202 protein-coding genes, 2 tRNA genes, 2 pseudogenes and 1 riboswitch (1 of these 207 running past the window's edge) are annotated in these 228,503 nt (G+C 64.0%); of the genes and pseudogenes, 112 read left to right on the top strand and 94 right to left on the bottom strand.

Annotated elements, in window-relative coordinates; genetic code table 11:
* Together ACVINW_RS08320 and ACVINW_RS08315 are read left to right on the top strand one after the other, a co-directional pair.
* Positions 1-709, top strand: the 3' portion of a protein-coding gene (locus tag ACVINW_RS08320) for an LLM class flavin-dependent oxidoreductase (RefSeq protein ID WP_456756341.1). Its footprint begins 392 nt before the window's first position; only the last 709 of its 1,101 coding nucleotides appear in the window; its start codon lies beyond the left edge, outside the window; the stop codon is at positions 707-709.
* A gap of 79 nt (positions 710-788) precedes the next feature.
* Positions 789-1,343, top strand: coding sequence for a flavin reductase family protein (locus ACVINW_RS08315; RefSeq protein ID WP_456750843.1), 555 nt, complete (start codon positions 789-791; stop codon positions 1,341-1,343).
* 20 nt (positions 1,344-1,363) lie between these two features.
* On the opposite strand, the gene ACVINW_RS08310 is transcribed toward ACVINW_RS08315, so the two are convergent.
* The 6 genes from ACVINW_RS08310 to ACVINW_RS08285 all read right to left on the bottom strand — a co-directional run bounded on the left by ACVINW_RS08310 (position 1,364) and on the right by ACVINW_RS08285 (position 12,369).
* The gene (locus tag ACVINW_RS08310) at positions 1,364-1,768 is read right to left on the bottom strand and encodes a hypothetical protein (RefSeq protein WP_456750842.1); all 405 of its coding nucleotides are present in this window, start codon (positions 1,766-1,768) and stop codon (positions 1,364-1,366) included.
* A complete protein-coding gene (locus ACVINW_RS08305; RefSeq protein ID WP_456750841.1) occupies positions 1,768-3,351 on the bottom strand; it encodes a hypothetical protein in 1,584 nt (527 codons plus the stop codon). The genes ACVINW_RS08310 and ACVINW_RS08305 overlap by 1 nt, the downstream gene beginning before the upstream one ends.
* Positions 3,352-3,483: 132 nt before the next feature.
* Positions 3,484-5,349: a sigma-54-dependent Fis family transcriptional regulator gene (locus ACVINW_RS08300; RefSeq protein WP_456750840.1), complete on the bottom strand. Its 1,866-nt coding sequence runs from the start codon at positions 5,347-5,349 to the stop codon at positions 3,484-3,486.
* Positions 5,350-5,594: 245 nt separating this feature from the next.
* Entirely contained in the window at positions 5,595-7,709 is a 2,115-nt protein-coding gene (gene glgX / locus ACVINW_RS08295; protein ID WP_456750839.1) for a glycogen debranching protein GlgX, read from the bottom strand.
* A 126-nt stretch (positions 7,710-7,835) separates the two neighbouring features.
* On the bottom strand, positions 7,836-11,003 hold the full coding sequence (locus ACVINW_RS08290) for an ATP-binding protein (protein ID WP_456750838.1): 3,168 nt from the start codon (positions 11,001-11,003) through the stop codon (positions 7,836-7,838).
* A 367-nt stretch (positions 11,004-11,370) separates the two neighbouring features.
* Complete coding sequence (locus tag ACVINW_RS08285) at positions 11,371-12,369, bottom strand: tetratricopeptide repeat protein (protein WP_456750837.1); 999 nt, start codon at positions 12,367-12,369, stop codon at positions 11,371-11,373.
* Here ACVINW_RS08285 and ACVINW_RS08280 point away from each other — a divergent pair.
* Positions 12,355-12,699 carry a hypothetical protein gene (locus tag ACVINW_RS08280; protein ID WP_456750836.1) on the top strand — a complete coding sequence of 115 codons (345 nt, stop codon included), beginning with the start codon at positions 12,355-12,357 and terminating at the stop codon, positions 12,697-12,699. The two genes, ACVINW_RS08285 and ACVINW_RS08280, sit on opposite strands and share 15 nt — an antisense overlap.
* Before the next feature lie 84 nt (positions 12,700-12,783).
* Here the strand turns inward: ACVINW_RS08280 and radC are convergent, their stop codons facing one another.
* Positions 12,784-13,497, bottom strand: coding sequence for a RadC family protein (gene radC / locus ACVINW_RS08275; RefSeq protein ID WP_456750835.1), 714 nt, complete (start codon positions 13,495-13,497; stop codon positions 12,784-12,786).
* A gap of 181 nt (positions 13,498-13,678) precedes the next feature.
* Between radC and ACVINW_RS08270 the strand changes: the two genes are divergently transcribed.
* The 3 genes from ACVINW_RS08270 to ACVINW_RS08260 all read left to right on the top strand — a co-directional run bounded on the left by ACVINW_RS08270 (position 13,679) and on the right by ACVINW_RS08260 (position 16,341).
* On the top strand, positions 13,679-14,398 hold the full coding sequence (locus tag ACVINW_RS08270) for a DNA-3-methyladenine glycosylase I (protein WP_456750834.1): 720 nt from the start codon (positions 13,679-13,681) through the stop codon (positions 14,396-14,398).
* A gap of 62 nt (positions 14,399-14,460) precedes the next feature.
* Positions 14,461-15,084: a TetR/AcrR family transcriptional regulator gene (locus ACVINW_RS08265; RefSeq protein ID WP_456750833.1), complete on the top strand. Its 624-nt coding sequence runs from the start codon at positions 14,461-14,463 to the stop codon at positions 15,082-15,084.
* A gap of 57 nt (positions 15,085-15,141) precedes the next feature.
* Positions 15,142-16,341 carry an MFS transporter gene (locus ACVINW_RS08260; protein WP_456750832.1) on the top strand — a complete coding sequence of 400 codons (1,200 nt, stop codon included), beginning with the start codon at positions 15,142-15,144 and terminating at the stop codon, positions 16,339-16,341.
* Positions 16,342-16,393: 52 nt separating this feature from the next.
* On the opposite strand, the gene map is transcribed toward ACVINW_RS08260, so the two are convergent.
* Positions 16,394-17,218, bottom strand: a complete 825-nt coding sequence (gene map, locus ACVINW_RS08255; RefSeq protein WP_028340441.1) for a type I methionyl aminopeptidase — start codon at positions 17,216-17,218, stop codon at positions 16,394-16,396.
* Positions 17,219-17,386: 168 nt separating this feature from the next.
* On the bottom strand, positions 17,387-18,703 hold the full coding sequence (locus ACVINW_RS08250) for a mechanosensitive ion channel family protein (protein WP_456750831.1): 1,317 nt from the start codon (positions 18,701-18,703) through the stop codon (positions 17,387-17,389).
* A 402-nt stretch (positions 18,704-19,105) separates the two neighbouring features.
* Here ACVINW_RS08250 and ACVINW_RS08245 point away from each other — a divergent pair, with 402 nt between their 5' ends.
* The gene (locus ACVINW_RS08245; RefSeq protein WP_456750830.1) at positions 19,106-20,899 is read left to right on the top strand and encodes a potassium/proton antiporter; all 1,794 of its coding nucleotides are present in this window, start codon (positions 19,106-19,108) and stop codon (positions 20,897-20,899) included.
* A gap of 7 nt (positions 20,900-20,906) precedes the next feature.
* Here the strand turns inward: ACVINW_RS08245 and ACVINW_RS08240 are convergent, their stop codons facing one another.
* The 6 genes from ACVINW_RS08240 to mepA all read right to left on the bottom strand — a co-directional run bounded on the left by ACVINW_RS08240 (position 20,907) and on the right by mepA (position 26,241).
* Positions 20,907-22,139: a hypothetical protein gene (locus ACVINW_RS08240; RefSeq protein ID WP_456750829.1), complete on the bottom strand. Its 1,233-nt coding sequence runs from the start codon at positions 22,137-22,139 to the stop codon at positions 20,907-20,909.
* Between the two features lie 119 nt (positions 22,140-22,258).
* Positions 22,259-22,930: a molybdenum ABC transporter ATP-binding protein gene (modC, locus tag ACVINW_RS08235; protein WP_456750828.1), complete on the bottom strand. Its 672-nt coding sequence runs from the start codon at positions 22,928-22,930 to the stop codon at positions 22,259-22,261.
* A gap of 2 nt (positions 22,931-22,932) precedes the next feature.
* Positions 22,933-23,628, bottom strand: a complete 696-nt coding sequence (gene modB, locus ACVINW_RS08230; RefSeq protein WP_456750827.1) for a molybdate ABC transporter permease subunit — start codon at positions 23,626-23,628, stop codon at positions 22,933-22,935.
* Positions 23,628-24,413, bottom strand: coding sequence for a molybdate ABC transporter substrate-binding protein (gene modA, locus ACVINW_RS08225; RefSeq protein WP_456756340.1), 786 nt, complete (start codon positions 24,411-24,413; stop codon positions 23,628-23,630). The genes modB and modA overlap by 1 nt, the downstream gene beginning before the upstream one ends.
* Positions 24,414-24,635: 222 nt before the next feature.
* Positions 24,636-25,145 carry a hypothetical protein gene (locus tag ACVINW_RS08220; RefSeq protein ID WP_456750826.1) on the bottom strand — a complete coding sequence of 170 codons (510 nt, stop codon included), beginning with the start codon at positions 25,143-25,145 and terminating at the stop codon, positions 24,636-24,638.
* Positions 25,146-25,293: 148 nt separating this feature from the next.
* Entirely contained in the window at positions 25,294-26,241 is a 948-nt protein-coding gene (gene mepA / locus ACVINW_RS08215; RefSeq protein WP_456750825.1) for a penicillin-insensitive murein endopeptidase, read from the bottom strand.
* A gap of 520 nt (positions 26,242-26,761) precedes the next feature.
* Between mepA and ACVINW_RS08210 the strand changes: the two genes are divergently transcribed.
* The gene (locus ACVINW_RS08210; RefSeq protein WP_456756339.1) at positions 26,762-28,966 is read left to right on the top strand and encodes a putative bifunctional diguanylate cyclase/phosphodiesterase; all 2,205 of its coding nucleotides are present in this window, start codon (positions 26,762-26,764) and stop codon (positions 28,964-28,966) included.
* Positions 28,967-29,075: 109 nt separating this feature from the next.
* On the opposite strand, the gene ACVINW_RS08205 is transcribed toward ACVINW_RS08210, so the two are convergent.
* The 3 genes from ACVINW_RS08205 to ACVINW_RS08195 are packed head-to-tail and all read right to left on the bottom strand — an operon-like array spanning position 29,076 to position 30,958.
* Entirely contained in the window at positions 29,076-29,531 is a 456-nt protein-coding gene (locus ACVINW_RS08205) for a DUF1801 domain-containing protein (protein ID WP_456750824.1), read from the bottom strand.
* Between the two features lie 34 nt (positions 29,532-29,565).
* Entirely contained in the window at positions 29,566-30,339 is a 774-nt protein-coding gene (locus tag ACVINW_RS08200; RefSeq protein WP_456750823.1) for a sulfite exporter TauE/SafE family protein, read from the bottom strand.
* 13 nt (positions 30,340-30,352) lie between these two features.
* Positions 30,353-30,958 (bottom strand): TetR/AcrR family transcriptional regulator, encoded by a 606-nt coding sequence (locus ACVINW_RS08195; RefSeq protein ID WP_456750822.1) that lies wholly within the window; start codon positions 30,956-30,958, stop codon positions 30,353-30,355.
* Between the two features lie 103 nt (positions 30,959-31,061).
* On the opposite strand from ACVINW_RS08195, the gene ACVINW_RS08190 reads away from it, so the two are divergent.
* On the top strand, positions 31,062-31,985 hold the full coding sequence (locus tag ACVINW_RS08190; RefSeq protein ID WP_456750821.1) for a sterol desaturase family protein: 924 nt from the start codon (positions 31,062-31,064) through the stop codon (positions 31,983-31,985).
* 192 nt (positions 31,986-32,177) lie between these two features.
* On the opposite strand, the gene ACVINW_RS08185 is transcribed toward ACVINW_RS08190, so the two are convergent.
* Entirely contained in the window at positions 32,178-34,145 is a 1,968-nt protein-coding gene (locus ACVINW_RS08185) for a methyl-accepting chemotaxis protein (RefSeq protein ID WP_456750820.1), read from the bottom strand.
* 362 nt (positions 34,146-34,507) lie between these two features.
* Here ACVINW_RS08185 and ACVINW_RS08180 point away from each other — a divergent pair, with 362 nt between their 5' ends.
* The 3 genes from ACVINW_RS08180 to ACVINW_RS08170 all read left to right on the top strand — a co-directional run bounded on the left by ACVINW_RS08180 (position 34,508) and on the right by ACVINW_RS08170 (position 37,264).
* On the top strand, positions 34,508-35,515 hold the full coding sequence (locus ACVINW_RS08180; RefSeq protein ID WP_456750819.1) for a c-type cytochrome: 1,008 nt from the start codon (positions 34,508-34,510) through the stop codon (positions 35,513-35,515).
* A gap of 280 nt (positions 35,516-35,795) precedes the next feature.
* Positions 35,796-36,332 (top strand): TetR/AcrR family transcriptional regulator, encoded by a 537-nt coding sequence (locus ACVINW_RS08175; RefSeq protein ID WP_456750818.1) that lies wholly within the window; start codon positions 35,796-35,798, stop codon positions 36,330-36,332.
* A gap of 71 nt (positions 36,333-36,403) precedes the next feature.
* Positions 36,404-37,264, top strand: a complete 861-nt coding sequence (locus ACVINW_RS08170; RefSeq protein ID WP_456750817.1) for a DMT family transporter — start codon at positions 36,404-36,406, stop codon at positions 37,262-37,264.
* Positions 37,265-37,290: 26 nt separating this feature from the next.
* On the opposite strand, the gene ACVINW_RS08165 is transcribed toward ACVINW_RS08170, so the two are convergent.
* Positions 37,291-38,151, bottom strand: coding sequence for a LysR family transcriptional regulator (locus ACVINW_RS08165; RefSeq protein WP_456750816.1), 861 nt, complete (start codon positions 38,149-38,151; stop codon positions 37,291-37,293).
* Between the two features lie 143 nt (positions 38,152-38,294).
* Between ACVINW_RS08165 and ACVINW_RS08160 the strand changes: the two genes are divergently transcribed.
* From ACVINW_RS08160 to ACVINW_RS08150, 3 genes are all read left to right on the top strand, one after another.
* Complete coding sequence (locus ACVINW_RS08160; RefSeq protein ID WP_456750815.1) at positions 38,295-39,194, top strand: NAD(P)-dependent oxidoreductase; 900 nt, start codon at positions 38,295-38,297, stop codon at positions 39,192-39,194.
* 73 nt (positions 39,195-39,267) lie between these two features.
* Entirely contained in the window at positions 39,268-40,116 is an 849-nt protein-coding gene (locus ACVINW_RS08155; RefSeq protein ID WP_456750814.1) for an alpha/beta fold hydrolase, read from the top strand.
* Between the two features lie 104 nt (positions 40,117-40,220).
* Positions 40,221-40,751, top strand: coding sequence for a VOC family protein (locus ACVINW_RS08150; protein WP_456750813.1), 531 nt, complete (start codon positions 40,221-40,223; stop codon positions 40,749-40,751).
* 670 nt (positions 40,752-41,421) lie between these two features.
* Here the strand turns inward: ACVINW_RS08150 and ACVINW_RS08145 are convergent.
* The 3 genes from ACVINW_RS08145 to lepA all read right to left on the bottom strand — a co-directional run bounded on the left by ACVINW_RS08145 (position 41,422) and on the right by lepA (position 45,225).
* Positions 41,422-42,594 (bottom strand): acyl-CoA dehydrogenase family protein, encoded by a 1,173-nt coding sequence (locus ACVINW_RS08145; protein ID WP_456750812.1) that lies wholly within the window; start codon positions 42,592-42,594, stop codon positions 41,422-41,424.
* Between the two features lie 282 nt (positions 42,595-42,876).
* Complete coding sequence (locus ACVINW_RS08140) at positions 42,877-43,209, bottom strand: hypothetical protein (protein WP_456750811.1); 333 nt, start codon at positions 43,207-43,209, stop codon at positions 42,877-42,879.
* Between the two features lie 204 nt (positions 43,210-43,413).
* Positions 43,414-45,225 carry a translation elongation factor 4 gene (gene lepA / locus ACVINW_RS08135; protein ID WP_018269553.1) on the bottom strand — a complete coding sequence of 604 codons (1,812 nt, stop codon included), beginning with the start codon at positions 45,223-45,225 and terminating at the stop codon, positions 43,414-43,416.
* Positions 45,226-45,387: 162 nt separating this feature from the next.
* Here lepA and ACVINW_RS08130 point away from each other — a divergent pair, with 162 nt between their 5' ends.
* The 3 genes from ACVINW_RS08130 to ACVINW_RS08120 all read left to right on the top strand — a co-directional run bounded on the left by ACVINW_RS08130 (position 45,388) and on the right by ACVINW_RS08120 (position 49,431).
* On the top strand, positions 45,388-46,758 hold the full coding sequence (locus tag ACVINW_RS08130; RefSeq protein WP_456750810.1) for a YARHG domain-containing protein: 1,371 nt from the start codon (positions 45,388-45,390) through the stop codon (positions 46,756-46,758).
* Complete coding sequence (locus tag ACVINW_RS08125) at positions 46,759-47,550, top strand: M15 family metallopeptidase (RefSeq protein ID WP_456750809.1); 792 nt, start codon at positions 46,759-46,761, stop codon at positions 47,548-47,550. It begins immediately after the preceding gene.
* A gap of 267 nt (positions 47,551-47,817) precedes the next feature.
* Positions 47,818-49,431 carry a glycosyltransferase family 39 protein gene (locus tag ACVINW_RS08120; RefSeq protein ID WP_456750808.1) on the top strand — a complete coding sequence of 538 codons (1,614 nt, stop codon included), beginning with the start codon at positions 47,818-47,820 and terminating at the stop codon, positions 49,429-49,431.
* Positions 49,432-49,726: 295 nt separating this feature from the next.
* Here the strand turns inward: ACVINW_RS08120 and ACVINW_RS08115 are convergent, their stop codons facing one another.
* The 5 genes from ACVINW_RS08115 to ACVINW_RS08095 all read right to left on the bottom strand — a co-directional run bounded on the left by ACVINW_RS08115 (position 49,727) and on the right by ACVINW_RS08095 (position 53,723).
* The gene (locus ACVINW_RS08115; protein ID WP_456750807.1) at positions 49,727-50,053 is read right to left on the bottom strand and encodes an HPr family phosphocarrier protein; all 327 of its coding nucleotides are present in this window, start codon (positions 50,051-50,053) and stop codon (positions 49,727-49,729) included.
* On the bottom strand, positions 50,050-50,451 hold the full coding sequence (locus tag ACVINW_RS08110; RefSeq protein WP_021076632.1) for a PTS sugar transporter subunit IIA: 402 nt from the start codon (positions 50,449-50,451) through the stop codon (positions 50,050-50,052). The genes ACVINW_RS08115 and ACVINW_RS08110 overlap by 4 nt, the downstream gene beginning before the upstream one ends.
* Before the next feature lie 214 nt (positions 50,452-50,665).
* Positions 50,666-51,106, bottom strand: a complete 441-nt coding sequence (locus tag ACVINW_RS08105; RefSeq protein ID WP_456750806.1) for an HPr kinase/phosphorylase — start codon at positions 51,104-51,106, stop codon at positions 50,666-50,668.
* Positions 51,103-52,911, bottom strand: coding sequence for a stimulus-sensing domain-containing protein (locus ACVINW_RS08100; RefSeq protein ID WP_456750805.1), 1,809 nt, complete (start codon positions 52,909-52,911; stop codon positions 51,103-51,105). The genes ACVINW_RS08105 and ACVINW_RS08100 overlap by 4 nt, the downstream gene beginning before the upstream one ends.
* A 110-nt stretch (positions 52,912-53,021) precedes the next feature.
* A complete protein-coding gene (locus ACVINW_RS08095) occupies positions 53,022-53,723 on the bottom strand; it encodes a response regulator transcription factor (RefSeq protein WP_016843287.1) in 702 nt (233 codons plus the stop codon).
* A 241-nt stretch (positions 53,724-53,964) separates the two neighbouring features.
* On the opposite strand from ACVINW_RS08095, the gene ACVINW_RS08090 reads away from it, so the two are divergent.
* From ACVINW_RS08090 to ACVINW_RS08080, 3 genes are read left to right on the top strand one after another with little or no spacing between them, the layout of a single operon-like run.
* Positions 53,965-54,699 (top strand): HugZ family pyridoxamine 5'-phosphate oxidase, encoded by a 735-nt coding sequence (locus tag ACVINW_RS08090; RefSeq protein WP_456750804.1) that lies wholly within the window; start codon positions 53,965-53,967, stop codon positions 54,697-54,699.
* 58 nt (positions 54,700-54,757) lie between these two features.
* Entirely contained in the window at positions 54,758-55,543 is a 786-nt protein-coding gene (locus tag ACVINW_RS08085) for a hypothetical protein (RefSeq protein ID WP_456750803.1), read from the top strand.
* Complete coding sequence (locus ACVINW_RS08080) at positions 55,521-57,137, top strand: phosphoenolpyruvate carboxykinase (protein WP_456750802.1); 1,617 nt, start codon at positions 55,521-55,523, stop codon at positions 57,135-57,137. Before ACVINW_RS08085 ends, ACVINW_RS08080 begins: the two co-directional genes overlap by 23 nt.
* A gap of 214 nt (positions 57,138-57,351) precedes the next feature.
* Here the strand turns inward: ACVINW_RS08080 and rocF are convergent, their stop codons facing one another.
* From rocF to ACVINW_RS08060, 4 genes are all read right to left on the bottom strand, one after another.
* Entirely contained in the window at positions 57,352-58,329 is a 978-nt protein-coding gene (rocF, locus tag ACVINW_RS08075; RefSeq protein WP_456750801.1) for an arginase, read from the bottom strand.
* Between the two features lie 102 nt (positions 58,330-58,431).
* Positions 58,432-59,250 (bottom strand): acyl-CoA thioesterase, encoded by an 819-nt coding sequence (locus ACVINW_RS08070; protein ID WP_456750800.1) that lies wholly within the window; start codon positions 59,248-59,250, stop codon positions 58,432-58,434.
* A 235-nt stretch (positions 59,251-59,485) separates the two neighbouring features.
* Positions 59,486-62,002: a glycogen/starch/alpha-glucan phosphorylase gene (locus ACVINW_RS08065; protein WP_456750799.1), complete on the bottom strand. Its 2,517-nt coding sequence runs from the start codon at positions 62,000-62,002 to the stop codon at positions 59,486-59,488.
* Between the two features lie 573 nt (positions 62,003-62,575).
* Positions 62,576-62,866 (bottom strand): GIY-YIG nuclease family protein, encoded by a 291-nt coding sequence (locus tag ACVINW_RS08060; protein WP_456750798.1) that lies wholly within the window; start codon positions 62,864-62,866, stop codon positions 62,576-62,578.
* 196 nt (positions 62,867-63,062) lie between these two features.
* Here ACVINW_RS08060 and ACVINW_RS08055 point away from each other — a divergent pair, with 196 nt between their 5' ends.
* Entirely contained in the window at positions 63,063-63,494 is a 432-nt protein-coding gene (locus tag ACVINW_RS08055; protein WP_456750797.1) for a hypothetical protein, read from the top strand.
* A 105-nt stretch (positions 63,495-63,599) separates the two neighbouring features.
* Here ACVINW_RS08055 and ACVINW_RS08050 read toward each other — a convergent pair whose 3' ends face one another.
* Complete coding sequence (locus tag ACVINW_RS08050; RefSeq protein WP_456750796.1) at positions 63,600-64,382, bottom strand: DUF2865 domain-containing protein; 783 nt, start codon at positions 64,380-64,382, stop codon at positions 63,600-63,602.
* Between the two features lie 180 nt (positions 64,383-64,562).
* Positions 64,563-65,126: an orotate phosphoribosyltransferase gene (gene pyrE, locus ACVINW_RS08045; RefSeq protein WP_456750795.1), complete on the bottom strand. Its 564-nt coding sequence runs from the start codon at positions 65,124-65,126 to the stop codon at positions 64,563-64,565.
* A 203-nt stretch (positions 65,127-65,329) separates the two neighbouring features.
* On the opposite strand from pyrE, the gene ACVINW_RS08040 reads away from it, so the two are divergent.
* Entirely contained in the window at positions 65,330-65,956 is a 627-nt protein-coding gene (locus tag ACVINW_RS08040; RefSeq protein WP_456750794.1) for a glutathione S-transferase family protein, read from the top strand.
* A 160-nt stretch (positions 65,957-66,116) separates the two neighbouring features.
* On the opposite strand, the gene ACVINW_RS08035 is transcribed toward ACVINW_RS08040, so the two are convergent.
* The 6 genes from ACVINW_RS08035 to ACVINW_RS08010 form a co-directional block, all read right to left on the bottom strand.
* A complete protein-coding gene (locus ACVINW_RS08035) occupies positions 66,117-66,752 on the bottom strand; it encodes a LysE family translocator (RefSeq protein WP_456750793.1) in 636 nt (211 codons plus the stop codon).
* Between the two features lie 251 nt (positions 66,753-67,003).
* The gene (polA, locus tag ACVINW_RS08030) at positions 67,004-70,054 is read right to left on the bottom strand and encodes a DNA polymerase I (protein ID WP_456750792.1); all 3,051 of its coding nucleotides are present in this window, start codon (positions 70,052-70,054) and stop codon (positions 67,004-67,006) included.
* 211 nt (positions 70,055-70,265) lie between these two features.
* Positions 70,266-71,003 (bottom strand): response regulator, encoded by a 738-nt coding sequence (locus tag ACVINW_RS08025; RefSeq protein ID WP_212021435.1) that lies wholly within the window; start codon positions 71,001-71,003, stop codon positions 70,266-70,268.
* A complete protein-coding gene (locus ACVINW_RS08020; RefSeq protein ID WP_456750791.1) occupies positions 71,000-72,745 on the bottom strand; it encodes an ATP-binding response regulator in 1,746 nt (581 codons plus the stop codon). The genes ACVINW_RS08025 and ACVINW_RS08020 overlap by 4 nt, the downstream gene beginning before the upstream one ends.
* The gene (locus tag ACVINW_RS08015; RefSeq protein WP_456750790.1) at positions 72,715-74,781 is read right to left on the bottom strand and encodes an ATP-binding protein; all 2,067 of its coding nucleotides are present in this window, start codon (positions 74,779-74,781) and stop codon (positions 72,715-72,717) included. The genes ACVINW_RS08020 and ACVINW_RS08015 overlap by 31 nt, the downstream gene beginning before the upstream one ends.
* Positions 74,782-74,815: 34 nt before the next feature.
* Positions 74,816-75,805 (bottom strand): TRAP transporter substrate-binding protein, encoded by a 990-nt coding sequence (locus ACVINW_RS08010; protein ID WP_456750789.1) that lies wholly within the window; start codon positions 75,803-75,805, stop codon positions 74,816-74,818.
* A gap of 196 nt (positions 75,806-76,001) precedes the next feature.
* Here ACVINW_RS08010 and ugpB point away from each other — a divergent pair, with 196 nt between their 5' ends.
* From ugpB to ACVINW_RS07960, 10 genes are all read left to right on the top strand, one after another.
* Complete coding sequence (gene ugpB / locus ACVINW_RS08005; RefSeq protein ID WP_456756338.1) at positions 76,002-77,321, top strand: sn-glycerol-3-phosphate ABC transporter substrate-binding protein UgpB; 1,320 nt, start codon at positions 76,002-76,004, stop codon at positions 77,319-77,321.
* Positions 77,322-77,571: 250 nt separating this feature from the next.
* A complete protein-coding gene (locus tag ACVINW_RS08000) occupies positions 77,572-78,519 on the top strand; it encodes an aminoglycoside phosphotransferase family protein (protein ID WP_456750788.1) in 948 nt (315 codons plus the stop codon).
* A 246-nt stretch (positions 78,520-78,765) separates the two neighbouring features.
* Positions 78,766-80,388: an ABC transporter substrate-binding protein gene (locus ACVINW_RS07995; protein ID WP_456750787.1), complete on the top strand. Its 1,623-nt coding sequence runs from the start codon at positions 78,766-78,768 to the stop codon at positions 80,386-80,388.
* Between the two features lie 118 nt (positions 80,389-80,506).
* Positions 80,507-81,520: an ABC transporter permease gene (locus ACVINW_RS07990; protein WP_456750786.1), complete on the top strand. Its 1,014-nt coding sequence runs from the start codon at positions 80,507-80,509 to the stop codon at positions 81,518-81,520.
* A gap of 3 nt (positions 81,521-81,523) precedes the next feature.
* Entirely contained in the window at positions 81,524-82,423 is a 900-nt protein-coding gene (locus ACVINW_RS07985; RefSeq protein WP_456750785.1) for an ABC transporter permease, read from the top strand.
* Between the two features lie 94 nt (positions 82,424-82,517).
* Positions 82,518-84,239 (top strand): dipeptide ABC transporter ATP-binding protein, encoded by a 1,722-nt coding sequence (locus tag ACVINW_RS07980; protein ID WP_456750784.1) that lies wholly within the window; start codon positions 82,518-82,520, stop codon positions 84,237-84,239.
* Positions 84,240-84,258: 19 nt separating this feature from the next.
* A complete protein-coding gene (locus ACVINW_RS07975; RefSeq protein WP_024578945.1) occupies positions 84,259-84,438 on the top strand; it encodes a DUF4089 domain-containing protein in 180 nt (59 codons plus the stop codon).
* Between the two features lie 7 nt (positions 84,439-84,445).
* Complete coding sequence (locus tag ACVINW_RS07970; RefSeq protein ID WP_456750783.1) at positions 84,446-85,843, top strand: AtzE family amidohydrolase; 1,398 nt, start codon at positions 84,446-84,448, stop codon at positions 85,841-85,843.
* 2 nt (positions 85,844-85,845) lie between these two features.
* The gene (hpxZ, locus tag ACVINW_RS07965; RefSeq protein ID WP_456750782.1) at positions 85,846-86,238 is read left to right on the top strand and encodes an oxalurate catabolism protein HpxZ; all 393 of its coding nucleotides are present in this window, start codon (positions 85,846-85,848) and stop codon (positions 86,236-86,238) included.
* Positions 86,239-86,255: 17 nt separating this feature from the next.
* Positions 86,256-86,984: a GntR family transcriptional regulator gene (locus tag ACVINW_RS07960; RefSeq protein WP_456750781.1), complete on the top strand. Its 729-nt coding sequence runs from the start codon at positions 86,256-86,258 to the stop codon at positions 86,982-86,984.
* 140 nt (positions 86,985-87,124) lie between these two features.
* Here the strand turns inward: ACVINW_RS07960 and atzF are convergent, their stop codons facing one another.
* Together atzF and ACVINW_RS07950 are read right to left on the bottom strand one after the other, a co-directional pair.
* Positions 87,125-88,912, bottom strand: a complete 1,788-nt coding sequence (atzF, locus tag ACVINW_RS07955) for an allophanate hydrolase (RefSeq protein ID WP_456750780.1) — start codon at positions 88,910-88,912, stop codon at positions 87,125-87,127.
* A 213-nt stretch (positions 88,913-89,125) separates the two neighbouring features.
* Positions 89,126-89,641: a MarR family winged helix-turn-helix transcriptional regulator gene (locus tag ACVINW_RS07950; RefSeq protein ID WP_456750779.1), complete on the bottom strand. Its 516-nt coding sequence runs from the start codon at positions 89,639-89,641 to the stop codon at positions 89,126-89,128.
* 154 nt (positions 89,642-89,795) lie between these two features.
* Here ACVINW_RS07950 and ACVINW_RS07945 point away from each other — a divergent pair, with 154 nt between their 5' ends.
* A complete protein-coding gene (locus ACVINW_RS07945; RefSeq protein ID WP_456750778.1) occupies positions 89,796-91,658 on the top strand; it encodes a feruloyl-CoA synthase in 1,863 nt (620 codons plus the stop codon).
* 261 nt (positions 91,659-91,919) lie between these two features.
* Here the strand turns inward: ACVINW_RS07945 and ACVINW_RS07940 are convergent, their stop codons facing one another.
* A complete protein-coding gene (locus ACVINW_RS07940; protein WP_456750777.1) occupies positions 91,920-92,444 on the bottom strand; it encodes a MarR family winged helix-turn-helix transcriptional regulator in 525 nt (174 codons plus the stop codon).
* Positions 92,445-92,526: 82 nt separating this feature from the next.
* On the opposite strand from ACVINW_RS07940, the gene ACVINW_RS07935 reads away from it, so the two are divergent.
* Positions 92,527-93,729 carry a cytochrome P450 gene (locus ACVINW_RS07935; protein WP_456750776.1) on the top strand — a complete coding sequence of 401 codons (1,203 nt, stop codon included), beginning with the start codon at positions 92,527-92,529 and terminating at the stop codon, positions 93,727-93,729.
* Positions 93,730-93,785: 56 nt separating this feature from the next.
* On the top strand, positions 93,786-95,012 hold the full coding sequence (locus ACVINW_RS07930; RefSeq protein ID WP_456756337.1) for an ABC transporter substrate-binding protein: 1,227 nt from the start codon (positions 93,786-93,788) through the stop codon (positions 95,010-95,012).
* 248 nt (positions 95,013-95,260) lie between these two features.
* Here the strand turns inward: ACVINW_RS07930 and ACVINW_RS07925 are convergent, their stop codons facing one another.
* Positions 95,261-96,535: an NAD(P)/FAD-dependent oxidoreductase gene (locus tag ACVINW_RS07925; RefSeq protein ID WP_456750775.1), complete on the bottom strand. Its 1,275-nt coding sequence runs from the start codon at positions 96,533-96,535 to the stop codon at positions 95,261-95,263.
* Positions 96,536-96,650: 115 nt separating this feature from the next.
* On the bottom strand, positions 96,651-98,057 hold the full coding sequence (locus tag ACVINW_RS07920) for an MFS transporter (RefSeq protein ID WP_456750774.1): 1,407 nt from the start codon (positions 98,055-98,057) through the stop codon (positions 96,651-96,653).
* Positions 98,058-98,237: 180 nt separating this feature from the next.
* On the opposite strand from ACVINW_RS07920, the gene ACVINW_RS07915 reads away from it, so the two are divergent.
* Both ACVINW_RS07915 and ACVINW_RS07910 read left to right on the top strand, forming a co-directional pair.
* Positions 98,238-98,546 (top strand): hypothetical protein, encoded by a 309-nt coding sequence (locus tag ACVINW_RS07915; RefSeq protein ID WP_456750773.1) that lies wholly within the window; start codon positions 98,238-98,240, stop codon positions 98,544-98,546.
* Positions 98,547-98,581: 35 nt separating this feature from the next.
* Complete coding sequence (locus tag ACVINW_RS07910) at positions 98,582-99,478, top strand: sigma-70 family RNA polymerase sigma factor (RefSeq protein ID WP_456750772.1); 897 nt, start codon at positions 98,582-98,584, stop codon at positions 99,476-99,478.
* A 105-nt stretch (positions 99,479-99,583) separates the two neighbouring features.
* Here ACVINW_RS07910 and ACVINW_RS07905 read toward each other — a convergent pair whose 3' ends face one another.
* Entirely contained in the window at positions 99,584-100,315 is a 732-nt protein-coding gene (locus tag ACVINW_RS07905) for a DUF805 domain-containing protein (protein ID WP_456750771.1), read from the bottom strand.
* 220 nt (positions 100,316-100,535) lie between these two features.
* On the opposite strand from ACVINW_RS07905, the gene ACVINW_RS07900 reads away from it, so the two are divergent.
* The 5 genes from ACVINW_RS07900 (at position 100,536) to ACVINW_RS07880 (ending at position 105,334) form a co-directional block, all read left to right on the top strand.
* Positions 100,536-101,708, top strand: coding sequence for an ABC transporter substrate-binding protein (locus ACVINW_RS07900; RefSeq protein WP_456750770.1), 1,173 nt, complete (start codon positions 100,536-100,538; stop codon positions 101,706-101,708).
* A 271-nt stretch (positions 101,709-101,979) separates the two neighbouring features.
* Positions 101,980-102,897, top strand: a complete 918-nt coding sequence (locus tag ACVINW_RS07895; RefSeq protein ID WP_456750769.1) for a branched-chain amino acid ABC transporter permease — start codon at positions 101,980-101,982, stop codon at positions 102,895-102,897.
* Complete coding sequence (locus tag ACVINW_RS07890; protein ID WP_456750768.1) at positions 102,894-103,841, top strand: branched-chain amino acid ABC transporter permease; 948 nt, start codon at positions 102,894-102,896, stop codon at positions 103,839-103,841. The genes ACVINW_RS07895 and ACVINW_RS07890 overlap by 4 nt, the downstream gene beginning before the upstream one ends.
* A 4-nt stretch (positions 103,842-103,845) precedes the next feature.
* Entirely contained in the window at positions 103,846-104,613 is a 768-nt protein-coding gene (locus ACVINW_RS07885; protein WP_456756336.1) for an ABC transporter ATP-binding protein, read from the top strand.
* Complete coding sequence (locus ACVINW_RS07880; RefSeq protein WP_456750767.1) at positions 104,606-105,334, top strand: ABC transporter ATP-binding protein; 729 nt, start codon at positions 104,606-104,608, stop codon at positions 105,332-105,334. The genes ACVINW_RS07885 and ACVINW_RS07880 overlap by 8 nt, the downstream gene beginning before the upstream one ends.
* Before the next feature lie 256 nt (positions 105,335-105,590).
* On the opposite strand, the gene ACVINW_RS07875 is transcribed toward ACVINW_RS07880, so the two are convergent.
* Genes ACVINW_RS07875 through ACVINW_RS07855 form a run of 5 tightly spaced genes read right to left on the bottom strand, consistent with a single transcriptional unit; the run spans position 105,591 to position 110,058 of the window.
* Positions 105,591-106,862 carry an MFS transporter gene (locus ACVINW_RS07875; RefSeq protein ID WP_456750766.1) on the bottom strand — a complete coding sequence of 424 codons (1,272 nt, stop codon included), beginning with the start codon at positions 106,860-106,862 and terminating at the stop codon, positions 105,591-105,593.
* A gap of 46 nt (positions 106,863-106,908) precedes the next feature.
* Positions 106,909-107,352 (bottom strand): cupin domain-containing protein, encoded by a 444-nt coding sequence (locus tag ACVINW_RS07870; protein ID WP_456750765.1) that lies wholly within the window; start codon positions 107,350-107,352, stop codon positions 106,909-106,911.
* 39 nt (positions 107,353-107,391) lie between these two features.
* Positions 107,392-108,195, bottom strand: coding sequence for an alpha/beta fold hydrolase (locus ACVINW_RS07865; protein WP_456750764.1), 804 nt, complete (start codon positions 108,193-108,195; stop codon positions 107,392-107,394).
* A gap of 54 nt (positions 108,196-108,249) precedes the next feature.
* Positions 108,250-108,798 carry an NAD(P)H-dependent oxidoreductase gene (locus tag ACVINW_RS07860; protein ID WP_456750763.1) on the bottom strand — a complete coding sequence of 183 codons (549 nt, stop codon included), beginning with the start codon at positions 108,796-108,798 and terminating at the stop codon, positions 108,250-108,252.
* Positions 108,799-108,825: 27 nt separating this feature from the next.
* Positions 108,826-110,058 (bottom strand): acyl-CoA dehydrogenase family protein, encoded by a 1,233-nt coding sequence (locus ACVINW_RS07855; RefSeq protein WP_456750762.1) that lies wholly within the window; start codon positions 110,056-110,058, stop codon positions 108,826-108,828.
* A gap of 425 nt (positions 110,059-110,483) precedes the next feature.
* Here ACVINW_RS07855 and ACVINW_RS07850 point away from each other — a divergent pair, with 425 nt between their 5' ends.
* Positions 110,484-111,284, top strand: a complete 801-nt coding sequence (locus ACVINW_RS07850) for a response regulator transcription factor (protein WP_456750761.1) — start codon at positions 110,484-110,486, stop codon at positions 111,282-111,284.
* 34 nt (positions 111,285-111,318) lie between these two features.
* Here ACVINW_RS07850 and ACVINW_RS07845 read toward each other — a convergent pair whose 3' ends face one another.
* Positions 111,319-112,755, bottom strand: a complete 1,437-nt coding sequence (locus tag ACVINW_RS07845) for a glutamine synthetase family protein (RefSeq protein WP_456750760.1) — start codon at positions 112,753-112,755, stop codon at positions 111,319-111,321.
* A 114-nt stretch (positions 112,756-112,869) separates the two neighbouring features.
* Complete coding sequence (locus ACVINW_RS07840; RefSeq protein WP_456750759.1) at positions 112,870-114,228, bottom strand: aromatic ring-hydroxylating dioxygenase subunit alpha; 1,359 nt, start codon at positions 114,226-114,228, stop codon at positions 112,870-112,872.
* A 118-nt stretch (positions 114,229-114,346) separates the two neighbouring features.
* On the opposite strand from ACVINW_RS07840, the gene ACVINW_RS07835 reads away from it, so the two are divergent.
* The gene (locus ACVINW_RS07835) at positions 114,347-115,132 is read left to right on the top strand and encodes an IclR family transcriptional regulator domain-containing protein (protein ID WP_456750758.1); all 786 of its coding nucleotides are present in this window, start codon (positions 114,347-114,349) and stop codon (positions 115,130-115,132) included.
* 186 nt (positions 115,133-115,318) lie between these two features.
* On the opposite strand, the gene ACVINW_RS07830 is transcribed toward ACVINW_RS07835, so the two are convergent.
* On the bottom strand, positions 115,319-116,311 hold the full coding sequence (locus ACVINW_RS07830) for a helix-turn-helix transcriptional regulator (RefSeq protein WP_456756335.1): 993 nt from the start codon (positions 116,309-116,311) through the stop codon (positions 115,319-115,321).
* A gap of 68 nt (positions 116,312-116,379) precedes the next feature.
* Between ACVINW_RS07830 and ACVINW_RS07825 the strand changes: the two genes are divergently transcribed.
* The 4 genes from ACVINW_RS07825 to boxB all read left to right on the top strand — a co-directional run bounded on the left by ACVINW_RS07825 (position 116,380) and on the right by boxB (position 122,392).
* Positions 116,380-117,903, top strand: a complete 1,524-nt coding sequence (locus tag ACVINW_RS07825; protein WP_456750757.1) for a benzoate-CoA ligase family protein — start codon at positions 116,380-116,382, stop codon at positions 117,901-117,903.
* 113 nt (positions 117,904-118,016) lie between these two features.
* Positions 118,017-118,826: an alpha/beta fold hydrolase gene (locus ACVINW_RS07820; protein ID WP_456750756.1), complete on the top strand. Its 810-nt coding sequence runs from the start codon at positions 118,017-118,019 to the stop codon at positions 118,824-118,826.
* A gap of 325 nt (positions 118,827-119,151) precedes the next feature.
* On the top strand, positions 119,152-120,840 hold the full coding sequence (gene boxC / locus ACVINW_RS07815; RefSeq protein ID WP_456750755.1) for a 2,3-epoxybenzoyl-CoA dihydrolase: 1,689 nt from the start codon (positions 119,152-119,154) through the stop codon (positions 120,838-120,840).
* A 100-nt stretch (positions 120,841-120,940) separates the two neighbouring features.
* Complete coding sequence (gene boxB, locus ACVINW_RS07810) at positions 120,941-122,392, top strand: benzoyl-CoA 2,3-epoxidase subunit BoxB (protein WP_456750754.1); 1,452 nt, start codon at positions 120,941-120,943, stop codon at positions 122,390-122,392.
* 245 nt (positions 122,393-122,637) lie between these two features.
* Here boxB and ACVINW_RS07805 read toward each other — a convergent pair whose 3' ends face one another.
* Both ACVINW_RS07805 and ACVINW_RS07800 read right to left on the bottom strand, forming a co-directional pair.
* Positions 122,638-122,934: a type II toxin-antitoxin system RelE/ParE family toxin gene (locus ACVINW_RS07805; RefSeq protein ID WP_456750753.1), complete on the bottom strand. Its 297-nt coding sequence runs from the start codon at positions 122,932-122,934 to the stop codon at positions 122,638-122,640.
* Positions 122,931-123,239, bottom strand: coding sequence for a type II toxin-antitoxin system RelB/DinJ family antitoxin (locus tag ACVINW_RS07800; RefSeq protein ID WP_456756334.1), 309 nt, complete (start codon positions 123,237-123,239; stop codon positions 122,931-122,933). Before ACVINW_RS07800 ends, ACVINW_RS07805 begins: the two co-directional genes overlap by 4 nt.
* 282 nt (positions 123,240-123,521) lie before the next feature.
* On the opposite strand from ACVINW_RS07800, the gene ACVINW_RS07795 reads away from it, so the two are divergent.
* A complete protein-coding gene (locus ACVINW_RS07795; RefSeq protein ID WP_456750752.1) occupies positions 123,522-124,805 on the top strand; it encodes a hypothetical protein in 1,284 nt (427 codons plus the stop codon).
* 24 nt (positions 124,806-124,829) lie between these two features.
* Here ACVINW_RS07795 and ACVINW_RS07790 read toward each other — a convergent pair whose 3' ends face one another.
* A complete protein-coding gene (locus tag ACVINW_RS07790) occupies positions 124,830-125,630 on the bottom strand; it encodes an SDR family NAD(P)-dependent oxidoreductase (RefSeq protein ID WP_456750751.1) in 801 nt (266 codons plus the stop codon).
* A 268-nt stretch (positions 125,631-125,898) separates the two neighbouring features.
* Between ACVINW_RS07790 and ACVINW_RS07785 the strand changes: the two genes are divergently transcribed.
* From ACVINW_RS07785 to ACVINW_RS07775, 3 genes are read left to right on the top strand one after another with little or no spacing between them, the layout of a single operon-like run.
* Positions 125,899-126,114 (top strand): hypothetical protein, encoded by a 216-nt coding sequence (locus ACVINW_RS07785; protein ID WP_456750750.1) that lies wholly within the window; start codon positions 125,899-125,901, stop codon positions 126,112-126,114.
* 49 nt (positions 126,115-126,163) lie between these two features.
* On the top strand, positions 126,164-126,292 hold the full coding sequence (locus ACVINW_RS07780) for a hypothetical protein (RefSeq protein WP_456750749.1): 129 nt from the start codon (positions 126,164-126,166) through the stop codon (positions 126,290-126,292).
* A gap of 48 nt (positions 126,293-126,340) precedes the next feature.
* On the top strand, positions 126,341-127,066 hold the full coding sequence (locus ACVINW_RS07775) for a sulfite exporter TauE/SafE family protein (RefSeq protein WP_456750748.1): 726 nt from the start codon (positions 126,341-126,343) through the stop codon (positions 127,064-127,066).
* Between the two features lie 47 nt (positions 127,067-127,113).
* Here the strand turns inward: ACVINW_RS07775 and ACVINW_RS07770 are convergent, their stop codons facing one another.
* Entirely contained in the window at positions 127,114-128,169 is a 1,056-nt protein-coding gene (locus tag ACVINW_RS07770) for a polysaccharide deacetylase family protein (RefSeq protein ID WP_456750747.1), read from the bottom strand.
* A gap of 181 nt (positions 128,170-128,350) precedes the next feature.
* On the opposite strand from ACVINW_RS07770, the gene ACVINW_RS07765 reads away from it, so the two are divergent.
* From ACVINW_RS07765 to phoB, 10 genes are all read left to right on the top strand, one after another.
* Entirely contained in the window at positions 128,351-129,745 is a 1,395-nt protein-coding gene (locus tag ACVINW_RS07765; protein WP_456750746.1) for an OmpA family protein, read from the top strand.
* A gap of 2 nt (positions 129,746-129,747) precedes the next feature.
* A complete protein-coding gene (locus ACVINW_RS07760) occupies positions 129,748-130,044 on the top strand; it encodes a hypothetical protein (RefSeq protein WP_212021509.1) in 297 nt (98 codons plus the stop codon).
* A 300-nt stretch (positions 130,045-130,344) separates the two neighbouring features.
* Complete coding sequence (locus ACVINW_RS07755; RefSeq protein WP_456750745.1) at positions 130,345-131,400, top strand: UPF0104 family protein; 1,056 nt, start codon at positions 130,345-130,347, stop codon at positions 131,398-131,400.
* 84 nt (positions 131,401-131,484) lie between these two features.
* Positions 131,485-132,798, top strand: coding sequence for a sensor histidine kinase (locus ACVINW_RS07750; RefSeq protein ID WP_456750744.1), 1,314 nt, complete (start codon positions 131,485-131,487; stop codon positions 132,796-132,798).
* A 136-nt stretch (positions 132,799-132,934) separates the two neighbouring features.
* Positions 132,935-133,945 (top strand): phosphate ABC transporter substrate-binding protein PstS, encoded by a 1,011-nt coding sequence (gene pstS, locus ACVINW_RS07745; protein WP_456750743.1) that lies wholly within the window; start codon positions 132,935-132,937, stop codon positions 133,943-133,945.
* A 246-nt stretch (positions 133,946-134,191) separates the two neighbouring features.
* Positions 134,192-135,181, top strand: coding sequence for a phosphate ABC transporter permease subunit PstC (gene pstC / locus ACVINW_RS07740; protein ID WP_456750742.1), 990 nt, complete (start codon positions 134,192-134,194; stop codon positions 135,179-135,181).
* Positions 135,182-135,185: 4 nt separating this feature from the next.
* Positions 135,186-136,031, top strand: coding sequence for a phosphate ABC transporter permease PstA (pstA, locus tag ACVINW_RS07735; RefSeq protein WP_456750741.1), 846 nt, complete (start codon positions 135,186-135,188; stop codon positions 136,029-136,031).
* Positions 136,028-136,846: a phosphate ABC transporter ATP-binding protein PstB gene (gene pstB / locus ACVINW_RS07730; protein ID WP_456750740.1), complete on the top strand. Its 819-nt coding sequence runs from the start codon at positions 136,028-136,030 to the stop codon at positions 136,844-136,846. The genes pstA and pstB overlap by 4 nt, the downstream gene beginning before the upstream one ends.
* 20 nt (positions 136,847-136,866) lie before the next feature.
* Entirely contained in the window at positions 136,867-137,583 is a 717-nt protein-coding gene (gene phoU, locus ACVINW_RS07725) for a phosphate signaling complex protein PhoU (protein WP_024578984.1), read from the top strand.
* Positions 137,584-137,711: 128 nt separating this feature from the next.
* Positions 137,712-138,422 carry a phosphate regulon transcriptional regulator PhoB gene (gene phoB / locus ACVINW_RS07720; protein ID WP_016844067.1) on the top strand — a complete coding sequence of 237 codons (711 nt, stop codon included), beginning with the start codon at positions 137,712-137,714 and terminating at the stop codon, positions 138,420-138,422.
* A 271-nt stretch (positions 138,423-138,693) separates the two neighbouring features.
* Here phoB and ACVINW_RS07715 read toward each other — a convergent pair whose 3' ends face one another.
* Complete coding sequence (locus ACVINW_RS07715) at positions 138,694-139,206, bottom strand: GcrA family cell cycle regulator (RefSeq protein WP_021076557.1); 513 nt, start codon at positions 139,204-139,206, stop codon at positions 138,694-138,696.
* 260 nt (positions 139,207-139,466) lie between these two features.
* Entirely contained in the window at positions 139,467-139,706 is a 240-nt protein-coding gene (locus ACVINW_RS07710) for a hypothetical protein (RefSeq protein ID WP_456750739.1), read from the bottom strand.
* Here ACVINW_RS07710 and ACVINW_RS07705 point away from each other — a divergent pair.
* The 3 genes from ACVINW_RS07705 (at position 139,705) to ACVINW_RS07695 (ending at position 143,065) form a co-directional block, all read left to right on the top strand.
* Entirely contained in the window at positions 139,705-140,907 is a 1,203-nt protein-coding gene (locus tag ACVINW_RS07705) for an acetylornithine transaminase (protein ID WP_456750738.1), read from the top strand. The genes ACVINW_RS07710 and ACVINW_RS07705 overlap by 2 nt on opposite strands.
* The gene (gene argF, locus ACVINW_RS07700) at positions 140,907-141,833 is read left to right on the top strand and encodes an ornithine carbamoyltransferase (RefSeq protein ID WP_456756333.1); all 927 of its coding nucleotides are present in this window, start codon (positions 140,907-140,909) and stop codon (positions 141,831-141,833) included. The genes ACVINW_RS07705 and argF overlap by 1 nt, the downstream gene beginning before the upstream one ends.
* A 230-nt stretch (positions 141,834-142,063) precedes the next feature.
* Positions 142,064-143,065: an Hsp33 family molecular chaperone gene (locus tag ACVINW_RS07695; protein WP_456750737.1), complete on the top strand. Its 1,002-nt coding sequence runs from the start codon at positions 142,064-142,066 to the stop codon at positions 143,063-143,065.
* Positions 143,066-143,072: 7 nt separating this feature from the next.
* Here the strand turns inward: ACVINW_RS07695 and apaG are convergent, their stop codons facing one another.
* Positions 143,073-143,471: a Co2+/Mg2+ efflux protein ApaG gene (gene apaG, locus ACVINW_RS07690; RefSeq protein WP_456750736.1), complete on the bottom strand. Its 399-nt coding sequence runs from the start codon at positions 143,469-143,471 to the stop codon at positions 143,073-143,075.
* 295 nt (positions 143,472-143,766) lie between these two features.
* Here apaG and ACVINW_RS07685 point away from each other — a divergent pair, with 295 nt between their 5' ends.
* The 5 genes and pseudogenes from ACVINW_RS07685 (at position 143,767) to ACVINW_RS07665 (ending at position 151,055) form a co-directional block, all read left to right on the top strand.
* Positions 143,767-145,014: an OpgC domain-containing protein gene (locus ACVINW_RS07685; protein ID WP_456750735.1), complete on the top strand. Its 1,248-nt coding sequence runs from the start codon at positions 143,767-143,769 to the stop codon at positions 145,012-145,014.
* Entirely contained in the window at positions 145,011-145,784 is a 774-nt protein-coding gene (locus ACVINW_RS07680; RefSeq protein ID WP_456750734.1) for an SGNH/GDSL hydrolase family protein, read from the top strand. Before ACVINW_RS07685 ends, ACVINW_RS07680 begins: the two co-directional genes overlap by 4 nt.
* A gap of 16 nt (positions 145,785-145,800) precedes the next feature.
* Positions 145,801-146,817, top strand: coding sequence for an SGNH/GDSL hydrolase family protein (locus tag ACVINW_RS07675; RefSeq protein WP_456750733.1), 1,017 nt, complete (start codon positions 145,801-145,803; stop codon positions 146,815-146,817).
* A 227-nt stretch (positions 146,818-147,044) separates the two neighbouring features.
* Entirely contained in the window at positions 147,045-148,547 is a 1,503-nt protein-coding gene (glpK, locus tag ACVINW_RS07670; RefSeq protein WP_456750732.1) for a glycerol kinase GlpK, read from the top strand.
* A gap of 64 nt (positions 148,548-148,611) precedes the next feature.
* A pseudogene (locus ACVINW_RS07665) lies at positions 148,612-151,055 on the top strand (penicillin acylase family protein).
* A 188-nt stretch (positions 151,056-151,243) separates the two neighbouring features.
* On the opposite strand, the gene ACVINW_RS07660 reads toward ACVINW_RS07665, so the two are convergent.
* Entirely contained in the window at positions 151,244-151,525 is a 282-nt protein-coding gene (locus tag ACVINW_RS07660; RefSeq protein WP_456750731.1) for a hypothetical protein, read from the bottom strand.
* 148 nt (positions 151,526-151,673) lie between these two features.
* On the opposite strand from ACVINW_RS07660, the gene ACVINW_RS07655 reads away from it, so the two are divergent.
* The 6 genes from ACVINW_RS07655 (at position 151,674) to ACVINW_RS07630 (ending at position 158,452) form a co-directional block, all read left to right on the top strand.
* Positions 151,674-152,267, top strand: a complete 594-nt coding sequence (locus tag ACVINW_RS07655) for a GNAT family N-acetyltransferase (RefSeq protein WP_456750730.1) — start codon at positions 151,674-151,676, stop codon at positions 152,265-152,267.
* A 156-nt stretch (positions 152,268-152,423) separates the two neighbouring features.
* Positions 152,424-153,050, top strand: coding sequence for a glutathione S-transferase family protein (locus ACVINW_RS07650; RefSeq protein WP_456750729.1), 627 nt, complete (start codon positions 152,424-152,426; stop codon positions 153,048-153,050).
* 1,149 nt (positions 153,051-154,199) lie between these two features.
* A complete protein-coding gene (gene thrC / locus ACVINW_RS07645) occupies positions 154,200-155,615 on the top strand; it encodes a threonine synthase (RefSeq protein WP_456750728.1) in 1,416 nt (471 codons plus the stop codon).
* On the top strand, positions 155,616-156,905 hold the full coding sequence (locus ACVINW_RS07640) for a M16 family metallopeptidase (RefSeq protein WP_456750727.1): 1,290 nt from the start codon (positions 155,616-155,618) through the stop codon (positions 156,903-156,905).
* Between the two features lie 188 nt (positions 156,906-157,093).
* Positions 157,094-157,681, top strand: coding sequence for a GNAT family N-acetyltransferase (locus tag ACVINW_RS07635; protein WP_029079870.1), 588 nt, complete (start codon positions 157,094-157,096; stop codon positions 157,679-157,681).
* A 117-nt stretch (positions 157,682-157,798) separates the two neighbouring features.
* Positions 157,799-158,452, top strand: a complete 654-nt coding sequence (locus tag ACVINW_RS07630; protein WP_456750726.1) for a hypothetical protein — start codon at positions 157,799-157,801, stop codon at positions 158,450-158,452.
* 73 nt (positions 158,453-158,525) lie between these two features.
* On the opposite strand, the gene ACVINW_RS07625 is transcribed toward ACVINW_RS07630, so the two are convergent.
* The 5 genes from ACVINW_RS07625 to ACVINW_RS07605 all read right to left on the bottom strand — a co-directional run bounded on the left by ACVINW_RS07625 (position 158,526) and on the right by ACVINW_RS07605 (position 161,152).
* Positions 158,526-159,011: a F0F1 ATP synthase subunit B family protein gene (locus tag ACVINW_RS07625; RefSeq protein ID WP_456750725.1), complete on the bottom strand. Its 486-nt coding sequence runs from the start codon at positions 159,009-159,011 to the stop codon at positions 158,526-158,528.
* A 4-nt stretch (positions 159,012-159,015) separates the two neighbouring features.
* Positions 159,016-159,582, bottom strand: a complete 567-nt coding sequence (locus ACVINW_RS07620; protein ID WP_456750724.1) for a F0F1 ATP synthase subunit B — start codon at positions 159,580-159,582, stop codon at positions 159,016-159,018.
* 91 nt (positions 159,583-159,673) lie between these two features.
* On the bottom strand, positions 159,674-159,904 hold the full coding sequence (locus tag ACVINW_RS07615; protein ID WP_016847054.1) for a F0F1 ATP synthase subunit C: 231 nt from the start codon (positions 159,902-159,904) through the stop codon (positions 159,674-159,676).
* A 55-nt stretch (positions 159,905-159,959) separates the two neighbouring features.
* Positions 159,960-160,709 (bottom strand): F0F1 ATP synthase subunit A, encoded by a 750-nt coding sequence (locus ACVINW_RS07610; RefSeq protein WP_456750723.1) that lies wholly within the window; start codon positions 160,707-160,709, stop codon positions 159,960-159,962.
* Between the two features lie 71 nt (positions 160,710-160,780).
* Entirely contained in the window at positions 160,781-161,152 is a 372-nt protein-coding gene (locus tag ACVINW_RS07605; protein WP_212021558.1) for an AtpZ/AtpI family protein, read from the bottom strand.
* Positions 161,153-161,426: 274 nt separating this feature from the next.
* On the opposite strand from ACVINW_RS07605, the gene ACVINW_RS07600 reads away from it, so the two are divergent.
* The 3 genes from ACVINW_RS07600 to ACVINW_RS07590 all read left to right on the top strand — a co-directional run bounded on the left by ACVINW_RS07600 (position 161,427) and on the right by ACVINW_RS07590 (position 163,216).
* On the top strand, positions 161,427-162,050 hold the full coding sequence (locus ACVINW_RS07600) for a DsbA family protein (protein WP_456750722.1): 624 nt from the start codon (positions 161,427-161,429) through the stop codon (positions 162,048-162,050).
* A 30-nt stretch (positions 162,051-162,080) separates the two neighbouring features.
* Complete coding sequence (locus tag ACVINW_RS07595) at positions 162,081-162,590, top strand: hypothetical protein (RefSeq protein ID WP_456750721.1); 510 nt, start codon at positions 162,081-162,083, stop codon at positions 162,588-162,590.
* Positions 162,591-162,742: 152 nt separating this feature from the next.
* On the top strand, positions 162,743-163,216 hold the full coding sequence (locus ACVINW_RS07590; RefSeq protein WP_456750720.1) for a secondary thiamine-phosphate synthase enzyme YjbQ: 474 nt from the start codon (positions 162,743-162,745) through the stop codon (positions 163,214-163,216).
* Positions 163,217-163,295: 79 nt separating this feature from the next.
* On the opposite strand, the gene ACVINW_RS07585 is transcribed toward ACVINW_RS07590, so the two are convergent.
* A complete protein-coding gene (locus ACVINW_RS07585; RefSeq protein WP_456750719.1) occupies positions 163,296-164,960 on the bottom strand; it encodes an MFS transporter in 1,665 nt (554 codons plus the stop codon).
* A 314-nt stretch (positions 164,961-165,274) separates the two neighbouring features.
* On the opposite strand from ACVINW_RS07585, the gene ACVINW_RS07580 reads away from it, so the two are divergent.
* Positions 165,275-165,949 (top strand): response regulator, encoded by a 675-nt coding sequence (locus ACVINW_RS07580; protein WP_212021572.1) that lies wholly within the window; start codon positions 165,275-165,277, stop codon positions 165,947-165,949.
* A gap of 162 nt (positions 165,950-166,111) precedes the next feature.
* Here ACVINW_RS07580 and ACVINW_RS07575 read toward each other — a convergent pair whose 3' ends face one another.
* From ACVINW_RS07575 to ACVINW_RS07550, 6 genes are all read right to left on the bottom strand, one after another.
* Complete coding sequence (locus tag ACVINW_RS07575) at positions 166,112-169,621, bottom strand: PAS domain-containing hybrid sensor histidine kinase/response regulator (protein WP_456750718.1); 3,510 nt, start codon at positions 169,619-169,621, stop codon at positions 166,112-166,114.
* Positions 169,622-169,791: 170 nt separating this feature from the next.
* Positions 169,792-171,021, bottom strand: coding sequence for a 5-aminolevulinate synthase (hemA, locus tag ACVINW_RS07570; protein WP_456750717.1), 1,230 nt, complete (start codon positions 171,019-171,021; stop codon positions 169,792-169,794).
* Positions 171,022-171,202: 181 nt separating this feature from the next.
* Complete coding sequence (locus ACVINW_RS07565) at positions 171,203-172,267, bottom strand: MBL fold metallo-hydrolase (protein WP_456750716.1); 1,065 nt, start codon at positions 172,265-172,267, stop codon at positions 171,203-171,205.
* Positions 172,268-172,402: 135 nt separating this feature from the next.
* Entirely contained in the window at positions 172,403-175,612 is a 3,210-nt protein-coding gene (locus tag ACVINW_RS07560; RefSeq protein ID WP_456750715.1) for an efflux RND transporter permease subunit, read from the bottom strand.
* Positions 175,613-175,666: 54 nt separating this feature from the next.
* Complete coding sequence (locus ACVINW_RS07555; RefSeq protein WP_456756332.1) at positions 175,667-176,617, bottom strand: efflux RND transporter periplasmic adaptor subunit; 951 nt, start codon at positions 176,615-176,617, stop codon at positions 175,667-175,669.
* 12 nt (positions 176,618-176,629) lie between these two features.
* Positions 176,630-176,917, bottom strand: a complete 288-nt coding sequence (locus ACVINW_RS07550) for a hypothetical protein (RefSeq protein ID WP_456750714.1) — start codon at positions 176,915-176,917, stop codon at positions 176,630-176,632.
* Between the two features lie 324 nt (positions 176,918-177,241).
* Here ACVINW_RS07550 and ACVINW_RS07545 point away from each other — a divergent pair, with 324 nt between their 5' ends.
* Positions 177,242-177,820: a TetR/AcrR family transcriptional regulator gene (locus ACVINW_RS07545; RefSeq protein ID WP_456750713.1), complete on the top strand. Its 579-nt coding sequence runs from the start codon at positions 177,242-177,244 to the stop codon at positions 177,818-177,820.
* A 274-nt stretch (positions 177,821-178,094) separates the two neighbouring features.
* Here the strand turns inward: ACVINW_RS07545 and ACVINW_RS07540 are convergent, their stop codons facing one another.
* The 3 genes from ACVINW_RS07540 to ACVINW_RS07530 all read right to left on the bottom strand — a co-directional run bounded on the left by ACVINW_RS07540 (position 178,095) and on the right by ACVINW_RS07530 (position 181,765).
* Positions 178,095-180,239: a methyl-accepting chemotaxis protein gene (locus tag ACVINW_RS07540; RefSeq protein WP_456750712.1), complete on the bottom strand. Its 2,145-nt coding sequence runs from the start codon at positions 180,237-180,239 to the stop codon at positions 178,095-178,097.
* Between the two features lie 240 nt (positions 180,240-180,479).
* Positions 180,480-181,223, bottom strand: a complete 744-nt coding sequence (locus ACVINW_RS07535; protein WP_456750711.1) for an outer membrane protein — start codon at positions 181,221-181,223, stop codon at positions 180,480-180,482.
* 245 nt (positions 181,224-181,468) lie between these two features.
* A complete protein-coding gene (locus tag ACVINW_RS07530; RefSeq protein ID WP_456750710.1) occupies positions 181,469-181,765 on the bottom strand; it encodes a hypothetical protein in 297 nt (98 codons plus the stop codon).
* 112 nt (positions 181,766-181,877) lie between these two features.
* Here ACVINW_RS07530 and ACVINW_RS07525 point away from each other — a divergent pair, with 112 nt between their 5' ends.
* Entirely contained in the window at positions 181,878-182,003 is a 126-nt protein-coding gene (locus ACVINW_RS07525) for a hypothetical protein (protein WP_456750709.1), read from the top strand.
* Here the strand turns inward: ACVINW_RS07525 and ACVINW_RS07520 are convergent.
* Positions 181,955-183,547, bottom strand: coding sequence for a hypothetical protein (locus tag ACVINW_RS07520; RefSeq protein ID WP_456750708.1), 1,593 nt, complete (start codon positions 183,545-183,547; stop codon positions 181,955-181,957). The genes ACVINW_RS07525 and ACVINW_RS07520 overlap by 49 nt on opposite strands.
* A 237-nt stretch (positions 183,548-183,784) precedes the next feature.
* Positions 183,785-183,859: transfer RNA gene (locus ACVINW_RS07515), tRNA-Thr, on the bottom strand.
* 316 nt (positions 183,860-184,175) lie between these two features.
* Between ACVINW_RS07515 and ACVINW_RS07510 the strand changes: the two genes are divergently transcribed.
* Both ACVINW_RS07510 and ACVINW_RS07505 read left to right on the top strand, forming a co-directional pair.
* Complete coding sequence (locus ACVINW_RS07510; protein ID WP_456750707.1) at positions 184,176-184,385, top strand: hypothetical protein; 210 nt, start codon at positions 184,176-184,178, stop codon at positions 184,383-184,385.
* A 44-nt stretch (positions 184,386-184,429) separates the two neighbouring features.
* Complete coding sequence (locus ACVINW_RS07505) at positions 184,430-186,127, top strand: FAD-dependent oxidoreductase (protein ID WP_456750706.1); 1,698 nt, start codon at positions 184,430-184,432, stop codon at positions 186,125-186,127.
* A gap of 137 nt (positions 186,128-186,264) precedes the next feature.
* On the opposite strand, the gene ACVINW_RS07500 is transcribed toward ACVINW_RS07505, so the two are convergent.
* Complete coding sequence (locus ACVINW_RS07500) at positions 186,265-187,596, bottom strand: IS1182 family transposase (protein ID WP_456756305.1); 1,332 nt, start codon at positions 187,594-187,596, stop codon at positions 186,265-186,267.
* 227 nt (positions 187,597-187,823) lie between these two features.
* Between ACVINW_RS07500 and ACVINW_RS07495 the strand changes: the two genes are divergently transcribed.
* From ACVINW_RS07495 to ACVINW_RS07420, 16 genes and pseudogenes are all read left to right on the top strand, one after another.
* Entirely contained in the window at positions 187,824-188,132 is a 309-nt protein-coding gene (locus ACVINW_RS07495) for a UBP-type zinc finger domain-containing protein (protein ID WP_207833514.1), read from the top strand.
* A 171-nt stretch (positions 188,133-188,303) separates the two neighbouring features.
* The gene (locus ACVINW_RS07490; protein WP_456750705.1) at positions 188,304-188,804 is read left to right on the top strand and encodes a hypothetical protein; all 501 of its coding nucleotides are present in this window, start codon (positions 188,304-188,306) and stop codon (positions 188,802-188,804) included.
* A gap of 70 nt (positions 188,805-188,874) precedes the next feature.
* Positions 188,875-189,699 (top strand): alpha/beta fold hydrolase, encoded by an 825-nt coding sequence (locus ACVINW_RS07485; RefSeq protein ID WP_456750704.1) that lies wholly within the window; start codon positions 188,875-188,877, stop codon positions 189,697-189,699.
* Positions 189,700-190,075: 376 nt separating this feature from the next.
* Positions 190,076-190,504, top strand: a complete 429-nt coding sequence (locus ACVINW_RS07480) for a DUF2948 family protein (protein WP_456750703.1) — start codon at positions 190,076-190,078, stop codon at positions 190,502-190,504.
* A 118-nt stretch (positions 190,505-190,622) separates the two neighbouring features.
* On the top strand, positions 190,623-191,918 hold the full coding sequence (gene hisD / locus ACVINW_RS07475; RefSeq protein ID WP_456750702.1) for a histidinol dehydrogenase: 1,296 nt from the start codon (positions 190,623-190,625) through the stop codon (positions 191,916-191,918).
* Positions 191,915-192,418, top strand: a complete 504-nt coding sequence (locus tag ACVINW_RS07470; RefSeq protein ID WP_456750701.1) for a UPF0262 family protein — start codon at positions 191,915-191,917, stop codon at positions 192,416-192,418. The genes hisD and ACVINW_RS07470 overlap by 4 nt, the downstream gene beginning before the upstream one ends.
* A 54-nt stretch (positions 192,419-192,472) precedes the next feature.
* The gene (locus ACVINW_RS07465; RefSeq protein ID WP_456750700.1) at positions 192,473-192,937 is read left to right on the top strand and encodes an arsenate-mycothiol transferase ArsC; all 465 of its coding nucleotides are present in this window, start codon (positions 192,473-192,475) and stop codon (positions 192,935-192,937) included.
* A gap of 202 nt (positions 192,938-193,139) precedes the next feature.
* The gene (locus ACVINW_RS07460; RefSeq protein WP_456750699.1) at positions 193,140-193,769 is read left to right on the top strand and encodes a Maf-like protein; all 630 of its coding nucleotides are present in this window, start codon (positions 193,140-193,142) and stop codon (positions 193,767-193,769) included.
* Between the two features lie 234 nt (positions 193,770-194,003).
* Positions 194,004-194,186 carry a DNA gyrase inhibitor YacG gene (gene yacG / locus ACVINW_RS07455; RefSeq protein ID WP_456750698.1) on the top strand — a complete coding sequence of 61 codons (183 nt, stop codon included), beginning with the start codon at positions 194,004-194,006 and terminating at the stop codon, positions 194,184-194,186.
* 140 nt (positions 194,187-194,326) lie between these two features.
* Positions 194,327-194,402 (top strand) — tRNA-Phe (locus ACVINW_RS07450).
* 85 nt (positions 194,403-194,487) lie between these two features.
* Positions 194,488-196,074 carry a DUF6538 domain-containing protein gene (locus ACVINW_RS07445; protein ID WP_456750697.1) on the top strand — a complete coding sequence of 529 codons (1,587 nt, stop codon included), beginning with the start codon at positions 194,488-194,490 and terminating at the stop codon, positions 196,072-196,074.
* Positions 196,040-196,210 (top strand): annotated as a pseudogene (locus ACVINW_RS07440) (NAD(P)-binding domain-containing protein); the annotation flags it as partial. The gene ACVINW_RS07445 and the pseudogene ACVINW_RS07440, both read left to right, overlap by 35 nt.
* 375 nt (positions 196,211-196,585) lie before the next feature.
* The gene (locus ACVINW_RS07435; RefSeq protein WP_456756604.1) at positions 196,586-197,356 is read left to right on the top strand and encodes a hypothetical protein; all 771 of its coding nucleotides are present in this window, start codon (positions 196,586-196,588) and stop codon (positions 197,354-197,356) included.
* Positions 197,353-197,835: a DUF7768 domain-containing protein gene (locus ACVINW_RS07430; protein ID WP_456750696.1), complete on the top strand. Its 483-nt coding sequence runs from the start codon at positions 197,353-197,355 to the stop codon at positions 197,833-197,835. Before ACVINW_RS07435 ends, ACVINW_RS07430 begins: the two co-directional genes overlap by 4 nt.
* Position 197,836: 1 nt before the next feature.
* A complete protein-coding gene (locus ACVINW_RS07425; protein ID WP_456750695.1) occupies positions 197,837-199,723 on the top strand; it encodes a 5'-methylthioadenosine/S-adenosylhomocysteine nucleosidase family protein in 1,887 nt (628 codons plus the stop codon).
* A gap of 180 nt (positions 199,724-199,903) precedes the next feature.
* The gene (locus tag ACVINW_RS07420) at positions 199,904-200,971 is read left to right on the top strand and encodes a hypothetical protein (RefSeq protein WP_456750694.1); all 1,068 of its coding nucleotides are present in this window, start codon (positions 199,904-199,906) and stop codon (positions 200,969-200,971) included.
* Between the two features lie 772 nt (positions 200,972-201,743).
* Here ACVINW_RS07420 and ACVINW_RS07415 read toward each other — a convergent pair.
* From ACVINW_RS07415 to ACVINW_RS07405, 3 genes are all read right to left on the bottom strand, one after another.
* The gene (locus ACVINW_RS07415) at positions 201,744-202,877 is read right to left on the bottom strand and encodes a DUF3800 domain-containing protein (protein ID WP_456750693.1); all 1,134 of its coding nucleotides are present in this window, start codon (positions 202,875-202,877) and stop codon (positions 201,744-201,746) included.
* A gap of 244 nt (positions 202,878-203,121) precedes the next feature.
* Complete coding sequence (locus tag ACVINW_RS07410; RefSeq protein ID WP_456750692.1) at positions 203,122-204,186, bottom strand: helix-turn-helix domain-containing protein; 1,065 nt, start codon at positions 204,184-204,186, stop codon at positions 203,122-203,124.
* 8 nt (positions 204,187-204,194) lie between these two features.
* The gene (locus tag ACVINW_RS07405; protein ID WP_456750691.1) at positions 204,195-204,812 is read right to left on the bottom strand and encodes a hypothetical protein; all 618 of its coding nucleotides are present in this window, start codon (positions 204,810-204,812) and stop codon (positions 204,195-204,197) included.
* Positions 204,813-204,959: 147 nt separating this feature from the next.
* Between ACVINW_RS07405 and ACVINW_RS07400 the strand changes: the two genes are divergently transcribed.
* The gene (locus tag ACVINW_RS07400; protein ID WP_456756331.1) at positions 204,960-205,256 is read left to right on the top strand and encodes a type II toxin-antitoxin system HigB family toxin; all 297 of its coding nucleotides are present in this window, start codon (positions 204,960-204,962) and stop codon (positions 205,254-205,256) included.
* A complete protein-coding gene (locus ACVINW_RS07395) occupies positions 205,256-205,639 on the top strand; it encodes a helix-turn-helix domain-containing protein (protein ID WP_456750690.1) in 384 nt (127 codons plus the stop codon). Before ACVINW_RS07400 ends, ACVINW_RS07395 begins: the two co-directional genes overlap by 1 nt.
* 52 nt (positions 205,640-205,691) lie before the next feature.
* Here ACVINW_RS07395 and ACVINW_RS07390 read toward each other — a convergent pair whose 3' ends face one another.
* The 6 genes from ACVINW_RS07390 to ACVINW_RS07365 all read right to left on the bottom strand — a co-directional run bounded on the left by ACVINW_RS07390 (position 205,692) and on the right by ACVINW_RS07365 (position 212,084).
* Entirely contained in the window at positions 205,692-205,904 is a 213-nt protein-coding gene (locus ACVINW_RS07390; RefSeq protein WP_456750689.1) for an RNA-binding protein, read from the bottom strand.
* The gene (locus ACVINW_RS07385; RefSeq protein WP_456750688.1) at positions 205,904-206,128 is read right to left on the bottom strand and encodes a hypothetical protein; all 225 of its coding nucleotides are present in this window, start codon (positions 206,126-206,128) and stop codon (positions 205,904-205,906) included. Before ACVINW_RS07385 ends, ACVINW_RS07390 begins: the two co-directional genes overlap by 1 nt.
* Positions 206,129-206,606: 478 nt before the next feature.
* On the bottom strand, positions 206,607-208,025 hold the full coding sequence (locus ACVINW_RS07380; RefSeq protein WP_456750687.1) for a UvrD-helicase domain-containing protein: 1,419 nt from the start codon (positions 208,023-208,025) through the stop codon (positions 206,607-206,609).
* Positions 208,012-209,724, bottom strand: a complete 1,713-nt coding sequence (locus ACVINW_RS07375) for an ATP-dependent nuclease (protein ID WP_456750686.1) — start codon at positions 209,722-209,724, stop codon at positions 208,012-208,014. The genes ACVINW_RS07380 and ACVINW_RS07375 overlap by 14 nt, the downstream gene beginning before the upstream one ends.
* 528 nt (positions 209,725-210,252) lie before the next feature.
* On the bottom strand, positions 210,253-210,675 hold the full coding sequence (locus ACVINW_RS07370; protein WP_456750685.1) for a hypothetical protein: 423 nt from the start codon (positions 210,673-210,675) through the stop codon (positions 210,253-210,255).
* Positions 210,676-210,824: 149 nt separating this feature from the next.
* Complete coding sequence (locus ACVINW_RS07365) at positions 210,825-212,084, bottom strand: amidase (RefSeq protein ID WP_456750684.1); 1,260 nt, start codon at positions 212,082-212,084, stop codon at positions 210,825-210,827.
* A gap of 160 nt (positions 212,085-212,244) precedes the next feature.
* On the opposite strand from ACVINW_RS07365, the gene ACVINW_RS07360 reads away from it, so the two are divergent.
* Together ACVINW_RS07360 and ACVINW_RS07355 are read left to right on the top strand one after the other, a co-directional pair.
* Positions 212,245-213,153 carry a PhzF family phenazine biosynthesis protein gene (locus ACVINW_RS07360; RefSeq protein ID WP_456750683.1) on the top strand — a complete coding sequence of 303 codons (909 nt, stop codon included), beginning with the start codon at positions 212,245-212,247 and terminating at the stop codon, positions 213,151-213,153.
* Positions 213,154-213,471: 318 nt separating this feature from the next.
* Complete coding sequence (locus ACVINW_RS07355; RefSeq protein ID WP_456750682.1) at positions 213,472-214,230, top strand: glutathione S-transferase N-terminal domain-containing protein; 759 nt, start codon at positions 213,472-213,474, stop codon at positions 214,228-214,230.
* Positions 214,231-214,258: 28 nt separating this feature from the next.
* Here the strand turns inward: ACVINW_RS07355 and ACVINW_RS07350 are convergent, their stop codons facing one another.
* Entirely contained in the window at positions 214,259-215,257 is a 999-nt protein-coding gene (locus tag ACVINW_RS07350) for a threonine ammonia-lyase (protein ID WP_456750681.1), read from the bottom strand.
* A 358-nt stretch (positions 215,258-215,615) separates the two neighbouring features.
* On the opposite strand from ACVINW_RS07350, the gene ACVINW_RS07345 reads away from it, so the two are divergent.
* Both ACVINW_RS07345 and ACVINW_RS07340 read left to right on the top strand, forming a co-directional pair.
* Positions 215,616-216,812: a hypothetical protein gene (locus ACVINW_RS07345; protein WP_456750680.1), complete on the top strand. Its 1,197-nt coding sequence runs from the start codon at positions 215,616-215,618 to the stop codon at positions 216,810-216,812.
* 125 nt (positions 216,813-216,937) lie between these two features.
* Positions 216,938-217,546, top strand: coding sequence for a DNA-3-methyladenine glycosylase (locus ACVINW_RS07340; RefSeq protein ID WP_456750679.1), 609 nt, complete (start codon positions 216,938-216,940; stop codon positions 217,544-217,546).
* A gap of 381 nt (positions 217,547-217,927) precedes the next feature.
* On the opposite strand, the gene ACVINW_RS07335 is transcribed toward ACVINW_RS07340, so the two are convergent.
* Positions 217,928-218,662, bottom strand: a complete 735-nt coding sequence (locus ACVINW_RS07335; RefSeq protein WP_456750678.1) for an ArsR/SmtB family transcription factor — start codon at positions 218,660-218,662, stop codon at positions 217,928-217,930.
* Positions 218,663-218,785: 123 nt separating this feature from the next.
* Between ACVINW_RS07335 and ACVINW_RS07330 the strand changes: the two genes are divergently transcribed.
* Positions 218,786-219,553 (top strand): sulfite exporter TauE/SafE family protein, encoded by a 768-nt coding sequence (locus ACVINW_RS07330; RefSeq protein WP_456750677.1) that lies wholly within the window; start codon positions 218,786-218,788, stop codon positions 219,551-219,553.
* Between the two features lie 295 nt (positions 219,554-219,848).
* Here the strand turns inward: ACVINW_RS07330 and gcvP are convergent, their stop codons facing one another.
* Genes gcvP through gcvT form a run of 3 tightly spaced genes read right to left on the bottom strand, consistent with a single transcriptional unit; the run spans position 219,849 to position 224,263 of the window.
* Positions 219,849-222,713 (bottom strand): aminomethyl-transferring glycine dehydrogenase, encoded by a 2,865-nt coding sequence (gene gcvP / locus ACVINW_RS07325; RefSeq protein WP_456750676.1) that lies wholly within the window; start codon positions 222,711-222,713, stop codon positions 219,849-219,851.
* 22 nt (positions 222,714-222,735) lie between these two features.
* On the bottom strand, positions 222,736-223,101 hold the full coding sequence (gcvH, locus tag ACVINW_RS07320) for a glycine cleavage system protein GcvH (protein ID WP_456750675.1): 366 nt from the start codon (positions 223,099-223,101) through the stop codon (positions 222,736-222,738).
* Positions 223,102-223,117: 16 nt separating this feature from the next.
* Positions 223,118-224,263, bottom strand: a complete 1,146-nt coding sequence (gcvT, locus tag ACVINW_RS07315) for a glycine cleavage system aminomethyltransferase GcvT (protein ID WP_456756330.1) — start codon at positions 224,261-224,263, stop codon at positions 223,118-223,120.
* Positions 224,264-224,404: 141 nt separating this feature from the next.
* Positions 224,405-224,491: riboswitch (glycine riboswitch) on the bottom strand.
* A gap of 329 nt (positions 224,492-224,820) precedes the next feature.
* On the opposite strand from gcvT, the gene ACVINW_RS07310 reads away from it, so the two are divergent.
* From ACVINW_RS07310 to ACVINW_RS07295, 4 genes are all read left to right on the top strand, one after another.
* The gene (locus tag ACVINW_RS07310; RefSeq protein WP_456750674.1) at positions 224,821-226,008 is read left to right on the top strand and encodes an ABC transporter substrate-binding protein; all 1,188 of its coding nucleotides are present in this window, start codon (positions 224,821-224,823) and stop codon (positions 226,006-226,008) included.
* A gap of 84 nt (positions 226,009-226,092) precedes the next feature.
* Positions 226,093-226,599, top strand: coding sequence for a MaoC/PaaZ C-terminal domain-containing protein (locus ACVINW_RS07305; protein WP_456750673.1), 507 nt, complete (start codon positions 226,093-226,095; stop codon positions 226,597-226,599).
* Between the two features lie 289 nt (positions 226,600-226,888).
* Positions 226,889-227,557, top strand: a complete 669-nt coding sequence (locus ACVINW_RS07300; RefSeq protein ID WP_456750672.1) for a glutathione S-transferase family protein — start codon at positions 226,889-226,891, stop codon at positions 227,555-227,557.
* A 419-nt stretch (positions 227,558-227,976) separates the two neighbouring features.
* On the top strand, positions 227,977-228,489 hold the full coding sequence (locus ACVINW_RS07295; RefSeq protein WP_456750671.1) for a pyridoxamine 5'-phosphate oxidase family protein: 513 nt from the start codon (positions 227,977-227,979) through the stop codon (positions 228,487-228,489).
* Positions 228,490-228,503 lie beyond the last annotated feature (14 nt).

The raw sequence follows: 228,503 nt of genomic DNA, 5'->3' as shown, positions 1-228,503 counted from the left end.
CGAGGCGCTCGAGATCATCCTGAAGATGTGGTCGGAGCCGGGGCCGTGGACCCACAAGGGCAAGTTCTGGACGGTGTCGAAGCCGGACACGATGTTCGATTTCCTCAAACCCCACATCAAGCCGTTGCAGGGCCCGCATCCGCCGATCGGCGTTGCGGGGCTATCGAAGAATTCCGACACGCTCAAGCTCGCCGGGGAGCGCGGCTTCATCCCGATGAGCCTCAACCTCAACCCGGCCTATGTCGGCAGCCACTGGGAGTCGGTGGAAGCCGGCGCCGCCAAGACCGGCCGCAAGCCGAGCCGCAAGGACTGGCGGCTGGTGCGCGAGGTGTTCGTGGCCGATACCGATGAGGAGGCCTGGAAGCTCTCGACCGGCGACATGATGGGCCGGATGATGAGCGAGTACTTCCTGCCGCTGCTCGGCCATTTCGGCTTCAAGGATTATCTGAAGCACGCGCCCGATGTGCCCGACAGCGACGTCACCGTCGAATATTGCGCGCGCCGGAATTGGATCGTCGGCTCGCCCGCGACGGTCACCGAGAAGATCGAGACAATCTACCGGGAGGTCGGCGGCTTCGGCGTGCTCTGCGTGTTCGGCTTCGACTACAAGCACAAGCCCGAGGCCTGGCACAACTCGCTGCGGCTGCTGAAGCAGGAAGTGCTGCCGAGGCTGAAGCATCTCGGCGCCGAGTTCGAGAAGGCCGCATGACAGCTGCGCGGGGTGCGGGGCTTGCCTCGCCCCCCGCGTCGCATATGTTAAACCGAATGTTTTTGACGAGGTTTGCGGCATGACGGTCGACGCACAGAGTTTCAAGCAGGCGATGCGCCATTGCGCCGGCGCGGTCGCGCTGGTGACGGTCGGTCGCGAGCCGGGGCAGCGGACCGGCCTCACCGTGACCTCGGCCTGCTCGCTGTCGGATAACCCGCCCTCGGTCCTGGTCTGCGTGAATCGTAATGCCAGCGCACATGAGCGCATCCGCGCCGAGCGGCATTTCGTCATCAACTTCCTGAACGAGGACCACGCGCTGCTGGCGCTGACCTTCTCCGGCCAGAAGGGCGTCAATGGCGATGATCGTTTTGCGTTCGGACGCTGGACCACCGGCGCGACCGGCGCTCCGATGCTGGAGGATGCCGTCGCGGCGTTCGACTGCGTGCTGAGCCAGGAGCTCGAAACCAAGACCCATTCGATCTTCATCGGCGAGGTCCAGCATGTCCGCGCTGTGACCACGGTCGATCCGCTGATCTATCTGCGCTCGGGCTTCCAGAGCGTGCGCAACATCCACGATCCGATCACGCTCGGCGACGTCGATGCGCGCCGCGTCAGCTGGAACGAGTTTTCGTAGAGCCGCGACGGTCTCTACATCTATTTGAGCCACACCAGCAGCGGCACGGGCGCGCGGCCCTCGCAGGACAGCGTGCCCTCGTAATTGCGCGTCTTGCGGGCGCTGTAGGTGCAGGGCGCGCCGTCCAGCACCAGCTCGGCTGTCACCTGCGCATCCGTCCCCGAGATTTGCAGCTTGATCTCGCCGGCGCGTTCCTCCGGCCCGTCCTGCGTGCAGATTCCGACATGCTTCATCTTCAGCGGTCCGGAGAATTGCTTGCGCGCGTCCGGTCCGCTTTCGGTGAGATGCCCGGTCAGTTCCCATTCGCCGAGCACGCCGGCCTGGCCGAGGATCTCCATCGCACCGAGCGGCGGCGCGTGGCAGAGGCACAGCGCAACAGCGCCGAGCAGCGCCGCGCCACCGTTGCGCCATGTCATCAGCAGCATCACAGCTTGCTTCCGGTTGTCTGCCGCAATTCGATCAGCTCCGGCCGCGATACATCGGAATCCGCGGTGAGCCGAGCGATCTGCACTGCGCAATCCTGTGTCTTGGCCTGATCGCCGGCCGCCTTGGCGCTCTTCATCATCCCGATATAGGCTGCCAGCCGGTTGGGCTCCTTCTTGAGCACGGCCTCATAGGCGGCAAGCGCATCGGCGGCCTTGCCGCGTTCGAGCAGCATCGCGGCGTAGAGCTCGCGCGCCGGCGCCAGCGGTCCCGGGGTGACCGGATGCTTCTCGGTCTTGTCTTCAGCGTCCGCGGCGGCGTTCATCGCGCCGAGCGCCTCATCATATTTGGCTTCGGCGTACAGCATCCAGGCACTCGCGATCTGCTGCTGGATGTCGACGATGTTGGACCAATAGGCGTCCTTGCCGTCCTTCAACCTGTCGCGCAGCTCGACGAGCTTGGCGATATCGGGCTTGGCGGACGCCGGATCACCGGAGCGTGCGGCGCCGACCGCGCGGGCGAAGTAGGTGATGGCATCCGCATAGGCATATTTGGTCGGATGCACGTCAAGCGCGGCAGCGCCCTTCCAGTCGCCGCGCTCGAACACGTAGCGGGCCTGGCTTGCCGCCACCGCGAAGGGGCCGGCGAACCGGTCCTGCTTGAACTGGAGCTGGCCGAGCTCATCGACCGCCGCCCGCGCCTCCTTGTCCTGCCCGAGCTGCAGATAGGCATAGACCAGGTAGTCCATCGCGTGCGCCTGGTCCTGCTGTTCGCCGTCTGCCTTGGCGATGCGCGCGGATTCCTTGTTGGAGGCGATCGATTCCTTCCAGTAGCCGACGCGCGTGAAGATGTGTGACGGCATGTGCTGGGCATGCGGCGCGTGTTCGGCGATCTTGGCATAGCGCATCGCCGCGGGGAGGCCCTTCTCCGCCAGCGCCGGATAATCGTAGAGATGGATCAGATAGTGGGCGATGCCCGGGTGCTCCGGCTGGCGCTGGAAGATCGGTTCCAGCAGCGCCGCGCCTTTCAGCTGATTGGCATAGGTCTTATCGGATGGCGACGCCGCGACGTTGAGCGTGATCGCATAGGCGATCTGCGCCTCGTCATCGTCGGCATAATGCGTCGCGACCTGCTCTTCGGCCGCGAGGAAGCGCTGCACCCGGGTGCGGTGATCGACCTTGTCGTAGTCGACATACATCGCGGCGATCGCATCGATGTATTCGCGCTCGCGCGGCGTGCCGGCATTCAACGCCTGGCCTTTCTTGGCGGCTTCGAGGCCGAGCGGAAGGTTCTCGGGTGGCGGCGGCGCGTGCGGATTGTAGAGATAGCTGAGCGCGATCCCCCAATAGGCGATGGCGCATTGCGGGTCGGCCTCGAGCACCTCTTCGAAGGTGCGGCGCGATGCGCTGTACCAGAACGAATGCTGATACAGCATGCCGCGATCGAACAGCTCCTGCGCCTCAAGCTTGCAGGACGTCGTAAAATGGACTTTGCCCAATCGTTGTTCAGTCGAATCAGAGGCGGCAGGCTGCGAAATGGTCGCGGCAACCAGGCCAACGACCACAGCGAGGGGAAACCGTGTCATGGGACCCGCTCCGTGGCGTCGAAAGCGAAAGCCGTACGATATCACTTTTCCTGCACGGCCGAAACACGACAGCCATTCTTACGGAGTACCCATGTCCGCGCTACGAACCGTTTCTCGAACGAAATATTTGATCTAGCCGTCGAGCCCGATCTTCAACGCCTTGATCTTTCGGTACAAGGTCGCGCGGCTGAGCTTGAGGGCCTTCGCCGCGTCGTTTACCCGGCCGCCATTGGCGCGCAACGCGTCGGCGATCGCGGCGCGCTCGGCCGCTGTGTGATCGGCCATCACGCTGTGCGCGGCGAACGGCGGCAGATCGAGATCGGCCGCGCTGATGACGCCGCCTTCGGCAGTCGCACCGGCGAGCCGCAGCACATGGCGAAGCTGGCGCATGTTGCCGGGGAACGGATAGACCATCAGCTGCGCCCAGGCCTCGGTTGAGATGCGGCAATGCGGCGCTTCCTCGTCGGCGATCTGCGCGATGACGTCCTTGCGGTCGCCGCGTTCGCGCAGCGCCGGCAGGCGGATCTCCATGCCGCGCAGCCGGTAATACAGATCCGAGCGGAAGCTGCCGTCCTCGGCCATCCGCGCCAGGTCACGATGGGTGGCGCTGATCAGGCGGATGTCGACCGGTACAGGCTTCAATGCGCCGAGTGGCCAGACCTCGCGATTTTCAAGCACGCGCAGCAGCCTTGTCTGCAACGAAAGCGGCATGTCGCCGATCTCGTCGAGGAACAGCGTGCCGCCGGAGGCCTGCACGATCAGGCCCTTCGATCCCTCGCGCCGGGCGCCGGTGAAGGCGCCGGCCTCGTAGCCGAACAGCTCGGCGTCGATCAGGCTTTCCGGCATCGCCGCGCAGTTCAGCGCGACATAGTTGCGGGCCGCGCGGTTGCTTGCGGCATGGATCGCACGCGCGAACACGTCCTTGCCGGCGCCGGTCTCGCCATGCAGCAGGATCGGCAGATCGAGATTGCCGACCGTCTTCAGCCGCTTCACGCCCTTGATCAGCACGGGATCGCGGCCCGCCAGCCGATGCAGGCCGGAAAACTGTCCAGGCGGTTGTTCGCGCGGCGGTGCCGGCAACGGACGCGCTGATCGCGCGCGCACCGGCGGCGCCAAATGGCCGCGGCCCCATGGCGTGCCGTCGGCCCGGCGCAGCGTGACCAGCTCGTCGGCGGCCCGCGTCGCGCGATCGTCGAGTTGAATGAGATGCGACAGATCGATGCCGTCGTCGATCATCGCATCCGTCAGGCCGAACACGCCGCGCGCGGTGCGGCAGGCGCCGACCACGCGGCGGTCGTCGTCATAGGCGAGCATGCCGTGCCCATCACCGGGCAAGGTCGCGATCCAGGAGGCGCGGTAGTGGCGGCGGAAGAACGACTGCTCAATCCGTCGCGTCGCCTCCGTGGTGACGGCGAGCGCCAGTTCATGCGCGCTGCGGCCCAGATCGCTGCGGCAGGAGGAGATGTTGACGGCACCGGCCAGTCGCCCGGCATGATCGAACAGCGGCGACACCGCGCAGGTGAACATGTGCCACTGCTCGCGGAAATGCTCGTCGCCATGCACGATGATCGGCCGCTGCTCGGCGAGCGCGGTGCCGAGCCCGTTGGTGCCCTCGAAAGTCTCGGCGAAGTTCGAGCCGGTGTAGATCTTCCACTCCAGGAACATCCGTTCGTAATCGCCGCCGGGCAGCCGGCTCACCAGCATGGTGGCGTTGGGATCGGCGAGATTGACGCAATAGCCGCTGTCGTGGAGCACGCGGGCAAGATCCTCGATCTCCGGGATCGCGACCTGGATCAGGTCTTCCATCGGCTCGGCGATGTGCCGGACCTCGGCCTCGGTCAGGGTCTGCGGCGGCCCGCGGCGGGCCGGATCGAGGTTGTGATTGACCACGCAGCGCCGCCACGACGCGGCAATCCGCGCCTCGGTGTCGACGCCGGCCAGCTGATGGGCCGCCGATAAAACACGGGCGACGTGATTTGAGGCCGATAGATTGGCCATCCAGAGGTCTCCACCCTGTATTTTGGGCGAAGTCTGGCAGCCCATGGCCGAATGTCAATTGGCCCGCGGGGTCGCGGGGAGGGGACCTTTGGAGGGAGGCAGCTCCTTCCGTCATTCCGGGGCTCGCGGAGCGAGAGCCCGGAATCCATTCATCCTCAGAATCCGCGGCCCGATGGATTCCGGGCTCGTGCTTCGCACGTCCCGGAATGACGAGGCCAACGGTGTTCGGCCGGCCTACTTCGCCCCTACTTCACCTCACCGGCGGTGAGCAACACAAACGAACGCCCGCCCGCCTTGTAGGTGCTTTCGAACGCGAACTGCGCGCCTGGCCGCTCGTCCGGCGCGTTGGTGTCGAGCAGCAGCGACCAGTGCGGGCCGGCCGATGTCACCGGCAGCTTGAAGTCGACCTCGCCCTCATAGCTGTTGAGGATCACAAGCACGGTGTCGTCCTCGCCCTCGCGCGCGATCGCGGTCTTGCGGGCGCGGCCGTCGAGCACGACGCCGAAACATTTGATCCAGCCGGTGGTCCAATCGGACTGCGTCATCTCGACGCCCGAGGTCGAGATCCAGACCACGTCGCGGATCGATAGCTGCGGATCGCGATCGCCGGACAGGAAGCGGCTGCGGCGCAGGATCGGATAGTCGCGCCTGAGCTTGATCATGCGCTTGGTGAAGGCGAGCAACTTCTCGGCATCGTCGGACAGATTCCAGTCGAACCAGGAGATGTCGTTGTCCTGGCAATAGGCGTTGTTGTTGCCGCGCTGGGTGCGGCCGAACTCGTCGCCGCCGAGCAGCATCGGCGTGCCCTGCGAGGCGAGCAGCGTCGCCAGCATGTTGCGCTTCTGGCGTTCACGCAAAACGCGGATCTCTGGATTGTCGGTCGGGCCCTCGGCGCCGCAATTCCAGGAATGGTTGTCCGACGAGCCGTCGTTGTTGTTCTCGCCGTTGGCCTCGTTGTGCTTGTTGTTGTAGCTCGCCCAGTCGTTCAGGGTGAAGCCGTCATGCGCGGTGATGAAGTTGACGCTGGCCCAGGTGCGGCGGCCCTCGCGGTTGAACACGTCGTGCGAGCCGAGCAGGCGGGGCGCCAGGCTGCCCGGCGCCGCCTCGCCGCGCCAGAAATCGCGCACGGTGTTGCGATACTTGTCGTTCCACTCCGCCCATCCCGGCGGGAAGCCGCCGACCTGGTAGCCGCCGGGGCCGCAGTCCCAGGGCTCGGCGATCAGCTTGACGGTCGCGAGCAGCGGGTCCTGGTTCATCGCTTTCAGGAAGCCGGACTGCTCGTCGAAGCCATAGACCTCGCGCGCCAGGATGGTGCCGAGGTCGAAGCGAAAGCCGTCGACATGCATGTGACCGGCCCAGTAGCGCAGGCTGTCCATCACCAGCTGGATCACCCGCGGATGCGACAGGTTCACCGTGTTGCCGGTGCCGGTGTCGTTGACGTAGTAGCGGCGTTTGTCGGGCAGCAGGCGATAATAGCTCGCATTGTCGATGCCCTTGAACGACAGCGTCGGGCCGCGTTCATTGCCTTCGGCGGTGTGGTTGTAGACCACATCGAGAATCACCTCGAGGCCAGCGCCATGCAGCCGCGCCACCATCTCCTTGAATTCGCGCAGGCTGTTGGCGACGTCGGCGGCGTAGCGCGGGTCCGGCGCGAAGAAGCCGATCGTGTTGTAGCCCCAGTAATTGGTGAGGTGCTTGTCCAGCAGATAGCTGTCGTTGACGAAGGAATGCACCGGCAACAGCTCGACCGAGGTGATGCCGAGCGCCTTCAGGTAGTCGATCGCGGCGTTCGAGCCGAAGCCCGCGTAAGTGCCGCGCAGGTGCTCGTCGATGCCGGGGTGCTGTTTGGTAAAGCCCTTGACGTGGGTCTCGTAGACGATGGTCTCGTCCCAATGGGCTTCCTGCCGCTGCGGCTCCTGCGCCCAGTCGAAATTGGGATCGCACACCACGCATTTCGGCATGAACGGCGCGCTGTCGCGCTCGTCAAACGTCAGGTCGTCGTCGGTCTCCATCTTGTAGCCGAACACCGCCGGATTCCAGGTCAGGTGGCCTGCATGGGCGCGGGCATAGGGATCGAGCAGCAGCTTGTTCGGATTGAAGCGGTGGCCGCCGTCCGGCTGGTAGGGACCGTAGACGCGATAGCCGTAGAACGTGGCGGGCTGCACGCCATTGATGAAGCCGTGGAACACCTGATCGGTATATTCCGGCAGCTCGAAACGGTGCGTCTCGCGCTCGCCGTCGAACAGGCAGACCTCGACCTTGGTGGCGTTAGCGGAAAATACCGCAAAATTGGTGCCGTGGCCGCTCCAATGGGCGCCCAGCGGATAGGGCAGCCCTTCCTCAATCACGAACTCGGACATCGGTCCCCCAAAAGCAATCAATCAACCTGCAACAAACGCCGCCGCACGGAAAACGTTGCATGGTCACTTTAGCGCCGGAGGACTGGCTGCGTGTGACACGTTGTGGCGCGTGGCACGCAGACACCGCTAGGTGCGGAGTTCGGACATCGCGGATTCGATCCGTGCCAACATGGGGGTCGCACCGTACTGTCCCGCTATGCGCTGAGCTTCAACCAAGTGCTGGAGCGCCAGGCCCGGCTTCTTCTTTGCCTGGTACAAAAGCCCGAGAATCATTTCGCAGCGGCCAAAATGGTGCGCATTGGCGTCGAACCGGGAGTTCTGTTTGACCTGGTTCACCAGCATCACGATCTGTCTTCGGGCGCCGAACATGACCGAGACGAGACTGGCCGCGTTTCGCCAGAGGACCCCGATCGGTGGCCGCTCCTTCCCCGCGATGATCTCAAGGTAGATCTCGCACAGGAACATCCGGTACCAATCGGCCGCCGCGTAATAGCCTTCGCTCTCGCGCTTCGAGATGGAGCGCTTCATCCAGCGCAGTGCGGCGGCGATCTCACCGCGCAAGGCCATGGCGATCGCCATGATCCCCTCGGCTCCGGACAACGCCCAATACCAGCCGTTGGTCTCACATTCGTCGATCCACGCGCGGAGCATTGCAAACGCCTCGGGCCGCCTGAGCAGGACGAGCGCCGATATTTTTGCATTGGTCGAACTGATGGTGTCGAACGGCGCGCGGGCCATGCTGATGCCCATTTCAGCATAGTCAAGCGCAGCAGCGTAGTCGTCGCCGATCAGGGCAATCCACGCCTCAACTTGCAATCCCAATCCGATCGATCTGGGATCGTTCATTTTCCGGCCGACGGCCAGCAACTCCTGGGCCGCTTGGCGCGCCTCCGAGATTCGTCCGCGATGGATTTCTTCCCATCCCAAGGCATATCGCGTGAAGGCCTGCGGATATGGGTCGCCCGTGCTCGACGAGAGGCGGATCGCATCCCGGCCGAGCGTCTCGAATGCCTCGCGGGGGCGCGGCGCGACAATCGTGGAAACGTGGATGTCGCTCGAGATCGCATAGGCGCGCGATCTGGCATCCCCCAGCCTGTCGGCCATCGCCGTCAAATCGATTTGCCGTTGCGCAGCCTCCCGATAGCGTCCGCTCAGCAAAAGAGCGACCACGTGATAGTGCTGGATGAGGACGCAGTGCTGATTGTCGCCAAGCCGCGCCAGATCGGCGCTGAAGCGCTCGACGGTTTCGATCAACGACCTCTGCTGGTTGAGCAGGTTCAGGCAATAGAGGTGATCGACCAGCAGCGATGCGATCTGCTCGCTCACCGCGCATGCCGGGTTGCTTTCGAGCAATGCGACAGCCGCCGCAAGATATTTGTTGGCTTCCTCAAGCGAATAGACGCCGAGGCTCTTGGCCCCGGCCAGCGCGAAATAGACGAATGCCTTCTCGGCGCGGTCTGTCTGACTGTAGTGGTGAGCGAGAATTTCAGCGACCTCGGCCAGCCGATTTCCCTGGCGGCGCTCGATCTCCTGGCCGATGCGCAAATGCAGGGCCTTGCGCGGTTCGGTCAGCAGGCTCTGGTATAGCGCATCGCGCCCCAACGCGTGCTTGAAGACATAGATGCTGGAATTCTGTTCGCCGTGGATGAGATCGAGCGATCGCATCGCCAGCAGTCGTGCGCCGATCTCGCCCTGGACGTCCGCGACTGCCGCCAGAAGATCCGCCTCGAAGGCGCGGCCAATGACGGCCGCGGCCTGGAGAAGTGCCCGATCGGCCGTCGCGAGCCGATCGACGCGCGCGGTCAGGAGACCTTGAACGCTGGCCGGTAACGTCGCCGCGACTGCCTCGGCATCGAACTCGACGCGACCGGCGTTCAATCGGATTACCCCGCGCTCGATCAGAAACGTCACGATCTCCTCGGCGAACAGCGGATTGCCTTCCGCCTTTGTCGCCAATTGTCGCGCCAGTGCGTCCGTCAAATCGCTGACGCCAAGCCGTGCTCGCACTAGGCGATGGATTTCGCCGACAGGCAGGGGATCGAGATTGAGCGTCTTCGTCGTCTTCGCGTCGAGCCAGGCTGGAGCGGACTCCAGCCGCCGCGTATGTACGATCAGGAGCGGCAGCGCCGCCCCGTGGTCGATGATTTTGCCGAGCAGTTCTTCCGATCCTCCATCGATCCAATGCAAATCCTCGATCAGCATCACCACCATGGAGACGCGGCAACTGGCTTCGAGCAGTTGCTGCAGCAAGTCGCGGGTACGCAGGCCGATCAGCAGGCCGTCGAGACCGGCCAGGGACGCTTCCGGTGGCGTCAGGCCCAGCAGGTTGAGAAGCAGGCCGATGTTTTCGACCGAATGCAATCCCAGGACACCGAGCCCGGTCTCCAGCTTTCGCGTCAGCTCGCTCTGATCCTCGCCGATGCTGACCTGGAAGGAGCTTCGTACCACCTCCACGAATGGCAGGAACGGGGTCAGTTTGCCGTCCGGAGAACAATGTCCTCGCAGAACCGAAATCCTCTCGGCGCTGATGCGCTGCTGGAATTCGTGCAGCAGTCGCGATTTGCCCATCCCGGGTTCGGCCGCAACATCGACAATGCGAAGCCCGTTTTGCGCCAGGCGAAGCTGCTGATCCAGCGTCTCCATTTCGCGCTCGCGCCCCACGAACTCGGTCAGACCGCGGCTCAGCGCTGCGTCGAACCGCGCGGCTCCCTTTCGAACCGCGTCGAGCTTAAAGGTCTTCTGAGGCGCCGATTTCCCTTTGATGTCGTGCTCGCCGTCGAAATTGGCGTCAACCAGCCCGTGCACGAGCCGGTACGTGCTTTCACTCAACAGGGTCTTGCCCGACCCGGCGAGCGTTTGCAGGCGCGCCGCCGTATTGACCGTATCACCCAACGCGGTCATCGAGGCATCATCACCGCGTATCCGTGTCACGACTGCGGGCCCCGTGTTGATGCCAATGCGCATCTGTGGCCGCACGCCGTGCCGGGCTTCGATTGCAGGAGCTGCGGCTGCAAGCCGCTGATGGATCAGCAACGCGGCCTGGCAAGCCCGCAACGGCGCATCTTCAATGCCATCCGGTGCACCGAACAAGGCCATGATGCCGTCGCCGGTGAAATCCTTGACCGAACCTCCCTGCTCCTTCACCACATTGGCCATCAGCTCATAGATCGGATGGATGAGGGTAAAGGTCCCTTCTTCTCCCAATCGTTCGGAGATGGAGGTAAAGCCAACCATGTCGGCGAAAAGGACAGTGACGTGCCGGCGCTCAGCAATCGGTGGCGCTATCTCGCTCATGGCGGCCTCAGTCCTTCAGCTTGGCTCGCACAATCATGCAGTGGGCAGCCTCGCGACGATCTGCGCCGGTGCAACGATCATTTTATCCAATCGGTCCATTCATGACAACGAACGCGCCGCCGATGCTTTCTGCAATCACGTTTCTGCGCAGACACATTTGATCGGTCACAATCGCATCTGGCACGTTCACCCGTCTTGGCGAAGGCCAGGACTCGTCACCCCGAAAGCTCATCGCTGCGCGACGCTCGGGCCGCGATCCCGTTTGCAATCCGATGCGGTGGTTGTGAGTCCTGGCTTTCGCCAGGACGACGAACGATGGATCGCTGCTCCCGTGCGCAATTGCGCACCGGGCAGGGACGACGGCGCGCTAATTGTTCGTCAGCATCGCAAACCGGCGCCTGTCGATCCGCTCGCGCGCCGATTGTCCCGCGGCCGCGCAAAGATCGGGCGCATAGAGCTGGCAGTTTCCGCGTGCTTCGATTGCCTTGTCGATCAGATCCAGCAGCCGCACAGGCGCGATATTGGGCGGTGCGGCAATGCGGCCGGTGACGACGTGCTTCTCCATCGTCGCGTGATCGGCGTGATCGATGTCGGGCTTGCGCCAGCAATTGGCGCACATGATCTTGAAGCTCTCGGAATGCGAATAGACGACGGCGTCCCCGTCCAATTCCTCGCTGATGCCGGCCAATTGCCGCGCCGTATCCTGGGTGCCCGCGAAATCGAAGAACTGGTAGTTCCGGCGCAGCAGCGTTGCCAGATGGGGGAAGACCGGAATCTGCTGCTCGCCATAGGTGTGATGCGTGATCGGGGCGCCGTCCGTGAGGATGACATCGCCATAATCGACGCCGAGATTGCCGTACAACACGCTGCGGATGATGCCATGGCACGGACTGAGCCGTTCGATCCATACCGTTTCCTCTGCGCCTGGATCGTCGGAGTTTGCGGTCCGCTCGGCAAGCGGCCGTTCGGCGAGCCTCACCTTGCAGGCCGAATATCCGCCTTCCGGCAATCCGAACCGTCCAGGCTCGATTTTGTTGCCCATCCGCTTCCAGACGTCCAAGGCGGTCCCGGCATCCCCGGCACCGGTGGCGCAGATTCCAAGATTCCATTCGGTGCTGTCGACAACCTCTTGCGACAGGCTCGCCGCAGTCCGGTTTGCCGCCGCGCCTTCCGCGAATCTGCCGCGCGTCTTGTAGAAAAGGCCCAGATTGTAGTGGTTCGCGCTCTTCTGCGGATCGAGTTCGACCAGCTTTCGAAGACTGTCCTCGGTAATCGCGTCGTTCTGGCGCGCCGTCATTCGCGCCGCCGTGGCGAGGCCGCGCAGGATCTGCTCCTGCTCAGGCCGCGCCACATGGAGCTGGGCCAAGCGGCCGAGCTTTTCGATCATCGTCTGAAATATCGGGTGTTCCGGCGGCGGCGCGTTCAGATCGTCGATGTCGCGGGCGGCTTCGAGGCATTGCCCAAGCGTCGAGAGGAGACCGATGTTGTCATCATGGGCATCCGCGATCTCCGAAAGCAGGTCCGCCGCTTGTTCCCTTGCGAGGCCTCGTTCGTCGACGATCCATATCAGCGCCCTCGCAGCCTCAGGCTGGTGGCGCTGGGCCTTTCGCAGCGGCTGGATTTTCTGCCATGCGGCCTGCTTGCTGTCCGGTCCCGCTGCGACGGCATCACGCGCAATCGCGGCGATCTCGTCTGAAGACAGAACCGCGCTCGGACCGTTCGACATCATCGTCTCCGTGAGAGGGGCTCGGTGCAGGCAGTGTGTTTCACCGCAGCGAGATCACATCAGCCGCATCCCCTTCAGACTCGTATGCCCGTTCTTGCCGACGATGATGTGATCGTGCACGGAAATCCCGAGCGGTTTTGCGATGTCGACGATCGCTTTGGTCATCTGGATGTCGGCCTGTGACGGCGTCGGGTCGCCGGACGGGTGGTTGTGCACCAGGATCAGTGCGGTCGCGGACAATTCCAGCGCGCGCTTGATCACCTCGCGCGGATAGACCGGGGTGTGATCGACGGTGCCGGTCTGCTGCACCTCATCGGCGATCAGCTGGTTGCGCTTGTCGAGGAACAGCAGGCGGAACTGCTCCTTGTCGGCGAACGCCATGCCGGTGCGGCAATAGGCGATGACGTCGTTCCACGACGACAGCGCGATGTTGCGCCTGATCTCGCCCTTGGCGATGCGCCCCGCGGCCGCGGCCAGCAGCTTGATCTGGTTGATCGAGGCATCCTTGATGCCGTCGACTTCGCGCAGCCGCGCCACCGGCGCATGCACCACCTCGGCGAACGAGCCGAACTTCTTCAACAGCGCTTTCGCTAACGGCTTGGTGTCGCGGCGGGGGATAGCGGCGAACAGCGCCATCTCCAGCAGCTCATAGTCGGTCAGCGCGTCCGGACCCGCCGCATAGAATCGCTCGCGCAGCCGTTCGCGATGGCCGTGGTAATGCGGCGTCTCGTCGGCTTCGTCCTGGCTGGCGTCGGGCTTGGCGGGCATCGGGCACAACCATGCCGTGCCTGCCGCGATTTGCAAGGGGCGACGCAATTTCCCGGTTTGCCACAATGCGATGGGCGAATTACCGTCGGCCGCAATGTTCGGGATCGAAAAGAGCGTTTTCGAGCGAAGTGGATACCGGTTCGCGTAAAGAAAACGCGGCAAAACTAAGGGGGAGGGCGGCGTGACATCGTTCAAGGTGATCCGCGCACGCGCCGAGAAGCGCAAGGGCGGGCCGAAGGCATTGGAGAAGCTGCTGCGGCCGCCGGCCGGTGCCAAGGCGCTGGCCAAGCTCGGCGACGACCGCGTGCTGGCCGAGATGACCAAACGCGTGTTCTGCGCAGGCTTTGCCTGGAGTGTGATCGACGCCAAATGGGAGGGCTTCGAGGAGGCGTTCCTGGGCTTTGCGCCCGGCAAGCTCGCCTTCAAATCGGATGAATTCTGGGAGAAGCTGACCAGCGACGCCAGAATCGTGCGCAACGGTGCCAAGATCATGTCGGTGCGCGACAATGGCCGCTTCGTGCAGGAGATCGCGCGCGAGCACGGCAGTTTCGGCCAATTCCTGAGCGCCTGGCCATCGTCGGATGAGGTCGGATTGCTCGACCTGCTGGCGAAGCGCGGCAGCCGGCTCGGCGGCAACACCGGGCAGATGCTGCTGCGCTTCCTCGGCTGGGACGGTTTCGTCACCTCGCGCGACGTCGTCGCCTGCCTGCGCGATGCCGGCCTCGATATCGCCGAGGAGGTCAAGTCGAAGCGCGATCTCGCCAAGGTGCAGGCGCAGTTCAATGCCTGGGCGGAGGAGACCGGGCTGTCCTATCTGCATCTGTCGCGGATCTGCGCGATGTCGGTCGGCGAGAACCACACGCCGGAGGCGATCGTCGCGCGCACGCGGAGCGACTATTGATTTTTGCGCACCGCACAAAGACGTGAATTGATTTAGGGAACAATCCCTTCCTAAAAGAGGCAATGACGGCCATGGTCCAGCGCTTGCAGCAGATGGCCCGCCCACGCGGGCGGCCGCGTGAATTCGACGTGGACCAGGCGCTCGACAAGGCCATCAGGGTGTTTCGCGAACAGGGCTACAACGCTACCTCGATCGAGGACCTGACCGGCGCGATGGGGCTGGCGTCCGGCAGCATCTACAAGGCGTTCAAGGACAAGCGTGCGGTCTTCTTGGCGGCGCTCGACCGCTACATGCGGCTGCGCAACGATCAGGTTGCCTCGATTGTCCGGACGCAGGCGCCGGCGCGCGAGCGGCTGCGCGCGCTGCTCGGCTTCTATGTCGATTCGGCAAAGGGGATCGAAGGCCGGCGCGGCTGCATGATCGTCGGCAGCGCGGTCGAGCTCGCCATCGCCGACCGCGAGGTCGCCGCGCGGGTCGGCGCCACGCTGGCGCGCAACGAGGCGTTCCTGGCCGATCTGATCCGGCAGGGGCAGGCGGACAGATCGATCTCGAGCCGGGTCGATCCGGAGGATACGGCGCGGCTGATGGTCTGCCTCACGCAGGGCCTGCGCGTAGTCGGCAAATCAGGGCGCGCGCCGGCGGATACCGCTGCCGCCGTCGATATCGCGATGAAGCTGCTGGCATGACGATCCGTCGCGCTTCGTGGCTATTTAGGAAATAAACGTTCCCGAAATGGAGTCCCCATGACGACGATCACCTCCGAGGCCGGCCCGGAGCCGGATTCGGTGTCCACCTGGCTGACATTCCTGCTGGCGCTGTCCTGCGGGTTGGTTGTCGCCAACATCTACTACGCCCAGCCCCTTGCCGGGCCGATCGCAGCGGACCTCGGCCTGTCGCCGGAACATGCCGGCCTGCTCGTGACCATGACTCAGCTCGGCTACGGCGCGGGTCTTTTGTTGATCGTTCCGCTCGGCGACCTGATCGAGAATCGCCGGCTGGTCTCCACCGTGATCGCGCTCGCGGCGGTCGCGCTGGCTGCGGCTGCGCTGTCGAGGCATCCGCTGCCGTTCCTCGCCGCTGCGCTGTCGGTCGGCTTCTCGTCGGTCGCCGTGCAGATCCTGATTCCCTATGCCGGCCATCTGGCGCCCGCGCGCATCCGGGGCCAGGTTGTCGGCAATGTCACCAGCGGTCTGATGATCGGGGTGATGCTGGCGCGTCCGGCGTCAAGCTTCATCGCGTCGATCTCGTCCTGGCACATGGTCTACTGGCTCTCGGCCGCCTTGATGGTGTCGCTTACGATCCTGCTGCGATTGACGCTGCCGACGCGGGTGCCGCAAGCGCGCCTGAGCTACGGTGCACTGCTGCGCTCCATGGTGCACCTCGCCCGCAATACGCCGGTTCTGAAGCGCCGCGCGCTCTACCAGGCCAGCCTGTTTGGGGCGTTCAGCCTGTTCTGGACCACCGTGCCGCTGGTTCTTGCCGGGCCTGCTTTCCGATTCACCCAGTCGGGCATCGCGCTGTTTGCGCTGGTCGGCGCGGCCGGTGTCGTCTCGGCGCCGCTTGCGGGGCGCGTCGCGGATCGCGGCTGGACGCGTCCGGCCACGGCAGCGGCGCTGCTGCTGGCGAGTATCGGCTTCGCGCTCACCATGATCGTTGAACCGGGTTCGACCCTGTCGCTGGCGCTGTTTGTCGCCGCGGCGATCGCGATCGATTTTGGCGTGCAGGCCAATGTCGTGCTCGGCTTCCGCGCGCTGTTCGTGCTCGGCGCGGAGACGCGCAGCCGCCTCAACGGGCTTTATATGGCGACGTTCTTCCTCGCCGGTGCGCTCGGCTCGGGCATCGGAGGCTGGGCTTATGCCTCGGGTGGATGGTGGCTTGCGGCCGCAATCGGCGGCGTGCTGCCGCTCTGTGCGCTCGCTTATCTTGCAACGGAGAGCAAATAGGACTTGCGGGTCGCTGCCGCCTAAGGCGACGACCCGTTACACCTGAACCGGATCAAACCTGCACCCACGGCTTCTCGCCATGGCGCTCGGACAGCGTGAAGATCTCGACGCCGTCGGCGGTGACGCCGACCGAGTGCTCGAACTGCGCCGACAGCGAGCGGTCGCGGGTCACCGCGGTCCAGCCGTCGGACAGGATCTTCACATGCGGCTTGCCGAGATTGATCATCGGCTCGATGGTGAAGAACATGCCGGGCTTGAGCGGCGCGCCTTCGCCGGGGCGGCCGATATGGATGATGTTTGGCTCGTCGTGGAACAGGCGGCCGAGGCCGTGGCCGCAGAAGTCGCGCACCACACTCATGCCCTGCGGCTCGACGAAGCTCTGGATGGCGTGGCCGATATCGCCGGTGGTGGCGCCGGGCTTCACCGCGGCGATGCCGCGCATCATCGCCTCATAGGTCACCTCGATCAGCCGCTCGGCCTTCCGCGCGATGGCGCCGATCGCATACATCCGGCTCGAGTCGCCGTACCAGCCGTCGACGATGAAGGTGACATCGACATTGACGATGTCGCCTTCCTTCAGCGGGCGGTCGCCCGGCATGCCGTGGCAGACCACGTGATTGATCGAGGTGCAGGTCGAGTAGCGATAGCCGCGATACATCAGCGTCGCCGGATAGGCGCCGTGGTCGAAGGCGAACTTGCGGACGAACTCGTCGATGACGGAGGTCGGGATGCCCGGCTTGACGATGTCGGTGAGCGCATCGAGGCACTTCGACACCAGGGCGCCGGCCTTGCGCATGCCGGCAAAGCCGCTCGGCCCGTGCAGCTTGATCTGGCCGGTCTTGCGAAGCGAGGTGTCGGTGGCGTCGATATAGCTCATGGGCGGGATGTTTCTGCGGGCAAGGGGCTGATTTCAGGCTCTAATTTAATGATCGGCGCGCCCGGCGCAAGCCAAGCCTGGGCATGGGGACAATGTCCAAACCGGCCTGATTTCCCGGCGAATTCCGAAAAAAGGCGTCGGCCGGCCGTCCGAAAGATCGTGCAAACGCTAGCTGGTGACCTCGACCACGCTTTCGACCGGCAGCGCCCCGCCGCGGATGCGGAGTTCCCGCACCGGATAGGGGACCTTGATGCCGTCCTGCTTGAAGGCATCCCATAGCGCCAGCATGACGTCGCTCTTCACATTGTCCATGCCGTCGGGGTCGGCGATCCAGAAGGTCAAAGAGAACTTCATTCCGGCCTCGGCGAACTCGGTCAGGATGCAGTTCGGCGTCCGGCCCTTGGTGGCGCGCGGATGGGCTGCGGCGGTCGCGATCCCGAGCTTGCAGACCTGCCGCGGATTGGCATCGTAATTGGTGGCGAAGGCGATCTTCACCAGCGTGTTCTTGTCGGTGTAGGTCCAGTTGGTGACCTTCTGCGTCACCAGATCCTCGTTCGGGATCAGGAACTCGCGGCCGTCGCCGGCAGCCACCGAGATGTAGCGGGTCTTCATCGCGCTGATGCGGCCCGAATTGTCCCCGATCGTGACCAGGTCGCCGGGCTTCACCGATTTGTCGACCAGGAGGATCAGCCCGCTGACGAAGTTGGCGACGATCTTCTGCAAGCCGAGGCCGATGCCGACGCCGGCCGCACCGGTGAACACCGCAAGCGCGGACAGGTTGATGCCGACCGCGCCGAGCGCGATCACGATCGCCAGCACCATCAGCCCGATGCGGATGATCTTGACCAGCAGCACCTGGATCGACGGTGTCAGGTCGGTGGCGCGGTTGATCCGGCTCTCGGCGAAATTGCCGGCGAGGTTGGTCAGCCACAGCGCCACGATCAGGAGCGCGCCGGCCTTGAGCAGCAATAGCGGGGTCAGGCGGAGGCCACCGACCACCACCGCGTAGGAGTCCAGCATGTCGGCCGCCCAATCGAGCTGGCCGATGATGCTGAGCGCCGCCACCACCCAGGCCGAGATCGACACCGTCTTCACGATGAAGGCGTTGTCGATCACCGAGGTGACGAGCCGGATCACCAGCCAGGCCAGCGCCAGCTTGGCGGAGACCGCGATCAGGTAGCTGCGGCTCGGCCAGGTGGCGTGCCACATCACGATGCGCGAGATCACCATCAGTACCGCGAACACAGCGGTGGAGGCGCTCGCCACCACCACGCGGACGAAATGCCGGAGCGGCAGCGGCCAGCGCATCGCCAGCGACGCCATGTTGACCCGTGCATGGATCGCGGTATCGGCGGCGTAGGCGAGGCCCGCGGCGGCGAGGATGATGCCGAATTGCAGATAGAACCAGGGCGAGGCGACCTCGGCGCCGACCGAGCGCGCCGCCAATTGAATCGATTCCAGGACGTCCTTCCAGCTCATGTCCATCGGCAAAGTCTCAACTTGAGGCGCGGGTCAGGCAAATGTGATTCGAGGCTGCGCGCAGAATCCCACATCGGCGCGCACGCGACCATCGATACACCACAGTGTCGGGGCGACCTAGTGTTGTGTCTCTCTCACGGTCCATCCGTCATTCCGGGGCGCGACGGAGTCGCGAACCCGGAATCTAGAGGTCGTGGATCGAGATTCCCCGGTGCGCAATTGCGCACCTGAGGTTCTCGCTTCACGAGCCCCGGAATGACACCGACTGAATCGCAAACACCGGGAGCTCACGGGATCGGGCACATTGCCGCTCATGGCAGAAATCGGTTGGCGTCCCAGTGTGGCGACGATAAGGATGCAATTGCAAGTATTTGAGACCTCCCAAGTCCTTGAGACCTCCAAAGGCGCATGGCATCCCTCGACTCTGTCAGTATAGCGATCCTGCTCGGCGCCGTGCTGGTGATGGCTGGCATCCTCTCGAGCCTGCTGGCGTTGCGGTTCGGCGCCCCCCTGCTACTGGTGTTCTTGCTGGTCGGCATGCTGGCGGGCGACGCCGGGCCCGGCCACCTCCAGTTCGACGACGTCCGCACCACCTATCTGGTCGGCTCGGTGGCGCTGGCGCTGATCCTGTTCGACGGCGGACTGAAGACGCGGTTTGCCAGCATCCGCACCGTGCTGGCGCCCTCGATGATGCTGGCGACCACCGGCGTGCTGTTGACCGCGCTGATCACGGCGCCAGTCGCCCGCTATGTGCTCGACCTCAACTGGACCGAGTCGCTCCTGGTCGGCGCCGTCGTGGCCTCGACCGATGCCGCGGCGGTGTTCCTGCTGGTGCATACCCAGGGCCTGCGCCTGCGCCCGCGCGTCGGCGCCACGCTGGAGGCGGAGTCCGGCACCAACGATCCGTTCGCGATCTTCCTCACCTTGATGCTGGTCGAGTTCATCTCGATCGGCCAGAGCTCGGCCTCGCATATCGCACTGGAGTTCATCCAGGAGGCGGTGCTGGGCGCCATCATCGGGGTGATCGGCGGCCGGCTGGTGGTGATTGCGCTGAATTACGTGGCGCTGCCGCAGGGGCTGCATGCGCCGTTCGTCACCACAGCCGCGCTGGTGATCTTTGGCGGCTCGCAGATCGTGCATGCCTCGGGGTTCCTCGCGGTCTATCTCGCCGGTATCATCATCGGCAACCGGCCGACCCGCGCCCATAATTCGGTGGTGACGTTCCTCGACGCCGCGACCTGGCTGGCGCAGATCGTGATGTTCGTGCTGCTCGGCCTCTTGGTCTCGCCGCATCGGCTGCTCTCCAGCGCCGGCGGCGCGGTGCTGGTCGCGTTCGCGCTGATGCTGGTGGCGCGGCCGCTGGCGGTGCTGATTTGCCTCGCGCCGTTCAAGTTCAACTGGCGGGAGAAGGTCTTCATCGCCTGGACCGGCTTGCGCGGCGCGGTCGCGATCTTCCTCGCCTCGATCCCGATGCTGGTCGGCCTGTCGAAGGCCTATCTCTATTTCGACGTCGCCTTCGTCGTCGTCATCATCTCGCTGCTGTTGCAGGGCTGGACGCTGGCGCCGGCGGCGCGGAAGCTGCATGTCGCGCTGCCGCGCACCGAGCGCGGCCCGCGCCGCGTCGAGCTCGATCTGCCCGGCCAGCTCGAGCAACAGCTGGTCGGCTATCCGGTACGGCCGAAGAGCCTGTATTTCCGCCGCGGCCTGATCCCGTCCTGGTCGAAGCCGACCCTGGTGATCCGCGACGAGCGGATACTGACGCCTGTCGAAGCCGATCCGGTCGCGCCCGGCGACTATATCTACCTGCTGGCGCCGCCGGAGCGCGCCGAGGCGCTCGATCGCTTCTTCGTCGATATGGCGCCGTCGAGCGCGCCCGATCCGCATCTGCTCGGTGACTTCATGGTGTCGGCGGAGCATACGCTGGGCGAGCTCGCCGAGATCTACGGCGTCAAGGTCGACGAGCAGCAGGCCAAGCTGACGCTGGCGGACTATTTCGACATCAATCTCGACCGCGCGCCGAAGGAAGGCGCCGAGCTTGCGCTCGATGAGATCGTGCTGGTGGCGCGCAGCATCAGCGGCGGCCGCGTCAATGTCGTCGGCCTGCGCCTGCCCGAGGAAGAGGAGAAGGTCGCGCCGCAAACGCGGATGCAGATCGTGCGGCGCAAGCTCGCCGATATCTGGGCGTCGGTGGCGGGGGTCTGAGCCGGCCTCACTGCTTGCGCAGGAAGTTCGAATCCGGGGCGAATTTCTTGATCATGTCGGACAGGCCGTCGTCGGGCGGGCCGGGGTCCTTCGCAGCCGGCTCGTCCTTGAACTTCTTCTGGCCGGAGATCTCGGCCAGCGCCGCGAGCAGCGTTTCGTCGAGATTGTCGGATGCTGTCTTGGCAGGTTCCATCTTGGCAGGCGCCGTGTTGGCGGGCGGAGGTGGCGCCGGCGGCGGTGACGCCGTGGTAGCGGGCTTCGGCGGGGAGGGGATCTCGGGCTCGGGCTTCGCCGACGGCATTGGCACCGGTGGAGGCTTGGATGCGTCCGCCCGCCGGGCTGCGGCCTCGCTGACGGCCGCGATCAGCGATGCTTCGAGGTCAGCGGGAGTTTCAGGCGGCATTGGCGGCGGTGCAGCCGGTATCGGCAGTGGCACGGCGGACACCGGCGGCGATGGCGCGTCCGGCTTCACGTCCCGGGCTGCGCGCCCGAACAGCGGTTCGCGCTGGCTCGCCGTCGCCGGACGGCTGTCGGTGGCCTTGCCGGGCTCCTTGTTCGATTCCCTGGCCGACTTGAAGAGACCGGCGCGTTCGGCGGCAACCCTGGCGGAAGCCTCCTCGACCGCACCGAGCAGGGACGCTTCCAGCGCATCGGCGGGATTGCCCGGCGGAGTCGCCGGCCTGGCGGCGGGGGCGGCCGCCGGCTTTGGCTCGGGCCGCTCCGGCCGCGGTGCTTCGACCGGCGCGGGCGGAGGAGCCGTCTGGCCGTCGCGAGCGCGCGCGATGATGCCGTCGACGATCGCTCCGAGGCGGCTCTTGTCGGGGGCGGCGAGATAGCTGGCGGCCAGCTCATCGACATATTGCGGGCCGTAATCGGCGAGCACCCTGGCGAGCTGGGCCAGATCGGGGTCGCTCTCGACCAGCCGGCGCCAGGTCTGCCGGTCGTAGGGCGCGTCCCCCTTATTGTCGGGCCAGGCCACCCGGCGCGGTTGGCGCTGGGGTCCGGTGTCCTGGCCGGTGACGGGGTCGAAGGTCGGCGGCTGCAGCCCGGCGCTGAGGCGGGGCGGGGTAAATCCGCCGGCGCCGGCCGGCACCGGGTCGTCGGCCTCGCGCCGGCGCCGCTCGGCGACCTGGAGCGAGATCAGGCCAACGCCCATCAGCAGGAAGCCGAGCGCAGCCCACGAAATCGTGGCGCACAACAGTCCGCCGATCAGCAGCAATACCCAGCCAGTCAGTCGCACGATGCACCTTTCCCCACGCCCGATCGGGAGGTCCCGACGTGGGCCTAGCAGGCAAGATGGGCTATCTTATGCCGACTTTCGGAAAAACGGCCAGCTGAGCCTTTTCGAGCGGAGTGGGCCTAGGCGCCCGACGTCAACACCTTGACACCGCCGAATGCGGTCACCTGACCCCGGCGCAGCATCACGATCTGGGTGGCGAGCTGGCGCAACTCGGCGGCGTCGTGGCTGACATAGACCATGGGCACGCCGGCCTCGTCGCGCAGCCGGACCAGATAGGGCAGGATCTCGAGCTTGCGGCTTTCGTCGAGCGCGCCCAGCGGCTCGTCCAGCAGCAACAGCCGCGGTTTGGACAGCAGCGCCCGGCCGAGCGCGACGCGCTGCCGCTCGCCGCCGGAGAGCTTGCCGGGACGGCGGTCGAGCAGGGCGCCGATGTCGAGCAGATCGACGACGCGCTTGTGCTGCGCGCGATCCTCGATGAGGCCGTTCATGCGGCGGCCGTATTCGAGGTTCTGGCGGATATCGAGATGCGGAAACAGCCGCGCGTCCTGGAACACGTAGCCGATCCGGCGGCGCCAGGTCGGGACGTGGATGCTGGCGGCGGTATCGTCGACGGTCTCGCCATCGATCACGATGGTGCCGCGATCGGGGCGCACCAGCCCTGCGATGGTGTTGATCAGCGAGGTCTTGCCGGAGCCGGACGCGCCGAACAGGCCGGTGACGCGGCCCTCGCTGGTGAACGATGCCGCGAGCGAGAACTCGCCGAGCTGCTTTTTGATGTCGACGCGCAGCATCGCTATTGCCCATGCAGCCGTGCGGTGGCGCGGCGTGCGAACACTTCCGCGGCGATCAGTGCGCCGACCGCGAGCACGATCGAGATGATCACGAGCCGCGCCGCGGCCGTGTCGCCGTCCGGCGTCTGGATCAGCGAATAGATCGCCGACGAGATGGTCTGGGTCTCGCCGGGGATGTTGGAGACGAAGGTGATGGTGGCACCGAACTCGCCGATCGCCTTGGCAAAGCCGAGCACCATGCCGGCCAGCACGCCCGGCAGCGCCAGCGGCAGCGTCACCGTCGCGAACACCCGCCAGGGGGCGGCGCCGAGCGTCTCGGCCGCCTGCTCGAGGCGGCGGTCGACCGCTTCGATCGAGAGCCGGATCGGCCGTACCAGCAGCGGAAACGACATCACGCCGCAGGCGAGCGCCGCACCGGTCCAGCGGAATGCGAACACGATGCCGAGATGATCGGCGAGCCAGCCGCCGACCAGCCCGCGCTTGCCGAAGGTCAAAAGCAGCAGATAGCCGGTGACGACCGGCGGCAGCACCAGCGGCAGATGCACGGCGGCATCGAGCAGCGACTTGCCCCAGAAATCGCGCCGCGCCAGCAGCCAGGCGAGCGCGATCCCGAACGGGGTCGCCACCAGCGTTGCAATGACCGCGACCCGCAGCGACAGCAGGATCGCCGTCCATTCGGTCGGCGAGATCTCGAACATCAGGTCGTCGGGCTGACCAGGAACTTGAAGCCGTACTTCTCGAGGATCGTCTTCGCCGCGGACGAGCGCAGGAAGGCGAGATACTCTGATGTCTCAGGCTTGGCTGTCGTGGTCGCCGCGACCGGATAGATGATGGCGGGATGGGTGTCGGCCGGGAAGGTGCCGACGATCTTGACTCCGGGCTCGACCTTGGCGTCGGTCGAATAGACGATGCCGAGCACGGCCTCGCCGCGCGCCACCAGTGTCAATGCCGCGCGCACGCTCTCGGCCATCGCGAATTTCGGCTCCGCCGCCTGCCAGGCACCGAGCTTCTCGAGCGCCGCCTTGGCGTATTTGCCGACCGGCACCGCCTTGACGTCGCCGGTTGCGATCTTGCCGTCGCCGGCGAGCTTGGCGAGATCGAACCCCGGGCCGATGTTGACACTGCCGATCATGGAATCCTTCGGCGCGATCAGCACGATCGAGTTGCCGAGCAGGTTGACCCGGGTCGGCTCGTTGATGGTCTTCTGCTTGATCGCATAGTCCATCCAATCGGTGTCGGCGGACACGAAGACGTCAGCCGGCGCGCCCTGCTCGATCTGTTTTGCCAGTGCCGAGCTCGCGGCATAGCTGGCGCTGATCTTGACGCCGGTCTTGGCGGTGTAGGCTGCATCGATGTCGTCGAGCGCGTTCTTCATCGAGGCCGCGGCGAACACGGTGAGCGTCTTGTCCTCGGCCTTCGCGGGCGACTGGATCGCGCCGAGCAGGATGATGAAGGCAGTGAGAAGTCCGGCGAGCCTTGAAATTGCAAGCCTTGAAACTGAAAGTCGTGACATGGAAAGCGCTCCGAGCAAATTCGCGCGCGAACATGCACGCGCAAATCAGGCGTTGAGTGGGGTCTGGCCTGCGACGGACGGAAGCGCTGTTCCGCTGGTCCCCGACGGACTTACGGTCCTCGGGGATATCGCACTGCAAACATAGCAGGCCGGGGCTTACGGTAAAGGCGACTGTTTGTCTAACCGATCCTGCTATTGATCCGCCGGCTGGATCGCGATCGACAGCGAATTCTCCTTTGCACCGCTGACCTGCAGCACGAAGGGGCTGGCGGCGAGGTCGTACTTCATGGTCTTGCGGATGCCGTCGCAATCGGTCGCGCCGCTGAACGCCTTCGGCTTCAGGAAATGGCCGTCCTGCACCAGGTCGACCCAGGCGCCGGCCGAGAGGCTGACGGTATAGAGCCCGGCCTTCGGCGCAGCCTTGAAGCTGGTGAACCCGGCGAAGGTGCCGTCCTTCGGCGCGCGCTCCGGCGGCGACGGCAATTTGGCATCGGCGGGCGCAACCAGCGCCAGCGTGATGGCGGTCGACGGCAATGCGGTCTGCTCGCTGCCCGAGGCAAGCCTGGCACGATCGGGCGCGGTAAGCGCTGTGCGGGCGCGGTCGATCGACCATTTGAACTTGTCGCAGCCGCTCGGCTCCTCCGCGGCGAAAGCGGGAACTGAGACGAGCAGCAGCGATGCGGCGAGGAGCGATGTGCGCATGTCTGGTCCAATGCAATTGTGGCGGATGATAGTGATCAGTGGCCCCGATCGATCGCTCGCGCGCGCTTACGGCGCGCCGACGTCAGATCATAGCGCAGTTCGCGCCGGCCGGCATAGCCGCCTGACGAAGATGTTATTGCCTTGGATGTTATGGTTTGGCGTCTGGTGCATTGAGCACCGTCTTGCAGGCCGCCGGCATCTGCGCCAGCGTCATCGGCGGGCGCGGTTTCGGCGGCTTCGGCGGCGGCTTCGGATGCAGCACCGAATCCTTGAACCAGAACGCGAGATCGGACGGCTTGCAGCCTTCGCCTTCCGCTTGCGGTTTCTGTGCCTCGCAGGCCGGGCTGCCGGGCGGACAGCGCATGCGGATGTGGAAGTGGTAGTCGTGGCCCCACCACGGCCGGATCTTCGACAGCCAGCTGCGGTCGCCCTTGGCCTCGCGGCACAGTGCCTTCTTGATCGCCGGGTTGACGAAGATGCGCTGCACCGCCGGCTCCCGCGCGGCGTCGCGGAGAACCAGCACATGACCCGGTGTGAAGACACGCGGATCGACATCGAGACGGTCATCTCGCACCATCATCACCGCCGACATCTCCTCGCGGTCCTCGCGCGACAGTTTGCGATCCGGCATCGGCGTCAGCCAGATGTCGGCGTCGAGCCCGATCTGGTGACTGGCATGACCGGACAGGGCCGGGCCGCCGCGCGGCTGGCCGATATCGCCGACCAGGATGCCGGGCCAGCCGGCGTCCCTGTGCGCGTTGGCCGCAAGCCGCTTCAACAGCGCGATCATGTCGGGGTGACCCCAGTAGCGGTTGCGCGACAGGCGCATCACCTGCCAGGTATCGCCGTTGAGCGGCATCTGCGCCGCGCCGGCGAGACAGCCCTTGGTGTAACCGCCGATCGATTGCGTCGGCATCGCCGCCGGCAGCACCTTGCGCGCGAACAGCTGCTTCGCCCCGATCTTTGGATCGTTGGGGTTAGCGAGCGGCGGCAATGGCTGCGGATTGAGCGAGCCCTTGTCCTGCGCCCGCGCGGAGACGGTGCAGGCGGCGAGGGCTAGGATCAGGAGCGGGATCAGACGCAGGCGGGGTGTCATTCGGATCACTCTGTCCGGGCAAGGCTAACATGGATTCGCGCGCGACGAACCGCGCGCTCATCCCAATTGCTTGATCGCCCACAGGGCGGATTGCCGCCGCGATTGCTGCGTCGACACTGGCACTCTCTCCGGCGCGCGCCGACGTCGCCGTTCACATCGATAAATCGTCCCAGCATCGAGATCACCAACTAGCTCGTCGCGCCTTTACCTCGCGATAACCCTGTCCCACGCTGGCAAACATTGATGCGCGTCCGCGCATTCGTTGTGCAGTCCCGCGCCGGTTTACGCTTCCTTCACCACGCTCCGGCGCTTCCACGCAGCAAATCGGCGCAGCTTGCCGCCTGCACGGCCGTGGCAAGGCGCGCGATACGCGGATTCGCCTGCAAAGCAGGCATGACCGGCGATTCTCATCCAGCGCGGCTCTTCGCCAAGAGACCGCCAAGGGATGGCCAAGAGATACCAATTTTTCAGAGACTTATCGCAGAAATGCCGCCGAACTGGAATGCGCGTGGGGCGTGCGATGCCGATGATGCGGCCGAAGAAGATCAAGAAACCAAAACAGGCCAGATTGTCAGGCCCGCCGGGCCGCCGGCCCAAGCCGATGCTGAGAGTGTCGGGCAGTTCGCGCCGCGCCGCTGCCGAGATCGGTGAGCTGGTGCGCCAGCGCGCGCAGGCCGAGGCCGCGATCGCCGACGCGCGCAAGTCCAATGCGCGGCTGCGCGAGGCGGTCGACATCCTGCCGCAAGGCATCGTGTTCCTGGACTCCGAAGGCCGCTATCTGCTCTGGAACAAGAAATACGCGGAAATCTACAAGCGCAGCTCCGACCTGTTCGAGCACGGTGCGCGTCTCGAGGATACCATCCGCGTCGGCGTCGCGCGCGGCGACTATCCCGAGGCCATCGGGCGCGAGGAAGAGTGGATCGCCGAACGGCTCAGGAAGATGTACCAGCCGGGCGAGCGGCACGAGCAGGTGCTGGCCGATGGCCGCGTGGTGCTGATCGAGGAGCGCTTGACCTCGGATGGCGGCATCGTCGGGCTGCGCGTCGACATCACCGAGCTGAAGCAGCGCGAGGCCTCGTTCCGCCTGCTGTTCGACGGCAATCCGGTGCCGATGATCCTGTGCGCGCTCGATGGCGAGCGGATCCTTGCGGTCAACGACGCCGCGATCGCGCATTATGGTTATGTGCGTGCCGAATTCGAGAAGATGACGATCAGGAGCCTGCAGGCGTTCGATGCCGAGCTGCCCTGGGCCGCCGGCCGCAGCAGCGACGAGCAGGCCGCGCGGACTTGGAAGCACGTGCGTGCCGACGGCACGCTGATCGATCTGGCGATCTATTCGCGCCAGCTGATGCATGGCGATCAGCCGGCGATGCTGCTGGCGCTGATGGACATCACCGAGCGCAAGCGCGCCGAGGCGCGGCTCGCCTTCATGGCCCAGCACGACAGCCTGACCGGCCTGCCGAACCGCAATCTGCTGCGCCAGCAGATGGAGGACATGCTGCAGCACACCCGCCGCTCGACCGACAAGGTCGCGGTGCTGATGCTCGGCCTCGACAATTTCAAGGCGGTCAACGACACGCTCGGCCACGGCATCGGCGACAAGCTGCTGCGCGCCGTCGCCAAGCGGCTGCGCTCGACGCTGCGCGAGGAAGACGCGCTGGCCCGCCTCAACTCCGATGAGTTCACCATCGTGCAGGGCGGCGTGATGCGTCCCGAGGACGCCGTGCTGCTGGCGCGGCGGATTCTCGATGCGATCGGCGAGCCCTATCTGCTCGATGGGCATTCGGTGGTGGTCGGTGCCAGCATCGGGATTGCGATGTCGCCCGGCGACGGCGAGGATTCCGAAAAGCTGCTGAAGAGTGCCGACATGGCCCTGTCGCGCGCGAAGAGCGAATTCCGCGGCACCTTCTCGTTCTTCGAGGCGGAGATGGATGCGCGGGCGCAGAGCCGCCGCAAGATCGAGATCGATCTGCGCGATGCGATCCAGAACGAAGGCCTGCAACCCTATTACCAGCCGCTGGTCGATCTTGCGAGCGGGCGCATCACCGGCTTCGAGGCGCTGGTGCGCTGGCCGCATCCGGAGCGCGGCATGATCTCGCCGGGCGAATTCATCCCGGTGGCCGAGGAGACCGGCCTGATCAATCCACTGGGTTCGCTGATGCTGCATCGCGCCTGCATGGACGCGGCGCAATGGCCCGATGACGTGCGCGTCGCGGTCAATCTGTCGCCGCTGCAATTCCGCACCGGCAATCTGCTGGCGCTGGTCACCGACGCGCTGCGGCAATCCGGCCTGCCGGCGCGGCGGCTCGAGCTCGAGATCACCGAGACGCTACTGCTCGAGAAGAGCAGCCAGGTGCTGGCGACGCTGCATGCGCTGCGCGCGCTCGGGGTGCGGATGTCGATGGACGATTTCGGCACCGGCTATTCGAGCCTCAGCTATCTGCGCAGCTTCCCGTTCGACAAGATCAAGATCGACCAGTCCTTCGTGCGCGACCTCGGCGCCAACCCGGACGCGCAGGCGATCGTGCGCTCGATCGTCAGCCTCGGCGTCGGGCTCGGCGTCACCATCACCGCCGAGGGCGTCGAGACCGAGGCGGAGCTGAGCTGCCTGCGCGCCGAAGGTTGCCACGAGGGCCAGGGCTTTCTGTTCAGCCGCGCGCGGCCGAATGGCGAGGTCATCAGTCTCTTGAAGGCGCAGCGGGTGGCGACGGCGCTGGTGGCGTAGGAATCACGGCGCAATCACCGTCATTGCGAGGAGCGAAGCGACGAAGCAATCCATCGTCCCGCATACGCGGAAGCATGGATTGCTTCGCTTCGCTCGCAATGACGGTGGACTAGCTGGCCGCGCCGGCCTTGCGCCGCAAATGATAGGTCAGCGCCAACCCGACGCAGTGGCGCAGCTCGGCCTCCGGCAGCTTGCCGGCGACATCGAGCAGGATGGCGCGGTTGCCGCTGTAGCTCAGCTCGGGATAGAGCTCGCGGAAGGTCTCGACCAGATTGGTCTGGCAGTGGAAGTAGACCGCGACCTGGTCGGTCGCAGGTTTCACCTGATCGATCCGGATCGTGCTGCCGCTGCCGGTCTCCGGCGTCAGATAGCTCGGCTGCCCCCATTTCAGCGTCTCTTGCAGCGCGCCGACGCCCTTGGTCGCCTTCGCGGTCTCGAAGATCAGCCGCCGCAGCGCCAGCAGCCTGGTCTTGACGGGGGCAGGGTAGGCGTCGAACAGCGCATCCGCCGATCTTGCCGTCGGTCGTCGTGTCGCCTTGCTGGGCGATCTTGCCGGCTTGCGCATCGCGGGCTCCGCGGGGAGGACGTGTCGCGTCTGTCTACCACAACGCCTTGAAGGTCAGATAGACCGCCATCAACGACACGAAGAAGATCATGGCGCTGCGCAGCCGCGCGCGATCGATGCGGTTGGCGGCGCGGGCGCCGAGATCGGTGCCGGCGAGCAGGCCTGCGGTCACGCCTGCCAGCACCGGCCAGGATGCGAGCGCGCCCTCGTTCCAATAAATCCAGGCCGACGGGATCGTGGTCGGGATCAGCGACATCACGAGGCTCGCCATTTGCGCTTGGTGCTGCGGCACGGCGAGCACGGCGCTCAGTCCGACCACGGTCGCCAGTCCGCCGCCGATGCCGAGAAAGCCCGACGACAGGCCCGCCAGCAGCCCGACGATGAGCAACGCCGGCGAGGATATGTCGCGCCCGGCGCCGTCGGGCTCCTTCTGGTCGTTTCCGCCGCGCAGGATCAGCATCGCGTCGAGCGCGACGAGATAAGCCACGTAAGTCCAGCGCAGCGCGGGCTCGGCGACATGGTTGGCGGCGAGCGCACCGGCCGCGCCGCCGGCGACGAAGCCGACAGTCAGCAGAACGATCCAGAGCAGCGGCGTGCGGTTGCCGCTCTGCCGATAGCGCCTGATGCCGGTGAGGCTGGTCGGCGGCACCTGTGCGACCAGCGAGATGCCCTGCGCGACGTGCTGGCCGGCGCCGAGCAGCAACACCGAGAACACCACCAGTCCGCCGCCGGGGCTGACGCCGAGCAGGCCTGCGGTCAGGCCGCCGGCAAAGCCGGTGACGATGCCGAGCAGGAGGTCGTGGATCATCGCCGCGTCCCCGTCAGCGCTTGGCGGCAAGGCCGGCGAGGAAGATGTCGAAGGCGTGCATGGCCTCCGCGGTCGAGACGGTCTCGCCCCACAACCGTTGCAGCACGATGCCCTGGAACATCGCGACCATCGCCCGTGCCGCGCCGCGCGGCTGCACATTGCGGTCGATCGCGCCGCTCTTCTGGCCGCGCCGCAGCAGGTCCACGATCATGGCGATCGGCTGGCGGATGCCGCTCGTCACCTGGTCGCGCACCACGTCGTCGCGCAGCGCCTCCGCCCAGAGCTGCAAGGCGACGCGGCGGGCGCGCAGGCCTTCCTCCTTCTGCAAATCGCCGAGAAAGCCGCGGGCGATCGCCCGCAGGCTCTGCAACACGTCGTCCGATTGGTCCTTCACCGCGAGCAGCGCGCTGTCGCGGCCATGGCGGCTTTCGCCGATCGCCTGGATCAGTTCCTCCTTGCCGGCAAAATGCCCGTAGATGCAGCCGGCGCTGAGCCCGGACTGCTTGATCACGTCCTGGATCGTGGTCTGGTGAAATCCCTGGCGCGCAAAGCAGATCTCCGCGGCCTGCAATATCTCCTCGCGGCGGATCGCAAGTGTTTCGGGCTTCACCTTCGGCATGGTCGGTCCTTGTGTTCGCCGCCACGCGGTGGCCGAGCTTGACGATCATCGCCCGCGATTATAAAGAACGAATATTCGTTTTGTAAAGAAAGGGTCAATCGGCATGATCGGTTTTGCAAAGCTGCTGTGGCATCCGGGCGCGGGCGAGATCGCCCATGTCGAGCTGCCGTCGATCGGCGCGCGCATCGCGTTCCTGCTCGCGTCGTTCGCGATCGTGCTGCTGTTCGAGGCTGCGTTTCCGCTGTTCGGCTACGCGCGCGGTGACCGGATGCGCAACATCGGCCGCAACGCTGCCATCACCGTGATCTTCCTCAGCGTCAACCTGCTGCTCAGCCCGCTGTCGCCATTGGCCGTGCAATGGACGCTCGATGCGAAATTCGGCCTATCGCACTGGCTCGGCCTGTCACCGCTGAACCAGCTGCTGCTCGGTCTCATCGGGCTCGACCTGTTCGCCTATTTCGCTCACGTCTCGATGCACAAGCTCGGCTGGATGTGGCGCTTCCACCGCATGCACCATGCCGATCGCTTCGTCGACGTCACCACCGCCTTCCGCGAGCATCCCGGCGAGACGCTGTGGCGGATCGGCTGGCACATCTCCGGCGTGATCGTGTTCGGTACGCCGGCCTGGGTGCTGGTCAGCTATCTGACGCTGTCGGGGCTCAACGCCCAGTTCGAGCACGCCAACATCCGCCTGCCGGAGCGGCTCGACCGCTGGCTGCGGCTCGTCTTCGTGACGCCGAACATGCACAAGATGCATCATTCGCGTCACCAGCCGGAGACCGACAGCAATTATTCCAATTTGCTCTCGATCTGGGACCGGATCGGCGGCACCTACAACCGCGGCCCGCGGTTCGCGGAGCTGCGCTACGGCCTCGACGGTTTCGACGATGCCGAGAAGCAGTCGCTGCCCGGGCTGCTGAAGATGCCGTTCATGGCCAAGTGGGGACAGTCCGAAGCAGGGCCGGACAACAAGCAGCGCGGGTCGATCGATCGCTCGGCGCCGCCGCCCGTGCTGCCCTGGCCGTGATCACGCTCCAGTACTGCTGCGCCATAAGCCGAGGCGTACGCTTCCTGACCCGTCATCCTGAGGTGCGAGCTCTTGCGAGCCTCGAAGGGTGCACGGCCCCGCTGGTGGCCGTCGACCCTTCGAGGGCCGCTGAAGAAGCGGCCACCTCAGGGTGACGGATGACGGGTTAAGGTGCCTTACGACGCGCTAGAACTAAGCCGCGTTGCGCAGGCCGGCGAGGAAGGTATCGACGCTGTGCGACAGCGCCGAGGCGTGATCGCCGAGCTCGCCGGAGGTCTCCAGCACATTGCCGGTGAGGGCGCGCGATTGGCCGGCGGCCTGGCTCGCGCCCGCGATATTGCTCGAGACTTCGCGGGTCCCGGAGGAGGCCTGCTGCACGCTGCGGGCGATCTCCCGCGTCGCCGAATCCTGCTGCTCGACGGCGGCCGCGATCGCGGTCGCGATGCCCGAGATCTCGCGGATGGTGCCGCTGATGTCGCCGATCGCGCTGACGCAATTGCCGGTGGCGGACTGGATCGCGCCGACCTGGCCGGCGATCTCGTCGGTCGCCTTCGCGGTCTGGCTCGCCAGTTCCTTCACCTCGGCGGCGACCACGGCGAAGCCACGGCCGGCCTCGCCGGCGCGGGCGGCCTCGATGGTGGCGTTGAGCGCCAGGAGATTGGTCTGGCTGGCGATCGCGCTGATCAGGCGCAGCACGTCGCCGATCTTCTCGGCCGACGCGGCAAGGCTCGTCACCATCTCGGTGGTTTCCATCGCCTTGGCCACGGCATTGTCGGCGACGCGGCTCGAATGGGTGACCTGGCGGCCGATCTCGGTGATCGACGAGGCCAGCTCTTCCGTCGCGGCCGCGACCGCATTGACGCTGGCCGACGCCTCCTCGGACGCGGCGGCGGCCGCCGAGGTCCGTTCCGAGGTGCCGTTGACGCTGGTGGCGATCTCGCCCGCGACGCGCTGCATCGCGCTCGACGACTGCGCGACGGCTGCGACCATGCCCTTGACGTCGGCCTCGAACCGGTCGGCCATCTGGCGCTGCAACGCCTGCTTGTCGGCCGCCGCCTTGACCTTGTCGGCCTCCTGCGCGTCGCGCAACGAGGAGGTCTCGATCATGCTGCGGCGGAACACGTCGACCGCCCGCGCCATGGTGCCGAGTTCGTCGCGGCGCTCGCTGCCGGGGATCGTGACGCTGGTGTCTCCGCTCGACAGCCGGTTCATCACCGCGGTGATCGCGGCCAGCGGCCGCGACAGGCCGCGGCCGAGCAGGAACGCGAGCAGCACGGCAGCCGCCAGGATCGCGACCACGCCGAGGATCAGGTTGCGCTGCGCGCTCGCGGCAGCCGCCGCATAGTCGCTGGTATCCTTGATGATCTCGAGCACCGCGACCGGCTGGCCGGCATAGTTCTTGATCTGGCCGAGATAGAGCTCCACGGCGTGGCCGTCGAGCATGGCGTCGCGCAGCACGACCGCGCCGTTCATCACGCTCTTAAGCTCGTCCGGGGTCGCGACCGCGGCGTCGCCGAAGGTGGACGACAGCCGCTTGAAGCTCTGGCCGTCGAACGAGTGCACAGCGAGGTCGATGCCGAAGCGCTTCTTGGCGCGGTCGACGAATTCCTTGCCGAAGGCGACGCCGATGTCGACATTGCCCAGCGTCTGGCCGTCATGCACGACCGGGGTCATGCCGAAGATCGAAAGCGCCTCGCGGCCGGGCTCGACGCCGACGATCGGCTTGCCGGCCTTGATCGATTCCACCACCGTGGTGCGCCGTGTGGAGGCGTCGTCGCCGAAGGTCTTCGGCACGTGGACCCGGTAGAAGCTGGTCGCCGGAGCCTGCCAGAACGAAATCAGCGGGATGCCCTGCGCCTTGATTGCGGCCCAGGGGGCGCCGAGCAGCTTGCCGAGGCCGTCGCGGTCGCCCTTGGCGATGGCGTCCTCGACCGGCGGCAGCGCGGCGATCACGGCGGAGACCGCGAGCGCGGTGCGACCTTCATAGTCGATCGCCGCGATCACGCTGTCATATTGCAGCTTGAGCTGCTGATCGAGCGCGAGCCGGGTCAGCGCCCGTTGCTGGCTGATGGAGAAGCCGCCGAGGATCGCGCAGGCGACCGCAACGGTCAGTGAAATCGCCAGAATCAGGCGGGCGGCAATCGATCGAAGCGTGAACATGGGACCAGCGGAACTCCAGGCATTAGCGCCGGCCGCACAATCCCAGAAAAAGCTTAACAACCGTATGTTGCGCTGCCAAAAAATCGTGCCGGGAGAATCGTCGCCAGCCTACTTCCGTACCTTGCGTCATGGGTGGGCGAGGTACGACCCGGCTGCCTGCCCAGTGATTGCCGTTTGGCGATGCCGCGGCTAATCTTTCGATTTCCCGGAATGTGCGCAAAGTTTTTCGAACGCATCAAGCCCGGGACGGCTAGGTTGTCGGCGCGCGGAAGATTTGCGCGAAAATCATTGTGATCAAGCGCAGACATTCCTGCCCTCAAAGCATTCAGGTCGGCCGTTTTGGCGTTTGTCAGGAGGCAATCTTGATTTCCTCGAAAAGGTATTTGATGCGCGCATTGATCCTGCTGGCAATCGCGATTCCCGCCAGCGGCGATGCTCTCACGCAGGGTGTTGTTGGCTCACCCGTGGCGCAGGCTCATGATGAGCTTCCGGCCTGGGCCTTCCTGTGGGACCCGACCGTTCAGGTGCCCCCGCCCAGCGACACGCCCATCAAGCTTCCAGGTAGCGACGTCATGTTCAGTTGGAAACAGGCGCGCGACCTCTTCGTTGCGCCTGACTGGCATCCGGATGACCATCCCGCGATGCCTGACATCGTCGCGAACGGCCGCAGACCCGAGATCCGCGCGTGCGGATCATGCCATCGTGTCGAGGGAACCGGCGGACCCGAAAATGCAAGCCTCGCCGGTCTGCCAGTCGCATATTTTGTCCAGCAGATCGCCGACTTCAGAAGCGGAGCGAGAAAGATGTCGGGCTCTCAGAGGCCTTCGACGCAACTGATGCTGGCGTCGGTCAAGGGCATGACGGACGCCGACATTCGTTCCGCTGCGGAATACTTCGCCGCGCTGGGCCGCAAGCGGATCGTCAAGGTCGTGGAGACGGAGATGATTCCGAAAACAGGACCGTCGCGTCTGTTTTACGTCAAGAGCCCGGAGGGAGGACTCGAACCACTCGGCCAGCGCATCGTCGAGATGCCCGATGATACCGACCAGTTCGAACTTCGCGACTCGCGAGCGACGTTCACGGCTTACGTCCCGGTCGGCAGCCTGGCCAAGGGAGAGGCGCTCGCAAAGACCGGCGGAGCCGGCGCGACCGTCGCCTGCAATCTCTGCCATGGACCGGACTTGAAGGGCGCTGACATCGTTCCGGCCATCGCGGGGAGATCGCCGACCTACATCGTGCGTCAGCTCTACGAATTCCAGCACGGCGGCCGATCGGGAGCCGCAAGCGCCCCGATGAAACAAGCTGTCGAAAAGCTTTCGCCGACGGACATGATCGCACTGGCCGCCTATGTGAGCTCGCTCGATCCGTAACCGACGCCTTTGCAGTTCATGACTGCACGTGCTGACCCATGATACCCAGGCCAATTCGTCGCCTCAGTGCGACATTCCATTCGCTGGCGACCGCCCGTCAATGCGGCACCGGTCGTCCCGATACGGCTGACGAAGAGGTTGCATTCGTCGCACGAACGAGCCGGCCACTTGATTTAAAGACCGATTGGTCTATATTTGCTCGATGAGCAACCGAACCCCCGCGCCATTGCCCCGCGGTCGCCCGCGGAGTTTCGATGAGGACGCCGCCATCGAACGCGCGATGGGCGTGTTCTGGTCGCGCGGCTATCATGCCACGGCGCTGCCCGACCTTCTGCGTGCGACGAAGCTCTCGCGTGGCAGCCTCTACGCTGCTTTCGGCGACAAGCACTCGCTGTTCCTGCGCGCGCTCGACCGTTACATCGACGATGCCGTGACACGGTTGAATGTCGAGCTTGATCCTCGCAAGGATCCGGTGGACGGCCTGCGGGCCTACCTTGCCGGATATGTCGACCGCACGAGCGGCGCCCATGGCCGGCGCGGATGCCTGGTGATCGCCACGGCCATGGAGCTGGCCGGGCGTGACGCCGACGTCAATCGTCGCATCGCAGGCTTCTTCAGGGTCATGGAAGCGCGGGTGGCGGATGCGCTGTCACGCGCGAAGGCCGCGGGCCAGTTGGCCGATGGTGTCGATCCTGCAAATGCGGCCCGCATTCTCGTCTGTTTCGTTGAGGGGCTGCGCGTCATCAGCAAAACGGCGTCCGCCGGAGACATCACGCACGCCGCCGCCGACGCTCTGCTCGATCGTTTCATCAGGTAGGCAAATCCGGGTCCCGTCCCCGCAATCGGCTCGCCGATATCTGGACCGATCGGTCGTTAAAGGAGAATGCAATGTCTGCGATCCAGATGGCCTGCGCGGTGGCCGTTCCCCTGATCTGGGGTTACCAGTTCGTGGTCATCAAATTGGGCGTTACGGAGTTCCCGCCGTTCTTCTTCCTGGCGCTGCGTTTCCTGGCCACCGCGCTGCTGCTGATTCCGTTCGTCAAAAAGCCCACGCGTGACCAGTTGCGTCCGATCGCGGCGATCTCGTTCTTTCTCGGTGGGCTGAATTTCGGGCTGTTCTATGTGGGTCTCGGGCTCGGCTCGGGAAGCATGACGGCTGTCGCATATCTGCTCTCCACGCCCTTCACGGTGCTGTTGGCCTGGCCGCTGTTGGCGGAGCGGCCGTCGCTCACGACCCTCTCCGGGGTGCTGCTCGCATTCGCCGGCGTCCTTGTGTTGAGGGCGGAGCCCGGCCTGTCGGCAAACGGGTTGCCGCTGCTGCTGGTGGTCGGAGCGGCCTTCGCCTTCGCGGTCTCCAACGTCCTGACCAAACGCTACGGCCCATTTGATCCCTTGATGTTGATGGGCTGGTCGTCGCTGTTCACGGTGCCGCAGGTGATGCTGATGTCGCTGCTGCTTGAATATGGCCAACTGGCGAGCCTCGTTGCCGCGGATGAGCGGGGGTGGCTGGCGCTCGCCTACACGATCTTCATCGGGGGAATCGTCGGATTCGGTCTTTGGTTCTGGCTGATCGCGCGCTGCTCCATGGGCCGCGTCGCCCCCTTCGGTCTGCTGCTGCCGGTGTTCGCCCTGATGTCGAGCGCCTTGTTCCTTGGCGAGCCGATGACCCCGAAGTTGATGATCGGTGCGCTGCTGGCGATCTCAGGTGTCGCCTTGACCCAGTTCAGGCCGAGCGCGCGAACGGTTTGAATACGAAAGCGCGCTCGGGCCGCACATCATGTGGTCGCGTGCACGAGATGGTCCGATACCGTCGAGACGAACGCGCGAAGACGCTCGAGACGCCGCAGGTCCCGGTGGTATCCCATCCAAATGTCTCGCGCTGGCGGCGGCGTTGGCAGTTCTAGTCTGCGGATACCCGGGATCTGGTTGCCGACCACGCGGGGCAGGACGGCGATGCCGACGCCTTGCCTGCACATGCGCCCCTGGACGTTGCGGTTGTTCGATCGAAGGACCGGTCTCGCGTTGGGGAAACTCTCGATCAGCCACGCGATGTCAGGGAAATGGCCCGTGGATGTATCATGGGTGATCAGCCGGAAACCGGCCCCATCGCCATAGTTGGGATCAGCCGCCTCCTCGGCGATGTAGACGCCGTATTCAAGCCTGAAGAGCCGCCGCTGAATGACATCGGCAGTGTCGAACGGAACGATGCGAAAAGCGACGTCGGCCTCCCGTTGCGCAAGGTTGACTCGGCGCGTGCCGGTCAGGATCTCGACGTCGACATTGGGGTAGGCTTTCGAGAAGTCCGCCAGGATAGGAGGCAGGACATAGGCCCCGAACCAGTCCGCTGACGTGATGCGCAGACTGCCTTTGAGATTTTGCTCCTGCCCCGCAAGCCGGCGCTCCATGCCCAGCGCGCCTTCTTCCATCTGCTCGGCCAGCGCGATGATCCCATGGCCCTCGTCGGTCAGAACAAGACCGTCCGCTGTGCGCTGGAAGAGGGTGTGACCGATTGCCTGCTCAAGTGCGCGAAGGCGCCTGCCGACGGTCGGATGGCTTGTCCGAAGAGAGCGCGCGGCGCCGCCGAGCGTACCGGATCGCGCAATAGCAAGAAAGATTCGGACGTCACTCCATTCCATCTCGACACCCACACAAAACTGAACGCCGACAGTACAGTTATGTCAGTTAAAGAACAAATCTAAGCACCTAGGTTCCTGCCATCGCCCGGCAGCCTGCGTCCGATCCGGCGCAGGGCTCTGACCCGGACAACAGGAGATGGAACATGCAGATCGGCTTCATCGGTCTCGGCAGTATGGGCTCGGCAATGGCCCTGAACCTGGTGAAGGCAGGCCATGATGTTCGGGCCTGGAACCGGAGCAAGGTCGCCCAGGAAAGCGTTCCCGGGGTGACGCTGCTCGAGCTTGCGGCTGATGCATTCGAGGCTGACGCCGTCTTCACGATGCTGTCCGACGACTCGGCCATTCGGGAGGTGATCCTCGATGCCGGCTTGTTGGCAAGCGCGCAACCAGGGCTGACCCATGTCGTCACCTCGACGATCTCTGTCGCTTTTGCGCGGGAATTGGACCTCCTGCACGAAGCGGCGGGCCTCGGCTATGTGTCCGCACCGGTCCTTGGTCGACCGAACATAGCCGCGAGTGGCCAGCTCAACATCCTGGCGGCCGGGAAGGCCGATGCAATTGCCGCGATCGAGCCGCTGCTCGCCCCCGTCAGCAAAAAGGTCTGGAAGTTGGGGGAGAACCCCGCTCGGGCGAATACGGCAAAGCTCGCCTGCAACATGATGATCGCCATGGCTATCGAGGCGATGGCTGAGGGTGTCGTGCTGACCGAGAGCGTCGGCCTCGACCGTGCGGATTTCTTTCAACTCATCCTGGGCACCCTGTTCTCGGGCCGCGCCTATGAGAGCTACAGCGCCCAGATCACGGAACGATCGTTCGAGCCGGGTTTCAAAGCCAGGCTCGCTCTCAAGGACATGCGCTTGGCGACCGAGGCCAGCAACGAGATCGGACGCACGCTCCCGATGCTTGAAGCTGTCCGCGAGGGGCTCGGCAAAGCTGTCTCGGCGGGCCTCGGGGAGAAGGACTGGTCGATCATGGCCGATATGACGGTTCGGGGCGGCGACGGCGTCGCGGCGTCTGAAAACAACGCGGAGAAGAGGCAATGAACTTGGCGCATCACAGGCTTGAGCGCGGGCCACGAGCTACGTTTGAGCGTCAACATCTGACTGGAAGGCGATCATGATCGCAACTTTGAAGGGGTTTACCCAGCAGCTGGTGCCGGTGAACGGCATCAAGATCAACGCCGTCACGGGAGGCTCAGGGCCGCCGATCCTTCTGCTTCACGGCTGGCCGGAAACATGGTGGGAATGGCACAAGGTGATGCCCCTGCTGGCCGAGCATTTCAGCGTGGTGGCCATCGATCTGCGCGGCGCGGGCTTTTCCGACTGTCCGCTCGACGGCTATGACAAGGCGACGATGGCGCGCGACGCGCATGAAGTGATGGTTGCCCTTGGGCATGAACGCTACGCCGTGTGCGGACATGACATCGGCGGAATGGTCGCCTTGCCGCAGGCCGCCATCTATCGGAAGGCTGTTACACACCTGGCCGTCCTCGACGTTCCGCTTCCCGGCTGGACCGGATGGGAGACGACGACCGCAAGGCTCTGGCACTTCAGCTTCCATATGAACCGGGACCTGCCCGAGCGTCTGATTCATGGTCGTGAATATGACTATGTTTCGACCTTCATGGCGGAGCGGTTCTACGATCACAGCACCTTCAATCCGGCGGATATCGAGATCTACGCCAAGGCGATGGCGCTTCCTGGCCGCACGCGTGGCGGCATGGAATGGTACCGCGCCTTCGCCGCCGACCATGCGACTGCGCTCGAGCACAAGAAGCAACCGCTCGAGATACCCGTGCTCGGCCTGGGTGGGGACCAGCGGTTCGGTGCGCAGATGGTGCCGATGCTCAAGGAGTTCGCCACCAACGTGACGGGCGGCTCGATCGCGCGGTGCAGCCACTATGTCGCGGACGAGCGGCCGGATGAAGTCGCAGCCGCCCTGATCGAATTCCTCAAGGCCAATTGAAACTCGGCGCCGGCGCCGTCGTGGGCCGGGCAGATCACGAGGCTGCGGGCGAATGCGCCCGCAGCGATCGCGATGGATCGAATAGATAGCAAAGGAGAACTGTCATGACCGCACCCGTCATTCGCGGCGTCAATCATATCGGCATCACGGTGCCCGACATCGAAGCAGCAAAATCGTTCCTGGTGGAGGCTTTCGGCGGCCAGGTGATCTACCAGTCCTTCGGACCCCAGGATCCGCCGCGGCAGGGAGCCGAATTCGAGCGGGCCGTCGGCGCTTTTCCCGGCACGGTCGTGCGCGCGCAGGCGATGGTCAAGATCGGAACCGGACCCGATATCGAGCTCTTCGAGATGCACGGTCCCGAGCAAGCCAAGCCGATCCGGGCGAGCGACTTCGGTATCACGCACTTCGCTCTCTACACCGACGACATCGACGCATCGGTCGAGCGTTTCGAGAAGGCGGGAGGCACAGCTCTCACCGCGCCGCGCGCTATTCCCTATGCAACCGAGAAAGGTCCTGGAAACAAGGTCTGCTACTGCCGCATGCCGTGGGGCACGACGATGGAATTCATCACCACGCCGGACCGCATGGGCTATCATGACCAGACGGATCTGCGCAGGTGGCAGGACGAGGGCTGAGCAGGGCGCGAACAGAGACCCGCATCGATTAAGTCGCGGCGATGCTGACGCTGCGCAAGGCTCGACGAGCGCGCAGCCGCGACGGCTGCCGTGACGGATCGACCGCGCCGGCTACCGCGAGGTTTCCGGCACAAAGGGTTCTAGATACGTTGTTGTTACGCTCGACTTCGATCGACCAAGCCCTCAAGGCCTGGTTCACTGCAAGGTTGACCCCTATACACTGGGCTTAGTTGACACTGAGGCGTCAAAACTTTCGAGCGCCCAATTCGCTGTACAGGAGGGCACATGCGCGGCGGCGATACAATTGCCGCTTACTAGCCCGCATGACCTTTGGGGCTGGATACGGCTTCTTCTTCTCGGCTCCATGTACGCAGCGATCATCGGATCTGTCTTTGGCTTCGCTGTGCTGCACGACTACGTTTGGAAACGCGGAAATCCCCACCAGACCGTGACCTGAGCGTGTGCATGAACATGCCGCATGGCCCGTAGCCGAAGGTCCACTCGTTCGCCTGCACGTCAGTTCGTTTGTTCCGAGCGGAAAACTCCGCTCGGTTAGACCGCTCTTGACGGCTTTTGATGCCGTGGTCACCCGGCGATGTCCGGTTCGGAGGCAGAGCCTACATGGCGGATGTGCGAGCACCCCGCCCCGGTTCAGTCTGATCACCGCGCCTTAGCGCGTCGTCGGCGGCGCTGCGAGATTGCCCGCCAGGATCGCCTTGCCGGCGTCCTCGTATTGGGTGTCGCGGGCCTGGATCTGCTGGGCGATCGCGTGCATGTCGCGAAACCGGCGTTCGAACGGGTTCTTGGCGAACACCGCCGTCGCGCCCGACATGTGATAGGCGATGTCGACCACGGACGCCGACTGGTGGATGGTCCAGGTCGAGGCGATGCGGATCGCGATCCGGTGCGCCTCGGTGATCGCGTCGCCGCGGGCGAGGTCGCTCCAGACCTCGCGGGCGGTCGCATAGAGATAGGCGCGCGCCGCCCGCAGGCTCGCCTCGGTGCGGCCGATCTGGCCCTGCACGGCGTTGTTGTCGCGCATCGCCTTGAGGCCTTGCGGGGTCTTCGCCCGGGCAAGCTCGGTCGCCGCATCCAGCATGGCGCGCGCGACGCCGAGCGAGGTGGCGGCAAAGCCCATGCTGAACACCATGTTGGTGGAGAGCTTGTAGAGCGGCCCTGGTTCGCGGCACGCGGCCGGGTCGTCGCGCAACGCGGCGAACTTCTCCGGGATGAAGAGATTGTCGACCGAATAGGAATCGGTGCCGGTGCCCTTCAGGCCGATCACGTCCCAGACGTCGTACATTGTCGCTTGCGACATCGGGAACAGGATGGTGCGGATCTCCGGCGAGCCGTCGGCCTTCTTGCGCGGCGAGCCATCAGCCTCGACGACACGGACATGGGCGCCGAGCCAGCTCGCCTGCCGCGAGCCCGAGGCGAAATCCCAGCGCGCATTGGCGCGGTAGCCGCCGGGCTCGGCGCGGACCTCATGGGCGATCGCGCCCCAGGCCAGGATGCCGGGTGCGGTGTTGAAGATCTCGTCGGCCGCGTCGGGCTCGAGATAGGCCGCGGTCATGGCGCAGACACTGCACTGGCCGAGGCACCAGGCGGTCGAGGCATCGGCCTTGGCGATCTCCTCCTGCATCTGCATGAACGAGTCCAGCGTCGCCTCGGCGCCGCCGAACCGCTTCGGCAGCAGCGCGCGATACAGCCCGTTCTCGATCAGTGCTGATGTGACAGCCGGCGTCAGCCGCCGCGTCCGTTCGATCTCGTCGGCTTCGGCAATGATCAGCGGCGCCAGCGCGCGTGCCCGCTCGACAAGGTCTACTCCCTGCGGCTTGTTCATGCGTGTCCTCGGCCCGTTCTGACATTCTTGTTGGGGGCGCGCGTGATGGTGGCTCATCCCAAAGGGGAGGGCAAGGCGGGATAGCCCCGACGCAGATCAGCTATCCGTCACCGATGCGCGCCGGGATGGCAAATGCGCCCGCGCTCAGGCGGCGGCGTGGAAGTCTGATGAGATCAGGTCGAGCTGGAGCGGCGTCAAAACTTCAGCTCTCCCTTGGGAGAGGTCGATTTTTGCGCAGCAAACCGGGTGATGGGTTGCGGTCCATCGAGAGAGCAAGAGCCCTCAGCCGCACTGCCAGGCCCGCCCGATCGGCGTCCAGGTCCAGCACGGGCCAAAACTGCCGCCATTGTAGCGGCCGCGGTAGAAGCCGGGGCGGCCGAAATAGTGCCAGTCGCCGCCATACCAGTATTCCGGCGAATAGTCCGGGTAGCCGCGGGCGGCGCCGCGCGGGCCGAACACCGGAATGGTTTCGTTGCGCGGCTGCCGGTAGCCGGGCAGGAAGCCATAGCCATGCCAGCGGGTGCTGCTGTGCCGCTTCTTCGAGGAGGCGGCTGCGCTCAGGTCAGGCTGCAGCAGTGCGAGGATGACGATCGAGAAGGTGAGAATGCGCAACATGCGCGGAGCTTAGTCGGGCCGCCCGGCGATGGCGATTCAAATCATGGTGCGTTTTGTTGCTGCGACAAGAATGAGCAACAGGTGCGGCAGCGCGTCGCGCTAGCCACCTCTCCGGCTCCTTTGCATGGGGTTGTTTTCGCGATTTTTGGTTGGGGCGGAACTAGCGTGGTTGCTGTCAGGCCGGCGACGGTCCGCGGACGCGCCTCAACTATCCACCTTCAGCGCGGCAATGAAAGCTTCCTGCGGGATGTCGACCTTGCCGAACTGCCGCATCTTCTTCTTGCCTTCCTTCTGCTTCTCCAGAAGCTTGCGTTTGCGCGTGATGTCGCCGCCGTAGCATTTCGCGGTGACGTCCTTGCGCAGCGCGCGGACGGTTTCGCGCGCGATCACCTTGCCGCCGATCGCCGCCTGGATCGGGATCTGGAACATGTGCGGCGGGATCAGCTCCTTCATCTTCTCGACCATGGCGCGGCCGCGGCCTTCGGCGCGGGTCCGGTGCACCAGCATCGACAGCGCATCGACCGGCTCGGCATTGACCAGGATCTGCATCTTGACCAGATCGGCCGGCTTGTAGTCGGTCAGGTGATAGTCGAACGAGGCATAGCCCTTGGACACCGACTTCAGGCGGTCGTAGAAATCGAACACCACCTCGTTGAGCGGCAGGTCGTATTTCACCATCGCGCGGGAGCCGACGTAAGTCAGCTCCTTCTGCGAGCCGCGGCGGTCCTGGCACAGCTTCAGGACGCTGCCGAGATATTCGTCGGGGGTGAGGATCGTCGCCTCGATCCACGGCTCCTCGATCTCGGCGATCTTGACCACGTCCGGCATGTCGACCGGGTTGTGGATCTCGAGCTCGGTGCCGTCGGTCAGCTTCATCTTGTAGATCACGCTCGGCGCGGTCGCGATCAGGTTGAGGTCGAACTCGCGCGACAGCCGCTCCTGGATGATCTCGAGGTGCAGCAGCCCGAGGAAGCCGCAGCGGAAGCCGAAGCCGAGCGCGGCGGAGGTCTCCATCTCGTAGGAGAAGCTGGCGTCGTTCAGCCTGAGCTTGCCCATCGCGGCGCGCAGCGTCTCGAAGTCGTTGGCGTCGACCGGGAACAGGCCGCAGAACACCACCGGGATCGCCGGCTTGAAGCCGGGCAGCATCTCGCTGATCGGCTTCCTGTCGTCGGTGATGGTGTCGCCCACTCTCGTGTCGGCGACTTCCTTGATCGCCGCGGTGATGAAGCCGATCTCGCCGGGACCGAGCTCCTCGACCTGCTCCATCTTCGGGGTGAAGAAGCCGACGCGCTCGATGTCGTAGGCGGCACCCGTGCCCATCATGCGGATGCGGCTGCCCTTCTTCATCACGCCGTCGACGACGCGGATCAGCACCACGACGCCGAGATAGACGTCGTACCAGCTGTCGACCAGCAGCGCCTTCAAGGTCGCGTCGCGGTCGCCCTTCGGCGGCGGCAGGCGGGTGACGATCGCCTCCAGCACGTCGGGCACGCCGACGCCGGTCTTGGCCGAGATCATCACCGCGTCGGAGGCGTCGATGCCGATCACGTCCTCGATCTGCTGCTTCACCTTCTCGGGCTCGGCCGCGGGCAGGTCGACCTTGTTGAGGACCGGCACGATCTCGTGATTGTTGTCGAGCGCCTGGTAGACATTGGCGAGCGTCTGCGCCTCGACGCCCTGGCTGGCGTCGACCACCAGCAGGGAACCCTCGCAGGCCGCCAGCGACCGCGACACCTCGTAGGCGAAGTCGACGTGGCCGGGCGTGTCCATCAGATTGAAGATGTAATCCTTGCCGTCCTTGGCGCGGTAGTTCAGCCGGACGGTCTGCGCCTTGATGGTGATGCCGCGCTCGCGCTCGATATCCATCGAATCGAGCACCTGCTCCTTGCCCGCCATTTCGCGATCCGACAGGCCGCCCGTCATCTGGATCAGGCGGTCGGCGAGGGTCGACTTGCCATGGTCGATATGGGCGACGATGGAGAAGTTGCGGATGTTGGAAATCGGGGCAGTTGTCATGGGGCGCGGGATAGCATCCGCACCCCCGCGCGGGCAACCACATTGCGGTATTTTGCAGGGGTGTGACGGCGAATCACGGGGGTGTTTCCGGCAGGGTTGCAGTGATCGATTTCCGGGCATGTTTCTGCTAGGTCTGGCGGCCCGAAAATCGTGGATTTGACGATGCGCTGGACCCTTCTCGCCGCCGGATTGCTGGCCATGTTGTTCGCGGCGCCCGCGGCTGCCGACAAGCGCGTGGCGCTGGTCGTCGGCAATTCGACCTATCAGAACGTGTCGCGGCTGCAGAATCCGAAGAACGACGCGCAGCTGGTGGCCGAGACGTTGCAGCGGCTCGGCTTTGCGCTGGTCGGCGGGCAGGCCCAGGTCGATCTCGACAAGGCCGGATTCGATGGCGCGATCCAGCGCTTCGGCAGCCAGCTGATGGGCGCCGACGTCGCGCTGTTCTACTACGCCGGCCACGGCATCCAGGTGCGCGGCACGAACTATCTGGTGCCGGTCTCGGCGAACCCCACGCGCGAGGCCGATGTCGATTTCCAGATGGTCGATGTCGGGTTGGTGCTGCGGCAGATGGAAGGCGCGGGCACCCGGCTCAACATCGTCATCCTGGATGCCTGCCGGAATAATCCATTCGGCGGCCGCGGCCTGCGCGCCGCTGACGGCGGCCTCGCCCAGATCCGCGCGCCGGAGGGCACGCTGTTGTCCTATGCGACCCAGCCCGGCAACGTCGCGCTCGATGGCGATGACGGCCATAGTCCCTACACGCGCGCGCTGGTCGACACCATGCAGAAGCCGGGGCTCGACGTGTTGCAGGCCTTCAACCAGGTCGGCCTCGTCGTCAAGCGCGCCACCGGCAGCGCGCAGCAGCCCTGGGTGTCGACCTCGCCGATCGATGGCTCGTTCTATTTTGCCGGCAACGCGCCCGCGCAGGTTGCGACCGCCGATCCGCCGGCGACGGTGATCCCGCCGCAGCAGAGCCTGCCGCCGCCGAGCACGCCTCCGCCCGCGCCGCCGGTGGCGCGCACTCAATCGGACTTCATTATTCCGGATTCCGACAGCCGCCTGCTGTCGGAGTCCGATCTCAGGTCGCTCAGCAAGGACGACCTGCGGATTGCCCGCAATGAAATCTACGCGCGGCGCGGACGCTACTTCAACGCGCCGGACCTGACCGCGCGGTTCAGCAGGTTCGCCTGGTACGTGCCCCGCTCATGGGATCCGCCGCTCAACGCGGTCGAGAGCGCCAATGTCGCGCTGATCGATCGCTTCGAATCCGGCGGCGCAGCGCCGAGCGGCTTCATCTTCCCGGATTCCGACCGGCGGCTGCTGACGCCGGCCGATCTGCGGTCGCTGTCGCGGGACGAATTGCGGCTCGCGCGCAACGAGATCTTCGCCCGCCGCGGACGCTATTTCGATTCCGCCGATCTCAAGGCGTATTTCTCGCGCTTCGCGTGGTATGCGCCGAACAGCTGGAATCCGCGATTGAACGCGATCGAGGAGGCCAATGTCGCGCTGATCGATCAGGCCGGGAAGCGCTGAATGGCCGCGCGCGGGATCGCCTGCATTATTGCTCTGCTGGCGCTGCTGCCGCAGCTCGCGCACGCCGAGAGTAGCAGCGAACTGCTCGACCGCCTGGTGCGCGCCTATCCCGATGCGCTGTCCGGTCACGACGACACCACGATCACCTGGCGCGACGGCACGGTGATGCCGGTCGATGACGGCGTCTCCGACAAGTCGTTCGATCAACTCCTGCGCAATGCGTCGATCCTTGACCAGATGCGGCAGCCCTATCCGTCGGGGCCGTCAGCGCCGCCGGCTGTGAATGTCGATCCCGGCCGCTTCCGCAACGAGGCCTTCTTCAGGAAGATGTATGGCGACTGCAACACGGCCGAGGTCCGGCGGAACCTGGTGACGATCAGCTGGCTGCCGAAATCCTGGGGCAAGCCGGTCCAGGTCACCCGGGTCAACGGCATTGCCGAGCGGCTCAAGCAGGTCTCCGCCGAGATTGAGGCGCTCGATCCAGCGCTGCGCGCCGCGGCGTTTCCGATCGCGGGTGTGCTGTCTTGTCGCGCCGTCGCCGATACCGGCCGGATGAGCATGCATGGCTATGCGGCCGCGATCGACCTCAACCTGAAAGTCTCCGATTACTGGCTGTGGGCGGGCAAGGGGCAAGGCAAGGGAGAAAGCAAGAGCAAAACCATCCCCTACAAGAACCGGATGCCGCGGGAGATCGTCGACATCTTCGAGCGCCACGGCTTCATCTGGGGCGGCAAGTGGTATCACTACGATACCATGCACTTCGAGTACCGGCCGGAGCTTCTCGAAAAGTGAAGAGGCCGGCTGGAGCATGATCCGGAAAAATGTGCGGCGGCTTTCCCAAAGATCATGCTCAAAGCAAAGAGGTAGAGCGGGTCGAAGAAAAGTCATCCCGCTCTGGACGCATTCTCACGCCAAGCTGATTTCACTGGCCACAAAAACGCGCTAAAGGGCGCTGAAGTGCTGGTGAGCATTCACTCATCGCGCGTACGCTTCCACTCGGTATGATCCCTCCGGAAAGCCACCTTCGACTTTTTCCGGGTCATGCCTCAGGCACAGGCCATGTCGACCGTTTCCACGCTTCCTGCCGCAAGGCGCTCCACCCGCAGGCTGACAATCCGGCGGATCGCCGCCTGGATTGCTTCGCGCGCCATCGATCCCAAGACCGGCCTGTGGTTCGTGATCGGCTTCGCACTGGTTCACGCGGTGCTGTGGACGCTGATCCTGGTCAAGCTCAAGGCCGCGCAGGACGTCCATATGGATGTCGCGGAGGCCTATGCCTGGGGCCAGCGCTTCCTGCTCGGCTATGGCAAGCATCCGCCGCTGTCGGGCTGGATCGCAGGGGTCTGGTTCAGGATATTCCCGGTCACCAACTGGTCGACCTATGCGCTTGCGATGGCGACCGTCAGCTTCGCGCTGGTGGTGTGCTGGCTGATCGCGCTGCGCGTGATCGATCGCCGCCGCGCGTTCTTCATGGTGGTGATGCTCGCGCTCTACCCGATCTTCAATTTCAAGGGCTTCAAATACAACGCCGACCTCGCGCAGCTGGTGCCGCTGCCGCTCTTGGTGCTGGCCTATCTGAACGCGTTCGAGAAGCGCAGCTTCAAGTCGGGTCTCTGGCTCGGCTTCGCCGGCATGCTGGCGCTGATGACCAAGTATTGGGTGGTGACGATGATCGGCGCCATCGGGCTCGCCGCGCTGATCCATCCGCAGCGCAGTCAATTCCTGCGCTCGCCGGCGCCGTGGGTTGCGATCGGCACCATGCTTGTGGCGATGATCCCGCATCTGGTCTGGCTGGAGGAGGTCAACTTCGTCCCGTTCACCTATGCCGGGGATGTCTACGCGCTGTCGAGCCGCGCGCTCAACGTCCAGCTCGTGATCGGCTATGTCATGCACAATCTCGGGCTGCTCGCGATTCCGACCGCGCTCGGCCTCGTCGCGCTGCTGTTGGGGGCGGTGCCGTGGCGGCCGTCGGACGTGCTGGCGCGGATCTGGTCGCGCGGGCCTAATCCCGCCGTCAACCTTCCGCAGGCGCTCAACGTCTGGATCATCCAGGCGATCGTCGCGATCGGGCCGCCGCTCGGCGCGCTGGCATTCACCGTTTACATCAAGACCGATTGGGGCATCCCGCTGTTCTTCCTGGTGCCGCTTGCGCTGGTTGCGATCCCCTCGCTCAGAATCCCGCGCATGGCGCTGTTCTCGATCGTTGCGGTCTGGTTCGTGGCCACGATGGTCACGCTGATCGCCGCGCCCAGCATCGCGACGCAGGAGATCGCGTCCAATCATGCCAGCGGCTCGACCTACGCCGCGCGCTCCGAGCTCGCGCGCGAGCTGACCGAGACCTGGCAGGCCAAATTCCATTCGCGCTGGGCGGTGGTGGTCGCGCGGTCCGACATCGGCGAGCCGATGACGTTCTACAGCCCGGATCATCCGGCCTCGCTGGTGCCAGGCGAGGCATGGACTTCGGGGCTGACGTCGCTCGACGAGGCCAAGCGTCTCGGCTTCATCGGCATCTGCGACACCACCGATCCGGTGTTTCTCAAACCCTGCGAGGCGTGGATGGCCGAGCATGCCAAGGATGCCGAGCCGCTGGTGATGACCACCATGCGCTTCTTCAACGGCCATCCCGGTCCGTCGACGGCGTGGAAGGTCTACCTGGTGCCGCCGGCGAAGTAGTCGTTGCCGGACATCAGTGCCGCTTCTGTTGTCCTGAGGGACCGTGACGCTTTCGCCGCCGTCATTGCGAGGAGCGATAGCGACGAAGCAATCCATTTCTCCGCTTGCGGCGCGATGGATTGCTTCGCTTCGCTCGCAATGACGCGGATAGGGCTGTACGCACCGTCATCCTGAGGTGCGAGCGAAGCGAGCCTCGAAGAATGAATCGGCCACCGCGGCGGGCCGTGCATCCTTCGAGACGCGCTTCGCGCTCCTCAGGATGACGGTGATAGGCTTTCGCTCAGCGTAGCGGCGCTTACGTGCCTTCCTCGTTGAACTTGCTGGCGACGAGCTCGGCGATGGCATCCAGCGCCTGCTGCGCTTCGTCGCCTTTCGCGGAGACCACGACCGTGGTGCCGGGTCCGGCAGCGAGCATCATCAGGCCCATGATCGAGGTGCCGCCGACGGTCTCGCCGCCGCGCGTCACCCAGATCTCGGCGTTGAAGCGCTCGACCAGCTGGACGAATTTCGCCGAGGCCCGCGCATGCAGGCCGCGCTTGTTGACGATCAGGAGTTCGCGCGAGATGGCGCCCGCTGGCACGCCCGGGCCGACATGGTTTGCGCCCGCGGCCTCGTCGCTCATTTGCCTGCGAGAACGCGGCTGGCGATGGTGACGTATTTGCGGCCGGCTTCCTGCGCCATCGCGATCGCGTCGGGCAGCGAACGCTCCTCGCGAACCTTGGCAAGCTTGACCAGCATCGGAAGATTAATGCCCGCGAGCACTTCCACCTTCGGGCGGCTCATGCAGGAGATCGCAAGGTTCGACGGCGTGCCGCCGAACATGTCGGTGAGGATCGCAACGCCGTCGCCGCTGTCGACGCGGTTCACCGCTTCGATGATGTCGCTTCGACAGAGATCGGAATCGTCTTCGGCCCCGATCGTAATCGCTTCAATTTGTTTCTGCGGACCCATGACGTGTTCGAGCGCTGCTCTGAACTCGTCGGCAAGGCGCCCATGGGTCACCAGCACTAGACCAATCATCGGAAACTCCTCGCGGGCGCCCTTTGGTGCACCGCACGAACGCGCCACTTTGACCATCCAGAGGCCCTGCGCAAGAGGGCATCTTGGCTAGTCTCCCGGTTCCTGGCGGTAGAGAGGGGAGGCTGCGCCGGCAAAATCCGACGCGATAGTGGTTGTGATATGGTTACCAATTCCCTTCCCACAATTGGCCGCAAGATTACGGGACCATGAACTTTCAGGTTGTCGTCAGCGCAGCGACAACCAGCGGCAGGGGTTGGAAGCCTGCGGCTACAGGAATTCGGGGTAATATAATGCCATTAAGGCATGCCGTGAGCGCTTCGGGCGGCGGCAGCCGCTCGGCATCGTCGGCGGCCAGGTCGACGACCAGGCCGACCACGGCCTCGCCGGCGAACGGACAATGGCGGATTCCGAGGCCTCGGACCTCGATCAGACCGGCCAATTGCTGGGCCGGACGAACCCACAATTGTTCGCCGGCTGTGTCGAGATGGACACGGTCATCCCCCACCAAAATGGCCGGCGGGAGCGCTCCGGTGCGACCGGCGAGAATCAGATCGAAGGCCAGCCGCGACTTGCCGGCGCCCGACGGGCCGCGGATCAGCACCGCACGCTCGCCGACCAGAACGGCGGAGGCGTGCACGCTGGAATTGTCGCTCATAGTGTCGGCAGCCTGACCACGAAACGTGCGCCGGCCACGGTGGGGTTGCCGTCCTCGTCCGCGGGGCCCGGACGGTTCTCGGCCCAGATCCGCCCGCCATGGGCTTCGATGATCTGCTTGGAGATCGAAAGCCCGAGGCCGGAGTTCTGGCCAAAGCCCTGATGCGGCCGGTCGGTGTAGAAGCGCTCGAATATCCGCTCCAGTGCGTCCTCGCCGATGCCGGGACCGTCGTCGTCGACCACGATCTCGACCTCGCCGCGGGTGCGGCGGCAGACGATGCGCACCTTGTCGCCCGGCTTGGAGAAGGATTGCGCGTTCGACAGCAGGTTCGAGATCACCTGGCCGAGCCGGGAATCGTGCCCGGGCACCGAGAGCGTGTCGGTCGGCCCGCGGCCCTCGAAGCGCACCTCGACGGCGACGTCGTGGCCGAGCCTCGTCTCGTTGGCGACGCCGGTCAGCGTGGTCAGCAGCCGCCGCAGGTCGACCGCCGCCATGTCCTGGCGCTGCAATTCGGCATCGAGCCGGCTGGCGTCCGAGATGTCGGAGATCAGGCGGTCGAGCCGCTTGACGTCGTGCTCGATCACGGCGAGCAGCCGCGCGCGGCTGTTCTCGTTGCGCGCCAGCGGCAGCGTTTCGACCGCAGATCGCAGCGAGGTCAGCGGGTTCTTCAGCTCGTGGGCGACATCGGCGGCGAACATCTCGATCGCCTCGATGCGGCTGTAGAGCGCGTTGGTCATGTCGCGCAGCGCGCCGGAGAGATGGCCGATCTCGTCGCGGCGGCCGGTGAAGTCGGGAATCTCGACGCGGGTCTGGATGCGGTGACGGACCCGCTCGGCGCTTTCGGCGAGCCGTCGCACCGGGCCTGCGATCGTGCTCGCCAGCAGCAGCGACAGCATGATCATGACCGCGGAGGCGACCCCGCCGATCTTGAGGATGGCGAGGCGCTCCGACATCACCAGCTGGTCGATGTCGTCGCCCTGCGTGGTCAGCATCAATGCGCCGCGCACGGCGCGGAAATGCTGCACCGGCACGGCGACCGACACGATGATCGCGCCGCGATCGGTGACGCGCACGGCGCTGCTGTTCATGCCCTCGAGCGATTGCGCGACTTCGGAATAGCCCTTGCCGCCCTCGGGACCGAGCTCGCGATAGATCGGCAGGTCGCCGCGGTTGAGCCAGGTCTTGATGGTGGCCTTGGTCTTCTCATAGAACGACGGCTTTTCCGACGGCGGCGGCAGCTCCATGCGCAGCACGTCGCCGCGCGCGAACAGGTTGCGGCTGTCGAGGATCAGCCCGCCATCGCGATCGAAGATGCGGGCCCGCGTCTTGGTCGGCGCGATCAGGCGGCGCAGCACCGGCGCGACCCGCTCGGGATTGATCGGGAAGTCGGCCGATTCATCCGGCTGGCCATAACTCTCGCCGGGCTTGAGATCGAGCAGCCGGTCGGGATCGATGGTGACGGTGTTGCCTTCGACGGTCGCGGACGCCGCGATCGCCTCCGAGATGATCTCGGCATAGACCAGAAGGCTCTGGGTCCGCGCCTCGATCAGGCCGGCGCGGAATTGCGAGAGATAGAGGATGCTTGCGACCAGCGCGACGAGGCCGGCGAGGTTGAGCGAGACGATGCGGCGCGTCAGGCTCGAGAACGACAGCGCGAAGAAGAACTGACCGGCGCGGCGCAGCCAGCCGAGCGGCCGGCGCCAGCCCTTGTCCCGCGCCAGATCGTCGGCCACGACCTCTTGATCGAGGAGCTGTGAGGCGTCCTCGGTGGTCTGGCCTTGCTCGAGCTGCGTTCGATCAAGCACTGGCAAAGCTGCCGGTTGGTATGGGTGTCGTCCCGCGAAGCAGATGTTTGCCCGAGCTTACCCCAGCCGTGCGGAGCCTGTCAGTTAACAAGCTTCCCGGAAGGTGCAGATCAGGCTTCCTTGAAGCGATAGCCGACGCCATACAGCGTCTCGATCATCTCGAAGTCGTCGTCGACCACCTTGAACTTCTTGCGCAGCCGCTTGATGTGGCTGTCGATGGTGCGGTCGTCGACATAGACCTGGTCGTCATAGGCCGCGTCCATCAGCGCGTTGCGGCTCTTCACCACGCCGGGGCGGGTGGCGAGCGCCTGCAGGATCAGGAATTCGGTCACGGTGAGCGTCACCGGCTCGTTCTTCCAGGTGCAGGTGTGGCGCTCCGGATCCATCCGCAGCAGGCCGCGGTCGAGCGCCCGGGCGTCCGGCTCCTTCGGCGCGGCGGTCGGATCCTTCGGCTGGCCGCGACGGAGCACGGCCTTGACGCGTTCGACCAGCAGGCGCTGCGAGAACGGCTTGCGGATGAAATCGTCCGCGCCCATTTTCAGGCCGAACAATTCGTCGATCTCTTCATCCTTCGAGGTGAGGAAGATCACCGGCAAGTCGGACTTCTGGCGCAGCCGGCGCAGCGTTTCCATGCCGTCCATGCGCGGCATCTTGATATCGAGGATCGCAAGATCGGGCGGCGACGTGCGAAATCCATCCAGCGCCGACGCACCGTCCGTGTAGGTCATGATGCGGTAGCCTTCGGCTTCAAGCGCGATCGAGACCGAAGTGAGAATGTTGCGGTCGTCGTCGACCAAGGCGATTGTGGGCATGAGCTGCTTTCACAATGAGAGTGGCTTAAACGGCGGGCACTCGGGCAACGCGCCGTGGAAATGGGCTTCGAACGCGGTCAACGAGCAATGCAAGCTGGGCTGAAGTGTGACCGAGTTCCGCAAAAATACGCTTCTGCGACCCATGCGATGGACCCCATATACCACCCTGAGATTATGAAAACAGGCCCTTTTTTCATGCGGAACCGGCCTGTTTTGCCCCCAAAATGACCCGATAGGCCCCATGCAACCGACCGTCGACTTCGATCCTGCCCACCTTGCCCGCTCGCTGCTGCGCCGCAGCCGCCAGGGCGCGCTCGCCACGTTGATGGCGGGATCCGGTGATCCCTATTGCTCGCTGGTCAATCTGGCGAGCCATCCCGACGGCTCGCCGATCCTGCTGATCTCCCGGCTGGCGCTGCACACCAGGAATATCCTGACCGACAGCCGGGTGTCGCTGATGCTGGACGAGCGTGCCGAGGGTGATCCGTTGGAGGGGGCCCGGATCATGCTGGCGGGGCGGGCAGAGGAGGTCGCAGACGCCGAGCGCGAGCTCGTGCAACGGCGCTATCTCGGCGCCCAGCCATCGGCGGAAGCTTTTGTGGAATTTAAGGATTTCTCGTTTTTCGTGATTCGGCCGAGCGGCGCCCATCTGGTCGCCGGGTTCGGCCGCATCGTCGACCTCAAGCCCACGCAATTCCTGACCGATCTCGCCGGGGCCGACGCGCTGCTGGAGGCCGAGCCGGGCGCGGTGGCGCATATGAATGAGGATCACCGCGAGGCCATGAACCTCTACGCCACCCGGCTGCTCGGTGCTGACAGTGCCGACTGGCTCTGCACCGGCTGCGATCCCGGCGGCATGGACATGCAGGCCGGCCGCGCCACGCTGCGGCTCGATTTCCCCGAGCGCGTCAGCAACGGCACCGAGCTGCGCAAAATGCTGGTGCGGCTCGCCGGCGAGGCGCGCGCCAAGACGTAGACCCAGGACTTAAACCTCGGGGATCGCGAGGCCCGTGCCCGACGAGGCATGGTGTCGCATGGCCGCGGCGGCATGTGCGTTTGTCGAAGCGTGTCATCCGATCACGCGGCGATCGGCATTGCGGGCGTCTGATAGCGCGATCATGTCGTGCCGGCGCGTCGATGATGCACGAGCACGACGTGTTGGTTGCGTTACCATCGATCGTGATGGTTCAGCGATCTCGTCGATCTCCGAACCTGACGTCGTTGCGGAACATTCGACGTTGCCGCGCATTGAAGTGACCCAGCTTCGACGATGGGTATTGAGCCCGATTGAATCTGCTGGTCCGCAGCTCAACGCTGACGATGGTGCTCGCCGCGTGCAACGCGATCGTGGACGACATGCCGGGCGCTTCGCAATGCTGCATCAACTCGCGGCAGCCTTTCTCGATGACACATCCTCAGCGCGAAATGCATACCCGGCATTCTCGCTGCCTTTTGCTTGGCACGATGCGGGGCATACGATGATCGCTGGCACCCTTTGTGCATCGCAATGCCTTGTTCGCAGCGGGAAAGACGGCGAAACGCCGCCCGAGCGCTGCGAAAAGAACGAGAAAACGAAAGCAAAGCGAAAGCGTTTCGCGCTGCGGTATTCGAGCCAGATGATGCGTCCGCCTTGGAATAAACCAAAAGCCGTTCGACTGGCTTGGCAAGCCCGGCGATCCCCACTATTAGGTCGCCGGACCGGGGCCGAGAGGCTATATTCTGATGAAGGTCACCGCGGCGGGGCGCGATTAGCAACATTCGCGCGAACAAGGATACGCGGGTTCGAGGAGGTTCTTCGTGCAAGAGACGGGCGTGCATAACGGTGCCTTCGGTGCCGACAAATTCGGCTTAAAAAATCTCAAGGGCGTGCACTGGAACTACGGCGCGCCGCAGCTCTACGAGCATTCGTTGCGCAATGGCGAAGCGGTGCTCTCGGCCGATGGTGCGCTCTGCGCCGACACCGGTGAGTTCACCGGCCGCAGCCCGAAGGACAAGTTCACGGTTCGCGACGGCCTGACCGACAAGAGCATGTGGTGGGCCGGCAACCAGTCGATCACCTCGGAGCAGTTCGCAACGCTGCATGCCGACTTCCTCAAGCATGCCGAAGGCATGACGCTGTTCGCGCAGGATCTCTACGGTGGCGCCGATCCGAAGCATCGCATCAAGACGCGCGTCTTCACCGAGCTCGCCTGGCACTCGCTGTTCATCCGCACGCTGCTCATTCGCCCCGAGACCTCGGAACTCGCGGGCTTCGTGCCCGAGCTCACGATCATCGACCTGCCGAGCTTCCGTGCCGATCCGAAACGTCACGGCTGCAAGTCGGAGAACGTCGTCGCGATCGATTTCGCCCGCAAGATCGTCCTGATCGGCGGGTCTTATTACGCCGGCGAGATGAAGAAGAGCGTGTTCACCACGCTGAACTTCTACCTGCCCGAGAAGGGCGTGATGCCGATGCACTGCTCGGCCAATGTCGGCCCCGACGGCGACACCGCGATCTTCTTCGGCCTGTCCGGCACCGGCAAGACCACGCTGTCGGCCGATCCCAAGCGCACGCTGATCGGCGACGACGAGCATGGCTGGAGCGAGGACGGCGTCTTCAATTTCGAAGGCGGCTGCTACGCCAAGTGCATCAAGCTGTCGGGCGAAGCCGAGCCGGAGATCTACGCCGCCAGCAAGCGCTTCGGCGCGGTGCTGGAAAACGTCGTGCTCGGCGTCAATGATCGCGTGCCCGATTTTGACGACGGCTCCAAGACCGAGAACACCCGCTCGGCCTATCCGCTCGATTTCATCCCGAACGCCTCGCGCACCGGGCGCGCGCCGCATCCGAAGAACGTGGTGATGCTCGCCGCCGACGCCTTCGGCGTGATGCCGCCGATCGCCAAGCTGACGCCGGCGCAGGCGATGTATCACTTCCTGTCCGGCTACACCGCGAAGGTCGCCGGCACCGAGCGTGGTCTCGGCAACGAGCCGCAGCCGGAATTCTCCACCTGCTTCGGTTCGCCGTTCCTGCCGCGCGATCCTTCCGTCTATGGCAATCTGCTCCGCGAGCTGATCGCCAAGCACAATGTCGATTGCTGGCTGGTCAACACCGGCTGGACCGGCGGCAAGTACGGCACCGGCCGCCGCATGCCGATCAAGGTGACGCGCGCGCTGCTCACCGCCGCGCTGAACGGCTCGCTCCGCAACGCCGATTTCCGCACCGACAAGTATTTCGGCTTCGCGGTGCCGACCTCGCTGCCGGGCGTCGAGCCGCACATCCTCGATCCGATCAAGACCTGGGCCGACAAGGCCGAGTTCGACAAGACCGCGCGCGCGCTGGTCGGCATGTTCGCGAAGAACTTCGCCAAGTTCGAAGCGCAGGTCGACGCCGAAGTCCGCGCCGCCGCGCCCGAAGTGAAACTCGCGGCGGAGTAAATCGCGCAAGCGGGATGCGATCTGAAAAGGCGGCCCCCGTGGCCGCCTTTTTGTTTTGATTTCTTCATGGCGCTATGCGGCGATATCTATCCCCGTCATCCTGAGGAGAGCGCAGCGCGTCTCGAAGGATGAACGGCCGGCCGGTGGCCGTCGACCCTTCGAGACGCGCGCAAGTGCGCGCTCCTCAGGGTGACGGGTCTGGAGTGCGGATTCGCTACTCGCCCATCTCCGGCAGCACGGCGTTGCTCGGCGTCTGCCTGTCCGTAATCTGCAAACCGAACAGGCTGCCGATCAACTCCACCGCGACGCGCGCGGTGCGGCCGCGTTCGTCGAGGAACGGATTGAGCTCGACGATGTCGAGCGAGCGCACCAGCCCGGAATCGTGCAGCAGCTCCATGATGAGATGGGCTTCGCGATAGGTCGCGCCGCCCGGCACCGTGGTGCCGACGCCGGGCGCGATGTCCGGATCGAGGAAGTCGACATCGAACGAGACATGCAGCACGCCGTTCTTCGCCCTGACGCGCTCGATGACGCGGCGGGTCAGCACGGCGACGCCGAACTCGTCGATCTGGCGCATGTCCGCGATCGACACGTTGCGCTGCCGCAGCAGCTTGCGCTCCAGCGGGTCGACCGAGCGGGTGCCGATCAGCGCGAGCTGATCCGGCGGGATCGAGGCGCGCGGCAGCCCGCCGAGCAGATCGTCGAGACCCGGCTCGCCGCACAGGAAGGCCGCCGACATGCCGTGCATGTTGCCGGTGATGGTGGTGGCCGGGGTGTTGTAGTCGGCATGCGCGTCGACCCACAGCGCAAACAGCGGCCGGCCCTTCTCCTTCCAGTAGCGCGCGACGCCGTTGATCGAGCCCATCGACAGCGAGTGATCGCCGCCCATGAAGATCGGAATCGCGCCGGAATGCGCCAGCCAGTAGGCGCGCTCCGACAGCGCGCGGGTCCAGGTCTTCACCTCGTCGTAGAATCTGGTGTTGGCCGGCACCGGGCCGTCGGCTGTGATCTGCGGGATCGCAAGATTGCCGTGGTCGTCAACCTGGAAGTCGAGCTGCTCGAGCAGGCGCGCGATGCCCGCGGTGCGCAGCGCGTCCGGTCCCATCAGCGGGCCGGCCTGCGAGGCGCCGATCTCGATCGGAACGCCGAGCAGCGCGATGCGCGAGGGCTTTGACGTGTCGGCTTCGGACATGCAGCAATGCTCCCAGAGGTGTGGAACAGCAGCGACGTGCCAATGTTCCCCCAACCCCTGAAATAGGCAATGCGGTCGGTGCAGAGCAATGTGGATATTTGGCTACGCCTTGAAATAGGCGATCTGCGTCGTGGTCGCGAGCAGGCGGCCGGATGGCGACCACAATTCGCCGTGCTGGTCGCCGTAGCTCTTGTGGAAGCTCTTGGCGTCGGCGACCGCCAGCACGCGGGTGGTATCCTCGGTGTCGAGATCGGCCGCGTCGGCATGGAAATAGGTCGTCAGCGACACCGTGCCGAACGGCACCAGCTCACCCCGCGCGTGGAACACGCGGCCGAAGAACGCATCCGACATCGACATCAGCGACAGCGCATCGAGCTTGCGCGGCACGCGGTCGGCGATCCAGAGTTTTGAATAGGGGCTCGACGGCTCCGTCGCGCCGGCGCCGCCGAATGCCGGCTCGCCCTCGGCGAAACGGAAGTCATACTGGTTGGCCCAGGTCATTTTGAGCTTCGGATAGGAGCGGAGCTGCTCGAACGGCACGGCGCCGGGAAAGGCCGCCGGCTGGTGCGACCAGGATGGACGGCGCTCGGCGAACACCGCGGTTGCCAAGGTCGCGACCTCGCCGCCGCCTTGCGTCATCTCGACCGACCAGTGCTGGCTCGATCGGTTGGCCTTGACCAGCCGCACGTCGAGATCGAACGCGCCCTCGGCGACCGGCGCGCAGTAATTGACCGTCAGTGCCAGCGGATCGCCGGCGCGCTGCGGGTGCTGCATCAGCGCGCGCAGGATGGTCGCTGCCGTGCAGCCGCCGAACGGGCCGACAAAGGCCCAGTAATCCGGGCTGGTCCGCCCCTGCCAGCGGCTGTCGCCGGCGGTCACGGCCGTGGCTTCATCGAACAAATGCGGAGTCTTGATGAGCATGCAATTCCTTAACTGCAAATCTGTCCAGCTGTCATTGCGAGGAGCGAAGCGACGAAGCAATCCATCCTTCCGCACATGCGGCGCGATGGATTGCTTCCGCCTTCGCCAAGGCTTCGGCGGACAAGTCGCTTCGCTCGCAATGACGCTTGCGTTTGGATAAGCAGTACCCCAGCGACCACGCCCAGTTCAATGACGTCGGACGTCATCGATTTCCGCGACCCGGGAATTACCTCTGTCAGCCTTTCGCCTCGCGCTGGGTGCCCAGCAGCGGCGGCGCGCTCGGATGCACCGGCACGTGCCAGATGTCCTCGGCATATTCGCGGATGGTGCGATCGGAAGAGAACCACGCCATCCGTGCGACGTTGAGGATCGAGGCGCGGGTCCAGGCCGGCACCACCTGCCAGCGTGCGTCGATGCCGCGCTGCGCGTCGTAGTAGGAATCGAAATCGGCCGAGACCATGTAGTGATCGAGATAGCGCAGCGCGTGCCCGATCGAGGCGAAGCGCGCGGCATCGCCGGGCGAGAACTCGCCGCTCTCGATGGCGCGGATCGCGCGCTCGAGCCGCGGCGACTTGCGGATCACGTCAGTGGCATCCAGCCCCTGCTTGCGGCGAACCATCACGTCGCCGGCCTCCAGCCCGAAGATCGCGATGTTCTCAGGCCCGACCGCGTCGCGGATCTCGATATTGGCGCCGTCGAGCGTGCCGATGGTCAGCGCGCCGTTCAGCGCCAGCTTCATGTTGCCGGTGCCGGAGGCTTCCATGCCGGCGGTCGAGATCTGCTCGGAGAGATCGGCAGCCGGGATGATCACCTCGGCGAGGCTGACATTGTAGTCGGCGAGGAAGGCGACCTTCAGCCTGCCGCCGAGCGAAGCGTCGTTGTTGACGATTTCGGCGACGTCGTTGATCAGCTTGATGATCAGCTTGGCGTAGCGGTAGCTCGCCGCCGCCTTGCCGGCGAAGATCTTGACCCGCGGCACCCAGTTCGCACCCGGATTGTCCTTCATCGCGTGGTACAGCGCGATCGTCTCCAGGATGTTGAGCAGCTGCCGCTTGTATTCGTGGATGCGCTTGATCTGCACGTCGAACAGCGCCGACGGATCGACCTTGATGTTGTTGCGCTCGCCGATCAGCCGTGCCAGCGCCAGCTTGTTGTGATGCTTGACGTCGCGGAACTGTTTCTGGAATTCGAGGTCGCTGGAATGGGTCTCCAGCCGTTCGAGCAGCGAGAAGTCGTCGAGCACGGCCTCGCCGCAGGTCTCGCGCAGCAGCGCGGTCAGCCGCGGATTGGCCAGCATCAGCCAGCGGCGGAAGGTGATGCCGTTGGTCTTGTTGGTGATGCGAGACGGATAAAGATGATGCAGGTCGTGGAACACGGTCTCCTTCATCAAATCGGAATGCATCGCGGAGACGCCGTTGATGCGGTGCGAGCCGACAAAGGCGAGCTGGCCCATCCGCACCCGGCGGCCGCTGCGCTCGTCGATCAGCGAGACCGAGGCGCGATATTCGATGTCGCCGGGGAAGCGCTCCTCGGCGAGCGCGAGATGGGCGACGTTGATGCGGTAGATGATCTCGAGATGCCGCGGCAACAGCCGCTCGAACAGCTCGACCGGCCAGGTCTCGAGCGCCTCCGGCAGCAGCGTGTGGTTGGTGTAGGACAGCGTCGCGACCGTGATCTTCCAGGCCTCGTCCCAGCGGAAATTGTGCAGGTCGACCAGGATGCGCATCAGCTCGGTCACCGCAAGGCTCGGATGGGTGTCGTTGAGCTGCACCGCCGCCTTCTGCGCGAGATTGCGCAGGCCGCCGTCGGAGGCGAGGTGCCGCTTCACCAGATCCTGCAACGAGGCCGAGACGAAGAAATATTCCTGGCGCAGCCGCAGCTCGCGGCCCGCTGCGCTCTCGTCGTTCGGATAGAGGAATTTGCAGATCGCTTCCGCGCGTGCCTGCTCGGCGCTGGCCGAGACGTAGTCGCCTGAGTTGAACACGTCGAGCTTGAGCGGATCGGGCGCATGCGCCGACCACAGCCGCAGTGCGTTGACGTGCTGGCCGCGCCAGCCGACGATCGGCGTGTCGTAGGCCATCGCCTCGACGGTTTCCGCCGGGTGCCAGGTGGCGCGGTCGCGGCCGCGATCGTCGACATGCTCGACATGGCCGCCGAAATGGACGTTGTAGACCACCTCCGGCCGCTGGAATTCCCAGGGGTTGCCGAAGGCGAGCCACTCGTCGGGATATTCCTGCTGCCAGCCCTGGTTCATGATCTGGCGGAACAGGCCGAAATCGTAGCGGATGCCATAGCCGGTCGCCGGAATCGCCAGCGTCGCCATGCTCTCCATGAAGCACGCCGCGAGCCGGCCGAGACCGCCATTGCCGAGCGCCGCATCCGGCTCGCATTTGCGCAGGTCGGAGAGATCGACGCCGAGGTCGCCGAGCGCGGCCTCGAACAGCGGCAACAATCCCATATTGTTCAGCGCATCGGTGAACAGCCGCCCGATCAGGAATTCGAGCGAGAGATAATAGACCCGCTTGGCGCCGGCGTCGTAGCTCTGCTTCTCGGCGGTCAGCCAGTGGTGCACGATGCGGTCGCGCAGCGCCAGCGCCGCGGCCTTGTACCAGTCGCGTCGCGTCGCAACGGTGGCGTCCTTGCCGATTGCGAGCCGCAGCTTGGCCAGGATCGCGCCCTTGATCTCGGTCAGCGCCAGCTCATCGACCGGCTGATTCAGGGCCGGATAGTTTGTTTGTTCCTGCAACGCCAATCCCCGCCGTTCAAACTCTACGCAATGATACGCGCGTTGCGCTGCAACCGAAACCGTCGAGAGCCGTTACGCACCGCAACTGCCGCGATTTTATGCAAGGACCGGGCCGAATTCAGGCATTCGGGCCTGCCGCTTGCAGCGCGATCGTCGCCTGCGAACGCCGAGATTTTGCGATGGTTGCCGGAACGAGCTGATCGAGTACGCGGCCGCCGCGTTGCGCGTGCTGTGCATCACGGCGATGCGCGGAGCCTGCGCCGCGGCAGGTTCAACGCAGCGACAGACTGCTGTCGGCCGCGAATTGAACGCCGCGCAACGTGGCTTCATGCGCTGGTCGGGAACACCGTGGTGATACGGATTTCCAAGGCTTAACAGGTCCTTTACAACCACACCTGTCGCTCGTGGGGCGGGCACATATTTTAGCTCCGACGCATTTCATTCCGAAGCAATTTTTCAACGGGCCGCTGGCGTCAGTCAGCGGCCCGAATTGCTTTTGCACACAGCGTGAAGGGGCGACAATGCACGCTCGCACCACATCGTCGTCCTGGCGAAAGCCAGGACCCATTACCCCGACTGTCAAATGAGGTCGGATCGGTCGTTCCAATCCGGATTTTCAGCCTCAATCAGCTTGATCTTCCAATCCCGCTTCCAGAACTTCAATTGCTTCTCGCGCGCGATCGCCTCCTGCGGCGTAGCGAATTCCTCGAGGTGAACGAGCCGGAAGACTTGGTATTTGTAGACAAACTTGGAGCCTCGGCCCGACCGATGCAGTTCGAGCCGCAGGCGAACGTCGTTCGTCACGCCGACGTAGATCGTTCCGTGATGGCGGCTGGCGAGGATGTAGACGTAGTAGCTGCCGGTGCTCATGCGTGGCCAAGGCTCGCGATAATGACGGCGTGTCGGGGTAATGGGTCCTGGCTTTCGCCAGGACGACGTCGATGGATAGTGACTTTTAAATGATCAGAACGAATTAAGAACACTTTAGCAAGTCGTTGATATATCATTATGATTCGGCGCTGTGCCGATACAATATCTAGGGTCTACTAGCTTCCGCGAGGACTACATGTCCACCATCGCCTTCGATCAATTCGCTCTCACCCGCATCGCGGATTTCGCCCGCTCGCTGTCGCGGCTGCATCAGGCGTCGCGGCGCCAGCCGATCGACGACGACCAGCTCGATCGCGAGTTCAATGCGGTCTGCATGTCGATCTGGGGCTACACCACGGATGATTTCAGCGACGAGCTGTTCTCGCTCGAGGATCACGCCTGGCTCGACGCGCTCGACGAAGCGCATGCGCGGATCTTCGCCGCCGAGCAGGGCTACGACCTCGTCGACGATCAGGGCATCCTGACCGACTGGTGGGGCTATTGCTGGATGATCCTGGCCGAGAAGCGCGGCATCCTCAATCCGGAGAACCGCGCCGCCGCGCGGGCCGCGATCGAGGAGAAATACCTGGCCGCGCCGAATGTGATCGGCGTGATCGTGGCGCGCTGATTGTTGTTGTGCTGTCATTCCGGGGCGATGCGAAGCATCGAACTCGGAATCTCGAGATTCCGGGTCTGGTGCTTACGCACCATCCCGGAATGACGGCGTCCGCCGTCAGTTCGCCTCGGCCCGCTTGGCGGGCTTTGCGGCATTGCCCTTCGGCACCACCGAGGATGGTGCCGACGGCGCTGTCTCCGCCAGCGGCGCCTCGCTCGCGATCTCGGCGCTGACGGGAGCGACCTTCATTTCGCCGAGCCGGGCGCGGACCGCTGCGGTCAATCCGGGATAGGAGGCGACCGGGGTGAAGTCGAACGCCTGCTCGTTACCGACCCGGACGCCGGTATAGGCGACCAGGCCGTCGGTGGTCGCGATCACGTCGCCGGCCTTCAGCGAGGCGTCGAGCGCGAGGTCGACCGGCGCAAGTCCTGCCGGGTCGCGGCCGTTGCAGGTGCAATCGGCGCGCAGCGCCTTGCGATACGCGAAGGCGTTCTCGCTGTCGGCGTAGCGCTCGCCGGTGCTCGAGGCGGAGCTGTCGATATGGCTGCCGTAATAGACCTTGGTGGCGCTTGCCGGACAGAACGCCTGGCAGAGCTGCGCCGGCGTGGCGTTGCCGCGCATCGTCAGCGGGAAATACTTGCCGTCGCAGGTTCGCACGCAATAGGCCGGTCCGGAACCGGCCACGCGTGGCGCCGAGGCCGCGGATGTCTGCCGTTCCGGCTGCTGGTTGAGGCCGAACGGATCGGCGAAGAAATTGGCCTGCGGCGGGGCCTGCCGGCCCTGCTGCTTCTGGACACCGCCGAAGAAGAAGTCGAACAGCCCTTCGGCCGAGACGGGCGCGGGCACGATCAGGATGGAACCCGCAAAGGCCACGACGGCCAGCATCACGCGGCGCCGCATGCGCCGATCACTCAACTCTGTACGCAACGCCAACTCCACCCGACGCGCCGTGGGCGGCGACGCGCAGCCCCGGCGGATTCACCATAGGGTGGGATGGTAAACGAGCGATTGATTGCGCGTGACGGCGTCACAAGAAACGGGCGCGGCCTATGCAACTGGCCGCGACGGCCGCGAAAGAGCTCAGTCCTTCAGGAACTCGCCGGCCTTGTACAGCGCGCGGAACGGCAAGCCGGCTTCGGCGAAGGTCTCGGTGGCGCCTTCCTCGCGGTCGACCATGGTGAAGACCAGGGCGATCTCGCCGCCGGCCTCGCGCACCGCTTCCGCCGCCTTCAGCGCCGAGCCGCCGGTGGTGGTGACGTCCTCGACGATCACGATGCGCTTGCCGACCAGCGTTTCGCCCTTGGCGAGCCCTTCGACCGAGAGCCGCGCGCCGTGCTCCTTCGGCTTCTTGCGCACGAAGAACGCCGCGATCGGATGACCCTTCAGCCAGGACAGCTGCGCGATGGCGCCGGCGAGCGGCACCGCGCCCATCTCGAGCCCGCCGACGAGATCGAGCTTGTCGTCCTTCAGGGCGTCATAGGTCAGCTCGGCAAGCAGTGCTGCGCCCTCGGGATCGAGCATCGTCGGCTTCAGGTTGAAATAGAAATCGCTCTTGCGGCCCGACGCCAAGGTGATCTCGCCGCGGCCGAACGAGCGCTTGCGGATGATCTCGGCGAGGCGGGCGCGGGAGGCTGATTTGGACAAGGCTTTTTCCCTCTGGGGGTTCTTTGGCGGCTTTGAGGCGGCCGGCAATCTATCGGCGGCAGCAGGCACATTCCAGCGGGTAAATCCTGCCGTCAACAGTGGGGGTGCCGCCATTTCGGCGCAGCGGTGTGCGGAAAGCGCGGGTTGTGCGGCTCCCGGCTTCCCCCTAAAGCAAGCGCCAAACATTTGCACGAGAAGCGGAAATGACCATCGAGCTGCACACCTGGAACACGCCCAATGGCCGCAAGATCTCGGTCGCGCTGGAGGAAATGGGCCTTCCCTACAAGGTGATCCCGGTGAATATCGGCAAGGGCGAGCAGATGGCGCCCGCCTTCCTCGCGATCAGCCCGAACAACAAGATCCCGGCGATCGTCGATCCCGATGGCCCCGGCGGCAAGCCGGTCAGCATCTTCGAGTCCGGCGCGATCCTGCTCTATCTCGGCGAGAAGACCGGCAAGTTCCTGCCGAAACCGCTGGCGGAGCGGATCCCGGTCTATGAGTGGCTGATGTGGCAGATGGGCGGTTTCGGCCCGATGCCGGGCCAGGTGCATCATTTCATCGCGCTGGAAAACGAGCAGGATCGCGCCTACGGCCTGAAGCGCTACATGGCCGAGACGCGGCGGCTCTACGGCGTGCTGGACCGCCGGCTCGACGGCCGCGACTTCGTCGCCGGCGATCTCTCGGTCGCCGATTTCGCCGTCCTCGGCTGGGCCTGGCGCCACCCGCGCCACAAGGTCGATCTCGCCGACTTCCCCAACGTCAAGCGCTGGTACGAAACGCTGATGGCCCGCCCCGCGACGAAGCGGGGCATGGAGGCGAAGCTGGATTGAGGAGGCACTCTTCCCTTCTCCCCATGTGGGAGAAGGTAGCGCGCAGCGCCGGATGAGGGGTTGTTTCCGCAGACGCGCTCGTGGAGAGAAACCCCTCACCCGGCTTCATCTCGCTTCGCTCGATTTCGCCACCCTCTCCCACAGGGGGAGAGGGTACTTGCTAGGCCTTCCTCGCCTCGAGCGCCATCTTCATCGCTAGCCCTGCGAGCACGGTGCCCATCAGCCAGCGCTGCACCAAGAGCCAGGTCGGGCGGGTGCCGAGGAACACGGCGATCGAGCCGGCGGCGAGCGCGATCATCGCGTTGACGCTGACGCTGATCACGATCTGGATCGAGCCGAGCGCGAGCGACTGCGACAGCACGCTGCCGCCGGCGGGATCGATGAACTGCGGCAGCAGCGCGAGATAAAGCATCGCGATCTTCGGGTTCAGCAGATTGGTGAGGAAGCCCATCGCGAACAATTTGCGCGGGCCGTCGATCTTCAGCGCCTTGACCTGGAACGGCGAGCGGCCGCCGGGCTTGAGCGCCTGCCAAGCCAGCCACAGCAGATAGCCGGCACCGGCGAAGCGCAGCGCGTCATAGGCGTAGGGGATCGCAAACAGCAGCGCGGTGATGCCGAACGCCGCGCACAGCATGTAGAACACGAAGCCGAGCGCCACGCCGCCGAGCGAGACGATGCCGGCCGCCGGCCCCTGCGTGATCGAACGCGAGATCAGGTACATCATGTTCGGTCCCGGCGTCAGCACCATGCCGAGGCAGACCAGTGCAAAGCCGAGCAGGGCGGATGTGTGGGGCATCATGGGTCTCGCGAGGGGATGCACGCAGTTCTAGCGTGTGATCCAAGGCGCGGCCATGCTGGAATTGTACTCGGAGCAATGTGGGTTGCGCCTCGGCCCGGTCTCTCTCATCGTCATTCCGGGGCGTGCGAAGCACGAGCCCGGAATCCATCGGGCCGCATAACGCGCGGATGAATGGATTCCGGGTTCTCGCCTGCGGCGAGCCCTCAGGTGCGCAATTGCGCACCGGGGAATGACGAGAGAGGCTGGCGCTAATGCGCCTCGTCCCAATTGTTGGCGGCGCGGGCGTCGACCTGCAGCGGCAGCGACAGGATCACCGCGGGGAACGGTGCGTCCTGCATCACCTTCTGCACGACCGGCAGCGTCGCCGCGACCTCGTTGTCGGGCACCTCGAAGATCAGCTCGTCATGCACCTGCAGCAGCATCTGCGCGGTGAGCTTCTTCTCGGCGAGCGCGTCCTCGACCCTGATCATGGCGCGGCGGATGATGTCGGCGGCGGTGCCCTGCAAGCGGGCATTGATCGCGGCGCGTTCGTTGAAGGCGCGCACCGAGGCGTTGGAGGCCTTGATATCCGGATAGTACATTTTGCGGCCGAACAGCGTCGTCACATAGCCGTTGCGGCGGCAGGAGTCCTTGGTCTCGTCCATATAGGCGCGGATGCCGGGGAAGCGCTCGAAGTACTTCTTGATGTAGGCCGAGGCTTCCTCGCGCGCGATGCCGAGCTGGTTGGCGAGGCCGAACGCCGAGATGCCGTAGATGATGCCGAAATTGATCGCCTTGGCGCGGCGCCGCACCTCGCTCGGCATGTCCTTGATCGGCACGCCGAACATCTCCGAGGCGGTCATCGCGTGAATGTCGAGCCCGTCGCGGAACGCCTGGCGCAGCACCGGGACGTCGGCGATCTCCGCCAGCAGCCGCAGTTCGATCTGGGAATAGTCGGCCGACACCAGCTTGTGGCCCGGCGCCGCGATGAAGGCGCGGCGGATCTTGCGGCCGTCCTCGGTCCGAACCGGGATGTTCTGCAAGTTCGGCTCGTTCGACGACAGCCGGCCGGTCGTGGTCGCGGCCAGCGCGTAGGTCGTGTGGACGCGATGGGTCTGCGGGTTGACGTAGGTCGGCAGCGCGTCGGTGTAGGTCGATTTCAGCTTCGAGACCTGGCGCCACTCCAGGATCTTCTTCGGGAATTCGTGGCCCTGCTCGGCGAGCTCGTCGAGCACCTGTGCGGTGGTCGACCACGCGCCGGTCTTGGTCTTGGTGCCGCCGGGCAATCCCATCTTGCCGAAGATGATGTCGCCGATCTGCTTCGGGCTGCCGACATTGACCGGCTCGCCGGCGATCTCTTGGATCTCGGCCTCGACGCGCGCCGCGGTCTGGGCGAAATCGCCCGAGAGACGTGACAGCACCTGGCGGTCGATCGAGATGCCGCGGCGCTCCATCCGCGCCAGCACCGACACCAGCGGCCGCTCCAGCGTCTCGTACACCGTCGTCATCCGCTCGGCGATCAGGCGCGGCTTCAGCACGCGCCACAGCCGCAGGATCACGTCGGCGCTCTCGGCGGCATACTCGGTCGCCTTGTCGATGGTGACCTGGTCGAAGGTCAGCTTGCCCTTGCCGCTGCCGACCAGGCCGCCGTAATTGACGACGGCATGGCCGAACCAGCGCTCGGCGAGCGCCTCCAGCGCATGCGAGCCGCGGCCGGCATCGAGCGCGTAGGACATCAGCTGCGCATCGTCGATGTTGCGCAGCGTGACGCCGTGCTGCGCCAACATCACCGAGGTGAACTTGACGTTGAAGCCGACCTTCTGGATGCCGGTCGATTCCAGCAGCGGCTTCAGCGCCTTCAGCGCATCGGCGGTCTTGATCTGGCCGGGCGCAAGGCCGGCATCGAACAGGCCGGCGCCGCCGCCGGGCGCCTTGTGGCCGAGCGGGATGTAGCAGGCGTCGTTGGGCGCCACGGCCAAGGCCAGTCCTGACAGCTCGGCCTGCATCGGGTCGATCGATTCCGACATCGCCTCGATCGCGAGATAACCGGTGTCGTGCGTCCGCGCGACGATGGCGTTGAGCTGATCGAGACCGCCGATCGTCTGGTAGGCCTTGCGATCGAAGCCGGTCTTGCGGATCGCCTCGCCGCGGGCCTCCGCCAGCGTGGCCGGCGTGCCCTTGCGGTTGGAGTTCTTGTCGTCGCGCGCGCCGGTCGGCTTGGCTTTCGGCGGCGGCGCTGCGGCCGATGTTGGCGCTTCTCCCGGTGCCGGCGTCACATCCGACGGCGGCAGCGGCGAGAACACGCTGGCGCCGCTCTTGTTGCCGGGATCGGCGTCGACATTGGCCGGATCGATCTGCGCATACTCGGCGACGCGGCGGGTGAGGGTGGTGAACTCCATCGCCTTGAGGAAGGCGATCAGCTTGCGCGCATCGGGATCGTGCACGGCGAGATCGTCGAGCGGCACCTCGAGCTCGACCTTGTCGTCGAGCAGCACCAGCTGGCGCGAGATCCGCGCCTTCTCGGCATTCTCCAGCAGCGCCTCGCGCCGCTTCGGCTGCTTGATCTCGGTGGCGCGGAACAGCAGCTGATCGAGATCGCCATATTCGATGATCAGCTGCGCGGCGGTCTTGACGCCGATGCCGGGCACGCCCGGCACGTTGTCGGTGGAATCGCCGGCCAGCGCCTGCACCTCGACGACCTTCTCCGGCGGCACGCCGAATTTCTCGATCACCTCGTCGCGGCCGATGCGGCGATCCTTCATCGTGTCGTACATCACGACCTTGTCGGTGACGAGCTGCATCAGGTCCTTGTCGGACGATACGATCGTCGTGGTGGCGCCGCGCTCGGTCGCCAGCCGCGCATAGGTTGCGATCAGATCGTCGGCCTCGAAGCCGACCTGCTCGAGGCAGGGCAGGTCGAAGGCGCGCACCGCCTCGCGGATCAGCGCGAATTGCGGGATCAGATCGTCGGGCGCCGGCGGCCGGTGCGCCTTGTAATCGGGATAGAGCTTGTTGCGGAACGTGATCTCCGACTTGTCGAACACGATCGCCAGATGCGTCGGCCGATTGTCGTCCGGCATGTCGCGCAACAGCTTCCACAGCATGTTGCAGAAGCCGAGCACGGCGTTGACCTGCAGCCCGTCGGACTTGCGGTTCAACGGCGGCAGCGCGTGGTAGGCGCGGAAGATGTAGGACGAGCCATCGACCAGGAACACGTGGTCACCCTTCGCCGCGGGCTTGGCGGCAACGGGCTTGGGGGCGGTCTTCGGAGCTGGCTTTTCAGCGGGCTTGGCGGGGTCTTTGGAGGCTGTTTTCGGCATGGCCGAAACTTAGGGATTTTTGCGCGGATTGACAGCCTTACCTGTGTGGATTCTGGGTGTGCCGCACAGCGAATTCGATGAATTTGACCCGTCATCCTGAGGAGCCTGCGCAGCAGGCGTCTCGAAGGATCGACGGCCACCAGCCGGGCCGTGCATCCTTCGAGACGCGCTGCGCGCTCCTCAGGATGACGGGGACGGCAGCCGGAACGGCTTACGCCTTATCCCCGGTCGGCGAGAACAGGTAGCCGCCACCGCGGATGGTGCGGATCACCGACGGCTTGGTCGGATCGAACTCGATCTTGCGGCGGATCCGCATGATGCGCAGGTCGACGGCGCGGTCGAAGGCTTCGGCGTCGCGTGCATTGGCGAGTTCCAGGAGCCGCTCGCGCGACAGCACGCGCTTCGGGTTGGCCGCGAACACCTTGAGCAGGCCGAATTCGGAAGCGGTCAGCGGGTGCTCGTTGCCCTCGTCGTCGCGCAGCGCCTGGGCCTCGAGATCGAGCCATTTGGTGCCGAACCGCACCAATTGCTCCTTTTCGGCCTTGCTGCCGGCCGGCTCCGGCGCGGCTGATTTCGCAGGCCCGCTCCGCCGCAGCACCGAGCGGATGCGGGCCATCAGCTCGCGCAATTCGCAGGGTTTTGCCACGTAGTCGTCGGCGCCGAGCTCGAGCCCGACCACCCGGTCGATCGGGCTGGCGGTAGCTGTCAGCATGATGACGGGGACGTTGATCTTGCTCTTGAGGTCGCGGATGATCGACAGCCCGTCTTCCTCGGGCATGTTGAGGTCGAGCACCACGAGATCGGGCGTGCTGCTCTCGATCTCCTTGCGCAGGCTCTTGCCGCCGTCGCACAGCGTCACGCCGAAGCCGTGCATCTTGAGGTAATCGCCGACCATCTCGCGGGCCGGCGCCTCGTCGTCGACAATGAAGATATGCGGGTTCTGGTTCATGTCTCTGTCGCCGGCAGTGTAACCGTAAAGGTCGACCCCTGTCCGGGGCCCGGGCTCTGTGCGGTCACATGGCCGCCATGCATGTCGATGATGCGCTTGACGATGGAGAGGCCGAGCCCGGTCGAGCTCTCGCCCGCGGTCGGCTTGGCCGACAGCCGCTGGAACCGGCCGAACAGCCGGCTGAGGTCCTCGGGGCTGAGGCCGGGGCCCTGGTCGGCGATCCGGATCACCGTGTCGTCGCCCTCATGGTTGACCGAGACCGTGATCTTGCCCCCGATCGGCGAATATTTGATGGCGTTGCTGACCAGATTGTCGATCGCCTCGCGGATACGGTCGGCGTCGCACATCGTGACGAAGTGCTGCGGCCCCGAGACCGAGATGCTCTGCTGCTTGTTGACGGCCGAGGGCAGATTGGCCTCGGTGACCTCGTTGACAAGGGCTGCGACATCGACCGGCTCGCGGCGGATGGTGATGTCGAAGGCATCGGCCATCGCATCCGAGATCAGGTGGTCGACCATCGAGGTCAGCCGCTTGGTGGCGTCGCGGATGTGCTCGACCTGCGCGGTGACGTTCTCCTTCGGCGAGCCGGCGCCGATCAGCTCGGTCAGCATCTCGGTGCGGCCGAGGATCACGCCGAGCGGGTTCTTCAAATCGTGGGCGACGGTGCCGAGGATCTCGTTCTTGAAGCCGTTGGCGCGTTGCAGCCGCAGCCACTGCGCCGACAGCCGCCGGTTGGCCTGCATCAGCGCGCGGGTGCGCTGCGTGACGCGGTCCTCGAGCTGGGCGTTGGCCTCTTGCAGCTGCTGGTACAGGATCACGTTGTCGAACGCGATCGACAGCCGGCTCGAGAAGATCTCGACCAGCGCGCGGTCGGTGTCGGAAAGCTGGCGCTCGGCCTGCAACAGCACCACCACCTCGCGGCCGCTGCCGGTGCGCGAATAGAGCACGCTGCGGTGGTCGGCGAACTCGTTCTTGCGGGCCTGGAACGCGGCTTCCACCATGTGCCTGAGGTCGGGATCGAGTGCCTTCGACGATGTGGTGCCGATGAAGCGGCTGTAGCAGCCCGAGCACGCCAGCACCGAGAAATCGCAGGCGGCCGCGTTGCCGTCGTCGCGTAGCACCAGGATGCCGGCGCAATCGACATTGAGCAGCGAGGCGAGCTGGGTCAGCACGCCCTCGGCGAGCCGCTGCATCGACTTGAAGTCGTACAGCGTCGAGGCGGCGTCGATGATGATCTCGAGCCCGCGCCTGGTCTGCACCATGCGCTCGAGCTGCTGGTAGCTGCGCAGCGCGGCGGTCAGCGAGGTGAACAGCTTGTCGGCGGTCAGCTCGGTCTTCGCCTTGTAGTCGTTGATGTCGTACTGCACGATGACGCGCCGCTCGGGCGCCTGGCCGGGCTGGCCGGTGCGCAGGATGATGCGGACGGTCTCGTTCCTGATCTCGTTGCGGATGTATTCGACGAGCTCGAGGCCGGCGACGTCGGTCTCCATGATGACGTCGAGCAGCACGGCGGCGATGTCGGGATTGTCCCGCATCAGCGTGCGGCCTTCGGCCGCGGAGTAGGCCGAGAGGATCTCCAGCGTCGCTCCGTTCAGATTGTAGTCGCTGAGCGCGAAACGGGTGCCTTCATGGACGGCATGGTCGTCGTCGATGACGGCGATCTTCCATTTGCGGGCCGACGAGTCCTCCGGGGGGCTCTCGGTATCGTCGATCAGTTGGAGGACATCGTCCTGTTCGGCCATTGACTGGTTCCGTCGGCTGCTGCGTCAGTGATCGTGGGCTCCCCCTTGGCAGCCCCCTTGGCGATCCTGGGCATGATAATGCGAAAAGTTGTGCCTTGTCCTACCCTTGACTCCAGCATCATGCGTCCGCCGAGCTGCTGGGTGACCAGGTTATAGACGATATGCAGGCCGAGGCCCGTACCACCTTCGTTGCGCCGCGTCGTAAAGAACGGATCGAACGCCTGTCGCTGCACGTCCGGCGTCATGCCAGCCCCGTCGTCCGCGAAGATGATCTCGACATCATCAGCGCCGCGCCCGCGCGCCGAGATCGTGATGTTGCCGGAGCGGCCATCGGCAAACGCATGATTGACGGCGTTCAGGAAAAGATTGGTTAAGATCTGGCCATAGGCCCCGGGATAGCCGTCGATCAGGAGCCCCTCGGGCACGTCGACGGACAGCGCGATCGCGGCCTTCTTCAGCACCGGGCGAAGGCTCGCCACGATCTGGTCGGTGGATTCACTCAAGGCAAACTGGCGGCGCTCGGCGTGCGAGCGGTCGACCGCGACCTGCTTGAACGACTGGATCAGCTCGCCGGCACGCTGCAGATTGGAGACCAGTTGCTGCGATGCGTCACGCGAGGCGCGCACGAATTCGTCGAGCTTGGAGCGGCGCAGCGGCTCGGTCTTCAGGTCGCTCTCGAACATCTCGCTGCGGCGGGCAAAGCTCGAGGCCACGGTCAGGCTGATGCCGATCGGGTTGTTGACTTCGTGGGCGACGCCGGCAACCAGGCCGCCGAGCGCGGCGAGGCGCTCGGCATCGATCAGGTTCTGCTGCGCGGCGTTGAGCTCGAGCAGCGCGCTCTCGGCCTTCTCCTTGGCGGTGCGCAGCTCGTCCTCGGTCTTGCGCTTGGCGATCGCATTCTCGCGGAATACTTCCACCGCGCGCGCCATCGCGCCGACCTCGTCCTTGGCCGAGGTGCCTTGCACCGGCCGGTCGAGGTCGCCCGAGGTGATGGTGCGCATCGCCGCCATGATCTGCGCCAGCGGCAGCCGGATCGAGAGTGCGATCATGACGCCGGCGGACATGATGACGCCGAGGAAGATCACGGCGATCGACAGCACCCGGCGCGAGATCGACGCCAGCGTCCGGTCGAAGGTCTCCTGCGCCTTCTGCTCGCGCTGGCGCATCTTCACCGACAGATCGTCGATCGCGCCGATCGCATCGGCCTGGCTGGCGTCGATCGAGTTGCGCAACAATTCGGTGCGGTTGGTGAGCTGATCGCTGAGCTTGCCGAGCCCGTCGCGCAGCTCGGCGGTCTTGACCTTGAGCCGCGCCAGCGCCATGCGCTGCAAATCGTTCTCGGCCAGGTCGGTCATCACGGGGATCGTCCGCTCGATCGTATCGATATTGCGGCGGGCTTCCTCGGCCGACGAGGAGGCAAGCGAGAGGTAGTAGGCGTTGGCGGCGACCAAGAGCGAGGTGAATGCCTCGCGCGATTTGCCGAGCGCGGGCCAGATCAGCGCGTCGCGATGGCCGGTGGCGCCCTCGATGATCGAATACAGCCCCGCCATGTCCTTGGTCGGCGTCAGCACCTGCTCGTCATAGGTCTTGGCGATCTGGGTCTGCACGGTGCGCAATTCGCCGAAGCCGTCGAGGAAACGGCTGGTGACGCGCTCCAGTTGCTCGACCGAGCCCGACAGCATCGGGTCGGTCGAGGCCCGGTTGGTCAGCGTGCCGAGCACGGCCTCGCGCAGCAGCAGGATCTCCGCGAACAGGTCCGGGCTCGGCTGGTTGATGTAGCGATGGATCAGGTTCTGCAACCGGCTGGTCTCGCTTTCCAGCTTGGCCAGGATCTTGTCGGATTCCCGCACCTGGCGGACGTCCTCCCAGGCCGAGCCGAGCACCTTGGAGCCGTTCCAGATCAGCACCGCCAGCACGATCACGACCGCGGAGTTGAGCAGCGCGATCGAGAGGATGCGCCAGCGGATTGGCACCGCACGCAGCAACTGGACGATGCGGAAGCGGCCCTGCGGCCCGAAGGCCGCCGGCCGTCGCATCGTCCCGTCCTGCTCTGGTGCGGCCAAGATCCGGTTACTCCATGTTGCGGATGCGTTCGATCAGCGCTGCCATCGCCGGATCGCTTTCCGCCTTGGCATAGACGCCGGCCATCGCCGCTTCGAACGGCTTGCGGTCGAAGTCGGTCACGACCTTGACGCCGGCCTGCTCCGCCTGCCTGCGCGAGCGGTCCTCCAGCTCCCGCCACTTCTCGCGCATGTAGAGGCTGGAGCGCTGCGCGGCCTCGCGGAAGATTTTCTGCTCATCCGGCGTGAGGCTGGCCCAGGCCTTTTGCGACATCACCAGCACTTCGGGGCTCACGGTATGTTGGGTCAAGGTGTAGTAGCCGGCGTATTTGTAGTGACCGGTGGTGACGAAAGACGGCCAGTTATTCTCCGCGCCGTCAATCAGCCGGTTGGCCAGCCCGGTCAGCACCTGGCCGTAGGCCATCTCGACCGGCTCGGCGCCGAGCGCGCGGATCATGTCCGACATCTGCGCCGATTGTTGCACGCGCAGCCGCAACCCCCTGAGGTCGTCGAGCGAACGCACCGGGCGCACGCTGTTATAGATCGAGCGGGCACCGGAATCGTAGAACGTCAGTCCGACAAAGCCGTGGGACTCGAAACTGTTCAGGATCTCGCTGCCGATCGATCCGTCCAGCACATGTTGCAGGTGCTCCTGCGATCGAAACAGGAACGGCATCGCCAGAACGTTGACCTGCGGCACCATGGTTCCGATCAGCGCGACATTGGTCCGGTTCAGATCGATCGCGCCGGCCCGGGTCTGCTCCAGCGTCTCCTTTTCCTCGCCGAGCTGGCGGGAATGGAACACCACGATGCGGTGTTTACCTCCCGTGCGCTCGGTGATCAGGCGGTCCATGTAATTCAGCGCCTGGACGGTCGGATAGTCCTCATTCTGGGTATCGGCGGTGCGGAATTCGCGCGCGAAAACGCTCGCCGAGACCGCTGTGCACCACAGCGCGACGGCAAGCGTGACGATCCGCGAAAGGCCGGCGCGGCGGTACACAGGCTACAATTCCCCTTGTGATGTATGTCCAGGGCGGGAGCAAAAGGTTCAACGCTTTTTAACAGAACGGCGCTGGTTCGCCCATCGGCCAAAACGTTAAATCCCGCCTGCAACCTGCGGTGTCGATTGAATCTGCGGTTGTGGCGCCGTATGACGGCGTGTTGGCACCCGGGAACAGCTCGTCGTGACGTTCACCTTGAAGTTCGCCTGCAAGCTCCTGCATCTCGTCGTCGCAGCCTGTCTGCTGATCTCGCCGGCGCGCGCGGCGACCGAGATCATGTGGTGGCACGCGATGTCGGGCGAGCTCGGCAAGCAGCTCGAGAAGCTCGCTGCCGACTTCAACGCCTCGCAATCCGACTACCGGATCGTGCCCGCCTACAAGGGCAACTACACCGAGACCGTCACCGCGGCGATCTTCGCCTTCCGCTCGCGCAGCCAGCCGGCGATCGTCCAGGTCAACGAGATTGCCACCGCAACCATGATGGCGGCGCGCGGCGCGATCTATCCGGTGTTCGAATTGATGCGCGACCAGTCGGAGGCGTTTTCACCACAGGCCTATCTGCCCGCGGTGGCCGGCTACTATGCCGATGTCGACGGCAACATGCTGTCGTTCCCGTTCAATGCCTCGACGCCGATCCTCTACTACAACAAGGATATGTTCCGTTCGGCCGGGCTCGATCCGGACCAGCCGCCGAAGACCTGGCCGGAGCTCGGCATCGCGGCAAAACGGCTGCGCGCGGCCGGTGCGATGTGCGGCGTCACCACGTCGTGGCCGTCCTGGATCAATGTCGAGAATTTTTCCGCGTTCCACAATCTGCCGGTCGCGACCAGGGCCAACGGCTTTTCCGGGCTCGATGCGCAGCTGATCTTCAACAATCCGATCGTCGTGCGCCACATCGCCCAGCTCGCGCAGTGGCAGGCCGACAAGACCTTCGACTATAGCGGCCGCGGGCAGGCGGCCGAGCCGCGCTTCCAGAAGGGCGAGTGCGGCATCTTCATCGGCTCGTCGGGCACCCGCGCCGACATCAAGGCAAACTCCAAATTCGAGGTCGGCTACGGCATGATGCCGTACGATCCGGACGTGCAGGGCGCGCCGCAGAACTCGATCATCGGCGGCGCCACGCTGTGGGTGCTGCGCGACCGGCCGCGTGCCGAATATGCCGGGGTGGCGAAGTTCTTCGCCTATCTGTCGCGGCCCGAGGTGCAGGCGGCCTGGCACCAGAACACCGGCTATTTGCCGATCACCCGCGCCGCGTTCGATCTCACCCGCGCGCAGGGTTTTTACGATCGCAATCCCGGCGCCTCGATCTCGATCGAGGAGGTCACGCTGAAGCCGCCGACCGACAATTCCAGGGGTATCCGCCTCGGCTCGTTCGTGCTGATCCGCGACGTGATCGAGGAGGAGCTCGAGCAGGTGTTTTCAGGCAAGCGCTCGGCGCAGGCCGCGATGGACAACGCCGTCGAACGCGGCAACCGCCTGCTGCGCCAGTTCGAGCGCGCCAATCCGGATAGGTGATGGGGCGCGTCCAGGCGCTCAGCCGCTTCTCCGATAGACTGTCAAAATATATGACACGCGATGGCGCAACATACTCGATGTCGTCCCGGCGAAGGCCGGGACCCATAACCACCGAAGGCCATTGTTGCGCGGCGCTGGGGCCACAACTTTTTCAACAACTCAACCCTGTGGTTATGGGTCCCGGCTTTCGCCGGGACGACGAGAGGAGAGATTGCGCCGTGATTGCATCGTCTCAGGATGACGGCTGAAAATGCACCTTCCCTCCATCACCACCTACGACACCTACCGCGCCTGGCGCGGCGACAGCTCGCGCTGGCTGCCGGTCGCGCGCGAGATCGCCGACGGCCACGGGCTGTCCTGGGGCACGCCGCATGTGTTTGCGACCGGCACCAATCTCGTCGTCGGGCTCGATGGCAACCTGATCCTGAAACTGTTCCCGCCGTTCCTGCGCCCGCAATTCGTCTCCGAGCGCGGCGCGCTGGCGGAGCTGCGCGGCCGGCTCGGCATTCCGATTCCCGACCTCGTCGCGGAGGGCGAGCGCGACGGCTGGCCCTATCTCGTCATCACGCGCCTCGCCGGCACCGTCGGATCGGAGGTCTGGCCAGCGCTGTCGGACGCCGAGCGGGAGCGCGTGCTGGCCGAGATCGGCGCGGTGATCGCCGACGTGCAGCGCGTGCCGCCCGGCAGTCTGCTCACAATCGGGCAGCCCTGGGAGACCTTCCTGCGCACCCAGATCGCGCAGTGCCGGGCCCGCCACCAGCGCCTCGGCCTGCCGGCGAAATTGCTCGCCTCGCTCGACGATCTGCTGCGCGACGCCACTGAGCTGATCCCGATGAATGCGCCGCCGGTGATCCTGACCGGCGAGTACATTCCGGAAAATTTCCTGCTCGGGCGCCGGGCCGACGGCTGGCATGTCGCCGGCCTGTTCGACTTCGGCGACGTCCGGACCGGATGGGGCGAGTACGACCTGCTCGGTCCCAGCGCCTTCATGGCCGCGGGGCATCCGCGAAGGGTGCAAAGCCTGTTCGACGGCTTCGGCATCCCGCGCAGCGAGGTGAATTTCACGCTGAAGCGGCGGCTGATGGCGTTGATGATGCTGCACACGGCCAGCGATCCGCTCCGGCACATCTGCATTGCGGACTGGCCGGACCGGGTGGATGACTTCGTGCAGTTGCAGGAGTTGATCTGGCCGGACTAGCCGTCCGGACGGCGAAGTCGATTGTCGGCCAGAAAACGAGCAGGCCTCATGTATTGCTTATTAACTAAGCAGCGATCCGCCCTTTGTATGCAATGACGCGCATCACCGACAGCGCCAGATCAAGATACCTTCGTCAATTTCTCGCATTCTTACAGGTGCTTAGCGTCTCATAAGGTTTCGTTAAGGGTTGGCACAATCCTTGCGAACCGAGTTCCAAGGCCCAGTCCAGGGGCGTTGGAGCATCACATGAAGCGTCGCGATTTCCTCAAATCGGTGTCCGGACTGGCCGCGGGGGCGCTGGCGCCGGCCGCGCCGGCGATCTGGTCGCCGGCCAAAGCCGACGCCCGCTCCGAGACGCTGCTGATCGTCTCCGAAGGCGGTCCCAACAATCTCGATATCCATGGCGTCGGCACCAACGTGCCCGGCTATGAGGTGTCGTGGAATTGCTACGACCGGCTGATCAGCCACGAGATGAAGAGCGGCCCGGGCGGCGTGCCCTATTACGACCGCGACAAGTTCAAGCCCGAGCTCGCCGAGGACTTCAACATCGGCGACATGTCGGTCACCTTCAAGCTGCGCAAGAACGCCAAATTCCACGACGGCACGCCGGTGACCGCGAAGGACGTCAAATGGTCGCTCGACCGCGCCGTCTCCGTCGGCGGCTTCCCGACCTTCCAGATGAGCGCGGGCTCGCTGACCAAGCCCGAGCAGTTCGTCGTCGTCGACGACCACACCGTGCGGGTCGACTTCCTCAAGAAAGACAAGCTGACGATTCCCGATCTCGCCGTCATCGTGCCCTGCGTCGTCAACTCCGAGCTCGTCAAGAAGAACGCCAGCGAGAAGGATCCCTGGGGTCTCGAATTCACCAAGCAGCAGACCGCAGGCTCCGGCGCCTACAAGGTGACCAAATGGACCGCCGGTACCGAAGTCGTCATGGAGCGCAATGACGAGTGGGTCTCTGGCCCGATGCCGAAGATCAGGCGCGTGATCTGGCGCATGGTGCCGCAGGCCGGCAACCGCCGTGCGCTGCTCGAGCGCGGCGACGCCGACATCTCCTACGAGCTGCCGTTCAAGGATTTCCAGGAGATGAAGGCCAACGGCAAGCTCAACGTGGTCTCGCTGCCGTTCTCCAACGGCATCCAGTATATTGGCATGAACGTCACCAAGCCGCCGTTCGACAATCCGAAGGTGCGGCAGGCGATGGCCTATGCGATGCCGTACCAGAAGATCATGGACGCGGTGCTGTTCGGTCTCGCCAACCCGATGTTCGGCGCTCCGAAGGACAGACCGACCGAGGTCGCCTGGCCGCAGCCGACCAAGTATGTCACCGAGATGGAGAAGGCCAAGGCGCTGCTCGCGGAAGCCGGCTACGCCAACGGCTTCGAGACCACGATCTCGTTCGACCTGAATTTCGCAGGCGTTAACGAGCCGCTCTGCGTGCTGGTGCAGGAGAGCCTGGCGCAGCTCGGCATCAAGACCACGATCAACAAGGTACCCGGCGCCAACTGGCGCACCGAGCTGACCAAGAAGGAAATGCCGCTGTTCACCAACGTGTTCTCGGGTTGGCTCGATTACCCCGAGTACTTCTTCTACTGGTGCTATCACGGCAACAATTCGATCTTCAACACGATGAGCTACAAGTCGCCCGAGATGGACAAGCTCATCGACGGCGCGCGCATCGCGGCCGCCAACGGCGACACCGCGGCCTACGACGCCGACGTCAAGGGCTTCGTCGATCTCGCGTTTAGCGACATCCCCCGCATCCCGCTCTATCAGCCCTTCGTCAACGTCGCGATGCAGAAGAACATCTCGGGCTATGAGTACTGGTTCCACCGTCGCCTCGACTACCGCGCGATGGCGAAGGGATGAGGGGCGAATGGTGAGTGGCGAGTAGCGAGTAGCGAATAGGGAGCATGGCAATGACTGTTAGTCGCGGGCGTCCATTCGCCATTCGCTATTCGCCATTCGCACGTGCGGAGAGCACGCCATGCTGACCATGATCGGCAAGCGGCTGCTGTTTGCGATCCCGTCGCTGATCGGGGTGGTGATCGTGACGTTCCTGCTGACGCGTGCGCTGCCGGGTGATCCGGCGGCGTATTTTGCCGGGCCTGCGGCGACCAAGGAGGCGGTCGACCAGATCAGGAAGAAGCTCGGCTTCGACAAGCCGCTGATCGAGCAGTTCGTCCGCTACAGCAACGATCTCGCCCATGGCGATCTCGGCACGTCGCTGACCACGGGGCAGCCGGTCGCGGCCGAATTGCGCAACCGTCTGCCGGCGTCGGCGGAGCTGACGCTGCTCGGCCTCGTCGTCTCGATCGTGATCGCGATCCCGCTCGGCGTGCTGGCGGCGACGCGGCCGGGCTCCTGGATCGATCATCTCTGCCGCGTCACCACCACGGCCGGCGTGTCGCTGCCGGTGTTCTTCACCGGGCTGGTGCTGGTCTATGTGTTCTACTTCCGGCTCGGCTGGGCGCCGGCGCCGCTCGGCCGGCTCGACGTGTTCTACAGCGCGCCGCCGACCGTCACCGGCTTCTATCTGATCGACACGCTGATCGCGCGCGACGTCGAGGCTTTTCGTTCTGCGTTCAGCCAGCTGATCCTGCCGGCGGTGACGCTTGCGATTTTCTCGCTGGCGCCGATCGCGCGCATGACGCGGGCCTCGATGCTGGCGGTGCTGGCGTCGGATTTCGTCCGCACCGCACGCGCCAGCGGCCTGTCGCCCGGCAAGGTGATCGTCACCTACGCGTTCCGCAACGCGATGCTGCCGGTCATCACCACGCTCAGCATGGTGTTCTCGTTCCTGCTGGGGGCCAACGTGCTGGTCGAGAAGGTGTTCGCCTGGCCCGGCATCGGCTCCTACGCGGTGGAGGCGCTGATCGCGTCCGACTTCGCGCCGGTGCAGGGTTTCGTGCTGACCATGGCGGTCATGTACGTGGCTCTCAATCTACTGATCGACATCCTCTACGGCGTGATCGATCCGCGCGTCAGGCTGGAAGGGTAGAGCATGAGCACCGTTGCGCCGACCGTCGAACCCGCAGGTCCCGCCCGCACGTCCGGCCTCGCCGCGGTGCTGGAGCAGACCCGTTACGTGCTGGGCGAGAACAAGGTCACCGGCTTTGCCTTCGCGCTGCTGATCCTGATCCTGTTCGCGGCGCTGTTCGGGCCCTACGTCGTGCCGTACGATCCGCTCGCCTCGGATACTGCGGCCGCATTGAAGCCGCCGTCGGCCGCGCACTGGTTCGGCACCGATCAGCTCGGTCGCGACATCTTCAGCCGCGTCATCGTGGCGACACGGCTCGACACCTTCATTGCGGTCGCCTCCGTCGTGCTGGTGTTCCTGATGGGCGGGCTCGCCGGCATCGCCGCCGGCTATTTCGGCGGCTGGACCGATCGCATCGTCGGCCGCATCGCCGACACCATCATGGCGTTCCCGCTGTTCGTGCTGGCGATGGGCATCGTCGCCGCGCTCGGCAACACCGTGCAGAACATCATCATCGCGACGGCGATCGTGAATTTTCCGCTCTATGCCCGCGTTGCGCGCGCCGAAGCCAACGTCCGCCGCAACGCCGGCTTCGTGCAGGCCGCGCGGCTCTCCGGCAATGGCGAGTACCGCATCCTGCTCGGGCACATCCTGCCGAACATCATGCCGATCATGATCGTGCAGATGTCGCTGACCATGGGATATGCGATCCTCAACGCCGCGGGCCTGTCCTTCATCGGCCTCGGCGTCCGGCCGCCGACCGCGGAATGGGGCATCATGGTCGCCGAGGGCGCCGGTTTCATGGTCTCGGGCGAATGGTGGATCGCGCTCTTCCCCGGCCTTGCGCTGATGATCGCGGTGTTCTGCTTCAACCTGCTCGGCGACGGCCTGCGCGACATCGTCGACCCGCAGCGGAGGACGTGATGACGGTCTCGTTAGGGTGTCAAGATACCGCTCAACGCCTTTGCATGGGGTTGTTTTGCGGCTTTTTGGATGACGCCTCGCATGAGGGGCGAAGATGACCTCCCAACCGCTGCTCGACGTCCAGGACCTCACCGTCGAATTCACCACCCGCCGCGGCATCGTCAAGGCGGTGCAGCACGTCAATATCTCGGTGGCCAAGGGCGAGACCGTCGGCATCGTCGGCGAGTCCGGCTCCGGCAAATCGGTGACCTCATACGCGGTGATGCGGATTCTCGACCGCGCCGGCCGCATCGCCGATGGCTCGGTGATGTTCTCCGGCATCGACGTCAAGGCCGCGACCGAAAGCCAGATGCGCGATCTGCGCGGCCGCGAAGTCTCGATGATCTTCCAGAATCCGCGCGCGGCCCTCAATCCGATCCGCAAGGTCGGTCACCAGATCGAGGACGTGCTGCGCCAGCATGTGCAGCAGGCTGTTGTCACCGATCGCGGCGAGACCGCGATCGAGGCGCTGGAGCAGGTCAAGATCGCGCGACCGCGCGAGCGCTATCACGCCTATCCGTTCGAATTGTCCGGCGGCATGTGCCAGCGCGTCGTCATCGCGCTGGCGCTGGCCTGCAACCCGCAGCTTCTGATCGCCGACGAGCCGACCACCGGCCTCGACGTCACCACCCAGAAGGCGGTGATGGATCTGATCGTCGAGCTGACCAAGCGCCGTGCGATGTCGACCATCCTGATCACGCATGACCTCGGCCTTGCCGCCGCCTATTGCGACCGCGTCGTGGTGATGGAGAAGGGCCGGGTGGTCGAGACCGCGAAATCGGCCGACATCTTCGCCGCGCCCCAGCACGATTACACGAAGAAACTGATGCGCGCGACGCCGCGACTTGGGGTGTCGCTGAGGGATTTGCTGCCGGAGGACGCTGAGGCGACGCCCACAGCTGCCACCACTACCGCTGCGACCGCGCCTGCGAAGAGTGGGGAGCCTCTCCTGTCAGTGGAAAAGCTCGTCAAGGAATATCCCCGTCAGGGCGCCGGCTCGGTGCTGACAAAACTGTTCGGCCGCAAGCCGCCGGTCGAGGAGGAGATCTTCCGCGCCGTCGACGGCATCAGCTTCCAGGTTGACCATGGCGAGAGCGTCGGCCTGGTCGGCGAATCCGGCTGCGGCAAGTCGACGACGTCGATGATGGTGATGCGCCTCCTCGACCAGACCTCCGGCCGCATCGTGTTCGACGGCGAGGACATCGGCGGCATCCTGCCGCAGTCCTTCGCGCGGCTGCCGCAGCGCAGCCAGATCCAGATGGTGTTCCAGGACCCGACCGACAGCCTCAACCCGCGCTTCACCGCGGCGCGCGCGATCGCGGACCCGATCATGCAGCTCGGCGACATCAAGGGGCGCGACGCGCTGCGTGACCGCTGCGAGGAGCTGGCGCGGCTGGTCGGCTTGCCGGTCAATCTGTTGGATCGCTTTCCGCATCAGCTCTCCGGCGGCCAGAAGGCCCGCGTCGGCATCGCGCGCGCGATCGCGCTGCACCCGAAGCTCGTGATCCTCGACGAGCCGACCGCGGCGCTGGACGTCTCGGTGCAGGCGGTGGTGCTCAATCTGCTGCAGGACCTCAAGCAGTCGATGGGCATGAGCTATCTGTTCGTGTCGCACGATCTCAACGTGGTGCGCCTGCTGTGTGATCGCGTCATCGTGATGCGCGCCGGCCGCATCGTCGAGCAGGGCACGTCCGAACACGTCTTGGGCAATCCGCAGGATGCCTATACAAGGGAATTGCTGACGGCGATCCCGCATCCGCCGTTGCCGGTGTCCTGAGAAACCCATTGGAAGCGAAATGGCCGATCATCTCGACGACTACATGAACGCGGTTGCCCGCGCGATGGGGCTGCCGCTGGAAGACGCCTGGCGGCCCGCGGTGCGTGCCAATCTCGAGGTCTCGCTGCGGCTGGCGAAGCTGGTCGACGACTTCCCGCTGCCGGATGATGTCGTCTCGGCCGCTGTCTATTCGACCTGAGATCGCGATGTCCGAAACTCCCGCTTTCATGTCGGCTGCCGAGATCGCGCAGGCCGTCTCAAACCGCAAGCTCACCGCCCTCTCCGCGACCGAGGCTGCGCTCGCGCGCATCGCGGCGCATGACAAGGTGCTCAACTCCTTCACCGACATCACCGCCGAGCGCGCACGCGCCAAGGCGAAGGCGATCGATGCCGCGATTGCGGCGGGCCAACCGGTCGGCCCGCTCGCCGGCGTGCCGTTCGCGGTCAAGAACCTGTTCGACGTCGAGGGCCTCTCGACCCGCGCCGGCTCGAAGATCAACCGTGACCTGCCGCCGTCGCCGCGCGACGCCACGCTGATCGAGCGGATGGAGGCGGCCGGCGCCGTACTGGTCGGCGCGCTCAACATGGGCGAATACGCCTACGACTTCACCGGCGAGAACATGCATGACGGTCCGTCGCGCAATCCGCACGATCCGACGCGGATGACCGGAGGCTCCTCGGGCGGCTCGGGCAGCGCGGTCGGCGGCGCGCTGGTGCCGATCGCGCTCGGCTCCGATACCAACGGCTCGATCCGGGTGCCGTCGTCGTTCTGCGGCACGTTCGGCCTGAAGCCGACCTATGGAAGGCTGTCGCGCGCGCGCTCCTATCCGTTCGTTGCGAGCCTCGATCACCTCGGTCCGCTGGCGCGGAACGTGAGGGATCTCGCGCTGGCCTACGATGCGATGCAGGGCCCTGACGCCGACGATCCGGCCTGCATCGTGCAGTCGGTCGAGCCGACCGTGCCGTTGCTGGCCAATGATGTCCGCGGGCTGCGGATCGCGATCGCCGGCGGCTATTTCCAGCAGAACGTGTTTCCCGAGGCGGTCGAAGCGGTCGCGCGGGTCGCGCAAGCACTCGGCGCGAAGCAGACCGTGGAGCTGCCGGAAGCCGCGCGCGCCCGCGCTGCGGCCTACATCATCACCACGACCGAGGGCGCCGCGCTGCATCTCGACCGGCTGCGCAAGCGTCCGAACGATTTCGATCCGGCGGTGCGCGATCGCTTCATTGCGGGCGCGATGGTACCCGCGGTCTATGTCGACAGGGCGCAGAAATTCCGCCGCTGGTTCCGCGCCAGGATGCTGGAGCTGTTCCAGTCGGTCGACGTGATCCTGGCGCCGGCGACGCCGTGCACCGCGCCGAAGCTCGGTCAGGTCAATTTCACGCTCGACGGCGTCGAGCTTCCGGTGCGCGCCAATATCGGCATCCACACCCAGCCGATCTCCTTCATCGGCCTGCCTGTGGTGGCCGTGCCGGTGCCGCTCGAACCGTTGCCGATCGGGGTGCAGATCATCGCCGCGCCCTGGCGCGAGGACATCGCGCTGCGGGTCGCCTATGCTCTGGAACAGATGGGCGTTGCGGCCGCGCCGGCGCCGAGAGGGCTCTGATTATGGACATCGATCTTCCCGACGTGGTCGCCGAGGTCACCGCGCAGTTCCAGCGTTACGAGGCGGCGCTGGTGTCGAACGATGTCGCCGTGCTGGACGAGCTGTTCCGCAACGACAGCCGCACGCTGCGTTACGGCATCGGCGAGAACCTCTATGGCTACGCCGAGATCATGGCGTTCCGCGCCCGGCGCTCGCCGGTCGGCCTGATGCGCAGGATCGACCGCACCGTGATCACGGCCTATGGCCGCGACACCGCGATCGCCTCGACGCTGTTCTATCGGGACAGCGCTCCGGGTAGGGTGGGACGGCAGATGCAGACGTGGATTCGCTTCCCTGAGGGCTGGAGAATCGTCGCGGCCCATGTCAGCGTCATCGACGAGCCCAAAGGCGTTTGAACACGAGCGCTTGAACCATGAGCCTGGACGATCTTCCGACCCGCGCGCAGCAAGCCGAGGCCGAGCCGCTGGTGCCGCGCGTCGATCGCCCGTCGTCGCTGGTCGACAAGATCACCCGCGCCGAGGAGTTGCGCCTGCAACTCGCCGACGAGATCGTGCGCGGCACGCTGCCGCCCGGGGCGGCTCTCGACGAGACCGACCTTGCGCGCCGGTTCAACGTGTCGCGCACCCCGGTGCGCGAGGCGCTGCGGCAGCTCGCCGCCAGCGGCTTGATCGATGCCCGCGCGCACCGTGGCGCGGTGGTGGCGCGGCCCTCGCTGGAGCGGCTCACCGGCATGTTCGAGGCGATGGCCGAGCTGGAAGCGCTCTGCGCCGGCCTTGCCGCCGAGCGGATGATTCCGGCCGAGCGTCACGCGCTGGAGGCGGTCCATGAGGAATTGCGGGTGTTGAGCTACACCGGCAATCCCGAGCGCTTCCACGAGGTCAATGAGCGCTTCCACAACGCGATCTATGCCGGTTCGCAGAACGCCTATATCGCCGAGATCACGCTGGCGACGCGGGTGCGGGTGCAGCCGTTCCGCCGCGCCCAGTTCCGCAACCTCGGGCGTTTGGCGAAGTCGCACGCCGAGCACGACCGCGTCGTTGTCGCCATCCTGCGCGGCGACAAGCAAGGTGCCGCCGCTGCGATGCGCGCCCATATCGAGCAGGTGCGCGGGGAGTACGAGACCTACGCGGTGTCGGTGTAACGCTCGCGCAAACCCATCAACGCTGTCATTCCGGGGCGCCGCAAAGCGGCGAGCGGAATCCATTCGTCGACAACGCGTGCGGCCCGATGGATTCCGGGTTCGCGCCAAGAGGCGCGCCCCGGAATGACGATGGGGGGCTGCTACCCCTTCGCCCGCTCCGCCATGAACGCCCGCCAGCCGCCGTAGCCCGAGATATCCGTCGCGCCGGTGACCGCGGCGGGCTCGACGATGAAGCCTTTGGCCTCGCGTCCGTCGGCGAGCCTGATGGTGCCGATCGACAGCGGCGGCGGGATCGCGGCGACGAATGTGCCGAACGCGGCCGGCGACATTGCCCACAGCTCGAGCTTGATCGCGTGGCCCGCGCCGGCCGCGACACGCAGCATGCCGGGCTTGGGCGGCGTGGTGTCGAGCGCGTAGAGCTTGTAGTCCGCCGCGGTGACGGTCTCTTCCTGCAGGCGCGCATCGAGCGTCGTCAATTCGTGGTTCAGCGCCATGCCGGACAGATGCGCGCCGACCACCGCGATCGTGATCTCGTTTGGCGTCGCCTGCGCCGGCACGGCGGCGAGCGGCGGCTGCGGGAGCGCCTTGGCGCTGATGGCAAGCTTGGTGTCGGCGTGGAACACGCGGCCGATGCCGGCGAGCGCGGCGTCGCGGCCGGCCGGCGCCAGCAGCGTGATGCCGAACGGCGCGCCGTCGGTCCGCATCGCCGCCGGCAGCGCCAGGCCGCAGAGATCGAGCAAATTGACGAAATTGGTGTAGGTGCCGAGCCGCGAATTCAGCTCGATCGGATTGGCCAGCACGTCGGCGGTGGAATAGACCGTCGGTGCGGTCGGCAGCACGATGGCGTCGCACTCCGCGAAAGTGCGCGCGGCGACGCGGCGCAGCGCCTGGAGACGATACAGCGCCGAGAACGTATCGGCCGCGGTGAGCCGCGCGCCGCCGATCGTGATCTCGCGTGTCACCGGATGGATCGCGTCCGGCGCCGACGCCAGGAGGTCGCGGATCACCAGATAGCGCTCGGCGACCCAGGGGCCCTCATAGAGCAGCCGCGCGGTCTCATAGAACGGCTCGAGATCGAATTCGACGAGTTCGGCGCCGAGCGACTGCCAGCGCGTCAACGCCTCGCCATACGCTGTCTCCGCTTTGCGGTCGCCGAAGAAGATCAGCTGGCCGCTGCTGGGAATACCGAGCTTCGGCTTCGTCGGGAATGTCGCGAGCGGCGCCAGCGGCCGGTCGCGCAAGTACGGATCGGCATCATCCGGCCCGGCCATCACCGCGAGCGCGGCCAGCGCATCGTCGACGGTGAGCGAGAACACCGAGATGCAGTCGAGCGTGCGGCAGGCCGGCACCAGCCCGGTGTTCGGGATCAACCCGAGGCTCGGCTTGAGGCCGACGATGTTGTTGAGCATCGCCGGCACGCGGCCGCTGCCCGCGGTGTCGGTGCCGAGCGACAGCGGCACCAGGCCCGCGGACACCGCGACCGCGGAGCCCGAACTCGATCCACCCGGCACCAGGTCGCCACGCACCGGATTTTTGGGAATGCCATAGGGCGAGCGCACGCCGACCAGGCCGGTCGCGAACTGGTCGAGATTGGTCTTGCCGATGATGATCGCGCCGGCCGCGCGCAGCCGCGCGACCGCGGTGGAATCCCGTGCCGGCGTGTAAGCGAAAGCCGGGCAGGCTGCGGTGGTCGGCAGGCCCGCGACGTCGATATTGTCCTTCACCGCGACCGGCACGCCATAGAGCGGCAGCGTCGGATCGGTGAGCCGCGCGGCCTCGGCGAGCGCGTCCTGCTCGTCGCGCAGGCTGATGAAGATGGCGGGGTCGTTATGCGCGCGGATGCGCTGGTAGCTGCGCGCCACGGTTTGCGCCGGCGTCATGCTCCCGGCGCGGTGTGCGGCAACGATCGCGGCGACAGTTTCAGTCACGTGGTTGGCCTCGTCTCTGGTGCGGCACCGCCGCGAGGGAATTGCGGCCTGATCGAAGCAAGCAATGTGCCATTGTGTACAATTCACCCGCGCCCATCGCGTGGCGGATTATCATACAATATCAGTCGCTTGAAATAGTCGCCGAGAACTGCCGCGGATCGGCCGGTGAGTGCGATTGCCCATTTCTTGGGCTGATACGGCCAAGCCGCCAGATCAGGTGAAGCAGGTGAGGATCCGCAGCAGCTGCTCGCGATTCTCTTTGCCGATCTTCTCGGCGACATGCCGCTCATGCTCGGCGGCGAGCCGCTTGAATTGCGCCAGCGCGGTCTTGCCGCGCGCGGTCAAGTGCAGCGCGTGGGAGCGGCGGTCGGTGGCGGACGGGATGCGGCTGACGAAGTCGCGCTCCTCCAGGCTGTCGAGCAGATGCACCAGCCGCGCGCGCTCGATCCCGAGCCGCTTGGCGACCGCCATCTGGCTCAGGCCCGGATTGGCCCCGATCACGGTCATGACCGAATATTGGGTCGGGCGGATATCGACGGTCGCCAGCGTCTTGATGAAGTCCTGGAAGATCCAGAGCTGGAAGCGCCGCACCGCATAGCCGGCGTGGCCGACCAGTGCGTCGAGGCCGATGTCATCGCCGGCATGCGCCCCGCCATTGATCGCCCGCGCGCGGGGACGGCGGATTGCCGCTGCTGCCGGCTTGCGCGATGTCTTTTGACGGATTGCCATCACCGCAAGGCTAGCGCGCCTGAGGCGGGAGGGAAAGATTGTTGTTGACGACAACAATTGATGTCCGCAACATTATCGCCAAGAGCCCGGCCGGGACCGCGCCGCCGCATCATGTTGCAGCGCGATCCCGCAAAATGCGGGCGAGGAGGAAACGATGACGATCGCCACTGCCGGCGGTGACAATCCGGACAGCCTGTTCGCGACGCCCGCGATCGTTGCCGTCAGGCGCGACGACGGCAGCATCCTGGTTCGATCCACCACGCCGCTCAAAGACAGCGCCCGCTGCGTCGGCGACTGGCTCGAGCACTGGGCGCGGCAGGCGCCGGACCGCATCTTCCTCGCTGAGCGCGCCAGCACCGAGGTACCCTGGAGCACCGTGAGCTATCGCGACGCGCTCGCCATCGTCCGGCGCGCCGCGTCGTGGATTTTGGCGCAGGGGCTGAGCGCCGAACGGCCGCTCGTCATCCTGTCCGACAATGGCATCGACCACGCATTGTTCGCGCTCGCCGCCCAGCATGTCGGCGTGCCATCGGCTGCGATCTCGCCGGCCTATTCGCTGATGTCGAAAGACTTCGACAAGCTGAAGGGCATGATCAGCCTGCTCGATCCCGGCGCGATCTATGTCACAGGCATCAAGCCGTTCGCGGCGGCGCTGGCCGCGATCAACCCGCTGCATCGGGCGACCATCGTCAGCGGCAATCCCGACGATGCCGATGCGCTGGCGTTCCGCACCATCGCGGCGACGCCGCAATCGCCGGAGGTCGCCACGGCGTTCGCGGCGGTGACGCCGGACACGATCGCAAAATTCCTGTTCACCTCGGGCTCGACCGGCACGCCGAAAGCCGTGATCAACACCCAGCGCATGCTGACCTCGAGCCAGCAGGCCAAGGCGCAGACCTGGACGTTCCTGGAGCAGGCCGGCAGCGAGCTCGTGATTCTGGATTGGCTGCCCTGGAGCCACACCTTCGGCGCCAACCACAATTTCAATCTGGTGCTGCGCAACGGCGGCACGCTCTACATCGACGGCGGCAAGCCGGCGCCCGGGCTGTTTTCCGCCTCGCTCGCCAATCTGCGCAGCGTGGTGCCGACGGTCTATTTCAACGTGCCGCGCGGCTTCGACATGCTGATCGCGGCGCTGCGCACCGACGACGAGCTGCGCCGCAAATTCTTCGAGGGCAGCAAATTCGCCTTCTATGCCGGCGCAGCGCTGCCGCAGAATTTGTGGGATGCGCTGGAGGAATTGTCGCTCGCCACCGTCGGCCGCAAGCTGCCGATGGTGTCGGCCTGGGGCTCGACCGAGACTTCGCCGCTTGCGACCGATTGTCACTTCCTCGCCAAACGCTCCGGCAATATCGGCGTGCCGATCCCGGGCACCGAACTCAAGCTGGTGCCGTCGGGTGACAAGCTCGAGGTGCGCGTGCGCGGGCCCAATGTCACACCGGGCTACTGGAAGGCACCCGAGCTGACCGCACAGGCTTTCGACGACGAGGGCTTCTACAAGATCGGCGACGCCGTCACCTTTGCCGATCCCGACCGGCCCGATCTCGGCCTGTTCTTCGACGGCCGGGTGGCGGAGGATTTCAAGCTCAATTCCGGCACCTGGGTCAGCGTCGGCACCTTGCGCGTCGCTGGCATCGCGGCGCTGGCGCCGCTCGCGCAGGACATCGTCGTCGCGGGTCACGGCCGCGACGAGGTGCGCTTCCTGGTGTTCCCGAACCTCGCCGCCTGCCGGTCGCTGGCAGGATTGCCCGAGACCGCCGATGCGCGCGAGGCGATCGGCCACACGGCGGTCCGCTCCGCGATCGGGCAGGGGCTGGCGCGGCTGAAAGCGCAGGGCGGTCATTCCTCCGGCCACGCCACCCGCGCGCTGTTGCTCGCCGAGCCCGCCTCGGTCGACGGCGGCGAGATCACCGACAAGGGCTACGTCAACCAGCGCGCCGTGCTGACCCGCCGCGCCGCAGCAGTGGCGGTGCTGGAGGACAATGCTTCGGCCGAGCCGATCGCTTGCGCCGGGTGAGACTGTAAGGGAGGTACCAACGGAACGGTTCCCTCCCCCCTGACCTGTGGGCGACGTTACAGGTCTCGGCATGGGACCTGACGCCGCACTCGTTCACCTTTATAGTTGCTATAGCAACTAGTCTGTGCGAGTTTTCGCCCCATAGGGACAAGGCCGGCCAACGGCCTCGCGTTTGGGAGGACGATGTTGCGCAGCAGCGCGCGAGCAGCACGCTTTGAAGAGCTGATGAATACCGCGGCGGCGCAGCGCCCAGCCGCGCCGTCAGCTCGTGCTCTGCCCGGTCACGGCGCCGAGGTTCTCGTGCAGCCGGCGCAGCAGGTCGATCAGCACCTCGCGCTCGTTCTTCTTCAGGCACGACAGCAGCCGCCGCTCGCGCTCCAGCGCCGCGACGATCACCTTGTCGTGGATGGCGCGTCCGCGCGCGGTCAGGGTGATCGAATGGGTGCGGCCGTCGTCGGGCGCGGTGCGGATCGTCAGCAGGCCGCGCTTCTGCAGCGCCGCGAGGTTGCGGCTGACCGGCCCCTTGTCGAAGCCGATCACCTGGCAGATCCGGGAGGCCGGAATCCCCGGTTCGATCGCCAGTTGCGAGATGATTCGCCACTCGGTGACGTTGACGCCGAAATTCTTTTGGTAAAATGCAGTGGCGCTGTTCGACAGCTTGTTGCCGATGAAGGTGATGAACGCCGGCACATAGCGGTTGAGGTCCAGCAGCGGGCCATCGGTGGCATCTGCGGGATCGGCCGGTCTGGGCCGGCGGGGCTTTCGGGGGAGGGGCTGACTGCTCATCTCTTAAATCATCGCTGCGAAACCGCTCGGGAGCAAGTGACATGCGGCCCGTGTTGACAAGAACAAACCTCGGGAGGTCCCGATGACTGCAACAGCAGGGACATCCGTCCCGCATCTCGACGTCGATCCGTTTGCGCTCGACTTCTTCGCCGATCCGTTCCCGACCCATCAGCGGCTGCGCGAGGCCGGGCCGGTGGTCTATCTCGACAAGTGGAATGTCTATGGCGTGGCGCGCTACGCCGAGGTCCATGCCGTCCTGAACGATCCTGCGACCTTTTGCTCCAGCCGCGGCGTCGGCCTCAGCGACTTCTCCAAGGAGAAGCCGTGGCGGCCGCCGAGCCTGATCCTGGAGGCCGATCCGCCTGCCCACACCCGGACCCGCGCGGTGCTGAGCACCGTGCTGTCGGCGACCGTGATGAAGCAGCTTCGCGGGCAGTTTGCCGCGGCCGCGGAGGCTCGCCTCGATGTGTTGCTGGAGAAGCGCCGGTTCGACGCGATCGCAGACCTTGCCGAAGCCTATCCGCTATCGATCTTCCCGGATGCGCTCGGCTTGCGGCCCGAGGGCCGCGAGAATTTGCTGCCCTATGCAAGTCTGGTGTTCAATGCCTTCGGCCCACCGAACCAGCTGCGCAAGGAGGCGATCGAGCGCTCGGCGCCGCACCAGGCCTATGTCGCCGAGCAGTGCCAGCGCGACAATCTCGCGCCTGATGGCATCGGCGCCTGCATCCATGCCCATGTCGATAGCGGCGCCATCACGGCGACCGAGGCGCCGCTCTTGGTGCGTTCGCTGCTGTCGGCCGGGCTCGACACCACGGTCAACGGCATCGGTGCCGCCGTCTACTGCCTCGCCCGCTTCCCGGACCAGTTCGAGAAGTTGCGCAGCGATCCGACGTTGGCGCGCAACGCCTTCGAGGAGGCCGTGCGGTTCGAAAGTCCGGTGCAGACCTTCTTCCGCACCACGACCCGCGACGTCGAACTCAGCGGTGAAAGCATTCCCGAAGGCGAGAAGGTGCTGATGTTCCTCGCCGCGGCCAACCGCGATCCGCGCCGTTGGGAAAACCCTGATAGCTACGACATCACGCGCCGCACCTCGGGGCATGTCGGTTACGGCTCGGGCATCCACATGTGCGTCGGCCAGCTGGTCGCCCGCCTCGAAGGCGAGGTGATGATGGCGGCGCTGGCACGCCGCGTCGCCAGCATCGAAATCACCGGGGAGCCGAAGCGGCTTTTCAACAACACGCTGCGCGGGCTGAGCAGCCTGCCGGTCGAGATCGCGCCGGCCTGACGGGAAGCCTGAAGCCGGCAACGGGATTAGCTGAGGAGAAACGGGGGATGCGATCGATGAGGGGCTTCGGGGCTGGGCGATGTGGGGTTGGGCTTGCGCTGGCATTGGTTTGCGCCGCGGGCAGCGCACACGCGGAGATATCCGACAATGTGGTGCGCGTCGGCGTGCTCAACGACATTTCCGGCATCTTCCAGGACACCAACGGCATGGGCTCGGTGGAGGCCGCGCGGATGGCCGCCGAGGATTTCAACGGCGGGGCTAAGGGCATCAAGGTCGAGATCGTCTATGCCGATCACCAGAACAAGGCGGACGTGGGATCGGCGATCGCGCGCAAATGGCTCGACGTCGAAGGCGTCGACGCTATCGTCGACGTGCCGAACTCGGCGGTCGGCCTCGCCATCAACACCGTGCTGCGCGATTCCAGGATGACGTTCCTGGCGTCGTCGACCGCGAGCTCCGATCTCACCGGCAAGGCCTGCTCGCCGAACACCATTCAGTGGGTCAACGACGCCTGGGCGACCGGCAACACCACCGCGGCCGCGATGATGCAGCGCGGCGGCAAGGACTGGTATTTCGTGACGGTCGACTACGCTCTCGGCAGAGGCATCGAAGCCGAGGCGACCAACTATATCGAGAAGCACGGCGGCAAGGTGCTGGGCTCGAGCAAGCATCCGCTCGGCACCTCGGACTTCGCGTCGTTCCTGCTGCAGGCGCAGAACTCGAAAGCGAAGGTGATCGGCCTCGCCAATGCCGGCGGCGACACCATCAATGCGGTGAAGCAGGCAGCCGAGTTCGGCATCCAGGAAGGCGGCCAGACCATGGTGGCGTTCCTGCTGTTCGTCAACGACATCCACGGCATGGGCCTGAAGGTGGCGCAGGGCCTGCAACTGCTGGAAGCCTTCTACTGGGACATGAACGACGACACCCGCGCGTTCGCCAAGCGCTTTGCCGCGCGCCCCGGCATGAACGGCAAGATGCCGAGCGGCAACCAGGCCGGCGTCTATGCGGCGACGCTCGCTTACCTCAATGCGGTGGCTGCCACCGGCAGCGACGACGCCAAACTCGTGGTGCCGCAGATGAAGACCTTCAAGGGCAAGGACAAACTGTTCGGCGACACCACGATCCGCCAGGACGGCCGGGTCATCCACCCGATGTATCTGTTCGAGGTGAAGAAGCCGGACGAGTCGAAATACCCCTACGACTATTACCGACTGATCGCGACCATCCCCGCCGAGCAGGCATTCCGGCCGCTGGCGGAGGGCGGGTGCCCGCTGGTGAAGTAGCATTGGCGTACGGAGCCTGCATTCGGCCGCTCACCGCATCAGGCGGTGGGGTGAGGCGGCTTGCCATGCAGCTGGTTCTTCCGTCATCCTGAGGAGGCCGCAAAGCGGCCGTCTCGAAGGATCGACGGCCCCGCTGTCGCCGCCAGACGATCAACGTACGCCCAGCGATCGGGGCCGTGCATCCTTCGAGACGCGGCCAAGAGGCGCTCCTCAGGATGACGGGGTTAGAGTCGCGCACGGAAGCGGGCCTACTGCGCCACCTTGCTGCTGCCTTGGGTGATCAGCCGCGCGGCGCGCTGGTCGCGGGTGTGGATCCAGAGCCAGTTCATCGCGACCGCAATGCGGTTGCGCACGCCGATCAGGAAGTAGATGTGGGCGAGACCCCAGATCCACCATGCCAGCGAGCCGCGTAGCTTGAGCCAGCCGAAATCGATCACCGCCTTCTTCTTGCCGATCTGCGCGAGGCTGCCGGCGTGCTTGTAGCGGAACGGCGGCAGCGTCTTGCCGTCGAGCCGGGCCTTGATCAGGGCGGCGACGTAGCGCCCCTCCTGCTTGGCGGCCGGCGCGATGCCGGGCACCGGATTGCCGTCGGGACCCTTGATGGTGACGGTGTCGCCGACCGCGAAGATGTCGGGATGGCCGGGCACGGTGAGGTCCGGCTCGACCTCAAGCCGGTGGGCGCGATCCGCCGGCGCGTTCAGCCACTCGGCAGCGCGTGAGGCGCGCACGCCGGCGGCCCAGACGATGGTGCGGGCCTCCAACCGCTTGCCGCCGAACACCACGCCATCGGCCGAGCATTCGGTGACCGGCTGGCCCAGCATCACCTCGACGCCGAGTTTCTCCAGCGACGCCTGCGCATAGGCTGAGAGATCGTCGGGAAATCCAGCCAGCACGCGCGGCCCGGCTTCGATCAGCACCACGCGCGCCTTGCGGGTGTCGATGTGGCGGAAGTCGTGCGGCAGCGTGTCCTTGGCGAGGTCGGCGATGGTGCCGGCCATCTCGACGCCGGTCGGCCCGGCGCCGATGATGACGAAGGTCAGCAGCGCCGCGCGCTTGTCGGGATCGGTCTCGCGCTCGGCGCGCTCGAAGGCGACCAGGATGCGCCGTCTGAGCGTGGTGGCGTCTTCCAGCGTCTTCAGGCCGGGCGCGAACGGTTCCCATTCGTCATGGCCGAAATAGGCGTGGCGCGCGCCGGTGGCGAGGACCAGCGTGTCATAGGGAACACTGCCGCCGTCGTCGAGCTCGACTTGCTTCGCCGCCGCGTCGATGCCGCAGACATTGGCGAACAGCGTCGTCACCTCGGGCCGGTCGCGCAGGAGATAGCGGATCGGCCAGGCGATCTCGCTGGTCGCAAGCGACGCGGTCGCGACCTGGTAGAGCAGCGGCTGGAACAGATGGTGGTTGCGGCGGTCGATCAAGGTGATCTCGACCGGCGCGCCGGCGAGGCCGAAGGCTGTTTCCAATCCGCCGAAGCCGGCGCCGACGATCACCACGCGATGAGGTTTGGCCGGCGCTTGCGTCATCTGATGTCGCCCTCGGTTTCGAACGGCTTCGTCGCCTGATTATGTAATCATTCGCAGCCTCATTCCAACATGAAATGCCCGATCGCCCGATAGCAAAAGCCAATCGCTGCGCGTCTCACGCATCCTGCGGCGCGGATGCGGCGGCGACCCGTCGTCGCATCGGCAGGAACAATCCCGCGATCGCACCGGCGAAGGACAGCATTGCCGCAAGGCTCATCGCCGCGGCGAATCCATCGCTGAAATGTCCGGATGAATCGGCCGCGCCGTTGGCCGCGAAGCTCGCCACCAGCGCGGCGATGCCGAACATCCCGCCGAGGAAGCGGCCCATGTTGAAGATGCCGGACGCCTTGCCCATCTCGCTGACCGCGACCGCGCTCAGCACCGCATTCTGCGCCGCCGGCATCGCCATCGACACGCCGACGCCCGCGAGCACCAGCGGCGCGACCAGCGCGGAATACGTCACCGTGGGGCTGACGATCTCGCTGATCCAGCCGAGCCCGACCGCCTGCATCAGCAGGCCGGTGACGACAAGCGTGCGCTCGCCGAACCGGTTGACGACGGCGCCGGCAATCGGCGCCGTGATGAACAGCGTCGCGGTCCACGGCAGCAACCGAAGTCCGGCGCCGAAGGCATCGAAGCCGAGCACGATCTGCAGGAACTGCGGCAGCAGGAACAGCACGCCATACATCGCGGCGTAGAACAGCACGCTCGCCGCCATGCCGGATGCAAATGGCCTGGCCGCGAACAGCCGCATCGGCACCATCGGGTTCGCCGTGCGCTGCTCCCACAGCACGAACATCGTTGAAAGCGCGACGCCTGCGATCAACGCGCCCGTGACTTCCGCGCTGGCCCATCCGACGCCGTTGCCGCGCAACAGGCCCCAGACCAGCGCCAGCGCCGCAAGCGCGACCAGCGTCAGTCCAGCGATGTCGAGCGGCGCTTTTGGCCCAAAACTTTCGCGCAGGCGCGCGATCACAAGCGCGATCGCGACGAGGCCGATCGGCAGGTTGATCCAGAAGATCCAGCGCCAGCCGAGGTGCTCGGTGATGAAGCCGCCGATCGCGGGACCGATGATCAGCGCGCAGCCGGTGATGCCGCTGAAAATGCCGAGCGCACGGGCGCGCTCTTCGCGGCCGAACGCGCCGCTCAGGATCGCCATCGCCAGCGGCATCACCAGCGCCGCGCCGGCGCCCTGCAAGGCGCGGGCGGCGATCAGTGAACCGGCATTGCCGGCCAGCGCGCAAGCCGCCGATGCCACGATGAACAGGCCGATCCCGGCCGCGAACATCCGGCGCCGCCCAAAGCGGTCGCCGAGCGCAGCACCGGTCAAGAGCAGCACCGCGAAGGTCAAATTGAAGGCGTTGACGGTCCATTGCAGCGTTTCCACCCGGCTGCCGAAATCGGCGCGGATGGTGGCGAAGGCCGTGGTCATGATCATGGCGTCCAGCGCCATCATGAAGGATGCCAGCGCGGTGAGGCCGAGCACCCAGCGCTGTTCGGTACGCTGTTCAGGGGTCTGCATGGGGGGTCTCCGGTGACGTGCCGCAGGCTGCGGCGCGCTTCGCAGGCCAGGACGAACCGAGCCGGGCAAAGGATGCGGAGGAGAATTATTTTTGCCGGGCCGCATCCTTTGGCCGCCCGCGAACGTCCTTGGGTCTGACGCGGCCGGTTCAGGCCGCAGGACCCGGCCAAGGAGGCTGCGATGAGACGGACCCTGATCAGGTACAAGACCAAGCCGGAGCTGGCGGAGAAGAATGCCGCGCTGGTGGCGGCGGTGTTTGCCGAGCTGAAGGCGGCGAGCCCGGAGGGCGTGCGCTACATGACGCTGCGGCTGGAGGACGACACTTTCATCCACATGGTCGAAACCGCCGCCGACGACGGCTCGAGCCCGATCCCGAAGCTGGCCGCATTCCAGGCCTTCCAGGACGGCATCCGGGATCGTTGCGCCGAGCCGCCGCTGGTTCGCAGTGCGGTGATTGTCGGCAATTATCGTATGCTGGATGAGCCGTGAACCGGCGAGCAGTGGATCGATCTGGCGGAGCCATCATGACGTCACCACCCCAAGTGCCCGCCGCGACCGACGTCGAGGCGCTGCTGGCGGCGATGCGGCCAAGGCTGCATCGCTACTGCGCGCGCATGGTCGGTTCGGTGATCGACGGCGAGGATGTGCTGCAGGACGCGCTGATCAAGGCGATGCAGGCCTTCGCGTCCGCAACCCCGATCCAGAATCCGCAAGCCTGGTTGTTCCGGATCGCGCACAACACCGCGCTCGATTTCCTCAGGCGGCGCAACCGCCAGGACGCGCTCCACGCTTCGGAGGAGGTGGACATGATGGCTGCAGAGCTCGATGATGTCGGCCGTCGCGAGATCGCGGCAAGCAGCCTGCGCACCTTCATGCGGCTGCCGGTGGCACAGCGCTCCAGCGTGATCCTGATGGACGTACTCGGCTGCTCGTTGCAGGAGGTCTGCGGCATCATGGACTTCAGCCTGCCCGCGGTGAAGGCGGCGCTGCATCGCGGCCGCACGCAATTGCGCGCGTTCGCCGGCGAACCGGATGACGCGCCGCGGCCCGGCCTGTCGCCGGCCGACCGCACCAGGCTGAACGCCTATGTCAGCCACTTCAACGCCCGCGACTTCGACGCCATCCGCGCCATGATCGCCGACGATATCCGGCTCGAGCTCGTCAACCGGACGCGGCTGAACGGCAAGGCCGAGGTCTCACGCTACTTCGGCAATTATGCGAAGATCGACGACTGGCACCTGGTGACCGGACAGGTCGAGGGACGTCCGGCGATCCTGGTGTTCGCTCCCGATGCGCGCGACGCGCCGCCGCGATCGTTCATGCTGCTCGACTGGTCGGCCGACAAGGTCGCGACGATCAGGGATTTTCGTCATGCGCCCTACGCGATCGACGGGGCTGAGTGGGCGGTGGATCGCGGCTGATTGCCTTCACCGTCATTGCGAGGAGCGAAGCGACGAAGCAATCCATCGTTCCGCAACGCTGAAGCATGGATTGCTTCGCTTCGCTCGCAATGACGTGTCGTGCCACTACCGCGACTTGCCGCCGAACTCGCCGCCGGCGATCCGCGCCATGCGGCTGCCGGCCGCGGCCGGTGTGTTGTTTCGATCGAACATGCCATCGCTGCCGCTCTCGCGCGGCATGGGCGACGTTTTATCGGCATGGCCGCTGCCCGGCCAGAACGTCAGCACCAGGTTCATCACGCCATTGACGGCGGTGCCGACCACCGTTGCGGTGTGCTGATAGGTCAGCGCATATTCGGGAAATCGTCCGGCAATAGCCCTGTCGAGCACCATGAGCGCGATCCATGCCGCCATCACGCAGACCGGATCCCATCCGATGTCGCGGACCCGCATCGATTGCAGCATGAAGCAGACGACGAGCATGCCATAGAAGGCAAAGATCAGCGCGGGGCTGCTCGCGGCCTGCGCCAGCAGCACGTCCGTCCGGCCGCTCGCCGGTGCGTTGCCGGTGATGCCGTAGACCAGCAACAGGAAGCCGATGCCGGTCACGAAGCTGCAGAAGAAGAAGGCCAACCGGCCCATCCGGGCATTGAAGCCGAAGATGTAATTGAGCATGTGACGCACCCCTTTGGGCGCAGCCTCGCCCGGCGATGCTTTCCGGACCATGAAGCCCGCCCGCGCCTGCCGGCCTGTGGTTTCCACGTGCTTTACCGGATCGTTAAAGCCTGCTGCACTGGGGGCGCGGGTTGCCGGAATGGAGGCCCGGCCTGCGACAATCGTTGCCGACGCAACCGGCATTATATTTCTTGCCATGGTCGATTTGGACGAATTATGATGCAAGGTGCTGGGGTATGCGCCGAAGGTTCTAATGGAGCGCCGTCGGTTCATGCTTGCTGCACACTTGCGATATCGCGCACAAAATACGTCACAGAACGACGCGCGCAACGCGTGACCCCCAGGGCCTCGATTAGGCCTCGATTGGCCCTTGCGGGATCTTTGGTTGAGGAGGGGAGTGAATATGAAGAAGGCATTTTGGCTGGCAGGCGCCATGGCGTTGGCGCTGGCGCAGCCCGCGATGGCGGCTGACAGCGTCAAGATCGGCTTCGTCTCGACCTTCAGCGGTCCGACCGCCGTGATCGGCAACGACATGCGCAATTCGTTCGAGCTCGCGCTCGACCATCTCGGCCGCAAGATCGACGGCAAGCCGGTCGAGGTGATCTACGAGGACGACCAGCAGAAGCCCGACGTCGGCAAGCAGAAGACCGAGAAGCTGGTGCAGTCCGACAAGGTCGATTTCATCGTCGGCTACATCTGGTCGAACGTGCTGCTGGCCTCGCTGAAGACCGCGGTCGACAGCAAGACCTTCCTGATCTCCGCCAATGCCGGTCCGTCGCAACTCGCCGGCGAACTGTGCTCGCCTTACGTGTTCTCGACCTCCTGGCAGAACGACCAGACGCCCGCCGCGATGGGCCTCTACATGAACCAGAAGGGCGTCAAGTCGGTATTCCTGATCGGCCCGAACTACGCCGCCGGCAAGGACATGCTGGCGGGCGTCAAGAGCACCTTCAAAGGCGAGGTGGTCGGCGAGGAATATACGGTGTGGCCGAGCCAGCTCGACTTCTCCGCCGAACTGACCAAGGCGCGCAACTCCAAGGCCGAGTCGATCTTCGTGTTCTATCCAGGCGCCGCCGGCGTCCAGTTCCTGAACCAATATGCCCAGGCCGGCATCAAGGCGCAGATCCCGCTCTACACCGCCTTCACGATCGACGAATTGTCGCTGCCGCTGCAGAAGGACAACGCGATCGGCATTCCCGGCGCCCAGGAATGGGTCAACGACCTGCCGAACGCCGAGAACAAGAAGTTCGTCGAGGACTACCGCAAGAAGTATCCCGGCCTGCGTCCGACCTATTACGGCGCGCAGGCCTATGACGCCGCCCAGCTGATCAACAGCGCCGTCGTCGCTGTCAAGGGCGACCTCACCAAGAAGGACGCGATGAAGGCGGAGATGGAGAAGGCCAACTTCAAGTCGCTGCGCGGCCCGTTCAAGTACGGCAACAACCACATCCCGATCCAGAACTTCTATCTGCAGGACGTGGTCAAGGACGCCGACGGCCAGCTCTCGCTGAAGACGGTCGCGACCATCGTCAAGGATGACCAGGACAAATTCCACGACAAGTGTCCGATGAAGTGATTGTCGGGCAATTCTGGCCTGTGGCTTGCTTCTTCACCTTGCCCCGCTCTCTTGTCCGCCGTAGCCCGCCTTCGGGCGAAGGCGGATGCGGGGAGAGGTCAATCGCGAAGCGATTGGGTGAGGGGCTCTTTCCACACATTCGACTCGTGGAAACAGCCCCTCACCCCGACCCTCTCCCCGCGAAGGGCGGGGCGAGGGAGAACAACAAGCCGTAAAGGCGGCGGCGCATGCGCGCTGCCGCTGTTTTGTTTCAGCCCGATATGAAGGATCCATGTATCTCGTCGTCGAACAACTGCTGAACGGCCTGCAATTCGGCCTGCTGCTGTTTCTGCTGGCGGCCGGACTGACGCTGGTGTTCGGCATCATGGATTTCGTCAATCTGGCGCACGGCTCGCTCTACATGATGGGCGCCTATTTCGCGGCGACCTTCGTGGCCTGGACCGGCAGTTTTGTTCTTGGCGCGCTGATGGCGCTGGGTGCCACGCTGCTGCTCGGCATCGCGCTCGAATACGTCGCGCTCAGGCATCTCTACGGCCGCGACCATCTCGACCAGGTGCTGGCGACCTTCGGCCTGATCCTGTTCTTCAACGACGCGGTCCGGCTGATCTGGGGCCCGGCCGGCCTGCCGCTGCCGTTGCCGGCCTGGCTCACCGTGCCGGTGCAGATCATTCCAGGCGTGTACTACCCGGCCTACCGGCTGATGATCATCGTGGTCGCGCTGGCGGTCGCCGCACTGCTCTATCTGGTCGTGATGCGGACCCGCGTCGGCATGCTGATCCGCGCCGGCGCCTCCAACCGCGAGATGATCGGGGCGCTCGGCATCAACATCAAGCTGCTGTTCACGCTGGTGTTCGGCCTGGGCGCCGCGCTCGCCGGCCTCGCCGGACTGATGCAGGCGCCGATCCTCACCGTGCAGATCGGCATGGGCGAGAACATCCTGATCCTGGCTTTCGTCATCATCGTGATCGGCGGCATCGGCTCGATCCGCGGCGCCTTCATGGCCGCGATTTTCGTCGGCATCATCGACACCATGGGCCGCGCCTTCCTGCCTGATCTCTTGCGCAAGGTGTTGAGCGGAGCGGCCGCCTCCACCGCAGCGCCGGCGCTGTCCTCGATGCTGATCTACCTCCTGATGGCGATCATCCTTGTGCTGCGGCCCGAGGGGCTGTTCCCGGCGGCCAAACGATGATGCGAAAGCTCAACGCCCCCAATGCGGTCGCGGCGCTGCTGTGCGCTGCGCTGATCCTGCTGCCGGTCTATTCGGCGGCCACCGGCAATATTTTCATCCTGACGCTGTTCACCCGCATCGCGATCTATGCGCTGGCGGCTGCGAGCCTCAACCTGATCATGGGCTATGGCGGCATGATGAGCTTCGGCCATGCCGCCTATCTCGGCATCGGCGGCTATGCCGTCGGCATCCTCGCCGCCGAGGGCATCGGCTCCGGCTTCATCCAGTGGCCGGTGGCGCTCGCCGTCTCCGCGCTGTTTGCGCTGCTGATCGGCTCGCTCAGCCTGCGCACCCGCGGCGTCTACTTCATCATGATCACGCTGGCCTTTGCGCAGATGGCCTATTACGTCGCCTCCGCGCTGTCGCGCTATGGCGGCGACGACGGCCTCACCGTCTACAAGCGCAGCGATTTCGCCGGCCTGATCAACCTGTCGGACCGCACCCAGTTCTATTACCTCTGCCTGGCCTGCCTGTTCGGCGGCCTCTATCTGATCTGGCGCATCGTCAATTCGCGCTTCGGCCTCGTGGTGCAGGGCGTCCGCTCCAACGAGCAGCGCATGCAGGCGATCGGCTTCCATGCCAACCGTTACCGCCTGGTCTGCTTTGTGATCGCAGGCACGATCTGCGGCCTGGCCGGCGCGCTGCTGGCCAACAACACCGATTTCGTCAGCCCAGCCGTGATGTACTGGACCCGCTCCGGCGATTTGATGGTGATGGTGATCCTCGGCGGCATGGGCTCGCTGTTCGGCCCCGTGATCGGCGCGATCGTCTATCTCCTGCTCGAGGAGCTGCTGTCGCAATTCACCGAATATTCGGGACTGATCCTCGGCCCGGTGCTGCTCTTGATCGTGCTGTTCGCGCGCGGCGGCATCATGGGCCTGCTCGGGAGGATGCGCCGTGTCTGATTCCTTGGCTGAGCCCCTGCTGCGTGTCGACAATCTGGTGCGCCGCTATGGCGGCATCACCGCGACCGACAACCTCTCGATGAAGGTGATCCCGGGCGAGCTGCACGCCATCATCGGCCCCAACGGCGCCGGCAAGACCACGCTGATCAGCCAGCTCACCGGCCAGGTGATGCCGAATTCCGGCACCATCCGCTTCGCCGGCCGCGACGTCACGCATCTGCCGTCCTACAAGCGCTCGAGGCTCGGGCTGGCGCGCTCGTTCCAGATCACCTCGCTGCTCAAGGATTTTTCCGCGATCGACAATGTCGCGCTGGCGGCGCAGGCGCATGACGGCCACTCCTTCCGCTTCTGGGGCAATGCGCGCAAGGAGCGGCATCTGCGCGAGGCCGCGCGGGCGGCGCTGGAGCGTGTCGGCCTCGGCACGCGCGCCGACGTCGTGGTCTCGCAGTTGAGCCATGGCGAGCAGCGCGAACTCGAGCTCGCGGTCGCGCTCGCCACCAAGCCGCAGCTCCTGCTGCTGGACGAGCCGATGGCCGGGCTCGGCGTCACCGAGTCGGCGCGGATGGTCGCGCTGCTGAAGGAGTTGCGCAAGAAAGTCACCATCGTGCTGGTCGAGCACGACATGGAGGCGGTGTTCGCGCTGGCCGATCGCATCACGGTGCTGGTCTATGGCCGCGTCATCGCCTGCGGCGCGCCGGACGCGATCCGCAGGGATGAAGAGGTCAAGCGCGCCTATCTCGGCGAGCAGCATGCGGTGACGCGCCATGACTGATACCAAGGCGGCCGAAACCCTGCTTGAAGTCGATGCGATCGAGACCTGTTATGGCTTGAGCCAGGTGCTGTTCGGCCTGTCGCTCACGATCAAGTCGGGCGAGATGGTCGCGCTGATGGGCCGCAACGGCATGGGCAAGACCACCACCATCCGCTCGATCATGGGGCTCACGCCGGCCCGCGCCGGCGCCATCCGCTTCGCCGGCGAGGCGGTACGCGGCCTGCCGTCGTACAGAATTGCGAAACTCGGCATCGGCCTGGTGCCGGAGGGCCGCCAGATCTTCCCGAACCTGACGGTGCGCGAAAATCTCGTCGCGGCCTCGGGCAATCGGCTCAATGCCTCCGATCCGTGGACGCTGGAAAAAATCCACGCGCTGTTTCCGCGGCTCGCCGAACGCACCGGCAACATGGGCGTCACGCTGTCCGGCGGCGAGCAGCAGATGCTCGCAATCGGCCGCGCGCTGATGACCAACCCGAAGCTCTTGATCCTCGACGAGGCGACCGAAGGCCTCGCGCCCTTGATCCGCGACGAGATCTGGAGCTGCCTGTCGATGCTGAAGGGCCGCGGGCAATCGGTGCTGGTGATCGACAAGAACGTCGGCAACCTCGCCCGCATCGCCGACCGCCACTACATCATCGAGCGCGGCAAGACGGTATGGAGCGGCACCAGCGAGCAGCTGATCGCCGAGCCGGATTTGCAGCACAAGTATTTGGGGATTTGAGCAGCAAGCATTGCTCAGTTACCGTCATTCTGAGGTGCGAGCGGAGCGAGCCTCGAAGGATCGACGGCCCGGTCGGTGGCCGTGCATCCTTCGAGACGCCTGCTGCGCAGGCTCCTCAGGATGACGGATCACGGGATCAAAACATCTCGAACTATTCGCGGTGCTTCCCGTCCGGCATCTCGGTCTGGAAGCGTTCGATTTCTCGTCCACGAACTCGGTATCCGGGATTTTAACGCGGCCTGCAGTTCGGTGGTCGCTATTCCGCGGGGCTTTCGATCGGCTCGGTCCGGCCGATTTTTTCCCGGGCGAGGATCACCAGCAGCGCGACGATGACGGCCTCGATGATCACAAAGGCGGCGAAGGCACCGGTGAACGAGCCGCCGGAGGCGTTGATGATGGCTCCCATCAACCAGGGCGCCACGAACGCCGAGAAGATGCCGAACACTTCGGCATAGCCGATCGCGGCCGGGGCGAGGGCGTCGGAATATTTCTCGCTCAGCAATGCGAAAATCGCGCCGCCGCCCAGCAGCGCGATGCCGCTGAGTGCGGCCAGCAGTACCAACGCGGCGAACGGCATCGGCGTGACGACGCTCCACAGGAACATCAGCGCGGTCAGCAACGCCAGCACGGCGGTGAGCTTGATCATGAAGGGTTTGCCGAGCCGGTCCGACATGTAGCCGCCGATCATGAGGAAGACCACCTGGGACAGGCCCATCACGGTGCCGATCACGGCTCCGGCTTCCGGTGCCATATGCTGGACGGTGATGAAGGCCGGGACCACCCAGGTGGCGGTGCCGGCGATCGCGAAGGTGCAGGCGACGATGCCGAAGCCGCCGACCGCGATCCATTTCGAGCGGAAGATCTCGGCGAGCGGCAGCGCTTCATGCGCCGGCTCGTTGCCCCAGCTGAAATTGGCAATGCCGAGCTCGCGCGGACCGTTGCGGACCACAAGGGCGTCGATCGCGGCGACGATTAGCGTGCCGATTGCCAGCACCGCGAAGAAGGTGCGCCAGCTCGTGGCCAATGTCAGCGGAATGCCGAGTGCGAAATCCATGGTGATGGCGAGGCTATAGGCTGCCAGGATCATGCCGACGACGGAGCCGCGCCGGCTCTGCGGGAACCAGCCGAAGATCAGCTTCATGTTGCCGATGAAGATGCCGGCATCGAAGAAGCCGATCACGAGCCGCAGCACGACGAGTTCGATGTAGCTCTGCACGAACACCTGCAACACCATGCCGAGCCCGGTGCCCGCGAGCCCGATCAGCAGCATGTTGCGCGCCGACATCGATCGGCTGACCGGAGACCAGACCACCATGCCGATGCCGTAGGTGAGGGCGAAGATGCCCTGGGCGAGACCGGCCTCGGCAGGATTGAGCTTGAGCGTTTCCGATACGAAGGGAAGCACGGCGGCGAACGCGTACCAATCCGCGGCAAGAAAGATCTCGCACAGGATCGCGAGCAGCAGCATGCCTTTTTGCCAGCCTGCAATCCTCTGGCGATCGGTCTCGGAAATGGTGGTCCAGCTCATGATGGGTCCTCTCGGTGATCGCGATCAAATGGAGATGAATACGCCGTCAGGCCGGTGGCGGCAGGAAATCGACCTCGTGCTCGGCGGCGATGCGCACCACCTCCTGCGGGTCCGGAACATTGTGGATGCGCTCGAACAACGTCTTCAGCGAGCGGGTCGGCGCCACCCAGAACAGGCTGGTCGCGGTCTCGCCCGATCGATTGAAGATCCCGTGCGGCACTCCCTTGGGCATGCGGACCAGGTCGCCGGCCCCAGCGACAAAATCCTTGCCGTCGAGCCACAGGTCGTAGCGGCCGCTCAGGACGTAGATGAATTCGTCCTGCGTCGGATGCACGTGCGGGGGGACGAAGGTGCCGTCCGGAAACACCGCGTGCCAGGCCATCGAGGCTTCGGATTGCTGCTTTAAGGTGTAGGTCTGACCCAGGATGTTCCAGACGATATCGCCGAAGCCTTCGTTGTTTGCCGTGACGCCGGGAGGCATGTCGATCATGGTGGTGTCCTTTGGTGTTGCGGGATTGCGTTCGGCCGTTCAGCCGGCGAGGAAATCGGTGACGTGACGAGCGGCCGCCGGTGTTTCCTCGAATACGAGATGTCCGGTCGCCGGCACCAGGACGAGACGTCCGTCGGCAAGGCCGGCGATCCACGCGTGTGCCTGGGCGGTCGGACGCAAGCGATCCTCGGCGCCCCAGAGAACGAGGGTCGGCGCGCCGATCCGGTGCAGCCAATGCGCGAGCTTCGGGTTACCCTGCGGGTCGTTGCGGATCAGCTTGGCGAAGCCCGTGACCTCGCGCCCGAGCCGCGCGTCGAATGCAGGATCTGGGTTTTGCGGGAAATAGCGTAGGGCCGCCGCCGGATCGTGCGCGAGGTAGGACGGCAGCTCGTGCGGAGCGATCTCGAACAGCCCGGGTGCCGGCGCGTCAGCGACGACGAGCCCGGCGGGGGCGACCAGCACGAGCCGGCGCACCCGTTGCGGTTGGCGGATCGCAAATTCGGCGGCAAGCCATCCGCCGAGGGAAAATCCGGCGAGGTCGAATGTGTCGAGACCCAGCCGGTCGAACAGGTCCATATAGTGCAGGACATGATCCTCAGCGGTGTCGATCACGTCCGCATCGCCGGAATCGCCGAAGCCGATATGATAGGGGATGACCACGCTGTGCCGGGTGGCCCACGCACGTGCCATCTCGAAGCCGGTAAAGGTGCCGGTGCCGTGCAGGAACACCAGCGCTGGTCCGCTTCCGATGCTGTGGACCACGGTCCGCGCGCCGTTGATATCGTATTCCGAGCGGGTGAAGCCGGTCAGGTCGGGCAAAGCCTTGGCGGCAGCATCAGGCATGATCGGAGTCTCCGGTTGAAGGCGGCAAGGCTGTGCAGGGAGCGTTGAGGTTGCTCATGCGGCGTCGGCGCGACGGCCCCTCAACAGAGCGGCGAACTGTTCGGCCGCATTGGCGATCCGCGCAGTGATGATCGGCGGCAGCGGTGCGCCGGACGCGAGCTCGCCGCGGCTGGCGTAGATTGCGGTCGACACGGTGCAGGCCTCGAAGAAGCCGAACAGCGGCCGCAGCTGATGCTCAACCACCAGGGAGTGGCGCAGCCCGCCGCCGACGGCCGTCAGCACCACGGGACGATTGCGCAGCGTGTTGGGCTCGATCAGGTCGAAGACGTGCTTGAACAGGCCCGGATAGGAGCCCTGGAACACCGGACAGCCGATCACGAGGCCGTCGGCCTGCTCGATGGCCTCGATCACGATGCGGGCGTGCTCGTCGAGCGCGGCCCGGGTAAATCCGGCGATGCCGGGACCGGCATCGACCAGATCGAGAACCTCGAATGTGAGCGGATGTCGGACGTGCAGCTCGGCGCCGACGGCCTCGACCAGGGCGCGCGCCTTGGACGGTCGCCAGGTGTTGCCGCAGAAACCGACGATGCGGGGCTTCGTCACGTGACCACCCTCATCCGATGGCAAGCCTCAGCCTGCGACGCCGAACACGGTCCAATGCGATCCGGGAGCGGGCAGGCCGAGCAGGGCGCGTCCGCATTCCTCGACGATCTGGTCGGCCATCAGGATGTGCTGCGTCCCGGAATGGATGTCGCGATAGAAGCGCTGCATCGGCGTGTTGTGCAGCGAAGCGCCCCGCGCGGCGCGGTGCGCGAAGGTGGCGGTGTCGGAAATCACGTCGTGAATGTGGCGCAGCGACAGCTTGATCATCGTCATCTGGTCGAGCGTCGGAGTTTCGCCGCGCGCGCAAGCGTCCGACACCTCGCGCCAGGTCTCGTGCACCAATGCCCGCGCGGCGCGGAAGCGCGCCTCGACCTGGGCGAACTGGAACTTGAAGCTCGCGCTCTCGCTCGATTTGCCGAAAGCGTCCTGGCGCTGCACGATGACCTTGACGAGTTCATCGAGCATGCGGCGCCCGACGCCGACCGCCCAGCCGGAATGTGCCCAGGCACTGTAGCCGGCAAGGCCGAGCGCGCCCTGCACGCCGCCGCGGCGGGGCGCGCCGATGTCGAAGTCGTAGGTCATATGGGTCGGCACGAACAGCTCGGTGCCTTCGCTGATGGTGTAGTCGAAGCTGCCGGTGGCGCGCAGGCCGAGCACATCCCAGTTGCCCATCAGCTTGATGGTCGCGCGCGGGTGATGGGTGACCACGATCTTGGGCTGGCCGTTGGGGCCCATCACGATGTCCTTGCCGGTCGGATCGGTGACGAAGCAGCCGGAATGCACCCATTCGGCGTGCTGGATGCCGCTGCCATAGGCCCAATTGCCGCGGATCATGTAGCCGCCATCGACCGGCCGGGCGAAGCCGCGCGGCACGCCGTTTCCGGCAATGGTGATGTCGGGACCGTTGGCGAAGACCTGCTTGATCCCTTCGTCCTCGACATAGATCGCGAGGGTGGTGCCTTCCATGTTGTTGCCGATCACGCACCAGCCGGCCGAAGCGTGGACGTAGGACAGGCGCTCGATCACCGTCATCGCGTCGAACGGCAGCAATTCCGCGCCGCCGACCTGTTTCGGAAACAGCATGGTGTAGATGCCGGCCTTGCGCAGCGCGGCGACCACGTCGTCGGTGAGATAGCCCTGGGCCTCGGCGTCGGCTGCCCTGGCTTCCACCAGCGGCAGCAGCGCGTCGAGACGGGCGTGAAACTCGGCGGCGGTCGTGGTGCCGGATGGCCTGGCGACGCGCTGGGCAGATACGTTCATGGTCGAGATCTCCAGGTCGGACGTTCCCGCCGCGTGCACCAGCCGGTGACGCGAGGGGTGGTTGAAATCGGACGGCGGGATCCTGCCCGGGCGCGGGCACGGCTCTGCCTTTGCCCGCCATGGGTTGGGCGAGCGGCGGAGCGTGCCTGTGATCGATGTCATGTCCCGCCGGAACCGCGCGACGGCGGTCTAAGCCGGCACGCAGGCTCGCGCGATTGCGATGTCACGATGCTAGGAGACGGCTCCGGAACCCGGCAATCCCCCAGCATGGGGGGATCGCGGCCATGGCTCGCGCCCGATCTGAAGCATTGCTGCCGCTTCTTTTCGCTTGACCAATCGTGAGGCAGCGCAGAAATTTTAATCCTATAAGATCCGTCAACGGCGCAGCTGTCCGGGGGGGCTGGTGCAGCGCGAGCGCGCAAGGAGTGGCGGTGGCTGCGGGACGAATGCAGTTGGATCATCTGCCTGAGCGCCGGCTCGCCGATGGGCTCATGTCCATCGCTGAGAGCCGGTCGGTGCATGGACTCGGCGTGGCCTGCTGCGCGGCGATCAGCAGCCTGACCGGCTCTCCGACCGTCGGCCTCTATCTGCTCGACGGTGCCGAGCCCGAGCTGGTTTACAGCCGCCATGTCGCGGAGGGCCTGCTCGACAATTACAGGGCGGGTTTCTGGAAACGCGATCCGGTGCTCGACTGCATCCTGACCGGTGGCCGGGTCGTCGACGGCGCGTCGCTGCATGGCTCAGCGCATTGGCATCGCAGCGCGTCGTTCGAGATGCTGAGGGAGTGGGGCTTCAGCTACAACATGGGCGGCCCATTGCGGTGCGGCCACAAGATCATTGGCGTGCTGTTCACTGCGACGACGGATGCCGAAGCTCCGTACACCCCGCTGTTGCAGCAGCGGATGGACATGCTGTGCCGGGCGGGCTCGCTCGCCGTGACGAACATGATGAATTCAGGTGAGCTCGAGCGGAAGCACGAGGCCATCGCGTTGCCGGAGCGCGCGGTGTTGCCGCAGCCGTCCATGCTCGCGCTGCGGCTCCCGCCACGCTCGGCCGATGTCGCAATCCGGATTTGCCGCGGCCAGACCAACAAGGAAATCGCGCGCGAGATGGGGATCTCGGATCAGACCGTCAAGGAACACGTCGCCAATCTCTGCCGGCGGTTTGGCGCGCACAACCGCACCGAACTGGCGGCGCGCCTGTTGCGCGACAGCTCGCGCCATTGAGGTTTGCTCCGTCCTCGCCGGAGGAAAGCGGCCCTCAAAACATCTCGAAATACTCGCGCTGCTCCCAGTCCGATACCTCGGCCTGGAAGCGCTCGATCTCCGCGTTCTTGATGAAGACGTAGTAGTCGACGAACTCAGGCCCCAATGCCTGGCGGAAGAACGGATCGTCCTGAAGCGCGAACACCGCTTCGCGCAGCGACTTCGGCAGCAGCGCAGCTTTCGTCTCGTAGGGCGTGTCGGCGGACCGGCCGGGATCGAGCTTGCGGTCGACGCCGTCGAGGCCGGAGAGGATTTGCGAAGCCATGTAGAGATAGGGATTGGCGGCCGGCTCGCCGATCCGGTTCTCCAGCCGCGTCGCCGGATCGCCCGCGCCGCCAAGCACGCGGATCATCACGCCGCGGTTGTCGCGGCCCCAGATCGCGCGGTCCGGCGCCAATGAATAGGAGCGGTAGCGCTTGTAGCCGTTGATGGTCGGCGTCGTGAACACGGTCGAGGCCCGCGCGTGCTCGATCAGGCCGGCGAGCCAGGCCCGGCCGAGCGGGCTGAGCGGCTCGCCAATCTCCTTGGCCATGAAGGCATTCTCGCCGCCCGCGCGCGACACCAGCGATTGGTGCAGATGCCAGCCGCTCGCAAATACATTGGGCAGCTTCGGGCGGCACATGAAGGTGGCGTGATAGCCGTGGCGGCGCGCGATCTGCTTCACCGCGGAGCGAAACAGCACCATGGTGTCGGCGGGCGCGAGCCCCACGGTCGGCGCGAAGGTGAATTCGCACTGGCTCGGGCCGAACTCGACCTCGACCGAGCGCAACGGCAGGCCGAGCGCGATGATGTCGCGACGGATGATCTCCAGCGCCGGCTCCATCTGATCGTATCGCTGCTCGGTGAGGTACTGATAGCCGTGCGACAGTAGGCTGACCGACGGCGGCCGTCCGGGCTGACCGGCATCCTCCGGCGCCATATGCGCGTCGTCGAGCTTGAACAGATGGAATTCGACCTCGAGGCCGGCGACGAAATCGTAGCCGCGGCCGGCGAGCTGATCGAGCACCTTGCGATAGAGGTTGCGGGTCGCGAACGGCACCGGCCGGCCGTCGCTGAAATAGAGATCGCAGAGCAGCCAGCCGGTGGTCGGCGCCCAGGGCAGCACGCGGAACGTGGTCGGGTCGGCGACCATCAGCACGTCGGCCGCGCCCTCCATCTCCTTCATGCCGAAACCGCCGCCTGACGTGAACACCGGAAACACCGTCTTGTGCGAGGTGTCCTTGGCGAGCATCGTGGTGGTGATCGAGCAGCCGCCCTCCAGCGAGCGCACCGCTTCGGCTGCGATCAGCGTCTTGCCGCGCAGGATGCCGTGCTGGTCGGGGAACGAGAGGCGGATGACCTCGAGGTTGTTCTCTTCGACGATGCGGCGGAGGCGTTGCGCCGCCTCCTTCTGCTCATCCGACCACAGGCCGTGACGCTCGACGAAGCTCACCGCGTTACTCCTCTGTCTCAGCAGTCGTCATTGCGAGCGAAGCGAAGCAATCCATGTCTCGGCAAGCGGCGCGATGGATTGCTTCGCTTCGCTCGCAATGACGGAAGGACATGGCTACTCCGCCGCCGTCAGATGCTGCACCTTGCCGGCGATCTCGCGCGGCACCGGCGCGGCCCACGGCGCGCCGCGGCGGCGCTTGACGTCGACCTCCATCCAGTAGAGCTCCCAGCCCAGCGTCGGCCCGATGCCGTCCATCGTCGCCGGGCCCTGGATGCTGCGTGCTGAGGCCTCATCGAGGAACAGCATCGGCTTTTCGCCGCCGCCAACCTTCTCGATCTCCTGCCGCAGCAGGCGGCGATACTGCACGATCGCCTTGTCGCTCTGGCCGAGATGCTCGTTGGTGCGGTCCTGGATCGCCCCCATCGATTCCACCGCCCACTGGTCGTGGACGTTGATGTCGGTGCCCATGCCGGTATAGGTCTCGGTGGCCTGCTCGTGCGGATCGAAGCCGTAATCGTTGCTCTTGTTCTTGCGCGACTTGTAGTCGGGCAGCGTGTAGAGCGCGAGCCGCTGGTCGCGCATCTTCGGCTTGTCGACCGGCGCCGCGTAGCTGGTGAAGATCGCATACCAGTAGCAATTCTCGTCGTCGACCGGCACGTGCCACTGCGTGATCGTCATCTCGGTCGACATCGGAATCACGAAGCCGTGCGGGAACAGCTGGTTTGTCACCCGCACATGGGTGCGCTCGGCGTCGAGCTCGCGCAGCGCGATCAGGCGCAGGCCATATTCGGTGTGCTCGACATTGATGATCGGCCGGTCGTATTCGCGCAGGATCTTGGTCATCGGCATGTCACTGCCGGCCGAAGCGCCGCGGAATTGCTTGCCGTAGGCGGCCGAGGTGTCCTCGTCCTCGAAGAAGCGATGCAGGAAGGACGCGTGCGCCGGATCGATGCCGACCTCGAGCGCCTGCAGCCAGTTGCAGTTCATGTGGCCCTTGAACGCAAACGTATGGCTGCCGGGCGCGACGAAGCAGTCGAGCTCCGGAAATGCCGGCGGCGCGCCCTCGCCGAGCCAGGCCCACAGGATGCCGCTCTTCTCCACCACGGGATAGGCGCGCTGTTTGATGCCCTTGCAGAGCTGCGAGCCAACAGGCTCGGCCGGCGTCTCGATGCACTGGCCTGATGTGTCGAACAGCCAGCCATGGAAGGCGCAGCGCAGCCCGCCATTCTCCAGCCGGCCGAAGGCGAGGTCGGCGCCGCGATGCGCGCAATGGCGATCGATCAGGCCGTAGCTGCCGTCCTCGCCGCGGAACAGCACCAGGTTTTCGCCGAGCAGCCGCACCGGCCGAACCGGGCGCGGCCCTTCCAGCTCGTCGACCAGCGCCGCCGGCTGCCAGTACATCCGCATCAGCTTCCCGCACGGGTCTTTGCGCCCGGTGCGGGTGATCAGATCGTTTGCTTCCTGGCTCATCATGGCGGCGTCTCCTGAATTCGGAATTGTTCGCCTATTGAACGGATGTGCGAATTATGCCATGTCTGGTTTGGACAGCAAGCGCAAATTTTGAACCGTTCAAAGCCCCAACCTGATCCCAATGCCCAAGCTGAAGCGGACCGACCAGGACGAGCGCGCCACCGACTTCGTCGAAGCGCTCGATCGCGGCCTGCGCCTGTTGCAGGTGTTCGGCACCGTGACGGGCCCTGCGACGCTGAGCGACCTCGCCCGCGCCGCCGACCTGCCGCGGGCCACCGCGCGCCGCATCCTGTTCACGCTGGCGCATGGCGGTTTTGTCACCACCGACGGCAAGCTGTTCGCCCTGACGCCGCATGTGCTGACGCTGGCCGGTTCGTTCCTGCAATCCAACCAGGTGGTGACGGTGCTGCAGCCGGTGCTCGATCGCATCGCGACCGCGGCACAGGAGATCGCCTCGCTCGCGCTGCTCGACGGCGACGACGTCATGTTCGTCGCGCGCTCGAGCCCGACGCGGGTGTTCTCCGCCGGTCTCGACATCGGCTACCGGTTGCCGGCGTTCTGTACCTCGGTCGGCCGCGCGATGCTCGGCCGGCTCGACGATGCCGAGCTCGCGGCGCGGCTCAAGGCGATGCGCCGCGAGGCCGTGACGCCGCAGACCGTGACCGATCCGAAGAAACTGCTCGCCACCATCATCGCCGATCGCGCGCAGGGCTACTCACTGGTCGACCGCGAGGCCGAACCGCACTTCCGCTCGATCTCGGTGCCGGTGCGCCGCTACGACGGCACCATCGTCGCCGCGATCAACATGGGTGCGCATGTCGACCGGGTGCCAGCCCAGGAATTGATCGATCGCTTCCTGCCGCTGCTGCGGGAAGGGGCGGAGCATGTGAAGAGCAGGTTGCTGTAAAGGCTCCCACGTCGTCATTGCGAGGAGCTCGCGACAAAATTGCAAAACAATTTTGCGCTGAAGCGACGAAGCAATCCACGCATCCACACGCGCGGAAAGATGGATTGCTTCGCGGAGCCTGTCATCCGGCGGCGCTTCGCGCCGACCGGGTGGCTCGCAATGACGGGGAGAGGGCCCGCTTTAAGGCTACAGCGCCACGCTGCGCAGCCCGAACGAGCGCGCCTCGTTCTGCAGCACCGGCCGCACCGAATCGATCAGCCTTGCCGCGGCGGCGTCGACCGACAGCCCGGCGGTATCGACCACCGCCGAGGCGCGCGCATAAAGCGGCTCGCGGCTGACCAGGATGTTGCGCAATTCGGCCATCGCCGAGCGGTCGTCGGCCATCGGGCGCAGGTCGCCCTGGCGGCGGACGCGGGCCATGTGCTCTTCCGGCTCGGCCTTCAGCCAGATCGTGTAGAACGACGACAGGATCAAATCGAAGGTCAAAGCCTCGGAGACGATGCCGCCGCCGGTCGCCAGCACCATCAATTCCTTGCGCGCCAGCAACTGCGTCAGCGCGGCCTGCTCCATGCGGCGAAAGCCTTCCTGCCCGTACAGCGCGATGATCTCGGCGACCGAGAGGCCGTTCTGCGCCTCGATCTCCTTGTTGAGCTCGACGAAGCTCCAGCCGATCTTCTTCGCCAGCATCCGCCCGAGCGTGGTCTTGCCGGCGCCGCGCAGGCCGATCAGCGCGATGCCGGAGAACGAGGCGCGGCGTGGCGCGAGCGCGCTGCTGCCGGCGAGCATGTCCTTGGCCTGCGCGATCTGGCTCGGCGAGGCCTTGCGCAGCAGGTCGCGGATCACGGCCCAATCCGGGATCGGCTCGCTGGTGGGGATCAGGTCCTCGAGATGCGCGCCCATCGCGCCTGCGACACGGCGCAGCAGCACGATCGAGACATTGCCTTTGCCGCTTTCGAGCTGGGCGATGTAGCGTTCGGAAATGCCGGAGACCTTGGCGAGCACCTTGCGCGACATGCCGCGCAGCGCGCGGGTGGTGCGCACACGCTGGCCGAGCTGTTCGAGGAAGTCGGTTTCCGGATCGTTGGCTGCGGTCATGATCCCTGCGCGACGCGAGTTTTCGGAAACATAGTGCCGACAAGGATTGACAGCAAGCCGATCTGGTGGCTTTGTATGAATTATAATTCTTAAATTCACAGGAGAGGGAAGCGTGGCACGTCTGGGTCCAAGGAAGCTCCGAGGATCGGGTCATGACCTATAACGCAGTCTCCTGGCTGCTCGACCGCAACGTCGATGAGGGCCGCGGCGACAAGGTCGTGTTCGACGACACGGTGTCGCAAATCACCTATGGCCAGTTGCAGCAGCAGACCCGCCGCGTCGGCAACATGCTGCGCCGGCTCGGCGTCCGCCGCGAGGAGCGGGTCGCTATGATCATGCTCGACACCGTCGACTTCCCGATCGTGTTCCTGGGCGCGATCCGCGCCGGTGTGGTGCCGGTGCCGCTCAACACGCTGCTGACCGCGGAGCAATACGCCTACATCCTCGGTGATTGCCGGGCCCGCGTGCTGTTCGTGTCGGAGGCGCTGCTGCCGGTCGTGAAGGACATCATCACGCGCATGCCGGACCTCGCGCATGTCGTGGTCTCCGGCAAGGATGCGTACGGCCGCAACAAGCTGTCCGACGAAATCGCGCGCGAGAGCGACGTGTTCGCGACCGCGCCGACCCATGCCGACGAGCCGGCGTTCTGGCTCTATTCGTCGGGCTCGACCGGCATGCCGAAGGGGGTGCGCCATCTGCACGCCAATCTCGCCGCCACCGCGGAGACCTACGCAAAACAGGTGCTCGGCATCCGCGAGGACGATGTCGGCCTGTCGGCGGCCAAGCTGTTCTTCGCCTATGGGCTCGGCAATGCGCTGACCTTCCCGATGTCGGTCGGCGCAACGACGATCCTGAATTCGGAGCGGCCGACGCCGGCGGTGATGTTCGCGCTGCTGAACAAATATCATCCCAGCATCTTCTTCGGCGTGCCGACCCTGTTCGCGGCGATGCTGAACGACGAGGCGACCAAGGCGCAAAGCGGAGGCAATCGCCTGCGGGTCTGCACCTCGGCCGGCGAGGCGCTGCCGGAATCGGTCGGCAACGCCTGGAAGGCAAGGTTCGGGGTCGACATCCTCGACGGCGTCGGCTCCACCGAGCTGTTGCACATCTTCCTGTCGAATGCGCCCGGCGACATCAAATACGGCTCGTCCGGCCGTCCGGTGCCCGGCTACAAGGTGCGGCTGGTCAACGAGGCCGGGGCCGACGTCGCTGACGGCGAAGTCGGCGAATTGCTGGTCGACGCGCCTTCGGCCGGCGAGAGCTACTGGAATCAACGCGCCAAGAGCCGTGCCACCTTCGAGGGCGCCTGGACCCGCACCGGCGACAAATACATCCGCGACGCCGACGGCCGTTACACCTTCTGCGGCCGTGCCGACGACATGTTCAAGGTGTCGGGCATCTGGGTCTCGCCGTTCGAGGTCGAGAGCGCGCTGATCACCCACCCCGCGGTGCTGGAAGCCGCCGTCGTGCCGGAGGCCGATCCGGAAGGCCTGTTGAAGCCGAAGGCCTATGTGGTGCTGCGGCCCGACAACTCGGCCGAAGGCTTGCGCGAGGCGCTCAAGGAGCACGTCAAGCAGAAGATCGGCCCGTGGAAATATCCGCGCTGGATCGACGTGGTCGACAACCTGCCGAAGACGGCGACCGGCAAGATCCAGCGGTTCAAGTTGCGGCACTAAAGCCAGACGTAACACCGTCATTCCGGGGCTCGCGAAGCGAGAACCCGGAATCTCGAGATTCCGGGTTCGATGCTGACGCATCGCCCCGGAATGACTGAGGAAAGAAACTCGGCATGACAAATCTTGCACCCACAGGCTTCCTCAGCATCGACGGCGCCGAGCTCGAATATCGGATGATCGGCCCGTCGCCCGAGACGGCACCCACCATCGTGATGCTGCATGAAGGCCTCGGCTGCGTCGGGCTGTGGGGCGACTTCCCGGAGAAGCTGCAGGCTGCCACCGGCGCCGGCGTGTTTGCCTATTCGCGCGCAGGTTATGGGGCCTCGTCGCCGGCGAATCTGCCGCGTCCGGTCGATTACATGCACCGCGAGGCGCTCGACGTGCTGCCGAAGCTGCTTGACCGGATCGGCTTCCGCCGCGGTCTCCTGCTCGGTCACTCCGATGGCGCGTCGATCGCGGCGATCTATGCCGGCGCGCATCAGGATCATCGCCTGCACGGCCTGGCGCTGCTCGCGCCGCATTTCGTCGTCGAGGACATTTCGATCAAGTCGATTGCCGAGATCAAGACGGCGTATGAGACCACCAATCTGAAGGAGAAGCTGGCGCGCTGGCATAAGGACGTCGACAACGCCTTCCGTGGCTGGAACGACGCCTGGCTCGATCCGAAATTCCGCGACTGGGACATCTCCGACTATCTCGCTTACATCCGCGTGCCCGTGCTGATCGTGCAGGGCGCGGACGATCAATACGGCACGATGCGCCAGGTCGAGATCGCCCAGGAGGAGTGTTACTGCCCGGTCGATGTCGCGGCCATCGCCGGCGCCGGCCACTCGCCGCACCGCGAGGCGCAGGCGGTGACGCTGGACGCGGTCACCGAATTCGCCAAGGCGGCGCTGCGGGACGACCCGGCGCTGGCCGCCTGAGGGGTTGGCGAATGTCGGAAGTGTCATTGCGAGGAGCGAAGCGACGAAGCAATCCATCGTTCCGCATATGCGGGACGTTGGATTGCTTCGCGGAGCCTGTCATCGGGCGCGTTCGCGCGACCCGTTGGCTCGCAATGACGGGTATGGAGGTGACCGCGTCCATCGTAGGTCATTGGCCCAGCGACCGATTTTCCCAAACATGAAACAAAATGCATGTTTTTGCGTTTTGAGCTGGACTAGATCGAAAACATGCATTATTGTGCATGAAGACGTCGACGACGAACCTTCGAACGAACAACAGCAAGACAACAGATAAGGGTGGCCCATGGCTGGTGACGATCGCGTCCTTGCAGGCGGGGCGAAGTACATCGACTTCCAGACCGAGCCGTCGCGCTACCGGCACTGGAAGCTCGACGTCGCCGGCGAGGTCGCGACGCTGACCATGGACGTCGACGAGAATGCCGGCCTGTTCGAAGGCTATCAGCTCAAGCTCAATTCCTACGACCTCGGCGTCGACATCGAGCTGGCGGATGCCGTGCAGCGGCTGCGCTTCGAGCATCCCGAGGTGAAGGTCGTCGTGATGCGCTCGGGCAAGAACCGCGTGTTCTGCGCCGGCGCCAATATCCGCATGCTGGCGGGCTCGACCCACGCCCACAAGGTCAACTTCTGCAAGTTCACCAACGAGACCCGCAACGGCCTGGAAGATTCCAGCGAGAACTCCGGCCAGAGCTTCATCACCGTCGTCAACGGCACCGCGGCCGGCGGCGGCTATGAGCTGGCGCTCGCGACCGACCACATCATGATGGCCGACGACGGCGCGGCCGCGGTCGCGCTGCCGGAAGTGCCGCTGCTCGCGGTGCTGCCGGGCACCGGCGGGCTGACCCGCGTCGTCGACAAGCGCAAGGTGCGCCGCGACCATGCCGACTTCTTCTGCACCATCGAGGAAGGCATCAAGGGCAAGCGCGCGGTGCAGTGGCGGCTGGTCGACGAGATCGCGCCGAACTCCAAGCTCGAGGGCAAGCTTGCCGAGCGCGTCAAGGAATTCGCCGCGAGGTCGAAGCGCAATGGTGCAGGTAAAGGCGTCACGCTGACGCCGCTTCGGCGCACCATCGACGACAGCGGGATCCGCTACGGCTTCGTCAGCGTCGACATCGATCGCGCCGCCCGTATCGCCACCATCTCGATCAAGGCGCCGGAAACCGCAGCGCCCGCCGACATCGACGGCATGATCGCCCAAGGCGCCGCATTCTGGCCGTTGCAGGTCGCCCGTGAGCTCGACGATGCGATCCTGCATCTGCGCATCAACGAGCTCGAGATCGCGATGCTGGTGTTCAAGAGCCATGGCGACCGCGCCAATGTGGTGTCCTATGATGCGCTCCTCGAGGCCAACAAGGCGCACTGGCTGGTCAACGAGGTCAGGCATTACTGGAAGCGCGTGCTCAAGCGCATCGACGTCACCTCGCGCACGCTGGTGACGCTGGTCGAGCCGGGCTCCTGCTTCGTCGGCACCTTGGCCGAACTCGTGTTCGCCGCTGACCGCTCCTACATGCTGATCGGCCAGAAGCAGGGCGACAACCGACCGCCGCCGGCGATCGAGCTGACTGCGATGAATTTCGGACCCTATCCGATGAGCCACGGCCTGACCCGGCTGCAATCGCGCTTCCAGGCCGACCCGATGGATCTGGAGCGTGCGCAAGGCGCGATCGGCAAGGCGCTCGATGCGGAAGAAGCCGAGGAGCTCGGCCTCGTCACCTTCGCGCTCGACGACATCGACTGGGACGACGAGGTCCGCGTGTTCTTCGAGGAACGCACCTCGTTCTCGCCCGACGGCCTCACCGGCATGGAAGCCAATCTGCGCTTCGTCGGGCCCGAGACCATGGAATCGAAGATCTTCTCCCGCCTCACCGCGTGGCAGAACTGGATCTTCCAGCGGCCCAACGCGGTCGGTGAGGACGGCGCGCTGCGTCGCTACGGCACCGGCCAGAAGGCGCAATTCGACATGACGAGAGTGTAAGAGGGCGAGTAGCGAATAGCGAATAGCGAGTGGTCTTCTTTTCCATTCGCCATTCGCTACTCGCCATTCGCCTGCTGCCCCAAACACGGGAGAGGCCACAATGAACATGAACATCATGAACGTCGACTACTCGACCAAGATTCCGAACAATGTGAATCTCGCCGAGGACCGCCAGGTGCTGAAGGCGCTGGAGGGCTGGCATCCCGGCTACATGGACTGGTGGAAGGACATGGGGCCGGACGGTTTCCAGGAATCGCTGGTCTATCTGCGCACCGCCTATTCGGTCGATCCGCGCGGCTGGGCCAAGTTCGACTACGTGCGGATGCCGGAATATCGCTGGGGCATTCTCCTTGCTCCCCAGGAAGAGAACCGCGTCATCCCGTTCGGCGAGGATTTCGGCAAGCCGGCCTGGCAGGAAGTCCCCGGCGAGCATCGCGCCACGCTGCGTCGCCTGATCGTGATCCAGGGCGACACCGAGCCGGCCTCGGTCGAGCAGCAGCGCCATCTCGGCAAGACCGCGCCCTCGCTCTACGACATGCGCAATTTGTTCCAGGTCAATGTCGAGGAGGGCCGCCATCTCTGGGCGATGGTCTACCTGTTGCAGAAATATTTCGGCCGCGACGGCCGCGAGGAGGCCGACGATTTGCTGCGCCGTCGCTCGGGCGATGCGGATTCACCGCGCATGCTCGGCGCCTTCAACGAGGCGACGCCGGACTGGCTGTCGTTCTTCATGTTCACCTACTTCACCGACCGCGACGGCAAGATGCAGCTGCACTCGCTGGCGCAGTCGGGCTTCGATCCGCTGTCCCGCACCTGCCGCTTCATGCTGACCGAGGAAGCCCACCACATGTTCGTCGGCGAGACCGGCATCACCCGCGTCGTGCAGCGCACCTGCGATGCGATGAAGGAGGCCGGCATCACCGATCCCTGCGACATCGCCAAGGTCCGCACGCTCGGCGTGATCGACCTGCCGACGATCCAGAAGAAGCTCAACCTGCACTATTCGCTGTCGCTCGATCTGTTCGGCTCGGAAGTGTCGACCAACGCGGCCAACGCCTTCAACGCCGGCATCAAGGGCCGCTACAAGGAAACCACGATCGAGGACGATCACCAGCTCAAGAGCTCGACCTATCCGGTCATGAAGATGGTGGACGGCCAGATCAAGCTGGTCGACGAGCCGGCGCTGACCGCGCTCAACATGCGGCTGCGCGACGACTACACGCAGGATTGCGTCAAGGGCATGCTGCGCTGGAACAAGGTGATCTCGACCGCGGGCATCGACTACAAGCTCGCGGTGCCGCACACCGCCTTCCACCGCCAGATCGGCGAGTTCAAGGACATCCATGCGACGCCCGACGGCCTCCTGATCGACGACGCCACCTGGGCCAAGCGCAAGAACGACTGGCTGCCGTCGGCTGCGGACGGCGACTTCATCGCCTCGCTGATGAAGCCGGTCACCGAACCCGGCGAGTTCGCCTCCTGGATCTCGGCGCCCAAGGTCGGCATCGACAACAAGCCCGGCGACTTCGAATATGTGAGGATCGAGTCGTAGCGGCGCTACGGACTGGTTCGCGGACTCGTTGATCCGACGCCGACTTGCATTGCAGCCAATGTAGCCCGGATGAGCGAAGCGATATCCGGGGCTGCACCGACCCGCATGCCGCTTCGTCATGCGGGCTGCTTGCTGACCGTCAGCTAGCAGTTCCTCTCCTCCCGGAAGGGCCGAAAAGGGATGAGCCGAGAAGGTCCTGGCTCGCCCCTTTTCTTTTTTGATCAGGTGCCGGTGCGGAGCCGGCCTCAATCGTCATTTGCAAGTTCGTCGGGCCACATCTGCGCGCCATGAAGCACCCGCAAGATACGAACCGTTTCACCTTCGACAAGGTACGCAGCGACATAAGGTGTGCGCGGAACGACCAGTTCGCGCGTGCCGGCGACACGCCCGGGCCGGCCACTGTCAGGAAAATCGAGCAGGCGCCGTGCCGTATCGGCAATCTGTTCGTCAACATGAACCGCAGCACGAGGATTCTCCGCCTCGATGTAGCTGAAAATATCGTCGCGATCGGACAACGCGAAGCGCGACCAGAGGAGTTTCATCGCTTGCGCCCCGGCGCTTTTCGAAGCGCGGCGGCACGGCGTTGCTCGAAATGCGCTTCGACGTCGGAATCATCGAGACTGGGCCGAGTATCCGCCAGCGCTTGGCGCACCTTGTCACGAAACCAGCTGTCGTAAGCCTGGCTGTTGCTCACGAGCTCCAGTGGGAGCATCCCCTCGTTGGCCGTGCGTGTCAGCAGGATCCGCACGGCGTCAGATACCGTAAGGCCCATGTTTTCCAAAACGGCGGTGGCCTTTTCCTTGACGTCCGCGTCGATGCGGGTTTGGACCAGGGCATTCGAAGCCATAGCGATCTCCTTCGCCATCAATGTAATGCATTTGAATGACAAGCGCCAGAGGCGTCGCAACTCATGACCGGAGGTGAGTAGCGCGGTCAAAATTGTCTGCCTGTCGGCGAAACCGCTGCTGCGTGTCCTCAATCTCGGTTCGTTTGGAGTCAGACGAATTTGAGGTGGTCCTGGCCTTCACTTGTGCGGCAAGTCGCAACTTGAGGTGTCGTGGACAATATGACGCACGTTGGTAATAGTGCGGCCGTTTCGTTATGCCGCGTGGAGATGCCGGGAGGTCGCATGTTCGATTGGGTCAAGAAGCAGTTGGCTGGACGACAACCGGCCGCCGACGATCCCTACGAGCAGTTCGTCCGGGCATTCGTCGTGGAGTGCCAGCGGCAAGGCATCCAGCCCAAAAGCTACGATCCAAACGCTCGTGGTTTCGTGTTCTTTCGCGACGATTCATCAGAGAGGATCTTTCGGCTGCACAATGGATTCCACGAGTGGCTCGGGCGGAATCAGGAAAGTCGCGCCATATTGGTCACAACCCTGGTGCGCTCGGTTATCGAGGGCAATCGGAACTACGCGCTCGATCCCGGCAAGTTGCCCGAGCAGTTGATGCCGGGTGTCCGGTCCCACGCTCAGATCAGCAATCTCCTGATCCAGAACTGGACGATGGGGGCGCCAGCCGACGACAGTAGTGCCACCGCGTTCCGGCCGCTTGTCGGCGATCTTGTCGTCTGCGCCATGCAGGACAAGCCGAACACCATGTCACAGATGAGCAATGCCAATCTGGCGGTCGGCGGGCTTTCGATCGATCAGGCGATGGAGCGCGCGATGGCGAATTTTCGCGCCAAGCTCGGGCGACCGGTGTTCGAAAGCCTTGGCGACGGCCTGTTCGGCTCCAACAATCTCGCAGAACATCAGTCGGCGCTGCTGCTGCTGACACCGGGCACGGACTACCAATTGCCCGCGATCGACGGTGCTCCGGTTGCGCTCGTTCCGGCACGAGGTCTCTTCTACCTTACTGGCCGCGCGAATAGGACCGCTTTGATAAGAGCGTTGGACATCGCGAAGAATGCAGCTCAGATGGCGTGGTTTTTATCGCCGACGCTGCTGCAATGGGATGGCGGTCGCTGGGGTGAGGCCACATTGACCGACGACCTTGCACCGCGCCAGCGCGAGGTCATGTATCATCGATTGGCCGCTGATTATGACACGCAGAAGCAACTGCTGGACCAATATCACGAGAGCAAGGGCCAAGATATCTTCGTGGCCAAGATGATGCTGTACAGCAAGAAGGATTCATCCGAGCCCTTCTCTCTCACGACCCTGGCGTCGGGGACGACCGGCACGCTGTTGCCGTATGCCGATCGACTTTGGTTCGGCAAGCAAGTCGTCGATCCGCAGACCGGGTTGGCGCAACCGCAGCCCGAAGATGTCGCCGACGTCACCTGGTCCGATGCCATGGCCATTGCCGGTCATCTGTTCGAGCCGGTGGCCTATCTCTACCCACCACGACTGCGCGCGCTCGGATTTCCGGCCGGCGACGTCTGGGCGCGACTCAAGGCGGTCGCGCGGTAGGCCTGTGTACCGGAGCATCGCGCCCTACCCCGCGATCTCCAGTCCCGCCGTCGCATAGACCACGCCGCCATCGACGGCGATGGTGTTGCCGACCACGTAGTCGCCGGCGCGCGAGGCGAGGTAGATCGCGGTGCCCGCCATGTCCTCGTCGCTGCCGATCCGCCGCGACGGGACGCGTTGCGCGACTTCGTCGGCGTGGTCGCGCGCGGCGCGGTTCATGTCGGACTTGAAGGCGCCGGGCGCGATTGCGGTGACGTTGATGTTGTCCTTGATCAGGCGCGTCGCCATCCGTCGCGTCAGATGGATCACCGCGGCCTTGCTCGCGGCATAGGAATAGGTCTCCATCGGGTTGACGAAGATGCCGTCGATCGAGGCGATGTTGATCACCTTGCCCGGCTTGTCATGGGACGCCGCGGCCCGCAGCGGCTTGGCCAGCGCCTTGGTCAGGAAGAAGATCGACTTGACGTTGAGGTTCATCACCTTGTCCCAGCCGCTCTCCGGGAATTCGTCGAAATCCGCGCCCCAGGCCGCGCCGGCATTGTTGACCAGGATGTCGAGCTTCGGCTCGCGTTTGATGATCTCGCCCGCGAGCCTGTCGCAGCCCTCGACAGTCGAGATGTCGATCGGCAGCGCGATGCATTCGCCGTCATAGGCGGCGGTGAGCTCCTGCGCAGTGGCCTCGCAGGGACCTGCCTTGCGCGCGGTGATGTAAACCCTGGCGGCGCCCTGCGCGAGGAAGCCGGCCGCGATCATCTTGCCGATGCCGCGCGATCCCCCGGTCACTACCGCGATGCGGCCCTTCAGTGAAAACAGATCCTTGAACATGTTGCCTCCTTAGCTATGCCAAGCGTTCTGGCCGGGTTGATGGAGCTAGTCAAGGAACCGCGACCGCCGGCGAACGCGCAGCCCGCTCGATCCTCCGGCGGTGGTCTGATCGGTTACCCGCGAAGGTCGCGCGCCTCATCGATCAGGCTTTCTTGGATCAAGCTCCTTGGATCAAGCTTTCTTGAGATGTGATGCGGTGCACAAATTGGCCGGCCGAATCGGCGCATCATGTGCGCGGGGTGGAATTCCAGATCAAGGAGTTCCAGTAATGAAGCACATTTCATTGCCGGTGACCGGTGTGATGCCCGTCACCCACGTTCAATTTGCACGAAGGCGGAAGGGGCTGTTCGCCGCCATCCTCGGCGCAATTCATTACTCACGGCGGATTCAGGCGTGCCGCGTTCTGAAGCAATATCAGCACTTGATCGACCGCGCCGATCGGCGCCTGACCAATCTGGAGGGCGGCGGCAATGTCCATCACTGATCGGTCGTCGTCCCGCAAATCGATCGTCCGGCTTCCGCAGATCAGCGAAATGACGCTGCTGATCGCCATCGCGGTCGGATTTCTTGTGCTGCACCTTCTCACCGCGACATTGCTGATGCCTGCAGCCACGGCAGATGCGGCCGTGCCGCAGGACGCAAGGGTGATTCACACCGACTAGCATCGCCCCGCTTCACTCATCATCCCTGCACTCAACGGAGGTCCGCTGGTGGCCGACGTCACGTCATTTATCGTGCTCAGCGCCGCGGTGTTCTGCGGCGCCTTCGTGTCCGGTCTCGCCGGCTTTGCCTTCTCCGCGATCGCCGGCGCTGTCCTGCTGCATGCGATGCCGCCGACCGAGGCGGTGCCGCTGATGATGGCGTGCAGCGTCGGCGTGCAGGGGGCCAATCTGTGGGCGCTTCGGCACAACATCCAGTGGAAGCAAAGCCTGTTGCTGACCTCGGGCGGACTGCTGGGCGTCCCGCTGGCGCTCTGGCTGTTGCACAACACCGATGGCCGGACCTTTCGCGAAGGTTTTGGGATCATGGTCGCGCTCTATGCCGGCTACATGCTGTTCAGGCCCGCGATCGGCTACGGCCGGTTGCCTGAAAGGCGCCACGCGCTGGTCGGATTTGGCGGCGGCCTGATCGGCGGGTTGACCGCGATGCCCGGCGCGCTGCCGACCATCTGGTGCGACATCCACGGCGTGCCGAAGCAGCAGCAGCGCGGACTCGTGCAACCCTTCATCGCCGCGATGCAGATTTCGGCGTTGGTGATGATGCTGCTGCATCGCGATCTCTCGATGAAGGTCGCCTATGACGTCGTGCTGGGTGCTCCGGCGCTGCTTGCCGGTTCGTGGCTCGGCATCTTTGCGTTCCGCAACATCGACGAGGCCAATTTCAGGCGGGTGATCCTCGGCCTGTTGCTGGTGTCAGGGCTGTTGCTTGTCGTTTAGTCATCGGGCGCGCATTCGCGCGACCCGTTGGTTTCGTCCGGCGCGCCTCACGCCGCGTCGATGCGGCGGAAGCCGTTCCACACCGCGGTGGCTGCGCCGGAGGTCAGGACCGGCAGCAGGCGCGCGTCCTGGTAATTGCCGTTCAGCGAAACCCGTTGCAGCGCGGTCATGTGCTCGGCGCTTTCGGGAAACAGCATGCCCGGCCGTGTCGTCACCGCGGTCTTGAAGCCGATCGACCGGGCGAGCGCGAATTCGCGCCGGCCTGCGGCGACCCGGTCGCCGTAGGGATAGGCGAGATGCGCGACCGGCCGCTGCAGCGCCTGCTCGATCCGCGCCCGGCTGGTGGCAAGCTCGAACGCGGCGATGGTCTCGCTCTGCCTGGCGAGATTGCAATGACTGATGGTGTGCGCGCCGATGGTGACCAGCGGATCGTCGGCGAAGCCGCGCAGCTCGTCCCAGGACATACAGAGCTCGCGCGCGATCGCGGCCTCGTCGACGCCATGGCGGACGCACAGCGCGGAGATCGCGGCCTGCATCTCCGTCTCGCCCGGCAGTGAACGCAGCCAGTCGTGCAGGCGGCCGAAGGCGGCGCGCTTGGCCTGCGGCGTCGCCGTGTCGATCTTCGTCGTGCCGTCGATCGGCACCTCGATCTCGGAGGCAGCCGCGATCACCCGCTCCAGCGCGATCCACCACAATTTGCCGCAGCCCTCGGCGAAGTCGCTTGCGACATAGACCGTGAACGGCGCGCCGAACTCGCGCATCACCGGCAGCGCGAAGTCGCGGTTGTCGCGATAGCCGTCGTCGCAGGTGAAGCAGGCGAAGCGCCGCGCGAAATTCCGCTCGGAGAGGCGGCGATGCGCTTCGTCCATGCTGACGATGTCGACGTCGAGCGCGCGCAGATGCGTCAGCATCGCGCGCAGGAAGTCGGGCGTGACCTCGAGATGATGGTTGGGCTGGAACGCGTCGGCGCGCCGCGGCCGGACGTGGTGCAGCATGAAGATGGCGCCGACGCCGGCGAAGATCGGCCGCAGCAGGATATGCGCACCCGAGAAATACAACGCCTCCATCCCGGCACGGATCACGGTATTGCGGAGTTGTTTCATGAGGGCGCGGGCCGGCCGATTTGCATTCCGCCGCAAACTTAGCGAAAGACCACTGAAGAAACTGTTATCCCGGTCCGACATGGCGCCCCCGCCATGGCACTTGATTTGGGCGCCTGATTTGGGGTTTGACAGTCAGCCAAGGGTTTGTTTTCTCTCTGGTTCCCGACCCGCAGGACGCTGAATGCACGGACTTTTCAAGTGGAGTAGCAAGTGGTGGCCGGGAGTGATTCCACTGGTCGTCCTGTGGGGGTTCGCGGCCTGGAGCTCGACGGCAACGGTCGAAGCGGATCTCGTTGCGCGCTCTAATGCCGCACTCAAGGACACCGTGCTTGACAAGCGCCGCATCAGCGTCGACGGCCGCGACGTGACCTTTGCCGCCAATGCCTTCTCCGAAGACGGCCGGCTCAGCGCGGTGGCCTCGGTCGAGGCGGTGCCCGGCGTGCGGCTGGTCAATGACGAGACCCGCCTCGTTCCCGAAGCCAAGCCCTTTGTCTGGTCCGCCGAACGCGACGTGGTGCGGGTCACGCTCGGCGGCAACGCGCCGCTGCCGGCGAGCAAGAGCAAGCTGACCGAGGCCGCCAAGGCCGGTCTTGGCGGGGTCGAGGTAGCCGATCAGATGACGCTCGCCCGCGGCGCGCCGCCGCGGTTCGACACCGCGGCGCTGCTGCTGCTCGATCAGATCGGCAAACTGAAGGAAGGCAAGATCACGCTGACCGACAACAAGGTCAATCTCGCCGGCATGGCGCGCGAGCTCGGCGGACGCGAAGCGGTTGCCGCCGCGCTGAAGAACCTGCCGGACGGCTATGCGATCGCCGCCAACGACATCAAGGCGCCGCCTTACGTGTTCCAGGCCTACAAGGACCCGGTCGCGGTGACGCTGACGCTGACCGGCTACGTGCCCGACAACAACGTGCACGCCGCGCTGGTCGCCGCCGCCGGCCGCAAGTTCTTCAGCGAGAAGGTGGTCGACAATCTCAAGGCCAGCATCGGCGCGCCCTCCGGGTTTGCGGCGGCGGTGGTGCCGGCGCTGGGTGCGCTGTCGCGGCTGTCGACCGGCACGCTCGTGGTGTCGGACCGCGAGGTGAAGCTGTCCGGCGATGCGCTCTATGATGCGGCGGCCGGCCAGATCCGCGACGGGCTCGGCAAGGATTTTCCGCAGGGCTGGCAGTACAAGGCCGAGGTCACGGTGAAGCCTGCGGCGGCGCCGGTCGATCCGACCGTGTGCCAGCAGCTGTTTTCCGAGATCCTCTCCAAGGGCAAGATCCGCTTCGAATCAGGGAAGGCCGACATCGTTCCGGATTCCGCCGGCCTGCTCGACCGCCTGACCGAGACCGCGATGCGCTGCCCCAATGCGACGATCGAGGTCGCCGGCCATACCGACAGCGACGGCGAGGAGGCGGCCAACCAGGCGTTGTCGGAGCGCCGTGCGCAGGCCGTGGTCGATTACCTGGTGCGCGCCGGTCTGCCCGCCAACCGCTTCACGCCGGTCGGCTATGGCAGCACGCAGCCGCTCGCCGGCAACGAGAGTGAAGACGGCAAGGCGCAGAACCGCCGCATCGAATTCGTGGTGAAGTAGCGATGACCGTGCTCGCGACATTCTTCTGGGGTTGGCTGCTCGGCGCCGCGCTGCTCGGCTTCTGCATGGGCTGGATCGCGGTGGTGCATCGGGCGCAGGGCGTCTCGAAGGTGTGGATGCGCTGGCTGGCGTTGCTCGCGGTTGCGCTGATCGCCGCGTCGTTCGCGCGGATCGTGCCCGGCCGCTTCGGCTACTGGCTCGACCTCTTCCTGATCATGTTCGCGCTCTATCTCGTCGGCTGCGCGATCGGCTCCTGGTTGCGCGACTGGGTGGTCTCGCGCAGCAAGCCGGCGAGCTGACATGGCGCTCCATCACGGCGCGTTGAGCCGTCGTCCCGTAGTTTACCGGATGGCCCAGCAGACCGTTCGCTGGGCTAACTGCCGCACGTTGCACGTCAAGCTTGTCGAAGGTGGCGAGAAACGCGCATATTTGTGCATCCGCTGTCATGAATCATCCCTAATATCTTGAAGATGCGCGTTTTATTGTCTTTTGACGAATTCCACTCCGGTCTAAAACGCGCTACACGGGGCGGGGCACAGCGAAGCGCCGGCGGGGTTCGCCCGGGAGCCGTCGTCGCGGGATCGCAATTCGAGGTCTAGATGCTGGAAGCAATCCGCAGGGCGATGGCGTTTCTGCGCCAGAAGCAAATCCTGCATCGGCTGGGTGTTGTCATCAGCATCGCCGTCATCGGCATCGCCTGCTACGTCCTCTATCACATGCTGCGCGGCATCGACACCAACGAGGTGCTCGAGGCCATCAAGAGCACCGAGCCGCGGCAGATCGCGCTGGCGGGGCTGTTCGTCGCGGCTGGCTACTTCACGCTGACCTTCTACGACCTGTTCGCGGTGCGCGCGATCGGTCACGCCCACGTGCCCTACCGCATCAATGCGCTCGCGGCGTTCACCTCCTATTCGATCGGCCACAATGTCGGCGCCAGCGTCTTCACCGGCGGCGCGGTGCGCTACCGGATTTATTCGGCCTGGGGACTGAACGCGATCGACGTCGCCAAGATCTGCTTTCTCGCCGGCCTCACCTTCTGGCTCGGCAATGCCGCGGTGCTCGGGCTCGGCATCGCCTATCACCCGGAGGCCGCCGCCAACATCGACCAGCTGCCGCCCTGGCTCAACCGCGCGCTGGCATTCGGCATCATCGTCGCGCTGGTCGCCTATGTGGTCTGGGTCTGGACCCAGCCGCGGGTGGTCGGCCGCGGCCCCTGGACGGTGACCCTGCCGGGCGGCCCGCTGACCCTGCTGCAGATCGCGATCGGCATCGTCGACCTCGGCTTCTGCGCGCTGGCGATGTACGTGCTGGTGCCGGACGAGCCCAATCTCGGCTTCGTCGTGGTCGCGGTCATCTTCGTGTCGGCGACCCTGCTCGGTTTCGCCAGCCACTCCCCCGGCGGGCTCGGGGTGTTCGACGCCGCCATGCTGGTCGGCCTGTGGCAGATGGACCGCGAGGACCTGCTCGGCGGCATGCTGCTGTTCCGCCTGCTGTACTATATTGCGCCGTTCGTCATATCTGTAATCTTGCTGACGTTTCGGGAGGTTATCGTCGGCGCCCGACTCAAACGGCTGTCGCAGGCTGATTCGGGTCCCCGCGCCGAGCCGCATCATGAGGCGGTTCTGGTCCGCAAGCGTGGTGACTCCGGCGTCTGATGAAGCGGCCCGATGCCTCCCGAGGGAAGGTCGCCATGACCGCGCCTGGGCGAGACGTGAACCGACGGGATGAAAGCCGCCGCAATGGCAATTGACGATACGCCGCAATCGATCTTCTCGCCCTGGCCCGACCGGCTGCGCCATTCCGCGCTGATCCTGCTTGCCGCGGCGCTGGCGCTCAGCGTGGTGGTCGCGCTCGGCGAATTGTCGCTGGTGCGCGCCTGCGCGGTGTTCGCCTGCATCGCGGCCGCGGCCCTGGTGCCATGGCGGCTGCATGATGCCGGGACCTCGCGCGAGGATGTCCGCGGCGTCAATCCGGTGGAGGCCGCTGCCGTCAGCGCCGTCGTCGCCGGCATGCCGGATCCGGCCGTGCTGCTCGATCGCGCCGGCCGCGTCATCCATCTCAACGCCGCCGCGGCCGAGCTCGCGCCGGCGCTGCGCAAGAACGAATTGGCGCAATTTGCCCTGCGTTCTCCGGAGATCATCACCGCGCTGCGCGAGGCGATCGCGACCACCGAGCCGCGCCGCGCCACCTACACCGACCACGTCCCGGTCGATCGCTGGATGGAATTGGTGATCACGCCGGTGCCGGTGCCGACCCAGTTCGGCGGCACCGAGAAGTGCATGCTGATGACCTTCCACGATCTGACGCCATTGCGCCGGGTCGAGGAGATGCGCGCCGACTTCGTCGCCAATGCCAGCCACGAGCTGCGCACTCCGCTCGCCGCGCTGTCCGGCTTCATCGACACCCTGCAGGGGCCGGCGCGCGAGGACGCGCGGGCCCGCGAGCGCTTCCTCGGCATCATGCACACCCAGGCCACCCGCATGGCCCGGCTGATCGACGACCTGTTGTCGCTGTCGCGGGTCGAGCTGTCGGCCCATGTGCGGCCCGAGGCTTCGATCGACATCGTGCCGATCGTCCGCCAGGTCGCCGACGGGCTCGAGGCGCTGGCCAGCGAGCGCCAGGTCGAGATCGACGTCGACCTGCCCCAGACCCCGGTCACGATCGCCGGCGACCGCGAGGAACTGCTGCGCCTGTTCGAGAACCTGATCGAGAATGCGCTCAAATACGGCGCCTCCGGGGGGCGCGTCATAGTGTCGCTCAATCAGGCCGCATCCAGCGCATCGGGCGAGGGGGCGCCCGAAATCCGTGTCATGGTACGGGATTTCGGCCCCGGCATTGCGCCCGAGCACCTGCCGCGGCTGACCGAGCGCTTCTACCGGGTGGACGTCGGCGACAGCCGGAACCAGGGCGGAACGGGCCTCGGATTATCTCTGGTGAAACATATTCTTAACCGTCATCGCGGGCGTCTTTTGATCGAGAGCGTGCCGAACAATGGCGCGACCTTTACCGCCTGTTTTCCCCGGCCGAAGACCCCGTTACCGACCCATAGCTGAGCGTTTTCAGCTGCTTAGCTCTGTCATCCAACTGTCATCCAACCTTCGTAAAAGCAGCACCGACCGCTCCTAGATGGACCGGCGTGGGCGCGATCGGGCGCATTCGGCGCTTCGCCCACAAGATGGAGACCACCCCATGAATTTCATCAAAGCAATCGTCGCTGCCGGCATGGTCGCCGCTTCGACGTCGGCCTTCGCTGCCGATATTACCGGCGCGGGCGCGACGTTTCCGTTCCCGATCTATTCGAAGTGGGCTGACGCCTACAAGAAGGACACCGGCAATGGCCTGAACTATCAGTCGATCGGTTCGGGCGCCGGCATCAAGCAGATCCAGGCCAAGACCGTGACCTTCGGCGCCACCGACGCGCCGCTCAAGGCCGAGCAGCTCGAGAAGGACGGCCTCGTGCAGTGGCCGATGGTGATGGGCGCGATTGTTCCGGTCGTGAACGTCGAAGGCATCAAGTCGGGCGATCTCGTGCTCTCGGGCGAAGTGCTCGGCGACATCTATCTCGGCAAGATCACCAAGTGGAATGACCCGGCGATCGCCAAGCTCAATCCGAAGCTGACCCTGCCGGCCGACGCGATCACCGTCGTGCGCCGTTCGGACGGTTCGGGCACCACCTTCAACTTCACCGACTACCTCTCCAAGTCGAACGCCGACTGGAAGTCCAAGGTCGGTTCCGGCACCGCGGTCGAGTGGCCGGTCGGCGTCGGCGCCAAGGGCAACGAAGGCGTTGCCGGCAACATCAGCCAGACCAAGAACGCGATCGGCTATGTCGAATACGCCTACGCCAAGCAGAACAAGCTGACCTACACCGCGCTGGTCAACAAGGCCGGCAAGACCGTGCAGCCGACCATCGCCGCCTTCCAGGCTGCCGCCTCGAATGCCGATTGGGCCAAGGCTCCCGGCTACTACGTCATCCTGACCGATCAGCCGGGCGAAGCCTCCTGGCCGATCACCGCGGCGACCTTCATCCTGATGCACAAGGACGCGACCGACAAGGCGGCCTCGCAGGAAGCGATCAAGTTCTTCAAATATGCCTTCGAGAAGGGTGGCAAGGCGGCCGAAGAGCTCGACTACATCCCGATGCCGGACTCGGTCGTCAAGCTGATCGAGAAGACCTGGTCCTCGGACATCAAGAGCTAAGTCCACCGCATCGGACAACGCCTGTGCCGCCTGTCGAGGGCGGCACAGGTTGAACGACCAAGCTGTTGAGCGATCAAGACCCGGGCTCCGATCACCGCGGCAACAAGCGCGGGAGGGGTCCGGGGTTCGCGCCTCCGGCAGGCGCGGCCGGAACGGTGCCGGGTCACAGGCGTCACTGGAGATCGCTTCGGGGCGTGGCGGTTTGCGTGGCTTTCACATAGTAAAGAGGGAATTGGCGTGGCAGACATGGCTGTTCAGGGCGATGTGATGGAAGCCGCGGGACCTTACGATCGCGCCAAGGCCCTCAGTGCCTTTAAGCTCGGTGATCTCACTTTCTATTGGATCACCCGCATCTCGGCGATCTCGGTCCTGTTGATCCTCGGCGGCATCATCCTGTCGCTGATCGTCGGCGCCTGGCCGGCAATGAAGGAATACGGCTTCGCCTTCCTCTGGACCCAGCGTTGGGCGCCCTCGGCCGATCCGCCGGTGCTCGGCGCGCTCGGCCCGATCTACGGTACGCTGATCACCTCGGTCATCGCCATGCTGATCGCGATCCCGGTCGGCATCGGCATCGCCGTGTTCCTCACCGAACTCTGCCCGCAGTGGCTGCGCCGCCCGATCGGCATCGCCATCGAGCTGCTCGCCGGCATCCCCTCCATCATCTACGGCATGTGGGGCTTCTTCGTGCTCGGCCCGTTCCTGGCCAACACGTTCCAGCCGTTCATGATCCGGATCTTCGAGGGCGTTCCGGTGCTGGGCGCGGTGTTCGCCGGCCCGCCGTCCTATCTCAGCCTGTTCAACGCGGCGCTGATCCTCGCCATCATGGTGCTGCCGTTCATCACCGCGATCTCGGTCGACGTGTTCAAGACCGTGCCGCCCGTGCTCAAGGAAGCCGCCTACGGCATGGGCTGCACCACCTGGGAAGTCGTCCGCAGCGTCGTGATCCCCTACACAAGGGTCGGCGTGATCGGCGGCATCATGCTGGCGCTCGGCCGCGCGCTCGGCGAAACCATGGCGGTGACCTTCATCATCGGCAACTCGTTCCGCATCTCGTCGTCGATCTTCGCGCCGGGCACCACGATCTCGGCGGCGATCGCTTCCGAATTCGCCGAGAGCGACGGCCTGCACCAGTCCGGCCTGATCCTGCTCGGCCTGTTGCTGTTCGTGCTGACCTTCTTCGTGCTCGCCGGCGCGCGGCTGATGCTGATGCGGCTCGAGAAGAAGGCGGGGAAGTGACGCCATGAACCCGATCTACAAATCCCGCCGCCGCAGCGACATCATCATCCGCACGCTCTGCGTCGGTGCGGCGCTGTTCGGCGTCACCTGGCTGGCGCTGATCCTGATCACGCTGCTCTACAACGGCCTTGCCGGCCTCAGCGTGCAGCTGTTCACCCAGAACACGCCGCCGCCGGGCTCGACCGACGGCGGTCTGCTCAACGCCATCGTCGGCTCGGTCATCATGACCGTAATCGGCGTCGGCATCGGCGCGCCGCTCGGCCTGTTCGCCGGCACCTACCTTGCCGAGTACGGCAAGCACGACAAGCTCACCTCGGTGATCCGCTTCATCAACGACATCCTGCTCAGCGCGCCGTCGATCATCATCGGCCTGTTCATCTATGGTGCGGTGGTGGTGCCGATGCGCGGCTTCTCGGCGATCGCAGGCAGTCTTGCGCTCGCCGTGATCGTGATCCCGGTCGTGCTGCGCACCACCGAGGACATGCTGCTGCTGGTGCCCAATCCGTTGCGCGAGGCGGCCTCCGCGCTCGGCCTGCCGCGTTCGCTGGTGATCAAGCGGATCGCTTATCGTGCTGCGCGTAGCGGCTTGATCACCGGCGTGCTGCTGGCGACCGCGCGTGTCGCCGGCGAGACCGCGCCGCTGCTATTCACCGCGCTGTCGAACCAGTTCTTCAGCTGGGATTTGACCAAGACGATGGCCAACCTGCCGGTGACCATCAACAACTTCGTGCAGAGCCCCTACGCCTACTGGAAGGAACTGGCGTGGAGCGGCGCACTGCTCATCACCTTCACCGTGCTCGCGTTGAATATCGGCGCGCGTATCCTTGGTGCCGAAAGGACCGCAAAATGACCGAGCTTTCCGTCTCCACGACTGTCGCGGGCCACGTTCCCCAGGTGCCGCTTCCGGACGCGCCGCCGAAAGTCACGGTGCGTAACCTCAATTTCTATTACGGCGAGCACCACGCGCTGAAGAACATCAACCTGACGCTCGGCACCAACCGCGTCACGGCGTTCATCGGACCGTCGGGCTGCGGCAAGTCGACCCTGCTGCGCATCTTCAACCGGATGTACGACCTTTATCCGGGCCAGCGCGCGGTCGGCCAGCTGATGCTGGACCAGACCAACATCCTCGATCCCAAGCTCGACCTCAATCTGCTCCGCGCGCGGGTCGGCATGGTGTTCCAGAAGCCGACGCCGTTCCCGATGACGATCTACGAGAACATCGCCTTCGGCATCCGCCTCTACGAGAAGATCTCGAAGTCCGAGATGGACGACCGGGTCGAGAAGGCGCTGCGCGGCGGCGCGCTGTGGAACGAGGTCAAGGACAAGCTGAACGCCTCCGGCCTGTCGCTGTCCGGCGGCCAGCAGCAGCGGCTGTGCATCGCGCGCACCGTGGCGGTGCGTCCCGAGGTGATCCTGTTCGACGAACCGTGCTCGGCGCTCGATCCGATCTCCACCGCCAAGGTCGAGGAGCTGATCCAGGAGCTCTCCGAGGATTACACGATCGCGATCGTCACCCACAACATGCAGCAGGCGGCGCGCGTCTCCGACAAGACCGCCTTCATGTATCTCGGCGAGCTGATCGAGTTCGACGACACCAACAAGATCTTCACCTCGCCGAGCGATCGACGCACCCAGGACTACATCACTGGCCGGTTCGGCTGACCGGGCTGAGGAGACAGATGATGGCTTCTGAACACACCGCCAAGGCATTCGACAGCGACCTGCAGGAGTTGACCCGCCTGGTCGCCGAGATGGGCGGCCTCGTCGAGCGGATGATCACCGAGTCGGTCGACGCGCTGATCCGGCGCGACGTCGCGCTCGGCAAGCGCGTGGTCGCCGCCGATATCGAGATCGACAATCTGCAGCGCGTCATCGAAGAGCGCGCGGTGCTGACGATCGCGCGGCGCCAGCCGATGGCGATCGATCTGCGCGAGATCGTCAGCGCGATGCGCGTCGCCACCGACCTCGAGCGGATCGGCGACCTCGCCAAGAACATGGGCAAGCGCGTCGCGGCGCTGGAGAGCGATTTCCAGCCGCTGAAGCTGATCCGCGGCCTGGAGCACATGACCGACCTCGTGCTGTCGCAGGTCAAGTCGGTGCTCGACGCCTATGCCGCGCACGATCTGCCGGCGGCGATGAACGTCTGGAAGGGCGACGAGGAGGTCGATGCGATCTGCACCTCGCTGTTCCGCGAGCTGCTCACCTACATGATGGAAGATCCGCGCAACATCTCGTTCTGCATCCATCTGATGTTCTGCGCCAAGAACATCGAGCGGATCGGCGATCACGCCACCAACATCGCCGAGACTGTGTTCTACATGATCGAAGGCCAGCAGATCACCGACAAGCGCCCGAAGGGCGACATGACCAATTTTGCCACCACTGTGCCGGGTAACTAGGACATCATCCGCACGCGCGGAACCGGATTGTCTTCGACAAGTCGTTTCCGCGGGGATTATGCTCAAGAAGCTAAGTGTTTCGGTTTGCGTCTGGGCAACAGATCACCACAGAGAAAGAACTTAGACCGATGAGCGCACGCATTCTGGTAGTCGAAGACGAGGAAGCGCTAACGACGCTGTTGCGCTACAACCTCGATGCGGAAGGCTACGATGTCGAAACGGTGGGGCGCGGCGACGATGCCGATACCCGCCTCAAGGAGCGCGTTCCCGACCTCGTGGTCCTCGACTGGATGCTGCCGGGCCTGTCCGGCATCGAGCTGTGCCGCCGCCTGCGGGCGCGGCCCGAGACCAAGCAGCTTCCGATCATCATGCTGACCGCGCGCGGCGAGGAGAGCGAGCGGGTGCGCGGTCTGGCCACCGGCGCCGACGATTACATCGTCAAGCCGTTCTCGGTGCCGGAGCTCCTGGCGCGGGTGAAGGGCCTGCTGCGCCGCGCGAGCCCGGAGCGGCTCGCCACCGTCCTGACCTATGGCGACATCGAGCTCGACCGCGAGAAGCGCCGCGTCGCGCGCTCGGGCCGTCCGATCGATCTCGGGCCGACCGAGTATCGGCTGCTCGAATTCTTCCTCGAGCATCCCGGCCGCGTGTTCAGCCGCGAGCAGCTGCTCGACAGCGTCTGGGGCCGCGACATCTACATCGATGAGCGCACCGTCGACGTCCATATCGGCCGCCTGCGCAAGCTGCTCAATCCGGGCCGCGAGCAGGATCCGATCCGCACCGTGCGCGGCGCCGGCTACGCGCTCGACGACCGCTTCGCGAAAGCCGAGCCGCAGCCGTAAGTCGCCTTTCCGGCGAGAGCCGTCATCGTCATTGCGAGCGGAGCGAAGCAATCCATCGCGCCACGAGCGGCGGCTCGTTATCGCGTGAGGTGAGCACACTGTCCGGCTCCCTCCCTCCTTGCGGGGGAGGGTGGGGAGGGGCGCGTGTGCTCACCTTACGTCGCGCAGTGCGCTTGACCTGGGCTATGTGCCCTTGATGTTCATTCGCTCACAAAAAATCCCCGCTTGTGCGGGGATTTGTTTTTCAGGTCTTCCGTAGTTTTCCCGAGGGCTACTTGATCTGCGGCTTCGCCGACGGCCGGCGGCGATCGGCGGCGGGCTGGTAGGCGACGCGGGAATGATGCGCGCAATAGGGCAGGCCGGCGAGCGCCTTGCCGCCGCAGAAGAAGAATTCCGGGCTCGAGGGATCGCCGACCGGCCAGTGACAGGTGGCCTCGTTGAGTTCGAGCAGCGACAGCCGCTGGCTCATCGGCACCACGTTGTCGAACGAGATCGGATCGGGCTCCATCTCGACCTCGAAGGCGTGCGCGAGCGCGGTGTTGCCGCGCGAGACCGGGCGCGCCACTCGCATCATGTGCTGGGCGGGGCGCGCCTTGCGCTGCCGCGGCGCCGCCGTGGAGGGTGCCTTGGCGCGGCCGGAGAGGCCGAGCCGGTGCACTTTGCCGATCACGGCGTTTCGCGTCACATTGCCAAGTTCCGCTGCGATCTGGCTGGCCGAAAGGCCAGACTCCCAGAGCTTCTTCAGCTGCTCGACGCGATCGTCGGACCAGGTCAATACCGTCATCGCATTCTTCCTTTCGCATGGCGCCGGCCAGTCATTGGAGCGGCGCTGCGAGCCAAATCTGGACAAATATCCCTGCGGCCAGAATCCCTTAGCCCTCGCCGGGCGCGGTGTTGCGCCCGAACGTTTACGCGAGACACAAAGGCTACTTAGAGGGTCCAGTACTGCCGCACGAGATGTCGTACCCGACAGGCCAAACGCTACAATATGGCGTGACTCTGGCGCAAGAGTCCGCGGCCGTGCGTCCACATGTTCCGACAAAGTTAAGCATTGCTGTGAGGCTTTTCCACCGCACCGGAATGCTCCGGATTGCGCTCGTTCGGCAGCGCAGGAAGCCCGGCAAAGGACCGGCTCCTGGCGATTGACACGGACCCGCCGCAGCATAGAATGTTGCCCACGTGCCGCCCGCAAAGGCGGCCGTTTTGTTTTCCGAAGCTGGCCGTTGCTGCGCTGGCGTCAAGGCGCGCGGCAATTGTCGGCTTCAAACCGGCAGTGAACGCCATGACCAACGCCTCGTCGCATCTGCTTCCCGTCTTCGCCAGGGTCGATCTCGGCTTCGAGCGCGGTGAGGGCGCCTGGCTGATCGCAACCAACGGCGACCGCTATCTCGATTTCACCTCGGGCGTCGCCGTCAACGCGCTCGGGCATGCGCATCCGCATCTGGTGAAGGCGCTGCAGGAACAGGCGACCAGGCTCTGGCACATGTCGAACCTGTTCAAGAGCCCGGACGGCGAGGTGCTCGCCGCGCGGCTGTGCGAGCAGAGCTTCGCCGACTTCGTGTTCTTCTGCAATTCCGGCGCGGAGGCGATGGAGGGCGTGATCAAGCTGGTCCGCCACTATCACTTCTCCAAGGGCCATGGCGAGCGCTACCGCATCATCACCTTCGAAGGCGCCTTCCATGGCCGCACGCTGGGCACGCTGGCCGCGACCGGCGCGGCGAAATATCTCGAAGGCTTTGGCCCGCCGATGGACGGCTTCGACCAGGTGCCGCATGGCGACATCGAGGCGGTGAAGAAGGCGATCGGCCCGCACACCGCCGGCATCCTGATCGAACCGGTGCAGGGCGAGGGCGGGGTGCGCTCGGCGCCGCAGGCGTTCTTCAAGGCGCTGCGTGCGCTGTGCGACGAACATGGCCTGCTGCTGGCGTTCGACGAGGTGCAGACCGGCATGGGCCGTACCGGCGATTTGTTTGCCTACAAGCGCACCGGCGTCACGCCGGACGTGATGTCGCTCGCGAAGGCGCTCGGCGGCGGCTTCCCGATCGGCGCGGTGCTGGCGACCGCGAAAGCGGCCGAAGGCATGGCGCCGGGCTCGCACGGCTCGACCTTTGGCGGCAATCCGCTGGCGGTCGCCGCCGCCAATGCCGTGCTCGACGTCATGCTGAAGCCCGGCTTCTTCGAGCATGTGCAGAAGATGTCGCTGCTGCTCAAGCAGAAGCTCGCCTCCGTGGTCGACCGCTATCCCGGCGTGCTGTCGGAAGTGCGCGGCGAGGGCCTCTTGATCGGCGTCAAGGCCGTGGTGCCGTCGGGCGACCTGATCGCCGCGCTGCGCAGCGAGAAGCTGCTCACGGTCGGTGCCGGCGACAACGTGGTCCGGTTCCTGGCGCCCCTGATCGTGACGGAAGCCGAGATCGACCAGTCGATCGTCTCGCTCGAGCGTGCCTGCGCGACATTGTCGGCAGCGCAGCCGAGGAAGGCCGGATGATGAGCAAGCCGGTCCGTCACTTCCTCGACATCAACGAGCTGCCGCTCGCCGAGCTGCGCAACATGCTGTCCGCCGGCGCCGCCATGAAGGCGAAGCTGAAGGCGCATGAGAAGGGCAAGAAGCCGCTCGAGGGCAAGACGCTGGCGATGATCTTCGAGCGCCCGTCGACCCGCACCAGGGTGTCGTTCGACGTCGGGATGCGCCAGCTCGGCGGCGAATCCATCATGCTGACCGGCGCCGAGATGCAGCTTGGCCGCGGCGAGACCATCGCCGACACCGCGCGCGTGCTGTCGCGCTATGTCGATGCGATCATGATCCGCATCCTCAACCATGACGCGCTGCTCGAGCTCGCCGCCCACGCCACTGTTCCCGTCATCAACGGCCTGACCCGGCGTTCGCATCCCTGCCAGGTGATGGCGGATCTCATGACCTATGAGGAGAACCGCGGCTCGATCGAGGGCAAGACGGTGGCCTGGACCGGCGACGACAACAACGTGCTGGCGTCCTGGGCGCATGCCGCCGAGCGGTTCAAGTTCCAGCTCAATGTCGCGACCCCACCGGAGCTGTCGCCGAAGAAGCCGATGCGCGACTGGATCAAGGCGACCAATGCCCCGATCATGCTCGGCACCGATCCGGAAGCCGCCGTCCGCGGCGCCGACTGCGTCGTCACCGACACCTGGGTGTCGATGGGCGACAAGGAGGGCGAGCACCGCCACAACGTGCTGCGGCCCTATCAGGTCAATGCCAAGCTGATGTCGCTCGCCAAGCCGGACGCCCTGTTCATGCACTGCCTGCCCGCGCATCGCGGCGAGGAGGTCACCGACGAGGTGATCGACGGGCCGCAATCCGTGGTGTTCGACGAGGCGGAAAACCGCCTGCATGCGCAGAAGGGCATCCTGGCCTGGTGCTTTAACGAAGTCGCGTAAGGCGCAGGTCAGTGAGTGTTGTCGTCCCGGGCAAGCGAAGCGCGACCCGGGACCCATAACCACCGATGGAAATTTTGCGAAAGCTGGGGCCACAGCTTGATGCAGCAACTCACATCGGTGGTTATGGGTCCCTGCTCCCGTGCGCAATTGCGCACTAGGCAGGGACGACGTCGATCCTCGGTGTGCTGAACCCCTTTCGTTTCACGGTCCGAGACCCCAGATAGAGCGCCATGGTTTCACAATCCCCCGACATCAAAATCACGCCCGAGGCGCCGGTCCGCGCGCCGTCTGCGGTTCCTGTCGACGATGCCGTGCTGGCCTTCGAGGTCGGCGCGCTGGATTTGCGCGGCCGGCTGACCCGGCTCGGCCCGGCCCTCGACGAGATCCTGCACAAGCACGATTATCCGCCTGCCGTCGGCAAGCTGCTCGGCGAGGCGATCGTGCTGACCACGCTGCTCGGCTCGTCGGTCAAGTTCGAAGGTCGCTTCATCCTGCAGACCCGGACCGAAGGTCCGGTGTCGCTCCTGATCGTCGATTTCCAGGCGCCCGACCGGCTGCGTGCCTATGCGCGCTACGACGCGGCGCAGCTCAAGCCGGGGCAGACCTCGGGCGAGCTGCTCGGCAAGGGCCACCTTGCGATGACGATCGATCAGGGCTCCAACACCAGCCGCTACCAGGGGCTGGTCGCGCTCGACGGCGGCGGCCTCGAAGAGGCGGCGCACGAATATTTCCTGCGCTCGGAGCAGATCCCGACCCGGGTGCGGCTTGCGGTCGGCGAGGAGATGCGCGGCGGCGAGGGCGGCAAGCTGCACTGGCGCGCCGGCGGCATCCTGCTGCAATTCCTGCCCAAGGCGCCCGAGCGCGCCAAGCAGGCCGATCTGCACCCCGGCGACGCGCCGGAGGGCACGGTCACGCATTCGGTGCCGGATGACGACGCCTGGGTCGAGGGCCAGTCGCTGATCTCGACGGTCGAGGACGTCGAGCTGATCGATCCGGATCTCTCCGGCGAGCGGCTGCTGTACCGCCTGTTCCACGAACGCGGCGTCCGCGTCTTCAACCCGCAACCGCTGCGCGCGCAGTGCTCCTGCTCGCGCGATGCGGTGTCCTCGATGCTGAAGAGCTTTGCGCCGAACGATCGTGCCGAGATGGTCAAGGACGGCAAGGTCGTCGTGACCTGCGAGTTCTGCTCGTCGGTGTACGAGTTCACGCCGGAAGAGGCTGGCGTGGAGTAGGCGCGCTTCAGTTCAGCACCCGCTTGCCGTCCGGGCTCGGGCTGTCCAGCGAGAACGTCGGCACGTCGATCTCGAAGCGCTCGCCGGCCTCGGTCACCATCTGGTAGCTGCCGGTCATGAAGCCGGACGCGGTCGGCAGCGGCACGCCGCTCGTGTATTCGAAGCGCTCGCCGGGCGCGAGCACCGGCTGCTCGCCGACCACGCCTTCGCCGCGCACCTCCTGGCGGCGGCCGGTGGCGTCGGTGATGATCCAGTGCCGGGTCCGCAGCTGCACCGTTTCCGTCCCCGAATTGACGATCACGATCCTGTACGACCAGAAATATTCGCGCCGGTCGATCGACGAGCGCTCCGGCATGAAGTTGGGCTCGACGGTGACTTCGATTTGACGGGTAATGGCGCGATACATACGGCTCAATCCGATGGTCTCAGTGCAAAACCCGCGTTCGATCGGATCATGCGCAAACAGGGGCCTATCATAGCCAATTGGTCAGCCGGAACCAATCGCCTGCCGGACTTGAAAAGCCGGGCTTGAAAGGCCGGAATTGGGGGCGTCCGTTCATCGCGGTTTCAACATAGTTCCGCTTTAAGGCGCGGCCGCATGTCGCCGCGCGTTGGGTCGGCAAGGCTTTCTCAGGAAGTCGCGGACCGATATTATCTTTTCAGCTGGGCAGGCGGGGCGTCCGCGCCCGACACGGTGTTTGATGAGCTCGATTGCCGATCCCATAGCCGGTACGCCGGCGGCTGACGCCAAAGCCGAGGTCAAGGCGAAAGTGGCCGCGCCCGCGATCACGCTGCCGGCGGCCGGCGAGCGCGAGCTCAGGCTCGACCTGTTCCGCGGGCTCGCGTTGTGGCTGATCTTCATCGATCACCTGCCGACCAATCTTCTGACCTGGCTGACGATCCGCAATTACGGGTTCTCCGACGCCACCGAGATCTTCATCTTCATCTCCGGCTACACCGCGGCCTTCGTCTATGGCCGGGCGATGCTCGAGGGCGGCTTCGTGATCGCGACCGCGCGCATCCTGCGCCGGGTCTGGCAGATCTATGTCGCGCATGTCTTCCTGTTCACGATCTTCCTCGCCGAGATCTCCTATGTGGCGACCTCGTTCGAGAACCCGCTCTACTCGGAAGAGATGGGGATCATGGACTTCCTCAAGCAGCCCGACGTCACCATCGTGCAGGCGCTGCTGCTGCGCTTCCGCCCGGTCAACATGGACGTGCTGCCGCTCTATATCGTCTTGATGCTGTTCCTGCCGCTGATCCTGTGGCTGATGAAGTGGAAGCCCGACGTCACGCTCGGCCTGTCGGTCCTGCTCTACGCGCTGACCTGGCAGTTCGACCTGTATCTCTCGGCCTATCCGAACGGCTTCTGGGCGTTCAATCCGTTCGCCTGGCAATTGCTGTTCGTGTTCGGCGCCTGGTGCGCGCTCGGCGGCGCGCGGCGGATGTCGCGCATCCTGTCGTCGAACATCACGATGTGGATCTGCATCGTCTATCTGGTCGCGGCGTTCTTCGTGACGCTGACCTGGTACGTGCCGCAGCTCGGCCACATCATGCCGAAGCTCATCGAGCAATGGATGTATCCGATCAACAAGACCGACCTGGACGTGTTGCGGTTCGCGCACTTCCTGGCGCTCGCGGCCCTCACCGTGCGCTTCTTGCCCCGGGATTGGCCGGGCTTGAAATCGCGCTGGCTGCGACCTTTGATCCTGTGTGGCCAGCATTCGCTTGAGATATTCTGCCTCGGGGTATTCCTTGCCTTCGCCGGTCACTTCGTGCTTGCCGAAGTCTCCGGCGGTGCCGCACTGCACGCCTTGATCAGCGTCTGCGGCATCCTCATCATGTGCGGCATGGCGTGGATTATCTCGTGGTACAAGCACTCCGCCGACAAAGGCGCCTCGAAAAAAGGTGCCGTCGGCAACGCCGATCTGGCGGGAGGGGGAGCATGAAGTCCGCGCGGACGATGCTGGGCCTGCTGCTGCTGGCCGCCTGTTTGGCGGCAGCGCCCGCGCACGCCGGCGACAACCCCGAGCCGGCACCACCGGCACCGCCCTGCGACGTGCCGGCCTATCTGCTGACAAGTGAGAGCTCGCTGCCGAAGGTCGCCGATGCGGTGAAGGCCAACCGGCCGCTCAACGTGCTGGTGGTCGGCAGCCGCTCCTCGACCATCCCCGGCAACGAGCCCAGCGCCTATCCGGCCACGCTGCAGGCGGCGCTGAAAGAGGCATTTCCGACGGCGACCATCGATCTATCCGTAGAATTACAGGGAAAGAGCACCGCCGAGGAGACCGCAGGAACCCTTGTTAAGCTTGTTGAAGCAAAAAAGCCTACTTTGGTTATCTGGCAGACCGGCACGGTCGATGCTATGCGAGCAGTCGATCCTGACGATTTCCGCACCGCCATCAACGACGGCGTTGTTGCGTTGCGGGGCGCCGGGACCGACGTGGTGCTGGTCAACCTGCAATACAGCCCGCGTACGGAGACCATGATCTCTGCACCGCCATATCTCGACAACATGAAGGTGGTGGCGCAGCAGCACGACGTTCCGCTGTTCGACCGGTTCGCGATCATGAAGCAGTGGAGCGACGCCGGATATTTTGACCTGTTCAGCACCTCGCATGGTGTCGACCTGGCCAAGAAGGTTCACGCCTGTCTCGGCCGCGCCCTTGCGAAATTCGTGATCGATGCGGCCCATCTGGGCCCGGTGCAGCAGAATTAGAGGAAGCAGAGTTGTGATGCGTTTTGCCTTCCCTTTTCGCGCTTCGCAGGCGCGGAGCCTGTGCGTCGCGGCCGTGCTGGCGCTGCTCGCGCCGCTTGCGGTCGAGCCGTCGCGCGCGCAGACCGGCCAGGCCGACCAGCACGCGGCGCTGTCGCCCGGTGCCAAGGCCGCAAGATCTGATCTGACAAAGCCTGACTCCGCGAAGCCCGCCGTGATCGCCGCCGATACGACCGACCCGCAACCGGGCGTCGCCGCCAAGGCGCTCGACAAGGTCAAGCAGGTCGCGAAGTCGGCCAGCGACATCTTCCATCGCGTGCCCTGTCATCAGCCGACCGGCGTGCCGAACACCACCGGTTCGCTGCCGCATGTCGCGGCCAAGCTCGCGGCGGGCAAGCCGGTCGTGATCATCGCGTTCGGCTCGTCCTCGACCCAGGGCTACGGCTCGTCGTCGCCGGAATTCACCTACCCGAACCGCCTCGCCGCGCAACTGCGCCGGCAGTATCCCTCCGCCGACATCACCGTGCTCAATCGCGGCAAGGGCGGCGAGGACGCACCCGAGATGATGAAGCGGTTGCAGACCGAAGTGATCGACATGCATCCCGACATGGTGATCTGGCAGGTCGGCACCAATGCGGTGCTGCGCAACCTCGATCCCACCGAGACCGCCAAGGAGATCGAGGACGGCGTCGCGCGCATCCAGGCGGACGGTGCCGATCTCGTGCTGGTCGATCCGCAATATTCGCCGCGCGTCACCGAGCGTCCCGAAAGCGCGCGCGGCATGGTCAAGCTGCTCGGGCGCATCGCCGCGCTGCGCCATGTCGGCATCTTCCCGCGCTTCGAGGTGATGCGCGACTGGCACGAGAAACAGGCGATCCCGATCGACGATTTCGTCATCGCCGACGGCCTGCACATGAACGACTGGGGCTATGCCTGCTTCGCCCAGCTGCTCGGCGACGACATCATCCGCTCGGTCGGCGCGATCAAGATCGGCGTCAACGTCCCGGCCGACGTGCGCACCTACCGGCCGATGTGATCAGTTGGTCTTCTCTCAATCCGTCACCCTGAGGAGGCCGCGTAGCGGCCGTCTCGAAGGGGACGGCCCGGCTGGTGGCCGTGCATCCTTCGAGGCTCGCAAGAGCTCGCACCTCATCAGGATGACGGGCTTGATACGTTCGCAACGCCACACTCACCAGCAAGCTTGACCTCGCCGCGGTAATCCGCTCCCTTGGCGCCTGTTACCAAGCCTCAAGGGAAACGCTCATGTCTTTCGTGCTGGCCATCGATCAGGGCACCACATCGTCGCGCGCCATGGTGTTTCGCAGCGACATTTCCATCGCCGCGGTCGCGCAACAGGAGTTTCCGCAGCATTTCCCCGCCTCCGGCTGGGTCGAGCACGAGCCGGAGGACATCTGGACCTCGACGGTGATGGTCTGCCGCGAGGCGCTGGAGAAGGCCGGGCTGAAGGCGAAAGACATCGCTGCGATCGGCATCACCAACCAGCGCGAGACCACCGTGGTGTGGGACCGCGCCACCGGACAAGCCGTGCACCGCGCCATCGTCTGGCAGGACCGCCGCACCGCCGACATCTGCGCCAGATTGAAGAGCGAAGGCCATGAGCCGGCGATCTCGGCGAAAACCGGACTGATCATCGACCCCTATTTCTCCGGGACGAAAGTCGCCTGGATCCTCGATCACGTGCCGGGCGCGCGCGAGCGCGCCGAGCGCGGCGAGCTCCTGTTCGGCACCGTCGACTGCTATCTGTTGTGGCGGCTCACCGGCGGCCGGGTGCACGCGACAGATGCCACCAACGCCTCACGCACGCTGCTGTTCAACATCCACACCGGCGCGTGGGACGACGATCTCATCAATCTGCTCCGCGTGCCGCGCTCGATGCTGCCCGAAGTGAAGGATTCCTCGGCCCGGTTCGGCGAGAGCACCGCCGACCTGTTCGGCGGCCCGATCGCGATCTCGGGCATTGCCGGCGACCAGCAGGCCGCGACCATCGGCCAGGCCTGCTTCGAGCCCGGCATGATGAAGTCGACCTACGGCACCGGCTGCTTCGCGCTGCTCAACACCGGCACCACGCCGGTGGCCTCGAAGAACAAGCTGCTCACCACCATCGCCTATCAGCTCAATGGCCAGCGTACCTACGCGCTGGAAGGCTCGATCTTCGTCGCCGGCAGCGCGGTGCAGTGGCTGCGCGACGGCCTCGGCATCATCAAGCACGCCGCCGAGACCGGCCCGCTTGCCGACAAATCCGACTCGATGCAGAGCGTCTATCTGGTGCCGGCCTTCGTCGGCATGGGCGCGCCGTACTGGAATCCGCGTGTGCGCGGCGCGCTGTTCGGGCTGACCCGCAACACCGGACCGGCCGAACTCGCGCATGCGACCTTGGAGAGCGTCTGCTACCAGACCTTCGACCTGTGGGCCGCGATGCGCACCGACTGGCCGGAGGCGAACGCCGCCAACACGGTGCTGCGCGTCGACGGCGGCATGACCGCGTCGGACTGGACCATGCAGCGGCTCGCCGACCTGCTCAACGCGCCGGTCGATCGCCCGATGATCCAGGAGACCACGGCACTCGGCGCCGCCTATCTCGCCGGCCTCGATGCCGGCGTCTATCCGGAGCCCGCGAAATTCGCCGACAATTGGCGGCTCGAGCACCGCTTCCGGCCGGCGATGAGCGAGGCGACCCGCGACCGCAAGCTCGCCGGCTGGGCCCGCGCGGTGAAAGGCGTGCTGGCGAGCGACGAGGGGGAGTAGCGCGCGGGCAGGAAAATTCCGGCTCAAGTCTCGCAACCAAAAACAACAACCATCGGAGAACAAGATGAACACGGATCTCAACCGCGTCACCAAGCTACTCACCGCCGCGCTCTGCGCCGCGATGCTCGCCGCGCCCGCCACCGCCCGCGAAAAACCGAGCCCGCTGGTTGCGGCGCGCGAGGTCAAGACCGACGTCGCCGGGCTGACGGCGCCGGGACAGATCCTGGTCGATGTCTGGGGCATCCCGCATATCTATGCCGGCAACGAGCACGACCTGTTCTTCCTGCAGGGCTTCAACGCCGCGCGCGACCGGCTCTGGCAGATCGATCTCTGGCGCAAGCGCGGCCTCGGCCTGCTGGCGAAGGACTTCGGCCCGGCCTATGCCGAGCAGGACAAGGCGCTGCGCCTGTTCCTCTATCGCGGCGACATGAATGCGGAATGGGCTGCCTATGGCCCGAAGGCGAAAACCTACGCCGAGGCGTTCGTCGCCGGCGTCAACGCGTATGTCGCCGACGTCAACGCGGGCAAGCGTCCGCTGCCGATCGAGTTCAGGATCGCGGGCACCAAGCCCGACCCGTGGTCGGCCGAGGATGTGGTGCGCGTCCGCAGCCACGGTCTCACGCGCAACGTCGCCTCCGAGGTGAAGCGGTCGCTGGTGGCCTGCGCCGCCGGCCTCGATGCCGATCGCTTCCGCGTCAAGCTGGAGCCGGCCTGGACCACCAGGATCCCCGACGGCCTCGACCCGTGCAGCGTGCCAAAGGCGTGCTCGCGGCCTACGACCTCGCCACCCGCCCGGTCAAGTTCGCGGCGCCGAAGGATCAGAAGGCCGCGCTGGCGCATGATCCCGACACATTCCTCGCCGAAGCCGATCAGCAGCGCGACACCATCGGCTCCAACAATTGGGTGATCGCGGCCGCGCGCACCGCGACCGGGCGTCCGATCCTCGCCAACGATCCGCATCGCGAACATTCGGTGCCGTCGCTGCGCTACATCGTCGGCCTCAACGCGCCCGGCATCTCCGTGATCGGCGCCGGCGAGCCGGCGCTGCCGGGCATCTCGATCGGCCATAACGACACCATCGCGTTCGGGCTGACCATCTTCAACGTCGACCAGGAAGACCTCTACGTCTACGAGCTCAACCCCGACAACCCGAACCAGTATCGTTACGGCACGGGCTGGGAGGACATGCGCATCGTGCACGAGACGGAGCAGGTCAAGGGCGAAGCCGACCGCGACCTGGAGCTGAAGTTCACCCGCCACGGTCCGGTGATCTTCGTCGACGCCGACAAGAAGCATGCGTTTGCCGTGCGCTCGATCTGGTTCGAGCCGGGCACCTCGGCCTATTTCGGCTCCTCCGACTACATGACCGCGAAGTCGTGGAACGGTTTTCTCGGCGCGATGCGGCGCTGGGGCGCGCCGTCGGAGAACCAGGTCTATGCCGACACGTCGGGCAATATCGGCTGGGTCGCCGCCGGCAAGACGCCGCGCCGCACCAGTTTCGACGGGCTGATGCCGGTGCCGGGCGACGGCCGCTACGAATGGCAGGGCTTTCTGTCGCTCGACGAGCTGCCGAAGCTCTACCAGCCGAAGCAGGGCTTCATCGCCACCGCCAATCAGATGAATCTGCCGGCGGATTATCCGGTCAATGAGCGCCGGGTCGGCTTTGAATGGTCCGACAGCGCGCGCTGGCAGCGCATCACCGAGGTGCTGGAGAAGAACGGCAAGGTGACGCTGGCGGACGCGATGGCGTTGCAGAACGACGACACCGGCATGCTCGCGCGCCGCCTTCTCGCGCTGCTGAAGCCGCTCACGTCGGACGATGCCAACGTCAAGAAGGGCCTCGAGCTGCTCAAAGCGTGGGATGCCCGCGACACTGAGGACAGCGCTGCGGCTGCGGTCTACGAGGTCTGGATCGCCAACCATCTCGGCCCGGTGCTGCTCAAGACCACGGCGCCGAAGGCGGCTCAGCTGATCGCGCCGGAGGCGTCGAGCATTTCTGCCATCGTCGGCTATCTCGAAAAGCCCGATGCCGCGCTCGGCAGCGATCCCGCCGGCGAGCGCGACCGCGTGCTGCGCGACAGCCTCGGCGCGGCCGTCGCCGATGTCATCGACAAGCTCGGGGGCGATGCGTCGATGTGGCGCTGGGGTCGCCTGCATGTCGCGCAGTTCAATCACGCGTTGATGCCGCTCGCCGACAAGGCGACCGCAGCGCAGATGCAGGTCGGTCCGCTCGCCTTCGGCGGCGCCGCCAACGTGCCGCGCGCCGCCACCTATCGCCACTCCGACTATCATCTGCTCTCCGGCGCCTCGTTCCGCATGGTGCTCGATGTCGGCAATTGGGATGCGAGCCGCACCATCAACACCCCAGGCCAATCCGGCGATCCCTTCAGCGGCCACTACCGCGACCTCGCGCCGCTCTGGGCCACCGGCCAGTATGTGCCGCTGCTCTACAGCCGAGGCGCGGTGGAAGCGGCGACGGCAGAGGCGATCACGCTGACGCCGAGGTGAGAGGCGAGTATGTCTCGCTGGCCGCTCCACAAACTCCGCCGTCGTCCCGGCGAAGGCCGGGGACCCATAACCACGAATCTCGGTTGGGTTGCACACGGCGGCCCCAGCGTGCCTCATCACTCACATTCGGGGGTAATGGGTCGCGGCCCGCGCCGGGACGACAGTGAATGTGTGGAAGCGTCTCCGCTCTACCCCGTCTGCTTCTCCTGCACCTCCAGCATCGCGCGCAATGTATCGTCGCTGAGCTTGCCGTGCGGCGAGGGCACGCGTCGCACGACGGTCTCGATCGGGCGCGCGTGCTGCGGAACGACTGGAGCGCTGTGCACCGGCGCCCCGTCATCGATGTCGGTGGCCGCATCAGCCGCGCCCGCACCATAGGCATAACCGACGCCGCGCCGGCGCCGCGTGGGCTTCGGCTTCGGTGGCGGCGGCGTAGTGATGATCGGCGGCAGCGCGTGATGGCGCGACACGGTGGTTGCTCCGGTGGCCTCTGCACATCGAGCGCCTGATTCGCCAAATCACCCACTGACAAATCGGTAACATTGTTACGCGGCGTTGCATTGCATCTGCCGCGACATGCGAATATCTCCGGCCGACACGCAGAAACAAAGGTCCTCAATGCTGCTGCCCGACGGTTACTCCGACATCCCTCCCGTCAAGATCGCCGCCGTCGTCACACATCTGGAAATGACCGCGCGCCCGCCGCGGCGCGACGATCCGCCCGGCGCGTGGCGCCTGCGCAAGGTCAAGCCGCCTGCGCTCGATTGGTATCGCGATCTCTACCGTCGCGTCGGCGAGCAGTGGCTGTGGTTCACCCGCACCGGGCTCGACGACGCCGATCTCGCCTCGCGGATCCACGGGCCCGGCATCGAGCTCTACGGGCTCGTGGTCGATGGCGAGGACGAAGGCCTGCTCGAGCTCGATTTCAGCGTGGCCGGCGAATGCCAGCTGCTCTATTTCGGCGTCACCGCGAAATTCATCGGCACCGGCGCCGCGCGCTTCCTGATGAACCGCGCGCAGGAGATCGCCTGGTCGCGCGACATCGGCCGCTTCTGGGTGCACACCTGCACCTTCGATCATCCCTCGGCGATCGCGTTCTACCAGCGCTCCGGCTTCCGCCCGTTCCTGCGGCAGATCGAGGTGGCGGATGATCCGAGGCTCGACGGCAAATTGCCGCGCGATGCGGCAGGGCACGTGCCGGTGATTGGATAGCTTGTCACGCAGACCGGCTCATGATCCGGTTGCAATGCGGCGCAAGCCATCTACGATGGTGCAAAGCGCAACCTTTGACCCGGCTTGGCCGCCACACCTTGAAAGCCCTGCTTTCGAGCGCAGTGGCCTGCCGCGGCATGACGGACGAGATGACAGATGTTCCTGATCGGCCAGTACGACTCGCCCTTTGTCCGCCGCACCGCGATCGCGCTGCGGCTTTATGGCTTGCCGTTCGAGCACAAGCCGTGGTCGACCTTCGGCGATGCCGAGAAGGTCGCGGCCTATAATCCGGTGCAGCGGGTGCCGACGCTGGTGCTCGATGACGGCGAGGCGCTGATCGAGAGCAGCGCGATCCTGGATTATCTCGACGAGCTGGTCGGGCCGGAGAAGGCGATGCTGGCGCGCTCGGGGCCCGAGCGGCGCAAGCATCTGCGCATCATGGCGCTGGCGACCGGGCTCGCCGACAAGGCGGTGAGTCTGGTTTACGAGCGCGTGCTGCGCAAGGAGCAGCTCAAGCTGTGGGTCGAGCGCTGCGAGGGGCAGATCTCGCGCGTGCTCACGGTGCTGGAGCAGGAACGCGCGGCGGTGCCGTCGCCTTATTGGTTGGGCGATCGGATCGGCCACGCCGACATCGCGGTGGCCTGCGCGCTGCGCTTCACCGGCGAAGCGCATCCACATCTGTTCGACACGCGCTATCCGGCGCTCACGGCCCACGCCGCGCGCTGCGAAGCGCTGCCGCCGTTCCAGGAGATCGTGCAGCCGCTGGCGCCGCCGAAGGGGTAGGGCGTATCGCGGAGCTCCCTGCTTTCGTCATTCCGGGGCTCGCCGAAGGCGAGAGCCCGGAATCCAATCATCCGCGGAGTCTGCGGCCTGATGGATTCCGGGCTCGTGCTTCGCACGCCCCGGAATGACGAGGGGAGAGAGGTGCGACAAAACAACCCGACGGGCAACTCAGCAAAACGCGTCAAGTGCCGGCGTTGAAAATATTTCGCTTTATCCGAAGCGCAATTCGGTGTATGAATAGCCCGTCTCGCCCGACACGAGGGGCGCTTCGCGGTCGTCACGAACGCGGGTCGAGATGCGGTGGACGCCGATTGTGCAGTCGACGAATGCGCATGAAGCGGACAGCGAAGTCGTGCAGGCCTGACGCCCTAGCGGTAGGTGTCTCTTCCGATTGCGCAGGGCGCGTTGTGAAGACGGTGACAACAAAGCCAAGTCTCGCCGGGGAGAGCACGTATAAGCCGTAAGCCATCGCGCAGGGAAAGCCGGATTGCTCCGGTTACACCTGTGGTCCTACCCCCGTGCTTTCTACCTATTGCACGGGGCCCATGGGTGCGATCGGCACCCGGCTTTCCCTGCGCCCTCACCAACGGAGAGGGCGGAAACGAAGAGCAAGACTCGGACAATTCATGTCGCGAGAACGCGAAACTGCGTCCTCACCCAAGCTGTCATCGCCCGGCTCGCCGCCTCCGCTAAAGCTTCGGCGCGCCACGGACTGCTTGCCTCGTCGAAGCCTTGGCGTAGACGGGACCGGGCGATCCAGTACGCCGCGGCTTCTCGGCTCAAGCATTACTGCCTCTGGAATACTGGATCACCCGCTTTCGCGGGTGACGACACCGACAGTGTGGCAAGTGAATCGAAACCCATTCTCGTCGTCGTCCTGGCGAAACCCATTACCCCGAATCCCAATTGTTGCACGACGCTGGGGCCGCGGTCCCGTTCATCACCGAATGCGGTGGTTATGGGTCCTGGCTTTCCGCCAGGCGACGGCGGTGCTTGTGCCGCACTCACGCGACCTCGCAACGCGCGCTGTGGGCTACCCATTGCCGGCCCGATCTTCTATGGTGCGCTGATCCGGTTCGCATGCGGCGAACTCGATAAATCCATGATATCAAAGGCTTAAGGCTTAGATCGAAGCCTTTGGAGGGCGATTTGACGCGGTATATTTCGACCAGGGGTGAGGCCCCGGTGCTTGGCTTCTGCGATGTGATGCTGACCGGGCTTGCCCGCGACGGCGGGCTTTACGTGCCCGAGACCTGGCCGCTTCTGTCGCACGAGACCATCGCCGGCTTGTTCGGCCGTCCCTATTGGGAGGTCGCGGTCGAGATCATCCGCCCGTTCGCCGCCGGCGAGATTTCCGACGCCGAGCTCGGCCGCATGGCCAACGAGGCCTATGCCACCTTCCGCCATCCCGCGGTGGTGCCGCTCGACCAGGCCGGGCCGAACCAGTTCCTGCTCGAGCTGTTCCACGGGCCCACGCTGGCGTTCAAGGACGTCGCGATGCAGCTGATCTCGCGGCTGATGGATCACGTGCTGGCCAAGCGCGCGCAGCGTACCACCATCGTGGTCGCGACCTCGGGCGACACCGGCGGCGCCGCGGTCGAGGCGTTTGCCAATCTCGACAATGTCGACCTCGTCGTGCTGTTCCCGAACGGCCGCATCTCCGAGGTGCAGCGTCGCATGATGACGACGACGGGTGCTGCCAACGTCCATGCGCTCGCGATCGAGGGCACGTTCGACGATTGCCAGGCGCTGGTGAAGGAGATGTTCAACAACCATCGCTTCCGCGACCAGGTGGCGCTGTCGGGCGTCAACTCGATCAACTGGGCGCGCATCGTGGCGCAGGTGGTTTACTACTTCACCTCGGCGGTCGCGCTCGGTGCGCCGCAGCGCACGGTCGACTTCACGGTGCCGACCGGCAATTTCGGCGACATCTTCGCCGGCTATGTGGCGAAGCGGATGGGGCTGCCGATCCGGTGCTTGCGCATCGCCGCCAACGTCAACGACATCCTGCCGCGCACGCTGAAGACCGGCAATTACGAGGTGCGCGAGGTACACGCCACGGCGTCGCCGTCGATGGACATCCAGGTGTCCTCGAATTTCGAGCGGCTGCTGTTCGAGGCGTCTGGTCGCGACGCCGACCAGGTCCGCCGCCTGATGGCCTCGCTGAAGCAGTCCGGCCGCTTCGTGCTGCCCGATGCGACGCTCGCCGCGGTGCGCCGCGATTTCGACGCCGGCCGCGCCGACGAGACCGAGACCGCGGCCGCGATCCGCGCCGCCTGGCGCGAGGCCGGCGATCTCGTCGATCCGCACACCGCGGTGGCACTCGCGGTCGCCGACCGCGACACCTCGGACTCCAAGATCCCGAACATCGTGCTGTCGACCGCGCATGCGGCCAAATTCCCCGACGCGGTCGAGGCGGCCTGCGGGGTGCGTCCGCAGCTGCCGGCCTGGCTCGGCGGCCTGATGAGCAAGTCCGAACACATCACGGTCATGAAGAATGATTCCGCCGAGGTCGAGCGCTTCGTGCTGTCGGTCAGCCGTGCTGCCAAGCAGGGAGTTGCCTGAATGAGCGTTGACATCACCAAGCTGCCGAGCGGCCTGACCGTCGTCACCGACACCATGCCGCATCTGGAGACCGCGGCGCTTGGGGTCTGGGCCGGCGTCGGCGGCCGCGACGAGAAGCCGAACGAGCACGGCATCTCGCATCTGCTCGAACACATGGCGTTCAAGGGCACCGCGCGGCGCTCCTCGCGCGAGATCGTCGAGGAGATCGAGGCGGTCGGCGGCGACCTCAATGCCGGCACCTCGACCGAGACCACGGCCTATTATGCGCGGGTGATGAAGGCCGACGTGCCGCTGGCGCTCGACGTGCTCTCCGACATCCTCGCCAATCCGTCCTTCGTGCCGGATGAGCTCGAGCGCGAGAAGAGCGTGATCGTGCAGGAGATCGGCGCGGCGCAGGATACGCCCGACGACGTCGTGTTCGAGCATCTCAACGAGCTCTGCTATCCGGACCAGCCGATGGGCCGCTCACTGCTCGGCACCGCCAAGACGCTGAAGGCGTTCGACCGCGACATGCTGCGCGGCTATCTGTCGACGCATTACCGCGCCCCCGACATGGTGGTCGCGGCCGCCGGCGCGGTCGATCACGAGCGCGTTGTCGAGGACGTCGTGCAGAAGTTTTCCAGCTTCGACGCCACGCCGGCGCCGAAGCCGCAGGTCGCGATGTTCGGCAAGGGCGGTTCGCGCGTGGTGCATCGCGATCTCGAGCAGGCGCATCTGACGCTGGCGCTCGAAGGCGTGCCGCAGACCGATCTGTCGCTGTTCTCGCTGCAGGTGTTCACCAACGCGCTCGGCGGCGGGATGTCGTCGCGGCTGTTCCAGGAGGTGCGCGAGAAGCGCGGGCTGTGCTACTCGATCTACACCTTCCACGCCCCCTACACCGACACCGGCTTCTTCGGCCTCTACACCGGCACCGATCCGGCCGACGCGCCGGAAATGATGGAAGTCATCGTCGACGTCATCAATGACGCGGTCGAAACCCTGACCGAGGCCGAGGTCGCCCGCGCCAAGGCGCAGATGAAGGCCGGGCTGTTGATGGCGCTGGAAAGCTGTTCATCCCGGGCCGAACAATTGGCGCGGCATGTGCTAGCCTATGGACGGCCGCAGACGGTGGAAGAGCTGGTGGCGAGGATCGATGCGGTCAGCGTCGAATCCAGCCGCAACGCCGCCCGCGCCCTGCTGGCGCGCAGCCGGCCCGCCGTTGTCGCCCTCGGCAGCGGAAGAGGTCTGGACACGGCGGTGGCTTTTGCGGAAGGATTGACGAAGTCGAAGGCAAAGACGCTGCTGCATTAGAAGTTACCTCTCCCCGCCTGCGGGGAGAGGTCGGATTGTTCTCGGCGATGCGAAGCATCGTCCGGTGCAATCCGGGTGAGGGGGTACAGGTCCCCGACAATCGGCTCGCTCGTGGAAGCAGCCCCTCACCCCGACCCTCTCCCCGCAAGGGCGGGGCGAGGGGGACGTGAGCGGGGGAGTGTTGGGCCATGGCCCTGTTTCGTTTGCCGTCCAGTGGACCCGCTGCATTGATGCCGCGCGGTCACGGGCTGTTGCTGCGCGCGCCGCAAATGTCGGACTTCCCGCAATGGGCGCAATTGCGCGAATTCAGCCGCGCCTATCTGACGCCATGGGAGCCGATCTGGCCGTCCGACGACCTGACCCGCGCCGGCTTCCGCCGCCGCTTGCGGCGTTACACCGAGGATATCGCCGCCGACCGCTCCTATCCGTTCATCATCTTCCGCGAATCGGACGGGGTGATGATCGGCGGCATCACGCTCGCCAATGTCCGCCGCGGCATCGTGCAGGCCGGCACGATCGGCTATTGGGTCGGCCTGCCGCACGCCCATCGCGGCTACATGACGACCGCGCTGCGGGTGCTGCTGCCCTCGCTGTTCGGCGAGCTCAATCTGCACCGCATCGAGGCGGCCTGCATCCCGTCCAACGCCTCGTCGATCCGGGTGCTGGAGAAGTGCGGCTTCACCCGCGAGGGCCTGGCGCGGCGCTATCTCTGCATCAACGGCATCTGGCAGGACCATCTGCTGTTCGGCCTGCTGCACGAGGATTTCCGCGGCTAATCATAAGCCCATTGGCTGAAGGCGGTGCCTTGTTGGACGCCTTGGGTTCGCCGCCATTGGCTTGCTATAACGCCCGCGAAACGGGGAACCCGGATTTGGAGAATGCAGGGATATCGCATGGGTGACAGGGTGATCAGGTTCGCGCTCGCGGCGGCGGTATCGATCGGGCTCGGGGTCTCCTTGCTGCCGTCGGCGGCGTCCGCGCAGTCGCTCAGCGACCGCTTCAAGAGCCTGTTCGGCGGCGGCTCGTCGGACCAGGACAAGCCGGCCGCGCCCGCCGCGCCGCAGCAGCTCAACGACGCCGATGCCGAGCTGACCTGTCCGCCGGTGCAGATCCGCTCCGGGGCCTCGACCTATTCGGTGGCCGCGAACGGCAAGGAGGCGGTCGGCAACGACGTCAAGTTCCTGGCCTCGATCACCCGCACGGCGCGGCAATGCAATCTGAACAGCGGCCAGATCACGGCCAAGATCGGCATCCAGGGGCGGATCATCGTCGGCCCCCAGGGCGCGCCGCCGTCGATCCAGGTGCCGCTCCGCGTCGCCGTGGTGCAGGGCGGCGTCGGCGAGAAGACCATCATGACCAAGGCCTACACCACAACGGTGCAGATGGACGACAGCGGCAGCGTGCCGTTCAGCCTGGTCGCCGAGGATGTGGTCTATCCCGCGCCGTCGCCGGCCGACAACGACAATTACATCTTCTATATCGGCTTCGACCCGCAGGCCCTGAAGCCGGAGCCGAAGCCTCGCGCCGCCCCGCACAAGAAGAAGTAGCGTCCTGGAACAAAGAAAAAAGGCCGGCGCGATCAGCTCGCGCCGGCCTTATTCGGAAGCAGTTGAGATCGCGTCAGTTCAGCTTGGAGCGGACTTCGGCGATGCCCTTGCCGACGAGGTCGTCGGCAACCGAGCCCTTGACCGACTGCGACAGGATGGTCGAGGCGGCGGTCACGGCGGCGTTGGCGGCGGCGGTGCGGACATCGGCCACGGCCTGGGCCTCGGCCTGGGCGATCTTGCTCTCGGCGGTCTTGGTCCGCCGGGCGACAAAATCTTCCATCTTGGTCTTGGCCTCGGCCGCGATCCGCTCGGCTTCGGCCTTGGCGCTGGAGATGATCTCCTGGGCCTCGCGCTCCGCGCTGGCGCGGCGCGCCTTGTACTCGCCGAGCAGCTTGGCGGCCTCGTCCTTCAGACGGCGGGCGTCCTCCAGTTCGGCCTTGATGCGCTCGGCACGGTGGTCGAGCGCCGTCAGCAGGGTGCGATGGACGCCGAGATAGCCGAACACGACCAGCAGAACGACGAAAGCGATCGCAACCCAGGTTTCCGGTTCGTAAAACATCCGTCTATCCCTTCAGCGACGCGTCGACGGCGCTGTTGACCGCGTTGGCGTCCGGCGTGACGCCGGCAAGTTGCTGGACGATGGCGCCGGCCGCATCCGCCGCGATGCCGCGGACGTTCGCCATGGCGTTGGTCCGGGTCGTTGCGATCTGCTTCTCGGCGTCGGCGAGCTTGGCCGCCAGCTTCTCTTCCAGCGCCTTGCGCTCGGCTTCCGAGGCCGCGTTCAGCTTCTCGCGGGTCTCGTTGCCGATCGCCTGCGCGTTGGAGCGCGCATTCGCCAGCTCGGTTTCATAGGCCTTCAGCGCCGCGTCGGACTCGTCCTTCAGCTTCTGCGCCTCGGCCAGATCGCCCTCGATCTTGTTCTGGCGTGCATCGATCGTCCCGCCGACGCGCGGCAGTGCGATACGCGACACGATCAGATAGAGCGCGACAAATGCAATCGCCAGCGACACCAGCTGCGAGGCGAAATTGGACGAATCGAACGGCGGAAAGGCTCCGCCGTGATGTCCGCCTTCGGCCTCGGTGTGGGCGCCGGCTGCCGGGCCTTTTGCCTCGCCATGACTCTCAGCCATGGTGTTCTCCTGTTGCTGTCATGCGCGCCGCCCTTGGTATGACCTTCGGGCGGCGCGACAGGTTACCGCTGAAGCGGAACCGGGGTGCCGCTCAGAGCGGAACGAACAGCAGGAGCAGCGCGATCAGCAGCGAGAAGATGCCGAGCGCTTCGGTCACGGCGAAGCCGAAGATCAGGTTGCCGAACTGGCCCTGAGCGGCCGAGGGGTTGCGCACCGCAGCGGCGAGGTAGTTGCCGAAGATGATGCCCACGCCGACGCCTGCACCGCCCATGCCGATGCACGCGATGCCCGCGCCGATAAGTTTTGCTGCTGCCGGTTCCATTTGTAGCTCCTTGAGAAAGATAGACGGATTGGTGGGTGGAGATTCCCCGGACCGCTTAGTGTCCCGGATGAATGGCGTCGTTGAGGTAGATGCAGGTCAGGATCGCGAACACGTAAGCCTGCAGGAACGCGACCAGCAGTTCGAGGGCGTACAGTGCGATCGTGAGCGCCAGCGGCAGCACGCCGCCGACCCAGCCGAGCGCGCCCAGCGAGAAGCCGAGCATCGCGACGAAGCCCGCGAACACCTTGAGCGCGATGTGGCCGGCCAGCATGTTGGCGAACAGACGAACGCTGTGCGAGACCGGCCGCAGGAAGAACGACAGGATCTCGATGAACATGACCAGCGGCAGGATGTAGATCGGAACGCCGTGGGGGACGAAGATGCTGAAGAATTTCAGGCCGTTCTTGTAGACGCCGTAGATCAGGACCGTGAAGAACACCAACAGCGCCAGCGCCGCGGTGACGATCAGGTGGCTCGCGATCGTGAAGGTGTAGGGGATCACGCCGACGAGGTTCGAGACGCACAGGAACATGAACAGCGAGAAGATCAGCGGGAAGAACTTCATGCCTTCCGCGCCGGCCGTGCTGCGAATCGTGGTGGCGACGAATTCGTAGGAGATTTCGGCGACCGACTGCAGCCGTCCCGGAACCAGGTCCCGGCCGCTCGCCAGCATCAGCAGCGCAATCAGGAGCACCGCGATGAACATGTAGAGCGACGAATTGGTGAAGGCGATCGTGTGATTGCCGATGTGGCCGAGCGTGAAGAGGGGCTCGATATTGAACTGATGGATCGGGTCGATTTTCATCCGCGCGGCTCTTGGTCCACCGGCCGTCCTGCCGGTTATCGAATTTCAAATGTCGTGACTTCCGCCAGCGCTCAGCGCTTGCCCGAGGCCACGCCCGCGGACCTCACCACGTTGACCACGCCGGCGACGAAGCCGAGCAGCGTTAACACGATGAATCCGAATGGCGATGTCGACAGCAAACGGTCGACCCCCCAGCCAAGCGCCGCTCCGACGGCAACGCCCGCGATCAGCTCCGAGGAAAGACGAAAACCGAGCGCCATCGCCGAAGCTCTGGCCGCACTGTCCCCGCTTTCATTATCGGATTGATCAGTCTTGCTCCTGCGGCTGTCGCGAATTTCTGACAACCGATGATCGAGACTTCCGAGCCTTGCGGAAAGCGCAGCTTCGTCAGGAGGCGATTGATCGCGACTTCCACCTGCGCCGTGGTTGGTGTTCTCAGCCATGCTGCGAACACTAACCGATGCCGCGGATGATGGAAATTGCGCCCGTCCCCGTCAAAAGCCGCGCGGACCATACTTACCGCGTCTAATCAAGTCAAGATTGCGTCGTAACCAGTTATTGCTTTGATTCTGCTGATCTTATTTGAAGATATTCAAGGTCAGAGTGACGCAGTGATCGCAGTGCAACAGCTGGCGTGGCATCGAGCGATATTGCCTGGCTTCCCGCGCTCTGCTGGGATCGGCGAAAGTCCCACCTCTCGTGCAGTCAAGGTTCCGCATGCCGCGCCAGATCGACTACTACTTCTCGCTGCAATCGCCCTGGGCCTATATCGGCCACCAGCCCTTTGTGCGGCTCGTAAGCACTTACGATCTCAAGGTAAATTACCGGCCCGTGCTGCTGGTCGATCTGTTCTCGGAGACCGGTGGACTGCCGCTCGCCAAGCGTCACCCGGTGCGGCAGCGCTACCGGATGATCGAGTTGCAGCGCTGGCGCGTCAAGCGCGGCCTCAATTTCCATCTCCAGCCGGCCAACTGGCCGTTCAACGGACGCCTCGCTGATGGCGTCGTGATCGCGCTGCTCGAAGCCGGGCTTGATCCTGAGCCGTTCTTGCAACGCGCCTATCCCGCGGTGTGGGAGCTTCAGCTCAACCTTGCCGATCCAGCGACGCTGGTGAGGCTCGCCGACGATGCGGGCCTACCGGGCAAGCAGCTGGTGGAGCGCTCGGGCTCCGATGCGATCAGCGCGGCCTATGAGCAGAATCGGCAGGATGCATTGGAAGCCGACGTGTTCGGTTCGCCAGGATATGTGCTGGACGGCGAGGTCTTCTGGGGCCAGGACCGGATCGAATTGCTCGAGGACGCGTTGAAGTCAGGCCGCAAGCCCTATAGCTCTGGGCAATAGGGGCGGGATCAGGTTGAGGCGGAGCAAGCCATGCCCATCGCGATGTCGCCGTCGAGATTGTCGATCGCAATTGCTGCGGTGCTGATCTCGAGCGCTGCGGTCTCCGCGCAAACCGCGCCCGATACCGAGAACGGCCGCTACGCGTTATCTCCGGCCGGCGACGGATTCCTGCGGCTCGATACGCGCACCGGCGCGGTGTCGACCTGCACCAATTCCAGCGCCGGCTGGGCCTGTTACATGGTGCCGGACGAGCGCGCCGCGCTGGATGCCGAGATCGGGCGCCTGCAAGCCGACAATGACAAATTGAAGGGCGAACTCGCCGCGCGCGCACCGTCGGCCAAGACCGACGAGGCATTGCCGAAATCGGATCAGCTGAAGAAGCCGGAGCCGAAAATCGCCGAGGGCGAGCGCAAGATCGAAATCCCGCTGCCGAGCGACCGCGACATGGATCGCATGATGTCGTTCCTGGAGCGGGCCTGGCGGCGGCTGATCGAGATGGCCAACCGTGTGCAGCGCGACGTCAACGGCGGCAAGATTTGAGGCGGCGCCATCGCTGTCATCCCGGCCTGGTGGGACCCATAACCACCGCTGGGAGTTGGGTGGCTAAGTTGGTAACTCCAAATCTTCCTAACTGAAATGCCGCGGCGTATGGCTCCTGGCCTTCGCCGGGACGACGTGCTGAGAAAGTACAGATGAACTCACCGAGAAAAATGGTCCGCTCGGCGCCGTCCTCCGTCGCCGCAACCAGCATCGTCTCGTCGCGCCTGACGGTCGAAACGCAGGGCAGCGGCTTCATCGACATCACGCGCGAGGTCGCAAAATTCCTGCGCGAGGTGCGCGCCGGCGAGGGGGCGGTGACGCTGTTCATCCGTCATACCTCGGCCTCGCTGACGATCCAGGAGAATGCCGATCCGACGGTGCTGGTCGACCTGATGACGGCGCTCGATCGCGCCGCGCCCGCGAACGGCGGCTGGCGTCACGACACCGAAGGCCCCGACGACATGCCGGCACATATCAAGACCATGCTGACGGCGACCTCGCTTCAGGTCCCGGTGCTCGACGGCGAGATGGCGCTCGGCACCTGGCAGGGCATCTACCTGATCGAGCATCGCGCCCGGCCGCACCGCCGCGAGATCGTGCTGCAATTCATCGGCGCCACGCGCTGACGCGTTCGCGTCGCCGCTTAAGACGACATCGGCCGCGGATCGCTCCGCGGCCGATGCATGTTGACCGAGATGTCGACGGTCAGGTCCTGGTGATGTCGACGTCCTTGGTTTCCGGAATGAACAGCGCGCCGACCACGACGGTGATTGCCGCGAAGATGATCGGATACCAGAGACCGGAGTAGATATCGCCGGTCGAGGCGGTGATCGCGAACGCGGTCGCCGGGAGCAGGCCGCCGAACCAGCCGTTGCCGATATGATAGGGCAGCGACATCGAGGTGTAGCGGATACGGGTCGGGAACAGCTCGACCAGCATGGCGGCGATCGGGCCGTAGACCATGGTGACGTAGAGCACCAGGATGAACAGCAGTCCGATGATCGCAGCCACTTGCGGACGGAACACGTCGAACGGGTTCGACATCTTCACGATGCCGGCGTCACCCGCCTTCGGATAGCCCGCCGCCTGCACCGCCGCGGTGATCGCGGGGTTCGACGTCTTGGCGTCCGTGTACGGCACCTCCTTATCGTTGACCATGACCTTCACCGGCGCGCCGGCCGGGCCAGGCACGGTGGAGTACTTCACCGACGACTGGGCAAGGAAGGCGCGGGCGGTGTCGCACGGCGCCGAGAAGACGCGGGTGCCGACCGGGTTGAACAGATCGCCGCAGCCGGCGGGATCCGCAACGACCTGCACCTTGACCGTCTCATAGGCCTTTTCCAGCGCCGGATTGGCGTTGGTCGTGATCATCTTGAAGATCGGGAACAAGGTCAGTGCGCCGATCAGGCAGCCCGCCAGGATGATCGGCTTGCGGCCGATCTTGTCCGACAGCGCGCCGAACACCAGGAAGAAGCCGGTGCCAAGCAGCAGCGCCCAGGCGATCAGGAGGTTGGCGGTGTAACCGTCGACCTTCAGGATCGATTGCAAAAAGAACAGCGCGTAGAACTGTCCGGTGTACCAGATCACCGCTTGGCCCATGGTGAGGCCGAGCAGCGCGAGGATCACGATCTTGGCGTTGGCCCAGTTACCGAAGGCTTCGGTGAGCGGAGCCTTGGAGGTCTTGCCCTCCTCCTTCATGCGCTGGAACACCGGCGATTCGTTCAGCCGCAAACGGATCCAGACCGAGATGCCGAGCAGTAGCACCGACACCAGGAACGGGATGCGCCAGCCCCACTCGGCGAAATCCTTCTCGCCGGTGAAGGTGCGGGTAAACAGGATCACCAGCAGCGACAGGAACAGGCCGAGGGTTGCCGTGGTCTGGATGAACGAGGTGTAGTAGCCCCGCTTGCCCTGCGGCGCATGCTCGGCGACATAGGTCGCGGCACCGCCATATTCGCCGCCGAGCGCGAGACCCTGCAATAGGCGGAGCGAGATCAGGATGATCGGCGCCGCGATGCCGATGGTCTTGGCGTTGGGCAGCAGGCCGACGATGAAGGTCGACAGGCCCATGATCAGGATCGTGACGAGGAAGGTGTATTTGCGGCCGACGATGTCGCCGACCCGGCCGAACACGATCGCGCCGAACGGGCGCACCAGGAAGCCCGCGGCGAACGCCAGCAGCGCGAAGATATCGCGGGTTGCCGGCGGATAGTCGGAGAAGAACTGCGCGCCGATGATGCCAGCCAGCGAACCGTAGAGATAGAAGTCGTACCACTCGAACACGGTGCCGAGCGACGACGCCAGGATGACGAAACGCTCATCCTTGGTCATGCCGGCGGGCCGCGCCGAAGTTGCAGTCATTGTGGACATCTGGATAGCTCCCCCCGAATTATTGCTGCCATGCGAGCCCCCGCTTGGCTGACCAGGCCCGAATGAGCCTGACGCTTCCTTTCAAAGTAACATCGCAGCGAAACCCGCCCCAATAAGACTTTTGGCTTTTGCACGCTCGAACTTATCTTCAAGGGGAGAACTGAGTGGAACGCACCCACGCGCATCTGTTGCAGCGCACAAGTTCGGCGGGTTAACTGCGTTGGCATCTGGTATTATCAAGCACTTGCGTGATACTGGCGCGCGGGTCACAACCAAACGGCGCGGATCTGCCGAGATCCGCTAGTGGGACTGAGATGACTGCTGCTGCCAATACTCATCTTGTCATCGCCGACGACCATCCGCTGTTCCGCGATGCGTTGCGTCAGGCAGTGGGAAGCGTCGTGAGTTCGGCCACTATCAGCGAGGCCGGATCGTTCGAGGATCTGACTGCGCTGCTGGAACGGGACTCCGAGGTCGATCTGATCCTGCTCGATCTCTCGATGCCCGGGATCAGCGGCTTTTCCGGTCTGATCTATCTGCGGGCGCAATATCCGGCGATCCCGGTGGTCATCGTCTCCGCCAGCGACGATGCCGGAACCATCCGCCGCTCGCTTGATTTCGGCGCCTCCGGCTTCATCCCCAAGCGGTTCGGTGTCGAGACGCTGCGCGATGCCATCATGAAGGTGATGGAGGGCGACGTCTGGGTTCCACCCGACACCGACCTCTCGGCGGCCGGCGATCCCGACATGACGCGGCTGCGCGATCGCCTGGTGACGCTGACCCCGCAGCAGGTGCGGGTCCTGATGATGCTGTCGGAGGGGCTGCTCAACAAGCAGATCGCCTATGAGCTCGGCGTCTCCGAGGCGACCATCAAGGCCCACGTTTCGGCCATCCTGCAGAAGCTCGGCGTCGAAAGCCGGACGCAAGCCGTGATCGCCGCCGCCAAGATCGCCGGCGGCCAGTGGCGCCAGGGCACGCCGTCGAGCTAGCGTTCCGCCGGGCCTAACTCCGTCACCTGAGGAGCGCGCTCTTGCGCGCGTCTCGAAGGGTCGACGGCCACCAGCCGGGCCGATTCATCCTTCGAGGCTCGCTCTGCTCGCACGTCAGGATGACGGAATGCGTGGTTTGACTTGGATCGCGCACCTTCGCCGCTATTCCGCCGCCACCATCTGCTGCGTCCGCCACTGTCCGAGCAGGGCGCGCAGCGAGGCCGGCTTCACCGGCTTGTTCAGCACCGCGATGTTTTCCTCGCGCGCTGCGGCGCGCACGGCCGGGCTGCGGTCGGCGGTGATCAGGATCGCCGGGATGCCGTCGCCGAAGCGGCGGCGGATCTCGCGGATCGCGGCGACGCCGTTGCCGCGGTCGAGGTGATAGTCGACCAGCACGCCGGTGACGCGGCTGCCGGCGGCCTCGATCGCGCTGATCGCGCCGTCGGCATCGAGCACCGCGATCACCTCGGCATCCCACGCCGTCAGCAGCGTCTTCATGCCGTCGAGAATGGCGGGGTCGTTTTCGATGCAGACGATCAGCGAGCCGCTCATCGGCGTCTTCGCCAGCGGGGTGGCGCTGGTGACGGCTGCGGTGTGGTTGACTGCGGTCGCGGCCGGCACGGTGACCGAGAACGCCGAGCCGCCGCTGACATTGGCCGAGATCGCGATGCGGTGGTTGAGCACGCGCGCCAGCCGCTCGACGATCGACAATCCAAGGCCGAGGCCGCGGGCGATCCGGGCACCCTGCTCAAGGCGGTGGAACTCCTTGAAGATCTCGCCGCGCTTCTGCACGGGGATGCCGACACCGGTATCGTAGATGCTGATCTGCAGCGTGTCGCCGCGGCGGCGGCAGCCGATCAGCACGCGGCCGCGCGGGGTATATTTGATCGCGTTGGAGATGAAGTTCTGCAACAGCCGGCGCAGCAGCGAGCGGTCGGATTCGACCGGCAGCGAGCAGGCGACGAAGCGCAGGTCGAGGCCCTTGTCGCGGGCGATCGGCATGAACTCGATCTCCAGCGAGCGCATCAGGTCCGCCATCCGGAAGCTCGTGATCGCCGGCGTCATGGCACCGGCATCGAGCCTGGAGATGTCGAGCAGCGCGCCCAGGATGTCCTCGATCGCCTCGAGCGAGTCGTCGATGTTCTCGACCAGCCGCGAATCCTCGCCGCCGTTCTGGCGCTCGACCAGGCTCGTGACATAGAGCCGCGCCGCGTTCAGCGGCTGCAGGATGTCGTGGCTGGCCGCCGCCAGGAACCGCGTCTTGGAGGCGTTGGCATCTTCCGCGATGCCCTTGGCGAGCGCGAGCTCCGAGTTCAGCCGCGTCAGCTCCTCGGTGCGGTCGCGCACCCGCTTTTCCAGCGTCGCGTTGGCGCGCTCCAGCGCCTCCGCGGCCTCGAAGCTCGGCGTGACGTCGGAGAAGGTGATGACGAGGCCGCCGCCCGGCATCCGGTTGGCGCGCACCTCGATCACCAGATGGCGGTCGGTGAAGCGCTCCAGATAGGGCTCGCCCTCGGTGGTGTAGGCACGCAGCCGCAGTTGCAGCAGGCTTTCGCCGTCGCCGGCCGCCGGCGGGCTGATCGCGCCCATATATTCGAGGATCTCGGGCAAGGGGATGCCGAGCTGCACAAGATGCGACGGCAGCGCCAGCAGTTCGGAGAACTGGCGGTTGGAACAGATCAGCTGCAGATCGGCGTCGAACACCGCGATGCCCTGGCGCACATGGTTGAGCGCGGTCTGCAGGATCTCGCGGTTGAAATGCAGCGCGGCGTGGGAATCGTCGAGCAGCTTCAGCGCGGCCTTGGCCGATACCGTCCGCCGTTGCAGCAACAGCGACATCACGAGACGCGAGGAGGCGGCGCCGATCGAGGAGGCGATCAGTCGCTCGGCGTGCTGCAGCAGCTCGAAATCGGCCGGTGCTGCGGTCTGCAGCACGATGTTACGGTCGGCGGCGAACGCGGCGAACGCCTCGCGGGTGCGGTCGGGGCCGAGATATTGCGTCACCGTGCTCTGGATGTCCTGCACCGTCACCGTGGTGCGCCAGCGCCGGAAGCTCGGCGCGATCGGGGCCAGCGCGTTGGGCACGAACACGTCGGCCTGCAACAGCTCGATCGCGGACGGCGCGCGGGCCAGCGAGAACAGCACATAGGTGAGGACGTTGAGCGCAAGGCTCCACAGCACGCCGTGCAGCAGCGGCGGCAGGTCGGCACCGAACAGCGCCTGCGGCCGCAGCGCCTCGATTCCGAACGGCCCGTGTTGCAGCAGCATCAGGCCGGCGGTGGAGTTTTCCAGGAAGCTCGGGATGAACAGCGTGTAGAGCCACGTCGCAAAGCCGACCAGCATGCCCGCCATGGCGCCGCGTGCGGTGGCCCTGCGCCAGAACAGGCCGCCGAAGAAGGCCGGCGCGAGCTGGGTGATCGCGGCAAACGACAGCAGGCCGATCGCGACCAGCTGGGTATTGCCGAGCGCGCGGTAATAGAAATACGCCAGCACCATGATGGCGAAGATCGAGAAGCGGCGCGCCTTCAGCAGGAAATCGGCAAAATCCTTCTGGCCGGCGCGGGCGTCGTCGCTGCGCGGCAGCACCAGCGGCAGCACGATGTCGTTGGAGACCATGATCGACAGCGCGACGCATTCGACGATCACCATCGCGGTCGCCGCCGACAGGCCGCCCACGAACACCGCAAGGCTGAGCAGTTGCGAATTGCCCTCGATCGGCAGCGCCAGCACGAACATGTCGGCGTCGACAGCGCCGAACGGGAAGATCACGAGGCCCGCGATCGCGATCGGAATCACGAAGATATTGATCACGACGAGGTAGAGCGGGAACAGCCAGCGCGCGCGGGTGACCTCGGCGGGCGTCGAGTTTTCCACCACGCTGACATGGAACTGGCGCGGCAGCAGCATGATCGCGCAGAACGACAGCAGCGTCATGATCAGGAAATTGCCGATCGACGGCACATATTCGATCGCGCGCACCGCCTCCGGCGTTTTCAGGGCGCGCTCATAGAGCTCGACCGGGGAGAACATCCAGAAGGTGACGAAGGCGCCGGCGGCGATGAAGGCGACCAGCTTGACGATGGATTCGGCGGCGATCGCCAGGATCAGGCCGTGCTGGTGCTCGGTGGCGTCGGTGTGGCGGGTGCCGAACAGCACCGCGAACACCGCCATCGCCAGCGTCACCATCAGCGCGATGTCGCCGATCACAGGGATTTTCGAGAACGCCTGGTCCTCGCTCAGGATGGTCTCCAGCGACGAAGCCATCGCCTTCAGCTGCAGCGCGATGTAGGGCACCGAGCCGATGATCGCGATCAGCGCCACGGTGGCCGCGACCGCCTGGCTCTTGCCGTAGCGCGCGGCGATGAAGTCGGCGATCGAGGTGATGTTCTGCGACTTGGCGAGGGCGATCACGCGGCGCAGCAGCGGGGTGCACAGCCCGACCATCACGATCGGGCCGACATAGATCGCCAGGAAGTCGATGCTGGTGCGGGTGGCGAAGCCGACCGAGCCGAAGAAGGTCCAGGAGGTGCAGTAGATCGCCAGCGACAGCGGATAGATCCAGTGGCTGGCGCGGCCGCGCGCGTCCGGCGGCGTCCGGTCGCCGCGGCTGGCAATGAAGAACAACAATCCGATGTAGGCGAACGCCGTGGCGATCACGCCCCAATCGTGCAGCATCGCTGCTCATCTCCTGTTCCCGGCCTCCAGGGCATGATCCGGAAAAGTGTGAAGCGGTTTTCCGAAAAGATCATGCTCAAACAAAGCGGCCCGGGATCAGGATTATAACGCAAAGGGCCGGCCGCGCGATGCACGGCCGGCCCGAATTCGGGGGCGGAAAACCGATAAGGTTACTCGGCGGCCAGCGGCTTCTGGTGCAGCGGCAGGCCGAGCCGGTCCCAGACCTGGAGCAGGGCTTCCGCCAGCGCGTCGATCAGGCCGTCGTCATGGTAGGGCGAGGGCGTGATGCGCAGCCGCTCGCTGCCCTTGGCGACGGTCGGATAATTGATCGGCTGGATGTAGATGCCGTGGTCCTCGAGCAGCAGGTCGGAGGCGCGCTTGCACTTCTCGGGATCGCCGACGAACAGCGGCACGATATGGGTGTCGCTCGACATCACGGGCAGCCCGGCCGCGGTCAGGATCGCCTTGGTGCGGGCGGCGCGGTCCTGGTGGCGCTCGCGCTCCCAGCTCGAGGTCTTGAGGTGGCGGATCGCAGCGGTCGCGGCCGAGCAGATCGCCGGCGGCAGCGCGGTCGTGAAGATGAAGCCCGGCGCATAGGAGCGCACGGCATCGATCACCGCGGCCTTGCCCGCGATGTAGCCGCCGAGGCAGCCGAACGCCTTGGCCAGCGTGCCTTCGAGGATATCGATCCGGTGCATCACGCCGTCGCGCTCGGCGATGCCGCCGCCGCGCGGGCCGTACATGCCGACCGCATGCACCTCGTCGACATAGGTCATGGCGCCGTATTTTTCGGCCAGATCGCAGATCTTGCCGAGCGGCGCGACGTCGCCGTCCATCGAATAGAGGCTCTCGCAGACGATCAGCTTCGGCCGGTCGGGACCGGCGGCGATCAGGAGCTCTTCGAGATGTGCAATGTCGTTGTGGCGGAAGATCTGGCGGTCGCAGCCGGCCTGGCGCACGCCTTCGATCATCGAATTGTGGTTCAGCGCGTCCGACAGGATCAGGCAGTTCGGGATCAGCTTGGCGAGCGTCGAGATGCCGGTCTGGTTCGAGACATAGCCCGAGGTGAACAGCAGCGAGGCCTCCTTGCCGTGGAGGTCGGCGAGCTCGGCTTCGAGCTGCACCAGCGGATGATGGGTGCCCGCGATGTTGCGGGTGCCGCCGGCGCCGGTGCCGACCCGGGTCGCGGTCTCGACCATGGCGCCGACCACCTTGGGGTGCTGGCCCATGCCGAGATAGTCGTTGGAGCACCAGATCACGACGTTGCGGCTGCCGTTCGGCGAATGCCATGTCGCGTGCGGGAAGCGTCCCGCGATCCGTTCGAGGTCGGCGAACACCCGGTAGCGCCGCTCGTCATGCAGGCGGTTGAGGGCGGTGTTGAAAAACTGGCTGTAATCCATCGGCAAACCCAGAAAGCGGAACCTGACCGGAACGACTGCCTCTTCTTAGAGCTTTTCCAGCTCTAATGTCCATGCACTGGCCCACATCTCGACATGCGTCGCAGTTGGGCAAATTGCCCTAGCGGCCGTCCATCCCGCTTGATTCCGGACAAATAGCCCGGGGTATGATCGCCCGGCGGGCTCAGGTCGTCCTGAAGCGCAGCATGCCGTCGGCGTGCATCGCGGCCGTCAGGCGGCCCTCGACCAGCATGTAGTTGACATGGGCGACCAGCTCGCCGGCGGCGAAGCCCATCTGGTGCTCGTCCAGCACGTGCTTGTGGAACACCACAGGCACCAGTTCCTTGGAGGTCTGCGGCACCTCGCGGCAGGCCTCGGCGATCAGCCGGCAGCGCTCCTCATGGTGGTCGGCGAGCTGCTTGATCCGGGTCTTCAGCCCGTAGAACGGCACGCCATGGCCCGGCAGCACCATCACGTCATAGGGCAGCGTGGTGGTCAGGCTCGCCAGCGAAGCCAGATACTCGCCGAGCGAGTTCTGCTCGGGCTCGACCGCCCAGACGCTGACATTGGGCGAGATCTTGCTCAACACCTGGTCGGCGGACAGGAACAATTTGTCGGCCGCGCAATACAGCATCACCTGGTCGAGCGCGTGGCCGCCGCCGGTGATCACCTTGAAGCGCCGCGTGCCGATCACGACCTCGTCGCCATGGGTGAGGCGGTGATAGGACGGCGGCAGCACCGAGACGCGCTTCAGGTAATCCTGGCCGCGGCCGAGCAGCTTCTCGGTGAGGTCCTCGTCCATGCCGTGGCGGCGGAAGAACAGCCGCTGCGCGTTGCGCCGCTCCTCGGTGCCGCGGTTCTGGTGATAGACCGATTGCAGATATTCCACCTGCGACATGAACAGCGGGCAGTCGAACCGCTCGGTGATCCAGCCGGCGAGACCGACATGGTCGGGATGCGAATGCGTCACGATCAGCCGCTTGACCTTGACGTGCTGCAGCGGTCCCTCGAACAGCGTGGTCCAGGCCGCGATCGATTCCTCGTTGCCGAAACCGGCATCCACCATGGTCCAGCCGTCGCCGTCGGCGAGCAGGTAGATGTTCACATGGTTGAGGCGGAACGGCAGCTTCAGCCGCGCCCACAGCACGCCGGGCGCCACCTCCACGACCTGGTCGTGGCCGGGATGGTTTTCCCAGGGGTATCGCAGTGCCTCCGCGGAGGAGGGAAGGCTGTCGGTCTTCGTATGCATGCTACCGGCTTAGCGGCACATGGCCCGCCGCGCCAGCCGAAAAATCAGATAGTCGTCCGGAGAATGGGCTCGAACGGCACCCGAATTCCGCAGCCCGGATTGGGCCGGTCGCTCCGCCGCACGCTTGCGACAGGGTCATTCGGCTGGATGCACGCTCCCCACGGGACGGCTGTGTCCGCTCACACCACCCGAAGATGTGCCTTCGTGCGTTGCCACGCGCTGCGGCTTGCGCCCGAACTTGCGGACCACGGTGTAAAACGCTGGGGTAAACAGCAGGCCGAACGCGGTCACGCCGAGCATTCCGGCGAACACCGCGGTGCCGAGCGACTGGCGCATCTCCGCGCCGGCGCCGGTTGCGACCACGAGCGGCGCGACGCCGAAGATGAAGGCGAGCGACGTCATCAGGATCGGCCGCAACCTTGTGCGTGCCGCCGTGACTGCAGCTTCAGCCGGGCTCGCACCGGTCTCCTCGGTCTGGCGCGCGAACTCCACGATCAGGATCGCGTTCTTGGCTGCCAGACCAACCAGCACGACAAAGCCGATCTGGGCCAGCACGTCGATCGGCATGCCGCGCCACAGCAGGCCCGTCACGGAGGCGAGCAGACACATCGGCACGATCATCACCACCGCAAGCGGCAGATTCCAGCTTTCATACTGGGCGGCGAGCACCAGGAACACGAACAAAGCGGCGGCGCCGAACACCAGCAGCGATGATGTTCCCGGCAGCTGCTGTTGAAAGGCAAGCTCGGTCCATTCGAAGCCGATGCCGGGCGGCAGAACCTCATGGGCCAACTCCTCCATCCGATGCAGCGCGCTGCCGGTCGCCACGCCCGGCGCCGCGACGCCCATCACCTCGGCCGCCGGGAACAGGTCATAGCGCGGCACGCGATAAGCCATGTTCTCGGATTTCATCCGCGCCACGGTGCCGATCGGCACCATCTCGCCCGAAGAGTTGCGGGCCTTCAGCCGCGCGACGTCCTGCGGGTCCTGCCGGAACGAGCCATCGGCCTGCGCGATCACCTGGTAGGTTCGGCCCAGATAGTTGAAGTCGTTGACATATTGCGAGCCGAGATAGACCTGCAGGGTGCTGAATACATCGGTCGGCGTCAGACCGACCTTCTCGGCGCGCTCGCGGTCGATATCGGCATAGACCGACGGCGCGCGGGTGCCGAACAGGGTGAAGACCCCAGCGAAGCTCGGATCCTTGTTGGCGGCGGCGACCAGCGTCTGCGCCGCCTTGGCGAGTGCCTCCGAGCCGAGCCCGGCACGATCCTGCAGCATCATCTTGAAGCCGCCGGCATTGCCGATGCCCTGCACCGGCGGCGGCGGGATCGTCAGCACGTAGGCCTCCTGGATCACCGACAGCCGCTTGCGCAAATCGGCGAGCACGCTGGCCGCGGTCACGCCGTCGACCTCATGGTTGTAAAGCGACGGCAGGCCCGAGAAGATCGTTCCGGCGTTGGAGGCGATCGTGAAGGTCGTGGCATCGAGACCCGCAAACGGCGCAACGTGCTCCACGCCCGGCGTCGACATGATGATCTCGATCGCTTTCTTCACGACCGCTTCGGTCCGGTCGAGCGTCGCGCCGGGCGGCAGCTGCAACACCGTGATCAGATAGCCCTGGTCCTGTTCGGGAATGAAGCCGGTCGGCGCCCGTGCGAACTGAAAGCCGGCAAGGCCGATCAGCGCCGCATAGATCACAAGCACGACCCCCGTGATCTGCACCAGCCGGCGCGTCAGGCGTCCATAGCTGGTCGAAAGCCATTCGAAGCCGACATTGAAGCGGGCAAACCCTGCCTGCAGCAGCCGGGCGATCCACGAGCCCCGCGCCTTGCGGCCGGGCTCATGCGCCTTGAACAGCACCGCGCAGAGCGCCGGGCTCAAGGTCAGCGACACGAAGCAGGATATCAGCGTGGACGCCGCGATCGTCACGGCGAACTGGCGGAAGAACTGACCTGTGATCCCCGACAGGAACGCTGACGGAACGAACACGGCACACAGCGTCAGGGCGATCGAGATCAAGGCGCCCCCGACTTCCGTCATGGTGACGTGAGCGGCCTCGACCGGGGTCATGCCACGCTCGAGATTGCGCTCGACATTTTCCACCACCACGATGGCGTCGTCGACCACGATGCCTACCGCGAGCACAAGTCCGAACAGCGAAAGATTGTTCAGCGAGATGCCGAGCAGATACAGAAAGCTGAACGTTCCCACCAGAGAGACCGGGATCGCGATCACCGGAATGATCGCGGCGCGCCAGCTTTGCAGGAACAGGAACACCACGCCGACCACGAGCAGGATCGCAACGAAGATCGTCTTGATCACCTCGTCGACGGATTTGCCGACGAAGATGGTCGGGTCATAGATGATCTTGTATTCGACGCCCGGCGGGAATTCCTTGCCGAGCTTCTGCATCGCCTCGAGCACTTCCTTGTCGACGGCCAGCGAATTGGCGCCTGGCTGGGCGAAGATCAGGAGCGGCAAGCCGGGTTGCCGGTCCATGAAGGCGGTCGAGCCGTAGTCGGAGGCGCCGATCTCGACCCGCCCGACGTCGCGCAACCGCGTCACGCGACCCTCGCTATCCGACTTCAGCACGATGGAGGCGAACTGCTCCGGCGTCGAGAGACGTCCGAGCGTCTGCACGTTGAGCTGATAGGCCTGCTTCGAGGCGACCGGTGGCTGATTCAGGATTCCGGCCGAGACCTGGATGTTCTGGGCGCGCAGCGCGGCCAGCACCTCGCTTGCGTTCAGATTGTGGGCCGCGACCTTGTCCGGATCGAGCCAGATGCGCATGGCGTACTCGCGGCCGCCCTGCATCGTCACGTCGCCGACGCCCGGCAACCGCGCCAGCGCATCCTTCACATGCAATGTCGCGTAGTTCGAGATGTAGAGCAGGTCGCGTGAAGAATCCGGCGAATAGAGGTGCACGGCCAGCAGGATGTTCGGGGTCGCCTTCCTGACCTGCACGCCGAGCCGCTGCACGTCCTCCGGAAGCCGCGGCAGGGCATCCTGCACGCGGTTCTGCGTCAGCATCTGCGCGACGTTGAGATCGGTGCCGATCCGGAACGTGACCGTTATAGTGAGCTTGCCGTCACCGGTCGCCTGACTGTTCATATAGAGCATGTTCTCGACGCCGTTGATCTCCTGCTCGAGCGGCGTCGCAACGGTGCGCGAGACCACCTCGGCGGAGGCGCCGGGATAGCTTGTGGTGATCTGAACGGTGGGCGGCACGATCTCGGGGTACTGCGCGATCGGCAGGATCGCGAGCGCGCCGAGACCGATCAGCGTCACGAACACGCTGAGGACCGTGGCGAAGATCGGCCGGTCAATGAAGCTGTGGCTCATTTGAAGCTCCGGAAGTCAGGAAAGCGACGCCTGGATTCGCTGTCGGTGTTTGACCTAGCCGCGGTCGTCGGCGCTCGCGTCGTAGTGAATGGTGCCGTCCTGCGGCGCGACCTTTGAGCCGGGAATGGCGCGTACCAGGCCATCGATGACGACGCGGTCGCCGGGCTCTAGGCCCGACCGGATAACCCGCAACCCGCCGCGCAGATCGCCCGTCGTCACGATCTTCGGCTTGACCGCGGAGTCCGGACCAATGGTCATCACCAGATGTTGCGATTGGTCGAGCGTAACCGAGGCATCGGGAAGCAAGAAGGCCGGCGCCGGCGGCGCGATCTCGACCCGCAACCGCGCAAACGCACCGGGCGCCAGGAGGAGATCGGGGTTCGGCACCGTCGCGCGCGCCCGGATCGTGCCGCTGGAGCGATCGAGCGCGTTATCGATGAAATCGAGCGTTCCCTCGCGCTTGAAATCATTCTCGTCGGAAAGCCGGATCACGACCTTGTTGGCGAGCGGCCCCTGAATACGGGGCCGCGCGCGCGAGAATGTCAGGAAATCGGATTCGCTCATGTCGAAATCGACATAGAGCGGGTCGAGCGAGACCAGCGTCGCCAGCAATGTCGTCGGGCTGGTCGCGGCGCGGCTGCCCGCGATCAGGCTGCCGATCGAAACCTGCCGCGCGCCGATGCGTCCCGTAAAGGGCGCTCGCACGCGGCTGTAGTCGAGATCAAGCTCGGCGTCGCGCACGCGCGCCTTGGCATCTTCGACCGCGGCTTGCGATGCATCCTGGTCGTTGGTGCGCTGATCAACGGTTTCCTGCGTCGCGAAGTCACTTCGCTTGAGTGACGTCGCGCGCGTCAGCTGATTGTTGGCGAGCTCGACGCGGGCTTTTGCTGTCTGCAGCGCGGCCTGCGCTTGAGCGAGCTTGATTTCGTAGGGGCGCGGATCGATGACAAACAGAAGATCGCCCTTGTGAACGATCTGGCCGTCCTTGAAGTGAATCTCGGTCAGAGTGCCGCCGACCTAGGCACGCAGCTCGACGCGGTCGACCGCGGAGAACTGGCCGAGGAAGTCAATCCTGTTGCTGACCTCGCGCTGCAGCGGCTGGCTGACTGTCACCGGAGGCGCCGGCGGTGCGACCGCTGCCGCCTTGTTGCCCCCATGGGGCGCGAAGCCGAAATAAACCGATCCGACGGCGAGTGCGATTGCCGCGACGATGACGCCGGTTCGCCAGCTGCGTCTGCGCGGTTGCCCTCCCGATCGATCGAGCGGCTCGCGTGCTACCTTCGTGTTGTCGGTGATCTGGTCCATGAGACGTCCGTCATTCTTTGCCTGGCCGCCCGAAGCCTGGCCGGGCGAGGCGCCGCCAACGGCAGGCTGAGCGTTGCGGCGCATCGGGTCGGTGTTGCCTGGTCACTGTCGTTGCCGGAGTGGAAAAATACCGCGCGGGGTTGATATCTGGAGCAAGCCCTCCAATATCTTCGGGGCGATATAACTTCGGGGAGGCGCCGTTCAAGGAATTTTGGAGCGATGACACCAAAAATAATCCAAGGGAAGAAAGCCAGGGACGACACCAGGGACGACACGGTCCGTAACCGCAAGGTGCGCAACCCAAAGCGCGGCCGAGGACGGCCTTTGGTCTTCGATCGCGCCGCCGCGCTGCAGGCTGCGATGAAGCTGTTCTGGGAACGCGGCTATGAAGGCACGTCGTTCGACGAGCTGATTGATGCGATGGGGATCAGCGCCTCGAGCTTCTACAATTCATTCGACAGTAAGGAAGCGCTGTATTGCGAAGCGACCAGCAGCTATCTCGACTGGGCGGGCAAATGGTTTCTCGCCATTCTCAATGATCCGTCGATCGACACCAGAACCGCATTCGCGCACTTGCTCGCGGCCACCGCAGACGAGTTCACGCGAGGCGATCACCCGCTTGGCTGCATGATCTCGCTGGCCGGGACGCATTGCTCGCCGGGAATGAAGAACATTCGTGAGATGATGGTCGAGCATCGCGCGTTCTCGGAAAGCGTGATGGCCGAGCGCATGCGCAGGGGCATTGCCAACGGCGATGTGCCGCCGGCGACCGATTGCGACATGCTGGCCGCCTATTACAGCGCGGTCGTTCGCGGCATGGCTGTCCAGGCGCGCGACGGAGCACCGCGCGAGAAGTTGGGCAAGATCGGCCGCTTGGCAATGCAGGCCTGGCCGCACGGCTAGGCGCCCGAGTGCAACCAGAAGACCGCGATCGGGCGCAATTGCACACCTGAGAGGATGTGAAGTTTTGTCCTCATCCATTGTTGTCGTCGCCCGGCTCGACCGGGCGACCCAGTACGCCGAGGCCTATCGGCTCAAGCACGGCCGCCTCTGGAATACTGGATCACCCGCATGCGCGGGTGATGACACTGAGCAAGCTGAGCAAGCCAATTCCGTCACCCCGAGACGCGCAATTGCGCACCTGAGAATCTCGAGGCCCCCGAACGGCGGCGGCGAGTTACGCCGCACGGATGTTCGACAGGAATCCGTCGATCTCCGAGCGCAGCACGTCGGCCTCGCGGCGCAGCGCGTCGGAGGCGTTGAGCACCTCGGCGGCAGCAGTGCCGGCCTCCGCCGAGGCGGTGGAGACGCCGACGATGTTGCTCGACACCTCGCTGGTGCCGCCCGCCGCATGCTGGATGTTGCGGGCGATCTCGCGGGTCGCGGCACCCTGTTCCTCGACCGCGGCGGCGATCGCGGTGGTGACGTCGTTGATCTCGCCGATCGTGCTCGAGATGTTGCGGATCGCGGAGACCGCCGTGGTCGTCACCTCCTGCATGCTGACGATCTGCTGGCGGATCTCCTCGGTCGCTTTCGCAGTCTGGCTCGCGAGGTTCTTGACCTCGGAGGCGACCACGGCAAAGCCGCGGCCGGCCTCGCCGGCACGCGCCGCCTCGATGGTGGCGTTGAGCGCCAGGAGGTTGGTCTGCGAGGCGATGGTCTGGATCAGGTCGACCACGACGCTGATCCGCGCGGCGTTGTCGGCGAGCCCCTGCATCGTGCTGTCGGTGGCGCTGGCTTCTTCCACCGCCTTGCGGGCGATCTCCGCCGAGGTGACGACCTGGCGGCCGATCTCCTGGATCGACGACGACAGTTCCTCGGTACCGGCCGATACGGTCTGGACGTTGACCGAGGTTTCCTCGGCGGCGGAGGCGACCGCGTTGACCAATGCGCTCGACTGGTCGGCGGTCGCCGACATGCTCTGCGCGGTCGACTGCATCGAGTTGGCGGCGGTCTGCAGGCTGCCGAGCGCGCTCTGCACGTTGGACTCGAACGCTGCGATCTGCGCCTCCATGCGCGAGGCGCGCTCGGCCTTGGCGGAGCGGTCCTTGTTCTGGTTGTCGGTGAGCTCGCGGCTCTCGATCATGCTCTCGCGGAACACCTGCAGCGCGTCGGCCATCACGGCGATCTCGTCGCGCTGCCGGCTCTGCGGGATCTCGGTGTCGAGGTCGCCGTCGGACAACAGCTGCATCGAGCGCTGCAAGCCGCGGATGCGGCGCAGGATGTTGCGCCCGACATAGAGCCAGACGAACAGGAATGAGCCGACCAGCGTCAGCGCGCCGAGGCCGATCATGACCGTGGTCGCGAGCGAGATCTGCTGCCGCGCCTGGAAGGTCGAGGCGTCGGTCTCCTTCTGCACGGCCTCGACCAGCTGCTGCACGCTGATGCCGAGCCCGACATTGAGCTTGCGGGTCTCTTCCAGGATGGTCTGGCCGTAATCGATCGAATCGAGCTCCTTCTGGCGGACCTTGAACACGCCGGTCTTGCCTTCGCCGAGCGCGAGCAGCTTCGCGGCGGTGTCGCGCACGGCGACGATCGCCGGATTGTTCGGCAGGTCCTCGAGGTTCGACTTGACGCGCTCGCGGCCGTTCTTGAACTCGGCCTCGATCGCATCGAGCGTCTCGCTGGATGTGGCCGACAGCGCCGCGGTCATGTCGGCGGCGATCAGATTGCTGACGGAGAGCACATTGCTGATCTGGCCGACGGTGCGGGCCGCTTCGGTGGCGTCGTCGGCGGAGACATCGGCCGAGGCGAGGATGGCGTTGAGCCGGGTCTGCGCGTCGAGCATCGCGGGCCCGGCGGCGGAGACGAAGGCGTTATGCGCCTTGCGCAGCGCATTGTACTGCTTGTCGCGCAGCGCCGCGATATCGAGCCGCTCATGCGCTGCCGAGATCAGGCTCTTGGTCGCCTCGTCGGTGTTCTTGACGTTCTCCTGCAGCGCGCTCACCACGGATTTGTCGGCGCCGAGCTCGATGATCTCGCCGAGCTTGGCATTGGTCTGCTGCGCGACCTCCTGCACCTTCTTGGTGCGTTCGGCCAAGGCATCCTCGCTCTGCACCGCGAGCAGGCCGGGACCCTGGGCGGCAAGCGAGGCGCTCTGCGCCGATAGTTGAAGGCTGGCGGCGAGCCGCGGAATGTCGCGGCCGGAGAGATCGCTCATGGTGCCGCCGAGCCGATGCAGCACGATGCCGGCGCCCGCGCTGATAACGAGCGCCATGCCTGCGATCACGGCGAAGGCCGCGAACAGGCTGCCCCTGACGCCCATCTGCGGCAGGCGGATGCGCTTGAGCTTTGGTTTGCCGAGCTTGAACGAAAACGCCATTGCCCCTGTACCCCCTGGCCAACTATCCCGGCCACTACTCTTGGATGTTTCCCCGGCGCGGGAGTATCGGTGCGGCGGGTTAACAAAATCGGGAAAATTGCGGCGAGCTGCGGGATTTTTCAGGGCCGCCGTGCACAGTCGCCGTTTCGGTTCGCTGTGCGAAATCGATGCACGCGATCGGACGCAGAAAAGGCCGGCGCGAGCCGGCCTCTCCACTCCTGGTTGTGACGGTCGGTCGTCTCAGTAGCGGCCGTAAGCGGGGCCGCCGAGATTGCCGAGATTGAAACGGTAGTTGAGGCCGGCCTTCACCGTGTGCTCGTCATTGTGGAAGCTGCCGTACTGCGCCAGCGCGCCCGGCGCGGTGAAGCGGCTGTCGCCGAAGTCGTAGTACTGATACTCGACCTTGGCCGACCAGTTCGGCGCGAACATGTATTCGGCGCCGCCGCCGATGGTCCAGCCGTTGCTGTGGTTGTCGGTCAGCGCGAAGCCGGCCGGCACGCCGCCCAGTGTCACCGACTCGTTGTTGTCGGAATAGGCGTAACCGCCCTTCACATAGATCAGGCCCGGACCCCAGGTGTAGCCGACGCGGCCGGTGATCGAGGCGATGCCGCGCTGGTTGTTGTTGTAGACGTAGCCACCCGGGAAGATGGCGTTGAGCTGATGGCCGCTGAGCCAGGAATACTGGCCTTCGAGGCCGATCACCCACATCGGCGACAGCTGCCAGTCGTAGCCGGCCTGCACGCCGCCCATGAAGCGGGCGTCGGAGTCGGACAGCGCGAGGCCGTTGAAATTGTTGTTGCCCGAGAACACGCCGCCGAGATGGCCGCCGAGATAGAAGCCGGTCCAGTTGTAGAGCGGCGCGGCGTACACGGGCGCGGGCGCCTTCTGGTAATAGCCGCGGTTGAAGTCGGCGGCGTGAGCGGTCGCGCCGAGGGCGGCCACGGTAGCAGCTGCGGCTGCGGTTGCGAGCAGGAACGTCTTCATGGGGCAGTCTCCGGACAAGTCATGAGGCGCAGCGTGAATGGCGCCATCCATGGTCGCTGGGTTAGCCCGCATTTGAATAAAATTTCTCACCGAACGACGGCTTGGCGCGTTAAGTCGCAGCCTTTGCGGCGAAACGTTTTGTTGTGCCTAACGAACGCTTAAGCCGGGATGACGGAAGGCTTAACGCGGCGTGCACGAGCGCGACTTCCGTTAACCAAGCCGATTCAATCAAAACTCATCCCGCCTTAGGCGAGCCGCTTGCGCACATCGTCGCGCATCTGCTCGCGGAACGCTGCGCGGCGCGCGGTGCGCTCCCCGACCGGAACGTCGTGGCGATCGAACACGTCGAACTCCTGCAGGATCGGATAGTGCTCGCTCGCCATCGCCAGCACGCGCAGCAGGCCGGCGACCTTCGGCGGCGGGCCGCTGACTTCCCATTTGCGCAGCTTCTCGGCGCCGCCGGCCGCGGGCAGCCCGCACAGTTTCGCCATGTCGGCGGCCGTCAGCTCACGGCCGAGCGCCTCGCCGAGATGTTTGCGCAATTTCCTTAATTCCGGGCCGGTCACGCTGAAGTCCGCATAAAGTGTGAAGTGAGTCACATGATGTGCTCGGAGCGCGGTCTATACGCCCTGCATGCATCTCAAGGAAACCATCATGCACGACATCATCGAAAGCCTCAGTCCCGAACACGGACAGATCGATTGGAAATGGGTCGGCAGTGTGTTCGCGTTCTACGTCGCGCTGATGATCGGTGGGGTCGGCGCGCTGCTCGCGCATTGATCCAGCGAACCGGACGAGGGCATTTGCTCGCCCCGGAGCGCCTTCACCTGCTGAAGGGCGAGCGTCAGTTTCATCTTCAATGAGCTGAGGCTTTGCCGCAGCCGCACATAGGCGACGCGGCTGAGCGGAAGGCTCAGGTCTCGCGCGAGCTCCTGGTATCTTTCGGCCAGATTTTGGTTGCCTTCAGCCAGGCTTTGATGGTTTCCGGCCAGCTTTTGGTAGTCTTCGGCCAGACTTTGGTAGTCTTCGACCAACCCCTGATAGTATTGGTTCAGGCGCTCATAGTGTCCGACCAATTCCAGATGGCCGTCGACCAGGTTGTCGTAGACCGGGACAACGTGCTCCTCGAGGTATTGGCCGCGGGCGACCCACTGAAGTCCTTTTGTGCTGATGGCTAGCTCCAGTGGGCCGAGCGTCTCAGGAAGCGTGCTGCGTGTGAGCCCGAGCCGTTGCGCTTCGTCGATGACGACCTGGTCAAATCGCTCGATCATCTGCTTGAACGTCCATGCAGGCGACAGGGCAACTTCGTAATACGCGCGATCGATTATCGATTGTGCCTTGGACGGATTTCGGATGATCGAGACCACTTCCGCCATGTTGCCGTGGTCGCGCCGGAGCGGTACGTAATGCTCCCACGGCCGTACCGCACCTGAATAGTCACCTTCATAGAGAATCATCAGGGTGCGAAGCGCGGCAGCTTCAAAAATGCGCGGAGAAACCACCCGGATGACGATCTTGCCGTCGTCGTCACCCAAAAATCTCTGTCTCACCACCTCGTGAGGGAGATCGGGATTTTCTGCGCAGAAGCGTTCGACGTCGACCTGGGTGTCCCCGGTGAAATCGATGAAGCTGACGCCGCTCTCCGTCCCGAGGACCGCCTTCGAGCTCGCGACAAAATCGACCCAGGAGCCGCCATAGATCCTGGACGTCTCGCTGGTGTCGATGTCGCAGACCAAGTTGTGCCGGGCTGCATCGGCGGCAAATCTGTCGGCAATTCGCCATTTTTCCTCGGCGAACGATCCGAGCCAGGCCGGCGCCTTGCGTGCGCGATACGAAACCTCGAGCGGGCGCGCCGCGTAGTCAGGCACGTCAATCGACAGCAAATGTTCGGGCACAAATCCCGTGAGCGTGTGCTCGAAGCGGACACCATCGAAATACGGGTCGCGGTAAATCTTTCGGGTCACGTCGGGATTCGTGACCGTGAAAATCACGCCGACCTGCAAATCGGCCAATGCAGCGTTTTGACGATCGATGAAGCGATATTCGTCCTGAATGAACGCGACCTTGACCCCCTTGAACCGTCTTATCTTGTCGCGGAAAGAGGCGGGAAGGTAGTTGTCCATCGAGATCACGATGGAATAGTGAAATACGATGCAGTCATAGGCATCGAGATCCGTTCCGATCGCCTCGAACGCCAGCGAATCCACAATCGTAAAATTGTGCCGACCATACTGGCGAAACGCACGAATATGGTCCGATACCGTATTGGTTTTCAGGGCTGCGGCGGCGCACAGCAGCAAAATGTTGTAGCGGGGGGAATGCACTCGGGGATTCTCGACCTGACTATCGGACTACATGACGCGAATATTTTGATTCTCTCAACTTACTTGCGACATTTGGTCATCAAATTTTCAAACTTTGCGCGCCACGCGCCCGGGGGCAAGTCCTGGCCCCAATCGCGGAGTTGCAACAAGAGTGGACCACGCCGGCAGCTCCCAGCCAGCATCGCGTGGCCGGGCCCAATTTCTTCAGTGGGTGACTGATGTGTCAGTGGAACGGGATGGTGCTGCCAGACAGGATTGAACTGTCGACCTCTCCATTACCAATGGAGTGCTCTACCACTGAGCTACGGCAGCATGCCCGGGAAAATTGAATCGGCCCCGAGGGCCCGTCCAAGCGGGCGGTTCTTGCCACAGGCCTCCCTTTCGCGCAAGCGAAACAGCGCCCTCACTGCCGGTGAAATGGGCAGAAATTGGCGTTCCGTCGAGTGATTCCGCCCAATCCGGTCGATTTGGGCTCGATTGGGTTCCCGATTCTACCGAAAGCTCCTGATCCGCCAAGCCGCCGAATCATGCCACCGGGTGCGCAACTGGCCGACCGGGCAGGGTGCGCGGGCATCCGCCATTGGCTATGGTCGTCTCGCGCAACGCGATAGCAGTTCGAGAGTTTGCAATGAGCGAGCAGGACAGAGGCGGCGGGCCGGCCGGAGCCCGCGTGAAGGATTCACGACAGGATCGCCTCAAGCTGGCACTGCGCGAAAACCTCAAGCGGCGGAAATCGCAGGCGCGCGGTCGTGACGATGCGGCCGCCTCCGAACTGGCCGACCGCTCGCCAGATGACGGCTCGCTGGACAACGCCGGCGAAAATGGGCCGGGCCGCTAATCCGACTCTTAGATGTGTGGTGCAACGAGAAGCGGGACGCCGAGATGGCTATCGATGAGACGACGATCAACCGGCTGAACGCCACCGCCTATGCCTTCCCGCGCCATGAGCAGACCTTTCCGACCCTGACCGCGCATGAGATCGAGCGGATGCGCCGCTTCGGCGAGCCGCGCTCGTATCAGGACGGCGAGGCGCTGTTCGAGACCGGCGCGCCGGGCCCCGGCATGTTCGTGGTGCTCTCGGGCAATGTCGCGATCACCCAGCGCGACGGTCTCGGCCATGTCACGCCGATCATCGACCAGGGGCCGGGGCAGTTTCTTGCCGAGATCGGCCAGCTCTCCGGCCGCCCGGCGCTGGTCGACGGCCATGCCGACGGTGCCGTCGAGACGCTGCTGCTGCCGCCCGAGCGGCTGCGCGCGCTGTTGGTCGCCGAGGCCGATCTCGGCGAGCGCATCATGCGCGCGCTGATCCTGCGCCGCGTCAGCCTGATCCAGGGCGGCGCCGGCGGGCCGGTGCTGATCGGCTCCGCTTCGGTCGGCAACATGGCGCCGCTGCAGAACTTCCTGGCGCGCAACGGCCAGCCGCATCACGTCCTCGATCCCGAGGCCGACAAGGATGCCGCCGACCTCGTCGCACGCTACTCGCCGACCCGCGCCGAGCTGCCGCTGGTGGTCTGTCCCAACGGCACCGTGCTGCGCAATCCCTCGGAGACCGCGCTGGCGATGGCGCTCGGCATGATCGGCAACGGCGCGCAGGACAAGCTCTACGATGTCGCCGTGGTCGGCAGCGGCCCGGCCGGGCTCGCCACCGCGGTCTATGCGGCCTCCGAAGGGCTGTCGGTCGCGGTGTTCGATTCCCGCGCCTTCGGCGGCCAGGCCGGCGCCAGCATGCGGATCGAGAACTATCTGGGCTTCCCGACCGGCATCTCCGGCCAGGCGCTGGCCGGCCGCGCCTTCAACCAGGCGCAGAAGTTCGGCGCCGAGATGCTGATCCCGGTCTCGATCAAATCGCTGGACTGCACGCAGGCGTCGGGTGCGTTCGCGCTTGCCACCGGATGCGGGCATACGCTGCGCGCCAGGTCGGTGGTGGTGGCCAGCGGCGCGCGCTATCGGAGGCCTCAGATCGACAATCTCGAGAGCTATGAGGGCCGCGGCGTCTGGTACTGGGCCTCGCCGATCGAGGCGCGGCTGTGCGCCAACCAGGACGTCGTGCTGGTCGGCGGCGGCAACTCCGGAGGCCAGGCCGCGGTGTATCTGTCGGCGCATGCGCGCCGGGTCAACATGATGATTCGCGGCGGAGGGCTCGGCGCCAGCATGTCGCGCTATCTGATCGAGCGCATCGAGGCGACGCCGAACATCGAATTGATGTTCAACACCGAGGTGGTCGGGCTCGACGGCGCGGAGACGCTGGAGCGGGTGCGCTGGCGCAGCCGGCTCGCACCCGACGAGTTCACCATGGACATCCGCAACCTCTTCCTGTTCGTCGGCGCCGATCCGGCGACCGGCTGGCTCGAGGGCTGCGGCGTGCAGGTCGACCGCGGCGGCTTCGTGGTGACCGGCGTGCAGAACGGCGAGGGCGCGCGCGCCGTGCCGCTGCTCGAGACCACGGTGCCCGGCGTGTTCGCGGTCGGTGATGTCCGCTCCGGCTCGGTCAAGCGCGTCGGCGGCGCGATCGGCGAAGGCGCCCAGGTCGTCGCCGCCCTGCACGGCTATCTCGCCGATGCGGGGAGTCCGTCGTTGTAGGGATTATTGATGCGCAAGCATAACGTTTCCCCGTCATCCTGAGAGCTTGTGACGGATTCGGCTCCTGCGGAGTTTTTGGCGGCTGTTCGTCGCAGCAATTGGCAGGTTTGAGTTCGAGTTCGGCGATGACCCGTTGTTTAGGCTCTGGAGAGGCGGTTGCCTTGCAGGATGTTGTTGACGAGGGCGTACCAGAGCACGACGGCACGGACCTTTTCGATGCCGCGCACGGTCAATTGCCGCAGGTCCCAATTGCGCCAGCGGGCATGGATGCACTCGCAGATCGACCGGGACCTGTATCGGGCCTTGCCCTCTTCGCTCGCCATTCGCGCACGCCAGGCCAACACCCCCGGACCGTCGCCGCGCCGCGGTAGATAGGGATCGGTACCGTGCTTGGATTGAGTGGGCGGACAAAAGATATCGATGCCCTCGGCATAGGCCCATTCGATGTCCTCGGCACTGCCAAAGCCGCCATCGACGAGATGGTCCTTGGGCAACCCTCCGGGCCGCGCACGCTGCCGCTCCAGCATGGGGCGCATCAGGCCGCGATCGGATCCGATGTTGCAAATTCTGGTGTCGACGACGATCTGCTCGCCGGCCACGCTCGTCACCTGCACGTTGTAGGCGGGGCGGAAGCCGCCGTTCGCCATCTTCATGACCCGTGCATAGGCGTCCGTCGTGGAGGCCCGCGGCTCCTTCGGCGTCTTGCCGTTGCCGCGACTTTCTTCGCGCTCCTTGCGCTGCTGCTTGATCTCGGCGAGCGCCGTCTGCGCCGCCTTCACCCGCGCGCTGCGTTCCCGCGCGGCCCGCTCCTTGGCTGCCCGGGCACGCTTATTGCTGGCGTCCGAGCGTGTGTCGACCTCGCGCTTGAGGTCTTCCACCACGGCCTCAGCCTGCGCCAAATGCTTATCCAGCGTCGCCTCGCGCCGGAACGAGGCGGCCCCGGCGCTGGCCCGGACCCGCATGCCATCCTGCGCCAAGGTCTCCAGATCGACGAGACCGGCCTTTGCCAACGCTGCCAGATGCTCACTGAGCAGTCGGTCAAGCAGATCGGCGTTGCCGACCCGGAAGTCCGCCAGCAGGTGATAGTTCACCGACACCCCGCCGCACAGCCAGCGATAGGCATCGTGGCTCTCGCACAGCCGCTCCAACGCCCGCGCGCTGCCAACGCCTTCGCTGGCGGCATAGAGCCACAGCGCCAGCAAAAGCCGGGGCGAGGTCGCGGGGTGACCGGGACGATCGCCGCGAGCCTTGATCCGGTCCTCCAACTCACTCAGATCAAGCTCTTCGACATAAGACCAGATCAGCCGCACCGGATGGTCTTCCCCGATCAGGCTCTCAATATCAACCGCTCGCAGCGCAATCTGGTCGCGCTGGGGCTCACGCAGCCGCGGAGCGCCGGGCAAGCCCGCTTCGACTGGTGGCTTCGCCTGCTCCGGCAGGTCCCCAAACAACTCATCGGCAGCCAACATCACCTCCCGCGAATCCATCATCGCCAGAGAATCACACCGCGCCGGCTTTCGGCTATAATGCTCGCTGAAACCCCAAAAAAATCACACCCTCTGAGGTGCGAGCGGAGCGAGCCTCGAAGGATGAATCGGCCACAGTGCGGCCGTGCATCCTTCGAGGCTCGCAAGAGCTCGCACCTCAGGATGACGGGCCAAACAGCGTGCGTGAGGCATATCTAAAGAGGCCAGAAATGACAAAAGGCTGCAGCCATATCGCAGGCATTCAGGACGTCACGCCGAGCGCGCTCGGCTGCGAGGAATGCCTGAAGAGCGGCAGCCGCTGGCTGCATTTGCGGATCTGCCGGACCTGCGGCCATGTCGGCTGCTGCGACGACTCGCCGAACCGGCATGCGACCGCGCATTTCCATGCCACCGGCCATCCCGTGATCGAGGGCTACGATCCGCCGGAGGGCTGGGGCTGGTGTTATGTCGACGAGGTGCTGTTCGACCTTTCGAAGCGCAAGACGCCGCATAACGGCCCGATCCCGCGCTATTATTGATTTCAACGTCCCAATCCGCGCACAGGTCGCTGCATCCGTGGGCGCGGGTCGATCAAAGCCGGCGCCGGAAAAATTTCGGATGAGATGCCGGCCATCCTGCCATCGAACCATGTAGCAATTTGCAAAGACGCATCGTAACGTGGTGCGGGTCCTCAACGGGGAGTGCGCCACATGTCGACGATCGTGCTTGTCCACGTCATCATCAGCCTGATCGCCATCGCCGCCGGTGTGATCGTGATGTTCGGCCTGCTCGGCTCGCGCGCGATGCCCGGCCTGACCTCGATCTTCCTCATCCTCACGATCCTGACCAACGCCACCGGCTTCGTGATCCCGCCGCTGGTGACCGAGAAGCTGCTGCCGTCGCACATCATCGGCGGCCTCTCGCTGGTGCTGCTCGCGATCGCCTGCATCGCGCTGTATGCGATGCGGCTTAACGGCGCCTGGCGCCCGATCTATATCGTGACCGCGATGGTCTCGCTCTATCTCAACGTCTTCGTGCTTGTCATCCAGAGCTTCCTCAAGGTGCCTGCGTTGCAGGCGCTGGCGCCGGCCGTGCCGCCGAACCCGCCGTCCGGGCCGGTATTCGCTGTCGTGCAGGGCATCGTGCTGGTGTTCTTCGCTTTGGTGATCATCGGCGCCTGGCGCCGGTTCAGGCCGGTTACGTTCGCCTGATCATTCTCGTCATTCCGGGGCGCGCGAAGCGCGAGCCCGGAATGACGCACGCAACAAGAGGAGCAATCAAATGCCCACCATCACCACCAAAGACGGCGTCGAGATCTTTTTCAAGGATTGGGGTTCGGGCCAGCCGATCGTGTTCAGCCATGGCTGGCCGCTGTCGTCGGACGACTGGGACGCGCAGATGCTGTTCTTCCTCAACCACGGCTTTCGCGTCATCGCCCATGACCGCCGCGGCCACGGCCGCTCCGCCCAGGTCGCCGACGGTCATGACATGGACCATTATGCCGACGACCTCGCGGCGGTCACCGCGCATCTCGACCTGAAGAATGCGGTCCATGTCGGCCATTCCACCGGCGGTGGCGAGGTCGTGCACTACATTGCGCGCCACGGCGAGAGCCGGGTGGCGAAGGCCGCCATCATCGCGGCCGTGCCGCCCTTGATGGTGCAGACGCCGGCCAATCCCGGCGGCCTGCCGAAATCGGTGTTCGACGGCTTGCAGGCCCAGGTCGCGGCCAACCGCTCGCAATTCTACCGCGATCTGCCGGCCGGGCCGTTCTACGGCTACAACCGGCCCGGTGCGAAACCGTCGGAAGCGGTGATCCAGAACTGGTGGCGGCAGGGCATGATGGGCGGCGCGAAAGCGCATTACGACGGCATCGTCGCCTTCTCGCAGACCGACTTCACCGAGGACCTGAAGAAGATCAACGTCCCGGTGCTGGTGATGCATGGCGACGACGACCAGATCGTGCCCTATGCCGATTCCGGCCCGCTCTCGGCCAAGCTTCTGAAGAACGGCACGCTGAAGACCTACAAGGGCTTTCCGCACGGCATGCCGACCACCGAAGCCGAGACGATCAACGCCGACCTGCTGGCGTTCATCAAGGGCTGAGACAGAGTTGCGTTCTGCGTTGCGCATCTCACCATCGCGCAGTTTCACCGACGTCCAAGTGAGGAAGCCACCAGCGGTAGGGTTCCCTTCCCCCTTGCGGGGGAGGGTTAGGGAGAGGGGGTGGCCACACGGCACGCTCTCTCGAACTGGCTGTTCGACTATGCAACCGAGATTGCGAAGCCGATCGTTTCGTTACGCTTCTCGCCCGGGGCTTACCCCACTCCCCAACCCTCCCCCGCGAGGGGCCCGCAAGGGGGGAGGGAGCTTGAAGAGCGTGCTCACCTCACCTGTCTCGCGCGCAACTCCGGTTCCTCCGACGCGATTATCTCAAGGCGACCTGCTACCTCCTCGGCCGCAAGGCGTTATAACCACCGTCATGTCGCCACCCGCGCCGCTGAAACTGATCGCCCTCGATGCCGATGACCTCGCGGTGATCTCGGCCCATGTCCAGGACGCCCGCGTCCAGGCTGCCGACATCGTCTGGCGCCAGGACGAGAAGCGCCTGGTGGTCGGCCTGAACCGGCTCGACTGGGAACAGACCCTGTCCGGCGGCACCTGCTCGCGCCGGCTGATTGCCGCGCTCCGGTTCGACCGGGTGCTGGCATGCAAGGCGCGCAATATCGACCCCGAGGCCCCGGAGGCCACCCTGGAACTGCTCGGGATCGAATTCCATGCCTCCGACCCGCCTGGCGGCAGCGCGCTGCTGATGTTCGGCCAGGGTGCGGCGCTCCGGCTCGATGTCGAGTGCCTGGAGTGCGAACTGACCGATCTCGGGGAAGACGACCTCGGCGTGGTGCCGGGGTAAATCCTGTCGTCCCGGCCTTCGCCGGGACGACGCCAATTTTCAGCGCTCCCGAAGGGTTGACGGCCATTATCCGCCGCGCCATTGAGCAGGGAGCTGAATTCCACCTAAGAAAGCCGTCATGCCCGTTCGCCTGGACCGACAGAGCGCCGATTTCGACCAGCGTTTCCGCGAATTCCTGGCGGCCAAGCGCGAGGTCTCGGCCGACGTCGAACGCGCCACCCGTGCCATCGTCGACGACGTGGCGGCCCGCGGCGATGCGGCGCTGCTCGAGGCGACCAGGAAGTTCGACCGGCTCGAACTCGACGCCGCCGGCCTGCGCATCACGGCGGCCGAGATCGACGCCGCGGTCGCAGCCTGCGACCCCGAAACCGTTGAGGCGCTCAAATTCGCGCGCGACCGGATCGAGACCTTCCACCGCCGCCAGCTGCCGAAGGACGAGCGGTTCACCGATGCCGAAGGCGTCGAGCTCGGCTGGCGCTGGAGCGCGGTCGATGCGGTCGGGCTCTACGTGCCCGGTGGGACCGCGGCCTATCCGTCCTCGGTGCTGATGAATGCGGTGCCGGCCAAGGTCGCCGGCGTGCCGCGGGTGGTCATGGTGGTGCCGGCGCCGGACGGCAAGCTCAACCCGCTGGTGCTGGCGGCAGCCCATCTCGGCGGCGTCTCGGAGATCTACCGCGTCGGCGGCGCCCAGGCGGTGGCCGCGTTGGCCTATGGCACGGCGACGATCGCGCCGGTGGCAAAGATCGTCGGTCCCGGCAATGCCTATGTCGCCGCCGCCAAGCGGCTGGTGTTCGGCAAGGTCGGCATCGACATGATCGCCGGGCCCTCCGAGGTGCTGGTGATCGCGGACGACACCTCCAACGCCGACTGGATCGCCGCCGATCTGCTGGCGCAGGCCGAGCACGACGTCAGTGCGCAGTCGATCCTGATCACCGACAGCGCGCGGCTCGCCGCCGATGTCGAGCGCGCGGTCGAGGCGCAGCTGGCGACGCTGCCGCGGGCCGAGATCGCCCGCACGTCGTGGAATGAATTCGGCGCCGTGATCAAGGTCGCCAAGCTCGACGACGCGGTGGAGCTCGCCAATGCGATCGCGGCCGAGCATTTGGAGATCATGACCGCGGACGCAGAGGGCCTGTCGAAAAAGGTCCGCAACGCCGGCGCGATCTTCCTCGGGGCCCATACCCCGGAGGCGATCGGCGACTATGTCGGCGGCTCCAATCACGTGCTGCCGACCGCGCGCTCGGCGCGGTTCTCCTCGGGGCTCGGGGTGCTTGACTTCATGAAGCGAACCTCGATCCTGAGGTGCGGGCCGGATCAGCTTCGTGCGCTCGGACCCGCCGCGATGACGCTCGGCCAGGCCGAGGGTCTCGATGCCCACTCACGTTCCGTCGGATTGCGCCTCAACCTCTCATGAACAAGCCGCCAGACGACGAGGATTCCAACAATCGCATCGTCGCGGTGACGCTCGACGAGGAATCGATCGGCCGTTCCGGGCCGGACATCGAGCATGAGCGGGCGATCGCGATCTATGACCTGGTCGAGCAGAATCTGTTCGCACCCGAAGGCGCCGCGGCCGGGCCCTACACCCTGCATATCGCGATCACCGGCAACCGGCTGATGTTCGATATCCGGAAAGAGGACGGCACGCCGGTGGTGGCGCATCTGTTGTCGCTGACGCCGTTCCGCCGCGTCGTGAAGGACTACTTCATGATCTGCGACAGCTATTACCAGGCGATCCGGACCGCGACGCCGGACAAGATCGAGGCGATCGACATGGGCCGCCGCGGCATCCATGACGAGGGCTCGCGCACGTTGCAGGAGCGGCTCAAGGGCAAGGTGCGGGTCGATTTCGAGACCGCGCGACGGCTGTTCACGCTCATCACCGTGCTGCACTGGAAGGGCGAGGGCGGATGATCGGTGATGCGATGATGGACGGGGTTTTGCCCCGGCCAAAAAAAGCCTGATCGCATGGAAGCGCCGCGCGCGCGCAACCCTCAGGCCGTGCTGTTCGCATGCGGCCACAACGCCGTGCGCTCGCCGATGGCCGAAAGCCTGCTGCAGCAGATGTTTCCGCAGGGCGTCTACGTCCGTTCCGCCGGCGTCAAGAAGGGCGAGCTCGATCCGTTCGCGGTCGCGGTGATGGCCGAGTTCGGCCAGGACATTTCCGGCCACAAGCCGCAGACCTTCGAGGAACTCGAGGACTGGGAGGGGTTGAATTTCGACCTCATCATCACGCTGTCGCCGGAGGCGCACCACAAGGCGCTGGATCTGACCCGGACGCTCGCCGCCGAGGTCGAATACTGGCCCACCGTCGATCCGACCGGCACCGGCGGCAATCGCGAGCAGAAGCTCGCCGCCTATCGCGAGGTCTGCGACGGCCTGTTGCTGCGCATCCGCCGCCGTTTTGCCAAGGCGGGCGCTGCCAATCTGTGAGGCCCGGTCGAGGTGAAGGGGGCGCCGGGTGTTCCGATTGGCAGAACCGCGCCTTGTCGCCAGACTGACAAACGACTGTGCTTATGGGGCCTTGTCTTCAAGGGGGCGTGCGATTCGCAAGCCGGTTCCAAGGTTGTGCATCCATGCCCCATCCGATAGGTTCCGCCCGCGTCCGTCCCCCCGATTCAGCCCAAAAGCCCGCATGCTAGGCCGTCCCAAATTCGTTCTTGCTTCCGGTTCGCCGCGGCGGCTGGCCCTGCTCAACCAGGCCGGCATCGAGCCCGACGCGTTGCGCCCGGCCGACGTCGACGAGACCCCGCGGCGGGGCGAGCTGCCGCGCGCCTGCGCCAACCGCCTGGCGCGTGCGAAAGCGGACGCGGCGCTGAAATCGGTGCAGCTCGACGACGATTTGCGCGGCTCCTTCATCATTGCCGCCGACACCGTGGTCGCGGTCGGCCGCCGCATCCTGCCCAAGGCCAATCTGGTCGACGAGGCCGCGCAGTGCCTGCGGCTGCTGTCGGGCCGCAACCACCGCGTCTACACCGCGATCTGCGTGGTGACGCCGCGCGAGGCGTTCCGCCAGCGCCTGGTCGAGACCCGCGTGCGCTTCAAGCGCCTCAGCGAGGACGACATCCAAGCCTATATCGGCTCCGGCGAATGGCGCGGCAAGGCCGGCGGCTATGCCGTGCAGGGCATCGCCGGATCCTTCGTGGTCAAGATGGTCGGCTCCTACACCAACGTGGTCGGCCTGCCGCTCTACGAGACCGTGACCCTGCTCGGCGGCGAAGGTTTCCCAATCCGCCACGGCTGGCTCAACACGGCCACGGTGTGAGATTCGTTGCCGCATCGGTGGTGCACCTCTCCCCTTGTGGGAGAGGTCGGAATTCAAGCGATAGCTTGAATTCCGGGTGAGGGGTCGGTTTCCGCGGATGGAGACCCCTCATCCGTCGCGGACTGCGTCCGCGCCACCTTCTCCCACAAGGGGAGAAGGGAAAGGGGACCGGGGTGAGAGCGGAACACGAGACCGCCTTCTCGATTGCCTGATAGTGTACGCTCCGCTTCAGCCATGACCGACCAACCCCCAACGCCCCCGGCCACGCCGCGCGCCTGCCCGATCTGCGGCAAGCCCGTCGAACAGGCTTTCCGCCCGTTCTGCTCGCCACGCTGCCGCGACGTCGACCTCAACCGCTGGCTGACCGGCCGCTACGTCGTTCCCGGCCGCGAGGACGACGCGGAAGACCCGGAATAGCCAAGATTTCCCAACAAGTTGGGGAAACGTTCAGGTGCGGGCCGCGCCCGGCGAAGCGTTTCGCGAAGCCGGGTGGACACGGCGCCCCGACCTCTCTATAAACCGCCCGCTCGCACCGGCCTTTCAGGCCCCGCGAGTATGCCCAGGTAGCTCAGTTGGTAGAGCATGCGACTGAAAATCGCAGTGTCGGTGGTTCGATCCCGCCCCTGGGCACCACGGCTCTCCTAAGGGCCTGATATCCAAAGCAATTCAGCAATTTCAGCGGCTTGACGCTACCTCGTTGGTACAAACAGGTGGTACAATGCCGCTCGCAATGTCACGTCCTTGGAAGCACCCGAAAACGGGGATCTATCAGCTCCGAAAAGTCGTACCCGACGACCTGCGCAAGCTTATCGGCAAGCGCGAGGAGAAGGTCAGCCTTCAGACCCGCGATCCCGCCGAGGCGAAGGTGCGGCACGCCAAGGCGCTCGCGGAGTTGGAGGCTCGGTGGGCCAACTTGCGAACAGGTCCGAAGTCGCTGACCGAGCGTGAGGCGCACGAACTGGCGGTCGTTGCCCATGATCGCTGGCTAGACATGCATCTAGACAATCCAAGCCAACAAGCCTTTTGGGATATCGAACTCGGGGACCGCGTCTTTGGACCGTCGAAGCGGCTCACCTCGACCGAACTGGATCATCTGTTCGACCTCTCAACCATCGCGATTGATGATGCCGCGACAAAAATCTTCCGAATGGAAGAATGGTGCTTGCAGGCGGCAGACGACTGCCTTTCGCAACGCGGACTTGTTGTTGATGATCAGAGCCGACGAACTCTGGCTCGCGCTGTCGCCGCGGCGGTTCAACGCGCGAGCGTGACCCTGTCGAGGATGGCCAAGGGCGAGTTTGTAGTCTCTCCGCTCTTCTCACTTGCTGGTATGACCTCCTCGCCGTCAATTCCGCTCGCACCGCGGCGAGCTGTCTCCTTCCAGGATCTGCTGGATGGTTGGAAGGCTGAGCGACGGCCGGTCGCCAAAACTGTCTACGAATGGTCACGCGTGATCCGAGAACTTGAGAAGTATCTCGGTCACAGTGACGCTCATCAGGTCACTGGCGACAACCTCGTCGAGTGGAAGCGTTCATTGGTTGCCGCCGGCCTCCGCGGAAAGACCATTCAAGGCTCAAAGCTGTCACCTGTGCGGGCGATTTTGCAGTGGGGCGTTCAAAACAAACTGGTCCCGTCCAATGCCGCTGACGGCATCTCGCTGGAAGTCAAAAGCAAGCAGGGAGAGAAGAAGCGGAGCTTCACCGACGAGGAAGCGAAGATCATTCTTCGGGCGGCTCTGTCCGAACGGGATCCCGTCAAACGGTGGGTGCCCTGGATCGGCGCTTACACGGGAGCTCGCCTCTCGGAAATCTGCCAGCTGCGCTTCGAGGACGTCCTCCAAATCGAGGGCATCTGGTGCATGAAATTTGCTCCAGAAGCAGGGTCCCTGAAGACCTCGGGCTCTGAGCGCATCGTCCCCGTTCATCCCGCTCTCAGTGAGAGCGGACTGCTGAACTACGTTACTCAGGTGAAGTCCGGACCCCTCTTTGCCGATCTCTCGCCCGATAAGTTCGGCAAGCGCGGTGGCAACGGCACGAAAATGATCGGGCGCTTCGTACGTCAGCTCGGATTGAAGGATCCACGACTGTCACCGAGCCACTCCTGGCGTCATCGGATCAGAACGCTGGGGCGCAAGCATGGGCTTGCTCGAGATATTCTCGATGCGATTACAGGACACGGCCTGAAGGCGGTTGCAGATTCATACGGAGAATTTCCAGTGGATGCGCTCTATCGAGAGCTCTGTAAGATACCCGGTCTTGAGTTGAAATCGCATGAGCGGAGAGTGCGCGATGTGGCCGCAAGCTGACGGTGCACCCTCGAATGAAACCTATCCGGTTGTCATTATCGGCGCGGGGCCCGCGGGACTTGCCGCTGGCCTCGCTTGCAAGGATGCTGGCCTAGACTTTTGTGTAGTCGATACTGGCAAATCGCTGGCTGGGCGCAATCACGAGTCCTCCGCTGATCTCGGTCACGGCACTGGGGGCGCGGGTCTCTTTTCGGATGGTAAGTTTTCCTTTTTCCCTTCTGCCACAGAGTTGTGGTCTCTTACGCCCCGAGCCGATCTCGAGCGCGCGTACGGCTGGCTAATGTCGGAACTCCGAAAGGTTGGAATCCCGATGGATGGCGTTCCGTCGGAAATCTCCGCCCAACCGAATCCGCACGCAGGGCGAGGCACCATAGAAAAGAGATATCTGTCCACATACGGAAGCCTCGAACAACGTAGGGCGTTCATTTCATCGATGGAAGACGCTGTCCGGGGACGGCTGCGCTCTAATTCTACCGTCACTGAACTAGCCGAGCATAAGCAGAGTTACCGATTGAGCCTCTCGACGAGCGACGACGCGGAAGAGGCGCTTATTGCGAGAGCTGTCTTATTGGCAACCGGCCGCTTTGGCCCGCTATTGGTCCAACGAACGGGCTTCCTTCCAAGCCGATTTCGTCGTTTCGAAATTGGCGTTAGAATCGAGCAGCCTACGGGTCAATTTTTTCTAGCTGATCATCCGCAAGTTGATCCGAAGTTCATCTTCACCAGTCCGCGCCGTGACATTGAGTATCGGACGTTCTGTTGCTGCCGCAACGGTGAGATCGTCGCGATTGAGCATGAAGGAATTTTGGCCCTATCTGGCCGTGCCGATGGCAATATGACAGGCATGTCGAACGTCGGATTTCATCTACGAATCCTGGATGAAGCAATGGCTCAGCGATGTCTCAATGGTTTACTTGACCGATTGCGCAGCCCTTCAGCACGAGTTCAAATGGAGTTATCGGACTTCTTGTGTGCGAAGGTTGCGGAGGACACTCCGGTAGGTTCTCAGCTTGGGGCGGGGTTGGCAGCGTTGATGGCCGACGGATTGAGACAACTTGTGGCTCGGTTTGGCGACGCAGCATTCTCGCACGCCGTGATACATTATCCTGCGGTAGAGGGCCTGGGTGGATATCCAATGCTGAGCGACAACCTTCGTGTTCCGGATACCCGCATCTGGGCCGCGGGAGATGTGAATGGCCGTTTTCGCGGTTTAGTTGCTGCGCTGGTAAGCGGCTATTTTTCGGGACTGCAGATTGCACGCGAGATGCGGAGTGTAGAATGAGCCGCGTATCGCCTTTGCCGATAATATTCACGGCGCAATCAAAAACCCATTTCTACTGCAGAGACGCTGTCTGCGAATTTGTCTTCCTTAACGGTGGTGTCCCACTGAATCCCTTCCGAGCGTTCGGATACTTCCTTGCGGACCGCGTATCACGTGATTCTGTCCGACAAGGAAACAACAATCTCATCCGCGTTTCCGACGAGCTTTGGGTGTTTGGGCACCTCATAGCTAACGGGGTTCTCTTTGAAATTCGATACGCTCAATCTTTAGCCAAGCCAATTCGTTTCTTCACGATTGAAAATCGCGCGCGGGAGATACGTGAGATCTCGATTACGGATTTGAAGTTCGAACCCGAAATTCATTCTACCGGCGCGACCAAGGAAGATTTGTTCGCTCAGATCTCAGAATATCAATCCAGTCATCCAAGCAAAGAGACCACTGCGAAGCAGCTGTCCTTTCTTGATAGGCTGGAGGAGTAGAATGGCGCTTGACCAGCCGATTTATCTGCACTTCTTAGACCGGGAGCTTTGGGAATCCCTCAGACTTAAACCAGATCGCGATGTTATCGCTCGCAGTCTTCGGGTCCTTCTGCTCGGCTGTGACGAGCCTCTGTATTGTGGCCTATCGTTGCTATGGGAAAATCCAGCTCTCCGCGACTCTTCGAGCTCAATAACCAAGTTCGTTCTGAAACTGGTGGAGTGTGGAGCGATTGAGGCGGTCAGCCAACATCCAACAGTCGAAGAGTTCATCGAAACGAGGCGAGAGCTCTACAATCATGATCGATCGCGATATCCGCTTTACTATACTATCAAACGTCCAGCTGGATGGGGCGGTCCAAAGGCAACGAGGGTCAAAACATCCAGCGCTACGAATTATCTTGCAGGCCGGATCGATGACTGGGCGCGCGGTGGGACCGAACAAATGCTCAGCGGTCGCGAGGCGCCTTCAAAGCTACGACGAGCGGTTAGGAAGGCGATCACCGAGCGTGACGACCGTGCAATAACATTTGCCCTCTTCCGGTCGTATCTGGGCTCCGCAGGCATCGACGGCGTCACTGCGGAATTCGAGGTGCGAAGGCAAATATCTCGCGGGTATACAGCGCACTATATGACGTACGCGTCTGGAGGCATCGCCACTGGGATCGGCCCTTTATCTTACTTTGACTCTTTATCCAAGGCATTCCCTGACCATGATGTCGGGGTGCTTGAATTTCTATTGTCGCTCAGTGGCATGAGCCAGGCCGTTGCGGAGCCATTTGAGTTGAATGAGCTGAAATGGCTACATTTGGCCGCAAGACGCCACGAGGACCTCCTGTTCCATCAGGTTTGCAGAAACTTGAGGGTTATAAGCAGGACAATGCATTTTTTTGCGAGAGACGAATTAAAGGCGGCACAAAGCAACGATAGCGATTTGTTTGGGTTGCGAACGGCCGTCATGCTGTCGATGAGGCGCTTTCTGAGCGGAGATGTTGGAAGCAAAATCGCGACCGACGATTACATACACACGTTATTCGTTGGGTCGAATTTACTTTTGAGATCTGTAGAAAACTGCCGAGAACTTCGGCGAGCATATGAGATGGCAATGGAAACAATTGGCAAGGGAGCGCCGCGACTGCTGATAGCAACGGCGACCGCGATCGAAAGAGACGCCGTGTTGCAGATGGCTAAGCAATACACGGGGGCTGATCCGATTCTTATTTTTGGGTCTCGCCGCAGTTATTATAGGCTCGGCGGCGTGGGCGGAGTTGATCTGTTTCTCGTCCAATCGGAAATGGGTTCGCTGAGTCCCGGAGCATCGCATAGTACAATTGCCGACGCACTGGATGAGCTTCATCCGGTCGGTGTCATTATGGTCGGCATTGCATTCGGGGTGAATGAGAAGCGACAAAGTATCGGAGAAATCATAATTGCTAAGGAATTGCAGAGCTACGAGATGGCTCGGGTTGGGACTGGTGCTCGCGGGCGCAAGGTCACCTTGACACGAGGCTATCGTGTGCATTCGTCGTCATCCATGTTGAGTCGCTTACGGGCGGCCGAGGTTGGATGGACTGGAAAGAAAGTGCGAGTTGGGCTTCTATTGACCGGCGAGAAGCTCGTTGACAATGTGGACTTCCGCCAGGAGATTTTGTCTGTATCGCCTGAGGCTGACGGTGGAGAGATGGAAGGGGGTGGGCTGTACGCTGCGGCAGCTGATCGAAAGGTGGACTGGATTGTTGTAAAAGCGATCTGTGACTGGGCTGACGGCAACAAAAGTAAAAATAAAAAGCAAAGGCAGGAATTGGCCGCATCAGAAGCCGTAGGTTTTGTACTTAGGGCAATACAGCAAGGTGGTTTTCAGAACTTGAACATCTCTAGCAAGCATCTTTAAGAACCAGCCAGTTTGGCGAGTCTGGTTTCGAGGTCATTTGCTAGTGTATGGCTTCGGTGCAGTGTTAGCGAGAACAATCCGCTCGATAAAGGTGCTGCGGCGGATAGTGGTGAATGCATCCCTTGCGCTTTGTGCGCAGTGAGTAGGCTTCTGAAGTTTATAAACCCCGAACGGATGACAATGCTGTCAATCGCGCAAATTCGCCGCCTCGTGCTTTACTTCGACCGGATTGACTCAAACTTAGTGCAGGGACTTGCCGAGCCGGTACCTGCCGATGAGCGTGAAATTACTCGCCGGCTCCATAGACTGCTTGATGAACGTGACAGCTGGAGCAGCGAGGATGACGTGCTGAAAGAGTGGCAAGGTTCTGACTTGGCATTGAGGTTCGCCATTGAAATGAGGTTGCACCCAACTGGTTGGGAAGATGACGTCACTTATTCTGACTACGGGATTGTGCTGTCGTTCGAGGATGAAGTTCTTGGTCGGCCTCCGCAAACTACGGCTTACCTTGTTCAAGCGAAACGGCTTTACGACAATCCCGCCGGACCGCGCTACGATCTACGATCTTCATTCGATGGGGGCGATGAGGAGCAGCGAATAAAGCACCACTATTTGGCAGCCCAGCTGGGCGAGGATGCTGTCAAGTTTGGCGCGTACTGTCCCAGGCTGCCAATCTTTGATCCATCGGCCATCAAAGCAATCCTTCAGTTGCATCAGGAGAACGCGAGCGCGCTGTACACTGGGACACCGTTCGGTCTCGAGCTCCAGCGGCAGGTAAGTGATGGGGCGCCGGATGCCTCGGATGCGGGTTTCTGGATTTTGCCTATATCACCAAGGCTACGGAGGGCCGTTGATCTTCATCGAACAGCCTTTCTCAGCAATCTGCCCTTCGGATGGTTTGTCGTTGCAAACCTCTGGATGCTGGCTACTGCGGGAAACGTGCCGCCAGACCCACTCTACTCAGTTCGAATTCCACATGTGATTCCGTGGCTAGACCGGCGCACACCTTACGGAATTGGACTGAATTTCGGCCAGAGCGACGAGGTTCGTACCCTCACCGTTGGTCTTGCGAAAGGAGATGAGAGCGCAGCGGAAGAACTGGTTAGGCGATCGGAGGGCACAGTACCTAAAAGTCGTTTTCGGCCAGCCGCCACTCTTGAGATACGAATAATCCGCGCACCCGCGCCCGATCTGCACCCACGGTTTGATTATGGTAGGGATGACGACGCGCGTTCTCTCCGGATGTGAGAGGAATTGCATGCCAAGTGGTGGCCACGTAGTCGAATCTGCGGGCTACTCAGTGATAAACGCTCAAGCAGTGGACAGCGCTTCTCTTAGCCATCTAGCGTCCGGTAAGTTGTGATATCAGATGCGAACACGCATGGAGGATACGTGATGAAAGAGCCTGGATTAGACGGTCGACACCGAGACAAAGCGTCCCCAAAGACTGGACGCATACAGCAAAAACGAAGTGATACTCTGAACAAGAATCTGTCGAAGCCGATCCCGCAATTCTCCCCCAACGCAACGCTCGGCACGATGCGCAAAAGAACCGGAGAGGTCAGCGAGGCGGCGGTCAGAAAAGCGGCGACCAAGATGAAGGACTAGCGCAGTAAGTTGCTGGCCGTTTTGGCGCTTTCTTCCTTCCCGTTTAGCATAGCTTCGTGCCAAAACCGCGCAATGCAGTATGTCGATGGAAGCTCAGCCGACCTTCGTGCGCTGGTCGAGCGGGATTTCGGCCCATGCCCGGATGGGCAGCTTACTAATCGACAAGTGCTTGACTGGATGCACTATCGTGCTCGGTTGATTCCTGTTCGTCCTCGGACAGTGAAGCTGTCGCCCGAGATTTTGGCTCAGATGGCCGGTTAGGTCTGCCGATAAGATTAGGTCTCAAACTTGAAGCAGATTGTTTGGCAATCTATGAAAAGACGCGAGGTGTAGAGTTCGCGAGGTTTAGTCCATTTGAGTAAGCGTGCGATGCCGCGAGGGTAACTTCGAACCAAAGCTCGTCAATTAGTGCTTAGTCTCTGTTCAGTGCCTTCTTGAGTGTCTCTACCATGTCATTGGGGAGCCGAAGCGCTAGCTGTCCGCCGCCTTCTATCTTGATCCGTAGTAGCGCGAAGCCATCCGCACGTTGAATTGCTAGGTTTTCTACCGTCGCTGCTGGCGCGTACCGGCTGTCGCCGAAGAGTCTGCCGCCAGCCGTCAACAGGAACGAAACTGTTTCAAATATCACCGGCTCATCGAGCGCCAGGGTGAATTGTTTGCCGCCTAGTCCTTCGAAAGCCAAATGGGCGGTATTATCAGGACCGTCTTTCCAGGATACGGGCCTTAATACCGGTATCATTGGGATTGCGCTCGCATCATTCTCGTCGAGCAAGTAGACAAGCGGGCCATCATTCTCGACTTTCATTGTGGTGTTTCCGAGTGACGACCTTCTATCCATGGGCCAAAGTTCTAATCCCATTCCTCGCGGGCCGCCTAAGCCCATGTAGAAAAACGTGTGAGGGTGCTCCATCAGGCTCAGAAAGTCTTTTCTCGGAGGCCGTTTCGGTTCTTGGCCGGCTTGTCGAGCGTAAGAATAGTCCTTGGCATACTTGGCAGTGTGCCAAGCCAAGATATCGGCGGCCTGCAACAGGCGAACGTCGCTCTTGGATGCGAACGTGAGGGAATCTTTTGGGCGCTTAATTGTTTTGGCGATGTAGTTGTAGCCGTTGGTCCTATCTCGGTGCCCCTGCTCGAAGACGTAAGCGATGTTGCCCTCTGCGCGATTCACATGCAGGAAATTCTGGACCGCAAGGGCGCATGCGTGAGCGCAATCGCTATAGACGTCCGGCGCATCCCGAAGAGGATGATAGGTGTCAGACTTCGCAATTATGGAGAAGCCCTCGATCGTATAGGTCTTTATCAGCGCGATCAGCCGTTTGACTAAATCGATGCGGTCGTCCACGCTCATATCAGCATAGAATTCGTTGCCATGTGCGCAATCGACCATGTGGAAGAACGGAATTTTGTACTCATCTAGGACGTCCTTCCATTCCCGGTCCATTGCCTCAGCGGCTTCAATACCAATGAAATAGCCAGAGATGCAGAAAATGCCGGGGGGCGTATCGAAGTCGCCGCTCTCGTCAAAATATCCTTTAGCTAAAAACATAATCCGCGCCTGCGCGTTTCGGAGACGTCCAATAGGTCGACCGCCACTAATCCTAATTACGACGAGAGAACCCTGAATTGGCTCGAGAAGGTGTTGGTCGCCGTATTTCAAGGCCGCACAAAGGCATTAGGTGATCGCGCCACTCGGTGCGGCCGACACGTAGACAAGCTAATCGTGCTTATCTGTAAGAGCCGGTGGTAGGCCCGCCTTACCAAGCCGCGCCGCGTTAAGCGCTAAGTTTACATTACTTAATCGCCCGCAATTCTCTCTCGGCCGGGCGGCTCTCAGGGCCAGCCAGGTTCCAAATCAGGCCCTCGAGCTCATCCAAAGGTAAATTTAGGTTCTTTGCGATGTCGTTTTTGGTAGTTCGCTCAGTCCACAGATGCGTAAGCACCTTCCGCCAAATGGCTGAAGTCTCCCGTTGAACGCCGTTCGGCTCTCCGTCGCGGAAACCTAACTTGCCCAAGTCCATGATGATCGATTTGTAACGCCAGTCTGACAGCATGCCCAAGGCGTGAAGGCGATATGAGAGAGCCATCGCGGAGACACGCCATCTGGACTTCGCCCGCAGGATCGACTGCGTCGAAATTGGTCTTTGAACTTGGGCTCGCACATCCCTTGAAGGCATCAAAAATGCGGACGCGAAGCCGTTGGCCTCCCGTTCGGCAGCTCTCGATTCTTTAGGGTCGCCATGCTTGTGCATTACGAGATGGCCAAGCTCGTGCGCGGAATCAAAAATGCTGCTTTCCGCCGTCTTGAAGTTGTTCAAGAAGATATAAGGCGTGTTATCTCGCCAGAACGAGAATGCATTGACCGATGCGGTGTTCTCGGCAAGCGAAAAAATTCGCACTCCTTTAGTTTCCAGGAGAGCCAGCATACTGGTTATTGGGCGTTCTCCTAGTCCCCAATACTGGCGAAGGGCCGCTGCAGCGGAATCTGGTTCAGTCTCATAACTAAGATCTATCAAACTTGGCTGAGGAAGCTGGAATCGCTCTTCTACCCAAGCGTTCAATTGCAAGCCCATCGCGCCAGCGGCAATAGCCGCATCACGCTCCTTCGCGCTCATTTTGGTGAAGCTGCGAAAGCTGACGGCACCGGTGTCAATTTCCTCCGGATCGCGGTCGAGAAAAAATTCGCGCGGAAAAACCAAAGCCTCAGCTAGTTTGTCGAGCGTTGCGGCATCGGGCGCATTGGTACCCTTTTCCAGCCGAGATATTGTTAACTCGGCTAGTCCGGTTTTTTCTGCGAGCGCTCGCGCTGTCAGCCTTCGGCGCATTCGCGCAAGGCTGAGCCTCTTAGGATTGAACATCTACCTACTCAGAGCTTGCGCGCGATCTGCGGATCAAATTCGACGGGCGCATCGGGCGTATCTTGCAGGAGCCCAGTCGCATGATCGTCAGTTCCGTAGGATAGATAGATACGTTCGATCATCGCCGTGAAGCCACCGCCCCTGACGACGGGCCTCGATAGTTCAACCGCCCCATTCTCATCGACCATAAGGTAGAAGAATTGCCATTCTCCACTGGGACGCGGCGCATACTGCGGAAGGTCCTCGAACAATCCAGGCCCAGATGCACGCTCGACACCGCTGCCCTTCTTCGTTCTTGGTTGAGGCTTATGGAAATCCACGCAGGCAAGATCGACATTACAGAAACTTGCCACCAGTTTGAGTCTGTCGTTCCGGATCGTTTCTACGCCATTGGTCCGGTCCACTCGCCAATCGGCTCCGACGAAGCGGTGTCGGAGCGCCCAAATCCCGTGGTGATATGAGAACGTGCCGGGTGCGTTGGCGGCATGGAAAGCCGTCGCATTAGCCCTTTCATGCACGGCAATATCGCGAACCTCTAGCAACTTATTCTTGGGGAGAGTTAACTCCTGCAACCTAGGCGTCACTTCCCACGGCTCGCGCAGTATGATGGCCTGAACTACGTCCATGGAGCACCTGGTGTTGATTTTTCAGACCAACAAGTAGGTGATAAAAATCAACAATGCAAGCATTGTCGCTCTGAAACCCACAAGAAACTGAGTTGTTCCCGTCTTGGGAATTATTAATTGATCCCGCGCTGGGAACATGCTATGGCAATGAACGTAATAGCAAGAAAGGCCCTCAAAGCCTTTTGGGAACAATACCCTCAAGCAGAGACTCCTTTGGGAACCTGGTACGAAATCGTATCCAAAGGGGATTGGGGAGGCCCAGCAGATCTGAAGACGGCATTTGGGAACAATGTGGACTTTGTTGGAGACAATCGAGCCATTTTCGATATCGGCGGCAACAAGTATCGCCTCGTGGTTCATTTCTCCTACCGGTTCAAAACCGGCCTCATCAAGTTTGTCGGCACCCACGAAGAATACAACGGAATAAACGCGGAGACTGTGTGATGATGGATGTAAAGCCTCTCCACAACGAACAGGATTACGACTGGGCGATTCGCGAAGTAACCCGTTATTTCGAGGCAGAGCCCACTCCAGGCACGCCCGATGGTGATCGTTTCGAAGTTCTTTCCTCACTCATCAAAGAGTACGAGGATGGGCATTTTTCCACGCCTCACGGCGATCCGGTAGACGTTCTCCATTTTGCGATTGAGTCTATGGACAAATCTCAAGCCGAACTCGGTAATCTGATCGGGCGCAATCGCGCATCCGAAGTACTGAACCGAATTCGTCCTCTAACGCTAGAAATGATCCGCACCATTAGCAAGGAGTGGAGCATTCCGATTGGCGCCCTGACGGCCCAGTACGAATTGGCGCGCGCGTACGCCTAAACGTTTTTCGACCCGCGCCACGCGCGGGCCGATTTCTTCATTGTGCCAAATCCTATTTGCCCCAACGCTTTCTTGCGGCCTCTTTCGCGATCTCTTTTCGGCGCTTGGCCGATAAACCCTCAGCTCTGGCTTTGCCGCCAAGGCGACCAAGCGCCATCGCGGCGGCATTCTTGCCGTCTTCTGTGTTAATGTCCTCTATCTCACCGGTGGCGATCTTGCCGATCACGTCGCCGGCGCGCTTCTCGCCCTTCGGACCGCGCGGCATCAATCTAGCCCCGCCACCTTATGCTTCTCAATGAATAGCTCTAGTTGCTCCTTGAGTTGGACCGTTTCGTCCTTATCCGCCATCAAAGTCGCCTGGTTTAGAAACATCACCTTCTGCATGTCTGAGAGTATATCCCAGTGCACTGCCAGTGAAGCGCCGAGACGGCGTACCAGACCCTCGTCTGAGGGATCATATCTGATGTGGCGGGCCTTGATGGTAGGCATTGCGGTCTCCATTGTGTTTGGTTCGGGACGCTAATGCTTAGCGCTAAGCTGCACAAGGGAGATGGCAGGGTGAATTGACCGGGACGGATAGCATTAGAGTAGCTCGAGCTCGGCCCTACCCGAGGACCTGACGGTGAATCATCATGGGCTGATCTATCGCTCCCAGACCCTCTCTAAAATCTGCCCAAAGGGGGCGCGAGCTATGATCTAAAGAGTGAATAATTCAAAGCCAGGACAAGATGCTTCACTAACTCCTCCGGATCGGAGAGCTGCGGCTTTCTTGGCCTCCGCTAGAAGACTGTTGCAGGTTCGAGCGACCTAAGCGCGCCGCTTATTCCAGTTCAAAGATCCAGGGAAATCCGAAAGAGGCCGTCGTTGCCGGTACCATTCGGGCTTGCCTTGCAGGCCAGATCTAGAAGCGTCATCGCCCTAGGCCAAGCGGCGCAACCATTGCCAGCGCTCATGAAGGCTGAATCTACTAATCAAGGATACTGGCAGAAGAACAGACAACGAGCACACGGCTGCCGCGCGTCATCGCCACGTACAGGTGGTTATGGTCCATGGCTTCGGGATTCAAGATTACGGCTACATCCGCTTCTAAGCCCTTTAGCAGTAGCGTGCTGCCAACAGTGCGCTTTGCTAGCGGTCTGCCAATGAGCCGGGATTCTTCCCGAACCTGAACTGCCGCGTCGTAAATCGAGGGCCCAGCCGCTGCCCCACACAGCTGAAACATCTTGTGACATCCCCGTAGCAGTGGCGGCCGATGAGCACGCACGCCTCCGTCTTTGTTGATGGCACTCAGTAGGGTCGACGCTGCGGGATAGCTGGGCTTGGCAGCGAACGCCAAGGCTGCCTGCTCGGTCTCACTTGGATTCTTCCTGGCCTTGCCGGACTGAAGACCGCGGACGCGGGTGAGTAGGTCATCTGCTCCCACATTCACCATGACTTGAGAAGCGAATTGAATAAGGCGATAGAGAGCGTTGCTCGCGCTCAGATCGAATGTGCGCGCAAACTCCACAAGGTCACGCAGGTCCACGCTTTCGGCAACGACAGCGCCGGGAGTTTGCCTCGCGAAGCGCCGTTGTTCCGTCGGTTTGGTGGAGTCGGCCATAATGAGAACCGATCCATCGGCAGTCGGCGCCTTAGTCAAACATGCCTTGAGGCGCAGTGCGTGATCGTCAGAGCCGTCGAGTGCAATGTGAATTACGTTCTTCGGCGCTGACGCTAAATCAATGCTGCCGCCGGCTAGGAGCGTCTTGCGAGCACCGAGCAGCCATTGTCCAAACGCCGCCTCTCCGGCATTGATCCAGCGCCACGGTTTCTTCAGCTCGCCCGCATCACCGAAGCTGGCAAGGACATCGTTGTCCCAGTCGACGAGCGCGTTGCCCTTGAATCCGAAGATTGCTTGCATGGGATCGCCCAGGACGCAACAGCGTAGTGGGTCGGCAAGATAGACCACCATCTTATGTTGGACCTGCGAACAGTCCTGGTATTCATCGACAAACAGCCGGTCATACGTTGCTGATAGAATTTCATCGAGATGCTCGTCATTGAGCAGATTTACCGCAGCGTCGCGAATCGCCGGATAGTCAGTTGCGGGCTGAGTTAGCTCAAGTATTGTGGGGTCATGTCCACTACGCTTCGGAAACATCGATATCAGCCGCATGGCGAAGCCGTCGAGCGTTGCCAAGCGATACTTTGATGGCGTAACGCGCGCGCGGTCAAGCCGGCCTCGAAGCGCGGCCACACCAGCATTCGTATGTGTAAGGACGAGAACAGGCTTGCGCCCTTCATGCCGCGACAAAGCGCTCGCAATTAGTTGTGTCTTGCCGCAACCCGCAGGAGCAGTAACCGCGCCTTTCTCAATGCTAAGGAGATCGATTTCAGGATCGGCCATCTTCGATCCACGAGAACAAGCCGTCGACAATTGTGCGAAACTCTGCGTCGCACTTCGGCAAGGCTGGCCCTACAATCTCCCGGCCGCAATACTCCATTGCCGTCACGTTTTTAAACCACGCAGCGCTTTTTGTCGCGCAAGCCTTCCTCAGACAGGCTCGGACATCCTTCGTGATGCCCGCTCGACAATCCTTAAGGGCCAGTTTTCCAACAGAGGCGGATTTGATGTGCTCCCCGACCAAATCCTCGCCATGCAATGTTACTGCATATTCGAGCAGCTTCATCACAGCATCGGCGGGGAGTGCGTCGAACAGCTCGTCTTCAAGCGCACGGCCATCGCGCCATTTAAAAATTGTTCCGACGACCCTGACGAACATGCCTTCTGCCGTTTTGTCGGGTTGCACGTCATCGTCCCGCAAGACGTTCGTGCGGTAGCCCAGGCTGCGGAATGCCTTGGCACGCGGATAAATGTTGTTACAACCCTTGGCGTCGACAAGCGCGAGCCCAAGTGCCTCCAGAGTAACTTTGCCTTTTGACTCCCGGAACTGATCGATGCCGCGCACAAGACCTACCTCGCTTGCGCCCTCGCACACCAAAACCGATGAGCTGAGCAGTGCCTCTGGGAACATCCGAACTGTGCCTTGAATGGCAGCTTTCGATCCCACGAGTGTAGCTTTATGGCCATCTTTGCCACGCCGAAGTACTGTCAGCTGATTCGCCGACAATTCTCGGACCACTACGGGCGAATGCGTCGTCAGGAATCCTTGCAGGGGCGGCTGCTCTTCCTTCGAACCGATGGAGTGCAGGAGGCGGATGAGCCTATGCGGCTCTAGTCCATGCTCTACCTCGTCAATCAAAATGACGGTTGCATCTTTGGCCGCCTTGCGCTGCAGGCCAGCCACCAGCAGTCGTGCCGAGCCAGTGCCTAGTCCACGGAGGGGAACGCCATCTTCGTTGTGAAGAGCGATCGTGCCGCCACTAAATGAGACGGAATGGGCGTCAAGCAGCGCCTGCGGATCCGCGCCAATGTTGATTCCCAAGTCGCGGGCGGTGTCGCCAACGATCCTGAGCGTCTCGGAAAGCTGCTTTCCAGCGATGTCGCCAAAGGTAGCTCGGGCCTGCCTCGCGGCTTCGGCCATAGCGCCAGAAGTCTCCGCCTTTTCATCCGAAAGCTTAGTCAACACCGAACCACGTCGCCACGCCAAATCGTTCTCCGCGTAGGCGCCGATCCGAGTAGCGCAAAGCCTGATACGGTCACTCCATGTGAGAAACCGGGCCTGGCCCTGTGCCTCGGCGCGCTCCGACACCAGTGTCCATATCGGTTCAAGGTCGCTCTTGACGCTCAGGTTTAAGGTGAGAACTGTCTCGGCACCGTAGTCCGGTTCGTCGTCAATCACGCCTGTTTCGAGATTGAATGATCGCAAATAGTGACCATAAGTCTCTATGCTCTTAAGACCATCATCCAGTTCACCGATGGTGATCGAGATGGAAATTGGCTCGGTGACATCAAGGCCGTGGAAATCAACGTCCGAGAACGAGAGGTTACGCCGCGCGCCAAGACAGAAGTCAATCGCGTTAAGGACAGTTGACTTGCCCGCATCCCCGGGACCGATGAGGCAATTTAGTCCCTCGGCCGGTCGCCATGTGAATGTCTTCAGGCTACGAAAATTTCGGATGTCGATGACGCGAATGCGGGCCAAGGTTTCAACAGCTCGATTAAGGGAATCTGATAATAGTACAGTTCAACAGCCTTCGCTTGCCATAGAAAGAGGAGCCTGTGAATTACACCGTCGAGTATGTTGTAAAGTGCTGCCGCAGCCCGCAGGCGCAATCATCGCTTCTTGAGAGGTCCATCTCGCAAATATGCCTTCGGGTCAGAAACGGTTCGTGCAGTTCGGCCATCTCCGACAGGATGGCGTCGGCCGATTGTCCGGAAGTCGAAACTTTGCGGTCCTGCCTACTTGGGCATGCCGAGTTGACCTTCCTACCTCGATCAAGGGACCAGTGATCGTCGAAGCGCTCCGCGGTAGCTGACTATTCCGAGCGCATTATCGCAATCCATCGATGCGGTTAGCTCGTCGTTTAATTCCGCCCTTGGATATGTTTTGAGAGGGAGCTCAACCCTCATCTCTTAGGTTGCGGGGCTCACGCACATCTCGACAGGGTCCGTTGAGGAGGATTGGATGTTTCTGGCTTATGACGAAAGCCGGGTAGTGTCTCAGTTTGAATTAGGAGAGGGCCGAAATCGCCAGCCATATGGCCCATCCCAAAGCTGTTGAAAAGCTGAATAAGAAGATAGCTCTGGTGGAACTGATACTGATGAAGCGATGCTTCCTGTCCCCTGTATTCTGATGGATCGGTTGAAATCCAAGGTCCGAGCGGATCTTCTCTTTGATAGCGAGAGCAGCGTAACGATCTTGATTGATGTTACGCAGATGGAGCGTGAGCAGGGCTAGGAAACCCAAGCCGTAACACTGAACCACTAAGGCAAACACGGTGCCCGTATTCGCATGGACTACGCCAACCGCGACGCCTGCCACGAGCATAGATAATCCAAATTCTTGGACCATGATTTGCTCACGATAGCGGTACTCGTGTCCGACTTCCTTCAATTCTTCGATCTTTAAAAGAATATCGTTTTCAAGGGGCATTAGTCGTTCCCGCAAAAATGATATGCTTCGGTAGCATAGACAATTGAGGCTCAATCCTATCGCGTGTCGGTAATGAGCTGACAGAGGGGCGCGCCCACTCCCCCTTTTTGTCCACCCAAGGGTGCCGAGCGAGCTACCCGACCTGTTGACTAAATGTGTGCTGCGATCCAGCGAGCGCAGTCGAGCAAATGCAGATCGCTTCCTTTCCTCGCTACGATCTGAAGACCCAGTGGTAAATTATTGGATCCATTGCCCGCAGGAATCGTGACACAGGGTACGTGTAGGGCGGTCCAAACGTAATTGAAGCTGGAATCACCTGTTTCGGTTAACCCTTCGGGCGCTTCGCCAGTGGCGGCTGGCGTAATGAGGACATCGAAATCGCCCAGGTCGTCCGAGAATCTCTGACGGAGGCCAGAGACGCTCTTGATTGCTTCCGCATATTGTTCAGAGCCGATCTGCGACCCGGCCTTAAGCTGTGAGCGCAAGGCGTCGCTTATCTGAACCGCGTGCGACTGTGTTTCCCAAGCAAGCGCCTGGTTAGCTTCGTAATTGAGTACGGTTGGGAAGGCAGAACTCAAGTCCTCGTATTCGGCCGGCAAATCGTAGTCCGCAACAATTGCGCCGGCTCGAGAGAGAGAAACAGCGATGCGATCGAGCATTTCCCGCACCGCGGCGGATGCCTTCGGCCAGATGAATGTTTTGGCTACGCCGATCCGCGGTAGCCTGTCGATGGTATTGCTTCGGATCTCAGTGTTGAGCCCAAGCATCGCAGTAAACAACAGTCGGCAATCATCTACATCTCGCGCGAGGATTCCAACCGTATCGAGACTGTCCGCTGGGCACTTCGTGCCAGCTCGCGGAAGAACTCCAAATGTTGGCTTGAAACCGACCACTCCGCAATAGGCCGCGGGCTTGATGATGCTGCCCATCGCTTGCGTTCCGAGCGCCAAGGGAAAGAAGAAATCCGCCACTCCCGCTGCCGATCCGCTGCTCGATCCACCCGGAGTGTGCCGGGCGTTGTGAGGATTGGTCGTTGGCCCGGGTGTTCGAATAGCGAACTCCGCTGTGACCGTCTTGCCCAGGACCAGAGCACCCGCACGCTTGGCTCGAATGACCGAGGCGGCGTCCGCTTTTGGTCTCCAGTTGTCCCAAATCGGCGAACCGTATGCCGTGGGCATATCCGCTGTATCAAATATGTCCTTTATGCCAAGTGGAATGCCTCCCAGCGGACCCTCAAGGGGAACGACATCGGCAATTGCTTCTGGATCGAAATACGAAAACGCCCTGACGATGTGATCCCTGTCAGCTATCCGCTGGAGGCAAGATTCGAGGAGATCTCGAGCGGAAAGGCGGCCGCTCCGCATTCGCTGCACCGCTTCTACAGCGCTTAACGTGCACGGGTCCATCATCGTCCTTTCGTTCGTCGACGCGGACGGCTCACTTCCCGGCCACTTCTCGTGCGGGAGTACGTCTCAAAAGCGAAATTCCGTAAATCGACTCGGCGGTATACTGCGTGTCGGAGGTCAACGAGTTAGAGGAGCGGTTATCAGTCGACCGTAAGGCAAAGCTATGAAATATGAATTCCTGATCGCAGATGTCTTTAGCAAAGGTGCGTTCGGCGGCAACCAACTAGCCGTTCTCCCCAATGCCGCGGGCCTGTCAACGGATGGGATGCAAACTCTGGCCCAGGAATTCAACTTCGCCGAAACGGCCTTTGTTTATCGGCTTGTGGCGCCAGCGAACGCATTTCACGTCCGTATCTTTACGCCGAAAGCGGAGGTGCCTTTCGCAGGTCACCCGACCATCGGTACCGCTTGCGCGCTGGCTATGCTCGACGGACTTGAACCGGGTAGCAAGCGAGAGCTTGTCCTGAAGGAAGATATTGGATCCTTGAGAGTGAGTGTAGAGAACAAGGCCGGCATACTTTACGGCACTCTGATTATTCCAGGGAACTTGCAAACTACGCCGGATGTGCCCGCAAACGAAGCTCTTGCTGAGATACTCATGCTGGACGTTGCCAGTGTACGGTCTGGCTTCTTCGCAAGCGTCGGACTACCGTTCTGCTTTGTCCATCTCGCCAGCGATACAGTGGTGGATCGGGCGCAGCTTGATCGCGCGAGCTGGAATCGAACGAGTCCAACGCTTTGGTCGTCCAACATCTTCTTGTTCTCGGGTGAAGTGTCGAATGGGTCTAAATTGTACGCGCGGATGTTCGCGCCAGCACTCGGGATTGAAGAAGATGCAGCAACGGGCAGCGCCTGCGCGGCGCTGGTAGGCTATTTGGCAACGCAAGATGAAAGGCGCGAGGGGACCTATGGCTTACAAATCCTGCAAGGAGTGGCGATGGGTCGACCAAGCACGATTGAGGTGGTCGCTCAAAAGAAAGATGCGGTTGTTAGTTCCATTACGGTAGGTGGCTACGCGATCTGTGTAGCGGCCGGCGAAATCGAAGTCCCTTGCGGCCTCCTCGTTTCCTAAAGGGCGCAACGCGCAGACGTAATCGCCAGGATCAGGAAATGACGGACGCGCCCGCCATGGGGCCGTTTGAGACCCGGCCATGCCGTTTCCATGATCGCGATGTTCTGGCTGCCGCTCCATATCAACGGCACGAGATCTCAGTCGATTGATCGCCTTGCGAACTTCGATCCCAATCTAGCGGCACGTGGCTATTTATACCGCGAGGTGTATTGGACAAATTCAGTCGCGAAACTAAGGCTTTGTCCTGCAGCTAGGCAGAGCGGCGCCTTTGAAATCGCGCCCCGGTGCATGCGTTGACGACAAAGGTGACTGAACTCAATGATCGAGCTTTACTACTGGCCAACGCCGAACGGTCATAAGGTCACGATTCTCCTCGAGGAGTTGGGCCTGCCATACACGATCGTGCCGATCAACATATTCGCCGGTGAGCAGTTCGATCCGGAGTTTCTGAAGATCTCACCCAACAACCGCATGCCAGCGATCGTGGATACTGTGCCGACGGGATCGGCCAACCCAATTTCCATTTTCGAATCGGGCGCAATCCTGCTCTACCTGGCGACCAAGTCGGGAAGCTTTCTGCCCGAAGACGTACAAGAGCGCTTCAGAGTGCTCCAATGGCTATTCTGGCAGGTCGGAGGATTGGGACCGATGGCGGGCCAGGCTCACCACTTCCGTACTTACGCTGTCGACAAGATACCATACTCGATTGATCGCTACACGAATGAAGTCAATCGCCTTTATGGGGTCATGGAGCGTGGATTGGCCGGGCGCAAATTTCTCGCTGGCGATTATTCAATCGCGGATATGGCTTGCTACCCCTGGATAGTTCCGCACAAGCGACAGGGACAAACGATATCCGAGTTCCCCAATGTCGAGGCGTGGTTCAAATTGATGTCCGAGCGACCTGCGGTCCAACGAGCGTATGCGCTCAGCCACAAATACGACTCCGAGGATCCAGGCGTGGAAACCGCAGAACAGCGCGGCATACTCTTTGGCCAAACCGCATCGGCCATTTGTGCTGCATCGGACGATCAACGGTTGAAGCCGCAAGTCGGAAAAGATTCAACCGCGAGGTAAACCCGCGGTCGATCTCGTAGAGGTGTTACTATTGCCTCTGTGGTGCCCAGGAGATCGCGCGTGCAAGCATTTGCATGTCTACGTTTCCACCGGTCGTAAGAACTAAGGTGGACTTTCCTTTGCAGTCGACGGCACCTGAGATTAGTGCCGCGAGGGCGGCAGATCCGCCCGGCTCGGTTACCATCTTGAAGCGCGTTGCGGCAAAGTGCATTGCCTCTAAGACGTCACCATCGGTCACGCTCACACCGCGAGCTCCGTTCTTTATCAAAATCGGCAACGTAAGGTTACCGGGGCTCGGCGAGAGAATAGCGTCGCAGATCGACCCTTCTCTCAACTCGTTGGTTTCCTTCTTCCCGGAAGCTAGCGACCTAGCCATGTCATCGAAGTCTGCAGGCTCGGCCGTTACGAAGTCTAGGTCTGGAAATTTGTTCTTCAAAACGAGGATACATCCGGTAGACAGGCCGCCTCCGCCGCAACAAACGACGGCCTGATCGATATGGGTAACGCCGTTCGCATCTAATTGCTGGACAGCTTCGACGGCCGCGGTGCCTTGCCCGGCAATGATGTAAGGGTCGTCATAGGGCGGGACGATGATCGATCCCCGATCGTTTGCAATGCGATTCATAATTGCGTAGCGGTCCTCGGTGAGGCGATCAAACAAAATGACCTCGGCGCCTCGCTTGCGAACCGCCGAAAGTTTGATCTCGGGTACGTTTTTTGGAACTATCACCACCACGGGCACCCCGAAGTGGGCGCCTGCCTCCGCCAATGCCAGAGCATGATTACCCGATGAGAACGCCACGACACCTTGTTTGCGTTCGTCCGGTGTCAATAACGAAAGCCGATGGGTGGCCCCCCGAAACTTGAATGAGCCAGTGCGCTGAAAGTTCTCGGCTTTGATGTAAACGTGACCACCAACACGTTCGTCAAGGTCGCTATTAGTTAAAATCGGGGTTCTTGTGACCAGGGCGCGGATCGAGTGCAGAGCCCGGTTGATAGTATCGAGATTTATGGCAAGTTCGCTCATCGTCTGTCGCGGCCCAACTAATTTTGGTGAGTTCTCTGGGCTTTATGGTAGATGCTCGATCGAAATGGGCGGTATACTTTCAGGTGTACTGTGCCGAGCGCTTAAGTGGATCTTCGCGTCGCGTAAACGCGCCGGCCGAATCGGTGATTGCTGCGCTCGAGGCCGCCCATCGATCAAGCTCGTGTTCGTGGTTCATTGCGTGCTGACGCCATACATAAGCCGCGGCACATCTAAAGCGTTGAGGCTCGCGTCACGACCGGTTTATAGATTGCCGGGTGACAACTTGCGCGTGAAGATTTCTCTGATACGGTACAAGTAGCTGTAAGCTTTCCATCTCCGAGAATTTTCGGCCAACCTTATGTCAGGTCTCTTTCGCGACATTCAGAGCTACTTTGATGGGAAGCACGGCGGCAAGTACCTCGCCATTCTTCTTCGTGAGCTTGCTCGCCACGAGCCGCAATCATTTCGAGCAATCCTGCAATTGGCAAGAGAGAAGACAAGACACGCAAGTTTTGCCGCCCTAGCAAAGGAGCCTACTGGTGTAGTTCGTTCACCACCGCCTGTCAGGGAATTCAGGTTCGATCCCGAGAGGGGTGCGAAATCTCCGCGTGCTGATCTCGCTTTGCTTCATGCAGAAGGGAACGCTGCTGCACTTTTCGAGATAAAGGATTTCGATAACAAGAACGCTACCAATCTCGATCAACTGAACCGATACCTAAAGTGTGCGGCGAGAGGAGTGGTGTTCATCCATATTAGCCGCTTCCACCCAGAAGCAGAAGAATACGCAGCCCTGATCGCGGCTCAGCGTAGAGGGGATCCCGTAGTTTCATTACGCTTTCGGGATCTGCACGCTGTGATGCCAACGACGCATTCACCTGTCGCGGAAATGTTGCGCTCCTACCTGGAGGATATCAACGTGGGCATCTACAAGCAGCCCGAACCAAAAGCTCTGATCCTGCTGCTCCAGCAACTTCTTGGCTTCCGGCATTCAAACGGCATGGGTACACATCAGAGTGACGAATCTCTGGCAAAAGTGCCTGAAACGCTGCGCACGCTTTACGACAATGTTGAATATCTTGGTGAGTTGGTTCGCAACAAAAATCAGGCATTGATCCAGCGTCGGTTCTCGCGTCGTCTCTTTGTCCAGCCTTGGTTCGCACACGATCGCCTCCGCAAGGCCTTGCGGGAAAGTGGAAGTGAGGTCGCCGAGCTTCCAGGCGGTGCCGGGAAGTACGTCGAGCGCGGAGTTGTTTTTGTTGAGGCCTGGGGAAGACTTCAGCCATCCAAGCAATACGTCTGCGTCGGGCAAGCAGTTGAGATCAGAACTGGCGATAAAAAGATGCACCCCTTCATGTATGCGTATTTCACCGGGCCAGACTTTGGCGCAGGAGGAGACGGCACTTATGAAGAGAGTGAGTATTTGGCCAAATTTCCGACCGAAGAGAGCGCCGAGAAGCTGCTCAGAGGCGTTTTACGCGAGTCAGTGAAGAGCGCTCGAGCCCTTGCAGGAGGATCCAACCGGAAGGTCCTGAACAGCTTCAATCCACTCAGTTAGAGCAGTGCGGGGGTTTGCGCGAATTATCGAGCGGATCGGAGTACGGCGAGCTCAGTCATACTGCTTGTTCAACAATCTTTCACTCTATTGTTGCGGTCAACTGCTCACATCAACGACGGCGAAGAATGTACCAAGACTTGAACGATCGTTCTGCGAAGCCATTGCATCGAGATTTCTTCGACCGAGACGCGCACATTGTTGCTGAGGAGTTGATTGGGGTCACCTTGCTGTTTGACGGTATCGGCGGTGTTATCGTCGAAACCGAGGCATACGACGAAACTGATGCCGCATCGCATTGCTTCGACGGATGGCGATCGGCGATCAATCAATCGATCTATCTCCCTGGAGGGCACGCATACGTGTGTCCCGGCCGTCATCTCTACAATCTAAATCTTGTCTGTCGGGAGTCGAATTTTGGTAGTGCGGTGCTGATCAGGGCAATACGCCCGTTGCCCGAAAGCATCTTAGTCATGAAGGAGCGGCGAGATCATTTTTACGAGAACGAACCTCCGGCTATAAATCGCTATCTATGTGCTGGACCGGGGCCGGTGTGCGAGGCGCTCGCGATTGTGGGAAAGCACGATGGCATGTCCCTGTTCGAGCGACCTTTCGAATTGTTCGCGCGTTCGGTGAGACCGAAAATTCGCTCTGGACGGAGAATTCGGATAAGCAAGAACCAAGCGTGCAACTGGCGCTTCTGCTCGGTCGAGTCGCCATCCTATGTAAGTCGATAAAACGGAGCTTCCGAACCGCTGTTTATCTTGGAACTGTGACCCAAGTGGTTTGCCTCCTCCAGTCAGGAAGCGGTCCGTGACGAAGCATTTCCTCCCTCGACGCAGATCTGTCTTGCCCTCCAACAGTCGCCGCCTCGTCAAAGGTTCCAAGGCGCTCCTGGCATTCGAGAATTTGTCGAGCCGGATTCTCGCAATAAACGAAGGCGCTTCGCAAACGAGCTTTGGCAAGGCCGGACCGGGCGACTATTAAGCCAACCGCTTTGAAAACGCGTGAGCAAGGGCTTCACCGCCTGCCGACAAACGGGCGGATGCGCCGCCGAGCACCCGTTGTGGCAATGATCCAAGAGGAGTTCGCCGCAAACAGTTTGGACTTCGCTCGTCTTAAACTGTCAGTCGTGGCGTGTCGCATAGTCGACCTAGCCCACCCTCGTCGCTGATCTCGATCTGGAAGACTTCGGACAAGCCCGTCCTTCCAGACGATGTTAGTTGAAGTGCACGGCTGCCCGATACACGTTGGAGCCATCCGAGCTCGAACAGACGATCCAAAATCCGAGCTCCGACAAGTCCCTTGAGATGATAACGGCGCTCGCTCCAGTCAAGACAAGGCTGGCAGAAAATTCGCCGAGTCCGCGGTCCCGGATCAGCGCCGAACGCGGAAAGGAAGCGCTCGCCCGAAGAGGTGACCTCACCGCCCTCATCGGTAAGCACGATGTGCCCCATGGTCACAAGTGCATCGGCAACAGCGACTCCTACCTGGCCAGCCAGGTGATCGTAGCAACTTCGGGCAAAACAGATCGCATCTTCGTTTGATGAGCGCGGCCGACGGCGGGGTGGCACCTCTATTGCGGCGACGACCTTGATGCTCTCCAGCATTGTCGCAACCAGCGGCGACGCGATGCGGTAGTAGCTGAAGCGGCGCTTGCGAGTGACCGTTAAGAGCCGTGCGGCAACCAGCTTGCTCAGATGGTCGCTCGCGGTCGAGCGAGAGACATTAGCGCAGTAAGCAAGCTCTGTAGCCGTTAGCGACCGGCCGTCCATAAGGGCGTTGAGCATCGTCGCTCGTGCGGTGTCACCCACGAGAGCCGCCACTTCCACCAGATTTGCCGCCGCGACCATGCCCAACCCTATCGCTGGTGCCGGAAGCACATCAATCGAAAACAGTTCGGCATGGGCCGAACTGTTCGCGAGAGACAGCGAAAGCCCGAGCAGGGAATATGATCCTCCCGGAGTCAAAAACTCATGTTGATCCGCGCCCTTTATCTCGAGCCGACAGATATCATTTCTGCTGTGGTTTGCTGCCTGTTCGCCGCCGGCCTCCTAAAGGGAACGATCGGGGTCGGCATGCCGGTCGTAGCGCTGCCGCTGCTGTCGCTGTTCATCGACATTAAGTCAGCGGCCATGCTACTCAGCATGCCTTTGATCCTCAGTAACTTGCCGCAGGCGCTGGAGGGCGGAAAGACTGTACGATGTCTCATGCAATTGATGCCGGTGATTATCGGCATGATCCCAGGCCTCTTCCTTGGAGTTCGCGTCCTACTCGCGCTCGATGCGAACGTTACCAAGGTTGTCGCGGGTCTGGGGCTTATGGGTGCCGGCAGCATGACGCTGCTCTCGCCGAAGCTGCGGCTTCAGCCTCGCCTCGTTTTACCAGCCGGCGTCACATTCGGATTCCTCGGCGGGGTTCTGGGAGGCGTCGCAGCGATGCCAGGACCCCTTGTTTTCATATTTCTGCTTGCAAAGGGACTGCGCGGAGGGGCGTTTACAAAGGAAGCCTCGCTGTATCTCGTCGTTTCCGCCGGGTTGTTAGCAATTCTCCTGACGGCCAGCCGCCAATTCAGTTGGCCTGACGTTTTAGTCTCGACGGCTGCGATGTTGCCAGTCATGCCCGGCATGTACGCCGGGCGACATATGCGCGATAGAATTGCGCCTGAGACATTCAGAAAGCTGGTGTTGATCGCGGTCATTGCCTCGGGCGCCGAGTTGCTGCGACATGGTTTCTTCAGTTGACGTGCCTGCCGGTGCCGCTGCGGTGATTCGGCGGCCCGGTGTGACCCTAGCGACCGGTCGGCGACAATGTCGCGCAAATTCGGAGAATGGCGCACCCGGCACGATGCTCCACCTTCGGAGGCGGCTTTATCCGGCTGAGCGACGGGAGCATCTCCATTGGTTATGCGATGCTTACATGGAATCTCCCGCCAAATTTTGACCCATAGCAATGAGCCTGCCAAGCTGCGATGTGCATCTTAGGTCGTTTCAGTGGTAAGGGCGGCAAGAATGTCAGGGCATTGGCACTTCACCGCCGTTACCCGACAAAATCCTCAATCGGTAAGCACGAGCAGATTAAGACACGGTCGCCAAAGGCATTGTCGACGCGCCCAACCGGGCTCCAGTATTTGTCAACGCGGGAGCTGCCCGCGGGGAAGCAGCCTTCGGTACGCGTATAAGGTCGATGCCAAGCTTCATCCGAGATATCGTGCACGGTGTGCGGGGCGCGGCGCAGCGGCGACGCTTCGATGTTCCAGCGGCCGTTCTCGACCTCCGCAATCTCGCTGCGGATCGCGATCATGGCGTCGCAGAAGCGATCGATCTCGAACTTCGATTCTGATTCCGTCGGCTCGATCATCAGCGTGCCCGCCACCGGGAAGCTCATGGTCGGCGCGTGGAAGCCGTAGTCGATCAGCCGCTTGGCAATGTCGTCCACGGTGACGCCGCTGGTCGTCTTCAGCCCACGCGGGTCGACGATGCACTCATGCGCGACACGGCCGCGCTCGTTGCGATACAGCACCGGGAAGTGCGGCTGCAGCCGTGCGGCGATGTAATTGGCATTGAGAATCGCAACCTCGGTGGCGCGCGTCAGCCCTTCGCCGCCCATCATCAGGATGTAGATGTAGGAGATGGTCAGGATCGACGCCGAGCCGAACGGCGCGGCCGAGACCGGGCCGATGGCGTGTGCAACCGTACCGTCAGTCGAGGGATGGCCGGGCAGATAGGGCGCAAGATGCGCCTTGACGCCGATCGGGCCCATGCCGGGGCCGCCGCCGCCATGCGGGATGCAGAAGGTCTTGTGCAGATTGAGATGGCTGACGTCGGCGCCGTAATCGCCGGGCCGCGACAGCCCGACCTGCGCATTCATGTTGGCGCCGTCGAGATAGACCTGTCCGCCATGCGCGTGCACGATGTCGCAGATCTCGCTGATATGCTCCTCGAACACGCCGTGGGTCGACGGATAGGTGATCATGACAGCGGCGAGATTGGCCGAATGCTTCTCGGCCTTGGCGCGGAGATCATTGACGTCGACGTCGCCGCGCGCATCGCACGCCACCACCACGACCTCCATGCCGACCATCGCGGCGGAGGCCGGATTGGTGCCGTGCGCAGAGGAGGGGATCAGGCACACCTTGCGGTGCGGCTCGCCGCGCGCGAGGTGGTAACCCCGGATCGCAAGCAACCCGGCATATTCGCCCTGCGCGCCGGAATTCGGCTGCAGCGAGACCGCATCATAACCGGTGATGTCGCACAGCCACTGCTCCAGCCGCTGGAACAGCGCGTGATAGCCCTTGGCCTGATCCGCAGGCGCGAACGGATGCAGATTGCCGAACGCCGGCCAGGTCAACGGAATCATCTCGGTGGTGGCGTTGAGCTTCATGGTGCAGGAGCCGAGCGGGATCATCGCGCGATCGAGCGCGAGGTCACGGTCGCTGAGCTTGCGCATGTAACGCAGCAGCTCGGTCTCCGAGCGGTGGGTGTTGAACACCGGATGGGTGAGGAAGGCGCTGCTCCGCCGCAGCTCCTTCGGCAGCGCCTCGCGCGCGGCCGCCTCGATCTCGGCATAGCTGAGCTTGCCGCCAAACACGCGCCACACCGCCTCGACGGTCTCCGGCGTCGTGGTCTCGTCGAGCGCAATGCCGAGCGTGGAGCTGCCGATCCGCAGGTTGATCCGCTCCGCCTGCGCGCGGGTCACGAGCTCGATCTGCTTCGCACCGGCCTCGATGGTCACGGTGTCGAAGAACGCTTCGCTCACAGGCGCAAAGCCGAGCTTGCGCAGGCCCGCCGCCAGCACGGTGGCGCGGCGATGCACGCTGCGCGCGATATGGGTCAGGCCCTCGGGGCCGTGATAGACCGCATACATCGAGGCGATCACGGCCAGCAGCACCTGCGCGGTGCAGATGTTGGAGGTCGCCTTCTCGCGGCGGATATGCTGCTCGCGGGTCTGCAGCGCGAGACGATAGGCGGGTGCCCCGCGCGAATCCACCGAGAGCCCGACAATGCGGCCGGGCAGCGAGCGCTTCAGCGTGTCGCGCACCGCCATGTAGGCGGCGTGCGGTCCGCCATAGCCCATCGGCACGCCCAACCGCTGCGCCGAGCCTATGGCAATGTCGGCACCGAGCTCGCCGGGCGAGGTGAGCAGCGTCAGCGACAGTAAGTCTGCCGCGACGATCGCCAGCGCACCCTTGGCGCGCAGCGAGGCGATCGCCGGCCGCAGATCGCGCACCGCGCCGGACGTGCCCGGATATTGCAGCAGGGCGCCGATCACTTCGGCCTTGTCGAGCTCGGTCAGGGGATCGCCGACCATCAGCGCCCAGCCCAGAGGTGCTGCACGTGTGCGCATCACCGCCAGCGTCTGCGGATGAACTTCCTTGTCGACGAAGAACACTTTCGCCTTCACCTGCGAATGGCGCTCGGCGAGCGCCATCGCTTCCGCCGCGGCGGTCGCCTCGTCGAGCAGCGAGGCGTTGGCGACGTCGAGCCCGGTGAGGTCGCAGATCATGGTCTGGAAGTTGAAAAGCGCTTCGAGCCGGCCCTGGCTGATCTCCGGCTGATACGGCGTGTAGGCGGTGTACCAGGCCGGGTTCTCCAGGATGTTGCGCTGGATCACCGCGGGCAAAATGGTGCCGGAATAGCCCTGGCCGATCAGCGAGGTGAACACCTGGTTCTGGGCGGCGAGCTCGCCCATATGGGCGAGCGCCTCGGTCTCGCTCAGCGCGCGGCCGAGATCGAGCGGCGCCTTCTGGCGGATCGACGCCGGCAGCGTCTCGTTCATCAGCGCCTGCAGGCTCGCGGCGCCGACCGTCTCCAGCATCGCGTTGATGTCGCGCGGGGACGGTCCGATGTGGCGGCGGACGAAATCGGTGGCGGCTTCGTTGATCGGCTTGAAGGGCGCGTTCATGGGCTTATCCTCGGCTGATCCTTTAGGCGGTGTGGGCAGCGTAGGCGGCCTCGTCCATCAGGCCGCCGAGTTCGCTCTTGTCAGCGATCTTCAGCTTGAAGAACCAGGCCTTGCCGGCGGCATCGGAATTGACCAGCGCGGGCTCGGCCGCGAGCTCCTCATTGACCTCGATCACCTCGCCGGTGATCGGCGCGTAGACATCGGACGCCGCCTTGACGGATTCGACGACCGCGGCGGCCTCGGCCTTCTTCAGGCTGCGGCCGACCTTGGGCAGTTCGACGAACACGACGTCGCCGAGCTGCGATTGCGCGTAGTCGGTGATCCCGATCGTGGCGACGTCGCCCTCGATGCGGAGCCATTCGTGGTCGGAGGTGTACAGCGTCGTCATGGAGAACCTCTGGCGTTTAGCGTTTGTAGGTATTGGGAACGAAGGGCGTGGCGGCGACTTTCAGCGGCAGCCGCTGGCCGCGCACCTCGGCGAAAACGGTGGTGCCGACGGCTGAGAGGGCGGTGGGCAGATAGCCCATCGCAACCGGCGCATTGAGGCTCGGGCCGAAGCCGCCCGAGGTCACCGTGCCGATCTGCTCGGACGAGGCGGCATCGGCAAACAGCAAGGCGCCTTCGCGCACCGGGGCGCGGCCGTCGGGCTTCAGGCCGACGCGGCGGCGGGCGGCGCCATCAGCGAATTGCGCGAGAATTTTGTCGGCACCCGGGAAGCCGCCGGCGCGCGCGCCGCCGCTGCGGCGGACCTTTTGTACCGACCATTCCAGCGCGCCTTCGACCGGCGTGGTCGTGGTGTCGATGTCGTGGCCATAGAGGCAGAGCCCGGCTTCGAGCCGCAGGCTGTCGCGCGCGCCGAGCCCGATCGGCAGCACGTCCGGATTGTCGAGCAGTGCGGTGACCAGGGCTTCGGCCTTGTCGGCCGGCACCGAAATCTCAAAACCGTCCTCGCCGGTATAGCCGGAGCGCGAGACGAAGCAGTCGATGTCGGCGACGCGGCGCGGGCCGGCATCCATGAATTTCATCGAACTGACATCTGGGCAGAGTTTCGCCAGCGCCGATTCGGCCTTCGGCCCCTGCAGCGCGATCAGCGCGCGGTCGGCCAGCGAGACGATCTCGCAGCTCTCAGAGAGATTCGCGCGCAGATGCGCCTCGTCCTCGGCCTTGCAGGCGGCATTGACCACCAGGAACAGGTGATCGCCGAAGTTCGCGACCATCAGGTCGTCGAGCAGGCCGCCGTCATTGTTGGTGAATTGCGCGTAGCGCTGCCGTCCCGGCGCGATGCCGACGATGTCCTGCGGGACCAGTTTTTCGAGCGCAAGCGCGGCGTCGGCGACCTTGCCGGATTTGGCCCGCAGCACGAGCTGTCCCATGTGGGATACGTCGAACAGGCCGGCTCCGTTGCGGGTGTGGAGATGCTCCTTCAGCACGCCGGCCGTGTATTGCACGGGCATGTCGTAGCCGGCGAACGGCACCATCTTGGCGCCGCGCGCCAGATGCAGCGCGTGCAGCGGGGTCTGTTTCAGCGGGGAAGTTTCGCGCGCAAGCATCATAGGGCCCTCGCGGTTCCCGCGGGGACCTATTTCCCCTTGAGAAACCTGCAGAAAGCCCCATCTGTCGCTGTGCCTGAGAGTATTATCCCGTCGGCGGACGCAATCGGGGAGAACCCCAGCGCCTCTTTCCAGATGTCAGACGTCACGCGGTCCTTTTGCCTGAGAGTTTCCGGGGCGGTTGCTCCTTCGGCGCCGGCGCTAGCCGGTCTCTCCCGACGTGATTGCCAGTTGAAGTGCTCACGAAACATAGCCAAGCCGGACTTGTCAATCCGAGCACACTCGGTACCTGAGCATTCAACCGATCGTTGAAGGCACGCTAGTCGCCGGAATGCTCACATCGCACGAACCGCTGAGTTCGCATGAAACCGCTTTCAGCAAGGTTTCTGAAAGATCAATGCGGCTTGTCTCCATGTGAGCCTTGCCTCTCCATCGTTAGATCCGCTCACGTCAAGCGTCAGCCGATATCGAGCTGAGAGCGGCAACAAATCCTGTAGTGTTTCAATGCTCATTCATTCCCGACCCAAACCTCTATCAATCGCGAGAGATCAAGCAAAATGCCTGTCAACAAAAGTGCAGTCCCAACCAAGATCGGTGCGATATTCATGTTTTCTGGCGGCGTCGCCGAACTGGGCCAAGACTCGTTCGACGGAGCAGACGCCGCATTGCATTTCATCAATTCGCGTGATGCATCGTCTCGAAAGTTTGAATGGGTGAAGGCCGACGGATCATCACCCGAAGAAGCTGCGCAGCAAGCTGAAAGAATGATTACTCAGGATGGAGTGCGAACGATCGTCGGTTGCTATGGGTCGAACCACAGCATCGAAGTGTCGAAAGTATGCGAGAAATATGGGGCGGTCTTATGGACCCAAACCGCGTGGACGGCGTCTCTGTTCGACCATAAGCCGAAATATACGTTTCGTACCAATACCTATGCTACTCCAGTCGAGGAAGCTGCTGTCGACTACGTTCTGCACGAGGTCACTCCGCTCCTGGCAAAGAAGAGCGACCTTCGGGTTATGGTAATAAACGAAGGGAGCGCGTATGGCGTGAGTTGCGGCGACGAGACCGTCAAGGCCCTGACGGCAAAGAACATCAAGCCAATACAGCGGTACACGTACGACGCAAGGTACGATGGGGCCGATCTCGATTTCGACAACATCGTCAGCCGGATCAAGGAACAAAATCCGGACGTCCTGTTTGCGAGTTCATTCATTCGAGACTCTGTTGGAATTCTGGATGCGATGAAGAGGGCGGGCTATCGTCCGCCGGTCATTATGACGTCCTCCGCAGGATTTGGTCTGTACACTCTAAACCTGGCTGGCGAAATGACAGAAGGAATCTTGTCTGCAAATGCTCCTGCGCTCGTTGCGCCAGCCGCTCTGAACGAGACGGGCCGGCGTCTGCAGGTTGAGTATGTCAGTCGGCTAAAAGGGTTGACCGGAAGGCAGCCATCTGGATTCAACGCGATGTCTTTCTGTGCTGCCTACTCGCTGCTGAACGATGTCATTCCAAAGATTCAAGGCGAGATGACCGCCGAGAGCATTCGTCACGCAGCAATGTCGCGAGATATTCCGCTCGGAACTTATCCCAATGGCTGGGGTCTCAAGTTTGATGCGGTCGGGCAGAATGAAAGGTGCCCGGTTTCAATTGACCAGTGGCAGAAGGGCTCATTGAACACTATCTGGCCTAGACAGATGGCGACTTCCATCGTCAACGGACTGCCGTTGCCTCCAGTACAATAAGATCGGGCTGAAGAGGGGCGAGCTGAATGTTGCTCGCCCCCGAGCGCCAGATAGCATCGCACTAGCCGTAAACCGAGATTTCAAATGCGGGTCGATCTCCAATCTTCTAATGAAGGCCAGGTCATTGACCAACTGTTGACCTACGAAAGCTTTCGGGTCGGGCAGGTCATCGAGCTCGGTTGGATATCGGTGTCCGAAAGAGACATCGCAGACTTCGCAAGTCAATTTGACCCTCAGTCCTTTCACACTGATGAGGAACGGGCCAGGCATTCTCCGTATCGGGGCATTATTGCAAGTGGCTGGCATACTGCTGGGCTGTTCATGCGCCTCTACGTCGATCGCATTCTCAATCGAGCGTCGTGCCTAGGTTCTCCAGGTGTGGATGACCTGCGATGGATCGCTCCGGTCAGAGCAGGGCAGAGGCTGCGCGGTGTCTTGACTGTCGAGCGACTGGAACCGTCGAAAAGCAAGCTCGATCGGGGAACACTCTATCCGAGGTGTGAGCTGTTCGATGAGGACAAGGCCCTCGTGTTCTCGATGGTGCTCAAGACCTTGTTGAAACGTTCACCGCCCGCTCCGCCCGCTTCCTGACCGTCTGGATCGGCGTGCGCTGCCATCCAGTGATCATTCGCCTCGACGATACCAGTGGACAGGAGTGGCCCAGCTAGTCTGGTTGCAATCTCCGTTTTGCCTAGGCGTATGAGGATTATCCGCAGTCATTTGGTGCTTGGAGACAATCAGTTCAGGTTGTCAGATGGCAATGGAACCTCCTTCGAACAACGGTCATCACTTGTCCTTCGGACTTCGTCGATGCCTTCAGTCCTCGAAACAAGGATCGCTAGGTAGCTGCCCCAGAGATGAAAAAGATAGAGAGCCTATCATGCTTAAACTTTACTACTCGCCTGGTAGCTGTTCGCTCGCGGCTCACATTGCGCTCGAGGAGATTGGTCAGCCCTACGAGCTAGAACTGGTGTCAGCAGCCGGAGAGCATGAGGGGGAAATGACGGCCACAGCGAAGTGGAGGGCGGTAAATCCGAAGGCGCGAGTGCCGGTGCTTGGTGGAGTCCCCGGGCAGATTGCGGGTAGTCCTGACGTGCTCACTGAAGTGCCGGCCATATTGTTCTATTTGGCGCGGTCCAATCCGGACGCCTGCCTGATGCCTCGGACACCAGCGAGCGAGGCGCGTTGCCTGGAATGGATGAACTACCTGTCCAGCAGCGTGCACGCTACAGCATATGCGCAGATCTGGCGTCCGTTGCGCTTCGTTTCTGACCAGGAGGCATTCGGGCCGTTGAAAGCCAAGGGCGTGGACAGTGTTCGCGACCAGTACTCCTACATTGAGTCGATCTTGACTGACGGTAGGGAGTGGGCCGTGCCCGAGAGCTATTCCATCGCTGATGCTTATCTACTGGTATTTTACCGATGGGGAAGTCGAATAGGGCTCGACATGCGCAATTCCTTTCCCGGATGGACTGAGCTCGCTGAACGAGTCACGAGGCGCGCGGCCGTTCAACGAGTGTTTCAGCGCGAGAGAATTAGCCTGTACTGAGCGTATAGCCCTGCGTGGTGCGCTAGGCTCACGGACGCCTGCCTGGAAACTTATGTCTTGCCTGGTTGGGCCAGGCATCGAATTGCGCTGAACTGCGGACAAGACGGACGCAAAAGAGCCCCGGCGGCAAATGTTGCCGCCGGGAAGTCTAGGGAGAGAACACCCACGTCACCTCATTCAGATCGATTCAATGAACGATCGTCGTTGCGGTAGTCTGGTCATAGCCTCATTCGGCAATAGGCAACAAACGAGAACTACTCACACGATCCTGCAGTCGAAGTCACCGCGTCTGGACGTGTTAGCGCTAGTAACAGAAAAGGCGAGGCGTGTTCGATGGCGCGCACTGTCGCGAATGCGATAGCCTTGCTGTAGAGGTGGCTCGTTAAAACTGTATAGAAATGCCTCGGTGGATATCACGCATGGTTCGCGCTTTCACGATGTTGACGTTCACCGATTCTGTTAAGGCCGCGCAGTCAAGGAGAGGCTCTCGGGAGTTCTGCGCGTCCCTGGAGACAAAGTCGGAGAACAGGGTTCTCGACGAGCGCAGTGGCTCCTTCATATCGGAATGCGACAGTTTTTTGTTGGGGACCGCGAACCGAGATGGATGGCCGCACGTCCAACATCGCGGCGGCCCCAAAGGCTTCCTTCGAGTTTTGGGGCCAACGACACTGGCATTCGCAGATTACTCGGGTAATCAACAGTACATAACGGTTGGGAATCTGTCGGAAAACAATCGGCTGTTCATCTTCATAGTCGACTACCGACAACGCCGTCGATTGAAGGTCTGGGGGCGCGGTGTCGTCGTTGAGGACGACAGGATGCTACTTGCTCGTGTTGAGGTACCGGACTATGGCGCCAAGGCGGAGCGCGCTATTGTCGTGCACGTCGAAGCATGGGATTTCAATTGCGGTAAGCATTTTCCCGAACGGTAGATTGGATACGAATC

It is taken from the genome of Bradyrhizobium sp. USDA 4461 (assembly GCF_054055655.1).
This window is presented reverse-complemented; position numbering and strand designations above follow the sequence as displayed.

Excerpts from the sequence above, each read along its gene's own strand:
- ACVINW_RS08315 (WP_456750843.1), top strand. The coding sequence starts at position 789 with ATGACGGTCGACGCACAGAGTTTCAAGCAGGCGATGCGCCATTGCGCC.
- ACVINW_RS08310 (WP_456750842.1), bottom strand. The coding sequence starts at position 1,768 with ATGCTGCTGATGACATGGCGCAACGGTGGCGCGGCGCTGCTCGGCGCT.
- ACVINW_RS08305 (WP_456750841.1), bottom strand. The coding sequence starts at position 3,351 with ATGACACGGTTTCCCCTCGCTGTGGTCGTTGGCCTGGTTGCCGCGACC.
- ACVINW_RS08300 (WP_456750840.1), bottom strand. The coding sequence starts at position 5,349 with ATGGCCAATCTATCGGCCTCAAATCACGTCGCCCGTGTTTTATCGGCG.
- glgX (WP_456750839.1), bottom strand. The coding sequence starts at position 7,709 with ATGTCCGAGTTCGTGATTGAGGAAGGGCTGCCCTATCCGCTGGGCGCC.
- ACVINW_RS08290 (WP_456750838.1), bottom strand. The coding sequence starts at position 11,003 with ATGAGCGAGATAGCGCCACCGATTGCTGAGCGCCGGCACGTCACTGTC.
- ACVINW_RS08280 (WP_456750836.1), top strand. The coding sequence starts at position 12,355 with ATGGAGCTGGGCCAAGCGGCCGAGCTTTTCGATCATCGTCTGAAATAT.
- radC (WP_456750835.1), bottom strand. The coding sequence starts at position 13,497 with ATGCCCGCCAAGCCCGACGCCAGCCAGGACGAAGCCGACGAGACGCCG.
- ACVINW_RS08265 (WP_456750833.1), top strand. The coding sequence starts at position 14,461 with ATGACGGCCATGGTCCAGCGCTTGCAGCAGATGGCCCGCCCACGCGGG.
- ACVINW_RS08260 (WP_456750832.1), top strand. The coding sequence starts at position 15,142 with ATGACGACGATCACCTCCGAGGCCGGCCCGGAGCCGGATTCGGTGTCC.
- map (WP_028340441.1), bottom strand. The coding sequence starts at position 17,218 with ATGAGCTATATCGACGCCACCGACACCTCGCTTCGCAAGACCGGCCAG.
- ACVINW_RS08250 (WP_456750831.1), bottom strand. The coding sequence starts at position 18,703 with ATGGACATGAGCTGGAAGGACGTCCTGGAATCGATTCAATTGGCGGCG.
- ACVINW_RS08245 (WP_456750830.1), top strand. The coding sequence starts at position 19,106 with ATGGCATCCCTCGACTCTGTCAGTATAGCGATCCTGCTCGGCGCCGTG.
- modC (WP_456750828.1), bottom strand. The coding sequence starts at position 22,930 with ATGCTGCGCGTCGACATCAAAAAGCAGCTCGGCGAGTTCTCGCTCGCG.
- modB (WP_456750827.1), bottom strand. The coding sequence starts at position 23,628 with ATGTTCGAGATCTCGCCGACCGAATGGACGGCGATCCTGCTGTCGCTG.
- ACVINW_RS08220 (WP_456750826.1), bottom strand. The coding sequence starts at position 25,145 with ATGCGCACATCGCTCCTCGCCGCATCGCTGCTGCTCGTCTCAGTTCCC.
- mepA (WP_456750825.1), bottom strand. The coding sequence starts at position 26,241 with ATGACACCCCGCCTGCGTCTGATCCCGCTCCTGATCCTAGCCCTCGCC.
- ACVINW_RS08210 (WP_456756339.1), top strand. The coding sequence starts at position 26,762 with ATGCCGATGATGCGGCCGAAGAAGATCAAGAAACCAAAACAGGCCAGA.
- ACVINW_RS08205 (WP_456750824.1), bottom strand. The coding sequence starts at position 29,531 with ATGCGCAAGCCGGCAAGATCGCCCAGCAAGGCGACACGACGACCGACG.
- ACVINW_RS08200 (WP_456750823.1), bottom strand. The coding sequence starts at position 30,339 with ATGATCCACGACCTCCTGCTCGGCATCGTCACCGGCTTTGCCGGCGGC.
- ACVINW_RS08195 (WP_456750822.1), bottom strand. The coding sequence starts at position 30,958 with ATGCCGAAGGTGAAGCCCGAAACACTTGCGATCCGCCGCGAGGAGATA.
- ACVINW_RS08190 (WP_456750821.1), top strand. The coding sequence starts at position 31,062 with ATGATCGGTTTTGCAAAGCTGCTGTGGCATCCGGGCGCGGGCGAGATC.
- ACVINW_RS08185 (WP_456750820.1), bottom strand. The coding sequence starts at position 34,145 with ATGTTCACGCTTCGATCGATTGCCGCCCGCCTGATTCTGGCGATTTCA.
- ACVINW_RS08175 (WP_456750818.1), top strand. The coding sequence starts at position 35,796 with ATGGGCGTGTTCTGGTCGCGCGGCTATCATGCCACGGCGCTGCCCGAC.
- ACVINW_RS08170 (WP_456750817.1), top strand. The coding sequence starts at position 36,404 with ATGTCTGCGATCCAGATGGCCTGCGCGGTGGCCGTTCCCCTGATCTGG.
- ACVINW_RS08165 (WP_456750816.1), bottom strand. The coding sequence starts at position 38,151 with ATGGAATGGAGTGACGTCCGAATCTTTCTTGCTATTGCGCGATCCGGT.
- ACVINW_RS08160 (WP_456750815.1), top strand. The coding sequence starts at position 38,295 with ATGCAGATCGGCTTCATCGGTCTCGGCAGTATGGGCTCGGCAATGGCC.
- ACVINW_RS08155 (WP_456750814.1), top strand. The coding sequence starts at position 39,268 with ATGATCGCAACTTTGAAGGGGTTTACCCAGCAGCTGGTGCCGGTGAAC.
- ACVINW_RS08150 (WP_456750813.1), top strand. The coding sequence starts at position 40,221 with ATGACCGCACCCGTCATTCGCGGCGTCAATCATATCGGCATCACGGTG.
- ACVINW_RS08145 (WP_456750812.1), bottom strand. The coding sequence starts at position 42,594 with ATGAACAAGCCGCAGGGAGTAGACCTTGTCGAGCGGGCACGCGCGCTG.
- ACVINW_RS08140 (WP_456750811.1), bottom strand. The coding sequence starts at position 43,209 with ATGTTGCGCATTCTCACCTTCTCGATCGTCATCCTCGCACTGCTGCAG.
- lepA (WP_018269553.1), bottom strand. The coding sequence starts at position 45,225 with ATGACAACTGCCCCGATTTCCAACATCCGCAACTTCTCCATCGTCGCC.
- ACVINW_RS08130 (WP_456750810.1), top strand. The coding sequence starts at position 45,388 with ATGCGCTGGACCCTTCTCGCCGCCGGATTGCTGGCCATGTTGTTCGCG.
- ACVINW_RS08125 (WP_456750809.1), top strand. The coding sequence starts at position 46,759 with ATGGCCGCGCGCGGGATCGCCTGCATTATTGCTCTGCTGGCGCTGCTG.
- ACVINW_RS08120 (WP_456750808.1), top strand. The coding sequence starts at position 47,818 with ATGTCGACCGTTTCCACGCTTCCTGCCGCAAGGCGCTCCACCCGCAGG.
- ACVINW_RS08115 (WP_456750807.1), bottom strand. The coding sequence starts at position 50,053 with ATGAGCGACGAGGCCGCGGGCGCAAACCATGTCGGCCCGGGCGTGCCA.
- ACVINW_RS08110 (WP_021076632.1), bottom strand. The coding sequence starts at position 50,451 with ATGATTGGTCTAGTGCTGGTGACCCATGGGCGCCTTGCCGACGAGTTC.
- ACVINW_RS08105 (WP_456750806.1), bottom strand. The coding sequence starts at position 51,106 with ATGAGCGACAATTCCAGCGTGCACGCCTCCGCCGTTCTGGTCGGCGAG.
- ACVINW_RS08095 (WP_016843287.1), bottom strand. The coding sequence starts at position 53,723 with ATGCCCACAATCGCCTTGGTCGACGACGACCGCAACATTCTCACTTCG.
- ACVINW_RS08090 (WP_456750804.1), top strand. The coding sequence starts at position 53,965 with ATGCAACCGACCGTCGACTTCGATCCTGCCCACCTTGCCCGCTCGCTG.
- ACVINW_RS08085 (WP_456750803.1), top strand. The coding sequence starts at position 54,758 with ATGGCCGCGGCGGCATGTGCGTTTGTCGAAGCGTGTCATCCGATCACG.
- rocF (WP_456750801.1), bottom strand. The coding sequence starts at position 58,329 with ATGTCCGAAGCCGACACGTCAAAGCCCTCGCGCATCGCGCTGCTCGGC.
- ACVINW_RS08070 (WP_456750800.1), bottom strand. The coding sequence starts at position 59,250 with ATGCTCATCAAGACTCCGCATTTGTTCGATGAAGCCACGGCCGTGACC.
- ACVINW_RS08060 (WP_456750798.1), bottom strand. The coding sequence starts at position 62,866 with ATGAGCACCGGCAGCTACTACGTCTACATCCTCGCCAGCCGCCATCAC.
- ACVINW_RS08055 (WP_456750797.1), top strand. The coding sequence starts at position 63,063 with ATGTCCACCATCGCCTTCGATCAATTCGCTCTCACCCGCATCGCGGAT.
- ACVINW_RS08050 (WP_456750796.1), bottom strand. The coding sequence starts at position 64,382 with ATGCGGCGCCGCGTGATGCTGGCCGTCGTGGCCTTTGCGGGTTCCATC.
- ACVINW_RS08040 (WP_456750794.1), top strand. The coding sequence starts at position 65,330 with ATGACCATCGAGCTGCACACCTGGAACACGCCCAATGGCCGCAAGATC.
- ACVINW_RS08035 (WP_456750793.1), bottom strand. The coding sequence starts at position 66,752 with ATGCCCCACACATCCGCCCTGCTCGGCTTTGCACTGGTCTGCCTCGGC.
- polA (WP_456750792.1), bottom strand. The coding sequence starts at position 70,054 with ATGCCGAAAACAGCCTCCAAAGACCCCGCCAAGCCCGCTGAAAAGCCA.
- ACVINW_RS08025 (WP_212021435.1), bottom strand. The coding sequence starts at position 71,003 with ATGAACCAGAACCCGCATATCTTCATTGTCGACGACGAGGCGCCGGCC.
- ACVINW_RS08020 (WP_456750791.1), bottom strand. The coding sequence starts at position 72,745 with ATGGCCGAACAGGACGATGTCCTCCAACTGATCGACGATACCGAGAGC.
- ACVINW_RS08015 (WP_456750790.1), bottom strand. The coding sequence starts at position 74,781 with ATGCGACGGCCGGCGGCCTTCGGGCCGCAGGGCCGCTTCCGCATCGTC.
- ACVINW_RS08000 (WP_456750788.1), top strand. The coding sequence starts at position 77,572 with ATGCACCTTCCCTCCATCACCACCTACGACACCTACCGCGCCTGGCGC.
- ACVINW_RS07995 (WP_456750787.1), top strand. The coding sequence starts at position 78,766 with ATGAAGCGTCGCGATTTCCTCAAATCGGTGTCCGGACTGGCCGCGGGG.
- ACVINW_RS07990 (WP_456750786.1), top strand. The coding sequence starts at position 80,507 with ATGCTGACCATGATCGGCAAGCGGCTGCTGTTTGCGATCCCGTCGCTG.
- ACVINW_RS07985 (WP_456750785.1), top strand. The coding sequence starts at position 81,524 with ATGAGCACCGTTGCGCCGACCGTCGAACCCGCAGGTCCCGCCCGCACG.
- ACVINW_RS07980 (WP_456750784.1), top strand. The coding sequence starts at position 82,518 with ATGACCTCCCAACCGCTGCTCGACGTCCAGGACCTCACCGTCGAATTC.
- ACVINW_RS07975 (WP_024578945.1), top strand. The coding sequence starts at position 84,259 with ATGGCCGATCATCTCGACGACTACATGAACGCGGTTGCCCGCGCGATG.
- ACVINW_RS07970 (WP_456750783.1), top strand. The coding sequence starts at position 84,446 with ATGTCCGAAACTCCCGCTTTCATGTCGGCTGCCGAGATCGCGCAGGCC.
- hpxZ (WP_456750782.1), top strand. The coding sequence starts at position 85,846 with ATGGACATCGATCTTCCCGACGTGGTCGCCGAGGTCACCGCGCAGTTC.
- ACVINW_RS07960 (WP_456750781.1), top strand. The coding sequence starts at position 86,256 with ATGAGCCTGGACGATCTTCCGACCCGCGCGCAGCAAGCCGAGGCCGAG.
- ACVINW_RS07950 (WP_456750779.1), bottom strand. The coding sequence starts at position 89,641 with ATGGCAATCCGTCAAAAGACATCGCGCAAGCCGGCAGCAGCGGCAATC.
- ACVINW_RS07945 (WP_456750778.1), top strand. The coding sequence starts at position 89,796 with ATGACGATCGCCACTGCCGGCGGTGACAATCCGGACAGCCTGTTCGCG.
- ACVINW_RS07940 (WP_456750777.1), bottom strand. The coding sequence starts at position 92,444 with ATGAGCAGTCAGCCCCTCCCCCGAAAGCCCCGCCGGCCCAGACCGGCC.
- ACVINW_RS07935 (WP_456750776.1), top strand. The coding sequence starts at position 92,527 with ATGACTGCAACAGCAGGGACATCCGTCCCGCATCTCGACGTCGATCCG.
- ACVINW_RS07930 (WP_456756337.1), top strand. The coding sequence starts at position 93,786 with ATGAGGGGCTTCGGGGCTGGGCGATGTGGGGTTGGGCTTGCGCTGGCA.
- ACVINW_RS07925 (WP_456750775.1), bottom strand. The coding sequence starts at position 96,535 with ATGACGCAAGCGCCGGCCAAACCTCATCGCGTGGTGATCGTCGGCGCC.
- ACVINW_RS07920 (WP_456750774.1), bottom strand. The coding sequence starts at position 98,057 with ATGCAGACCCCTGAACAGCGTACCGAACAGCGCTGGGTGCTCGGCCTC.
- ACVINW_RS07915 (WP_456750773.1), top strand. The coding sequence starts at position 98,238 with ATGAGACGGACCCTGATCAGGTACAAGACCAAGCCGGAGCTGGCGGAG.
- ACVINW_RS07910 (WP_456750772.1), top strand. The coding sequence starts at position 98,582 with ATGACGTCACCACCCCAAGTGCCCGCCGCGACCGACGTCGAGGCGCTG.
- ACVINW_RS07905 (WP_456750771.1), bottom strand. The coding sequence starts at position 100,315 with ATGCCGGTTGCGTCGGCAACGATTGTCGCAGGCCGGGCCTCCATTCCG.
- ACVINW_RS07900 (WP_456750770.1), top strand. The coding sequence starts at position 100,536 with ATGAAGAAGGCATTTTGGCTGGCAGGCGCCATGGCGTTGGCGCTGGCG.
- ACVINW_RS07895 (WP_456750769.1), top strand. The coding sequence starts at position 101,980 with ATGTATCTCGTCGTCGAACAACTGCTGAACGGCCTGCAATTCGGCCTG.
- ACVINW_RS07890 (WP_456750768.1), top strand. The coding sequence starts at position 102,894 with ATGATGCGAAAGCTCAACGCCCCCAATGCGGTCGCGGCGCTGCTGTGC.
- ACVINW_RS07880 (WP_456750767.1), top strand. The coding sequence starts at position 104,606 with ATGACTGATACCAAGGCGGCCGAAACCCTGCTTGAAGTCGATGCGATC.
- ACVINW_RS07875 (WP_456750766.1), bottom strand. The coding sequence starts at position 106,862 with ATGAGCTGGACCACCATTTCCGAGACCGATCGCCAGAGGATTGCAGGC.
- ACVINW_RS07870 (WP_456750765.1), bottom strand. The coding sequence starts at position 107,352 with ATGATCGACATGCCTCCCGGCGTCACGGCAAACAACGAAGGCTTCGGC.
- ACVINW_RS07865 (WP_456750764.1), bottom strand. The coding sequence starts at position 108,195 with ATGCCTGATGCTGCCGCCAAGGCTTTGCCCGACCTGACCGGCTTCACC.
- ACVINW_RS07855 (WP_456750762.1), bottom strand. The coding sequence starts at position 110,058 with ATGAACGTATCTGCCCAGCGCGTCGCCAGGCCATCCGGCACCACGACC.
- ACVINW_RS07840 (WP_456750759.1), bottom strand. The coding sequence starts at position 114,228 with ATGATGAGCCAGGAAGCAAACGATCTGATCACCCGCACCGGGCGCAAA.
- ACVINW_RS07835 (WP_456750758.1), top strand. The coding sequence starts at position 114,347 with ATGCCCAAGCTGAAGCGGACCGACCAGGACGAGCGCGCCACCGACTTC.
- ACVINW_RS07825 (WP_456750757.1), top strand. The coding sequence starts at position 116,380 with ATGACCTATAACGCAGTCTCCTGGCTGCTCGACCGCAACGTCGATGAG.
- ACVINW_RS07820 (WP_456750756.1), top strand. The coding sequence starts at position 118,017 with ATGACAAATCTTGCACCCACAGGCTTCCTCAGCATCGACGGCGCCGAG.
- boxC (WP_456750755.1), top strand. The coding sequence starts at position 119,152 with ATGGCTGGTGACGATCGCGTCCTTGCAGGCGGGGCGAAGTACATCGAC.
- boxB (WP_456750754.1), top strand. The coding sequence starts at position 120,941 with ATGAACATGAACATCATGAACGTCGACTACTCGACCAAGATTCCGAAC.
- ACVINW_RS07805 (WP_456750753.1), bottom strand. The coding sequence starts at position 122,934 with ATGAAACTCCTCTGGTCGCGCTTCGCGTTGTCCGATCGCGACGATATT.
- ACVINW_RS07800 (WP_456756334.1), bottom strand. The coding sequence starts at position 123,239 with ATGGCTTCGAATGCCCTGGTCCAAACCCGCATCGACGCGGACGTCAAG.
- ACVINW_RS07795 (WP_456750752.1), top strand. The coding sequence starts at position 123,522 with ATGTTCGATTGGGTCAAGAAGCAGTTGGCTGGACGACAACCGGCCGCC.
- ACVINW_RS07790 (WP_456750751.1), bottom strand. The coding sequence starts at position 125,630 with ATGTTCAAGGATCTGTTTTCACTGAAGGGCCGCATCGCGGTAGTGACC.
- ACVINW_RS07785 (WP_456750750.1), top strand. The coding sequence starts at position 125,899 with ATGAAGCACATTTCATTGCCGGTGACCGGTGTGATGCCCGTCACCCAC.
- ACVINW_RS07780 (WP_456750749.1), top strand. The coding sequence starts at position 126,164 with ATGACGCTGCTGATCGCCATCGCGGTCGGATTTCTTGTGCTGCACCTT.
- ACVINW_RS07770 (WP_456750747.1), bottom strand. The coding sequence starts at position 128,169 with ATGAAACAACTCCGCAATACCGTGATCCGTGCCGGGATGGAGGCGTTG.
- ACVINW_RS07765 (WP_456750746.1), top strand. The coding sequence starts at position 128,351 with ATGCACGGACTTTTCAAGTGGAGTAGCAAGTGGTGGCCGGGAGTGATT.
- ACVINW_RS07760 (WP_212021509.1), top strand. The coding sequence starts at position 129,748 with ATGACCGTGCTCGCGACATTCTTCTGGGGTTGGCTGCTCGGCGCCGCG.
- ACVINW_RS07755 (WP_456750745.1), top strand. The coding sequence starts at position 130,345 with ATGCTGGAAGCAATCCGCAGGGCGATGGCGTTTCTGCGCCAGAAGCAA.
- ACVINW_RS07750 (WP_456750744.1), top strand. The coding sequence starts at position 131,485 with ATGGCAATTGACGATACGCCGCAATCGATCTTCTCGCCCTGGCCCGAC.
- pstS (WP_456750743.1), top strand. The coding sequence starts at position 132,935 with ATGAATTTCATCAAAGCAATCGTCGCTGCCGGCATGGTCGCCGCTTCG.
- pstC (WP_456750742.1), top strand. The coding sequence starts at position 134,192 with ATGGCTGTTCAGGGCGATGTGATGGAAGCCGCGGGACCTTACGATCGC.
- pstA (WP_456750741.1), top strand. The coding sequence starts at position 135,186 with ATGAACCCGATCTACAAATCCCGCCGCCGCAGCGACATCATCATCCGC.
- pstB (WP_456750740.1), top strand. The coding sequence starts at position 136,028 with ATGACCGAGCTTTCCGTCTCCACGACTGTCGCGGGCCACGTTCCCCAG.
- phoU (WP_024578984.1), top strand. The coding sequence starts at position 136,867 with ATGGCTTCTGAACACACCGCCAAGGCATTCGACAGCGACCTGCAGGAG.
- phoB (WP_016844067.1), top strand. The coding sequence starts at position 137,712 with ATGAGCGCACGCATTCTGGTAGTCGAAGACGAGGAAGCGCTAACGACG.
- ACVINW_RS07715 (WP_021076557.1), bottom strand. The coding sequence starts at position 139,206 with ATGACGGTATTGACCTGGTCCGACGATCGCGTCGAGCAGCTGAAGAAG.
- ACVINW_RS07705 (WP_456750738.1), top strand. The coding sequence starts at position 139,705 with ATGACCAACGCCTCGTCGCATCTGCTTCCCGTCTTCGCCAGGGTCGAT.
- ACVINW_RS07710 (WP_456750739.1), bottom strand. The coding sequence starts at position 139,706 with ATGGCGTTCACTGCCGGTTTGAAGCCGACAATTGCCGCGCGCCTTGAC.
- argF (WP_456756333.1), top strand. The coding sequence starts at position 140,907 with ATGAGCAAGCCGGTCCGTCACTTCCTCGACATCAACGAGCTGCCGCTC.
- ACVINW_RS07695 (WP_456750737.1), top strand. The coding sequence starts at position 142,064 with ATGGTTTCACAATCCCCCGACATCAAAATCACGCCCGAGGCGCCGGTC.
- apaG (WP_456750736.1), bottom strand. The coding sequence starts at position 143,471 with ATGTATCGCGCCATTACCCGTCAAATCGAAGTCACCGTCGAGCCCAAC.
- ACVINW_RS07685 (WP_456750735.1), top strand. The coding sequence starts at position 143,767 with ATGAGCTCGATTGCCGATCCCATAGCCGGTACGCCGGCGGCTGACGCC.
- ACVINW_RS07680 (WP_456750734.1), top strand. The coding sequence starts at position 145,011 with ATGAAGTCCGCGCGGACGATGCTGGGCCTGCTGCTGCTGGCCGCCTGT.
- ACVINW_RS07675 (WP_456750733.1), top strand. The coding sequence starts at position 145,801 with ATGCGTTTTGCCTTCCCTTTTCGCGCTTCGCAGGCGCGGAGCCTGTGC.
- glpK (WP_456750732.1), top strand. The coding sequence starts at position 147,045 with ATGTCTTTCGTGCTGGCCATCGATCAGGGCACCACATCGTCGCGCGCC.
- ACVINW_RS07655 (WP_456750730.1), top strand. The coding sequence starts at position 151,674 with ATGCTGCTGCCCGACGGTTACTCCGACATCCCTCCCGTCAAGATCGCC.
- ACVINW_RS07650 (WP_456750729.1), top strand. The coding sequence starts at position 152,424 with ATGTTCCTGATCGGCCAGTACGACTCGCCCTTTGTCCGCCGCACCGCG.
- ACVINW_RS07640 (WP_456750727.1), top strand. The coding sequence starts at position 155,616 with ATGAGCGTTGACATCACCAAGCTGCCGAGCGGCCTGACCGTCGTCACC.
- ACVINW_RS07635 (WP_029079870.1), top strand. The coding sequence starts at position 157,094 with ATGGCCCTGTTTCGTTTGCCGTCCAGTGGACCCGCTGCATTGATGCCG.
- ACVINW_RS07630 (WP_456750726.1), top strand. The coding sequence starts at position 157,799 with ATGGGTGACAGGGTGATCAGGTTCGCGCTCGCGGCGGCGGTATCGATC.
- ACVINW_RS07625 (WP_456750725.1), bottom strand. The coding sequence starts at position 159,011 with ATGTTTTACGAACCGGAAACCTGGGTTGCGATCGCTTTCGTCGTTCTG.
- ACVINW_RS07620 (WP_456750724.1), bottom strand. The coding sequence starts at position 159,582 with ATGGCTGAGAGTCATGGCGAGGCAAAAGGCCCGGCAGCCGGCGCCCAC.
- ACVINW_RS07615 (WP_016847054.1), bottom strand. The coding sequence starts at position 159,904 with ATGGAACCGGCAGCAGCAAAACTTATCGGCGCGGGCATCGCGTGCATC.
- ACVINW_RS07610 (WP_456750723.1), bottom strand. The coding sequence starts at position 160,709 with ATGAAAATCGACCCGATCCATCAGTTCAATATCGAGCCCCTCTTCACG.
- ACVINW_RS07605 (WP_212021558.1), bottom strand. The coding sequence starts at position 161,152 with ATGGCTGAGAACACCAACCACGGCGCAGGTGGAAGTCGCGATCAATCG.
- ACVINW_RS07600 (WP_456750722.1), top strand. The coding sequence starts at position 161,427 with ATGCCGCGCCAGATCGACTACTACTTCTCGCTGCAATCGCCCTGGGCC.
- ACVINW_RS07595 (WP_456750721.1), top strand. The coding sequence starts at position 162,081 with ATGCCCATCGCGATGTCGCCGTCGAGATTGTCGATCGCAATTGCTGCG.
- ACVINW_RS07590 (WP_456750720.1), top strand. The coding sequence starts at position 162,743 with ATGAACTCACCGAGAAAAATGGTCCGCTCGGCGCCGTCCTCCGTCGCC.
- ACVINW_RS07585 (WP_456750719.1), bottom strand. The coding sequence starts at position 164,960 with ATGTCCACAATGACTGCAACTTCGGCGCGGCCCGCCGGCATGACCAAG.
- ACVINW_RS07580 (WP_212021572.1), top strand. The coding sequence starts at position 165,275 with ATGACTGCTGCTGCCAATACTCATCTTGTCATCGCCGACGACCATCCG.
- ACVINW_RS07575 (WP_456750718.1), bottom strand. The coding sequence starts at position 169,621 with ATGCTGCACGATTGGGGCGTGATCGCCACGGCGTTCGCCTACATCGGA.
- hemA (WP_456750717.1), bottom strand. The coding sequence starts at position 171,021 with ATGGATTACAGCCAGTTTTTCAACACCGCCCTCAACCGCCTGCATGAC.
- ACVINW_RS07565 (WP_456750716.1), bottom strand. The coding sequence starts at position 172,267 with ATGCATACGAAGACCGACAGCCTTCCCTCCTCCGCGGAGGCACTGCGA.
- ACVINW_RS07560 (WP_456750715.1), bottom strand. The coding sequence starts at position 175,612 with ATGAGCCACAGCTTCATTGACCGGCCGATCTTCGCCACGGTCCTCAGC.
- ACVINW_RS07550 (WP_456750714.1), bottom strand. The coding sequence starts at position 176,917 with ATGGACCAGATCACCGACAACACGAAGGTAGCACGCGAGCCGCTCGAT.
- ACVINW_RS07540 (WP_456750712.1), bottom strand. The coding sequence starts at position 180,239 with ATGGCGTTTTCGTTCAAGCTCGGCAAACCAAAGCTCAAGCGCATCCGC.
- ACVINW_RS07535 (WP_456750711.1), bottom strand. The coding sequence starts at position 181,223 with ATGAAGACGTTCCTGCTCGCAACCGCAGCCGCAGCTGCTACCGTGGCC.
- ACVINW_RS07525 (WP_456750709.1), top strand. The coding sequence starts at position 181,878 with ATGCACGACATCATCGAAAGCCTCAGTCCCGAACACGGACAGATCGAT.
- ACVINW_RS07510 (WP_456750707.1), top strand. The coding sequence starts at position 184,176 with ATGAGCGAGCAGGACAGAGGCGGCGGGCCGGCCGGAGCCCGCGTGAAG.
- ACVINW_RS07505 (WP_456750706.1), top strand. The coding sequence starts at position 184,430 with ATGGCTATCGATGAGACGACGATCAACCGGCTGAACGCCACCGCCTAT.
- ACVINW_RS07500 (WP_456756305.1), bottom strand. The coding sequence starts at position 187,596 with ATGTTGGCTGCCGATGAGTTGTTTGGGGACCTGCCGGAGCAGGCGAAG.
- ACVINW_RS07495 (WP_207833514.1), top strand. The coding sequence starts at position 187,824 with ATGACAAAAGGCTGCAGCCATATCGCAGGCATTCAGGACGTCACGCCG.
- ACVINW_RS07490 (WP_456750705.1), top strand. The coding sequence starts at position 188,304 with ATGTCGACGATCGTGCTTGTCCACGTCATCATCAGCCTGATCGCCATC.
- ACVINW_RS07485 (WP_456750704.1), top strand. The coding sequence starts at position 188,875 with ATGCCCACCATCACCACCAAAGACGGCGTCGAGATCTTTTTCAAGGAT.
- ACVINW_RS07480 (WP_456750703.1), top strand. The coding sequence starts at position 190,076 with ATGTCGCCACCCGCGCCGCTGAAACTGATCGCCCTCGATGCCGATGAC.
- hisD (WP_456750702.1), top strand. The coding sequence starts at position 190,623 with ATGCCCGTTCGCCTGGACCGACAGAGCGCCGATTTCGACCAGCGTTTC.
- ACVINW_RS07470 (WP_456750701.1), top strand. The coding sequence starts at position 191,915 with ATGAACAAGCCGCCAGACGACGAGGATTCCAACAATCGCATCGTCGCG.
- ACVINW_RS07465 (WP_456750700.1), top strand. The coding sequence starts at position 192,473 with ATGGAAGCGCCGCGCGCGCGCAACCCTCAGGCCGTGCTGTTCGCATGC.
- ACVINW_RS07460 (WP_456750699.1), top strand. The coding sequence starts at position 193,140 with ATGCTAGGCCGTCCCAAATTCGTTCTTGCTTCCGGTTCGCCGCGGCGG.
- yacG (WP_456750698.1), top strand. The coding sequence starts at position 194,004 with ATGACCGACCAACCCCCAACGCCCCCGGCCACGCCGCGCGCCTGCCCG.
- ACVINW_RS07445 (WP_456750697.1), top strand. The coding sequence starts at position 194,488 with ATGCCGCTCGCAATGTCACGTCCTTGGAAGCACCCGAAAACGGGGATC.
- ACVINW_RS07430 (WP_456750696.1), top strand. The coding sequence starts at position 197,353 with ATGAGCCGCGTATCGCCTTTGCCGATAATATTCACGGCGCAATCAAAA.
- ACVINW_RS07425 (WP_456750695.1), top strand. The coding sequence starts at position 197,837 with ATGGCGCTTGACCAGCCGATTTATCTGCACTTCTTAGACCGGGAGCTT.
- ACVINW_RS07420 (WP_456750694.1), top strand. The coding sequence starts at position 199,904 with ATGCTGTCAATCGCGCAAATTCGCCGCCTCGTGCTTTACTTCGACCGG.
- ACVINW_RS07415 (WP_456750693.1), bottom strand. The coding sequence starts at position 202,877 with ATGTTTTTAGCTAAAGGATATTTTGACGAGAGCGGCGACTTCGATACG.
- ACVINW_RS07410 (WP_456750692.1), bottom strand. The coding sequence starts at position 204,186 with ATGTTCAATCCTAAGAGGCTCAGCCTTGCGCGAATGCGCCGAAGGCTG.
- ACVINW_RS07405 (WP_456750691.1), bottom strand. The coding sequence starts at position 204,812 with ATGGACGTAGTTCAGGCCATCATACTGCGCGAGCCGTGGGAAGTGACG.
- ACVINW_RS07400 (WP_456756331.1), top strand. The coding sequence starts at position 204,960 with ATGAACGTAATAGCAAGAAAGGCCCTCAAAGCCTTTTGGGAACAATAC.
- ACVINW_RS07395 (WP_456750690.1), top strand. The coding sequence starts at position 205,256 with ATGATGGATGTAAAGCCTCTCCACAACGAACAGGATTACGACTGGGCG.
- ACVINW_RS07390 (WP_456750689.1), bottom strand. The coding sequence starts at position 205,904 with ATGCCGCGCGGTCCGAAGGGCGAGAAGCGCGCCGGCGACGTGATCGGC.
- ACVINW_RS07385 (WP_456750688.1), bottom strand. The coding sequence starts at position 206,128 with ATGCCTACCATCAAGGCCCGCCACATCAGATATGATCCCTCAGACGAG.
- ACVINW_RS07380 (WP_456750687.1), bottom strand. The coding sequence starts at position 208,025 with ATGGCCGATCCTGAAATCGATCTCCTTAGCATTGAGAAAGGCGCGGTT.
- ACVINW_RS07370 (WP_456750685.1), bottom strand. The coding sequence starts at position 210,675 with ATGCCCCTTGAAAACGATATTCTTTTAAAGATCGAAGAATTGAAGGAA.
- ACVINW_RS07365 (WP_456750684.1), bottom strand. The coding sequence starts at position 212,084 with ATGATGGACCCGTGCACGTTAAGCGCTGTAGAAGCGGTGCAGCGAATG.
- ACVINW_RS07360 (WP_456750683.1), top strand. The coding sequence starts at position 212,245 with ATGAAATATGAATTCCTGATCGCAGATGTCTTTAGCAAAGGTGCGTTC.
- ACVINW_RS07355 (WP_456750682.1), top strand. The coding sequence starts at position 213,472 with ATGATCGAGCTTTACTACTGGCCAACGCCGAACGGTCATAAGGTCACG.
- ACVINW_RS07350 (WP_456750681.1), bottom strand. The coding sequence starts at position 215,257 with ATGAGCGAACTTGCCATAAATCTCGATACTATCAACCGGGCTCTGCAC.
- ACVINW_RS07345 (WP_456750680.1), top strand. The coding sequence starts at position 215,616 with ATGTCAGGTCTCTTTCGCGACATTCAGAGCTACTTTGATGGGAAGCAC.
- ACVINW_RS07340 (WP_456750679.1), top strand. The coding sequence starts at position 216,938 with ATGTACCAAGACTTGAACGATCGTTCTGCGAAGCCATTGCATCGAGAT.
- ACVINW_RS07335 (WP_456750678.1), bottom strand. The coding sequence starts at position 218,662 with ATGGTCGCGGCGGCAAATCTGGTGGAAGTGGCGGCTCTCGTGGGTGAC.
- ACVINW_RS07330 (WP_456750677.1), top strand. The coding sequence starts at position 218,786 with ATGTTGATCCGCGCCCTTTATCTCGAGCCGACAGATATCATTTCTGCT.
- gcvP (WP_456750676.1), bottom strand. The coding sequence starts at position 222,713 with ATGAACGCGCCCTTCAAGCCGATCAACGAAGCCGCCACCGATTTCGTC.
- gcvH (WP_456750675.1), bottom strand. The coding sequence starts at position 223,101 with ATGACGACGCTGTACACCTCCGACCACGAATGGCTCCGCATCGAGGGC.
- gcvT (WP_456756330.1), bottom strand. The coding sequence starts at position 224,263 with ATGCTTGCGCGCGAAACTTCCCCGCTGAAACAGACCCCGCTGCACGCG.
- ACVINW_RS07310 (WP_456750674.1), top strand. The coding sequence starts at position 224,821 with ATGCCTGTCAACAAAAGTGCAGTCCCAACCAAGATCGGTGCGATATTC.
- ACVINW_RS07305 (WP_456750673.1), top strand. The coding sequence starts at position 226,093 with ATGCGGGTCGATCTCCAATCTTCTAATGAAGGCCAGGTCATTGACCAA.
- ACVINW_RS07300 (WP_456750672.1), top strand. The coding sequence starts at position 226,889 with ATGCTTAAACTTTACTACTCGCCTGGTAGCTGTTCGCTCGCGGCTCAC.
- ACVINW_RS07295 (WP_456750671.1), top strand. The coding sequence starts at position 227,977 with ATGGTTCGCGCTTTCACGATGTTGACGTTCACCGATTCTGTTAAGGCC.